The 230,686-nt window shown below is 64.3% G+C and carries 209 protein-coding genes, 1 tRNA gene and 2 riboswitches (1 of these 212 only partly in view); of the genes, 108 read left to right on the top strand and 102 right to left on the bottom strand.

Annotated elements, in window-relative coordinates:
• Both K1177_RS03725 and K1177_RS03720 read left to right on the top strand, forming a co-directional pair.
• Positions 1-21, top strand: partial view of a DUF4344 domain-containing metallopeptidase gene (locus K1177_RS03725; protein WP_224701978.1) — the 3' portion only. It extends 840 nt beyond the left edge of the window; only the last 21 of its 861 coding nucleotides appear in the window; the start codon falls outside the window, past its left edge; the stop codon is at positions 19-21.
• 41 nt (positions 22-62) lie between these two features.
• Positions 63-998 carry a DUF4344 domain-containing metallopeptidase gene (locus tag K1177_RS03720; RefSeq protein ID WP_224701977.1) on the top strand — a complete coding sequence of 312 codons (936 nt, stop codon included), beginning with the start codon at positions 63-65 and terminating at the stop codon, positions 996-998.
• Here K1177_RS03720 and K1177_RS03715 read toward each other — a convergent pair.
• From K1177_RS03715 to K1177_RS03705, 3 genes are read right to left on the bottom strand one after another with little or no spacing between them, the layout of a single operon-like run.
• On the bottom strand, positions 991-1,608 hold the full coding sequence (locus K1177_RS03715; protein WP_224701976.1) for a YitT family protein: 618 nt from the start codon (positions 1,606-1,608) through the stop codon (positions 991-993). The genes K1177_RS03720 and K1177_RS03715 overlap by 8 nt on opposite strands.
• Complete coding sequence (locus K1177_RS03710) at positions 1,605-2,051, bottom strand: DNA polymerase III subunit chi (RefSeq protein WP_224701975.1); 447 nt, start codon at positions 2,049-2,051, stop codon at positions 1,605-1,607. The genes K1177_RS03715 and K1177_RS03710 overlap by 4 nt, the downstream gene beginning before the upstream one ends.
• A gap of 9 nt (positions 2,052-2,060) precedes the next feature.
• Entirely contained in the window at positions 2,061-3,542 is a 1,482-nt protein-coding gene (locus K1177_RS03705; protein ID WP_224701974.1) for a leucyl aminopeptidase, read from the bottom strand.
• Positions 3,543-3,747: 205 nt separating this feature from the next.
• Between K1177_RS03705 and K1177_RS03700 the strand changes: the two genes are divergently transcribed.
• The 6 genes from K1177_RS03700 (at position 3,748) to rsmA (ending at position 11,115) form a co-directional block, all read left to right on the top strand.
• Positions 3,748-4,818 carry an LptF/LptG family permease gene (locus K1177_RS03700; RefSeq protein WP_224701973.1) on the top strand — a complete coding sequence of 357 codons (1,071 nt, stop codon included), beginning with the start codon at positions 3,748-3,750 and terminating at the stop codon, positions 4,816-4,818.
• The gene (locus K1177_RS03695) at positions 4,782-5,885 is read left to right on the top strand and encodes an LptF/LptG family permease (protein ID WP_224701972.1); all 1,104 of its coding nucleotides are present in this window, start codon (positions 4,782-4,784) and stop codon (positions 5,883-5,885) included. Before K1177_RS03700 ends, K1177_RS03695 begins: the two co-directional genes overlap by 37 nt.
• Positions 5,882-8,203 (top strand): LPS-assembly protein LptD, encoded by a 2,322-nt coding sequence (locus K1177_RS03690; RefSeq protein WP_224701971.1) that lies wholly within the window; start codon positions 5,882-5,884, stop codon positions 8,201-8,203. The genes K1177_RS03695 and K1177_RS03690 overlap by 4 nt, the downstream gene beginning before the upstream one ends.
• Before the next feature lie 168 nt (positions 8,204-8,371).
• A complete protein-coding gene (locus K1177_RS03685) occupies positions 8,372-9,199 on the top strand; it encodes a peptidylprolyl isomerase (protein WP_224701970.1) in 828 nt (275 codons plus the stop codon).
• Between the two features lie 54 nt (positions 9,200-9,253).
• Positions 9,254-10,252, top strand: a complete 999-nt coding sequence (gene pdxA, locus K1177_RS03680) for a 4-hydroxythreonine-4-phosphate dehydrogenase PdxA (protein WP_224701969.1) — start codon at positions 9,254-9,256, stop codon at positions 10,250-10,252.
• Positions 10,249-11,115 (top strand): 16S rRNA (adenine(1518)-N(6)/adenine(1519)-N(6))-dimethyltransferase RsmA, encoded by an 867-nt coding sequence (gene rsmA / locus K1177_RS03675; protein WP_224701968.1) that lies wholly within the window; start codon positions 10,249-10,251, stop codon positions 11,113-11,115. Before pdxA ends, rsmA begins: the two co-directional genes overlap by 4 nt.
• 4 nt (positions 11,116-11,119) lie before the next feature.
• Here the strand turns inward: rsmA and gmk are convergent, their stop codons facing one another.
• The 7 genes from gmk to fabD all read right to left on the bottom strand — a co-directional run bounded on the left by gmk (position 11,120) and on the right by fabD (position 17,408).
• Entirely contained in the window at positions 11,120-11,758 is a 639-nt protein-coding gene (gmk, locus tag K1177_RS03670) for a guanylate kinase (RefSeq protein WP_224701967.1), read from the bottom strand.
• 9 nt (positions 11,759-11,767) lie between these two features.
• On the bottom strand, positions 11,768-12,658 hold the full coding sequence (locus K1177_RS03665; protein WP_224701966.1) for a YicC/YloC family endoribonuclease: 891 nt from the start codon (positions 12,656-12,658) through the stop codon (positions 11,768-11,770).
• Positions 12,655-13,755: an endolytic transglycosylase MltG gene (mltG, locus tag K1177_RS03660; RefSeq protein ID WP_224701965.1), complete on the bottom strand. Its 1,101-nt coding sequence runs from the start codon at positions 13,753-13,755 to the stop codon at positions 12,655-12,657. Before mltG ends, K1177_RS03665 begins: the two co-directional genes overlap by 4 nt.
• A gap of 166 nt (positions 13,756-13,921) precedes the next feature.
• Positions 13,922-15,184, bottom strand: coding sequence for a beta-ketoacyl-ACP synthase II (gene fabF, locus K1177_RS03655; RefSeq protein ID WP_224703683.1), 1,263 nt, complete (start codon positions 15,182-15,184; stop codon positions 13,922-13,924).
• 28 nt (positions 15,185-15,212) lie between these two features.
• Positions 15,213-15,449 (bottom strand): acyl carrier protein, encoded by a 237-nt coding sequence (locus K1177_RS03650; protein WP_035100440.1) that lies wholly within the window; start codon positions 15,447-15,449, stop codon positions 15,213-15,215.
• A gap of 217 nt (positions 15,450-15,666) precedes the next feature.
• On the bottom strand, positions 15,667-16,404 hold the full coding sequence (gene fabG / locus K1177_RS03645; protein ID WP_137151534.1) for a 3-oxoacyl-[acyl-carrier-protein] reductase: 738 nt from the start codon (positions 16,402-16,404) through the stop codon (positions 15,667-15,669).
• A 56-nt stretch (positions 16,405-16,460) separates the two neighbouring features.
• Positions 16,461-17,408 carry an ACP S-malonyltransferase gene (gene fabD, locus K1177_RS03640; RefSeq protein WP_224703682.1) on the bottom strand — a complete coding sequence of 316 codons (948 nt, stop codon included), beginning with the start codon at positions 17,406-17,408 and terminating at the stop codon, positions 16,461-16,463.
• A gap of 366 nt (positions 17,409-17,774) precedes the next feature.
• Between fabD and rpsF the strand changes: the two genes are divergently transcribed.
• The 6 genes from rpsF to alr all read left to right on the top strand — a co-directional run bounded on the left by rpsF (position 17,775) and on the right by alr (position 22,747).
• Positions 17,775-18,182 (top strand): 30S ribosomal protein S6, encoded by a 408-nt coding sequence (gene rpsF, locus K1177_RS03635; protein WP_224701964.1) that lies wholly within the window; start codon positions 17,775-17,777, stop codon positions 18,180-18,182.
• Positions 18,183-18,200: 18 nt separating this feature from the next.
• On the top strand, positions 18,201-18,455 hold the full coding sequence (gene rpsR, locus K1177_RS03630) for a 30S ribosomal protein S18 (RefSeq protein ID WP_035100429.1): 255 nt from the start codon (positions 18,201-18,203) through the stop codon (positions 18,453-18,455).
• 164 nt (positions 18,456-18,619) lie between these two features.
• Positions 18,620-19,192, top strand: coding sequence for a 50S ribosomal protein L9 (gene rplI / locus K1177_RS03625; protein ID WP_224701963.1), 573 nt, complete (start codon positions 18,620-18,622; stop codon positions 19,190-19,192).
• A 127-nt stretch (positions 19,193-19,319) separates the two neighbouring features.
• Positions 19,320-19,931, top strand: coding sequence for a hypothetical protein (locus tag K1177_RS03620; protein ID WP_224701962.1), 612 nt, complete (start codon positions 19,320-19,322; stop codon positions 19,929-19,931).
• A 198-nt stretch (positions 19,932-20,129) separates the two neighbouring features.
• Positions 20,130-21,614: a replicative DNA helicase gene (locus K1177_RS03615; RefSeq protein ID WP_224701961.1), complete on the top strand. Its 1,485-nt coding sequence runs from the start codon at positions 20,130-20,132 to the stop codon at positions 21,612-21,614.
• Between the two features lie 2 nt (positions 21,615-21,616).
• Positions 21,617-22,747: an alanine racemase gene (gene alr, locus K1177_RS03610; protein WP_224701960.1), complete on the top strand. Its 1,131-nt coding sequence runs from the start codon at positions 21,617-21,619 to the stop codon at positions 22,745-22,747.
• Positions 22,748-22,968: 221 nt separating this feature from the next.
• On the opposite strand, the gene K1177_RS03605 is transcribed toward alr, so the two are convergent.
• Positions 22,969-23,793, bottom strand: coding sequence for a helix-turn-helix domain-containing protein (locus K1177_RS03605; protein ID WP_224701959.1), 825 nt, complete (start codon positions 23,791-23,793; stop codon positions 22,969-22,971).
• A gap of 105 nt (positions 23,794-23,898) precedes the next feature.
• Between K1177_RS03605 and K1177_RS03600 the strand changes: the two genes are divergently transcribed.
• Positions 23,899-24,468 carry a DUF5655 domain-containing protein gene (locus K1177_RS03600; RefSeq protein ID WP_224701958.1) on the top strand — a complete coding sequence of 190 codons (570 nt, stop codon included), beginning with the start codon at positions 23,899-23,901 and terminating at the stop codon, positions 24,466-24,468.
• Positions 24,468-24,794, top strand: coding sequence for a hypothetical protein (locus K1177_RS03595; protein ID WP_224701957.1), 327 nt, complete (start codon positions 24,468-24,470; stop codon positions 24,792-24,794). The genes K1177_RS03600 and K1177_RS03595 overlap by 1 nt, the downstream gene beginning before the upstream one ends.
• Before the next feature lie 622 nt (positions 24,795-25,416).
• On the opposite strand, the gene K1177_RS03590 is transcribed toward K1177_RS03595, so the two are convergent.
• The 3 genes from K1177_RS03590 to K1177_RS03580 form a co-directional block, all read right to left on the bottom strand.
• Positions 25,417-26,235, bottom strand: a complete 819-nt coding sequence (locus K1177_RS03590) for an ABC transporter permease (RefSeq protein WP_224701956.1) — start codon at positions 26,233-26,235, stop codon at positions 25,417-25,419.
• Entirely contained in the window at positions 26,232-26,987 is a 756-nt protein-coding gene (locus tag K1177_RS03585) for an ABC transporter ATP-binding protein (RefSeq protein ID WP_224703681.1), read from the bottom strand. The genes K1177_RS03590 and K1177_RS03585 overlap by 4 nt, the downstream gene beginning before the upstream one ends.
• A 91-nt stretch (positions 26,988-27,078) precedes the next feature.
• Positions 27,079-28,107 (bottom strand): ABC transporter substrate-binding protein, encoded by a 1,029-nt coding sequence (locus K1177_RS03580; protein WP_224701955.1) that lies wholly within the window; start codon positions 28,105-28,107, stop codon positions 27,079-27,081.
• A gap of 295 nt (positions 28,108-28,402) precedes the next feature.
• On the opposite strand from K1177_RS03580, the gene radA reads away from it, so the two are divergent.
• The 5 genes from radA (at position 28,403) to K1177_RS03555 (ending at position 33,618) form a co-directional block, all read left to right on the top strand.
• Complete coding sequence (gene radA, locus K1177_RS03575; RefSeq protein ID WP_224701954.1) at positions 28,403-29,803, top strand: DNA repair protein RadA; 1,401 nt, start codon at positions 28,403-28,405, stop codon at positions 29,801-29,803.
• 142 nt (positions 29,804-29,945) lie between these two features.
• Positions 29,946-30,602, top strand: a complete 657-nt coding sequence (locus tag K1177_RS03570) for a CvpA family protein (RefSeq protein WP_224701953.1) — start codon at positions 29,946-29,948, stop codon at positions 30,600-30,602.
• 170 nt (positions 30,603-30,772) lie between these two features.
• Positions 30,773-32,263: an amidophosphoribosyltransferase gene (purF, locus tag K1177_RS03565; RefSeq protein ID WP_224701952.1), complete on the top strand. Its 1,491-nt coding sequence runs from the start codon at positions 30,773-30,775 to the stop codon at positions 32,261-32,263.
• Positions 32,263-32,997 carry an SDR family NAD(P)-dependent oxidoreductase gene (locus K1177_RS03560; RefSeq protein ID WP_224701951.1) on the top strand — a complete coding sequence of 245 codons (735 nt, stop codon included), beginning with the start codon at positions 32,263-32,265 and terminating at the stop codon, positions 32,995-32,997. Before purF ends, K1177_RS03560 begins: the two co-directional genes overlap by 1 nt.
• Before the next feature lie 9 nt (positions 32,998-33,006).
• Complete coding sequence (locus K1177_RS03555) at positions 33,007-33,618, top strand: GNAT family N-acetyltransferase (protein ID WP_224701950.1); 612 nt, start codon at positions 33,007-33,009, stop codon at positions 33,616-33,618.
• A 67-nt stretch (positions 33,619-33,685) separates the two neighbouring features.
• On the opposite strand, the gene K1177_RS03550 is transcribed toward K1177_RS03555, so the two are convergent.
• From K1177_RS03550 to K1177_RS03540, 3 genes are all read right to left on the bottom strand, one after another.
• Positions 33,686-34,960, bottom strand: coding sequence for a hemolysin family protein (locus K1177_RS03550; protein ID WP_224703680.1), 1,275 nt, complete (start codon positions 34,958-34,960; stop codon positions 33,686-33,688).
• A 132-nt stretch (positions 34,961-35,092) separates the two neighbouring features.
• Positions 35,093-36,550 carry a ribosome biogenesis GTPase Der gene (der, locus tag K1177_RS03545; RefSeq protein ID WP_224701949.1) on the bottom strand — a complete coding sequence of 486 codons (1,458 nt, stop codon included), beginning with the start codon at positions 36,548-36,550 and terminating at the stop codon, positions 35,093-35,095.
• Between the two features lie 36 nt (positions 36,551-36,586).
• Positions 36,587-37,507 (bottom strand): tetratricopeptide repeat protein, encoded by a 921-nt coding sequence (locus K1177_RS03540; protein ID WP_224701948.1) that lies wholly within the window; start codon positions 37,505-37,507, stop codon positions 36,587-36,589.
• A gap of 203 nt (positions 37,508-37,710) precedes the next feature.
• On the opposite strand from K1177_RS03540, the gene K1177_RS03535 reads away from it, so the two are divergent.
• Positions 37,711-38,130, top strand: a complete 420-nt coding sequence (locus K1177_RS03535) for a L,D-transpeptidase (RefSeq protein WP_224701947.1) — start codon at positions 37,711-37,713, stop codon at positions 38,128-38,130.
• Between the two features lie 18 nt (positions 38,131-38,148).
• Here K1177_RS03535 and guaA read toward each other — a convergent pair whose 3' ends face one another.
• Positions 38,149-39,720, bottom strand: a complete 1,572-nt coding sequence (gene guaA, locus K1177_RS03530; RefSeq protein ID WP_224701946.1) for a glutamine-hydrolyzing GMP synthase — start codon at positions 39,718-39,720, stop codon at positions 38,149-38,151.
• A gap of 77 nt (positions 39,721-39,797) precedes the next feature.
• Here guaA and K1177_RS03525 point away from each other — a divergent pair, with 77 nt between their 5' ends.
• The gene (locus K1177_RS03525) at positions 39,798-41,024 is read left to right on the top strand and encodes an acyltransferase family protein (protein ID WP_224701945.1); all 1,227 of its coding nucleotides are present in this window, start codon (positions 39,798-39,800) and stop codon (positions 41,022-41,024) included.
• Here K1177_RS03525 and K1177_RS03520 read toward each other — a convergent pair.
• The 5 genes from K1177_RS03520 to guaB form a co-directional block, all read right to left on the bottom strand.
• Positions 41,017-41,502, bottom strand: a complete 486-nt coding sequence (locus tag K1177_RS03520) for a TspO/MBR family protein (RefSeq protein ID WP_224701944.1) — start codon at positions 41,500-41,502, stop codon at positions 41,017-41,019. The two genes, K1177_RS03525 and K1177_RS03520, sit on opposite strands and share 8 nt — an antisense overlap.
• A gap of 64 nt (positions 41,503-41,566) precedes the next feature.
• Positions 41,567-41,983 carry a hypothetical protein gene (locus tag K1177_RS03515; RefSeq protein WP_224701943.1) on the bottom strand — a complete coding sequence of 139 codons (417 nt, stop codon included), beginning with the start codon at positions 41,981-41,983 and terminating at the stop codon, positions 41,567-41,569.
• Positions 41,983-43,272 (bottom strand): RsmB/NOP family class I SAM-dependent RNA methyltransferase, encoded by a 1,290-nt coding sequence (locus K1177_RS03510; protein ID WP_224701942.1) that lies wholly within the window; start codon positions 43,270-43,272, stop codon positions 41,983-41,985. The genes K1177_RS03515 and K1177_RS03510 overlap by 1 nt, the downstream gene beginning before the upstream one ends.
• 9 nt (positions 43,273-43,281) lie before the next feature.
• Positions 43,282-43,707 (bottom strand): MAPEG family protein, encoded by a 426-nt coding sequence (locus K1177_RS03505; protein ID WP_224701941.1) that lies wholly within the window; start codon positions 43,705-43,707, stop codon positions 43,282-43,284.
• 190 nt (positions 43,708-43,897) lie between these two features.
• Positions 43,898-45,400: an IMP dehydrogenase gene (guaB, locus tag K1177_RS03500; RefSeq protein WP_224701940.1), complete on the bottom strand. Its 1,503-nt coding sequence runs from the start codon at positions 45,398-45,400 to the stop codon at positions 43,898-43,900.
• A 334-nt stretch (positions 45,401-45,734) separates the two neighbouring features.
• Here guaB and K1177_RS03495 point away from each other — a divergent pair, with 334 nt between their 5' ends.
• The 3 genes from K1177_RS03495 (at position 45,735) to K1177_RS03485 (ending at position 49,342) form a co-directional block, all read left to right on the top strand.
• Entirely contained in the window at positions 45,735-46,415 is a 681-nt protein-coding gene (locus K1177_RS03495; protein WP_224701939.1) for a hypothetical protein, read from the top strand.
• A 118-nt stretch (positions 46,416-46,533) separates the two neighbouring features.
• Positions 46,534-47,928 (top strand): MFS transporter, encoded by a 1,395-nt coding sequence (locus K1177_RS03490; protein WP_224701938.1) that lies wholly within the window; start codon positions 46,534-46,536, stop codon positions 47,926-47,928.
• Between the two features lie 4 nt (positions 47,929-47,932).
• Positions 47,933-49,342 carry an MFS transporter gene (locus K1177_RS03485; RefSeq protein ID WP_224701937.1) on the top strand — a complete coding sequence of 470 codons (1,410 nt, stop codon included), beginning with the start codon at positions 47,933-47,935 and terminating at the stop codon, positions 49,340-49,342.
• Between the two features lie 48 nt (positions 49,343-49,390).
• Here K1177_RS03485 and K1177_RS03480 read toward each other — a convergent pair whose 3' ends face one another.
• Together K1177_RS03480 and K1177_RS03475 are read right to left on the bottom strand one after the other, a co-directional pair.
• The gene (locus tag K1177_RS03480) at positions 49,391-50,131 is read right to left on the bottom strand and encodes an RlmE family RNA methyltransferase (RefSeq protein WP_224701936.1); all 741 of its coding nucleotides are present in this window, start codon (positions 50,129-50,131) and stop codon (positions 49,391-49,393) included.
• Positions 50,121-51,422, bottom strand: coding sequence for a Ppx/GppA phosphatase family protein (locus K1177_RS03475; RefSeq protein ID WP_318153268.1), 1,302 nt, complete (start codon positions 51,420-51,422; stop codon positions 50,121-50,123). The genes K1177_RS03480 and K1177_RS03475 overlap by 11 nt, the downstream gene beginning before the upstream one ends.
• 362 nt (positions 51,423-51,784) lie before the next feature.
• Here K1177_RS03475 and nirB point away from each other — a divergent pair, with 362 nt between their 5' ends.
• Both nirB and nirD read left to right on the top strand, forming a co-directional pair.
• Complete coding sequence (nirB, locus tag K1177_RS03470) at positions 51,785-54,229, top strand: nitrite reductase large subunit NirB (protein WP_224701934.1); 2,445 nt, start codon at positions 51,785-51,787, stop codon at positions 54,227-54,229.
• A gap of 11 nt (positions 54,230-54,240) precedes the next feature.
• Positions 54,241-54,576 (top strand): nitrite reductase small subunit NirD, encoded by a 336-nt coding sequence (gene nirD, locus K1177_RS03465; protein ID WP_224701933.1) that lies wholly within the window; start codon positions 54,241-54,243, stop codon positions 54,574-54,576.
• 9 nt (positions 54,577-54,585) lie between these two features.
• Here nirD and K1177_RS03460 read toward each other — a convergent pair whose 3' ends face one another.
• The 3 genes from K1177_RS03460 to K1177_RS03450 all read right to left on the bottom strand — a co-directional run bounded on the left by K1177_RS03460 (position 54,586) and on the right by K1177_RS03450 (position 57,224).
• On the bottom strand, positions 54,586-56,175 hold the full coding sequence (locus K1177_RS03460) for a copper resistance CopC/CopD family protein (protein ID WP_224701932.1): 1,590 nt from the start codon (positions 56,173-56,175) through the stop codon (positions 54,586-54,588).
• An 86-nt stretch (positions 56,176-56,261) separates the two neighbouring features.
• Positions 56,262-56,783: a YcnI family copper-binding membrane protein gene (locus K1177_RS03455; RefSeq protein ID WP_224701931.1), complete on the bottom strand. Its 522-nt coding sequence runs from the start codon at positions 56,781-56,783 to the stop codon at positions 56,262-56,264.
• Between the two features lie 54 nt (positions 56,784-56,837).
• Positions 56,838-57,224 carry a hypothetical protein gene (locus K1177_RS03450; protein WP_224701930.1) on the bottom strand — a complete coding sequence of 129 codons (387 nt, stop codon included), beginning with the start codon at positions 57,222-57,224 and terminating at the stop codon, positions 56,838-56,840.
• A gap of 374 nt (positions 57,225-57,598) precedes the next feature.
• Between K1177_RS03450 and K1177_RS03445 the strand changes: the two genes are divergently transcribed.
• Both K1177_RS03445 and cydB read left to right on the top strand, forming a co-directional pair.
• Positions 57,599-59,017 (top strand): cytochrome ubiquinol oxidase subunit I, encoded by a 1,419-nt coding sequence (locus tag K1177_RS03445; protein WP_224701929.1) that lies wholly within the window; start codon positions 57,599-57,601, stop codon positions 59,015-59,017.
• Complete coding sequence (gene cydB, locus K1177_RS03440; RefSeq protein ID WP_224701928.1) at positions 59,007-60,011, top strand: cytochrome d ubiquinol oxidase subunit II; 1,005 nt, start codon at positions 59,007-59,009, stop codon at positions 60,009-60,011. The genes K1177_RS03445 and cydB overlap by 11 nt, the downstream gene beginning before the upstream one ends.
• A gap of 346 nt (positions 60,012-60,357) precedes the next feature.
• Here the strand turns inward: cydB and K1177_RS03435 are convergent, their stop codons facing one another.
• Both K1177_RS03435 and K1177_RS03430 read right to left on the bottom strand, forming a co-directional pair.
• Positions 60,358-61,146, bottom strand: a complete 789-nt coding sequence (locus tag K1177_RS03435; RefSeq protein ID WP_224701927.1) for a creatininase family protein — start codon at positions 61,144-61,146, stop codon at positions 60,358-60,360.
• Between the two features lie 11 nt (positions 61,147-61,157).
• Complete coding sequence (locus K1177_RS03430; protein ID WP_224701926.1) at positions 61,158-61,547, bottom strand: RidA family protein; 390 nt, start codon at positions 61,545-61,547, stop codon at positions 61,158-61,160.
• Positions 61,548-61,760: 213 nt separating this feature from the next.
• Here K1177_RS03430 and K1177_RS03425 point away from each other — a divergent pair, with 213 nt between their 5' ends.
• The 8 genes from K1177_RS03425 (at position 61,761) to K1177_RS03390 (ending at position 70,167) form a co-directional block, all read left to right on the top strand.
• A complete protein-coding gene (locus tag K1177_RS03425) occupies positions 61,761-62,771 on the top strand; it encodes an ABC transporter substrate-binding protein (RefSeq protein WP_224701925.1) in 1,011 nt (336 codons plus the stop codon).
• Between the two features lie 131 nt (positions 62,772-62,902).
• Entirely contained in the window at positions 62,903-63,664 is a 762-nt protein-coding gene (locus tag K1177_RS03420; RefSeq protein WP_224703679.1) for an ABC transporter ATP-binding protein, read from the top strand.
• Complete coding sequence (locus K1177_RS03415; protein ID WP_224701924.1) at positions 63,664-64,524, top strand: ABC transporter permease; 861 nt, start codon at positions 63,664-63,666, stop codon at positions 64,522-64,524. The genes K1177_RS03420 and K1177_RS03415 overlap by 1 nt, the downstream gene beginning before the upstream one ends.
• 3 nt (positions 64,525-64,527) lie before the next feature.
• Positions 64,528-65,841 carry a cytosine deaminase gene (locus K1177_RS03410; protein ID WP_224701923.1) on the top strand — a complete coding sequence of 438 codons (1,314 nt, stop codon included), beginning with the start codon at positions 64,528-64,530 and terminating at the stop codon, positions 65,839-65,841.
• Positions 65,838-67,241 (top strand): FAD-binding oxidoreductase, encoded by a 1,404-nt coding sequence (locus K1177_RS03405; protein WP_396120131.1) that lies wholly within the window; start codon positions 65,838-65,840, stop codon positions 67,239-67,241. The genes K1177_RS03410 and K1177_RS03405 overlap by 4 nt, the downstream gene beginning before the upstream one ends.
• Complete coding sequence (locus K1177_RS03400; protein WP_224701921.1) at positions 67,241-67,831, top strand: NAD(P)H-dependent oxidoreductase; 591 nt, start codon at positions 67,241-67,243, stop codon at positions 67,829-67,831. The genes K1177_RS03405 and K1177_RS03400 overlap by 1 nt, the downstream gene beginning before the upstream one ends.
• A 363-nt stretch (positions 67,832-68,194) precedes the next feature.
• Positions 68,195-70,036 carry an adenine deaminase gene (locus K1177_RS03395; protein WP_224701920.1) on the top strand — a complete coding sequence of 614 codons (1,842 nt, stop codon included), beginning with the start codon at positions 68,195-68,197 and terminating at the stop codon, positions 70,034-70,036.
• Positions 70,030-70,167, top strand: coding sequence for a hypothetical protein (locus K1177_RS03390; RefSeq protein ID WP_224701919.1), 138 nt, complete (start codon positions 70,030-70,032; stop codon positions 70,165-70,167). Before K1177_RS03395 ends, K1177_RS03390 begins: the two co-directional genes overlap by 7 nt.
• On the opposite strand, the gene K1177_RS03385 is transcribed toward K1177_RS03390, so the two are convergent.
• From K1177_RS03385 to K1177_RS03375, 3 genes are all read right to left on the bottom strand, one after another.
• Complete coding sequence (locus K1177_RS03385; protein WP_224701918.1) at positions 70,164-72,323, bottom strand: vWA domain-containing protein; 2,160 nt, start codon at positions 72,321-72,323, stop codon at positions 70,164-70,166. The genes K1177_RS03390 and K1177_RS03385 overlap by 4 nt on opposite strands.
• The gene (locus K1177_RS03380) at positions 72,320-73,315 is read right to left on the bottom strand and encodes a hypothetical protein (RefSeq protein ID WP_224701917.1); all 996 of its coding nucleotides are present in this window, start codon (positions 73,313-73,315) and stop codon (positions 72,320-72,322) included. The genes K1177_RS03385 and K1177_RS03380 overlap by 4 nt, the downstream gene beginning before the upstream one ends.
• Positions 73,316-73,420: 105 nt before the next feature.
• Positions 73,421-74,389, bottom strand: coding sequence for a helix-turn-helix transcriptional regulator (locus K1177_RS03375; protein WP_224701916.1), 969 nt, complete (start codon positions 74,387-74,389; stop codon positions 73,421-73,423).
• Positions 74,390-74,573: 184 nt separating this feature from the next.
• Between K1177_RS03375 and K1177_RS03370 the strand changes: the two genes are divergently transcribed.
• On the top strand, positions 74,574-75,731 hold the full coding sequence (locus tag K1177_RS03370) for a mandelate racemase/muconate lactonizing enzyme family protein (RefSeq protein WP_224701915.1): 1,158 nt from the start codon (positions 74,574-74,576) through the stop codon (positions 75,729-75,731).
• Between the two features lie 9 nt (positions 75,732-75,740).
• Here K1177_RS03370 and K1177_RS03365 read toward each other — a convergent pair whose 3' ends face one another.
• Genes K1177_RS03365 through K1177_RS03355 form a run of 3 tightly spaced genes read right to left on the bottom strand, consistent with a single transcriptional unit; the run spans position 75,741 to position 78,777 of the window.
• Positions 75,741-76,568 carry an ABC transporter ATP-binding protein gene (locus tag K1177_RS03365; protein ID WP_224701914.1) on the bottom strand — a complete coding sequence of 276 codons (828 nt, stop codon included), beginning with the start codon at positions 76,566-76,568 and terminating at the stop codon, positions 75,741-75,743.
• Complete coding sequence (locus K1177_RS03360; protein WP_224701913.1) at positions 76,562-77,629, bottom strand: FecCD family ABC transporter permease; 1,068 nt, start codon at positions 77,627-77,629, stop codon at positions 76,562-76,564. Before K1177_RS03360 ends, K1177_RS03365 begins: the two co-directional genes overlap by 7 nt.
• Before the next feature lie 5 nt (positions 77,630-77,634).
• On the bottom strand, positions 77,635-78,777 hold the full coding sequence (locus K1177_RS03355; RefSeq protein ID WP_224701912.1) for an ABC transporter substrate-binding protein: 1,143 nt from the start codon (positions 78,775-78,777) through the stop codon (positions 77,635-77,637).
• Positions 78,778-78,888: 111 nt separating this feature from the next.
• Here K1177_RS03355 and K1177_RS03350 point away from each other — a divergent pair, with 111 nt between their 5' ends.
• Entirely contained in the window at positions 78,889-79,674 is a 786-nt protein-coding gene (locus K1177_RS03350) for a class I SAM-dependent methyltransferase (RefSeq protein WP_224701911.1), read from the top strand.
• A gap of 4 nt (positions 79,675-79,678) precedes the next feature.
• Here the strand turns inward: K1177_RS03350 and K1177_RS03345 are convergent, their stop codons facing one another.
• Entirely contained in the window at positions 79,679-80,683 is a 1,005-nt protein-coding gene (locus K1177_RS03345; protein WP_224701910.1) for a substrate-binding domain-containing protein, read from the bottom strand.
• Positions 80,684-81,039: 356 nt separating this feature from the next.
• On the opposite strand from K1177_RS03345, the gene K1177_RS03340 reads away from it, so the two are divergent.
• The 5 genes from K1177_RS03340 to K1177_RS03320 are packed head-to-tail and all read left to right on the top strand — an operon-like array spanning position 81,040 to position 85,881.
• Positions 81,040-81,984, top strand: coding sequence for a dihydrodipicolinate synthase family protein (locus K1177_RS03340; RefSeq protein ID WP_224701909.1), 945 nt, complete (start codon positions 81,040-81,042; stop codon positions 81,982-81,984).
• 58 nt (positions 81,985-82,042) lie between these two features.
• Entirely contained in the window at positions 82,043-82,996 is a 954-nt protein-coding gene (locus K1177_RS03335; RefSeq protein WP_224701908.1) for a phosphoglycerate dehydrogenase, read from the top strand.
• 17 nt (positions 82,997-83,013) lie between these two features.
• Positions 83,014-83,556 (top strand): TRAP transporter small permease, encoded by a 543-nt coding sequence (locus K1177_RS03330; RefSeq protein ID WP_224701907.1) that lies wholly within the window; start codon positions 83,014-83,016, stop codon positions 83,554-83,556.
• Positions 83,556-84,830, top strand: coding sequence for a TRAP transporter large permease (locus tag K1177_RS03325; protein ID WP_224701906.1), 1,275 nt, complete (start codon positions 83,556-83,558; stop codon positions 84,828-84,830). Before K1177_RS03330 ends, K1177_RS03325 begins: the two co-directional genes overlap by 1 nt.
• A 46-nt stretch (positions 84,831-84,876) precedes the next feature.
• The gene (locus K1177_RS03320; protein ID WP_224701905.1) at positions 84,877-85,881 is read left to right on the top strand and encodes a TRAP transporter substrate-binding protein; all 1,005 of its coding nucleotides are present in this window, start codon (positions 84,877-84,879) and stop codon (positions 85,879-85,881) included.
• Between the two features lie 83 nt (positions 85,882-85,964).
• Here the strand turns inward: K1177_RS03320 and K1177_RS03315 are convergent, their stop codons facing one another.
• The 5 genes from K1177_RS03315 to K1177_RS03295 all read right to left on the bottom strand — a co-directional run bounded on the left by K1177_RS03315 (position 85,965) and on the right by K1177_RS03295 (position 91,676).
• Complete coding sequence (locus K1177_RS03315) at positions 85,965-86,693, bottom strand: ABC transporter ATP-binding protein (RefSeq protein ID WP_224701904.1); 729 nt, start codon at positions 86,691-86,693, stop codon at positions 85,965-85,967.
• On the bottom strand, positions 86,672-87,355 hold the full coding sequence (locus tag K1177_RS03310) for an ABC transporter permease (protein ID WP_224701903.1): 684 nt from the start codon (positions 87,353-87,355) through the stop codon (positions 86,672-86,674). The genes K1177_RS03315 and K1177_RS03310 overlap by 22 nt, the downstream gene beginning before the upstream one ends.
• A 104-nt stretch (positions 87,356-87,459) precedes the next feature.
• Positions 87,460-88,434 carry an ABC transporter substrate-binding protein gene (locus tag K1177_RS03305; protein WP_224701902.1) on the bottom strand — a complete coding sequence of 325 codons (975 nt, stop codon included), beginning with the start codon at positions 88,432-88,434 and terminating at the stop codon, positions 87,460-87,462.
• A gap of 103 nt (positions 88,435-88,537) precedes the next feature.
• Positions 88,538-90,472, bottom strand: a complete 1,935-nt coding sequence (locus K1177_RS03300) for a MacB family efflux pump subunit (protein ID WP_224701901.1) — start codon at positions 90,470-90,472, stop codon at positions 88,538-88,540.
• A gap of 1 nt (position 90,473) precedes the next feature.
• Positions 90,474-91,676, bottom strand: coding sequence for an efflux RND transporter periplasmic adaptor subunit (locus tag K1177_RS03295; protein WP_224701900.1), 1,203 nt, complete (start codon positions 91,674-91,676; stop codon positions 90,474-90,476).
• 395 nt (positions 91,677-92,071) lie between these two features.
• On the opposite strand from K1177_RS03295, the gene K1177_RS03290 reads away from it, so the two are divergent.
• The 20 genes from K1177_RS03290 to K1177_RS03195 all read left to right on the top strand — a co-directional run bounded on the left by K1177_RS03290 (position 92,072) and on the right by K1177_RS03195 (position 112,442).
• Positions 92,072-93,103, top strand: a complete 1,032-nt coding sequence (locus K1177_RS03290) for a zinc-dependent alcohol dehydrogenase (protein WP_224701899.1) — start codon at positions 92,072-92,074, stop codon at positions 93,101-93,103.
• Positions 93,100-93,966 carry a sugar phosphate isomerase/epimerase family protein gene (locus K1177_RS03285; protein ID WP_224701898.1) on the top strand — a complete coding sequence of 289 codons (867 nt, stop codon included), beginning with the start codon at positions 93,100-93,102 and terminating at the stop codon, positions 93,964-93,966. The genes K1177_RS03290 and K1177_RS03285 overlap by 4 nt, the downstream gene beginning before the upstream one ends.
• A gap of 37 nt (positions 93,967-94,003) precedes the next feature.
• The gene (locus K1177_RS03280; RefSeq protein ID WP_224701897.1) at positions 94,004-94,990 is read left to right on the top strand and encodes an SDR family oxidoreductase; all 987 of its coding nucleotides are present in this window, start codon (positions 94,004-94,006) and stop codon (positions 94,988-94,990) included.
• 325 nt (positions 94,991-95,315) lie between these two features.
• Positions 95,316-96,071, top strand: a complete 756-nt coding sequence (phnF, locus tag K1177_RS03275) for a phosphonate metabolism transcriptional regulator PhnF (protein WP_224701896.1) — start codon at positions 95,316-95,318, stop codon at positions 96,069-96,071.
• Positions 96,064-96,519, top strand: a complete 456-nt coding sequence (locus tag K1177_RS03270) for a phosphonate C-P lyase system protein PhnG (protein ID WP_224701895.1) — start codon at positions 96,064-96,066, stop codon at positions 96,517-96,519. The genes phnF and K1177_RS03270 overlap by 8 nt, the downstream gene beginning before the upstream one ends.
• On the top strand, positions 96,519-97,049 hold the full coding sequence (gene phnH, locus K1177_RS03265) for a phosphonate C-P lyase system protein PhnH (RefSeq protein ID WP_224701894.1): 531 nt from the start codon (positions 96,519-96,521) through the stop codon (positions 97,047-97,049). The genes K1177_RS03270 and phnH overlap by 1 nt, the downstream gene beginning before the upstream one ends.
• Positions 97,049-98,125 (top strand): carbon-phosphorus lyase complex subunit PhnI, encoded by a 1,077-nt coding sequence (locus K1177_RS03260; RefSeq protein ID WP_224701893.1) that lies wholly within the window; start codon positions 97,049-97,051, stop codon positions 98,123-98,125. The genes phnH and K1177_RS03260 overlap by 1 nt, the downstream gene beginning before the upstream one ends.
• Complete coding sequence (locus tag K1177_RS03255) at positions 98,122-99,036, top strand: alpha-D-ribose 1-methylphosphonate 5-phosphate C-P-lyase PhnJ (RefSeq protein ID WP_224701892.1); 915 nt, start codon at positions 98,122-98,124, stop codon at positions 99,034-99,036. Before K1177_RS03260 ends, K1177_RS03255 begins: the two co-directional genes overlap by 4 nt.
• Positions 99,033-99,854, top strand: coding sequence for an ATP-binding cassette domain-containing protein (locus K1177_RS03250; RefSeq protein WP_224701891.1), 822 nt, complete (start codon positions 99,033-99,035; stop codon positions 99,852-99,854). Before K1177_RS03255 ends, K1177_RS03250 begins: the two co-directional genes overlap by 4 nt.
• 8 nt (positions 99,855-99,862) lie before the next feature.
• On the top strand, positions 99,863-100,597 hold the full coding sequence (locus K1177_RS03245) for a phosphonate C-P lyase system protein PhnL (protein ID WP_224701890.1): 735 nt from the start codon (positions 99,863-99,865) through the stop codon (positions 100,595-100,597).
• Positions 100,584-101,780, top strand: a complete 1,197-nt coding sequence (locus K1177_RS03240; protein WP_224701889.1) for an alpha-D-ribose 1-methylphosphonate 5-triphosphate diphosphatase — start codon at positions 100,584-100,586, stop codon at positions 101,778-101,780. The genes K1177_RS03245 and K1177_RS03240 overlap by 14 nt, the downstream gene beginning before the upstream one ends.
• 69 nt (positions 101,781-101,849) lie before the next feature.
• Positions 101,850-102,680 carry a phosphonate ABC transporter ATP-binding protein gene (gene phnC, locus K1177_RS03235; RefSeq protein ID WP_224701888.1) on the top strand — a complete coding sequence of 277 codons (831 nt, stop codon included), beginning with the start codon at positions 101,850-101,852 and terminating at the stop codon, positions 102,678-102,680.
• Positions 102,681-102,716: 36 nt separating this feature from the next.
• Positions 102,717-103,637: a phosphonate ABC transporter substrate-binding protein gene (phnD, locus tag K1177_RS03230; protein WP_224701887.1), complete on the top strand. Its 921-nt coding sequence runs from the start codon at positions 102,717-102,719 to the stop codon at positions 103,635-103,637.
• A gap of 71 nt (positions 103,638-103,708) precedes the next feature.
• Positions 103,709-104,617, top strand: coding sequence for a phosphonate ABC transporter, permease protein PhnE (gene phnE, locus K1177_RS03225; protein ID WP_224701886.1), 909 nt, complete (start codon positions 103,709-103,711; stop codon positions 104,615-104,617).
• Between the two features lies 1 nt (position 104,618).
• A complete protein-coding gene (phnE, locus tag K1177_RS03220; protein WP_224701885.1) occupies positions 104,619-105,470 on the top strand; it encodes a phosphonate ABC transporter, permease protein PhnE in 852 nt (283 codons plus the stop codon).
• Between the two features lie 296 nt (positions 105,471-105,766).
• Positions 105,767-105,872: riboswitch (guanidine-I (ykkC/yxkD leader) on the top strand.
• Positions 105,873-105,930: 58 nt separating this feature from the next.
• On the top strand, positions 105,931-107,706 hold the full coding sequence (locus K1177_RS03215; RefSeq protein WP_224701884.1) for an oligopeptide/dipeptide ABC transporter ATP-binding protein: 1,776 nt from the start codon (positions 105,931-105,933) through the stop codon (positions 107,704-107,706).
• A gap of 11 nt (positions 107,707-107,717) precedes the next feature.
• Complete coding sequence (locus K1177_RS03210) at positions 107,718-108,569, top strand: ABC transporter permease (RefSeq protein WP_224701883.1); 852 nt, start codon at positions 107,718-107,720, stop codon at positions 108,567-108,569.
• Position 108,570: 1 nt separating this feature from the next.
• Positions 108,571-109,563, top strand: coding sequence for an ABC transporter permease (locus tag K1177_RS03205; RefSeq protein ID WP_224701882.1), 993 nt, complete (start codon positions 108,571-108,573; stop codon positions 109,561-109,563).
• A 149-nt stretch (positions 109,564-109,712) separates the two neighbouring features.
• Positions 109,713-109,821: riboswitch (guanidine-I (ykkC/yxkD leader) on the top strand.
• Between the two features lie 72 nt (positions 109,822-109,893).
• Entirely contained in the window at positions 109,894-111,432 is a 1,539-nt protein-coding gene (locus tag K1177_RS03200; RefSeq protein ID WP_224701881.1) for an ABC transporter substrate-binding protein, read from the top strand.
• A 59-nt stretch (positions 111,433-111,491) separates the two neighbouring features.
• Positions 111,492-112,442 carry an MBL fold metallo-hydrolase gene (locus tag K1177_RS03195; RefSeq protein ID WP_224701880.1) on the top strand — a complete coding sequence of 317 codons (951 nt, stop codon included), beginning with the start codon at positions 111,492-111,494 and terminating at the stop codon, positions 112,440-112,442.
• A gap of 101 nt (positions 112,443-112,543) precedes the next feature.
• Here the strand turns inward: K1177_RS03195 and K1177_RS03190 are convergent, their stop codons facing one another.
• Positions 112,544-113,443 (bottom strand): AraC family transcriptional regulator, encoded by a 900-nt coding sequence (locus tag K1177_RS03190; RefSeq protein ID WP_224701879.1) that lies wholly within the window; start codon positions 113,441-113,443, stop codon positions 112,544-112,546.
• 190 nt (positions 113,444-113,633) lie between these two features.
• Between K1177_RS03190 and K1177_RS03185 the strand changes: the two genes are divergently transcribed.
• The 5 genes from K1177_RS03185 (at position 113,634) to K1177_RS18345 (ending at position 116,382) form a co-directional block, all read left to right on the top strand.
• On the top strand, positions 113,634-114,044 hold the full coding sequence (locus K1177_RS03185; RefSeq protein WP_224701878.1) for an ester cyclase: 411 nt from the start codon (positions 113,634-113,636) through the stop codon (positions 114,042-114,044).
• 66 nt (positions 114,045-114,110) lie between these two features.
• On the top strand, positions 114,111-114,419 hold the full coding sequence (locus tag K1177_RS03180; RefSeq protein WP_224701877.1) for a putative quinol monooxygenase: 309 nt from the start codon (positions 114,111-114,113) through the stop codon (positions 114,417-114,419).
• 83 nt (positions 114,420-114,502) lie between these two features.
• On the top strand, positions 114,503-115,453 hold the full coding sequence (locus tag K1177_RS03175) for an alpha/beta hydrolase (RefSeq protein ID WP_224701876.1): 951 nt from the start codon (positions 114,503-114,505) through the stop codon (positions 115,451-115,453).
• 51 nt (positions 115,454-115,504) lie between these two features.
• Positions 115,505-116,251, top strand: coding sequence for an SDR family oxidoreductase (locus K1177_RS03170; protein WP_224701875.1), 747 nt, complete (start codon positions 115,505-115,507; stop codon positions 116,249-116,251).
• On the top strand, positions 116,248-116,382 hold the full coding sequence (locus K1177_RS18345; RefSeq protein WP_263574766.1) for a hypothetical protein: 135 nt from the start codon (positions 116,248-116,250) through the stop codon (positions 116,380-116,382). The genes K1177_RS03170 and K1177_RS18345 overlap by 4 nt, the downstream gene beginning before the upstream one ends.
• Positions 116,383-116,497: 115 nt before the next feature.
• On the opposite strand, the gene K1177_RS03165 is transcribed toward K1177_RS18345, so the two are convergent.
• Positions 116,498-117,328 (bottom strand): alpha/beta fold hydrolase, encoded by an 831-nt coding sequence (locus tag K1177_RS03165; protein ID WP_224701874.1) that lies wholly within the window; start codon positions 117,326-117,328, stop codon positions 116,498-116,500.
• Positions 117,329-117,484: 156 nt separating this feature from the next.
• On the opposite strand from K1177_RS03165, the gene K1177_RS03160 reads away from it, so the two are divergent.
• Positions 117,485-118,426, top strand: a complete 942-nt coding sequence (locus tag K1177_RS03160) for a GlxA family transcriptional regulator (RefSeq protein WP_224701873.1) — start codon at positions 117,485-117,487, stop codon at positions 118,424-118,426.
• Positions 118,427-118,698: 272 nt separating this feature from the next.
• Here K1177_RS03160 and K1177_RS03155 read toward each other — a convergent pair whose 3' ends face one another.
• The 17 genes from K1177_RS03155 to K1177_RS03075 form a co-directional block, all read right to left on the bottom strand.
• Positions 118,699-119,682: a branched-chain amino acid ABC transporter permease gene (locus K1177_RS03155; protein ID WP_224701872.1), complete on the bottom strand. Its 984-nt coding sequence runs from the start codon at positions 119,680-119,682 to the stop codon at positions 118,699-118,701.
• Positions 119,682-120,569: a branched-chain amino acid ABC transporter permease gene (locus K1177_RS03150; protein ID WP_224701871.1), complete on the bottom strand. Its 888-nt coding sequence runs from the start codon at positions 120,567-120,569 to the stop codon at positions 119,682-119,684. The genes K1177_RS03155 and K1177_RS03150 overlap by 1 nt, the downstream gene beginning before the upstream one ends.
• 69 nt (positions 120,570-120,638) lie before the next feature.
• A complete protein-coding gene (locus K1177_RS03145; RefSeq protein WP_224701870.1) occupies positions 120,639-121,835 on the bottom strand; it encodes an ABC transporter substrate-binding protein in 1,197 nt (398 codons plus the stop codon).
• Between the two features lie 40 nt (positions 121,836-121,875).
• The gene (locus K1177_RS03140) at positions 121,876-122,607 is read right to left on the bottom strand and encodes an ABC transporter ATP-binding protein (RefSeq protein ID WP_224701869.1); all 732 of its coding nucleotides are present in this window, start codon (positions 122,605-122,607) and stop codon (positions 121,876-121,878) included.
• A complete protein-coding gene (locus K1177_RS03135; RefSeq protein ID WP_224701868.1) occupies positions 122,600-123,373 on the bottom strand; it encodes an ABC transporter ATP-binding protein in 774 nt (257 codons plus the stop codon). The genes K1177_RS03140 and K1177_RS03135 overlap by 8 nt, the downstream gene beginning before the upstream one ends.
• Entirely contained in the window at positions 123,370-124,149 is a 780-nt protein-coding gene (locus K1177_RS03130) for a 3-hydroxybutyrate dehydrogenase (RefSeq protein ID WP_224701867.1), read from the bottom strand. Before K1177_RS03130 ends, K1177_RS03135 begins: the two co-directional genes overlap by 4 nt.
• A gap of 157 nt (positions 124,150-124,306) precedes the next feature.
• On the bottom strand, positions 124,307-125,731 hold the full coding sequence (locus K1177_RS03125) for a sigma-54 interaction domain-containing protein (RefSeq protein ID WP_224701866.1): 1,425 nt from the start codon (positions 125,729-125,731) through the stop codon (positions 124,307-124,309).
• Positions 125,732-125,870: 139 nt separating this feature from the next.
• Entirely contained in the window at positions 125,871-126,941 is a 1,071-nt protein-coding gene (locus K1177_RS03120; RefSeq protein ID WP_224701865.1) for a saccharopine dehydrogenase family protein, read from the bottom strand.
• A gap of 12 nt (positions 126,942-126,953) precedes the next feature.
• Positions 126,954-127,721 (bottom strand): amino acid ABC transporter ATP-binding protein, encoded by a 768-nt coding sequence (locus K1177_RS03115; RefSeq protein WP_224701864.1) that lies wholly within the window; start codon positions 127,719-127,721, stop codon positions 126,954-126,956.
• Positions 127,722-127,753: 32 nt separating this feature from the next.
• A complete protein-coding gene (locus tag K1177_RS03110; RefSeq protein ID WP_224701863.1) occupies positions 127,754-128,419 on the bottom strand; it encodes an amino acid ABC transporter permease in 666 nt (221 codons plus the stop codon).
• A 54-nt stretch (positions 128,420-128,473) separates the two neighbouring features.
• A complete protein-coding gene (locus K1177_RS03105; RefSeq protein ID WP_224701862.1) occupies positions 128,474-129,304 on the bottom strand; it encodes a transporter substrate-binding domain-containing protein in 831 nt (276 codons plus the stop codon).
• 154 nt (positions 129,305-129,458) lie between these two features.
• Positions 129,459-130,352, bottom strand: a complete 894-nt coding sequence (gene dapA / locus K1177_RS03100; protein ID WP_224701861.1) for a 4-hydroxy-tetrahydrodipicolinate synthase — start codon at positions 130,350-130,352, stop codon at positions 129,459-129,461.
• 22 nt (positions 130,353-130,374) lie between these two features.
• Positions 130,375-131,109: a 4-hydroxy-tetrahydrodipicolinate reductase gene (locus K1177_RS03095; RefSeq protein ID WP_224701860.1), complete on the bottom strand. Its 735-nt coding sequence runs from the start codon at positions 131,107-131,109 to the stop codon at positions 130,375-130,377.
• Positions 131,110-131,122: 13 nt separating this feature from the next.
• Positions 131,123-132,520, bottom strand: a complete 1,398-nt coding sequence (locus tag K1177_RS03090) for an aldehyde dehydrogenase family protein (protein ID WP_224701859.1) — start codon at positions 132,518-132,520, stop codon at positions 131,123-131,125.
• Positions 132,521-132,525: 5 nt separating this feature from the next.
• Complete coding sequence (locus tag K1177_RS03085) at positions 132,526-133,845, bottom strand: FAD-dependent oxidoreductase (protein ID WP_224701858.1); 1,320 nt, start codon at positions 133,843-133,845, stop codon at positions 132,526-132,528.
• Complete coding sequence (locus K1177_RS03080) at positions 133,842-134,099, bottom strand: 2Fe-2S iron-sulfur cluster-binding protein (protein WP_224701857.1); 258 nt, start codon at positions 134,097-134,099, stop codon at positions 133,842-133,844. The genes K1177_RS03085 and K1177_RS03080 overlap by 4 nt, the downstream gene beginning before the upstream one ends.
• Entirely contained in the window at positions 134,096-135,286 is a 1,191-nt protein-coding gene (locus tag K1177_RS03075) for an NAD(P)/FAD-dependent oxidoreductase (protein WP_224701856.1), read from the bottom strand. The genes K1177_RS03080 and K1177_RS03075 overlap by 4 nt, the downstream gene beginning before the upstream one ends.
• Positions 135,287-135,454: 168 nt before the next feature.
• Between K1177_RS03075 and K1177_RS03070 the strand changes: the two genes are divergently transcribed.
• Together K1177_RS03070 and K1177_RS03065 are read left to right on the top strand one after the other, a co-directional pair.
• Positions 135,455-136,354 (top strand): LysR family transcriptional regulator, encoded by a 900-nt coding sequence (locus tag K1177_RS03070; RefSeq protein WP_224701855.1) that lies wholly within the window; start codon positions 135,455-135,457, stop codon positions 136,352-136,354.
• 334 nt (positions 136,355-136,688) lie between these two features.
• Positions 136,689-137,579, top strand: a complete 891-nt coding sequence (locus tag K1177_RS03065; RefSeq protein WP_224701854.1) for a LysR substrate-binding domain-containing protein — start codon at positions 136,689-136,691, stop codon at positions 137,577-137,579.
• A 3-nt stretch (positions 137,580-137,582) separates the two neighbouring features.
• On the opposite strand, the gene K1177_RS03060 is transcribed toward K1177_RS03065, so the two are convergent.
• Positions 137,583-137,900: a CBU_0592 family membrane protein gene (locus K1177_RS03060; protein WP_224701853.1), complete on the bottom strand. Its 318-nt coding sequence runs from the start codon at positions 137,898-137,900 to the stop codon at positions 137,583-137,585.
• 264 nt (positions 137,901-138,164) lie between these two features.
• Between K1177_RS03060 and K1177_RS03055 the strand changes: the two genes are divergently transcribed.
• The 5 genes from K1177_RS03055 to K1177_RS03035 are packed head-to-tail and all read left to right on the top strand — an operon-like array spanning position 138,165 to position 145,128.
• Positions 138,165-139,736 (top strand): ABC transporter substrate-binding protein, encoded by a 1,572-nt coding sequence (locus tag K1177_RS03055; RefSeq protein WP_224701852.1) that lies wholly within the window; start codon positions 138,165-138,167, stop codon positions 139,734-139,736.
• Positions 139,736-140,683: an ABC transporter permease gene (locus tag K1177_RS03050; protein WP_224701851.1), complete on the top strand. Its 948-nt coding sequence runs from the start codon at positions 139,736-139,738 to the stop codon at positions 140,681-140,683. Before K1177_RS03055 ends, K1177_RS03050 begins: the two co-directional genes overlap by 1 nt.
• Complete coding sequence (locus K1177_RS03045; RefSeq protein ID WP_224701850.1) at positions 140,680-141,507, top strand: ABC transporter permease; 828 nt, start codon at positions 140,680-140,682, stop codon at positions 141,505-141,507. Before K1177_RS03050 ends, K1177_RS03045 begins: the two co-directional genes overlap by 4 nt.
• Positions 141,504-143,120 carry an ABC transporter ATP-binding protein gene (locus tag K1177_RS03040; protein WP_224701848.1) on the top strand — a complete coding sequence of 539 codons (1,617 nt, stop codon included), beginning with the start codon at positions 141,504-141,506 and terminating at the stop codon, positions 143,118-143,120. Before K1177_RS03045 ends, K1177_RS03040 begins: the two co-directional genes overlap by 4 nt.
• A 13-nt stretch (positions 143,121-143,133) precedes the next feature.
• On the top strand, positions 143,134-145,128 hold the full coding sequence (locus tag K1177_RS03035; RefSeq protein ID WP_224701847.1) for a CocE/NonD family hydrolase: 1,995 nt from the start codon (positions 143,134-143,136) through the stop codon (positions 145,126-145,128).
• Positions 145,129-145,759: 631 nt separating this feature from the next.
• Here K1177_RS03035 and K1177_RS03030 read toward each other — a convergent pair.
• The 4 genes from K1177_RS03030 to K1177_RS03015 form a co-directional block, all read right to left on the bottom strand.
• Positions 145,760-146,692, bottom strand: a complete 933-nt coding sequence (locus K1177_RS03030; RefSeq protein ID WP_224701846.1) for a helix-turn-helix domain-containing protein — start codon at positions 146,690-146,692, stop codon at positions 145,760-145,762.
• Positions 146,693-146,929: 237 nt separating this feature from the next.
• Entirely contained in the window at positions 146,930-151,168 is a 4,239-nt protein-coding gene (locus tag K1177_RS03025; protein WP_224701845.1) for a fibronectin type III domain-containing protein, read from the bottom strand.
• Positions 151,169-151,740: 572 nt separating this feature from the next.
• Entirely contained in the window at positions 151,741-152,568 is an 828-nt protein-coding gene (locus K1177_RS03020; protein WP_224701844.1) for a DUF6544 family protein, read from the bottom strand.
• A 53-nt stretch (positions 152,569-152,621) separates the two neighbouring features.
• Positions 152,622-153,278 (bottom strand): DUF998 domain-containing protein, encoded by a 657-nt coding sequence (locus K1177_RS03015; RefSeq protein ID WP_224701843.1) that lies wholly within the window; start codon positions 153,276-153,278, stop codon positions 152,622-152,624.
• A 373-nt stretch (positions 153,279-153,651) separates the two neighbouring features.
• Between K1177_RS03015 and K1177_RS03010 the strand changes: the two genes are divergently transcribed.
• Entirely contained in the window at positions 153,652-153,873 is a 222-nt protein-coding gene (locus K1177_RS03010; protein ID WP_224701842.1) for a hypervirulence associated TUDOR domain-containing protein, read from the top strand.
• A 303-nt stretch (positions 153,874-154,176) separates the two neighbouring features.
• Here the strand turns inward: K1177_RS03010 and K1177_RS03005 are convergent.
• Positions 154,177-154,250: transfer RNA gene (locus K1177_RS03005), tRNA-Gln, on the bottom strand.
• 305 nt (positions 154,251-154,555) lie between these two features.
• On the opposite strand from K1177_RS03005, the gene K1177_RS03000 reads away from it, so the two are divergent.
• The 8 genes from K1177_RS03000 to K1177_RS02965 all read left to right on the top strand — a co-directional run bounded on the left by K1177_RS03000 (position 154,556) and on the right by K1177_RS02965 (position 164,479).
• On the top strand, positions 154,556-155,485 hold the full coding sequence (locus K1177_RS03000) for an ArsR/SmtB family transcription factor (RefSeq protein WP_224701841.1): 930 nt from the start codon (positions 154,556-154,558) through the stop codon (positions 155,483-155,485).
• A gap of 101 nt (positions 155,486-155,586) precedes the next feature.
• Positions 155,587-157,098: an arabinosylfuranosidase ArfA gene (gene arfA / locus K1177_RS02995; protein WP_224701840.1), complete on the top strand. Its 1,512-nt coding sequence runs from the start codon at positions 155,587-155,589 to the stop codon at positions 157,096-157,098.
• A gap of 347 nt (positions 157,099-157,445) precedes the next feature.
• Positions 157,446-159,368: an ABC transporter substrate-binding protein gene (locus K1177_RS02990; protein WP_224701839.1), complete on the top strand. Its 1,923-nt coding sequence runs from the start codon at positions 157,446-157,448 to the stop codon at positions 159,366-159,368.
• Between the two features lie 241 nt (positions 159,369-159,609).
• A complete protein-coding gene (locus tag K1177_RS02985) occupies positions 159,610-160,614 on the top strand; it encodes an ABC transporter permease (RefSeq protein ID WP_224701838.1) in 1,005 nt (334 codons plus the stop codon).
• A gap of 7 nt (positions 160,615-160,621) precedes the next feature.
• Complete coding sequence (locus K1177_RS02980) at positions 160,622-161,479, top strand: ABC transporter permease (RefSeq protein ID WP_224701837.1); 858 nt, start codon at positions 160,622-160,624, stop codon at positions 161,477-161,479.
• Between the two features lie 2 nt (positions 161,480-161,481).
• Entirely contained in the window at positions 161,482-162,522 is a 1,041-nt protein-coding gene (locus K1177_RS02975; protein ID WP_224701836.1) for an ABC transporter ATP-binding protein, read from the top strand.
• The gene (locus K1177_RS02970) at positions 162,519-163,439 is read left to right on the top strand and encodes an ABC transporter ATP-binding protein (protein ID WP_224701835.1); all 921 of its coding nucleotides are present in this window, start codon (positions 162,519-162,521) and stop codon (positions 163,437-163,439) included. Before K1177_RS02975 ends, K1177_RS02970 begins: the two co-directional genes overlap by 4 nt.
• An 89-nt stretch (positions 163,440-163,528) precedes the next feature.
• The gene (locus tag K1177_RS02965) at positions 163,529-164,479 is read left to right on the top strand and encodes a glycoside hydrolase family protein (protein WP_224701834.1); all 951 of its coding nucleotides are present in this window, start codon (positions 163,529-163,531) and stop codon (positions 164,477-164,479) included.
• Here the strand turns inward: K1177_RS02965 and K1177_RS02960 are convergent, their stop codons facing one another.
• The 4 genes from K1177_RS02960 to K1177_RS02945 all read right to left on the bottom strand — a co-directional run bounded on the left by K1177_RS02960 (position 164,480) and on the right by K1177_RS02945 (position 168,598).
• Entirely contained in the window at positions 164,480-165,022 is a 543-nt protein-coding gene (locus tag K1177_RS02960; RefSeq protein WP_224701833.1) for a GNAT family N-acetyltransferase, read from the bottom strand. It abuts the gene before it with no gap.
• Complete coding sequence (locus tag K1177_RS02955) at positions 165,022-166,122, bottom strand: M24 family metallopeptidase (RefSeq protein WP_224701832.1); 1,101 nt, start codon at positions 166,120-166,122, stop codon at positions 165,022-165,024. Before K1177_RS02955 ends, K1177_RS02960 begins: the two co-directional genes overlap by 1 nt.
• 212 nt (positions 166,123-166,334) lie before the next feature.
• A complete protein-coding gene (locus K1177_RS02950) occupies positions 166,335-167,921 on the bottom strand; it encodes an ABC transporter substrate-binding protein (protein WP_224701831.1) in 1,587 nt (528 codons plus the stop codon).
• Positions 167,921-168,598, bottom strand: a complete 678-nt coding sequence (locus tag K1177_RS02945; protein WP_224701830.1) for a helix-turn-helix domain-containing protein — start codon at positions 168,596-168,598, stop codon at positions 167,921-167,923. The genes K1177_RS02950 and K1177_RS02945 overlap by 1 nt, the downstream gene beginning before the upstream one ends.
• 129 nt (positions 168,599-168,727) lie before the next feature.
• Here K1177_RS02945 and K1177_RS02940 point away from each other — a divergent pair, with 129 nt between their 5' ends.
• From K1177_RS02940 to K1177_RS02920, 5 genes are all read left to right on the top strand, one after another.
• Positions 168,728-169,801 (top strand): ABC transporter permease, encoded by a 1,074-nt coding sequence (locus K1177_RS02940; protein ID WP_396119299.1) that lies wholly within the window; start codon positions 168,728-168,730, stop codon positions 169,799-169,801.
• Complete coding sequence (locus K1177_RS02935; RefSeq protein ID WP_224701829.1) at positions 169,801-170,700, top strand: ABC transporter permease; 900 nt, start codon at positions 169,801-169,803, stop codon at positions 170,698-170,700. The genes K1177_RS02940 and K1177_RS02935 overlap by 1 nt, the downstream gene beginning before the upstream one ends.
• Positions 170,700-171,533 (top strand): ABC transporter ATP-binding protein, encoded by an 834-nt coding sequence (locus tag K1177_RS02930; RefSeq protein ID WP_224701828.1) that lies wholly within the window; start codon positions 170,700-170,702, stop codon positions 171,531-171,533. The genes K1177_RS02935 and K1177_RS02930 overlap by 1 nt, the downstream gene beginning before the upstream one ends.
• On the top strand, positions 171,530-172,288 hold the full coding sequence (locus K1177_RS02925; RefSeq protein WP_224701827.1) for an ABC transporter ATP-binding protein: 759 nt from the start codon (positions 171,530-171,532) through the stop codon (positions 172,286-172,288). Before K1177_RS02930 ends, K1177_RS02925 begins: the two co-directional genes overlap by 4 nt.
• A gap of 129 nt (positions 172,289-172,417) precedes the next feature.
• Complete coding sequence (locus K1177_RS02920) at positions 172,418-172,909, top strand: GAF domain-containing protein (RefSeq protein WP_224701826.1); 492 nt, start codon at positions 172,418-172,420, stop codon at positions 172,907-172,909.
• A 61-nt stretch (positions 172,910-172,970) separates the two neighbouring features.
• On the opposite strand, the gene K1177_RS02915 is transcribed toward K1177_RS02920, so the two are convergent.
• The gene (locus K1177_RS02915) at positions 172,971-174,323 is read right to left on the bottom strand and encodes an RsmB/NOP family class I SAM-dependent RNA methyltransferase (RefSeq protein WP_224701825.1); all 1,353 of its coding nucleotides are present in this window, start codon (positions 174,321-174,323) and stop codon (positions 172,971-172,973) included.
• A 62-nt stretch (positions 174,324-174,385) separates the two neighbouring features.
• Entirely contained in the window at positions 174,386-174,982 is a 597-nt protein-coding gene (locus K1177_RS02910) for a TetR/AcrR family transcriptional regulator (RefSeq protein ID WP_224701824.1), read from the bottom strand.
• A 113-nt stretch (positions 174,983-175,095) separates the two neighbouring features.
• Here K1177_RS02910 and K1177_RS02905 point away from each other — a divergent pair, with 113 nt between their 5' ends.
• Positions 175,096-175,803 (top strand): hypothetical protein, encoded by a 708-nt coding sequence (locus K1177_RS02905; RefSeq protein ID WP_224701823.1) that lies wholly within the window; start codon positions 175,096-175,098, stop codon positions 175,801-175,803.
• Positions 175,804-175,826: 23 nt separating this feature from the next.
• Here the strand turns inward: K1177_RS02905 and putA are convergent, their stop codons facing one another.
• The gene (gene putA / locus K1177_RS02900; protein ID WP_224701822.1) at positions 175,827-179,240 is read right to left on the bottom strand and encodes a bifunctional proline dehydrogenase/L-glutamate gamma-semialdehyde dehydrogenase PutA; all 3,414 of its coding nucleotides are present in this window, start codon (positions 179,238-179,240) and stop codon (positions 175,827-175,829) included.
• 208 nt (positions 179,241-179,448) lie between these two features.
• Here putA and K1177_RS02895 point away from each other — a divergent pair, with 208 nt between their 5' ends.
• The gene (locus tag K1177_RS02895; protein WP_224701821.1) at positions 179,449-179,916 is read left to right on the top strand and encodes an Lrp/AsnC family transcriptional regulator; all 468 of its coding nucleotides are present in this window, start codon (positions 179,449-179,451) and stop codon (positions 179,914-179,916) included.
• Between the two features lie 171 nt (positions 179,917-180,087).
• Here the strand turns inward: K1177_RS02895 and K1177_RS02890 are convergent, their stop codons facing one another.
• From K1177_RS02890 to K1177_RS02835, 12 genes are all read right to left on the bottom strand, one after another.
• Positions 180,088-181,671, bottom strand: a complete 1,584-nt coding sequence (locus K1177_RS02890) for a peptide ABC transporter substrate-binding protein (protein ID WP_224701820.1) — start codon at positions 181,669-181,671, stop codon at positions 180,088-180,090.
• A 130-nt stretch (positions 181,672-181,801) separates the two neighbouring features.
• Positions 181,802-182,779, bottom strand: a complete 978-nt coding sequence (locus tag K1177_RS02885) for an ABC transporter ATP-binding protein (protein WP_224703677.1) — start codon at positions 182,777-182,779, stop codon at positions 181,802-181,804.
• Positions 182,780-182,951: 172 nt separating this feature from the next.
• Positions 182,952-183,971, bottom strand: coding sequence for an ABC transporter ATP-binding protein (locus K1177_RS02880; RefSeq protein ID WP_224701819.1), 1,020 nt, complete (start codon positions 183,969-183,971; stop codon positions 182,952-182,954).
• Positions 183,968-185,149: an ABC transporter permease gene (locus K1177_RS02875; protein ID WP_224701818.1), complete on the bottom strand. Its 1,182-nt coding sequence runs from the start codon at positions 185,147-185,149 to the stop codon at positions 183,968-183,970. Before K1177_RS02875 ends, K1177_RS02880 begins: the two co-directional genes overlap by 4 nt.
• Positions 185,146-186,075 (bottom strand): ABC transporter permease, encoded by a 930-nt coding sequence (locus K1177_RS18485; RefSeq protein WP_224701817.1) that lies wholly within the window; start codon positions 186,073-186,075, stop codon positions 185,146-185,148. Before K1177_RS18485 ends, K1177_RS02875 begins: the two co-directional genes overlap by 4 nt.
• 208 nt (positions 186,076-186,283) lie before the next feature.
• On the bottom strand, positions 186,284-186,790 hold the full coding sequence (locus tag K1177_RS02865) for a GAF domain-containing protein (RefSeq protein WP_224701816.1): 507 nt from the start codon (positions 186,788-186,790) through the stop codon (positions 186,284-186,286).
• Entirely contained in the window at positions 186,787-188,403 is a 1,617-nt protein-coding gene (locus K1177_RS18480) for a GGDEF domain-containing protein (protein WP_224701815.1), read from the bottom strand. The genes K1177_RS02865 and K1177_RS18480 overlap by 4 nt, the downstream gene beginning before the upstream one ends.
• A 99-nt stretch (positions 188,404-188,502) precedes the next feature.
• On the bottom strand, positions 188,503-189,537 hold the full coding sequence (locus K1177_RS02855) for a sulfate/molybdate ABC transporter ATP-binding protein (RefSeq protein WP_224701814.1): 1,035 nt from the start codon (positions 189,535-189,537) through the stop codon (positions 188,503-188,505).
• 35 nt (positions 189,538-189,572) lie between these two features.
• On the bottom strand, positions 189,573-190,442 hold the full coding sequence (gene cysW / locus K1177_RS02850; protein ID WP_396119289.1) for a sulfate ABC transporter permease subunit CysW: 870 nt from the start codon (positions 190,440-190,442) through the stop codon (positions 189,573-189,575).
• The gene (cysT, locus tag K1177_RS02845; protein ID WP_224701812.1) at positions 190,432-191,298 is read right to left on the bottom strand and encodes a sulfate ABC transporter permease subunit CysT; all 867 of its coding nucleotides are present in this window, start codon (positions 191,296-191,298) and stop codon (positions 190,432-190,434) included. The genes cysW and cysT overlap by 11 nt, the downstream gene beginning before the upstream one ends.
• Positions 191,299-191,452: 154 nt before the next feature.
• Positions 191,453-191,947 (bottom strand): group III truncated hemoglobin, encoded by a 495-nt coding sequence (locus K1177_RS02840; protein ID WP_224701811.1) that lies wholly within the window; start codon positions 191,945-191,947, stop codon positions 191,453-191,455.
• Positions 191,948-192,544, bottom strand: coding sequence for a helix-turn-helix transcriptional regulator (locus tag K1177_RS02835; RefSeq protein WP_224703676.1), 597 nt, complete (start codon positions 192,542-192,544; stop codon positions 191,948-191,950).
• A gap of 155 nt (positions 192,545-192,699) precedes the next feature.
• On the opposite strand from K1177_RS02835, the gene K1177_RS02830 reads away from it, so the two are divergent.
• The 4 genes from K1177_RS02830 to K1177_RS02815 all read left to right on the top strand — a co-directional run bounded on the left by K1177_RS02830 (position 192,700) and on the right by K1177_RS02815 (position 194,670).
• Positions 192,700-193,302, top strand: coding sequence for a superoxide dismutase (locus tag K1177_RS02830; RefSeq protein WP_224701810.1), 603 nt, complete (start codon positions 192,700-192,702; stop codon positions 193,300-193,302).
• A gap of 108 nt (positions 193,303-193,410) precedes the next feature.
• Positions 193,411-193,749 (top strand): ferredoxin FdxA, encoded by a 339-nt coding sequence (gene fdxA, locus K1177_RS02825; RefSeq protein ID WP_224701809.1) that lies wholly within the window; start codon positions 193,411-193,413, stop codon positions 193,747-193,749.
• 8 nt (positions 193,750-193,757) lie between these two features.
• The gene (locus K1177_RS02820; RefSeq protein WP_224701808.1) at positions 193,758-194,309 is read left to right on the top strand and encodes a flavin reductase family protein; all 552 of its coding nucleotides are present in this window, start codon (positions 193,758-193,760) and stop codon (positions 194,307-194,309) included.
• 73 nt (positions 194,310-194,382) lie between these two features.
• Positions 194,383-194,670 carry a DUF6894 family protein gene (locus tag K1177_RS02815; RefSeq protein ID WP_224701807.1) on the top strand — a complete coding sequence of 96 codons (288 nt, stop codon included), beginning with the start codon at positions 194,383-194,385 and terminating at the stop codon, positions 194,668-194,670.
• Positions 194,671-194,727: 57 nt separating this feature from the next.
• On the opposite strand, the gene K1177_RS02810 is transcribed toward K1177_RS02815, so the two are convergent.
• Complete coding sequence (locus K1177_RS02810) at positions 194,728-195,759, bottom strand: sulfate ABC transporter substrate-binding protein (protein ID WP_396119284.1); 1,032 nt, start codon at positions 195,757-195,759, stop codon at positions 194,728-194,730.
• Positions 195,760-196,066: 307 nt separating this feature from the next.
• On the opposite strand from K1177_RS02810, the gene K1177_RS02805 reads away from it, so the two are divergent.
• The 9 genes from K1177_RS02805 to K1177_RS02765 all read left to right on the top strand — a co-directional run bounded on the left by K1177_RS02805 (position 196,067) and on the right by K1177_RS02765 (position 212,461).
• Positions 196,067-200,746 (top strand): NAD-glutamate dehydrogenase, encoded by a 4,680-nt coding sequence (locus K1177_RS02805; RefSeq protein WP_224701806.1) that lies wholly within the window; start codon positions 196,067-196,069, stop codon positions 200,744-200,746.
• 91 nt (positions 200,747-200,837) lie between these two features.
• Positions 200,838-202,904, top strand: coding sequence for an ATP-dependent helicase (locus K1177_RS02800; protein WP_224701805.1), 2,067 nt, complete (start codon positions 200,838-200,840; stop codon positions 202,902-202,904).
• A gap of 99 nt (positions 202,905-203,003) precedes the next feature.
• Positions 203,004-203,951, top strand: a complete 948-nt coding sequence (locus K1177_RS02795) for a class 1 fructose-bisphosphatase (RefSeq protein WP_224701804.1) — start codon at positions 203,004-203,006, stop codon at positions 203,949-203,951.
• A gap of 126 nt (positions 203,952-204,077) precedes the next feature.
• Positions 204,078-205,349: an AGE family epimerase/isomerase gene (locus K1177_RS02790; RefSeq protein WP_224701803.1), complete on the top strand. Its 1,272-nt coding sequence runs from the start codon at positions 204,078-204,080 to the stop codon at positions 205,347-205,349.
• A gap of 68 nt (positions 205,350-205,417) precedes the next feature.
• Entirely contained in the window at positions 205,418-206,290 is an 873-nt protein-coding gene (nadC, locus tag K1177_RS02785; RefSeq protein WP_224701802.1) for a carboxylating nicotinate-nucleotide diphosphorylase, read from the top strand.
• A 1-nt stretch (position 206,291) separates the two neighbouring features.
• A complete protein-coding gene (gene cysQ, locus K1177_RS02780; protein ID WP_224701801.1) occupies positions 206,292-207,122 on the top strand; it encodes a 3'(2'),5'-bisphosphate nucleotidase CysQ in 831 nt (276 codons plus the stop codon).
• A 128-nt stretch (positions 207,123-207,250) separates the two neighbouring features.
• Positions 207,251-207,799: a PadR family transcriptional regulator gene (locus K1177_RS02775; RefSeq protein WP_224701800.1), complete on the top strand. Its 549-nt coding sequence runs from the start codon at positions 207,251-207,253 to the stop codon at positions 207,797-207,799.
• Positions 207,800-207,817: 18 nt separating this feature from the next.
• On the top strand, positions 207,818-209,089 hold the full coding sequence (locus tag K1177_RS02770; RefSeq protein WP_224701799.1) for an efflux RND transporter periplasmic adaptor subunit: 1,272 nt from the start codon (positions 207,818-207,820) through the stop codon (positions 209,087-209,089).
• A gap of 3 nt (positions 209,090-209,092) precedes the next feature.
• The gene (locus K1177_RS02765; RefSeq protein ID WP_224701798.1) at positions 209,093-212,461 is read left to right on the top strand and encodes an efflux RND transporter permease subunit; all 3,369 of its coding nucleotides are present in this window, start codon (positions 209,093-209,095) and stop codon (positions 212,459-212,461) included.
• A gap of 53 nt (positions 212,462-212,514) precedes the next feature.
• On the opposite strand, the gene K1177_RS02760 is transcribed toward K1177_RS02765, so the two are convergent.
• From K1177_RS02760 to K1177_RS02710, 11 genes are all read right to left on the bottom strand, one after another.
• Positions 212,515-212,988 carry a GNAT family N-acetyltransferase gene (locus K1177_RS02760; RefSeq protein ID WP_224701797.1) on the bottom strand — a complete coding sequence of 158 codons (474 nt, stop codon included), beginning with the start codon at positions 212,986-212,988 and terminating at the stop codon, positions 212,515-212,517.
• Between the two features lie 435 nt (positions 212,989-213,423).
• Complete coding sequence (locus K1177_RS02755; RefSeq protein ID WP_224701796.1) at positions 213,424-215,319, bottom strand: ABCB family ABC transporter ATP-binding protein/permease; 1,896 nt, start codon at positions 215,317-215,319, stop codon at positions 213,424-213,426.
• Positions 215,319-215,639, bottom strand: a complete 321-nt coding sequence (locus K1177_RS02750; RefSeq protein ID WP_224701795.1) for an ArsR/SmtB family transcription factor — start codon at positions 215,637-215,639, stop codon at positions 215,319-215,321. Before K1177_RS02750 ends, K1177_RS02755 begins: the two co-directional genes overlap by 1 nt.
• Positions 215,640-215,731: 92 nt before the next feature.
• Complete coding sequence (locus K1177_RS02745) at positions 215,732-217,471, bottom strand: LysM peptidoglycan-binding domain-containing protein (RefSeq protein ID WP_224701794.1); 1,740 nt, start codon at positions 217,469-217,471, stop codon at positions 215,732-215,734.
• A gap of 91 nt (positions 217,472-217,562) precedes the next feature.
• Entirely contained in the window at positions 217,563-219,155 is a 1,593-nt protein-coding gene (cimA, locus tag K1177_RS02740) for a citramalate synthase (protein WP_224701793.1), read from the bottom strand.
• Between the two features lie 3 nt (positions 219,156-219,158).
• A complete protein-coding gene (locus K1177_RS02735; RefSeq protein ID WP_224701792.1) occupies positions 219,159-219,653 on the bottom strand; it encodes a GFA family protein in 495 nt (164 codons plus the stop codon).
• The gene (locus tag K1177_RS02730; protein ID WP_224701791.1) at positions 219,650-220,141 is read right to left on the bottom strand and encodes a GFA family protein; all 492 of its coding nucleotides are present in this window, start codon (positions 220,139-220,141) and stop codon (positions 219,650-219,652) included. Before K1177_RS02730 ends, K1177_RS02735 begins: the two co-directional genes overlap by 4 nt.
• On the bottom strand, positions 220,134-220,631 hold the full coding sequence (locus K1177_RS02725) for a GFA family protein (RefSeq protein ID WP_224701790.1): 498 nt from the start codon (positions 220,629-220,631) through the stop codon (positions 220,134-220,136). The genes K1177_RS02730 and K1177_RS02725 overlap by 8 nt, the downstream gene beginning before the upstream one ends.
• Positions 220,613-222,028 carry a cysteine--tRNA ligase gene (gene cysS / locus K1177_RS02720; RefSeq protein WP_224701789.1) on the bottom strand — a complete coding sequence of 472 codons (1,416 nt, stop codon included), beginning with the start codon at positions 222,026-222,028 and terminating at the stop codon, positions 220,613-220,615. The genes K1177_RS02725 and cysS overlap by 19 nt, the downstream gene beginning before the upstream one ends.
• A 242-nt stretch (positions 222,029-222,270) precedes the next feature.
• Positions 222,271-222,678 (bottom strand): c-type cytochrome, encoded by a 408-nt coding sequence (locus K1177_RS02715; protein WP_224701788.1) that lies wholly within the window; start codon positions 222,676-222,678, stop codon positions 222,271-222,273.
• Between the two features lie 123 nt (positions 222,679-222,801).
• Positions 222,802-223,818 carry a fumarylacetoacetate hydrolase family protein gene (locus tag K1177_RS02710; RefSeq protein ID WP_224701787.1) on the bottom strand — a complete coding sequence of 339 codons (1,017 nt, stop codon included), beginning with the start codon at positions 223,816-223,818 and terminating at the stop codon, positions 222,802-222,804.
• Positions 223,819-223,949: 131 nt separating this feature from the next.
• On the opposite strand from K1177_RS02710, the gene K1177_RS02705 reads away from it, so the two are divergent.
• On the top strand, positions 223,950-225,107 hold the full coding sequence (locus K1177_RS02705; protein ID WP_224701786.1) for a DUF2865 domain-containing protein: 1,158 nt from the start codon (positions 223,950-223,952) through the stop codon (positions 225,105-225,107).
• Here the strand turns inward: K1177_RS02705 and gltX are convergent.
• The 4 genes from gltX to K1177_RS02685 form a co-directional block, all read right to left on the bottom strand.
• Entirely contained in the window at positions 225,052-226,377 is a 1,326-nt protein-coding gene (gltX, locus tag K1177_RS02700; protein WP_224701785.1) for a glutamate--tRNA ligase, read from the bottom strand. The two genes, K1177_RS02705 and gltX, sit on opposite strands and share 56 nt — an antisense overlap.
• Positions 226,374-228,041: an NAD+ synthase gene (locus K1177_RS02695; protein WP_224701784.1), complete on the bottom strand. Its 1,668-nt coding sequence runs from the start codon at positions 228,039-228,041 to the stop codon at positions 226,374-226,376. The genes gltX and K1177_RS02695 overlap by 4 nt, the downstream gene beginning before the upstream one ends.
• 130 nt (positions 228,042-228,171) lie before the next feature.
• Positions 228,172-229,137: a hypothetical protein gene (locus K1177_RS02690; protein WP_224701783.1), complete on the bottom strand. Its 966-nt coding sequence runs from the start codon at positions 229,135-229,137 to the stop codon at positions 228,172-228,174.
• Positions 229,138-229,287: 150 nt separating this feature from the next.
• Complete coding sequence (locus tag K1177_RS02685; RefSeq protein ID WP_224701782.1) at positions 229,288-230,664, bottom strand: class II 3-deoxy-7-phosphoheptulonate synthase; 1,377 nt, start codon at positions 230,662-230,664, stop codon at positions 229,288-229,290.
• Positions 230,665-230,686: the final 22 nt, after the last annotated feature.

Here is a 230,686-nt window from a genome sequence, read left to right as displayed (position 1 = left end):
CACAAGCCGCCCCGCAACTGAGGGCGTGGCCGCGTGGGGCGGCCGGGTGGAGAGACACAGAAATGAAACGACTGATCGTAGCGGCGACCCTGTTGGGGGCGGCGGCGCTGGGATGCGGGCAGGTCAATGCGCAGGAGTTGGCGCCCGAAGACGCGCAGGACGCGATGAACTTCGCGATGCATGATGCGGTGTTCACGACCTATCACGAAATCGGGCACCTGCTGGTGGGCGAGCTGGAATTGCCCGTGCTGGGCAAGGAAGAGGATGCCGCCGATGCGCTGGCGACGATCCTGCTGCTCAATGACGAGGCGGACGAGGACAGCTACAACGCCTTGGTGGACAGCGCGGATGGCTGGTACTTCAATGCCGTGAAGTCGACCGGCGCGGGCGTCGATGATTTCTCCTACTATGACGAGCATAGCCTGGACATCCAGCGCGCCTATGCCATGGTCTGCATGATGGTGGGCAAGGATCCGGAAGCCTTTGCCCAGACCGCCGAAGCCTATGATCTGGACCAGGACCGGCGCGATGGCTGCGTCTATACCTATGAGCAGGCCCTGACATCATGGGTCAAACTGCTCGAGCCGCACGCGGTGACCAAGGATCGCGGCGCGCCGATCACCGTGGTCTATGACGATGCCGGCGACTACGAGGTGTTCGCCCAGGAGCTCAAGGACCGCCAGATTCTCGAGCGCGCCGCCGAGATGATCGAGAGCAGCTATGTGCTGCCTCGCCCCATCACTTTCCGCGGGACGCTGTGTGGTGAGGCCAATGCCTACTACAGCCCCTCCAATGGCGAGGTGACCTACTGCTACGAACTCGCGGACGACATGTTCGGTCTTTATGTCAACGATATCATGGGCTTGGTTGCAGACAACGAAAGCGATGATTCAGGTGACACGGCCGAGATGCTCGATCCCAAGCAACGCCCGGTGACTGACAGTGCTGGCAAGATGGACCTGAGTGGCTCGCTCAGCGACGCCAAACCGGCTAACTGAAGCCGACGTAGCGGCCGGGCTTGTGGTTGGTGGCAATGATCATGTTGAGCACCAGCGCACCCAGCAGCGAATAGGCCACCCGGTCAAGTGGGAGCACGAAGAGTGCGGCGACCATGATGACGGCATCCACGCCGATCTGGAAATAGCCGGCGCGGATGCCAAAATTCTCCTGCAGGTAGAGCGCCAGGATATTGATGCCGCCCACGCTGGCCTTGTGGCGGAACAGCGAAAGAATGCCCAGCCCCATCAGCCCACCGCCAACGAGGGCTGCATAGAGCGGCGCGATGGTGGCAATGTCGAGCCAGTGCGGGATTTGCGCAGAAAACAGCGAGACCAGCGCCACGCAGACAATCGTCTTGAGCGCAAAGACCCACCCCATGCGCAATACGGCCAGCACATAGAACGGCAGGTTGATGGCAAAGAACAGCCAGCCGAACGGCAGACCGGTGGCATATTGCAGCAGCAGGGCCAGGCCGGCGCTGCTGCCGGTCGTCAGGGTGGCGTGGGCATAAAAGACAATCCCCAGCGAGACCAGCATGGTGCCGATGAGCATGGCGAAGATGTCTTCGTGCAGCTTATGGCGGCTGGGCGTGGAGAGGTCGGGCGTCATCCCTTCTTGACCCAGCGCCCTTCGGGTTCCTGCTGCCAATAGGTGAGCTGGCCGGCCCCGCGCAGCGCCTTCCAGGCGAGGCGCGCCTCAGCCACGGCATCCGGATCGTGGCCGGAGAACATATAGACAATGCGCTCGTAGCCCTCGCCCGATTGCGGCACGGCCCGGTCGACAAAGAAACGGCAGGCCGCGGCGTTGGCGTTGTCGGTACCGGTGGTGATCAGCACAGGCTGGTGGGCGTCACCCGGCCCGCCTTCCATCCCATGTGGCAGGAAGCTGTCGTCGCGATAGGTCCACAGGTGAGCATCCAGGGCCTGGGCGCGCTCGGTGGAGCCGACCTCGACCACGGCCCGCCAGCCGCGTTCGAGCGTTTTCTCGAGCAGTTGCGGCAGCACGGCCTCCAGCGGGCGCGGCTCCAGATGATAGAACAGGACATCGGTCATGGCGCGAGCTTAGCCCTGGTAGAAGTCCCTGACCAGCCGATCGAGCAGGGCAACGCCGAAGCCGGGCGCCCAGGAGGTGTTGACCTCGGTGTTGGCGGCGCCAAAGGCAGTGCCGGCGATATCGAGATGGGCCCAGGGCGTGTCGTTGACGAAGCGCTGCAGGAATTGCGCGGCGGTGATGGAGCCCGCCGGACGCCCGACCGAGTTGCGAATGTCGGCGAACTTGGACTCGATCAGCTTGTCGTAGGCCGGGGACAGCGGCATGCGCCAGAGCTTCTCATTGGCCGAGAGACCAGCGGCAAGAAGGCGCGTCGCCAGTTCGTCATTGTTGGAGAAGAGCCCGGCATGTTCATGGCCCAGCGCGACGACAATGGCGCCGGTGAGCGTGGCCAGGTTAATCATGAACTTCGGCTTGAAGCGGTCCTGCGTGTACCAGAGCGCATCGGCGAGGACGAGGCGGCCTTCGGCGTCGGTGTTGATGACTTCGATGGTGGTGCCGCTCATCGCCTTGACGATGTCGCCGGGACGCACCGCGCTGCCTGAAGGCATGTTTTCCACCAGGCCAATGACGCCAACCACATTGACCGGGGCCTTGCGGGTGGCCAGGGCCAGCATGAGGCCGGTGACAGCAGCGGCGCCGCCCATGTCGCCCTTCATGTCCTCCATGCTGCCGGCCGGCTTGATAGAAATACCGCCTGTGTCGAACACTACGCCCTTGCCGACGAAAGCCAGCGGAGCATCGTCGGGATTGCCGCCGCGCCACTGCATGACGACCAGGCGCGCCGGGCGATCCGAGCCCTGGGCAACGCAGAGCAGCGAGCCCATGCCGAGCTTTTCAAGCGCCTCGGGCTCGAGGATTTCGACGGACACGCCAAGATCGGCCAGCGACGCGGCGCGGGCGGCGAATTCGACAGGGCCCAGCACATTGGCCGGTTCGTTGACGAGGTCGCGGGCCAGCAGCGTGCCGTCGACCGTGGCACCACGATCAGCAATGGCGGCATTGGCGGCAGCGGGATCGGCCAGTTTGAGCGTGATGGTCAGGCTCGGCGGGCCATCCTCGGGCCGTGGCGACTTGTAGCGATCAAAGCGATAGTGGCGTAGACGCAGACCGGCAACGAGCTCACCGATCGCCTGGGGCGTGGCCTCGGCCTCATCAATCACCACCGAAACCAGGCTCGCCCGGGTCGCGGCAATGCGGGCAAGCAGCGAGCCGCCGCGGTCGGTCCAGGCATTGAGCGGGCCATCGGCGGCCGGCCGGCCACTGCCCAGAACAAGGACCCGCGCGCCGCCGCTGGCGATGATATCGAGCGATTGGCCCGGCCGACCACGGAAGGCGCCGGCGGCGGCAGAGGCCGCCCAATCGAGCCCAGTCGATGCCCAGACGGCAGCGGCGGCGCCGGTCGGGGCCTGATCCTCCCTGGCATAGATCACGGTCAGGGCGGCCGGCTCGCCGTTGAACGCGGCGGTGCGGATAGTCAGGGTCTGGGACATCAATAGGGCCTTGGTGGCAGGGAGAGCATGCGCTGGGTATTTTGCGCTTACATTGAGATGTTTGGCAGCCGCGTCAATCCCGCAACAGGCGGGGAAGAAATCCCGCAGCGGTGCGCTGCCGGGTTGCCTGTGGCGCCGAAGTGAACCAATGTCCCGCCGAGCCCAAGGCCATATTTGCGGCATCCGGAGACGTTAGTCAGGCAGAATGAAGCGTTTGACGTCCTATCTGGCCCGCATGTTCGTCGCCGATGCGATGATTCTGTTCGCAGTGGTGTGCTTCCTGCTCTGGCTGGTGAACTGCCTGCGCTCGTTCGATGTGATTTCGGTCAAGGGCCAGGGCCTGCTGACGCTGGCCTATCAAGGCGTGCTGACCTTGCCGCCGCTGGCGATCTCGTTCTTTTACGTGTGCATCGGCATCGGACTGTCGCGGGCGCTGCAGGCGCTGCAGACCAATCGCGAGCTGCACATCGTTCACATCAGCGGCGGGCTGCGCTCGCTGTGGAGCGCCACGGGCGTGGTGGCCGGGGCCGGCGTGATCGGCGTGCTGCTGCTCAGCAATTTCATCGAGCCGCTGGCCAATCGCCAGCTCAACCAGCTCAACGCAAGCATTGCCGCTGACCTGGTCAGCTCGACACTCAAGCCCAAGCGCTTCACCCAGGTGACGCCGGGCGTAGTGATGCTGATCGGAGGACGCGAGGGGGACGGCGAGATCACCGAGTTCTTCGCCGACGACCGGCGCGACCCCAAGACCCGGCGCACCTATATGGCCAAAACCGCACGGGTTTCGACGGACGGCGAGAACTATGTGCTCGAACTGCGTGACGGCACGCTGCAAAATGCCGACGCCAACGGGCGGTTCTCCGAGGTCACCTTCGCGCGCTATGACGTGGGCGTGGACCAGTTTTCGCAGACGATCGCGGAGTCGGACCCCATCTACAGCACGGATAGCGTGACGCTGGTGACCGAAGCGCTCGCGCGCGGCGAATGGGCGCCGCGCGTGCTGGAGACGCTGGGCAACCGGGGCGCAGAGGGCCTGCGGGTGGTCGGGATATGCCTTCTGGTGCTGGCAATGACAGGCTTTCCCAGCGGGCGACGCGCGCGTTTCAATATCCCCTTCGAGGCAGTGGTGCTGTTGCTGGCGTTCAGTGAGCGCGGCCTCAGCGCGTATAGCCCGCTTGGGCCGGCAACCGGCGCACTGGTGATGATCGTGGCGGGCGTTATGGCGCTGGCCATCAAGCTGTGGCCAAGGCCCGCACCGATGGTGGCAGCGACATGACCCGGATCGACTGGCTGGTACTCAACAGACTGGGGAGCCGGATCGGCGTCACGGTCTTTATCTTCTACGGCATCATCATGCTGGCGGAGTCGCTGGACACCTGGCGCTTCAATTTTGTCGCCGACAATTTCGGTGTGCCCATGGCAGCGCTGATGGTCGCCATGAGCGCCGTACGCTGGACCATCAAGACACTGCCAGTGACGGTGCTGATGGGTGCCATCCTGGGGTTCATCGACCTGAAATCGCGCCACGAGCTGACGGTGATCCAGTCGAGCGGCATTTCCATCTGGCGGGTGGTGCGCGCGCCGACCATCGCTCTGGCGTTGGTGAGCCTGGTGGTGGCGCTGGGCGGCGAAACGGCAAGCACATTGATCAATCGCGGGCTCTATCCGACGCCGCCGGGCCAGAGCACGATGCAGACACCCTCGGGCGAAATCTGGCTCGAGCAGCGCAGCGGCGAGGTGCACTATGTCATGCTGGCAACAGGCATGCAGCCGGGCGGCACCGTGCTGGGCAATGTGACTGTGTTTCGGATCGATGTCAGTGACGAGGACCGCATCGAGGCTACCGAAGCACAACTGCAGGACAATGAATGGGTGTTCCCCACCGCCACGGTACGGACTGCCGACTCCCCTGCCCGCACCATACTGAACTATCGCCTGCCCACGACGTCGAGCTCGGGTGAGATCAGCCTCAAAATGGCATCGACGGAGGACATGACCTTCTTCGAGTTGGCGTCGCTGTTGCGGCTGGGCGTGGCCGATCCCTCCATCCGCAGCGCGGCAACGATGCGCATGATCAAGCTGCTGGCGTTGCCGCTTGTGCTGACCGGCTCGCTGTTCATTGCCTTTGCATTTACTGCGGGTTATCGAAGGTCGTCTAATTATGGTCCGGCGGTCCTGTACGGGATCGTGCTGGGCTTTGTTGTGTTCGTGATTACCGAGATGGCCGACCGAGCCGGGTCGACTGGCGTTCTCGATCCCGCGTTTGCAGCAATTGGACCGGCATTGGTGGCCATCGTGATCGGCCTGACGGTGCTGCTACACAAGGAAGACGGGCGCGCGTGAGAATCAAGCTGTCCAGGGAGTGGATCGGGGTCGTGACCCGCCTGGCGGCAGCCAGCGCGGTGGCGCTGCTCATGGCCGGCGTAAGCCTGCCTGCCGCCCATGCCCAGGGCCTGATCCCCGCGGACTTCTTCAACGCCCCGATCGATCCGGCGTCGCCAGCCGAGATCGAGGCGGATACCCTCAGTTTTGACAATGCCACCAACACGATCACTGCATCAGGCGATGTGGTTCTCAGGCGCAGTGGCTATACGCTGACCGGGCAAAGCCTGGTGTATAACCGCACCACCAGCGACGCGCGTTTTGTCGGCTCGGTGACGATCAAGGATCCTTCGGGGAACCTGACCGAGACCAATGACCTGACGCTGACAGGCGGGATGAAAAAGGCTTTCCTGGATGCGATGACGATCACCACCTATGATGGTGCCCGCATCACGGCCGACAGCACGGACTATGATGCGGCGCTGCAGACGCTGCTGATCAATGCCACCTATGCGCCCTGCGGCGAGTGTATCGACGCCAAGGGACGCCGCATCGGCTGGTCGATGAAGGCAAAGCGGATTGTCTCCAACTCGGTCGACAATTCCCTGACCATGGAGCAGCCGACGCTCGAACTGCTGGGTATTCCTGTAGCCTGGTTGCCCTATCTGTGGCTGCCAGACACCAGCAACGAGACCCTGAACCGCATCCCCAAGCCAACCTATGCCTATACCGAGAAGACCGGGCACAGCCTGGCGTTTTCCTCGATGGTCTATTCGAGCCGCTGGACTGACATCATTCTCACGCCCACAGTGATGAGCCGGCAGGGCCTTCTGGTGGGCGCGGAATGGGTACAGCGCTTCGAAAAGGGCTCGTTCAGCATCAAGGCTTCGGGCCTTTATCAGCGCGACCAGAGCGCCTTCACCTTCACCGAGGCCCAGCGCGACTGGCGCGGCGCCATCCAGACCAGCGGCAGTTTCACGCCGATCGAGGACTGGACGGTCGGCTGGAGCTATACGACCTTCACCGACGCGGCCTATCTGCCGGACTACACCCGGACCGATGCCAAGTCCTCGACCAATCAGGTCTATGCGACCAATGTCACGGCCGACACCTACATTGATGCCCGCATTCAGCAGTTCAACCAGTTGGGCAATGTCACGGCGGCACAGCAGGGTGAACAGGGGCGTGCACTGCCCGCGCTGACCTTTGAGCGCATCAATGAGTTGGGCCCCGGCATGGGGCGCATCGAGATCAGCGGGCGCCTGCTAGGGGTACAGCGCGATGTGGATTCGGTCGGCCGCTCGCTGACCAATGCTACGGGCGGCAAGGTGCCCTATACCTTCGGCTATGCCGGCATGAAGCAGCATGCCACGTTCCAGCTCGGCTGGCAGAACCAGTATATCGGCGGCGGCGGCTTCGTTGCCACGCCCTATCTCGGCGGTCGCGCTGACGTTGCCTATTACGATGGCACCAGCCCCACCCTGCCGGGCGCGACGACACTGTGGAGCGCAACACCCATCGCGGCCATGGACGTGCGTTTCCCTATGGCCGCCAGCGACGGCAGCACCGTGCATCTGGTCGAGCCGATCGCACAGCTGGTTTATCGCGGCTCGAACACTTCCAAGGTTGGCATCACCAATGACAATGCGCAGAGCTTTGTCTTCGATGACACCAATCTGTTCAGCTACAACCGCTTCTCGGGCACGGACCGGCAAGAGACCGGCCTGCGTGCCAATATCGGCGGCCGCTATCAGGTGAGCTTTGCCGACGACAGCTATTTCGAGATTGTCGCAGGACAGTCGTTCCAGCTGGCGGGGGTAAATGCATTCTCGCTGACCGATCCGGTGCAGATGGGCGCAGGCTCAGGCCTGGACCGCGGCGCTTCCTATGCGGTGCTGGGCGCCTATGGCACGTTCAAGCCAGGGCTGACGGTGGGCGGCAAGCTACAGGTGGATACCGGCACCGGCCAGGTTATGCGTTCGGGCGCCGGGGCCAATTTTTCGCAGGACGGCTATTCGGCTGGCGTGAGCTACAACTTCATTGCTGCAAACCAGGCTGTCGGCGTTCTGACGGACCAGCATGAAATCTATGCAGAAGCCGCCGTACCAGTTGCCGAGTACTGGACGGTTTCGGCCTTCAGCTACTGGGACCTGCTCAACAACAGCTGGACCAAGGGCGGACTGGGGCTGAAGTATGACGACGGCTATCTGATGCTGGGCGCCAATGCCACCAAGTCCAATGCGGTCGTGGACGATACCACCATTACGGCGACCTTTGCCATCAAGGCGCCGGCAGGGCTCAACCTGGGCTATAGCCGCGCCTTCACGGCCGCGCAGTAGGCAGAACCGGATTTTGGCCGCATTGTGTGGGCAATTGACACAGTGCGATTACAGCCGCATGAGAGCGGTCAGCAGATTTCAAGGCGGAAAATGACAATGGCGAACGGTGTGTTTGGTCGTGCGGCTGGTGCCCTGATCGTTGGAATGCTGTTGAGCATGGCTGTGGCCATGCCAGCGTTCGCTCAGACAGTGCGTGTCACCGTCAATGGCACGCCGATCACCGACGTGCAGATTTCCCAGCGCGTGAAGCTGTTTGCCCTGGAAGGCAATCGCGGCGGCACTAAGGGCGCCACCGAGCAGTTGATCGACGAAGCCGTCCAGATGTCGGAAGCCAAGCGCCTGGGCATCACGGTGTCCAACGCGCAGGTGGACGACGCCTTCCTGCAGATTGCCCGCAATCTCAAGCTCAGCGAAGACAAGCTGCGCCAGATGCTGCAGCAGGGCGGCATCAACATGGACACGCTCAAGGACCGTCTGCGCGCCGCCATCGCCTGGAACGCAGTGACGGAAATGGCGATCATGCCGCAGGTGCAGATTTCCGATTTGGAGCTGGACCAGAAGGCCGCAGGCCAGCTCAAGGACTACCAGAGCTTTGACTATATCCTCAAGGAAGTGATCTTCGTGGGCCAGGGCGCCGCCAAGCGCACGGGCGATGCCAATCGCTACCGCTCGCGCTTTGCCGGTTGCGACAGCGCCGTGGATGTGTCGCTGAACTTCACCGACGCCGCCGTGCTGGACGTCGGTCGCCGCAACGCAACCCAGCTTCCGGAAGCCATTGCCAAGGAACTGGCCGGACTGAACGTGGGTGGCATTACCAAGCCGCGTGTCGTCGAGAATGGCGTATCGATGCTGGCGATCTGTGAAAAGACCCAGGCTGAAGACCTGACCTTCATCAAGAGCGACCTGCGCGCCGAGCAGGGCAACGAGGCCCTCACTGACCAGGTGGCCACCTATCTCGCCGACCTTCGCAAGTCCGCCAAGATCATCTACAACTAAGACAGACGGCCCGCCGCGCGCGGGCCGAACTTTTCTGCGACTGTGGAGCTCTGGATGGACAGGCCGCTTGCCATCAGCATGGGCGAACCGGCAGGCGTCGGCCCTGACATCGTCATGGCGCTCTACGCGCGGCGGGCCGAGTTCGCGCTGCCGCCCTTCTGTTTGTTTGGCCATATCGACTTCCTGCGCGCACGGGCACAACGGCTGGGGTTGGATATTGCGTTGGCTAACAGCGGCCCCGACGGCGCGGCCCACCAGTTCAAGACCGCCCTACCGGTGCTGCATGTCGATGGCAGCGTGCCTGACCATCCCGGCCATGCCTCTCCACTATCCGCCCATGCGGTGATTGATTCCATTTCGGCGGCCGTCCAGGCCACGCTGAGCGGCAGCTGTCGCGGGTTGGTGACCGGGCCGATTCACAAGGGCGCGCTCTACCATGCCGGGTTCAAGCATCCCGGCCACACCGAGTTTCTGGCCGAGCTCTGTGCTGCTGGCGGCACGCCGCCGCTGCCGGTGATGATGCTGGCCCATGGTGGGCTGCGCGCCGTGCCGGTGACCATCCATGTGCCCATCAAGGATGTGCCGGCGCTGCTGACACGCAAGCTGATCGTGGACACGGTCCGCGTGGTGGCCCATGACCTGCGCCAGCGCTTCGGCATTGCCAATCCGCAGATCGCCGTCGCGGGGCTCAATCCGCATGCCAGCGAGGGCGGCGCCATCGGGCGGGAAGACCTCGAGATCGTCGGCCCTGCCGTGGCGCAATTGCAGTTCGAGGGGCTGGGCGTGACCGGCCCCCTGCCCGCCGATACGCTGTTCTATCCCACCCATTGGGCCCAGTATGACGCCGTGGTGGCCATGTATCACGACCAGGCGCTGATCCCGATCAAGACCGTGGCCTTTGAGGATGCGGTCAATGTGACGCTGGGCCTGCCCATCGTGCGCACCTCGCCCGACCATGGCACGGCTTTCGACCTGGCCGGCACCGGCCGAGCCTCACCCAAGAGTTTCCTCGCGGCCATTCGCCTGGCCGACGCCATGACTGCGAATCCATGAGCCAAATCGACAATCTGCCGCCGCTGCGCGAAGTCATCGCCGAGCATGGCCTGCGGGCCAAGAAAGAGCTGGGTCAGAACTTCCTGCTCGACCTTAACCTGACAGCGCGGATCGCGCGCGTGGGCGGGTCGCTGGAGGGCGTTCGCGTGATCGAGGTGGGTCCGGGGCCCGGCGGGCTGACGCGGGCGCTGCTGGCCGAGGGCGCGCGCGAAGTGATTGCCATCGAGCGCGACGCACGGGCGCTGCCGGCGCTGGCGCAGATCGCCGAAGCCTATCCCGGGCGGTTGACCGTGATCAGTGGCGATGCCATGGAGATGAACTATGCGGCGCTGGCCGATGGCCCGACGCGGATCATCGCCAACCTGCCCTATAATATCGCTACGCCCCTGCTCACCGGCTGGTTGACCACCCATCCCTGGCCACCGTTCTTCCAGAGCCTGACGCTGATGTTCCAGCGCGAGGTGGCCGTGCGCATCTGCGCCCGTCCTGGTGAAGATCCCTATGGCCGACTGGGTGTGCTCGCGGGCTGGCGCACCGACCCGCGCATTGCCTTCAACGTCAGCCGCGAGGCCTTTGTGCCGGCGCCCAATGTCACCTCGTCGGTGGTGCATTTGGTGCCAAAGGCGGTCGACGAGTCAGTGGCGGTGCGTGACCTGGAAGGTATCACCAAAGCGGCCTTCGGACAGCGGCGCAAAATGGTGCGGCAGAGCCTGAAAGCCAGTGGTGTGGCCGTCGATGGCCTGCTGGCTGCCGCCGGGATCAAGGGCGACGAACGCGCTGAGGACCTGCCGATCTCGGTGTTCCTGGATATGGCGCGCGCGCTGCCCGGCCTGCGCAAGGCAGCCCAGGGCGGCGCCGCCTAGGCTCTCAAAGAGAGTCGATCTGGCTCTGCAAGTCCTTGACGAAGCTGCTCAAATTGAGCTGGCGCTCGCGCTCGAGGCGCGCTGAAACCAGAATCGAGCGCACCCGCGTGGTGGAGGCCTCAAGGTCTTCATTGACGATGACATAGTCATATTCGTTGAAGTGATCCATCTCGCGGCGGGCGTTCTGCAGGCGCTTCTCGATGGTGCCGACGCTATCCTGGGCGCGGCGTTCCAGGCGGGCACGCAGTTCCTTGATGGAGGGCGGCAGGATGAACACCGTCACCATGTCCTTGCGGCTATTCTTGTAGAGCTGCAGCGTGCCCTGGTAGTCGATGTCGAACAGGATGTCGTTGCCGGCAGCGAGCTGTTCTTCGACGCGGGCGCGGGGCGTGCCGTAGAAATTGCCGTGCACCTCGGCTGATTCGAGCAGTTCGCCATCCTGCTGCATGCGGCGGAAGGTCGGCACGTCGATGAAGTAGTAGTGCTTGCCGTCCACTTCATCGGTGCGGCGCGCGCGTGTGGTGACCGAGACGGACAGCTTGATGTTGGGATCGGCGCCAAACAGGGCACGCGAGATCGACGACTTGCCCGCGCCCGAGGGCGAGGCAATCACCAGCATGACGCCACGACGCTGAAATTCCATCAGCCGATCCTATTCGATGTTCTGAACCTGTTCGCGTAATTGATCGATCGCCGCCTTGAGGTCAAGGCCGATCGCGGTGAGGTCCACCGCATTGGACTTGCTGCACAGCGTGTTGGCCTCGCGGTTGAATTCCTGGGCCAGGAAGTCGAGCCGCCTTCCGACCGCGCCGCCGCTGGCAATGAGCTGGCGGGCGTTGGCGATATGGGCGGTGAGGCGATCAAGCTCTTCGCGGATATCGGCCTTGGTGGCCAGGATCAGGGCTTCCTGGGCCAGGCGCTCGGGCGCCATGGTGATGTCGTCGGCCAGTTCGGCGACCTGCTGGCGCAGCCGCGCCTGCACCGCCTCGCGGCTGCGGGACGGGTGAGCGGCAGCGCGGGCGACCAGCGCCTCGATTTCATCAATGATGCCCAGCAGCACGGCGGCCAGCTTGCCGCCCTCCTGCCTGCGGGCGAGGACGAGATCGACCATGGCTTGGGAGGCTCCGTCCATGATGGCGCTGGCCAGCGCCTGCTCACCTTGGGGCGTCATGGGGGCCTCGCGGCGGTCGAGCACGCCAGGGAGGGCCAGAATGCCCTCCAGCGTCGGCCGGGGCGCCTCAATGCGATTGGAGAGCTCGGCTATGGCCACCAGCACGGTGTCGAGGGCCTGCTGGTTGACCACGACATTGCCCCCGGCGCCGTCGCGTTCGACGGTGATGGTGCAGTTGATGGCGCCGCGCGAGACCATCTTGCCGATGAGTTGGCGGACTTCGCCCTCGATGGCGTCAAAGCCGGCAGTAAGCCGCGTGCGAATGTCGAGGCCCCGGCTATTGACCGACTTGATCTCGCAGACGAAACCTGCCCCTGAAACCGAACCGGCAATGCGCGCATAGCCGGTCATGCTGGCAAGGGAATGGCTCACTGCGCGGCCGGGGCGTCACCGGCCTGGGTGGCCTGTTCGTCCTCCAGGGCCTTGCGGGCCGCTTCGGCCTCGCTGGCGACCTTGCGATATTCGGCCACGTTCTTCTGATGCTCGGCGTAGGTCTCTGAGAAGACGTGACCTTCGCTCGGCAGCGCGCCCTTAGCGACGAAGTAGAGATAGTTGTGATCGTCGGGGTTGGCGACTGCCTTGAGGGCATCGATGCCCGGATTGGCGATGGGCGTCGGCGGCAGGCCGTCGATCTGGTAGGTGTTGTAGGCCGTCTTGCCCTCGATTTCGGAGCGCTTGAGACCTCGGCCGAGCGTGGTCTGGCCCTTGGTGATGCCGTAGATGATGGTCGGATCGGACTGCAGCCGCATGCCGGCGCGCAGGCGATTAACGAACACAGCCGCGACCTGCGGACGTTCGGTGGCTACGCCGGTTTCCTTTTCAACGACAGAAGCAAGTACCAGAAGCTCTTCGGGCGACTTGAGCGGCAGATCGGCCTGGCGGGTCTCCCAGACCTCGGCCAGTGCGTCAGCCATCGCCAGTTGCATCTTGTCGAGCACCGACTGGCGGGTGTCGCCGGGGGTAAAGTCATAGCTGCCGGGCAGAATCGAGCCTTCTGGCGGCAGCGCCGAAACCGGGCCGATCAGGTCGGGCGTGTCATCGAGGCGCTGAACCACCTCCCAGGAGGTCCAGCCCTCGGGAATGGTCACCGCATAGCGGATGGGATTGCCCTGGCTGAGCTCGGTGAGGATATCGGCCATGCTGGCGCCGGCGGGAATGCGGAAATCGCCCTGCTTGATGCCGGTGGCCTGCTCGAGCGCGCGGCCGCCAAACTGGAAGACAAAGCGGTTGCTGATGAGCCCCTGCTCTTCCAGCCGGGCCGAGACCGAGCTGATGCCGGCGCCTGATTCGACGCGGAACGTCGTGTCCTGCTGCAGCGGGCCGGGGCCGTAGAACTGGGATGCGCCATAGAAGAACAGACCGCCCGCCACCAGCAGGCCAAGCACCAAAAGGCCCAGCAGGCCATTGAGAATGTCAACAAAACCGTTGCGCGAACGGCGGCGTTGGCGCCGTGGCTTGCGATCGTTCATCGTGCTGTTCAACCTCGAGGTCCAGCTGCCTGACTAGCGCCGGATCGTGTCTGCAAATGGGCGCCTGTCATGGACAGATCGCCCGGCATTGTTGGCCTGGCCCTGCCCAAAGACAAGAGGCACAGTGCGCGCAGGCGCACTGTGCCTCGTCACAAGCGTGGATAAGTCAGTTGACCTTGCGCATGACCAGGGTCGCGTTGGTGCCGCCAAAGCCGAAGCTGTTGGAGAGCGCCACGTTGATCTCTTTCTTCAGCGCCGTCTTGGGCACCAGATTGATCACCGTCTCGACCGAGGGATTGTCCAGATTGAGCGTGGGCGGCGCGATATTGTCGCGCATCGCCAGCAGCGAGAAGATGGCTTCCACCGAACCGGCGGCGCCAAGCAGGTGGCCGACAGCGGACTTGGTGGAGCTCATGGCGACGCCCGAAGCGGCATCACCGAGCATGCGGGTAACCGCGCCGAGTTCGATCTCGTCGCCCAGCGGGGTCGAGGTGCCATGGGCGTTGATGTAGTCGATATCGGCGGGCGTAATCCCGGCGCGCTTGATGGCGGCCTGCATGCAGCGATAGCCGCCGTCACCATCCTCGGAGGGAGCGGTAATGTGATAGGCATCGCCCGACAGGCCATAGCCGATGATCTCGCCATAGATCTTGGCGCCGCGGGCCTTGGCCCGCTCATAGTCTTCGAGCACGACAATGCCGGCGCCCTCGCCCATGACGAAGCCGTCACGGTCGCGATCATAGGGCCGCGAGGCGGCTTCGGGATTGTCGTTGAAACCGGTCGAAAGCGCGCGGCAGGCGGCAAAGCCGGCCATGGCCAAGCGGTTGACGCAGCTTTCAGCGCCGCCGGCGACCATCACATCGGCATCGCCCAGGGCGATGAGTCGCGCTGCATCGCCAATGGCGTGAGCGCCCGTGGAGCAGGCCGTGACGACGGAATGATTGGGGCCCTTGAGGCCGAAACGAATGGAGACCTGGCCAGAGGCCAGATTGATCAGGCGGCCCGGGATGAAGAAGGGGCTGATACGGCGCGGCCCTTTTTCATGCAGGGTGATGGAGGCCTCATAGATGCCCCCGACCCCGCCAATGCCCGAACCGATCAGGACGCCAGTGCGTTCCTGTTCTTCCTGAGTCTTGGGCTCGACGCCCGCATCCTGGATAGCCTGGGTTGCCGCCGCCATCGCATAGACGATGAAGGGATCAACCTTGCGCTGTTCCTTGGTGTCCATCCACTCATCTGGATTGTACTTGCCGTCGGCATAGTCGCCGAGCGGCAAGCGATGAGCGATCTGGCAGGCGATATCGTCGACCTGGAAGTCATCGATGCGTTTTGCACCACTCTTGCCGGCCAAGATATTGGCCCAAGTGGCTTCAACCCCGCAACCGAGGGGCGTGACGAGGCCCATCCCGGTGACGACTACGCGACGCAATTCCATGGTCAACTATCTCAGCCGGCTTTTAGCCGACAGCCTTGGTGAGGAAGGAGACAGCGTCGCCGAAGGTCTGGATCGACTCAGCAGCGTCGTCGGGAATCTCGACAGAGAATTCTTCTTCAAAGGCCATCACCAGCTCGACCTGGTCGAGAGAGTCTGCGCCCAGATCGTCGATGAAGCTGGCCTTCTCAACAACCTTCTCGGCATCCACATTCAGGTGTTCCACAACGATCTTGCGGACCCGATCAGCGACATCGCTCATAGTTTGACTTCCCTTTTCGAAATCGAGGTTTCGTTTCGCTTCTTATTGGCGCGCTGCCAAATCTTCAAGCACCGTATTGGCCGGGTGATCGCCAATGTATGCGCGCTTTCGGGCGTCTGCAAGGCGATCCGCCATCGGTGCGAACGGCGCCGAGTAGCATACTTGGGACCGGGGCGCCATAAGCCAGTGCCCCGGTTTTCAACGGCTTTTGACGGATTTAGATCATTGCCATGCCGCCGTTGACGTTCAGCGTATGCCCGGTGACATAGGCTGCAGCGTCGCTAGCGAGGAAAACCACGCAGGCGGCAACTTCCTGGGCCGTACCGAGCCGTCCGGCCGGAATGGTGGACAGGATCGACTCGCGCTGCTTGTCGTTGAGTTCGTCGGTCATGGCCGAGGCAATAAAGCCGGGCGCAATGGAATTGACGGTGATGTTGCGGCTGGCCACTTCATGGGCCAGGGCCTTGTTCATGCCGATCAGGCCGGCCTTGGAGGCGGCGTAATTGCCCTGCCCCGGATTGCCCATCACGCCAACCACCGAGGAGATGCCGATGATGCGGCCGAAGCGCTGCTTCATCATGGAGCGCAGCACGGCGCGATTGAGGTGGAAAGCCGCGGTGAGGTTGACGGCGATGACGTCATCCCATTCCTCGTCCTTCATGCGCATGAACAGATTGTCGCGCGTCATGCCGGCATTGTTGACCAGGATGTCCAGCCCGCCCATGGCGCTTTCGGCGGCGGGGACGAGCTTGTCGACCTCATCGAGCTTGGAGAGGTTGCAGGGGAGAATCGGGCAGTCCTTGCCGATTTCCTTGGCGGTATCTTCCAGCGCACCCACGCGGGTGCCGCTGAGCGCGACGGTGGCGCCAGCGGCGGCCAGGGCCTTGGCGATCTCGCGGCCAATGCCACCGCTTGCGCCGGTGACCAGTGCGCGTTTGCCTGTCAGATCAAACATTTAGTCGTCTCCCATGGAGAAAGTGATTCAAGCTCTTGAGGGCTTGAATCAAGCGGTTAAGCCAGGACCTCAGCAACGAAGGCCTCGATGTCGGCCGGCGTGCCGATGGCCGAGGCGGTGGCGTCAGCATTGATGCGCTTGGCGAGGCCGGTGAGCACCTTGCCGGCGCCCAACTCGTGCAGATGGGTCACGCCGCCGGGGCCGGTGAGCCAAGCGACGCTCTCGGTCCAGCGGACGACGCCGGTGACCTGCTCGATCAGGCGCTGGCGGATTTCGGCGGGGTCGGAGATCGGGTTGGCGAGGACATTGGCGACCAGCGGCACTGCGGGCGCCTGCATGGTGACGTCAGCCAGCGCGGCGGCCATGGCCTCGGCGGCCGGCTGCATCAGCGAGCAATGGAAGGGGGCGCTGACTGGCAGCGGCAGTGCGCGCTTGGCGCCCTTGGCCTTGGCAATATCAAGCGCGCGCTCGACGGCAGCGGTAGCGCCGGAGATGACGACCTGGCCCGGGGCATTGTCGTTGGCGACCTCGCAGACCTCGCCCTCGGCGGCTTCGGCGGCGACGGCGCGGGCGGTATCGAGATCAAGGCCGAGCAGCGCCGCCATGGCGCCATGGCCGACGGGCACGGCCTTCTGCATGGCCTGGCCGCGCGTCTTGAGCAGGCGGGCCGCATCGGCGACCGAGAAGGTGCCGGCGGCGCAAAGGGCGGAATATTCGCCCAGCGAGTGCCCGGCGACAAAAGCAGCGTGCTCGGCGATACGGACGCCTCGGGCTTCGAGGACGCGGATGACCGCCAGGCTCACCGCCATCAGCGCGGGCTGGGCATTTTCGGTGAGGCGAAGGGTTTCGTCCGGCCCCTCGAACATGATGGTCGAGAGCTTCTGGTCGAGAGCCTCGTCAACTTCGGCGAAGACGGCGCGGGCTTCGGGGAAGGCCTCTGCGAGATCCTTGCCCATGCCGACGGCCTGGCTCCCCTGCCCGGGAAACGTGAATGCGCGTTTGATCATGATGGCCCTCCAGAGCGTCAGTTAGACAGGCCACACGCTGGCTGTCCAGTTGCGGGGCATTTGTCGAATGGGTGTGGCAGAGTCAAGGCGCGAGGCCGCAGCGGCGTCGCCAAACACCGCAAAGCCCGCGTTTGCGGCGCATTGGGCTTGCCTCAATGGCCGGTTTGGCCTATAGCGCCGCCAGCAATTCGTTTGGCCGGGGGCTGAACGGAGGGTTTGTCATTGGCAACTTTGACAAATAGGGCTCAGGCCCGGCCTCCCGTGTTCCCGCTCTTTGCAAGACTGCTTTGATGCCCTTTCCGGCTTCAAGGAGGCTCCGCGCCAGAAGATTGCAGTGTTTGAACCACGAAGGAAGGCGCATCAATGGCCCTTTACGAGCATATCTACCTGGCCCGCCAGGACGTTTCCCAGCAGCAGGTCGAAGAACTGACCGCTGCGCTGACCGAGATTCTGGCTGCCGGCGGCGGCAAGGTCACCAAGAATGAATACTGGGGCCTCAAGGGCCTTTCGTACCGCATTCGCAAGAACCGCAAGGCCCACTACACGCTGATGAACATCGACGCTTCCTCCGCGGCTGTCGCCGAGATGGAACGCCAGATGCGCATCAACGAAGACATCCTGCGCTTCATGACCGTCAGCGTTGACGAACATGAAGAAGGCCCCTCGGCCATGATGCAGAAGCGCGATCGTGACGATGCCCGTCCCGACCGTGGTGGCGATCGCGGTGATCGTGGTGGCTTCGGCGGCGAACGCCGTCCGCGCCGTTTCTAAGACAAGGACCGAAAAGCTATGGCAATCAAAGACCTCACCACCGCCCAGGCCCGCCGTCCGTTCCAGCGTCGCCGCAAGACCTGCCCGTTCTCGGGCGAAGGCGCGCCCAAGATCGACTACAAGGACGTGCGTCTGCTGTCGCGTTACGTTTCCGAGCGCGGCAAGATCGTTCCCAGCCGCATCACCGCCGTGTCGGCGCTGAAGCAGCGTGAACTGGCCCGCGCCATCAAGCGCGCCCGCTTCATCGGCATCATGCCCTACGCCGTCCAGTAAACTGGATGGTTCGCCGGGCGGCTCCTGTCTGCCCAGGCACCAAACGACAGGCCTGTTGTCCCTTGGGGCAGCGGGCCGCGCCCTAAGGGGCGCACCGCTGGGGTTCTGGATGGTCCGGAGCTCCTAACCGTCCAAGAGACGGGACAGCCAAAAGGAATTATCCCATGAAAGTCATTCTGCTTGAGCGTATCGGCCGCACCGGCTCGATCGGCGACGAAGTTTCGGTCAAGGACGGGTTCGCCCGTAACTTCCTGCTGCCGCAGGGCAAGGCGCTGCGCGCCACCGAAGCCAACCGCAAGAAGTTCGAAGCCGAACGCGCCCACATCGAAAAGCGCAATGAAGACCGCCGCAACGCCGCTGCCGGCATTGCCGAGGGTCTGAACGGCCGCGAAGTGGTGATCATCCGCCAGGCCGGCGAAACCGGTCAGCTCTACGGTTCGGTCGCTTCGCGCGACATCGTCGAGGCCCTGGCTTCGGACGGCTTCACCGTGCAGCGTTCGCAGGTGGACCTTGCCGACCCGATCAAGTCGGTTGGCGTGCACACCGTTGCGCTGCACCTGCATGCCGAAGTGGCCGTGTCGATCACCGTCAACGTCGCCCGCTCGGAAGACGAAGCCGTGCGCCAGAGCGCCGGTGAAGACGTCACCGTCACTGTCTATGACGAAGACGAAGAAGGCGATTTCGCTGCCGGCCAGAAGGACGCGCAGCAGGACGATCGCTTCGACGACGAAGTCTAAGCCTTCGCCTCAGGCGAATGCGAGAAAGCCGGGCCCTGCGCCCGGCTTTTTTTGTGCTATAGAACGTCTGTCCGATGTCCGGCCGCTGCGCATGTAACCAGAGTAGTCTGCCCTGGAGACCCTGTCGATGAAGCTGCTGCTGCTGCTGCCCCTGACCTGCCTTGTGCCCCTGCTGCTGGCGGCCCCGACGGCGGATGCGGCCAAAATCAAGGCGCCGACCGGGCGCACTATGGTGGAGCGGCTTGACTTGAGCAGCCCGCAGGCCACGGCACAGACCTTCCTCGATGCATATGCCAGTGCCGACTATTTCTCCGCCTACTACGCGCTGTCACTGGATGCCCGCCTGGGCTTCAGCAATGCCATCGGCAGCTTCAACCTCGGCACGCTCATCCCGGGTGCAACGGCCACCGACATGAAGGGCTCGCGCGTGTGGGACAAGGATCTGCAGCCCGACACGCTGTCGCAGGAGATCCTGATTGATCCTGCGCTGGGCTTTGACGATCTGATGCAGGCGGCAAAGGGCAATGGCATGCTGCCGTTCGTTATTGGCACGGCGGAGGTCGGCGCGCCCATCGCCCTGGCGGACGGCGCCCTCACGCTGGCCATCGACAACGCCGGCGGCCAGCCGGAAGCCCTGGTGTTCCACACCATGATCATGCCTGATGGCAGCTGGCGGATCGACCGCATCACCTGGGACGGCTCGGACGCCCAGGCCCGTCCCTGGGGCATCCTGCCCTAGGCCTGTCGCCTTCATTGCCAGCCCAGACTCATGCCATGATGCGGCCTCGCAGGCACGCAATGGCTTTGTGTCACATTCCCCGTTGTCCCCATTGTTCACAGCGGGCGATGAGGTCTCCTTAACCCTGTCGTTGGTAGGCCAAGACACACGCCTGAGTCGCGTGGTTAAGGAAGGTTAACGGATTTAACCGAGGTACCCATGGCAGAGATCGCACGGCTGCATCCGGCCGAAGACAAGTCGTTCCGCATGGCTCCGCACAATGTGGAGGCCGAACAGGCGCTGCTGGGCGCCATTCTGCTGAACAATGACGCCTTCTATCGCGTGGCGGATTTTCTCGAGCCGATCCATTTCTACGAGCCCATTCACCGCGACATCTATGAGCTGGCCGGCAAGATCATCCGGGCCGGCAAATCGGCCGATCCCACCACGATCAAGACCCATCTGCCCGACCAGCTGCTGCCCGATGTGACGATGGCGCAGTATCTGGCGCGGCTGGCGGCGGAAGCCACCACGGTGCTCAATGCGGCCGACTATGGCCAGGCCATCTATGACCTTGCCATCCGCCGCAACCTGATCCTGGTCGGCGAGGAGATGGTGCAGGTCGCCTATGACTCGGACGTCGAAATGACGCCGAACAAGCAGATCGAAAAGGTGGAAGGCGAGCTGTTCCAGCTGGCCGAGAAGGGCCGCTATGACGGCGGTTTCCTCAGCTTTTCCACAGCGCTGAGCGCCTCCATCCAGATGGCAGGCGAAGCCTATCAGCGCGATGGGGGCCTGTCGGGTGTGTCGACCGGGCTGGACGACATGGACCGCCAGATGGGCGGGTTGCAGCGCTCGGACTTGATCGTGCTGGCCGGTCGCCCGGCCATGGGCAAGACGTCGCTGGTGACCAACATCGCCTTCAATATCGCCAAGGCCTACCGCAGCGAAGTGCAGGCCGATGGCCACCTCAAGACGACCAATGGTGGCATCGTGGGCTTCTTCAGCCTGGAAATGAGCTCCGAACAGCTCGCCACGCGTATTCTGGCCGAGCAGGCCGAGATTTCATCGTCTGATATCCGCCGTGGACGAATCCACGACAGCCAGTTTTCCAAGCTGGTGGACGTCAGCAACATGATGAGCAAGCTGCCGCTCTATATCGACGATACCGGCGGCATCAGCGTGGCGCAGCTGGCGGCGCGCGCGCGCCGCCTCAAGCGACAGAAGGGGCTGGACTGCCTGATCGTGGACTATCTGCAACTGCTGAGCGGCTCGAGCAAGGCTTCGAGCCAGAACCGCGTGCAGGAGCTGACCGAAATCACTACCACGCTCAAGGCGCTGGCCAAGGAGCTCGAAGTGCCCATCATCGCGCTGTCACAGCTGTCGCGTCAGGTGGAAGCGCGCGACGACAAGCACCCGCAACTGGCGGATCTGCGCGAATCGGGTTCTATCGAGCAGGACGCCGACGTTGTGCTGTTCGTGTATCGTGAAGAATACTATCTTAAGAACAAAGAGCCAAAAGAAGGCACGCCGGAACACCTGACTTGGCAAGGCGAAATGGAAAAAGTGCACGGCAAGGCCGAAGTGATCATCGCCAAGCAGCGCCATGGCCCCACGGGCACTGTGCAGCTCAGCTTTGAGGCGCAATATACGCGCTTCGGCAATCTGGCACGCGCCGACTATCTCCCCGAACGTATGGAATAGGGATGGCCCTGACGTCTGGCCTTGGCGGGCAACTCAGCATTGATCTCGGGGCACTGGCCCGCAACTGGCGCGCACTGGACAAGGTGAGCGCCGGCGCCTTGACGGGCGCCGTGGTGAAGGCGGACGCCTATGGCACCGGCATCACCATGGCCAGCAAGGCGCTGCATGCGGCAGGCGCGCGCTTCTTCTTCGTGGCGACGCCCGATGAGGGCATGGCGGTGCGCGCCGCCCTGCCCGACGCGCATATCTTCGTGCTCAACGGGCTCTATCCCGGCGCGGCCAATCTTTACGTGCGGCAGAACCTGATGCCGGTGATCGCCTCGGTGGCGATGCTGGAGGAATGGCTGGCCAAGTGCCTGGAACGCAACGAGGCCTATCCCTCGGCCTTCCATTTCGACACCGGCATCAATCGCCTGGGCTTCCGCCTCAATGAGGCCGGCTATGTGCGCGAACGCATCCAGGCGCTGGGCTATGCGCCACAGATGCTGATGAGCCACCTGGCCTGTGCCGACCAGCCCAATCACGAGAAGAACCGCACGCAGCTGGCGCTGTTCGGCTCGGTGATGGCGCAGTTCCCCGGCATTCCCGCTTCGCTGGCCAATTCGGCCGGGCTTATGACGGGCCGCGACTATCACTTCCAGATGGTGCGCCCGGGCATTGCGCTGTACGGCGGTCGCGCCGTGACGGGGCGCAAGAACCCCATGGCCCCGGTGGTGACGCTGCATGTGCCGATCATCCAGGTCAAGGAAGCGCGCACCGGCGAGACCGTGGGCTACAACGCCAGCTATTCGCTGTCACGCGACAGTCGACTGGCCATCGTGGCGCATGGCTATGCCGACGGCTTTTTCCGCTCGCTCTCGGGCAGCAATGCCCGCCCCGGCGGCAAGGTGGCCATCCGCGGCAAGCTCTGCCCGGTGGTGGGCAAGGTGTCGATGGACCAGATCGTGGTCGATATCACCGAACTGGGCCCCAATATCCCCGAGCCCGGCGAAGGCGCCGAAGTGCTGGGCGCCCTGATCGGCGCCGACGACCAGGCCGACGCCGGCGGCACCATCGGCTACGAGGTACTGACCTCGCTCAAGGGGCGCTACAGCCGGAACTATGTCGGGGATGGAAACCTGCCGCAGGGGTGAGGCGGGAGCGGCTGAGTAGACCGGGCGATCAGTGTTGAAAAGAGACGGTCACCTTTTGCCAGTTCCCGACAACCAACGGCGAGCGGCGCCACGAACCTCACATCCGGCTTGTCGTAGACCGTCTGGCCGCACTTGTGCGGGAGGCAGGGCCATTGCGGCGCGAAGTCTACAAATGAACAGAGCTAGGCCTGCCGGAGGCCGATCAAGACGAAAATGGATGATCACGAACGGTAGAATATCCTACCAAACTCATTGTCTAGCTCGGCAAAGCGCCCCGGAGAATGTCCCGTGAATTGCTGAAATGATCGGATGAAATGCGCCTGGTCGAACCATAGGTCGAGCGCCTCGTCGCGCAGCAGTCGGGCATCCTTGTCCTTGGAGAACTTGCGATAGAGTTTTTCAAAAGCCAGGACTGACTGCAAACGTTTCGGCGTCAGTCCGATCTGCTGACGAAACACGTCCTGCAGATGGCGACGCGAGCAACCCAGGGCGCTGGCAAGGTTGTTGATTTCGACGCTGTAGCCGTGCTGTCCCATCGTTGCGATCGCCTCGTCCACTAGACTGCGACGGTATCGCCCCACGGCATGAAGGCGCTCAACCAGGAATTCCTGGATCATCTGCACCGCTTCATTGAGGGTATCGGCAGCGTTCACCCGCTTCATCATTCTTGATCCAGTCGCGCCAAGCACCTGATCCAGCGGAACGATACGCTGGAAAACGCCATCGAGGTCGGCCTCGAAGAACCGGCTAAGCCCATTGGGCCTGAACTCCACCCCGATGGTCACCGTGAAGCTATTGGGCGAGGAGATGATGGAGGGTTGGTCCCAGACGCCAATCAAAACCACCTCGCCTTCGTCACTGCGTTGTGTCGCGCCAGCGCCTCTGGCGATCAGAGCGTTCCGCCAAGGTACGACAAGCTTCGGCCTGCCATTTGGAACCACAATTCGCGCGTCGACTTCCGGCAGCCCTGCTCCGGTCTCAAAGACCCAAAAGTGATGAATCCACGGAGCGATTTCTGGTCGTGGCTGGATGGAAATCAGGCGCAAGGCTCAGCTCATGAGAATGTGCTGACGCAGTTTTGCAAGCTGTTCCCAAACTTACAATACATCAGGCCTTTCCAGCCCTAAGTGATGGCGCGAAAGGAGAACCAAATGGACTTTCGCGACAAAGGCGCACAGACGCAACTTGGCAACATCGAAGCCCAGACCGGGCGCAGCTTGGCGGCTCTGAAGGAGGAGGTTGCTGACTATGGGGCTCTCAAACACTCGGAGAAGCGCGCGCACCTGCAGGAGCGTCATGGCCTCAGCTTCGTGCACGCTGACACCTTGTTACTCTGGATCGAATCCAAGGAAAGTGGCGAGCAAGAGCAGGACATCCTTGACACCATCTACAGTGGTGCCAAGGCAGCGTTGCGCCCCATCCATGACGCCTTTATCGCCCAGCTTGCCGAATTTGGTCCGTATGAGATCGCTCCCAAAAAGGGCTATGTCAGCCTCAGGCTGGCCAAGCAGTTCTGCATGGTCGGCCCGACTACCAAGGACCGCGTTGACATTGGGATCAACGCCAGAGGCCTTGCGCCCCAGGGTCGGCTTCGCGCTCTGCCGGCCGGCAAGCTCTGCCCGCTGGAAGTGAGCTTGACTAGTCGGCAGGACGTCGATGACGAACTCATGGGCTGGATCCGGAGTGCGTGGGACCAAGCTCTGCACCCGAGGGCGAAGTGATGGAAATAGTTGTTCGTATTCTGTCCGGCCTGTTGCTGGTCGGGGCGCTCTTGCACGCGTGGGGTTGCCTGGTCGCCTTCAAGGCTCGAACACCTGAGCGCGCCTGGTCGCTGGGCTCGGCAGGTTTCGCCGCTATGTTGAGTGTCCTTGCCTGGCTCCTAGCCGGGCGCGACGACCCGGCGCTGGCGTGGGTGGTTGCCGGCGGTTGCGCCCTGTGGCTGTTGACAGTCAGCGCGTTTGGGCGGGCTATTGGAAACTTGGCAGACCCGAGGGTGCTCTATCATCTTGTGGTCACTGTTGCGCTGGGGGTGGCGGTGCTGAGCTGAATCGCAACGCCGTTGATAACTCCCTCTAAGTCAATGGCATTTGCCGGCTCCAACGTGAGCTATTGACGTCATCACGCCGGAAGCAGACGTTTTGCTTCCGGCCCCCTTCTTGCAATTGCGACGCTACGGCAGCATGCCTCAAATAGGCCAGAAAGAGGCAGTTTGCGGTTCTTTCGACCAAAGCCACCCAATCCGCCGGCTTTGCCCTGCACTCCCCCCTTTCACCTACCTGATCCCCGCCTGCAAAACCTGGCGTATCCTCAACCCATCTTCCCGCATCTACTGCGCGGTCGCGACGAACGGTCGGCGGGGGGATACGGGGGACGGGGTCGCCTGTCCGGAGTGCCGCCCGATCCAACGATGCCTGTGAGCTAGGATACGGCCTCAACCCGGATGCGATGGCGAGACCTGGGTTTCACCACACGCGGACTACCCGCAAAACGAGACCTCGGTCTCGCCATTGCCGCACGCCGCAAGGCCATGAGTGCCATGCTCGAATGACAAAGTACCCGCGGGTCTCCTGGCCGTGCAGTAGTTTGGCTTGTCCGCTGACTGGGCAGACCCCGACGGCAATCGCCGGAAACGTGTCACGCAGCAGGCTCCGGGTCTGGTGCCGCAAGACCTAGTTGCTCATTGTTGATCGATGCGCCCAGCCGGTCATGCGCTTTTCAAGCCAGGCCATCAGCGCATACATGGCGATGCCCTCGACGGCCAGCATCAGCAAGCCGGCAAAGACCAGCGGCACGTTGAAGTTGGATTGAGCCGAAGCCATCATATTGCCCAGGCCATTGTTGGAGGCCACGGTCTCGCTCACCACCGAACCAACAAAGGCCAGCGTGATGGCGACCTTCAGCGAGCCGAAGAAATAGGGCATCGAGCGCGGGATGCCGACCTTGAGCATGATGTCGAGCTTCTTGGCTCCCAGCGCGCGCAACACATCCTCAGTCTCGGGCTCGATGGTCGCCAGCCCAGTGGCCACATTGACGACGATAGGGAAGAACGAGATGAGGAATGCCGTCAGCACCGCCGGCACCGTGCCGATGCCGAACCAGATGACCAGGATGGGCACCAGGGCGACCTTGGGAATGGCATTGAAGCCGATCATGATTGGATAAAGGCCCGCATAGATGGTCTTGGACCAGCCGATGAACAGACCAATCCCCAACCCGGCGACAACGGCGATGATGAAGCCGAGCACGGTCGTATAGAGGGTCTGCAGCGAGTTCTTCCAGATCGGCGACCAGTATTGGACGATGGCCTCAAAAATGCGGCTGGGCGTCGGCAGGATGGTATGCGGCAGGCCCGAAATGCGGACGCCGATCTCCCAGATGACAAACAGCCCGATCGTGTAGAGCAGCGGTGCCAGCCGGATCCAGTTGATCCGGAATGGCTCGCGCTGGGGCAGAGCAACCTGTGGCGTGACGGTCTCGATATTGCTCATGCGGCCGCCCTCGCCGTTGCGATCTCGCCATGGAGGCGCTGCACCATGTCGTTGAACGCCGGCTCGTAGAGAATTTCCAGCTGCCGCGGCCGCTCGAAGGGCACCATGTGTTCGGAGATCACTCGCCCCGGCCGCGCACTCATTACCACCACCTTGTCGGCGAGGAAGACGCTTTCGCGCAGGTCATGGGTCACCAGCACGATGGTGACATCCTGGCTGGCATGGAGGTCGCGGATCACGCACCACAGCTCTTCCCTGGTGAAGGCGTCGAGCGCGCCGAAGGGCTCGTCGAGCATCAGCAGTTCCGGCTCGTGGATCAGGGCCCGGCACAGATTGGCGCGCTGCTGCATGCCGCCCGAGAGCTGCCAGGGAAACTTGTCGCCGAAGCCCTTGAGGCCCACCGTCTCCAGCAGCGCTTCGGCCTTGGCCACATATTCGGCCTTGTGGGCCCGCAGCCGGTGGCGGTGTCGCTCGACGATTTCGAGCGGCAGCAGGATGTTTTCCAGCGTGGTTCGCCACGGCAGCATGGTCGGATTTTGGAAGGCCATGCCGACAATCGACACCGGCTTGGTCACCTCCTGGTCGGCCACGATCACCGTGCCGGCCTGCGGAATATGCAGCCCCGTCGTCAGCTTCATCAGGGTGGATTTGCCGCAGCCCGAAGGACCGACCACGGCGACGAATTCGCCCCGCTCGATCCGCAGGTTCAGCCCGCTGACGGCCAGCGTGCCGGTCGGCCCGCCATAGCGCATGTCAACATTGTCGATGGTAACCAGTGCCATTGCCGCTCCGCTCAAAACAGTTCGGTCCGGGCGGGGCCGCCCGGACCGTTGTCACCGCGCCTTACGGCAGCATGCGCTCTTCGGCTGGCGGCAGATATTGTGCGTCGAAGACATCGGCTGCTGTCACCGCGCCTTTGAGCCCCATCGACAGCTTCAACGTTTCCAGCGACGCCGCCAGCCGCGCCTCGTCGACACCGCCAAAGCCGTTCTCCACCACATAGGGCGTCTTGATGTTCATCTCATTGGCCATGGTCAGGCGCGCCGTCTCGGTATCGATATTGAGCGTCTCGTTGCGCGCCAGCACGGCCGCCGCGCCGGCGGCGGGGTCAGCGACAGCATCGGCAAAGCCCTTGCTCAGTGCCCGCAGGAAGCCCTTCACAGCGTCCGGGTTTTCGTCAGCAAAGGCCTCGTTCACCAGGATCGCATTGCCGTAGAGATTGAGCCCGTGATCGGCGAACAGAATGGTGGAGATGTCGTCTTCCGGCACGCCATTGGCCATCAGGTTGAGGATCACCGAGAAGGCGAAGCCGAACACGCCATCGACGTCACCGGAGGCCAGCATCGGCTCGCGCACGGGGAAGCCGACGTTCTCGATGGTGATGCTCGATGCGTCGATGCCGGCGGCGGGAATGAACGCCTGCCATTGGGCGAAGGCACCGTCCGGCGGCGGCGCACCAAGTTTCTTGCCCTCGAGCGATTTCGGATCGTCGGTGATGCCGAGCGACTTACGGCCGATGATCGAGAACACCGGCTTGTCATAGACCATCATGATCGCCTTGACAGGCTGGGCCGGGTCTTCGTCGAGAAACTTGATCAGCGAGTTGATGTCGCCGAAGCCGAACTGATAGGCGCCCGTCGCCACACGCGGAATGGCTTCCACCGAGCCGTTTCCGGTGTCGATGGTCACGTCGAGCCCTTCTTCGGCAAAATAGCCCTTGTCCTGCGCCAGCAGGAAACCGGCAGCCGGGCCTTCAAAGCGCCAGTCCAGCGTCAGCTTGACGGCGGTTTGCGCAAAGGCCGAAACCGTGGTGAGCCCGACCAGCGCAAGCGCGGCGAGTGTTGATGCACAGAGCAGACTGCGATTGGGCATTATTGAGGCTCCAGGATTGTTGTTGCCCAAGACAAGCGCAACGTTTGATGTCGCGCAAGTGCAAAACGCACAAAACCGCGCCACACGCGAGATATGCCCACGGAATACTCAGAACTAGTCGCCGCGCGCCGGTCGGGCGCTTGATGCATGGCGGCAAGTCCTCCCTCGGATCAGCCCATCGGGGACATTCAACCCACCCGCACACACGCGAAAGCCTTATAGTTCCCTTTTTGTTCTTGATCCCCACCAATGGCTCCAGTACACAGGGCCTTGCCCCCAATTGCGAGTAACCGGCTTGGCCAAATCCCGTTCGTCCTTTGTCTGTCAGGCCTGTGGTGCCGTCACCAGCCGCTGGCAGGGGCGGTGCGATGCCTGTGGTGAATGGAACACCATCGTCGAGGAAATGACCGATTCCGGCGTGGGCGCCGGGCCGAAGTCGGCCAAGGCCAATGGGCGTCCCGCCAATCTGGTGCCGCTGTCGGGCGAAACCGAAAGCGCAGCCCGCGTGGTGACCGGAATTGCCGAGCTGGACCGCGTGACCGGCGGCGGCTTCGTCAAGGGTTCGGCGCTGCTGGTGGGCGGCGACCCGGGCATCGGCAAGTCGACGCTGTTGCTGCAATCGGCGGCGGCGCTGGCCAATCTGGGCAAGCGCGTCGTCTATGTTTCGGGCGAGGAGGCGGTGGCACAGGTGCGGCTGCGGGCGCAGCGGCTGGGCCTCGGCGAAGCCGCAGTGTTGCTGGCGGCTGAGACCAATGTCGAGATCATCCTGGCAACGCTGGAAAACGGCCCTGCCCCAGACCTGGTCATCATCGATTCCATCCAGACATTGTGGACCGACCGGGTGGACAGCGCACCGGGCACGGTGACCCAAGTGCGCACCTCGGCGCAGGCACTGACGCGCTTTGCCAAAAAGAGCGGCGCGGCGGTGGTGCTCGTCGGCCATGTGACCAAGGACGGGCAGATCGCCGGGCCGCGGGTGGTCGAGCACATGGTGGATGCCGTGCTCTATTTCGAGGGCGACACCAGCCACACCTTCCGCATCCTGCGTGGGGTGAAGAATCGCTATGGCGCCACCGACGAGATCGGCGTGTTTGCCATGACCGAGTTGGGCCTCGAACAGGTGGGCAATCCGTCGGCGCTGTTCCTCGACCAACGCGACGAGGGCGCGGCGGGCTCAGCTGTGTTTGCCGGCATCGAAGGGACGCGACCGATCCTGATCGAAATCCAGGCGCTGGTGTCCCCCTCCCCGCTGGGCACGCCACGCCGGGCTGTGGTGGGCTGGGATAGTTCGCGCCTCTCCATGGTGGTGGCGGTGCTGGAGACGCGTTGCGGCGTACGCATCGGCGCCAATGACATTTATCTCAACGTTGCCGGAGGCTTGAAGATCAATGAGCCGGCGGCGGACCTCGCCGTGGCGGCGGCGCTGATCTCCTCGCTCACCAACTCACCGCTGCCCTCGGATTCGGTCTATTTCGGGGAGATCTCGCTGGCCGGTGGCGTGCGCCCGGTCGTGCATGGCGCGCTACGGCTGCGCGAAGCCCAGAAGCTTGGCTTCAAATCCGTGTCGACAGGCCGGCTTGGGTCGGCGGACCGCAGCAGCGGGCTGGAGGTGTCGGAGTATTCGGCATTGTCGGAACTCGTGGCGCGGATTGCCTCGGCAGGAACGCCGCGTGAACCCGAGCGCGAGTCCTGGTAGCAGCACGCCGGCCATGTCTGGTTTGTGGGCACATCACGCCCGGGTGTCCCGGCAGGTCTTGGCAGCGGCGCGCAAAGCCGATAAACGAACCGCAACAGGCCTCAAGCGGCGCCTGTGCGGCTAATGGAGCTTGGCGAACAATATGCTGACAGCGTTTGACGTTGGTGTTGGTGTGCTGGTGCTGATTTCGGCAATCCTGGCAACGGCACGCGGACTGACCCGTGAAGTGCTGTCACTGGCGACCTGGGCCGGTTCTGCGGCCATCGCAATCTATATGTGGCAGTATCACCCCGAAATCGCGCGCGGCTACATTGCCGAGCAGCTGGTGGCGGATATTGCCACGGTGGTGGTGACCTTCATCGTCGCGCTGATCGTGCTGCATCTGTTGACGATGCGCATCGCCGATTTTGTCGTCGACAGCCGTGTCGGGCCAATCGATCGCACGCTGGGCTTTGTGTTCGGCGTGCTGCGCGGCATCCTGATCGCCATCGTCATCACGATTTTCGGCACCTGGCTGCTGCCGACCAATTTGCCCTCCTGGGCGGCGCAGTCGCAGACGCTGCCGCACCTGAAGGCCATGGGCAACACGCTGATCTCCATGCTCCCGCCTGAACTCGAGACCCAGGTCAACGAGATCCTCAAGGGCGGCAAGGACATCACCGACGATAATTCGGGCGGCCCGGCCGCAGCTGTGGAGGAAGGCACCGACTCCACCGAGGACGGCAGCGTTGATCCGGCCGCTGTAGCTCCCACAACCGTGACCACACCAGCCGCGGTTCCGGCCACGACGGCCAACTAGGCCGCGCACGACGAGCAAACGCGGCGTTCGCGACAACCCTGCCCTCCGGGACAGGCGGTGGTCGCGATACCGAAAATGGGGTAGATGCAGGGCCACCGGCCCTGTGTCGGACGTCCCGCCCGGCACGCCCCGCGCCGCCGCAGTGGACGAGCATTGGTATGGAGACCGTCTTGAACCATCCGAGCGACGACAGTTTTGATCTCGATAGCGACACACTGCACGAAGAGTGCGGTGTGTTTGGCATTCTGGGGCACAGTGATGCCGCCACGCTGACGGCCCTGGGGCTGCATGCGCTGCAGCACCGCGGGCAGGAAGCCGCCGGCATCGTCAGCTTCGACGGACGTCAGTTCCATACCGAAAAGCGCATGGGCCTGGTGGGCGATCACTATACGGACCCGGCCCTCTTGGCCAAGCTGCCCGGCTCGATCTCGATCGGCCACACCCGCTATTCGACCACAGGCGAAGTCGCGCTGCGCAATGTGCAGCCGCTGTTTGCCGAGCTGGAAGACGGCGGCATCGCCATCGCCCATAATGGCAATTTCACCAATGGGCTGACGCTGCGCCGCCAGATCATTGCCACCGGCGCCATCTGCCAGTCGACCTCGGACACCGAAGTTGTGCTGCACCTGGTGGCCCGCTCGCGGCACAGCTCGACCACCGACCGTTTCATCGACGCCATCCGCCAGATGGAAGGCGGCTACGCCATGCTGGCCATGACGCGCACCAAGCTGATTGCGGCACGCGACCCCATCGGCATCCGCCCGCTGGTGATGGGCGAACTGGATGGAAAGCCGATTTTCTGCTCGGAGACCTGTGCGCTCGACATCATCGGCGCCAAGTACATCCGCGACGTCGAGAACGGCGAAGTCATCATCTGCGAGATCCAGCCGGACGGCACGATCAGCATTGAGGCACGCAAGCCTGCCCGCAAGCAGCCCGAGCGCCCGTGCCTGTTTGAATATGTCTATTTCGCCCGGCCCGATTCGGTGGTTTCCGGCCGCAGTGTTTATGTAGCGCGCAAGCGCATGGGCATGAACCTGGCCAAGGAAGCACCGGTGGAGGCCGATGTCGTGGTGCCGGTGCCCGACGGAGGCACTCCAGCGGCTATCGGCTTTGCCCAGGCCAGCGGCATTCCGTTCGAGCTCGGCATTATCCGCAACCACTATGTCGGCCGCACCTTCATTGAGCCGACGCAGTCTATCCGCGCTTTCGGCGTCAAGCTCAAGCATTCCGCCAACCGGGCGGAGATCGCGGGCAAGCGTGTGGTGCTGATTGACGATTCCATCGTGCGCGGCACGACGTCGGTCAAGATCGTGCAGATGATGCGCGAGGCCGGTGCGACGGAAGTGCATATCCGCGTGGCCAGCCCGATGATCTATTTTTCGGACTATTATGGCATCGACACGCCCGATCCCGAGAAACTGCTGGCCAACCAGCATGCCGACCTGGAGTCGATGTGCAAATATATCGGCGCGGACTCGCTGGCTTTCCTGTCCATCGACGGGCTCTATGAAGCTGTCGGCGGCGAAAAGCGGAATGCGCAGGCGCCCCAGTTCACCGATCACTATTTCACCGGTGACTATCCAACGCAGCTGACGGACCTCAATGGCCGCAGCAAGAGCGAACACAAGCAAATGTCCATGCTGAAAGAGGCCGGTTAATGGCTCAGACTCAAGACCTTGCCGGCAAGGTCATCCTCGTTACAGGCGCTTCGCGCGGTATTGGTTATGCGAGCGCACGCGAGGCCGCGCGCCGTGGCGCCCATGTGGTGGCCGTGGCCCGGACTGTTGGTGGGCTGGAAGAGCTGGACGACGAAATCCAGGATCTGGGCTCGTCGGCCACGCTGGTGCCGCTGGACCTGCGCGATGGCGACGCCATTGATCGGCTGGGTGCGGCCATCTTCGAGCGCTGGGGTGCGCTGGACGGGCTGGTTGCCAATGCCGGCCAGCTGGGCGTGCTGAGCCCGATGGCGCATGTGAAGCCGGAAGATTTCGACAAGGTGATGGCGGTCAATGTGACTGCCAATTTCCGCCTGCTACGCTCGACCGACCTGCTGCTGCGCCAGGCGCAGGCGGGGCGCGCCGTGTTCGTGTCGTCGTCCTCGGCCCGCTCGGCCAGGCCCTTCTGGGGCCTTTATGCCGCCAGCAAGGCGGCGCTGGATGCCATGGTCAAATCCTATGCCGGCGAACTGGAGCAATCCAAGGTCAAGGCCAATGTGTTTTATCCCGGTGCCGTGCGCACCGCGATGCGCGCCAAGGCGATGCCCGGGGAAGACCCCGAGACGCTGCCGACGCCCGCTGATGTGGCGCCCAAGCTGGTGGACATGCTCAGCCCTTCGCTGAAGGAAAGCGGCAAGCTGTTTGATTTTGCCACTGGCACATTCGGCGAGATTTAGGCCAGAAACATGGTGATCTTGCGGGGATACCGTCCTGGCGACCTGGATGCGCTTTATGACATCTGCCTGACAACTGCCGACGCCGGCAAGGACGCCAGCGCCGACTATTCCGATCCGCAGATGGTGGGCCATATCTATTCCGCGCCCTATGGCGTGGTGGAGCCCGAGCGGGTGATCCTGGCCGAAGACGAGCAAGGCGTTGCCGGCTACATCGTGGGGACTTTCGACACGCCGGCGTTCGCTGCCAAGCTGGAACAGCAGTGGTGGCCGGCGTTGCGCGCGCGCTATGCGATCCCCTCCCCCGACTGGACGGCGGCCGATCGGCAACGCGTCGCCGCCATCAAGGCGCCCGAAGTGCATCCTGCCGAGCTGGTGGCCCGCTTTCCGGCCCATATCCACATGAACCTGCGCGCGCGCTTGCGCGGCCAGGGCGTGGGAACACAATTGCTGACGCGTTGGGTCGACGAGGCCCGCCAGGCCGGCGTCAAGGGCATCCATCTGGGTGCCAGCAGCGTCAATACCGGCGGCATTGCCTTCTGGACCCGCAGCGGCTTCGTACCGATGATCGAGGTCGGTCGCTCGGTGTGGATGGGCATGGCGGTGGACCCCGCCGCGCCCTGAGACGCGGGCTTCCATGACGCCCTGAAGGGCAAAGCGCCCTCTCCATTGCGGAGAGGGCGGCTCTGAATCAGACGGCGACTTCGTCCAGCCGGGTCATCATGATCTTGTCGATGCGGCGACCATCGAGATCGACCACTTCGAACTTCCAGCCATTGTGCTCAAATGTCTCACCCTCCGCCGGAAGGCGGTTGATGATGGACAGCACGTAGCCGGCAACCGTTTCGTATTTGGCATCGCGCGGAATGGCGACCTTGAGCTTGTCGCCAAACTCGTCGACCGGCATCCAGCCGGCGACCAGCCAGGAGCCATCCTCGCGGCGCACCAGGGCCGGATCGTCTCCGGTCTCTTCCTGAAACACGCCGGTGATGACCTCGAGAATGTCGGCCGAAGTGACGATGCCTTCGAAGTGGCCGTATTCGTCGACCACCAGGGCCATGTGGACGGTGGAATTGCGGATGGCACGCACCACGTCCAGGGCCTCGGCGTGATCCATGACCACGGGGACTGGCTGGACGAACTTGCGCAGTTCCAGCGGCAGGCCATTGGCGAAGACGCCGATGATGTCCTTGATGGCGACCACGCCGATGATGGAATCGGAATCACCGTCCTGCACCAGCAGGCGCGAGCGGCTGGTGCTCAGGATCGTGCGGCGAATCTCGTCGCTGTCGTCGGCCAGGTCGAGCACGTCGACGTCCAGTCGCGGGGTCATAAGGCCACGCGCGGACCGGTCGGCCAGGCGCATCACGCCGGAGATCATGGAATGCTCGTCCGATTCGATGACACCGGCAGAGGTCGCCTCGGCGATGATGGTCTTGACCTCTTCCTCGGTGACGGTTTCCTCGGACTGGCCAGCCTGGCCCAGCAGGGCGAGCACAGCCTTGCCCGACACATCGAGCACCCAGACGATGGGCGAGCCGATGATGGCCACCAGCTTCATGGCAGGCGCGACACGGGCAGCGACGCCTTCGGCATCGCGTAGGGCGATCTGCTTGGGCACCAGTTCGCCCAGGATCAGCGAGATATAGGTGATGCCCACCACGACGACGCCGACACCCAGCACATCGGCGATATTACTGGCGACACCGATCTCGCGCAGCCAGTCGGAGAGGCGCAGACCAAGGGTTGCGCCAGAGAAAGCGCCCGAGAGAATGCCGACCAGCGTGATGCCGATCTGCACGGAAGACAGGAACTTGCCGGGGTCCTCGGCCAGGGTGATGGCCGTGGCGGCGCCACGGTTGCCCTGATCGGCCATGGCCCGCAGGCGCGCCGGGCGGGCGGATACGACTGCCAGTTCCGACATTGCCAACAGACCGTTGACGATGGTCAGAACAACGACGATCAAAAGTTCAATAAACAAGGTGGTTTCAATACATGCGGCCCCGCACTCAGCATCGGGTCGCTTCAACAGGGGCAATATAGGGGTAAACCCATGGCGCGCGCCATGGGTTGAACAAATTAGTCGCAGCCTGGGCAATCAGCCCAGCTTGCGCTTGCCCGGATCGTCATAGGGATTGTTGCTGCCGCCGCGGACCCAGAGCCGGATTGGCGTCCCCTTGATATTGAACGCTTCGCGCAGGCCGTTGACCAGATAGCGCTGGTAGGACGTGGGCAACACATCGGGGCGGGAGGCAAACAGGATGAAGCTGGGCGGACGCGTCTTGGCCTGCGTCATGTAGCGCAGCTTGAGACGACGACCCGAGACGGCCGGTGGCGGATGCCCATCGACCATGCCGGAAAGCCAGCGATTGAGGCGGGCGGTGGAGACATGCGCGTTCCACGACCGCTCAATGGCAAAGATGGCGTCCATGAGCTTGTCGATATTCTTGCCGGTCAGGCCCGAGAGGGTAACCAGCGGCACGCCGCGCAACTGCGGCAGCAAGCGCTCGCAGGCCTCGCGCAGGTGCGCCAGGGCAGCATTCTTGTCTTCGATGAGGTCCCATTTGTTCACGGCGATCACCAGGGCCCTGCCCTCGCGCTCGACCAGATCGGCCAGGGCCAGATCCTGCTTTTCGAACGGGATGGTGGCGTCGAGCATCAGCACGACAACTTCGGCATACTGGATGGAGCGCAGGCTGTCGCCCACGGCCAGCTTCTCGAGTTTTTCGGTGACACGGGAGCGGCGGCGGATGCCGGCGGTATCCACCAGGTTGATGACGCGGCCTTCCCATTCCCAGGGGACCAAGATGGAATCGCGGGTGATGCCGGCTTCGGGGCCGACCAGCACGCGTTCCTCACCAACCATGCGGTTGATCAGCGTGGACTTGCCGGCATTGGGACGACCGACGATGGCGACGTTGAGGTAGCGACGGGGATTCCAGCGCAGCGTGGCCTCGTCGCCCTCGCCTTCAAGCATGTCGTCGGTGATGTCGACGTCCACCTCGGGCATCACGTCGATATCGGGCACGTCTTCCTCGGAAGCTTCCTTGAGGGCTGCGGCGCGGTCGATGGCGTCCGACACGATGGCATAGAGATCGGCCAGGCCCAGTCCGTGCTCGGCCGACAGGGCTATGGCCTCGCCAAAGCCGAGCTTGAAGGCTTCCACGAGACCGGCCTCGGCAGCGCCGCTTTCGGCTTTGTTGCCGACCAGATGCACAGTCTTGCCAGCCTTGCGCAGCACCTGGGCGAAGCGCTGGTCCAGCGGGGTGACGCCGGCGCGCGCATCGATCATGAACAGGATCACATCGGCTTCGCGGATGGCCAGTTCGGTCTGCTGGCGCATGCGGTCTTCAAGGCTGCCGTCCTTGACGTCCTCATAGCCGGCGGTGTCGAGCAGGCGGAACGTCAGGTCGGCAATGCGGCCCTCTGCCTCGCGGCGGTCGCGGGTAACACCGGGGGTGTCATCGACCAGGGCAATCTTGCGGCCAACCAGGCGGTTGAACAGCGTGGACTTGCCGACGTTGGGGCGACCGACAATGGCGACGGTGACGGTCATGCGTTTGTGTTCCGATCAGGCGAAAGGGAGCGGCCGCTACTGTGCGGCCGGCTCGGAAGACGGGGTTGCGGCAGGTGCCGTGGCTGGGGTGGTCTCGGCGGCTGGCGCCGCGGGTGCGGCATCTGCAGCCGGTGCAGCTTCAGCTGCGGGCGCGGTGTCAGTGGCCGGTGCGGGCGCGGCTTCGGTAGCGGGCTCGGAGGCGCCAGGGGCGGCCAGAACGGGACCGGTGTCGGCGGGTGCCGCATCCTGCACGATCTCGTCGATGGCGCTGGCAGCGGCATCAGCGTTCAGGTCCTGGGTGGTGGCGCCCTCGGAAAGCAGCTGGGCCAGGTAATAGCCCATGCGCGTACGGGTGCTGCTCTGGGTCATGGGATCGTCGATGACCGACTGGAAGCTGGCCTGGGCGGCGGGCAAATCGCCGGCCTTGTACTGCGCCAGCCCCAGGGTTTCCCGGGCCGCATTGCGCAGCGGGCTGCCCTCGGCGGCGACGCTGCCGACGCGGCTCTCCACATCGGCCAGCGAACCGGAATCGACCAACAGATTGCCGGCCAGCACCAGGGCCAGTTCGCGCAGATGGGCATTGGACTGGTCATTGGCCAGAGCATCATAGGCGGCAACTGCCTCGTCGACATTGCCTTCCTTGGCCAGCAGGCCCGCCTTGCGGAATTCTGCCAGTGTCGGGTAGTCGCCGGTGCCATCGGCAATCAGCTTGTCGAGTTGGGCCTGTGCAGCAGCCAGATCGCCTCCATCGGCGAGATCGAAGGCGGCATAGAGCTCGTCGGACGACTGGGCGGCATTGTTGGCATGGTACCAGGTCCAGCCTTCGTTCACGGCAACGATGGCCACGACGCCCACGGCAGCGCCGATGACATAGGGCGCGAAGCGACGCCACAAGTTGCGCATGCGGTCGCTGCGCAGCTCTTCATCAACTTCGCGGAAAATATTGTCCTGCGCCATAGCCTGCCTAAAGATCGCGTTCGAATTGGGCGCACGTTTAGCACGCTGCCGGGGGATTGCAAATTGATGTGCGCGGGTAGCGGGACCGCCTGAGACAGGGCTCGCCAGACGCGATATTAATGTAAACGGCAAATAGAAATTCCGCCAATCAACGCCTCATCATACCATTGACTGTGTCGAACACTGCACTTGGGGGCATTGACTTGGCCAGGATCGTCTTTTTTCTGTTGAGCCTTATGGTATTGGCGGCGCCTGCGAGCGCCGCGGATGTCAATATCGTTGTCGATCTGTCGCAACAGACCATGACCGTGACTGTCGATGGCGTTCGGGAATACCGATGGGATGTGTCCACCGGCAAGAAGGGGTATCGCACGCCGCAGGGCAGCTACCAACCGACGCGCATGCATCGCGAATACTACTCGCGGAAATATGACAACGCGCCCATGCCTTATTCGATCTTCTTCCGCGGCGGCTACGCCATCCACGGCACCAGCCACGTGTCCGCGCTCGGCTCGCCCGCCTCACACGGCTGCGTGCGGCTCAAGACCAGCAATGCCAAGACGCTCTACAACCTGGTTCGGGCCCACGGTGCCGACAACACCAGCATCCGCATCAAGGCCTGAAGGCGATAGCGAGTGGGATCACTCCCACTCGATGGTGCCGGGGGGCTTGCTCGTGACGTCATAGACCACGCGATTGATGCCGCGCACTTCGTTGATGATGCGCGTGGCCGTCTTGCCCAGGAAGTTCATGTCGAACTGGTAGAAATCGGCGGTCATGCCGTCTACCGAGGTCACGGCGCGTAGGGCGCAGACGAATTCATAGGTGCGGCCATCGCCCATGACACCCACGGTCTGCACCGGCAACAGCACGGCGAAGGCCTGCCAGATCTTGTCATACTGACCAGACTTGCGGATCTCATCGAGATAGATGGCATCGGCCTGGCGTAGGATGTCGAGCTTTTCGGGGGTGATGCCGCCCGGGCAGCGGATGGCCAGGCCCGGCCCCGGGAAGGGGTGGCGGCCAATAAAGCTCTCGGGTAGGCCCAGTTCGCGGCCCAGCACACGCACTTCGTCCTTGAACAGCTCGCGCAGCGGCTCGACCAGCGCCATGTTCATGCGCTCGGGCAGGCCACCGACATTGTGGTGGCTCTTGATGGTGACGGAGGGACCGCCGGTGAAGGACACCGATTCGATGACGTCGGGATACAGCGTGCCCTGGGCGAGGAAGCGGGCGCCGCCGATCTTCTTGGCTTCGGCCTCGAACGTTTCGATGAACAGGCGCCCGATGATCTTGCGCTTGGTTTCGGGGTCCGCCTGGCCATCCAGCTCGCGCAGGAACACCTCGGAGGCATCCACGTGCACCAGCGGGATATTGTACTGATCGCGGAACATAGTGACGACCTGTTCGCTCTCATTGAGGCGCATCAGGCCGTGGTCGACGTAAATGCAGGTAAGCTGATCGCCAATGGCCTCATGGATGAGCACCGCAGCCACCGAGGAATCGACGCCACCGGAAAGGCCGCAGATAACGCGTTCCTTGCCGACCTGGGCGCGGATCTTTTCGATCATCTTGCTGCGATAGGCGGCCATGTTCCAGTCGGACTTGAGACCGACGATCTTGTGCACGAAGTTGGCCAAGAGCTTCCCGCCATCGGGCGTGTGAACCACCTCGGGGTGGAACATGGTGGTGTAGCGCTTCTTGGTCTCATCGCCGGCAATGGCAAAGGGCGCATTGGGCGAGGTCGCCATGACCGAAAAGCCCTCGGGCAGTTCGGTGACGCGGTCGCCATGGCTCATCCAGACAGGATATTTGCCGCCAACATCCCAGATGCCCTCGTAGAGCGCGCTGGGCTGCAGCACTTCGACATCGGCGCGCCCAAATTCGCGGTGATGGCCACCCTCGACCTTGCCGCCCAGCTGCAGGCAGAACGTCTGCTGGCCATAGCAGATGGCCAGGATCGGCAGGCCGGAGTCGATGATCTCCTGCGGCGCGCGCGGGCTGCCGGGTTCGGTGACCGATGCAGGGCCACCCGAGAAGATCACGCCCTTGGGCCGCATGGTGGCAAAGGCCGCCGCGGCGCTCTGGAAGGGATGGATTTCACAATAGACGCCGGTCTCGCGAATTCGGCGCGCAATCAGCTGCGTGACTTGCGATCCGAAGTCGACGATGAGAATGGTGTCGGTGCGGGAAGTATTGTCTGGGTGCTGCATGGCGAGGCTTTAGCCAGAGTACGCGGATTCCGCAAGCGGGGCGTTGGAGGAACGCCCATGCAGAAATGGGAGGAATGATGCAGAACCCGCCGGGTCGCCTGCTGGGTGCGGACTTCGTGCGTGCCAGTGCCTGCTTTATCGTGCTGTTTCACCACCTGACGCAGAAGATCGACTTCCGCACGCCACTGGGGGAGCCCGACATTGCCCAGGCGCTGGCCAATGGCGGCACTTTTGGCGTGGGCATTTTCTTTGTGCTCAGCGGATTCCTGCTTGCACGGCCCTTCTGGCAGGCGCTCGACCGGGGCGACACCACGCCGTCCTTGCGCATCTATGCGCTGCGACGCGCGGCGCGCATCCTGCCCGGCTACTGGCTGGCGCTGACGGTGACCTTTGTCCTGTCGATCTTTGTCTGGCATGCCCAGGCTGACGGCTGGCTGTGGCTGCGCTACCTCTCGGGGCTTCTGCTGGTCAGCGACTGGCACTGGCTGACGCTGTTTCCGGTCGAGGTCAACGGGCCGCTGTGGTCGATCAGCTTTGAGGTGACCTCCTATGTGTTGCTGCCGATCGGCTTTGTGGCGCTGTTCGTCTTTGGCCGCCGCCTGCCCGCCTGGGCGAGCCGGTTGGCGTTCCTTGCTGTGATCGGTGTCGCGTTGCTCGGACACATGGCCTTCAGCAACTGGGTCGTGGTTGATCCCCATCGCAAGGGCTGGGAATATGGCATGCAGGGCGGTGCCAAGGTGTGGATGCCCTGGTTCAATCCCTTTGGCTTTTTCGCCATGTTCGCCGTCGGCGCGCTCGCGGGTGGCGTGCAGGTGATGCTGGCGCGGTTTCGGCACTGGCTGATGGATGTGATCTGCCTGGCGGCGCTGATCGTGGTGGGCCACTACATGTTTACGCAGGCCTATGCCGAGGCCGGAGAGCTCTATGGCTGGCTGCGCGTACCCTATCGCTTCCCCATGATGCACGCACTGATCGGCGTGGTGCTGGTGACAGGACCATCAACCGTTCTGCTCGGGCGATTGCTGGACAATGGCGTAGTGCGGTTCCTCGCGCAGATTTCGTTCGGCATCTACGTCTACCACACCATCGTCATCGAGCTGATCCAGGTCTATGCCGTGCCGGACCTGGTCTATGGCGGGATGAGCGACGCCGGGTTGTGGCTGACCTCGGTCGCGGCGACAGTGGTGATCACCATGGTGCTGGCGACCCTCTCCTATCGCTTCATGGAGGCGCCGGTGATGGCCTGGGCGCGAGGGCTGGAGGATCAGCCCCCTGCCCGCGCCGTGCCGCAGCCGGCTAGTTGAGGATGGCGATAGCCAGGTTGAGATAGCCGGCAAAGCTCACCCAGGCGAGATAGGGCACAAAGAGCCAGGGCGCGAGCGGATCGTGTTTGCGGCTGGTGACAATGAAGCCGACAATGGCCAGCCACATCAGGATGAGAATGGCAAAGGCGGCCCAGGGCATCTGTGCGAGGAACCAGACCGGCGACCAGGCCCAGTTGAGCAGCATCTGCAAGCCCCAGAGCTGCATCGCGCGGCTCGAGCGGTCCAGCATCCAGATGCGCCAGCCGGCGATGGCGATCAGCACATAGAGCGCGCTCCAGACCGGACCAAAGACCCAGTTAGGCGGATTGAGCGGCGGTTTGATGAGGCCTTCGTACCACGCACCCGGCACAGACTGGGTACCGATCAGCCCGCCGACCGCGATGACCAGGACGAGGAAGGCCGCGAGGGCCAGCCAGGTCCGGGGGGCGCGATAGTCGATGGCGGCAGAACTGGACATGATGGAAACCGGGTCTGGTGCAGGTCAAGATTATACGCCCGGCAACACCATGCGGTTCACCGTGCTATTGGGTGAGGATGCAATCGCCCAGGGCAACGGTCATCTGGCCGGGTGCGCCGTCCTTGGGCGTATAGGCAATGTCGACACTGGTCTCATCATCAGACCATGTGGCCGACACCTCATGGAAAAGCGGCACCGTTTCGGCGCGCTGCGGCGGGCAGCCGCTGCGGATGTGGCTGCCATCGGGCTGGGTGACATCCAGCACGGTGACGCGGTTGCAGCCCACAGGCGTGCAGAGCTCGGCCATATCGATCGATTTGGTCCCCGAAGGCGAGACCAGCAGATGGCGCGTATCCGGCCCGGGAATGGAGAACCAGACTGCCGCCATGGCGCCGCCGATCAGCAACACGGCTGCAACGATGAAGAAGCGGATGGTGACGACTGTGGACTGATTGTCCGGAGGCGGCGGGATGGGGCTCATCAGGCGCGGCGCAACACGTTGACGTAGAAGCCATCGGTGCCGGTCAGGCGCGGCGTGAGGCTGATGCCGCCACCGGTTGTGACGACGCCTTCGGGAACCGGCGTGCCGAAAGTGGCCTGCCAGAGCGCGGCGGCGTCCACGGGGGCAAAGTCGGGATGGGCGGCACGGAAGCCGGCGACCTGATCGTCATTCTCTTCGGGGAGGATGGAGCAGGTGATATAGACCAGCGTACCGCCTGGCTTGAGATAGCGCTGCCCCTCGGCGAGGATGGCGGCCTGCTCGGCCACGCGCTGGGCGATCAGTTCGGGCGTCAATTTCCACTTGGTGTCGGGCCGGCGGCGCCAGGTGCCGGTGCCGGTGCAGGGCGCATCGATGACCACCCGGTCCATCTTGCCGACCAAATCATCGAGGGCATCAGGCTGGGGTGCGCGGACCTGCACATTGCGGGCACCATTGCGCTTGAGGCGATCATAGATCGGTGCCAGCCGGCTGCGGTCACTGTCATAGGCAAAGATCTGCCCCTTGTTGTCCATGGCAGCAGCCAAGGCCAACGTCTTGCCGCCAGCACCGGCGCAGAGATCGAGCACCTGCTCGCCCGGTCGCGCGCCGGCCAGCGCCGCGACGATCTGGCTGCCCTGATCCTGCACCTCGAACCAGCCCTTGAGGTAACCCTCGTCGGTCGTGACATTGGGGGTACGGGAATCGCCGGACCCGGCCGGCATGGTCACGCCGAGCGGGGCGATGGCGGTGGGCTGGGGATCAAAGCGGGCCAGCGACTTGAGCACGCGGTCGCGCTGGGACTTGAGGCTATTGGTCCGCAGATCGAGTGACGGTCGACCGGACATCGCCTCACCCTCTGCGATCCAGCTGTCGCCAAAGGCGCGTTGCAGCGCGGGGGCGACAAAGGCCGGGACGTCGGCGCGGACGGCGCCGTCGATCTCGTCACCCAGCGTGCCACTCAAGCGGGCGATTTCCTCGGGTGTGGGCGGGGTCGGCGCATGGCTGTCGGCGGCAAAGCTGTCTGCCAGGGCCTGGGGATCATTGCCCCAGTCGCGCACGGCGACGGCCAGGATCAGGGCGCGCGGGCTGTCCTCGCCCATGATGGCGGCATGGGAGGCGCGGCGGCGCAGCGCGTCATAGACCAGATTGCCGATGGCGGCGCGATCCCCTGCCCCGGCAAAGCGATTGTTGAGCCCCCATGCCTTGAGCGCCTCGCTGACCGGGCGCTTGCGGGTTTCGACATCGGTGAGGACATCGATGGCGGCAGACAGTCGGCCGGGAAGGCGCATGGGGCAAGCTCAGCTGAGGAGGAGGCGAAGAAGGACCAATAGCCAGAGGATGGCGAGCACCGCAAGGCCGGCGGTGTAAACCGCGAAGCGGCGGTGCACCTTGTTGACCACCACATGGACATAGGCGTGGACATAGCGCAGGACGACAAAGGCCAGCGCCAACGCGGCCTCAATCAATGTCGCGCCCCCCGACCACAGGGCCAGCAGACACACCACAAAGAACAGCACCGGCAGCTGGAACTGGTTGTTGAAGTTGTTGGACAGCAATTGTGCCCGCTCGGGATATTGCGCCCGGCCAGCGGCGGCATCGGCCGGGGATATCGCGCCCGAGAGCACCAGCGGCACACGGATGCGGCCCATCAGCACCACAATCAGCATGGCGAGAATGGCCTGACCGGCCATGGCCAGGATGAGAAGTTTTTCGACCGGGGTCATGGGGCGCGCTCCATTGGCGGTTTTCAGGCTCTGGTTGAGAGTCTGCTACGCGCCACAAGACACTGTGGATGAATCACTTTTTGGTGGCGCGTGCGGGGGCCGGAGCGCTGTGGCACCCACTGCCGGCCTCTCTCATCGAGGATGAGGTGCCGTGCAGCAGGTGCGGCAGGATGGTGCCTGAAACGCCGAACTATCGCCCGCTGCGATAGTTCGGGGCTTCGCGGGTGATGGTCACGTCGTGGACGTGGCTTTCGCTCAGCGCCGCGCCGGAGATCTTCACAAAGACCGAATTGTCGCGGAATTCCTTGAGGGTGTGCGCGCCAGTGTAGCCCATGGAAGCGCGCAGGCCGCCGGCAAGCTGGTGCAGCACGGCGCCGGCAGCCCCCTTATAGGGCACCTGACCCTCGATGCCCTCGGGCACCAGTTTCATCTGGTCGCGCACGTCCTGCTGGAAATAACGGTCGGCAGAGCCCGAGCCCATGGCGCCCACCGAGCCCATGCCGCGGTAGGATTTGTAGGAGCGGCCCTGGTAGAGATAGACCTCGCCGGGGCTCTCGTCGGTACCGGCCAGGAGCGAGCCGACCATGACGCACGAGGCGCCGCCGGCAAGGGCCTTGGCCATGTCGCCGGAGAATTTGATGCCGCCATCGGCGATCACCGGAATGCCCTGACGGGCGCCCTCTTCGGCGCAGGCCATGACAGCAGCCAGCTGCGGCACACCAACACCGGCAACTATGCGGGTGGTGCAGATTGAGCCGGGGCCAATGCCCACCTTGATGGAATCAGCGCCCGCATCGATGAGCGCCTTGGTGGCTTCGGCAGTTGCCACATTGCCAGCGACGATGCGCACGCCATTGCTCTCGCGCTTGACGCGCTCGACGGCCTCGGCAACGCGGACCGAATGGCCATGGGCGGTGTCGATGACCAGCAGGTCAACACCGGCATCAATGAGCTGCAGCGAGCGTTCAAAGCCCTGATCACCGACGGTGGACGCCGCGGCGACGCGGAGACGCCCCTGGTCGTCCTTGACGGCATTGGGGTTGAGCTGGGCCTTTTCGATATCCTTGACGGTGATCAGGCCGGTGCAGCGGTAGTCGGCATCGACCACCAGCAGCTTTTCGATGCGGTGCTTGTGCAGCAGCACCTTGGCTTCATCCTTGGACACGCCGTCGCGCACCGTGACTAGGCGCTCAGCCGTCATCAACTCGCGGATCGGCTGGGCCGGATGAGAGGCAAAGCGCACGTCGCGGTTGGTGAGAATACCCACCAGCTTGCCGACGGCACGGCCGCCCTTGCCACCATTCTCGACAACCGGAATGCCCGAAATGCGGTTGGCCTGCATCAGCGCCAGGGCATCGGCGAGCGTCGCATCGGGGCCGATGGTGATGGGGTTGATGACCATGCCGCTTTCGAACGACTTGACCATGCGCACCTGCTCGGCCTGCTGCTCGGCGGTGAGGTTCTTGTGAATGACGCCCATGCCGCCGGCCTGCGCCATGGCGATGGCCATGGCACTCTCGGTGACGGTATCCATGGCGGAAGACAGGATGGGAAGATTAAGCGCTATGTCCTTGGTGACATAGGTGGAAATGTCGGTCTCGGTGGGCAGGACATCCGAGCGCGCGGGCTGCAGCAGCACATCATCAAAGGTGAGGGCCGCATCGCCGGTGATAGTGGTAATAATCTTCGCCAAGGCCAGACCCTTCCGGACTTCTGAATGAGATCAGAGATGATGGATAAAGAACCCGGCACGGAGGATGGTGCGGGTTCAGGTTGGCATGGGTCATTAGCACCCGGACCCGTGCTTGCATAGAGGGCCAACGCAGGTTGGCCATGCAAACCCAAGCGAGCCAAATAGTGCCAGGTTCCGCAGGGAACAGCGCAGTCGCGGCCAAGGCGGCATGGTCGTTTCACCAACAGCGCCAAGCGCCAAACCGTGAAAGGCCAAAGCCATGCTCTCCCCGTTCGCAAGCTTCATCCGCAGCCGCAAACTCCTGCCCCGCCTGGTCCTGGGTACCATTGGCGCCGTGGCGGCACTCGCCGTCTTGAAGGCTGTCGAGGCCCGCGCCGAGGAAATGCCATCGGAAAATGTTGCGGCTGTCATACAGAGCCTGTCGCCGGAGCTGGCCGACGTTCTTTCGCAGGGCTTTCCTACCGAATACGCCGCGTTCAAAAGCGCAGTGGCGATGGAGATTGCCGTCGGCGGCGACGTCGAGGCCACCACGATGCGTGTGCTGCTGGACCTGAAAGCGCAGAATGCGCCCTATATTGCCAAGGCCGGGGACACCGCCTTGGCGGCACTCGCGACCAGCATGAGCGATCTCTATCGAAGCGTAACTGATGCGGATGGGCCGCAGGTTTGCGCCGAATATGCCATCCACGGGGCGGGCGCCATGGCAGGCACCGATTTCGCCGCCCGTCACACCCGCGCTGCGCTGAGCAATCTGGCCACCATGCTGCAGGCGGCGCGCGAAGGTCGCGACCACCCCGTCGAACGCAGGGCAGCCACCGACGCCGAATGGGAGGCCGTGGCGAAGCTGAGCCTGAAACGGGGGGCAACCTCCGAGGGGTTCTCGGCCCTGGCGCAGGGAGTCGCCGATCCCGACCTGTGCCCCAGCGTCGTCGCCTTCCTTGAGGCGGCACAGGGCGATGTTGGCGCCGAGCTTGTTCGCGCCGAGGTATTGACCCTGTTCGCAACGGGAGAGTGAGCGGAGCCACAAATCGGCTTGAGACAACAGGAATTGTCTTTTCACTGTCCGACGCGACCCCCATAGTATTGGTGGTCGCGTTCGCGGCCTGACGATTCCTCCCCCCGGTCTTGCTATTGTGATCCGCGTCACCCCCCTTATCCTGGCGGTTGCCCTGTTCATGGAGCAGATGGATTCGACCGTGATCGCCACGTCGCTGCCGGCGATTGCCGCCGACATCGGGGCCGAGCCGATCGCGCTCAAGCTGGCGCTGACCGCCTATTTCGTGGCGCTGGCGATCTTCATTCCCGTCAGTGGCTGGATGGCGGATCGGTTTGGCGCCAAGACGGTGTTCCGCGTCGCCATCGGCGTGTTCATGCTCGGCTCGCTGGCCTGCTCGTTCTCGTTTTCACTCGAGACCTTCGTGCTGTCGCGATTCCTGCAGGGCATCGGCTCCTCGATGATGACGCCGGTTGGCCGGCTGCTGCTGGTGCGCTCCACGCCACGCAATGAACTGGTTTCGGCCATGGCCTGGTTGACGGTGCCGGCGCTGCTGGGGCCACTGACCGGACCGCTGATCGGCGGGTTCCTGACCACCTATCTCAGCTGGCACTGGATTTTCTGGATCAATATCCCCATCGGGATTGCCGGCATCATTCTGGTCGGCATCTTCCTCAAAGTCCCCGATATGGAGCTCAATCGGCGGATCGATGTGCGTGGGTTCCTGATTGCGGCCGTCGCGTTTTCGGGCACAGTCTTTGGGCTGTCAGTGGTGAGCCTGCCGGCGCTGCCGATACAATATGGCTATGCCACGCTGACGGTCGGCGTACTGGCCGGCGTGCTGTACTTCTGGCATGCGCGGCGGACCGAGCACCCCTTGCTCGACCCCCAACTGCTGCGGCACCGGCTCTTCCGCTCCACCATTATCGGTGGCTCATTCTTCCGCATCGGCGTGGGCGCAGTGCCGTTCCTGCTGCCGCTGATGCTGCAGCTCGGCTTCGGGATGACACCGTTCCAGTCGGGCGCCATCACCTTTGTGTCGGCCATTGGCGCCATCGCCAGCAAGTTCCTGGCCGAATTCATCTATGCACGCTTCGGCTTTCCACGATCACTGGGCTTCTCGGCCTTTTTCGGCGGGGCGCTGATTGCCGCGCAGGGTCTGTTCGATGCCCAGACCCCTGCCCCGGTCATCATGGCGGTGCTGCTGGTTGGCGGCGTGCTGCGCTCGGTATTCTTCACCGGCAGCAACGCGCTGGGCTACGCCGATGTCAGCGATGAAGAGGCCAGCCAGGCCACGGCGATCGTCGCGGTTGGACAGCAGCTCAGTGTTGCATTTGGCGTGGCGGTGGCAGGGGCGATCCTGGAAGTAAGCACGCAGATGCGCGGCTCGCCGTTGTCGCTGATCGATTTCCAGATCGCGTTCTTCGTCGTGGGTGGTCTCAGCGCTCTGGCAGCGCTGGTCTATGTCCGGCTTCCAGCGGATGCCGGCAGCGATGTGTCCGGGCACCGGACGGTGGCTGAGGCCAAGGAGTGAGCCGATGCACGACCGTTCAATAGGCAGTTCGCGCATTACGCCGCTGATTCTGGCGACAGCGCTGTTCATGGAGAACATGGACTCCACCGTCATCGCCACGTCGCTGGCCGCGATTGCCCATGACATCGGCACCGATCCCATTTCGCTGAAGCTGGCCCTGACCGCCTATCTGGTGGCGCTGGCCATTTTCATCCCGATATCGAGCTGGATGGCCGACCGCTTCGGCGCCCGCAATGTGTTCCGCGTCGCCATGGCCGTCTTCGTGCTGGGGTCGATTGCCTGCGCCTTTTCCAATTCGCTGCTGGCTTTCGTTGCTGCGCGCTTCCTGCAGGGCATGGGTGGGGCACTGATGACGCCGGTGGCCCGCCTCGTCTTGGTGCGCTCGACGCCGCGTCACGACCTGGTCAATGCCATGGCGTGGCTGACCATTCCGGGTCTGGTGGGGCCTATTGTTGGCCCGCCCTTCGGCGGTTTCCTGACCACCTATTTTTCCTGGCACTGGATCTTCCTGATCAATGTGCCGATTGGTGTCCTGGGCATTGCGCTGGTGAGCCGTTTCCTGCCCGAGACCGTGCGGCACCCCACTGGCACAATGGACTTCAAGGGCTTTGCCCTGGCCGGTCCGGCCTTTGCGCTGTTTGCCTTTGGCACGGCGGTGATCAGCCTTCCGGCCCTGCCACCCATGGTGGGCATCGTCGCGACGATCCTGGGCGTGGCTCTGGCCTTCGCCTATGCGCGACACGCCCTGTCCATCGAAAATCCGCTGTTTGACCTACGTTTGCTGCGCTTCCCCTTCTTCCGCAGTGCGGTCGTGGCGGGGACTTTCTTCCGGCTCGGCCAGGGTGCGACGCCGTTCCTGTTTCCGCTGATGCTGCAGCTGAGCTTTGGCTATACGCCGTTTGAATCGGGCATGATCACCTTTGCCGGGGCCGTGGGCGCGATCATCGCCAAATTCGTGGCCAATATGCTGTTTCTGCGCATGGGCTTCCGCACGGCGCTGACGCTGTCGACGGCGATCTCGGCCTGTGGCCTGTTGGCCATGGGGCTCTATACGCCGGACACGGCGGTGGCGCTGATCATCGCTATCCTGGTGTTCGTGGGCTTCTGGCAGTCGATCTTCTGGACGGGAAGCAATGCCTTTGTGTTCGCCGATATCGAGGACAAGGACGCCGGCCAGGCCAATGTGATTGCCCAGGTATCAACGCAGCTGTCGATTGCCCTGGGCGTGGCGCTAGGCGGTGGCATGCTGGAAGCCAGCCAGGCCCTGCGCGGGGGCGAACTGGTGCTGAGCGATTTCCACTTCGCCTTCTTCGTGCTGGCGGCCGTGTGCCTGATCTCGACGGTGATGTTCTATCGCCTGCCAAGGAATGCCGGGCACCAGCTGACACATGCTCAAGGGGGCGACGGGCACTGAGCGGCGCACCGGCGCTCGCCCAGCACAAACGTCAACAGCAAGCAGCGCCTAGCGGTCGTATTCGCCCTCGCCCGGGACGGTATCGTTGCTGCCCTTGAAGCCCTTGGCGATGAGATAGGCTTCGGCCGAATCTGCGCGGCTGGAGGGCGGCTTGGCGTGGAAGGTGCTCTTGAAGTGGCGCTTGAGCATGTGCAGCAGTTCATGCTCGGTGCCCCCCTGGAACACCTTGGCGACGAAGGTGCCGCCGGGCGAAAGCACATCGAGCGCAAAGGCCGCTGCGACCTCGATGAGCTGAACGATACGCAGGTGGTCGGTGGGGCGATGGCCGGTGGTGGGCCAGGCCATGTCGCTCATCACCAGATCGGCCTTCTTGCCGCCCATGGCTTCGATCAGCATGCCGGGGGCGTCGTCCTCGGTGAAGTCCTTGCGCAGCAGGATGACGCCGGGAATGGGGTCCATCTCGAGATAGTCGATGCCCACGATCAGCGGATTGGCTTCGGTCGAACCGGTGGCCTTGGCCGCAACCTGCGACCAGCCGCCGGGCGCCGCGCCCAGATCGACAATGCGCATGCCCTTGCGGAACAGATGGTGCTTTTCGTCCATCTCCTTGATCTTGAAGGCCGCGCGAGACCGATAGCCTTCCGAGCGGGCCCGGGCGACATAGGGATCATTGAGCTGGCGCTCGAGCCACTTGGTCGAGCTGACCTTGCGGCCCTTGGCGGATTTGACGCGGATCTTGAGATCCTTGTCGGACTTGCGTCCGCCCGTGCCGAGAGCTTTATCCACCATTGGCGTTTCTCCGAGGATAGCGCGAGGCGCGTGACCGGGTACGGTCCGCATCCATCAGCGAAATGAGTATGCCCTCACGCAGGCCGCGGTCAGCCACCCGCACCCGTTCCGTCGGCCATTCGCGGCGAATGGCCTCGAAAATGGCGCAGCCGGGCAGCACGAGATCTGCCCGGTCGCGGCCGATGCAGGCATGGGCGACGCGGCGGTCATAGGGCATGCCGAGCAGGATTTTCATGGTGGCGTCGACTTCGGCGCGCTTCATCCAGAGGCCATCGACCTTCTGCCGCTCATAGCGCTCCAGGCCCAGATGCAAGCCGGCCAGGGTCGTCACCGTGCCGGACGTGCCGATGAGGTGCACCGCGTGGTTGGCGATCATCTGGCGCAGCTTCTCGCGGCCGCGGAACTGGCGCAGATGCTCGCTGACATAGGCCACCATGGCCTCAAAGACCTCAGGGGTGACATCGACGCCACCGAATTTTTCGGCAATGGACACCACGCCCACCGGCAGCGACTGCCAGGAGCGGATCGAGGCTGGCATGCGCCCTTGCGACTTGGGTCGGCCGCCGCGGAAATCGAGCCAGGCCAGTTCCGATGAACCGCCACCAATGTCGAACATCAAGGCGCCGGCCGCGTCGGAGTCAATCAGGTCGGCGCAGCCGGTAACCGCCAGCTCAGCCTCGGTCCGACGATCGACGATCTCGAGATCGAGCCCGATCTCTTCCTTGATGCGTTCGAGGAAGGCGGGGCCGTTCTCTGCGACCCGGCAGGCCTCGGTGGCAATCAGGCGCATGCGGGCGGGCTGGTGTTCGCGCAACTTGTTGCGGCACTGGCGCAGCGCCTCGAAGGTCCGCTCCATGGCTGCGTCGCCCAACCGTCCGGTCACAGACACGCCTTCTCCCAGCCGGACGATGCGGGTGAAGCCATCAAGGACGCGGAAGCCGTGGTCATGCGGCCGTGCGATGAGCAGGCGGCAATTGTTTGTGCCCAGATCGAGCGCGGCATAGAGCGGCCCCCGATGACGGCGAGTCGGATTTGGGGCGGCAGATGTCCGCTTTTCCGCAGCGGGCACGGCCCCCCGGGGCCCTGCCCTCCCGGCCTGGCCTGGGCCAGAACGGGAGCGAATTGCCGAGTCGTCGCCTGGCGACAAATCGGCGGCGGACCGATCGGAATCGGTCACTTTAGTCTCCTGTGTGCGCGGTCGCTGTACCCGGACATGGCCGGTAGCGCCCTTCGCACCTATTTGCGTGTCGGGTCTGAAGGTAGTGCATGGGGAGGACGAGCGCAATGACATGCTTGGCAGGCCGCACATGCAACCGCGTCGCGACTGCGCAGAGATGCAGCAGCCCCAATCAGGCGCCGCGCAAATAGGCAGATCGCTGCATCAATGTGCGGCAGGCCCGCCGCGACGGGAGTGCCGCAGTGCCCAGGCGACGCGCAATGTGCTGATGCGTCTCGATTTTGTCCGAGCCCGCCATATGGCACGGTTCCTGCATTGTCAGTGCCATCGGGATCCCTTGGGTCCCAAACAGATTGGCGTCCAGCGTTGGGCGCTCACTACGGCAAAGCTGCCAACTGACCGCTCTTCGGTGTGAACCACCGGTGCGCTCCAGTTGGCAGCTTTTTTGTTTTGCGCCGCCCAAAAGGAGAAGGCACATGAGCGAAAAACTTGTCATCGTCGGCAACGGCATGGCACCGGGGCGGATGCTGGAGCATCTGTTTGAGGCCGCACCAGGGCGGTTCGAGGTGACCATCTTCAATGCCGAGCCGCGGGTGAACTACAATCGGCTAATGCTATCGCCGGTGCTCTCGGGCGAGAAGACCTACGAGGAAATCATCACCCATGATGACGCATGGTACGCCGACAATGGTGTGACGCTGCACAAGGCCTCGCCGGTAACGCTGATCGACCGGGCCGCCAAGCGCGTGGTGTCGAGCAATGGCATCGTGGCCGACTACGACCGGCTGGTCATCGCCACAGGGTCGAGCCCCTTCATCCCGCCGGTGCCGGGGCATCAGTTGGATGGCGTTATCACCTATCGCGACCTCGATGACGTCGACAAGATGCTGGCGGCGGGTTCCGGCTGCAAGGTTGTGGTTATCGGCGGCGGTCTGCTGGGGCTGGAAGCGGCAGCGGGCCTCAAGATGCGCGGGATGGACGTGACGGTGCTGCATCTGGGACCAACACTGATGGAACGTCAGCTCGACCCGGCAGCGGGCTATTTGCTGGAGCGGGCCTTCGCTGATCGCGGGGTGACGGTGATCACCCGCGCCAATACACAGCGCGTGCTGGGCGAGGAACGCGTAACCGGCGTGGAACTGAGCGACGGCACGGTGATCGACTGCTCGATGGTGGTGATGGCCGTGGGCATCCGCCCCTCGACCGGCCTTGCCAAGGCGGCGGGGCTGGCGGTCAACCGCGGCATTGTGGTGGACGACCAGATGCGAACCGACGATCCCAGTGTGTTTGCGCTGGGCGAATGCGCGGAACACAGAGGCGTTTGCTACGGGCTGGTGGCGCCGCTTTACGAGATGGCGCAGGTGCTGGCGCAGACGCTGGTGGCGGCACCAGCAGCCTATGCCGGCTCGGTCACCTCGACCAAGCTCAAGGTGACGGGCATCGACCTGTTCTCGGCCGGCGACTTTGGCGAGGCCGAAGACCGCGAGGAGATCGTGCTGCGCGACGCCAGCGCCGGCATCTACAAGCGCTTGGTGCTCAAGGATGATCGCATCATCGGTGCCGTGCTCTATGGCGAGACCAGCGATGGGCCCTGGTATTTTGACTTGTTGCGGCGCGGCGTCGACACGCGCGAGATGCGCGACACGCTGATCTTTGGCCAGGCCTATCAGGGGGGCACCCCACTGGACCCTATGGCGGCCGTTGCAGCCTTGCCGGATGAGGCAGAGATCTGTGGCTGCAACGGCGTATGCAAGGGCAAGATCACCGACGCAATCACCGGCAAGGGCCTGACCGGGCTCGATGGTGTGCGCGCCCACACCAAGGCCTCGGCTTCATGCGGATCGTGCACCCACCTTGTGGAGCAACTGCTGCATCTGACGCTGGGCGACAGCTACAATCCGGCAGCAGTGCAGCCAATGTGCGCCTGCACTGACTATGGCCACGACGACGTGCGCCGGCTGATCATCGCCAAGGGGCTCAAGTCCATTCCGGCGGTGATGCAGGAGCTGGAGTGGAAGACCAGTTGCGGCTGCGCCAAGTGCCGACCGGCGCTAAACTATTATCTCGTCGCCGACTGGCCGGGTGAATATGAGGATGATGGCCAGAGTCGCTTCATCAACGAGCGGGTGCACGCCAATATCCAGAAGGACGGGACCTATTCGGTGGTGCCGCGCATGTGGGGCGGCATGACCAGCCCCAAGGAACTGCGCGCCATTGCCGATGTGGCCGACAAGTTCGCCATTCCGGCGGTGAAGGTCACCGGCGGACAGCGCATCGACCTGCTGGGCGTGCGCAAGGAGGACCTGCCGGGCGTCTGGGCTGATCTCAACGCCGCCGGCATGGTGTCTGGTGCCGCTTATGCCAAGGGGCTGCGCACAGTCAAAACCTGCGTCGGGTCGGACTGGTGCCGTTTCGGCACGCAGGATTCCACAGGGCTGGGCATTCGGCTGGAAAAGTTCATGTGGGGCGCCTGGACACCGGCCAAGGTCAAACTGGCGGTATCAGGCTGCCCGCGCAATTGCGCTGAGGCGACCTGCAAGGACATTGGCGTGATCTGCGTGGACAGCGGCTATGACATCCACTTTGCCGGCGCTGCAGGGCTGGACATCAAGGGCACCGAGCTGTTGTGCCATGCCGACAGCGAGGATGAGGCGCTGGAGATCATCGTGGCGCTGACCCAGCTCTATCGCGAACAGGGTCGCTATCTCGAGCGCATCTACAAATGGGCCAAGCGCGTGGGCACGCCGTCGATCCTGGCCAATGTGGTGACCGACCACGCCAAGCGTCGGCACTATTTCGACCGGTTTGTGTTCTCGCAGCGCTTTGCCCAGGTCGACCCCTGGGAAGAGCGCGTGAACGGCAAGGACGCGCATGAATTCGCGGCCATGGCCGAACTGGCCGTGCCGATGGCGGCAGAGTGATGGAGCAGGTTATGACGGATGACTGGATCGATATCGGCAGCCTGGATGCCATTCCCCGCCGCGGCGCGCGCTGCGTCAGCACGCCGGAGGGCAAGATCGCCGTGTTCCGCACGCATCAGGATCAGGTGTTTGCGCTGGAAAACCGATGCCCGCACAAGCAGGGGCCGTTGAGCGAAGGCATTGTGCATGGGGCATCGGTCACCTGCCCGCTGCACAACTGGGTGTTTGACCTCGCCACCGGCGAGGCCATGGGCGCCGATGAGGGCCGGGTGCGCACTTATGGTGTGCGGGTGCAGGACGGGCGCATCCTGATGGCGCTGCAGCAGGCCATGGTGGCGGCGCAATAACGCGCGCCATCAGGGCAGATCGAGCGAACCGGTGATTGTCCGCTGCTCGAAGGCGCCGAGGCGGATGGTGACGGCGACGGTCCAACTGCCGCCGAAAGGCAGGGTCAAGTCATTGACCTGCCAAGTGCTTTCGGCGCCGGTTGCTGTCTGCACGATGGGCTGGATACCACGGGCCGGCTGAGACAAGGCGAGGTGAACGCCCTGGACCGAGCGCGGCGCCATGTCGGCATCCATGACGTCGATGGCGATGCTGACCGGGCCGGGCTGGCCAGGGGTGACTGTGAGCATGGCCATCACCTTTTCGTCCATCACATGGGCAAAGATGGGGTCTGCGACCACCGCGGCTTCTGCCAGGGCACGCGGCGGTGGGGTGAAACGCCAACCGGCAACTAGACCAAGCACGAGGGACACCAGCACGACCTCGGCCAGAATGCTTGCCCGCAGGCGGCGCCGGGCATTGGCGTCTCCGGCCAAAGCCGGGCGGGTTAGGCTGCGACGATTGTACAGCGCCAAGGCAAAAACCAGCAGCAACAGCAATAGCTTGACAGCCAGGATGGCGCCATAGGGCGAGAGCCAGGTGGGCCCTGGCACGCCGAGCTGTATGGCTGCCAGGGTGATCCCCGAGAGGAGAATAGCGCCAACAGCGAAGGGGATTATGCGGGAGAAACGGCGCAGCGCGCCGTCGGCTTCCTCGCCCGCCGTTGCCAGGAGTTCGGCGAGTGGAATGAGTGCGCCGAGCCAGAAGAGGATGCCGGCGACATGCAGAAAAACTGCTGGCCGCGTAAGCACTTGCGGCGCGGCAGTGCTGGCGTGACCGCTGAGCGCCAGGGCGAGCGGGGCCAGGATGGCTGAGAGGACAATGAGCGCGGCCCCTGCCCGACCGCCGCGCCTAAGTCCAAGAAAAGACAGGAGAAAAGCCAGGCCCAGGACACAGGCGGTGATGCCGTAGCTGGTGCCCATTGAAGTGGTCCAGACCGGTGGTGACAGGGCGGCGGTGAGGGGCCGACCGAGGGCATCCAGACCCTGCAGGCAGAGGGTGAACAGCGAAGCGCTAAGACCAATGATAACAAAGGCTTGCGCGATCGATTGGCTGCGTTTTGGCAGGGGTGCGACGCGGCTGAAGGCGGCGGTGCCGATGCCGAAGGCCAGGGCGAGGAAGAGCGCGGCCTTTCCTGCCCAGAGCAGCGGGGCAACCAAGGGATCGCCGCCGGGTGCGGCCTGGGTCTGGGTGACGCTTCCGATGGAGAAAACCACGGATGCGCCAATGGGATGGCCATCGATCGAGGCGACGCGCCAGCTGAGAAGATGGGTCCCCTGGGTCAGGTCTCGTGGTAGGGTAACGTTGAGATTTTGGCCGCCGCTGGTGGCAGACAGCAGGTCGGTCGCGGTGCCGTCTGGCGCGATTAGCGACACCGCAAGGGGTGTCACAGGTTCATTGAATGAGAGCGACACTTCGCCCGGATTGGTTCGCAAGATGCTACCCGAAACAGGCGCACTTTCGAGCAGCTGTGCATGCGCCCATGCCGAAGCACAGAACGCGAGCAGAAAAAGCCAGGCGAGACCGACAGCAACCCGGCCACGACGCGAGAAAGACACCATCACCCTACCCCTAAACCGCTACGAGAAAGCGGGCGCAGCCGTAGCTGCACCCCGAAGGTTGCAACTGGAGCCGCGCCCCACAGGTTCTAGTGGTGGGCGTCGCCTTCGACCAGCGTCAGGCTCGGCGCCGGCATGTCAGCGGCTTCCGCACCGGTGACGTCGATCCAGGCCTCCTCGCCACTGGCGCAGGTCTGGATAGTGGGGAAGTAGAATTTGCCGGGTTCCAAGGTGCCGGCAAAGGTGCCGCGGAAAACGAACTCGTCATAGAATTCGTTGGGCAGATTGCCGTCGGACCAGACGATCTCCTTGACGCCTTCGGTCATGGTGGTGCCGTGGTTGTCGTAGCTGCCGGCGTAGGGGCCGGTGACGGTCTCCAGTGTCCAGCCGGCCTTGGGCATCGGCTTGACGTTGAAGAAGCCCTCGGGGATCTGGACGCGGACGGCATTGGTGGCCTCGGTGCCGCAGCCATGAGGGATGCGGAGCACGGCCTTGTAGGTTGAGCCCAGCTTGGCCTCCTGCACCTCAAGGGTGACATGGGCAAAGGCGGGCAGCGACAGGGCAGCAAGAGTGGCAACGGCGACGGCCGCGCGTGCAAAAGAGCGGATCATGATGATCTCCAGTGATGAAATGGGTCTGAATGGGCATACGAGTGCCCGGAGAAATCAGACCGCTACTGGAGGGGCGCGGGGCTGGGCCGAGTGTTGCGCGATCGGACCGGGGTGCGGCGCGAAGAGGCTGGCATAGGTGACCGGATCGCTGGCGCGGACGATGGCGACGGGGGTAACAACGGCCAGAACCGGAATGACCTGGTTATTGGCGAGACCGGCGACAGCGCATTGCACAGTTCCCGGCAGGCGGTTGCCGGATTCGTCGGTTGCCAGCGCCTGGCAGACCGGCCAGGTCGCCTGGGACTGGAAGCCCAGCTGGGCGAGATCGCGCTGGAGCCCCGCGGCCTGGTGCAGCGGGGCCAGCAGCGTCAGGACATAGATGGCAAGCACCGCGATTGCGGCGCCGAACTCCCTGGCGATGCCCCGTGACCGAAACGGCATGAAATCTCTCCGGCCGGCGAGTTAGCGCGCCATGCGATGCGGCTCAAGCGCCAAATGCGCCGTGTCCGGGTTGAGCAGCAAAATGTTGCGGGAAAACGAATCTTGAGCGCTCCAGCCCGTCCGCAGCCTGGCAGCAGGCGGATGCGCAAAGATTCGGCGCGGACGCATGGCGGACCGGACAAGCACGACCGCCTGGATCAAGCGGCTATGTGCCGCAGCTTGGGCGCCCTCCCCTGAATGCCGATGCAAATCAATGCCTTACGCCGAAACCTGGACGCAGGTGCGTCACCGTGCGTTCTGGCCTTTCCTGTCGGGCAAAACCATGTTGCACTCAATCAAGCCGGCCTGTGCCGGAACAGCAGATAGGATCAGCCATGACATTTGGCCTGACGGCAGAAATTCTGGCGCGCATTCAGTTCGCGTTTACGGTGTCGTTCCACTTCATCTTTCCGGCCTTTTCAATTGGCACTGCGAGTTTTCTGGCGGTGCTCAATGCGCTCTGGCTCTGGAAACGCGATCCGGCCTATCTGAAACTGTTTGAATACTGGAAGACCATCTTTGCGGTGACGTTCGGCATGGGCGTCGTGTCGGGCATTGTCATGAGCTACCAGTTCGGCACCAACTGGTCGGTGTTTTCCGACAAGGCCGGTGCGGTGATCGGACCGCTGATGGGCTATGAGGTGCTGACGGCGTTCTTCCTTGAAGCCGGGTTCCTCGGCATTGCGTTGTTCGGTCGCAAGCGCGTCGGCGACGGGCTGCACATGTTCGCCGTTGCCATGGTGGCGATCGGCACGATCATTTCGGCGACGTGGATCACCTCGGCCAATAGCTGGATGCAGACCCCGGCGGGCTATGGCATCGACGCCAATGGCATTTTCTACCCCGAGGACTGGTGGGCGATTGTCTTCAACCCCTCGTTCCCCTACCGGCTGACGCACACCGTGCTGGCGGCATTCCTGACGACAGCCTTTGCCGTGGGCGCCGTGGGCGCGTGGCACCTGCTTCGGGATTCCAGCAACCGCCAGGCGCGCATCATGTTCTCGATGGCCATGTGGATGGCCGCGATCGTGACGCCGATCCAGATCTTTGCCGGCGACGCACATGGCCTCAATACCCTGGAGTACCAGCCGGCCAAGGTGGCGGCCATGGAGGGGCACTATGAGTCCCATCCGGACGGGGCGCCGCTGATCCTGTTCGGCATTCCGGACGACAAGAACCAGACCATGCATTACTCGGTCGAGATCCCCAAGCTCAGCTCGCTGATCCTCAAGCACGACCTCAATGCGCCGCTGCAGGGGCTCGACGCGTTCCCGCCGGAAGACCGGCCGCCGGCGATGATCCCCTTCTTCACCTTCCGCATCATGGTGGGCATTGGCTTTGCCATGCTGGGCATGGGGCTGTGGTCGCTGTGGGCCCGCTATCGCAAGACGCTCTACACCAACAAATGGCTGCTGCGTGCAGCGCTGCCGATGGGTGGCTCGGGCTTCGTGGCCGTGCTGGCCGGCTGGTACACCACCGAAGTGGGGCGGCAGCCGTTCACTGTCTATGGCGTGCTGCGCACGGCGGACAGCCTGTCGCCGGTGGATGCGCCAGCCGTGGGGGCGTCGCTGCTGGCCTTCATCATCGTCTATTTCGTCGTGTTCGGAGCGGGCGTGTTCTACCTGTTCCGGCTGTTCCGGCGGCCGCCGCTGGAAATCGAGGATCATGAGCTGGACAAGGGGCCGACCCGTGCTGCGGGCGTGGTGCCCGGCCTGGCCCAGGAAGAAACGCTGGGAGGCCCGAATGCCCATTGACCTGCCAACCATCTGGGCCGGGATCATCGCCTTTGCGGTGCTCGCCTATGTCATTCTCGACGGCTTCGACCTGGGCGTGGGCATCCTGTTCCCGTTCTTTCCGGACAAGCACGACCGCAATGTGATGACCAATTCCATCGCCCCGGTGTGGGACGGCAACGAGACCTGGCTGGTGCTCGGTGGCGGCGGACTGATGGCGGTGTTCCCGGTGGTCTATGCCACGGTGCTGCCGGCGCTCTATATGCCGATCATCCTGATGCTGCTGGGGCTGATCTTCCGCGGCGTGGCCTTTGAATTCCGCCATCGCACCACGCGCGGTTCGAGCTGGTGGGATGGCGGCTTCTGGCTCGGCTCGACCATTGCCGCCTTCACCCAGGGCATTGCCGTGGGCGCGCTGGTGCAGGGCATCAATATCGCCAACCGCAGCTATGCCGGCGCATGGTGGGACTGGCTGACGCCCTTCACCGTGCTGACCGGAGCTGCCGTGGTGGTGGGCTACGCCCTGCTGGGCGCGACCTGGCTGAACCTGAAGACCTCGGGCGCGCTCCAGGCGAAGTCGCGACGCCTGGCCATGTTTGCCGGCTTCGGCACGCTGGCGCTGATCGGCGTGGTTAGCCTGTGGAGCCCGTTCATCCGGGAGATCTATTTCGAGCGCTGGTTTGGCTGGCCGACGGCCTTCTTCTCGTCTTTCGTGCCGGTGATGCTGGCCGGCTGCGCGGTGCTGTTGTGGCATGGGCTGACGACCGACAAGCATCTGCAGCCGTTCCTGGCAGCGCTCGGCCTGTTCGTGCTGTGCTTCATCGGCCTGGGGATCAGCTTTTATCCCTATATCGTGCCGGGCGCGCTGACGATCGCCGAGGCTGCTGCGCCGGAAAGCTCACTGAGCTTCCTGCTGGTGGGGGCAGCCGTTCTGGTGCCGGTGATCCTGGCGTACACCGGCTATGCCTATTGGGTGTTCCGCGGCAAGATCGACCCCGAGGAGGGTTATCACTGATGCCGCAGCAAGGGCGGATGACACGCTTTGGCTGGTTCATCGGCCTTTGGCTGGCCGGCGTGCTGGCCGTGGGCCTGGTCGGGCTGGTGATCAAGATGATGCTGGCGAACTAGGTCGCGTCGGGTTGTTGCCCGATGCTCCGGGACCGTTGCTGCGTTCGCCTGAAGGGGAGCCTTTCATGGACAGCACGACGACCCCCTCCCTCGGTGCAGCCATTCGACCTTAGGTCTCATGGCCTTCTCGGCTCAAATCGCGCCGCTGGCGCGATTTGCCCTGCGGTCGCCTCGAAGCCCCATCAAGGGGAGGGAAGGATGACTGATGGTGTGAAGGTGGGGATGCCGACGGTCTAGCGCGTGCCGGGGAGCGGCATGGCGACGACTTCGGCCAGCATCTCGAGCATGCCTTTGACATTGGCCTCGACGATCAGGCGGCCCTTTTCGGCGGTGGCGATGGCCGCATTGCCGACGGCGCCGGAGGGATTGATGTCGCTGGCGATCCAGGAATAGACGTGGCCGAAGGCGCCGGTGGGCCGCAGATAGCGGAACTGCTGTTCGTCGCGGGCGGCGATGGAGACAAAATCCTCGGCGCGGGTCATGTCGACCAGATCGGGCCGGAAATGCAGGACGAGCGAGGTCTCGGCGTCGCCGCCGTGAATGCCGTGGCGGCGCTCGAGATCGGTGAGCACGCCCTCGGGGGTGAAGCGCCAGCCGCTCTTGACCGCCAGCATGCCGGCGCGGACGCGCAGCTCGCGGGCGACAATACCCATGATTTCCTCATTGCCGCCGTGTGAGTTGACGAACACGATCTTGCGGATGCCGGCGCGAGCCACTTCGAGCCCGATCTGGGTCCAGGCGTCGATGAGATTGGTGGCGGTGTGGGTCAGTGTGCCCTTGGCCCAGATATGCTCATTGGACTTGCCAATGGCCTGCACCGGCAGGATGCGGATATCGAGATCGGCCGGGGCACTGGCGACCAGCGCTTCCATCATGGACGTGTTGATGATGGTATCGGTGCCCACCGGCAAATGCGGCCCATGCTGCTCGACGGCGGCGATGGGCAGGATGGCGATGGTCCTGCTGGGGTCGAGGTCCTCGAATTCGCGGGCGGCGAAATCGGTCCACCAAATCTTGCGCATGCTCAGTTTCCTCAGGCGGGACCGGCCGCAACGGCCTCGATCTCAACAACAAATTCAGGCCGGGCGAAGCCGGAGACGATCATCAGCGTGGAGGCCGGAAAGGGCGCCGCGAAGAGCCCATTGCGCACGCCCATATAGGCGGCGAGATGTTCGCGGCCACTGACATAGGCATTGATGCGCACGATGTGCTCGAGCCCCAGGCCGGCTTCGCGCAGGATGGCGGCGATATTGTCAAAGCACAGCCTTGCCTGGCTGGCGCAATCTGTAGGCACGCTGGCGTCGGCGGCTATGCCGAGCTGGCCGGAACAGAAGATCAGCTTCTGGCCTGCGGGCACGACCACCCCGTGGCTATAGGGCGCAAAAGGCGGATGGATGTCGGCGGGCTCAAGCGTGGTAATCATGGGCGTCCCGGGTCTTGCGAGCGAATGCTAGCGGCAGGTAAAGCGCTTGACCAGCGCCAAACGCCATAATCTGCACGCATAGCAGGCATTCACACCGACTGCCTATTTTTTGGCTTCCATCGCTGCGCCGAACGCGGAACTGTTCACCCCTGGCGACACAGGTCGCAGCAGACAGGGCGGCGGCGCCACGACCGCTGCCGAGGGAGCGCAGACATGACCGTTTCTATTCGCACTATCATCCTGGCCGGGCTTGCCCTGGCCGTGCCCGGCGTATCGGCCCAGGAGCTGGACAAGGTGACCTTTGGCACCAACTGGCTCGCCCAGGCCGAGCATGGCGGCTATTACCAGGCCGTGGCCGACGGCACCTATGCCAAATACGGGCTGGATGTGAGCATCCGCCAGGGCGGCCCGCAGGCGCCCAATGGCCAGTTGCTGATCGCCGGCCAGCTCGATTTCTACATGGGCGGCATGTCCACCATCGACTCGGTGAAGGAAGGCATTCCGGTGCTGGCGGTGGCCTCGATCTTCCAGAAGGATCCGCAGGTGCTGCTGGCCCATCCCGATGCCGGCTTCACGGACCTGGCGAGCCTGAGCGGCGCCAGCAAGCTGATCATGGGCAAGGACAGCTTCTTTGCCGGCTACTGGCCGTGGATGAAGTCGGCCTTCACCGGCTTCACCGATGAAATGTATGAGCCCTATACCTTCAATCCGGCGCCGTTCATTGCCGACGAAAAGTCGGTGCAGCAGGGCTATCTGACGTCCGAGCCCTATGAGATCGAAAAGCAGACCGGCTGGGCGCCGCAGGTGTTCCTGCTGGCCGACTTTGGCTATGCGCCCTACTCCACCACCATCGAGACCCGCCAGGAGATCGTCGATAGCAATCCGGACATGGTGCAGCGCTTCGTCGATGCCACCGCGATCGGCTGGTACAATTATCTCTATGGCGAAAATGCCGCGGCCAACGAGCTGATCAAGAAGGACAATCCGGAAATGACGGATGGCCAGATCGCCTATTCCATCGAGAAGATGAAGGAATATGGCATCGTGATCTCGGGTGAGGCGGAGTCCGAAGGGATCGGCTGCATGACCGACGCGCGCTGGAAGGACTTCTACGACGAGATGGTCAAGGTCGGCGTCTATGAGGCGGGCATCGACATCTCCAAGGCCTATACCACCCAGTTCACCTGCAAGGGCGTGGGCATGGAACTGGCCAAGGCCGAATAGGACAGGCGCTCGGCGCGGGCGATCCTGCCCGCGCCGTTTTGACCCTAAACCGGGTTGGTACCGTGACCGATATTGCCGTTTCGACGACCAGAGGCGTCGCCAGCGACGCCGCGCGCCGCTCCGTGGTGAGCATGCGCGATGTCTCCAAGGTGTTTTCCAATGGCACGCTGGCGCTCAAGGGGATGAGCCTGGATGTGCAGGCGGGCGAGTTCATCTCGCTGCTGGGGCCATCGGGCTGTGGCAAGTCCACGGCGCTGCGCATCATTGCGGGGCTGGGCGCCCCGTCCTCGGGCAGCATCGACTGGCCCAGTTCCAAGATCAACGCCAAGGGCCTGCCGGACGGCGACGTCGGCTTTGTGTTCCAGGACCCCACGCTCATGCCCTGGGCCACGGTGTATGACAATGTGTACCTGCCGCTCAAGCTGCGCGGCATTTCCAAGGCGGCGGCGCGCGAGGCCATCATGGACAATCTGGCCGCCGTGGGGCTGGCCGATTTCACGGCATCGTATCCGCGCGAGCTGTCGGGCGGCATGCGCATGCGCGTCTCCATCGCCCGGGCCATGGTGACGCGGCCCAAGCTGCTGCTGATGGACGAACCCTTTGCGGCGCTGGATGAAATCACGCGCCAGAAGCTCAATGACGACGTGTTGCGCCTCTGGCAGCAGCATGGCGTGACGGTGATCTTTGTGACCCATTCGGTTTATGAATCGGCCTATCTCTCAAGCCGGATCGTGGTGATGCGGGCGCGGCCGGGCCAGGTGTTTGCCGACATGGAGATCGCCCAGCCGGCCGAGCGCGACCAGGCCTATCGCGTGTCGGAAGGCTATCGGCAGACCTGCCAGGACGTGTCGGATGCCCTGCAGCGGGCCATTGGCGCAGCGGAGACACACTGATGAGCCAGACCATGACGAACCCCAGCGAAGCGGGCACCGACAGCGCAGCGGGCGTATTGCTGCCGCGCACGCCGAACCGCGAGAAGCTGATGCAGGTGCTGATCCCGATCGCCGCGCTGCTGCTGGCCGTATTGGGCTGGCACCTCCTGGTCACCATCAACAATATCCCGCGCTATATCCTGCCCGGGCCGGTGGATGTGGCGATTGCGCTCTTCACCGATTCCGCCTCGCTGTGGCCGGCCCTGCTGGTGACGGTGCGGATCACCTTCATGGCGCTGGCCATTGCGCTGATCGGTGGCGTGGGCCTGGCGATCCTCCTCGTGCAGTCGCGCATTCTCGAACTGGCGCTGTTTCCCTTTGCGGTGGTGCTGCAGGTGACGCCGATGATCGCTATCGCGCCGCTGCTGCTGATCTATGCGCCGGACACGCAGACGGCCCTGCTGATCTGCGCCTTCATCGTGGCGTTCTTCCCGATCCTCTCCAACATGGCGCAGGGGCTCAAGAGCGTAGACCACAATCTGCTGAACCTGTTCGAGCTCTATGGGGCCTCGGGCTGGCAGACGCTGATCTATCTCAAGATCCCGGCCTCCATGCCCTATTTCATGGCCGGGCTGCGCATCGGCGGCGGGCTGTCGCTGATTGCGGCGGTGGTGGCCGAATTTGCTGCCGGCTCGGCTGGTCAGGGTTCGGGGCTGGCGTTCCGCCTGCTCGAAAGCCAGTATCGCATGAACCTGCCGCGGCTGTTTGTCTGCCTGATCATGCTGTGTGGCACGGGTATCGCCATTTTCGGGCTGACGTCGCTGATCTCCTGGCTGACGCTGCACCGCTGGCACGAAAGCGCCATCCGGCGGGAGAACTAGAGGATGCCCATCACCATTCCCGCAGACCGGCACTATGTGCTCACCAATGCCCATGTGCCCGCCTCCGTGCTGGGCCAGGCGCAGTCGGGGGCGCTGGAGCGGGTGGATATTACTGTCGCCGACGGCGTGGTGACGACCATCGCGCCGGCGGGACAAGCGCAGGGTGCGCATGTGATCGACCTCGATGGCGGCATTGTGCTGCCGGCGTTTGTTGACCTGCATACCCATCTCGACAAGGGCCATATCTGGCCGCGCCGGCAGAACCCGGATGGGACCTGGATCGGCGCGCTCAAAGCCGTGCTGGAGGACCGCACGGCCAATTGGGCGGCGCAGGACGTCGAGCGGCGCATGGATTTTGCACTGCGCTGCGCCTATGCGCATGGGACGGCGGCCATCCGCACCCATCTCGACATGGCGCCGCCGCAGCACGCCATCAGCTGGGACGTATTCGAGGCCATGCGGGCACGCTGGGCCGGACGCATCGAACTGCAAGGCGCGGGCCTGATGGGCCCCGACACCATTCTCGACCCCAAAGCGCTGGCGGCGGTGGCCGAGCGCACCAAGGCAGCCGGTGGCATTCTGGGCGGCTCAACCGCTGTGCATCCGGGGAACGCCACTATCATGCGGCGGCTGGTGGAGACGGCAGGCCGGCTGGGCCTCGACATTGACCTGCACACCGACGAATCCCCCGATCCCGCCGCCAATGCGCTGGAGAGCCTCGCCGATGCGGTGATCGAAAGCGGTTTCACCGGCTCGGTGACGGCAGGACATTGCTGCTCGCTGGCGGTGCAGGACCGGGACGTCGCGCAGCGGGTGATCGACAAGGTGGCGCGGGCCGGCATCGCCGTAGTGTCGCTGCCAATGTGCAATATGTATCTGCAGGACCGCAGTAATGCGGACGGGGTGCGCACGCCGCGCTGGCGCGGGGTGACGCTGCTCAATGAGCTCAAGGCGGCGGGTGTTTCCGTGGCCATTGCCTCGGACAATACGCGCGACCCCTTCTATGCCTATGGCGATCTCGATGGCTTCGAGGTGCTGCGCGAAGGCGCGCGGATCCTCCATTTCGATCATCCGCAGGACAAGGCCTTTACCTGGGCACGGTCGGTGAGCGGCGACCCGGCGGCTATCGCCGGCTTTGGCTATAGCGGGGACATAAGCACCGGCCAGGCCGCCGACCTGGTGGTGTTCCGCGCCCGCAGCTGGACCGAATTAATGGCAAGGCCACAGGCCGACCGGCTGGTGCTGCGCAATGGCGGCGCCATCGACACCACCCTGCCCGACTATCGCGAACTTGACGACCTGATGGGACCAAACTGATGAGCATTGCAGCCTTCCGCGCCGATCTGGGCGACATTCCGGTGGAAGACCATCCTCGCATCGTGCAGCAGCGCAGCCGCGACCATTACTGGTACTCGCCGGTGCTCAAGGAAAAGCTTGACCACGTGACGGCCGAGATCGTGGTGTCGCCGCGCAGCAATGACGAGGTCAAGACCGTGCTGGCCGCCGCATTCCGTCATGGCGTGGCGATCACGCCGCGCGGGGCCGGCACGGGCAATTATGGCCAGGCCATGCCGCTGGCCGGTGGCGCCATGCTCAACCTGATGCAGATGGACAAGGTGCTCGAGATCAAGCCGGACCGGGTGCGGGCCCAGGCCGGGGCGATCCTGGAACAGATGGACCACCAGACGCGGGCGGCCGTCGGCGGCGAGCTGCGCTTTCACCCCTCGACCTATCGCATGGCCTCGATCGGCGGCTTCATTGCCGGCGGCTCGGGCGGCGTCGGGTCGGTGCGCTGGGGCGGGCTGCGCAATCTGGGCAGCATATTGGGCCTCAAGGTCATCACCTGCGAGGCCGAGCCGCGCGAGCTGGACCTCGAGGGCGAGGACATTCTCAAGGTCGCCCATGCCTATGGCACCAATGGCATTATCGTCGAAGCCGAAATGCCGCTGACGCAGGCACATGACTGGGTCGACATGATCGTGGGCTTTGACGACTACATCGCGGCCACCCGCTTCGGGCAGGCGGTGGCGCTGCAGGACGGGCTGTTGGTCAAGGAAGTCTCGAGCTATGCCGCGCCGATCCCCGAGGCCTATTTCAACCGGCACAAGCCGTATCTGAAGGATGGGCAGGCCGTGGTGCTGCTGATGGTGGCGCCGGTGGCCGTGCCGGCCATGACGCTGTTCATCAACCACCACAAGGGCGATCTGCGCTATCGCTCCGACACGGCCAGCGCCGAGGAGCTCAAGCGCCTGCCGCCGGTCTATGAGCTGGCGTGGAACCACACCACGCTGCGCGCGCTCAAGGTCGATCCAAGTGTGACGTATCTGCAGACGCGCTACCCCAGCATAGCGCATCTGGAAAAGATCATCGGCATTCTGGGCGACGAGCTGCCGATGCATCTCGAAATCACCCGCCAGGACGGCATCGTCACGCTCTCGGGCCTGCCGCTGGTGCGCTACACCAATGAGGCGCGGCTGGACGAAATCGTGCGCATCCATGAGGACAATGGCTGCGACGTGTTCAACCCGCACCGCTATACGCTGGAAGAAGGCGGCATGAAGCGCACCGACCAGAAGCAGCTGGCGTTCAAGCGCGAGGCCGACCCCAAGGGCATGCTCAACCCCGGCAAGATGGTGGCCTGGGAGAACCCGGACTTCGACTTCACCGCCGGCAAGGCCTGGCTGTTCGACGGTCTCAATCCGGTGCATGCGGCCTGATGCGTGTCCATGTGATCCATGCCCATCCGGTGGAAACCAGTTTCAACCGGGCGCTGTTTGACGCGGTGGTGGCGAGCCTCACGGCAGCCGGGCACAGCGTGGATGCGCTGAACCTGTATGACGAGCAGTTTCCCGCGGTGATGACGCGGGAGGAGCGGCTCAACTATCACGATGTGCCGGGGAACCTGACGCCCGCCATCAAGCCCTATGTCGAGCGGCTGCAGGCGGCCGAGGCGATGGTGGTGGTGCACCCGGTGTGGAACTATGGCTATCCGGCCATTCTCAAGGGCTATTTCGACCGCATCTTCGTGCCCGGCGTGTCCTTCCGCATGGAAGGCGGCAATGACCGGGGGCGGCTGGTGCCGTGCCTGACCAACATCAAGAAGGTGGCGTTCGTGACCACCTATGGCGGCAGCCATCTGCGCACCTGGGTGATGGGCGACCCGCCGCGCCGTATTGCCCGGCGCTGGGGCTGGGCGACGTTCAGCACGCGCCCAAAATATCTGGCGCTCTATGACATGAACAATTGCACGCCCAGCCAGCTCAGCGGGTTCATCGACAAGGTGCGCGGGGAGATGGGGCGCTTCTAGATCATTTCACATTCAGATTGACGCGGTTCTATCCCCTCCCACCCGGGTCGCGCCTCGGCACGCCCGAGGGCAAGCTCTTAAGGGGAAAGTCGGCGTGGGCGGGGTTCTGAGGTTCACTGACAGCCCCCCTCCCTCGGTCCGTCCCCTCAAGGGGGAGGGAGGCAAAGGCGCCGCAAATCCAATTGAGGGTGAAAAGATCTAGCACCCGTCTCCCCCTGCGGGCCGGTGTAGCCGCCGGCCTTGGACTCGGTCTATTTCGTTTGTGCCATGCTGCATGGCTGTGCCGGTGCGGTCCCTTCGCGCCGGATTTGCTTTTCCTGTTTGTATGCCGGCGCCTGCGCCGCGTTTTTCCCCGAGTCCACCATGATCGACGCCAAATCCGAAGTTGCCATCCGCAAGAGCCTGACACTGGTGGCCATGGGCAAGGCGCCGGCTGACACTTGCCTGCGGGTGGGCAGGCTGCTCGACGTATCGACGCGCACCTGGCTCGATGACCAGGAGATCATCATCAAGGGCGACCGCATCGCCTATGTCGGGCCGGCGGGCAGCTATCCGGGCACCTATGGCCGGCATGAGCACCGGCCCGAGCTGATGGCCGTTCCGGGCCTGGGGGAAGTGCACAAGCACATCGAAAGCTCGCATCTGACGCCGGAATGGGAAGCTGCGCTGGTGCTGCCGCGCGGCAATACCTGGACCTGCGAGGCCAGTCACGAATTCTCCAATGTGCGCGGCTCGCGCACGCTCGAATTCTGGATGACGGCGCGCCAGCATGGCTCGCCGCTCAAGATCTTCCCCCTGCCCGGCTCGGCCGTGCCGCCCACGGCCTATGAGCATGGTGGTGGCTGGCTTGGCTATGACGAACAGGCCGGGTTCCTCAAGGGCAGCCTGATGGTGGCCGGGCTCGACGAGGTGATGGACTGGCCGGCGGTGTGGGACGCCAGCAATGGCTCGCATGACCGCCTCTGGGGCATGATCGAAGCCACCATGGACCAGCGCGGCGTGATCGAGGGACATGCTGCGGGCATCAAGGACCTGCCCACGATCAACGCCTTTGCTGCGGCGGGTCTCGCCTCCGACCATGAGGCGTGGACCGCCGAGGAGTTCTGGGACAAGCTGCGCCATGGGCTCTTCATGGAGCTGCGCGTCCATTCCATGCCCGATGTGATCAAGGGCCTGCTCGAACGCGGACTGCAGGACTGGTCGCAGATCGCCTTTGCCACCGACGACCGCAGCGCCAGCGAGACGCTGCAGAAGGGCGCCACGGACCACAATGTGCGCACGGCCATTGCCGCCGGGCTGGCGCCCGAAATTGCCATCCAATGCGTGACGATCAACCCGGCGCGCCATATGCGGTTGACGCCCTGGGTGGGCTCGATCGCGGCGGGGCGCTTTGCCGATGTGGTGCTGCTGTCGGACCTTGAGAACTTCAGCATTGCCGAAGTGTGGGCGGATGGGCGCCAGGTGTCGCGCGGCACGGACTATATCGAGCCGGTGCCCGAGATTGCCTGGCCGGATTGGGCCACCGACACAGTGCAGGTCGGCGGGGCGCTGACGGCGGCTGACTTTGCCATTGCGGCCGAGCCGGGGCGCGAGACCATGCAGGCTGCCGTGCTGCGGCCGTTCCATTGGGCCGATGACTTCCTGACCTATGAGCTGCCAGTGCGCGACGGCGCGGTGCAGCGCGACGAAAGCCGCAACATCACCAAATTCGCCATTGTCGACCGCTTCTCCAATGCGCGCTCGGTGTCGAAAATGTTCTGGCTGGGCACGGGGCCGCGCACGCCCGACACGGCGGTGGCGAGTTCGCTGGGTCATGACAAGCACAATATCTGGTGCGCCGGCTCGTCCGACGAAGCCATGGCGCTAGCCGTCAATGCGCTCTCCGACATCAAAGGCGGCTGGGCACTGGTGACCGGTAACAAACTTGTTGCCACCGTGAGCTACGAGGTGGCGGGGTTGATGTCGTGCCGCTCGGCACAAGACCTCGATGCCGACATGCAGGCGCTTTATGCGGAAGCGGCCAAGATCGACTGGATGTATGAGCCGACATTCAGCCCGCGCTGGTCGCCGGGGTTCCCCGAGCGCCTGTCGTTTGCCACGCTGACCTGTTCGCCCTGGCGCTGGGTGCTGGTGGCGCCCAGCCCGCTGGCGCCGCTGGGGCTGGTGAATGTGCAGACTGGCCAGATCCACAAGACAGTGTGGTAGCGGCGGCAATCAACAGCGCAGCGCAGGGGAGCAAGCTGGTGCTGCTCAAGCATGACTGTCCGGCAGTGAACCTGGCCAGCCATTTGCGCGACGTCGGGGCGCAGCGGAGCATCGAGACCGTCGACGCCTAGGATGCCCCGAGGCGCAACGAGGCCTTGATGATCTCAAAGGCGGTCAGGGCATCGGTATCGTCGGTATCGAAGCGACAAAGCTGACCGGCGCTGCTGTCGGCGCAGGGCCCGTTGTCGGCCAGCCACTGCCGCGGATTGAGCACGATGACGGCGCTGCCACCGCCGTCTGCGGGTGGACCATAGAAGGTCATGCTGGGCTGGCTGGCGGTGGCGCCGCCCGCCGTCTCATAGAGATAGGGAAAATCGGTGTGCCAGCCGCCGGGCAGCAGGAACGCCAGACCGGTGCCGGCATCCTCATGCGCGCAGGGGACGGTTTGCTCGCAGAAATAGCCGGTGTCCTCGCCCATGCCTTCGCTTTCATAGGTCTCGGGCAGGTCCGTGCCCGTGGCGCCTGTCGTCTCAGGGGCCTGCTGGGTCGGACCGATGACAAAGCGATTGTCACCGGCCGGCCGGATGGTGACCGTGCCCGCGAAGGCCATGCCGTCGGCCGAGCCGGTGACGTCATAGGTCCCCGGCTCGAAACTGACGCTGACGGGGCCGACGACGGCATCGTTGAGCGCCCAGGCTTCGGGCGCGATGGGCTGGCCCGGCCTTGGCACGGCGGACCAGACCACGGCCAGGTCGGCGTGTTCCGGCGGCACCTCGAAGGAGACGTCAACCAGGCCAGCGGGCACTGCAGGACTATCCGCGCTGAGGCTGGTCACGATGGTGATCGGCCGGCTGGCCAGTTCGCGGCCATCGGCGAAGCGGTAGACCAGCTCGAAATCGCCGGTTTCGCCCGGTGTGGCCAGCGTCACCGGGTTTTCGCCGGCAACATAGGCGTAGCTGACATAGTCCTCACCCTGGCTGCCCACGGAGCGGAGCAGGATATAGTCACCGGCAGCGCCCGGACCGGACCAGCCGACCTGCACGTCGCTACTGGCCTCGGTCTGGTCGGGCGCCGAGAGACTGGCCGGGAGCGGCGCTATGCTGGAGCCCGCGGGGAGCACCGCGATGGGCCGTGTGACCATGGTCTGGGTGTCGTTGAGCACGTAGGTGAGCTCATAGTCCCCCGGCGCGTCGGGCATGGTCAGCAGTACCGGATTGCTGCCGGCGACATAGGAATAGCTGATGTAGCTGTCGTCGCCCGGCAGGCGCAGACGGACATTGTCATAGGCGGCATCGGGACCCGTCCAATGGATGGGCACCAGCTGGCCGACAAGGGCCTGGTCCGGCGCGTCCAGCGCGACGGGGGCATCGATCACGGTGATCGGGCGGCGGGCGACGACATGCTCGTCGGCGCTCACATAGCGCAGTTCATAGGGGCCGGGCGTGCCGGGCATCTGGATCACGGCGGGATTGCCGACGTCGGCATAGACATAGTCGAAGGCCTCGTCGCTGCCGACCGCGCCGATGACAATGGTGTCGAGGGGCCGGGGTTCGGTGACGGACCAGGTCACGTCGACCCGGGCGCCGATCGGGGCCTGGTCGGGCGCGGTCAGGCCGGCCCCGGGCAGGGCTTTGGCCGGCGTCTTTGGCTCGTCGGGCATGGTGTCGTTGACGGTCGCGTCGAGGGCGTCGGTGAGTCCCTTGGCGTCGGCGGCGCGGATGAACTGGCCACCGGTGTTCTCGGCCAGACAGGCCACGGCAGCGCCCTCCTCCCGCGTCAGGCCAAAGCCGATGACATGGGCGGTGAACTTGAGGCCCAGTTGCTCGAGTTCAGCGCCCAGCGCGCAGGGATCGGCCTCGCAGGTTTCCAGCCCGTCGGTCACCAGCACGACGGTTGCTTCTTCCTCGGTGTAGCGCAGCGCTTCGGCGGCCAGGCGCACGGCCCTGGTCAGCGGGGTCTTGCCGAGAAAGCGCATGGCCTGCACCGCTGACAGAATGGCAGGACCGCTGCCTTGGGCGGGCGGGACGACCAGTTCGATGTCATCGCAGTCGCCCTTGCGGCGATGGCCATAGGCATAAAGACCCAGGTCGCGTTCGGCGGGGACGTTGGCGAGCACATCGCGCACGGCGTCGCGGGCGATCTCGAGTTTGGCGCGGCCATCGATCTGGCCCCACATCGAGCCCGAACCGTCCATGACAATGATCATGCGGCCCTCGGCGAGGCTGGCGCCGGCCAGGGTGAGAACGGCCAGAAGGGCCAAGGCGAGCGGCTGGAACAAGCGGATCATGCCTGGGCTCCGGATTGATCGAAGGGGGATTTGGTCGGCGGGCGCATGCCCACCCAGCTGGCGGCGCGGCGGCCCAGTTCACCGAACTTGCGGGAGGCGCCATCGATGCGCTCCTCCCACACGGGGCTGGGCACCTGTCCATCGGTGACCTTGAAGAAGGCCTGCAGCAGGCAGGCAATGGCGAAGGGCTCGAACACGGCCGCCTTGATGGCCCAGGCGAACAGCAGGGCAAAGACCACCCCGCCAGCCGACCAGGCGCCGGGGATGAGATAGACCAGCGCAGCCGCCGGCGCGAGCATCAGCAGGAAGACCAGCAGCGACAGGCCATAGACGATCAGCGTCAGCCAGGCGGAGTTGACCAGCATGGGCCTGGCATTCTGCCCATAGAGCACCAGGGCTTCGCGCGCGCTGGCGAAGGGATTGTCGGCGCGGGTGCGGATGGCGTGAGCCAGGATGACCTCGTCGATCAGGCCCACTGCCAGCTTGAGGTAGGCGCGGAGCACGGCCATCAGCCGATCGAGCCCGGGAATGGGCAGCAGGGTGAAGAGCCCCTCCAAAAGGCCCGTCACCGCATTGATGACGCCCTTGACCAGCTGATCGATGCCGAACAGCACCGAGGCCTGGCCGAAGCGCTCCGTCACCACGCTGCGGGCATAGGCCAGCTGGCCCATGCCATCGGGCAAGGGGCGGCCGTCGATCAGCTCGACCATCACCGCGATATGGCCGGCCTTCACCGTGTAGAGCACATATTCGCGCAGCAGGTAGAGAATGCCGGCGACCAGGGCGAGGCCAATGCCGCCACCCCACAGGGTAGCGCTGGCCTGGAAGTCGGCATCACCGAAATTGCCCACGCCATAGCCGATGCCGGCACCCAGCCCGGTGGCCAGCACATAGGCGACGGCGATGGTGAAATAGACCACGGCGCGAAACAGCAGGAAGGGCGCTGTCCTGACCATCAGGCCGATACCGCGCCTGACGCTGAAGTCCCACATAGCCAAACCCTCCCCGAAGCACACCATTGCCGCGACACCGCATCGCTGCAGGCGTGCAAACTAGGGATGTTCGCGGCACAGTTCTTGGGCTGGACGGAACAGTGTTCAGGGCTGGACGGCACTGCCGGACGCCAGCGCCATGGCGCGGGAGGCCGATGGCGTGGTGCCGTATTGCTGTCGGTAGCAGGCGTTGAACCAGGAGAGATCGCCAAAGCCGGCGGCCATGGCGATGTCGCTGACCGAGCGATGGACCTGGCGGGGATCGCAGAGCAGGCGATGCGCCAGCGCCAGGCGGCGCTCGCGCACATAGTCGCGGAAGGTGGTGTGCTCGCCGGCGAACAGCGCGCGGGCATAGCGGCCACTGATGCCGTGGCGCGCGGCAATGCGGTCGAGCGAGAGATCGGGCGCCGTCAAATGGACCTCGATGTCGCTCTTGAGCCGGTGCAGCCAGGCGGCGCGCACGCCTGCGCCTGGCTGGTCCGCGACCTGACCATCGGCAAGCGCCATGCGGGCCAGGTCATGCAGGTGTTCGGCGCAGCTGCGGGCGGCCTCGGGGCTGAGATCGGCCTGAACCTGATGCAGCGAGCGGGCATAGCCGACAAACAATTGCCAATAAGGCGACATGACCTGGCTGGTGCGCAGAGCGCGGTTGAGCCCTGCCCCGGCGCCCAGCACCGCCCGCGGCACCGACACATAAAGAACATGCGTCATGGGATCGGTGAAATGGGCAATGCCGGGAACTTCGTTGGGGTCGACATAGACCTTGCCGACATCGCATTCGGCGTCATCGCCGCCGCGCTGGCGGATGCGGAAGCCGGCGGACAGCGGCACGTGGATGAGAACATTGTCGGTATCCTCGGCTGCCAGCGCCAGCGTGCGCACAGTGGTGCACGGGGCATGCATGGTCGAGGCGATGATGGCGCCCGGCAACAGCGCTATGGCGGTGGTGGAGGCAAAGCTGTGTGGATCCTCGGGCTCGATCTGCAGGCGGCAGATTGCGGCGGCGGCATCCTGGAAGGCCGGAACGCGATGCTGCGGTTCGAAATCCCTGGCCGACAAGGTGACAAGCGGCAAAACAACCCCCCGATAGTCTTGCCAGTATCGTGACTGACCGCAGCAATGTCGCCCGAGATGGCGCCCCTGACAAGCACCGCAAGACTTTGGCCAACAACGTCTGTTCGGCTCGACGGCCCGGGTCGGCTGCTCTAGACTTCGCCTATGCGACGGGAGATCGCATGGTTTCGGGGGGAAATAGGACGTGAAGATCACATCGATCAAGACGGCGGCGACGACTGGCCATTGCATGCATCTTTGGGTGCGCATCGAGACCGACGCCGGCGTCACCGGGCTGGGCGAATGCGTGCATGGCGGCCACCAGGCCATTGCCATCATCGAGCAGGAACTGGGACCCAAGCTCGTCGGCCGCGATCCCTTTGCCATCGACGCGCTGTTTGAGGAAATGCGGCGGAGCCTGGTGTTCGAGGGTGGCTTTGCCGGGGCGCTGATCACGGCGCTGACCGGCATCGAAATCGCACTGTGGGACCTTAAGGGCAAGGCGCTTGAGGTGCCGATCTATGAGCTGATGGGCGGCAAGTTCCGCGACGACATCCGCGTCTATTGCGACTGCGAAGTCTCGCCGGGCATGAACATGGATGAGGTGCAGGCCGAGGTGGACCAGGTGCTGGCGGCCGGGTTCACCGCGCTCAAGGTCGATCTCGACATCCGCGCCTATGGCCACACCGGCAGCGAAACCGGCTGGTACGAAAAGGACAGGTTCAACATGACTCCCAACAAATGGGAGCATGACCGCATGGTGCAGCTGGCCGAAATGGTGGTGAAGGCTGCCGGCAAGGGTGTCGAGGTGGCGTGCGACCTGCACACGCGGCTGGACAAGCACAGCGCGATCCGGCTGGCGCGGGATCTCGAGCATCTGCAGCTGATGTGGCTGGAAGAGCCGGTGCCGCCGGAAAATATCGACGTGATGGCCGAGATCACCCGCAGCACGTCAACGCCGATCTGCGCCGGCGAGAACCTCTATCTGCGGCATGGGTTCCGAAAGCTGCTCGAGCAGCAGGCCGTCGACATCATCATGCCCGACATTCCCAAGTGCGGCGGCCTCAGCGAATGCCGCAAGATCGCGGAGATGGCGGATCTCTATTCCATCCCCTTTGCGCCGCACAATGTGTCCTCGCCTATCGGCACCATGGCCTCGGCACATGTCTGCGCCACGATCCCGAACTTCCTGGTGCTGGAGTTCCACTGGTTCCACCGCGACTACTGGTCGACGATCACCGACGGTGGCGACATCATCAAGAATGGTCGCATCGCCCTGAGTGACCGGCCCGGCATCGGGCTCGAGCTCAATGAAGAGGTGGCCCGGGCACACCAGTACCCGGGTACGACCTGGTTCGCCTGAGCGCCCGGCCTATTGCGCCGCCAGGGCCGGGGTCAGCTCGGCCTCGGCCAGGGCAGGTGCAACGCGCCCTGCCCCGGCCAGCTTGGGGCTGACGCCATCGACGATGACCTGAGCAAGGCCGCGTGAGCAGGTCTCGATGCGGGCCTCGATGCGATAGACGTCGCGCAAGAGCGCGGTGGTGATGACATCGGCCGTGCGGCCCACGCCGCGCAGGCGACCGTCCTCGATGACCATGGCATGGTCGGCAAAGCGCATGGCCTGATTGAGGTCATGGATGGCGATGAAGACGATCATGCCGCGTTCGCGCGCCACGCCGCGCATGAAGGACAGCACTTCCATCTGCCGGTGCAGGTCGAGCGCGCTGGTCGGCTCGTCCATCAGCAGGATGTCGGGCTCGCGCACGAGGGCCTGGGCGATGCTGACCAGCTGGCGTTGGCCGCCGCTGAGTTCGCCCAGGTTGCGGAAGGCGATGGGATTGATGTCGATGGCGGACATGACGCCATCGATCAGCGCCAGATCGTCATCGCCCACCGCCCAGCCGCCGCCCTGCTTGCGCGCCAGCAGGATGGATTCATAGACCGTCAGAACCGCATTGGCCGAAGTGTCCTGCGGCATGTAGCTGATGGCGCGCTTGCCCTTGTCGGTGCCGGTGACGGCGACGCGGCCGGGGCCGCGCAGCAGGCCGGCGATGCGCTTGAACAGGGTGGATTTGCCAGCCGCATTGGGGCCGATGACTGCCACCACGTCGCCGCCACTGAACACGGGCGTCGAGATTGCCGAAACGGTCAGCCGCCGGCCGTAGTAGGCGCCAAGGTTGTCCAGAGCGATGCTTACCATGACCGCCTCACATTGGAGATGATGAGAGAAAAGAAGAACGGCACGCCCACCAGCGCGGTGATGATGCCGATGGGAAAGACCACGCCGGGCAAGATGGATTTGGACACCACCGAGGTGACCGAGAGGATCAGTGCGCCACACAGGATCGCCGTGGGCAGGAAGAAGCGCTGATCCTCGCCCACCACCATGCGGGCAATGTGAGGCCCGACCAGGCCGACAAAGCCGATGGTGCCGACAAAGCTCACCGGCACGGCGGCCAGAAGGGCGACGATCAGCATGGTCTCAAGCCGGATGCGGCGGACATTGACGCCGAAGCTGGCGGCCTTGTCCTCGCCCAGGCGGATGGCCGTGAGCGCCCAGGCGTGGCGGGCAAACAGCGGAATGGCGAAGACCAGGACGGCCAGGGTGATCCAGATCTTTTCCCAGGTGGCCTTGGTGAGGCTGCCCATGGTCCAGAACACCACGCTCTGCAGCGCCTGCTCGGTGGCCAGATATTGCAGGAACGCCAGCATCGCATTGAAGGTGAAAACCAGGGCAATGCCGAGCAGCACCACGGTCTGCACCGTGACGCCGCGCGCCTGGGAGATGAAGTGGATGATCAGCGTCGCCACCAGCGCCATGGCAAAGGCGTTCAAGGGCACCATGAAGATGCCGGCGAAGGGCACGAGCGACACGCCCAGCACCAGGGCCAGCGCAGCGCCGAAACTGGCCGCGGCGGATATGCCCAGGGTGAAGGGGCTGGCCAAAGGATTGGCGAGGATGGTCTGCATCTGGGCGCCGGCCAGCGACAAAGCAGCGCCGGTGATGACAGCCATCAGCGCCATGGGCATGCGAATATCCCACACGACGACGCGGATCTTGTCGGTGACGGAGCCAGGCGAAACGATGGCAGCCACGACATCGCCCAGGGCGTAGCGGGCCGGGCCCCAGGCGATATCGACGGTGAAGGACACCAGGAGGGCCAGTGTGAGCCCGGTGATGATGAGAAGGCGACGCCAGGCCAGGGCGCGGTAAACACCGCGCCCCTCTGCGGCACCTTCGGCGATGGATGCCGTGGCCATGGGTGTTACTCGGCGTTCAGGGCCAGCCAATAGCCGGGCTGGTAGGGAACGGGCAGGAACTTGTCGTGGAATTCCTTGAAAGTGGCTTCCGGATCGAGATCGGCGAACAGGTCGGGATGGAACCACTTGGCCATCACCTGGATCGGCACGAACTGGTACGGGCTGGCATAGAACTGGTGCCAGATGGCATAGACCTGATTGTCCTTGACCGCCTTGGCGTCAGTAAAGGCGGGCTGTTCCATCAGCTTGGCGAGGGCCGCGCGGCTGCCTTCGGCGGATTGGGCCGCACCGGGGCCAACATTGACGAAGGACGGGTTGGGGCCGGCGCTTTCGAGCTTGGACCAGTCCGAACCGGTGACCACGATCACGTCAGGATTGGAGGCAATGACCTGCTCGGGGTTGATGGTGCCGGTGTAGCCCGGCAGAAATTCCGACCCCAGATTGGTGCCTCCGGCGAGTTCGACCATCTTGCCGTAATTGTCATTGCCGAAGGTGCCGCAGCAATCCCCGAGACCGGCGGCGCGATACATGAAGACCAGCGGCTTTTCCGGCTTTTCGCGATCGAGAACGTCGGTGACGCGAGCGGTCTGGGCGTCCCAGAAATCGATGATCTCCTGGGCGCGATCGGACTTGTCGAAGAGCTGGCCGAGGAGCTTCAGGCTCGGCTCGGTGTTCTCGATGATGTGCTCGCGGAAGTCGACATAGACCAGCTTGACGCCAACCTGCTCCAGCATCTGCTCGAGCTTGACCTCTTCGGCTGCCTTCTGCGAGCCGATGGTGAGGATCAGCACGTCGGGGTTCAGGTCGACGACGGTCTCGGTCTGCAGCGTGCCATCGGTGAGATTGCCCAGGAACGGGATGTCGGCCGCTTCGGGGAAGGCTGCCACATAGGTGGAATAGCCGGTGAAATCGGTGGTCATCAGGTCGTTGCGCCAGCCCACAACATGAGCAAACGGGTTCTCCGTCTCGAGCGCCGCCAGCGTATAGAGCAGGCGCCCCTCGCCCAGGATGACGCGGTCCACCGGACCATCGAAGCTGACCTGGCGGCCGGCGACATCAGTGACGGTGAAGGGGTCGGCCCAGCTGACGCCAGGCATGAGGATAACGGTCCCGGCCAAGGCGGCCAGGGCGAGCTTGCGAATGGACATTGCCATGCACTCCGGGATTGAAAGACACCTCGACCTATGAAATATGACAATCGGAATCAAGAATTATCTTTTAGAGCAATTCCAAACAATTAGGCGTCACCAGGTCAGGCAATGAGCGAGCTGAGCAACTATTCCATCCGCGACGAAATCCGCGAGTTCTGGTCCGAACGGGCCGCCACATTCGATCAGAGCGTGGGCCATGAGGTGTTCAGCGAAAGCGAGCGCCGCGGCTGGCACCGGCTGATCCGCAAACACCTGGGCGATGGCCATGGACGGCCCCTGCTCGACCTGGCCTGCGGCACGGCGGTGATCTCGCACCTGATGCACGACATGGGCTTTGCCGTGACGGGGCTCGACTGGTCAGAGGCCATGCTGGAGCAGGCGCGCGCCAAGGCGCGCAAACGCGGCACGGACATCCGCTTCATCATGCGCGACGCCGAGCGCACGGGCGAGCCGGATGGCAGCTATTACGCCATCACCAATCGCCACCTGGTGTGGACGCTGGTGGATGTGCCCGCCGCCTTTGCCGAATGGCACCGGCTGCTGCAGCCTGGCGGGCGCCTGCTGATCGTGGATGGCAATATGGGCCAGCGCAACTGGGTGGCGCAGCTGCACAAGCAGGTCGACCGCCTGCTGGGGCGGGCGCCGGCGAAGGGCCATATGTCGCCCGAGATGATGGAGCGCAACCGGCGCATCCGCCAGCAGGTCTATTTCCGCGACGGCATGCCGGCCGAGGCGGTGGTGGCGCTGCTGGAGGCGGCCGGCTTTGTCGAGATCGAGGTCGACCGCCGCATGTGGGACATCCACTGGGCGCAAGCGCGCAAGAGCAGCTTCTGGCGCGGCGCGGAGCGCCTGGCGTCAGAGCGGTTCGCCATCTGCGCGCGCAAGCCGGGCTGACGGTTCACGCGCGGTAGGCGACCAGATCCGTGTCGACATAGGTCAGCACGTCAGCCGGGGTTTCCTTGCGGATCAATTGCGCGAGCGTGGCAAAGGCATGATCGGCCAGGCCGCGCTCGTCCTGGCGTATGACAAAGACCGGGTTTGGCAAGTATTCAATGATGGCAGAATAGGCGAAGGTCCCCGCGAGCAGGCCGGGCGGAATGGCGCCCAGCCGCGTGCGGATGGCCCGCATGGCGCCATGAAAGATCAGCAAAGAGCCAAAGATCAACCCGTCGGGCAAGGTGCCGCGGCTATCGAGCAAGGCTTCCACGAGGGCATAGCCCCCCTCTTCGGTATCCTGGTCGGACGAGCGCACCGAAAAGCGCGTAGCGGCGTCAGGTAGCTGTGCGGTTGCGCTTTCAAAGCCACGGATACGCTGCAGTGTTGTCGGGTTTGCCGGACTGCCGGTGAGGAAGGTGATCTCTCGGGCGCCCGCAGCAATGAGCCGTCCGGTGACGGTCTCTGCGCTGACAAAGTGATTGCTGGTGACGACAAAGCCGTCATCGCCCTCAAAGCGCCGGTCAATCTGGACGATCGGCATTTCCGCCTTGCGGCCGCCTGCGGGCAGGCTGCGGCGCGGTTCGCAGGGGGTGAGAATCACGCCATCAACTCCGCGGGCGGCAAAATTCTCGAGCGCCAGGCGTTCCACTTCCGGGCTTTCCGCGGTTGAGGTGGTGACCAGGATAAAGCCCTGTCGACGGCAGAGCTGCTCGAGCGCAGCGGCCAGACGCGCGAAGAAGGCATTGGCGATGTCGGGAACGATAAGGCCCACAGTATGGCTGCGCGCCAGCTTCAGGCTGCGCGCCGCCTGATTGTAGCGATAGCCATGCTCGGCGACATAGGCCTCGATGATCGCGCGCGCCTTGGGGCTGATGCGGTAGTCATCGGACTTGCCGTTGATCACCAGCGTGACCGTGGTGCGCGAATAGCCCGTGTCGCGCGCAATTTCCTTGATCGTCTTTGCCATGAAGCGGCGGTCTTCCCCATTGGTGGCTGCCAGTATGGCCGACCTTGCGCCGAGCGCGCCCGAGCAAATTTGTATTGGCCCGACAAGTCCTTGGCAACAGACGCCGACTGCCAGGCCCGGCAGATATCCACCGGGTGGAGCATGCGCGTCCACCCCCTTGTCCTGACGCGCCAATTTCGCTAAATGTCCTTTGCTAACTTGTGTGAGCAAGCTTTAGCGGGTGAGGAGAAATCTCGACATCAGGGCTCATTTCCGGGCGCGATTGCGCACGTCCGTGACCCTGCAGCAACCACTCTCTTGCGAGAGCGGTCGTGATGGTCTCCGCGCCAGTTTTGACGCAAAGAAGGTATGACCTGGTGACCGCTACTGCTGCTGAACTTGACCGCCACTCCGGCATCTGGCCGGTGATGCTCACTCCGTTCCGGGAGAACCTCGAAATCGACTGGCGGTCGCTGGAGCGACTGATCGACTGGTATGTCGCCAATGGCGTGCACGGGTTGTTCGCAAACTGCCAATCGAGCGAGATGTTCTTCCTGTCCGACGCCGAGTCGGTGCAACTGACCCGCTTCATCGTCGAGTATGCCGATGGGCGCGTGCCCGTGGTGGCGTCGGGCCATACGGCCGACACCTTTGCCCATCAGGTCGAACAGATCTCAGCCATTGCCGACACTGGCGTGGACAGCGTGATCCTGATTTCGAACCGCCTCGCCACGGCGGACCAGTCCGACGCCATGGCGCTGGATTGGCTGCAGCGCCTGACCGACGCCGTGCCGGCGCCGATCACGATGGGCGTCTATGAATGCCCCTACCCCTATAAGCGCCTGCTGTCTGACGCGGCGGTGGAGTGGTGTGCCAAGTCGGACCGCTTCACCTTCGTCAAGGACACGTGCTGCAATATCGAGACCATCCGGCGCCGCATCAAGCTGATCGAAGGCAGCCGACTGCACCTGCTCAATGCCAACGCGCAGACCCTGCTCGATACGCTCAAGGCCGGCGGACACGGCTATTCGGGCGTGATGGCCAATTTCCATCCCGCGCTCTACGTCTGGCTGGTCGAGAATTGGAGCAAGGCTCCGGACAAGGCCGCCGTGCTGTCGGAAATCCTGACGCTGGGCGCGCTGTCGGAATATCTCGACTATCCGGTGAACGCCAAGGATTACCACATGCAGATCGGCACCTTCGAGAGCCGCATCTGCCGCAGCCGCCCCATCGGCAGCTACGACGCCCTGCATTTCCCCACCACGGTGGCGCAGATGCAGAGCCTGGCCGCGCGCTGCAAGCAACTGATCGGCCTGGAATAGGCCCGGGCGGGCCGGATACGCATCCGGCCCGCCCCCAGAATCGTCTGAGGAAATGATTTTGACCCGTACCGTATTGGTAACCGCCACGAACTACTCGCGCCTGTGCAGCCAGGGCAAAGCCCTGCTGGAGGCGCATGACTGTCGCGTGATCGAAAACGACTTCGGCCGACCAATGACCTTTGATGAGCTGTCTGAGCGCATCGGCACGGTGGACGCTGTCGTGGCCGGGGTCGACACCTGGAACGAGGCCGTGTTCGCCATAGCGCCGCAGCTCAAGGTGATTTCGCGCTTCGGCGTGGGTGTCGACAATATCGACATCGAAGCGGCCCGGGCCCGCGGTATCAAGGTGACCAATGCAGCCGGCGGCAATGCCAATGCCGTGGCGGAACTGACCATCGGGCTGATCATTGCCGCCATGCGCGGCATTGCCGACCTGCATGCGTCGACCCGCAAGGGCGGCTGGGACCGCTTTGTCGGCGAGGAACTGGTCGGGCGCACGGTAGGCATCCTGGGCTTTGGCAATATCGCCCAGAAGATCGCGAAAAAGCTCAGCGGCTTTGACGTGACCGTCATCGCCTATGACAAGTTTCCCAATGCCGACGCGGCAGCCGCGTTGAACGTGACACTGGTGGATGCCGAGGTCGTGCTCACCCAGTCCGACATCGTCTGCACGATGCTGCCCAGCCTGCCCGAGACGCGCCACTACATGAACGCAGCCAGCTTCAGCCGCATGAAGGACGGGGCCTATTTCATCAATACGGCCCGCGGGGCGCTGGTGGATGAAAGCGCACTCAAGGTGGCGCTCGACAGTGGCAAGCTGCGTGGCGCGGCCATTGACGTCTACGAACGTGAACCGAGCGATCCGGCCAATCCGCTGTTCCACACCCCGGGCATAGTGACCACGCCCCATACGGCGGCCGAAACCTATGAGACCTACAGCAGCATCGGCGTCCTGACCGCCCAGGCCGTGATCGACGCGCTCGATGGGCGCACGCCACGCAACCTCCTCTGAGCGATAGGTACACAACCATGCCGGTTCTGAGATTCATCGACCAGAAGAGCGAGAAATACCTGCTCACAGCCATACTGATCACGATCTCCGTGGTGCTGGTGGTGCAGGTCTTCATGCGCTACGTGCTGAACAGTCCGCTCGTCTGGGCCGAGGAACTGGCCCGCTACCTGCTGGTGTGGTGCACGATGATCGGCACCAGCCTGGCGGTTCGGGAATCGCGCCACATCATCGTGGACTTCGCGCCAGTGCTCTTCGGGCCACGCTCGATCGGCCTGTTCCGCATAATCTCGATGGCCGGCATTATCGGGTTCGGCATCGTCATCATCGTCTACTCGGTCCCCTTTGTGCTGCGCGTGCAGCAGATGAACCAACTGTCACCGTCTCTCGAGATACCGATCTGGTGGGTCTATCTGGCACTGCCGGTCGGCGCCGCGGCGTCGATCCTGCGCGCCATCCAGCAGCTCTACCTGCAGTTTCGCTACGGCCTTGCCGCGCCAGAGCCCGAGACTGTGGAAACCACCGCGATCGCGTCTGAACTGCAAGAAAAGGCTGGCCGCTGATGTATCCCGCACTTGCCCTGGGCTCATTCATTGTCCTGCTGTTCCTGACGGTTCCGATTGCCATTGCCATTGGCCTGGCATCGTTCGTCCCCGGCTGGCTGGGCGCACCTGTCAATCCCAGCCAGGTGATCCGCACGATCGTCACGGCGCTGGATTCCTTTCCGCTTCTGGCTGTGCCCCTGTTCATGGTGGCCGGTGACATCATGACCGCCGGCGGACTGGCCCGACGGCTGTTCAACTTTGCCGATGCCCTTCTGGGCCGCCTCAACGGTGGCCTCGCCATCTCGACGGTTGCCGCCTGCATGCTGTTCGGCGCGATCTCGGGCTCATCGCCCGCCACGGTGGCGGCCATCGGCGCCATGGCCATCCCACTGCTGACGGCCAATGGCTACGGCAAGCGCTTCTCGACTGTGCTCGTGGTCACCTCGGGCACGCTCGGCGTGATCGTGCCGCCATCGATCCCGATGATCATCTACGGCATGGCGGCCAATGTGTCGGTGAGCGAGCTCTTCCTGGCCGGTATCGGCCCTGCCATGGTCATTGGTGGCCTGCTGATGGCCTATGCCTTCTGGTACGGGACGCGCCACAAGGCCAATATCCGCACCACGGCCGGTGACATCCCGTTCCTGCAGGCCATCCGTAACAGCTTCTGGGCCCTGCTGGCGCCCGTGGTCGTGCTGGGCGGCATCTACAGCGGCGTGTTCACGCCCACCGAGGCAGCAGCAATCGCAGTCGCCTACAGCGCATTTGTCTCGCTGTTTGTTTTCCGCGAGTTGACGTTTCCGGACCTGGTACGCGTTGTGGGCCGCACGGCCCTGACCATTGCACCGATCCTGATCATTACCGGCACCGGCGCCGCCCTGGGGCGCGTGCTGAACCTGCTGGGCGTGCCGGCCATGCTGGGCGATTTCGTTACCACCATCGTTCACGAACCGCTGTTGCTGCTGCTGTTGGTCAACGCCATCCTGTTGCTCGTGGGCATGGTGATGGAGACCCTGGCGGCCATCATCGTGCTGACGCCAATCCTGCTGCCGGTGATGCTGATCTATGGCGTGGATCCAGTCCACTTCGGCATCATCATGACCGTGAACCTGGCCATTGGCTTCGTCACGCCGCCGGTGGGTGCAAACATCTTCATCGCCACCCAGCTGACCAAGCTGGGCCTGGTGGAAATCTGCAAGGGGCTGCCCATCCCGTTGACCTTGCTGATCGTGGGCCTTGCCATCGTCACCTATATCCCGGCCGTCGCGCTGTGGTTGCCATCGATGTTCTAGGCCATCCAATCCAACTCAAGAGCAAACCAAAAAGGGGAGAGAGACCTTGCGTATTTCCACACTGATGACCGGCTGCACCCTGCTGTCGACACTGGCCTTGGCCATGCCTGCCACGGCGCAGGAGCACACCATGATCATGGCGCACACCCTGTCGGACACGAAGCACCCGATCTACCAGGCGTTCCAGCGCCTCGAGACCGAGATCGAGCAGCGCAGCGATGGTCGCATCGATGTGGTGGACCAGGGCGGCGGCGCGCTCGGCGGCGACCGCGAGACCATGGAAAGCGCCATCTTCGGCGACATCCAGTTTGCCCCGATGTCAAGTTCGGCTGCCGTACAGTTCGTGCCCGAACTGGCGGTGTTCGACATTCCCTATGTCATGCCGGCAGACAAGGACGCACGCTATGCGCTGCTCAATGAAGGCCCGCTGGCCGAGGCGATCAGCGCTGCCATGGAGGCAAAAGGCCTCAAGTTCATGGGCATCATGGATGGCGGCTTCCGCAATCTGACCACCAAGGACACAGAGGTGCACAGCCCCGCTGACATCGCCGCCGCAGGGCTGCGCGTTCGCGTGCAGGAGAACCCCATCCATATCGCGATCTGGCGTGACCTGGGCGCATCGCCCACGCCAATCGCCTTCACCGAGCTTTATGGCGCGCTGCAGCAGGGCGTCGTGGATGCGCAGGAAAACCCCTATGGCCACATCCTCAGCCAGCGCTTCTACGAGGTTCAGAAATATCTGATCAACACCAACCACATCCTGCTGGCCAATGTGAATGCGGTGAGCCTGGAATGGTACAACAGCCTGCCCGAGGACCTGCAGCTTGCGGTGGACGAAAGCTTTGACGTTGCCACCAAGTTCGAATGGGATGTGCAGGCCGAACTGCAGGACAGCCAGCGTGCCGAGCTGGAAACCCACATGACCATCATCGACCTGTCGCCCGAGGAACTGGCACAGTTTCAGGACAAGACCACCGGCGTCGTCGACATGGTTCGCGAGCGTGCCGGCAATGAGATTGTCGACACCCTGCTGACTGCCCTCGGCAAGTAATCCAAATCCTCCCGGATTTGACGCAGACCGGCGCGGGTGACATCACCTGCGCCGGTTTTGCTTTCCGACGCCCTGCCCCGCGATCAACCGACAGTCTCGAAAGCCGCGTCGATCTGCTGGCGATAATTGGCCACGGTCGCGGCGTCCCGATCGGCACGCGGCACCGGCAGAGTGAGATCGGCCAGGATGCGGGCGGGGCGCCCGTCGAGCAGCACGGCGCGGTCGGCGAGGCGCGCCGCGTCCTCGGCCAGGTGCGACACGAAGATCACCGTCGGCCGTGCCGCCGCGATCAATTGCGCAAAGACCTGCTGCATCTCGCTGACCAGCGCGCGGTCGAGCGAGACAAAGGGTTCGTCCAGCAGCAGGAGCCGCGCATTGACCGCCAGCGCCCGGGCCAGCGCCACGCGGCGCTGCATGCCGCCTGACAGCTGGTGCGGATAGAGGTCGCCGACATCGGCCAGGCCCACAAGCGCCAGCGCGTTCAACGCCGCTTCGCGGCTGGTGGCGGGGTTGACGGCGCAGATATTGTCGATGGCGCTGAGCCAGGGCAGCAGGCGGGGATCCTGGAACACAAAGCCGGGCGGTGGTGCGGCAGCGGCAGGCATGCCATCGATGGTGATGGTGCCGGAATATTGGGTGTCGATCCCGGCCAGCAGGCGCAGCAGTGTCGATTTGCCAACGCCGGACGGGCCGACCAGCGCTACTGTGCTGCCCGGCGCAATGGTCAGGTGCAGTTGTGCCAGCACGGCTGGTCCCTGCGCGGCAAAGCGCTTGTCGGCAATCGCGATGTTCAGGGCCGGACCGGTCGCCATCGCCCCACCCGCCGCTCGAGCGGCCGCAAGATGCCATATTCGAAGGCCAGCACGACGAGGATGAAGCTCGCCGTGTAGGCCAGGATGCCGGCAATGTTGAAGAACTGGAACATGATGGCAATGCGATAGCCGATGCCGCCATCGCTGCCGAGCACCTCAAAGACCAGAACGATCTTCCAGATCAGCGACAGGCCGGTGCGTGCCGCCGCCAGCACAAAGGGCATGAGCTGGGGCACGAAGATGAGCCTGAGCCGCCGCAGGCGCGACAGGCGGAACACGGCGCCCAGCTCGTCGAACTCGGCAGCAAAGCTGCGTACGCCCTCGCGAATGGTAGTCGCCACCAGGGGGATCTTGTTCAGCGTCACCGCCAGGATCAGCGCCAGGTCGGTGAGCCCGAGCCAGATATAGAGCACTATGGCCACCACGATGGCCGGCAGGTTGAGCCCCACCACCAGCCAGCCCGACAACAGGCTATCGAGCCAGCGCAGGCGGCCCATGGCGATGCCGATGGCTGTGCCGATCGCCATGGCCAGCACGAAGGCGACGCCGGCGCGGAACAGGGTCTTGCCCAGATCGGGCAGCAGGCGGCCGCCGGTCGCCAGCGTCCACATCTGCCCGGCCACATCCATCGGGCTGGGCAGCAGGCGATGGGCCAGAGCCATGGCGAGGGCCTGCCACACCAGCAACAGCAGGGGAATGGACAGCCAGTCCAGAAGCCGCGACGGCTGCCGCGTGCCGGTCGTGCCCGTGGCTGTGTGCGAACCGCCTATTTGCTGAAACCCTTCCAGAAGGTGCCGGGATCAAGCGCCTCGCTGTCGCCCACCAGATCGGACCCGCCGAACCTGGCCATCAGGGCGAAGGCCTGCTTGGCCGGTTCGGTGTGGGCGGGATCATAGTGGGCCACGATGCCGGCGCGATAGTCGTCACGCAGCCGCAGAAACAGCGCCTCATCGGCTTCCGCGCCCATCAGCGCGCGCAGCGGTTCCCACACCGCATCGTCATGCAGCAGGCGATCCTTGGCCTCGAAGGAGGCATTGAGGAAACCGACAAGGTCATCATGCCTGGTGTCGGCCGTCTCTTCGGTGAAGGTCCAGCCGAGAAGCGGCGGCTGCTCGGAGACGCCGAGATCGGCCAGCATGCGCGCGACCGGGATCAGCTCGCTGGCCCCGGCGGCCTTGGCGCGGGCATTCCACTGCCAGAAATTGAGCGCGGCGTCGGCGCCGCCATTGCCCAGCAGCTCGTTGACCAGCGGCGGCGCGCCATAGTTGGCGGTGACATCATCGACCAGCCGTGCGCCGGTGACGCTGTTGTAGTACGCTTGCAGCGTCACCCAGCTCTTGTCCACCGGCCCGCCGGCCACGGCGATGGTCTTGCCCTTGAGGTCGGCCACAGTGGTGATGGCGCTGCCCGCCGGCAGCATCAGCCCGCCCACCGCCAGCGAATGGGGCACCATGGTCACGGTGCCGCCCTGATGGCGCTGCAGCGATACCCAGACGAAGTCCGACAGGATCACATCGACGGCCCCGGCCTGCAGCGCAATCTGCCCGGCGCGGCTATCGGCAAGCGGCCGAATCTCCAGCTCGACGCCATGCTTCTTGTCGAGGCCCAGGGCAGAGATCGTCGCCAGCTCCCACTGCACGGTTCCGCTCTCTTGCGCTCCCAGCACCAGCGGCGCGGCCAGAGCCGGTCCGGCCCAGGACAGCGCCAGCGCAGCAACAGCGACATGAACAAGACAACGCATCGAAAACAGCCCCCGTGATGAGCCGCTATCGCTATCATCCCGAAGCGGCCGGGAACATAGGCGAGTGGTGGCTGACAACGGCTTGGCGTTTGCAGGGACCGGGTCAATCCCGCGAAAGAGCGTCCACCGGATCGAGAAGCGCTGCGTTTCGCGCCGGGAAGAAGCCAAAAACCAGGCCAACCACAGTCGCTGCAGCACAGGCCATGGCGATGGACTGGACCGAAAAGATCATGGGAAAATCGCCATCTGCCCCGCCAATGGTCGCCCCGGCGACGAGGGCGAGGCCGACCCCGAACACCGCGCCTGCGCTGCAGATCACAGTCGCCTCGACGAGGAACTGGAGCATGATGTCGGAGGTCCTGGCGCCGACCGCCATGCGCAGGCCGATCTCCTTGGTTCGCTCCGTCACCGACACCAGCATGATGTTCATCACCCCGATGCCGCCGACCGTCAGGGCAATGATGGCGACAGCGGTGATCAGCTGCGAGACAGTCTGCGAGGTGCGTTCCATGGTCTTGCGAATCTGGTCGCTGTTGAAGACGAAAAAGTCCCTGGTGCCGTGGCGATAGCTCAACAGCTTGGTCAGGCCAGCCTCGGCCGCAGCGGAATTGGCGCGGTCCTGCAGGCGCACGGTAATCCCGTCGAGACGCTGCGATCCGGACATGCGTGCGGCGACGCTGGTGTAGGGCATATAGACCACGATCTCGCTGCCACCGCCGGACGGCGGATTGGCCGCCACGCCGACGACGACAACCGGGACACGGCCGACCATGACGATCTTGCCCAGGGCGTCACCGCCGCCGAACAGACGCCTGGCCATGTTCAGATCGATGACCGCTTCGGTGCCGGCCCGATCGACCTGGTCGGTCCCGAACATCCGGCCCGCCACAAGCTTGCGGCCATAGACCTCGAAGTAATCCGTCCCGACCCCGCGTATCGACACGTTCACGCTCTTGGCGGCGTAGCGCGCCTTGGCGCTTGTCATCACATTTGGCGTGACGGCGCGCACATAGCTCATGGTGGCAATCGCCGCGCTGTCGGACGCCACCAGTGTCCGGATGGTGCCGGCCCTTTCGTCTCCCCAGCCGGTGCCTGGATAGATCTCGAGGGTACTGGCGCCCAGGTCGGCGAGCTGGGTGGCAACGCGTTCCTTGGAGCCCTGCCCCACCGCGACCACCGCTGCCACGGCGGCGACGCCGATGATGATGCCCAGCATGGTGAGGAAGGTTCGAAGCGGTTGAGCAATCATCGAGGTGACCGCCATTCGCGCTGCGTTTCCAACGCCTTGCGCAAAACCGGTAATCCAGGAGGGACGCTTCCGTGCGCCAGTTTCTAGAAGGGGAACCGCAGGCTTCTCGCGCAGGCGACGATCGGCGATGATCCGGCCTGCACGAATTTCGACCACCCGGTCAGCCTGTTCGGCGACAGCCATGTCATGGGTGACAATGATGATGGTGTGCCCAAGAGCGTTGAGCTCCTTGAGAATCTCCATCACAGCCTCGCCGCTGCGCGTATCGAGCGCACCGGTGGGTTCGTCCGCGAGTATGACCTCGCCACCGTTCATCAGGGCGCGCGCAATCGAGACGCGCTGCTGCTGACCGCCGGAGAGCTTGTTTGGCCGATACCCGATGCGCTCTGCCAGCCCGAGCCGGGTGAGCAACTCGTGCGAGCGCCGGGCGCGATCGGCCGAACCGACGCCTTCATAGACCGCGGGGACTTCGACATTGGCTGCCGCCGTCAGATTGGACATCAAGTGATAGCGCTGGAAGATGAAGCCGAAGCGCTCGCGCCGGAGCCTTGCGAGATCGTCGCGCCCGAGCCGAGAGACCTCCTCACCGGCAAAGACATAGCTGCCGCCGGTGGGACGATCGAGAAGGCCGAGAATGTTCATCAGCGTGGATTTGCCCGATCCGCTGGCGCCCACGATGGCCAGCATTTCGCCGGCCTCGATGGAGAGGGTCACCCGGTCGAGAGCCTTGACGGTCTCGCCCCCCATTTCAAATTGCCGCTGCAGATCCGTGATTTCGATCAGCGCCATGTCAGAACATCTCGCCCGCAGATGCGGTGTCCACCGGCGCCTCGGCGGCGGTCGCCAGGACGATCTTTTCCCCCGGCTGCAGTCCCTCGATCACTTCGGCGTTGACCTTGTCGTCCACTCCGATGCGAACGCGCCTGGCGACAGTGGTGCCATCAGCATTCAAGACGGTGACGGTGCGCATGCCGTCCTCGTCGTCGACCGACAGGGCCCCGCTTGGCACCGTGATGACGTCCTTCGCCCGTGCCACCACGATATGGACCTGTGCCGTCATCAGCGGACGCAAGCGGCCATCGGGATTGTCGACCTTGAACAGTCCATTGAAGTAGATCGCGGTGGGGTTGGCAGCCTGGGTGCCGTCCACCGTCTGGGTCGTCAGCGAGATCGGCGCCGGCTCGACCGCATCCAGCTTGCCGTCGAAACGACGCCGGCTATCGCCGAGCAGGGTGAACCAGAGCTCCTGCCCCGCCTTGACCTTGTCGACATCGGCCTCCGAAATCTGGACCTTGACCGACATGGTATCCATCTGCGCGACAACGACGACCGTCGGAACGGTCTGCGCCGCATTGAGGGTCTGCCCCTCCTTGGTCACGACGGAAATGACGACGCCGTCGATGGGCGTCACGATGCGCGTATAGCCCAGGTTTAACTTGGCGATATCGACCTCGAGCATGGCGCGTTCGACCTGGGCATCGAGCGAGGCGATCTCTGCCTTGACCACATCGCGCGCGCTTTTTGCGGCTTCATAGTCGGTCCTGGACGTCGCATTGCTTTCCAGAAGCCCCTTTTGCCGCTCGAATGTTGCCTCGGCCTGGCCAAGGCTGGCGATCCGCGCATCGCGCTGTGCCCGCACGCTTGCCAGCGATGTTTCAGCGATCTTGAGGGCATTTTGTTGCGGCAAGGAGTCGATTTCGGCGACCAGCGTTCCCGCAGCAATTCTCTGGCCCAGGGCAACGTGGAGCTTTTTGACCTGACCGGAGACCTGCGCGCCGACGTTGACCATTTTGGAGGGTTCGAGCGTCCCGCTTGCCAGAATCGCCTGCTCGATATCGCCCCTGGTCACCTCGGCAGTTTCCATTTCGGCCGAACTGTCCGTTGGGCGCAGCACATAAAACCAGGCCCCGAGGCCCACGGCTGCAATGGCGGCAACGGCAAACAAGACGGACCTGACGTTGCGGCGTCGTCCGCCGGGGAGAATGTTGGACAAGCGGAAGCTCCTTCGCCAATCAGGCTAAGCAGGCAATGACCACGTCGCGTGGTGATTTGGTGCAGAACGGGTGCAGGGACGGTGCATGACCGCATGCCGGACACCACGCTTGGCCGGGGTTTGCTGCGCCATCCCCGCCCGGCGAGGACGCAAGCCCGCGGGGGCTGGCTGACGGCGACCGGTCTCTAGGCTCGGGTGTTGTGGGCACCGTTGGTGCCACGCCCCGCATTGGCAACTCAAACCCATCAGGACCTTTCAGCACTGATCGGAAGCCTGCCCGGATGTTCTCGACTGGAAGACAAGGCCACGCCAAAGAGCAGTGCTGGACGCGCCAATGCGCGCGTGCTGAACTGTGGCATCGCAGGTCAACGGCGCAAGACCGCCCTGCGATCGTTGTGGAGGCGAAAATTCTGACAGTTGAGATCACCGGCCCGCGTGCGGCGCTGGTCGCCGAACGGCCTGAGCCAAGCGCGGCGGGCGACGTCGTCAAGGTGCAAATCCTGGTGGCGCCGATGTGCACCGAATGGCAATCCTGGCGGGCCGGCAAGCCGGGCGGCGAGCTGGGACACGAGGCTGTCGGCGTCGTCGTGGATGCCGCGCAGTCGACGCGTCTCAAGCGCGGCGATCGCGTGATCGCCATGCCGCATTGGGGATGCGGTCAGTGCCCGGCCTGTCGCGCTGGCGAGCATATCCATTGCACCGAGCAGCGCGACCTGCTGGCCGAGACGGGTTCGCGCTGCGGCCTGGGCGGCTATGCGCAATTCCTGCTCAAGCCCGATTACCTGCTGTTCCCGGTGCCGGACGATATCAGCACCGACCATGCGGCAATGGCCCTGTGCGCCCTGGGTCCGAGCTTTACCGCCATGCAACGCATGCAGCTTTCCGAACGTGACACCGTGCTGGTGTCGGGTTGCGGGGCGGTTGGCCTGGGCGCCATCGTCAATGCCCGCACCATCGGCGCCCGCGTGATCGCGCTGGAGCTCAACCCCTATCGCATCGCGCTGGCGCGCGCGCTTGGCGCTGAACACGTGCTTGATCCGCGGGCGCCTGACCTGATCGAGCAGATCCGCGACCTGACCGGCGGCTATGGCGTCGATGCCGCGATCGAGACCAGCAACAATGAAGCCGCGCCTCCTGTGGTGCTTGAGCTGCTGCGACCGCGTGGTCGCCTGTCTTTTGTCACCTGGAGCGGTGCGCTGCCGGTCAACCGCATCACCGGCAAGGGCATAGACATCTTCGGGTGCTGGCACTGGAACCATGATCGCCATGGCGACCAGATGATGCAGCGTGTGCGGGACGCGCGGCCGCTGCTGGACCTGCTGACCACACATCGATTTGCCATGGACGCGGTAAGCGAAGCCTTTACGCTGCAGGAGACCGGACACTGCGGCAAGGTGCTGCTCTATCCAAACGGGGTGGCATCATGACCCTTCGTCTTGGCGGATATGGCATCGACTATGACGGCGACCCGGAGGCCTATGCCCGGGCCCATGTCGCCTTTGGCTACAATGCCGCCTATATGCCCAATATCAGCATCAACAATCGCGACGAGATTGCCGCCATCATCAAGGCCATGGCGGATGCCGACGTCATCATCGCCGAGGGTGGCGCCTGGAAAAACCTGATTGCCCATGACGATGCGCAACGGCAGGCCAATCTCGACTATGCCGTGCATCAGCTGGCACTCGCGGACGAACTGGGCGCACGCGCCTGCGTCGCCTTTCACGGCACAGTCGGCCACGCCGGCGACCCGTGGCGGCTGAGCGACAACTACGACTATGGCCCGCATCCCGACAACCAGAGCGAGGCCGGGTTCCAGCGGGCGGTGGAGACGGCGCGCTACGTCATCGATGCGGTCAAACCCAAGCGCGCCAAGTTCTCGCTGGAAATGGTGCCCTGGCTGGTCACGGATACAGCCGAAAACTACCTCAAGCTGCTCAAGGCGATCGACCGGCCGCAGTTCGGCGCCCATATCGATGCGGTGAACATGGTGATCACCCCACGGCTCTATTTCAACACCGGGCGGATGATCCGCGACGCATTCGCGCTGCTCGGCCCCTGGATCGTCTCCTGCCACGCCAAGGATATCGTGATGCAGGGCGGGCCGGGAACGATCTCGTTCCATTTCGATGAAGTGCCGCCCGGCGAGGGCAATCTCGACTATGCTGCCTATCTTGCCGAGATCGCGAAACTGGGACGGGAGGTGCCCTTGATGCTCGAGCATTTTGGCGTGCCGGAATACCGACGCGGCCTCGCCCATATCAAGTCGATTGCCGGCGCGGCAGGCTAGCGCCGCCCAACCCCTTTTGTAAGTTGAGGATTATCCAATGGCTATGACTGTACTTTTCATCGGCGGCACCGGGCAGATTTCCTATCCCTGCGTCGCCGATGCCGTCGCCCAGGGGCACAAGGTGAGCGTCTACAACCGCGGCAAGCGGCCGGACGCCTTGCCGGCCGGGGTCACCTCGATCGTGGGCGAACTGGCCGGACCGGAATATGCCGAGCTCGCCAAAGCCAAATATGACGTCGTCTGCCAGTTCATCGCCTTCACGCCCGACCAGGTGGAGCGGGACATCGAGATTTTTTCCGGCCATTGCGGGCAGTACATCTTCATCTCTTCGGCCTCGGTCTACCAGAAGCCGGCGCGGCACTATGTGATCACCGAAGCAACGCCGGCGATCAATCCATACTGGCCCTATAGCCAGGCCAAGATCGCTTGCGAAGACCGGCTTACCGCCACCCAAGGGCTGGCCTGGACAATCGTCCGCCCCAGCCACACGGTGCGCACCGGCCTGCCCATCATGATGGGCGACAGCGACATCATGGCCCGCCGCATGCTCGACGGCGAAGCCACCATCGTTGCCGGCGACGGCAATACGCCCTGGACCCTGACGCGGTCGGTGGATTTCGCCGTGCCCTTCGTGCGGCTCTTTGGCAAAGCGGCCGCGCTCAACGAGACCTTCCACATCACCAATGATCGCGCCCACATCTGGGACGATATCCAGAAGGCCATCGCCCGCCTGCTCGGCGTCGAAGCCAAGATCGTGCATGTGCCAACCGATACGCTGATCCGGTACAATCCGGACTGGGTCGGGCCGCTGGTGGGCGACAAGGCCTGGACGGCGATCTTTGACAATTCCAAGGTGAAGGGCGTCGTCGGCGACTTCAGCTGCGCCGAGAGCCTGGACGAGATCCTGGCCGAACCGATTGCCCATCTCAAGCAGCGCCTCGCCAGCAACCGCCCGCCCAAGGGCGATTTCGACGCGCTGGTCGATCGCATCTGCGCAGAGCAGTCGGCCCTGGGCATGCGGTAAAGCCGGGCCCCTCCCCGGGCCTCGCGGCGTAATATGGCAGCCAAAGCCGGCGCGCGATCCCTATCGCCTGCCTCAACCGTTGGGGGCGCTTGTCAATGTTTGGACAAGCGCTGCCCGGCCGGAAGGGTGACGGCGACAATCGGCGAAAACCGGCCCTTGTCATGCCATCGCGCTTTTAGCCGGCTAGGCTCGGGCCGCCTGGGGCCAAGAAGCCCGGCCCACAGTGGTTCGAGGCTTGCTGGAATGGCAGCGGCCCGGTTCGTCACCAGCATGTCACCTGCACGCGCTACACCCCAACTCATCCGAATGAGTTGGCGAAGACTTTATGCGCAGTCGTGGACAATCGTGGGAAGCTACCCGGGACAGAATTAGCGCGGAGATCGCGGCAGGCCATCTGGCGCCTGAATCCCGCCTGCCGGCGGAGCCCGACCTCTGCCTGCTCTACAACACGCGCCGCCATTCGCTGCGCCGCGCGCTGGCGGCCCTGGTCGCCGAAGGCAAGCTGCGGGTCGAGCATGGGCGCGGCACCTTTGTCGAGCGCGCGCCGCTGATCAACTATGTCGTGGGTCCGCGCACCCGCTTCCGCGAGAACCTGATGGCCCAGGGCCTGACCGGCTCGGGCCAGGCGCTTTCCGAGGCGCAGGTGCCGGCCAGCGCGCGCGTCGCCGCCGCGCTGGGCATCGCGCCGGGCGCCTTGGTCACGGCGCGCTCCTGGCGCGGCTTTGCCAATGATCTGCCGATCAGCCTGGGCTGGTCCTATCACGATGTGGCGCGCTTCCCCGATATCGCCGAGCGCCGCAAGACCAACCCATCGATCACCCAGATCTACAAGACCTATGGCATCGCCGACTATCGCCGGCACAGCACGACGGTGTTCACCCGCCTCGCCAATGAGCACGAGACAAGCCTGTTGATGATGCGGCCGGGCCAATCGGTGCTGATCGTGCAGAAGATCGATGTGGACCTGGACGGCCGGCCGATCGGTTTCTCCGAGGCGGCCTGGGCCGGTGATCGCGTGCAGTTCACCTTTGAGAATGCCGATGTCCGCGGGACGCCCAGCGAAAGGATCGACGATGTTTAATGAAGCCAATGGCGGCAATGGGCAGGATCGGCCTGGCCATGCCGAGGCGCTGAACCTGCTGGCCCGGGCGCGCCCGGAGGGTCTGAAGGCCCTGGCCGAACAGCTGCTGGAGAATTTGGGCGATATCAGCGTGATCGAAAACCGCACGGGCCTGGTCATGGTGCCCATGCGCGACACGGTCGAGAATGTCGACTTCCACCTGGGCGAAGTGCTGGTCAGCCAGGCCCATATCATGGACCCGTCCGGACACGTCGGCTACGGCATGGTCACCGGGCGCGATCTCGAACGCGCCATGGCCATGGCGGTGGTTGACCTGGCGATGGCTATCGACCCAGCGGCTGCTCCCATTTCCGAGTTCTTGGCCAGCGAGCGTGATCATCTTGCCCGGCTGGACGATGCCCGCATGCGCCGGGTCGAGGCCACTCGTGTTGAAATGGAAACGTTCTGATGCTGACCGTATCCCTGCCCGATGCTGCCGAGGCCCGTTGCAACAAAACGTTCGAGGCGCTGATGTGGGCCATGGCGCGGCCTGGCCAGGTGCGTGACATGGGAGAGCCGGGCCTAGCTCCCGTCGTTGAAGCGCTGATCGACCGCGAATGCGTCGTCCACAGCGACAGCGCCACGCTCGCCCCGTTCATTGCCAATACCGGCGCAACGCCCGGCACCATCGAGATGGCCGATCACCTGTTCCATGAGACCCTCGACATCGAGGCGCTGGTGTCCGTTCGCTGTGGCACTGCGCTCTATCCCGACGATGGTGCGACGGTGGTGCTGCAGGCGGCCCATGGCAGCGGCACACGCCTGCGGCTCAGTGGCCCCGGCGTGGATGGAGTCTGCGACATCACGTTGGCCATTCCGCCAGCCTTCTGGTCGCTGCGCGCTGCGCTCTGCGCCTATCCCGAGGGCTTTGATCTGTTGCTGGTCGACGCGCGCGCGGTGATCGGCATTCCCCGCTCCACTCACGTCGAGGTGCTTTGATGGCCTATGTTGCGACACGTGGTGGCGAGAAGGCCATCGAACAGGCCGAGCGGCTGTTCCGGGAGGAGTTGGGCACCATCGACATGGCGCGCGTCGCCGCGATCCGCCAGTCCATGCCCTATCTGATCGATCGGGTGATGGGCGAGGCGTCGCTCTATGACGAGGACATGGCGGCCCTGGCGCTGGCCCAGACCGGGGGCGAGCTCTCCGAGGCGGTGCTTGTGCTGCGCGCCTGGCGCACCACCCAGCCGCGCCTCGCCGTCGCCGCGCCATTGCTGCAGGAGGACCTGCTGACCCAGCGGCGCATCTCGGCGGCGTTCAAGGACATTCCCGGCGGCCAGATCCTGGGGCCGACGCTGGACTATTCCCACCGCGTGCTGGCCACCGATGTGCTGGAGGGCAAGCCCTTTGCGCCACCCGCCGTCGAGCCTGCCGCCCAACCTGCGCCTGCCCATCAGCCCTCACTGGCCGATTGGCAACGTCAGCAGGGGCTGGTGGCGCCGGCCAAGCAGAGCCATGTCGCGCCCGATGACATCCCCGACCTGACCCGCGAGCCATTGCTGTTCCCGGCGTCGCGGGCCCACCGGCTGCAGAGCCTCGCCCGCGCCGAAACCGGTGGCGTGCTGGCGCTGGGCTACGCCGCCATGCGCGGCTATGGCAATGCCCATCCCACCGTCAACGAACTGCGCCTCGCCGAAGCCGAAGTGGTTGTCCGCCACCCCAGCGGCACGCCGTTCTCTGCCGGGCGGGTGCGCGTTTGCCAGGCCGAGGTGACATCGAAGGAAAAGGGCGGCTATCTCGAACTGGGCTTTGCCGCCAGCTTTGGCTGGAACGAGGTCAAGGTCATCGCCGCCGCCACGCTCGACCTCAACTCTGCCGAGGCGCCGGTGGGCTCACCGGTGCATGAGGAATTCTACCTCTACCACACCGAAAGTGTCGAAGCCTCGGGCTTCTGCATCCATTTCAAGCTGCCGCACTACGTCACCTTCCAATCCGTGCTCGACGCCATGCGCGACGCCAAGGCCAAGGCCGCCGCGACGCCCGTCGAAGCCGAGCAGATGGAGCCCGCAGAATGAGCCTTTCTTCCCTGACCAAACCCTGGGCGGCCACCAGCTATGGCTTTCTCGACGCCTCGGCCAAGCGCGAACTGCGCCGCAAGATGCTCAAGGCCATCGCCGTGCCGGGCTGTCAGATGCCCTATGCCAGCCGCGAAGTGCCGATGGCGCGCGGCTGGGGCACCGGCGGATTGCAGGTCACGCTGACCCTGGTCAATCCGGCCTCGACCGTCAAGGTCATCGACCAGGGCGCCGATGACGGCGTCAATGCCGCCTCGATCCGCCGCTTCATCAGCCGGGTCTCGGGCGCCAGCGAGACCTGGGACACGCTTGGGGCCTCGATCATCCAGTCGCGCCACCGTGTCCCCGAAGAGACCCTGCGCGAGGATCAGATCCTGGTGCTGCAGGTGCCCAATCCCGAGCCGCTGCGTGGCGTCGAACCCAATATGTCCATCGCCCGGCAGATGCATGCCGATGCCGATTATGGCCGTCTGTGGCTCACCCTTTATGAGCAGCTCGTGCGCAAGGGTCGCATCATGCAGGGCGCGGCCTATCCCAGCCTGGTCAATGGCCGCCATGTGATGACGCCATCGCCGATCCCGCGCTGGGATGTGCCCAAGCTCAACATGGCCAAACACCTGACCTTCCTGTCCGCCGGGCGCGAAAAGCGCCTTCATGCCGTGCCGCCCTACACAAAGGTGGAGCCGCTGGTCTTCTCCGACCGGCCCTATCGCGTCGAGGATCACCAGCAGTTGGTGTGCCGGCGCTCGGGCATTGCCGGCTATTTCATGAATGAAATTCCCCAGGACGATGGCAGCTCGAGCTTTGAAGTCTCCGACAGCAATCTGGGTATCAAGGCGATCCGCCGTGCCGAGGGCGAGACCGTCGACATCGGCCAGACCTGGTATCGCGGCGGGGAGTTCTCGGCATGAGCATTGACATGAGCGTGTCACCGGCGCCGCTACTGCCGCCGCAGCTGATGCAGACCGAGGCCCTGTTGACCATGCGCGGCCTCAGCCGCAGCTATGGCGCGGTGCGCGCCCTGCGCAATGTCGACGTCACCGTCTATCCCGGCGAGGTCATGGGCGTGGTCGGCGAGAGCGGCTCGGGCAAGTCGACACTGCTGCGGATGATGAACCTGGAGGATACCCCCGATCGCGGCGACTATCGCCTGCGCCTGCCGGATCGCGATGATTGCAATCTGTTTGACCTCGGCCGCTACCAGCGCCGCATGCTGTGCGCGCACCATATCGGCATCGTCTACCAGAACCCCCATCTCGGCCTGCTCATGCGCCACAGCTCCAGCGGCAATGTCGCCGAACGGCTGCTGATCGCGGGCGAGCGCAGCTTCGACGTGCTGCGCAGCAAGGCGCGCGACGCGCTCGACGCTTCCGAGTTTCCGCTGGCCCGCATGGATGCACGGCCCGCCGAGCTCTCGGGCGGCATGCAGCAGCGCGTGCAACTGGCCAAGGCCATTGCCCTCGAACCGGCGCTGCTGCTGCTCGATGAGCCGACCACCGGCCTCGATGTCAGCGTGCAGGCCCTGGTGCTCGATACGCTCAAGCGCCTGCAGCGCGACCGGCACATCACCATGGTGCTGGTCAGCCACGACCTGGGCGTCATCCGCACCATGGCCGACCGCGTGCTGGTGATGCGCCATGGCGAGGTGGTGGAACAGGGGCTGGCCGACCAGGTGTTCCAGGATCCCCAGCACCCCTATACCCAGCAACTCGTGCACGCCAAACTCTAGGGATGATGATGCAAACCACCGAACCGCTGCTGCGTGTCCAGGGTCTGGCAAAGACCTTCCGCATGTATCATCTCGATAGCATGCTGCATGCCTTCGAGGGCATCAGCTTTGATCTTCATGCCGGGGAATTCCTGCTGCTCAAGGGCCGCAACGGCGCCGGCAAATCCACGCTGCTGCGCACGCTGTGGCGCAGTTACCTGCCTGTCGACGGCCATATCTGGTATCGGTCGCAACTCGGCATGATCGATCTCGCCCGCGCCGCCGATGTCGATATCGCGCTGCTGCGCCGGCAGGAGATTGGCTTTGTCACCCAGTTCCTCAATGCCCGCCCGCGTGTTGCCGCGCAGGACATTGTTGCCGAGCCGCTGCGTCTGGCCGGCCATGCCCCGGACGCGGCGCTCGAGCAGGCCCGTCACTGGCTCGGCGAATTCGGCGTGCGCCCTGAACTCTGGCGCGCCTACCCCAGCACGTTTTCGGGCGGCGAGCAGCAGAAGGTCAACCTGGCCCGCGCCCTCATCCTGCCACAGCGCCTGCTGTTGCTGGACGAACCCACGGCTTCGCTGGATGCCGGCGCCCGCGCGGCCCTGGTGCGCCGCCTCGCCGACCTCAAGTCATCCGGCGTCGCCATCATCGGCGTGTTCCATCATCCGGGCGATGTCGCCCAGCTCATCGATCGCGAGATCGACCTTGCAACCCGCGTCATCGCCGACGACAGCGAGAGGATCGACCATGTGGCTCTCTGATTTCCGCATTGTACTCAATGACGCCATCATCGAGCATGGCGCCCTGCGCATCGAAGACGGCGTGATCGCCGAGATCCGCCAGAACCCGGTGGACGGGGCCGATATCATCGGCGCGGGGCTGCTGCTGATGCCGGGCATGATCGACATGCATGGCGACATGATCGAGCGCGAGATTGAGCCGCGCCCCGGCGTGCGCATGCCTATGGAGCTGGGCCTGCGCGACCTTGATCGCAAGCTGGCCAATTCGGGCATCACCACCGCTTATGCCGCCGTCTCGTTCAGCCCCGGCTCGACCTATGGCCACATGCGCAGCTACGAGTTCACCAGCGAAATGATCCGCGCCGTGCGCGCCCATGCACCGAGCCTTTTGATCGACCATCGCGTGCATGCCCGCTTCGAAGTGACCTTTCCCGCCGCCCTGTCGGTGGTCAAGGAACTGATCGCGGAAGGCTCGGTTGACCTGATTTCCCTCTGCGACCACACCCCCGGCCAGGGCCAGTATCGTGACCTGACGTTGCAGGCCGCCAATATGGCCAAGTCCAAGGGCATCTCGGTTGAGCAGGCCATGGCCAATCTCAACCAGCGCATTGCCGACCGCCGCGAAACGGCCGGCGACCTCACCGCCACGCTGCGCGCCATCACCCAATACTGCGCCCTGCATGGCGTGCCGGTCGCCAGCCATGACGACGACACGGTCGAAAAGGTTGAGCAGATGCAGGCGCTCGGCGCCAATATCAGCGAATTCCCGGTAACGCTGGAGGCCGCCCGCGCCGCACAGGCCCGTGGGATGCTCAATGCCATGGGCGCCCCCAATGCGCTGCGCGGCAGCTCCTATTCCGGCAATCTTTCGGCGCGCGAGGCGCATGCCCATGGCGTGCTCGACCTGCTCGCGGCCGATTACCATCCCTCGGCCATGCTGCCGGCAGTGCTGGTGCTGGGCAAGACCGACCCCGATGGCCTGCCCGGCGCCACGCGCCTGACCACCAGCAATCCCGCGCGGGCCCTGGGCCTTGAGGATCGCGGCAGCATTGCCGAAGGCCTGCGCGCCGACCTCATCATCGCCGATGACTCTGGTGTCGGTCACGTTCGCGCCACCCTGTCCAAGGGTGCCATCGTCTATTCCGACGGCAGTCTCGGCGCCGGTCACCGCATTCGTCACGGTGATGTCATTCGAATGAGTTAACGCTGTCACTGACGCCAGCTAGTCTCGATCCAGGCCCAACGACCAGATGTCCTCTTTCAAGGGTGCGACATGCTCGAACTGCGTAAGATCACCAAGACCTTCGGCCAGACCATAGCGGTCAACGACGTTTCTCTCCGTTTTCCGCCCGGGCAGATGGTGGGCATCATCGGTCGCTCGGGCGCCGGCAAGTCGACCTTGCTGCGCCTGATCAACCGGCTGGCCACCAGCGAGCGCGGGGAGATCGTGTTCGACAACACCAATATCGTCACCCTGGCCGGGCGCGAGCTGCGCCAGTGGCGCGCGCGTTGCGCCATGATCTTCCAGCAGTTCAACCTGGTGAACAGGCTGGACGTACTCACCAATGTGCTGATCGGCCGGATCGGCACCTCCGGCACGCTGCCGGTGATGTTCAAACACTTCTCAGCGCAGGATCGCGCCGCCGCTGCCCTGGCGCTGGATCGGCTAGACCTGCTGCCCCAGGCGCTGCAGCGCGCCGATACGCTGTCGGGTGGACAACAGCAGCGCGTCGCGATCGCCCGGGCGCTGATCCAGAATCCCAGCCTGATCCTGGCCGATGAGCCCATCGCCTCGCTCGATCCGCGCAATGCGCGCTTCGTCATGGAGGCGCTGCGCAAGATCAACCGCGAGGACAAGATCACCGTCATCTGCAACCTGCATACGCTGGACGCCGCGCGCGCCTATTGCGATCGCATCGTCGGCATGGCGCAGGGCAAGGTGGTGTTCGACGGGCCTCCTGCCCAACTCACGTCCCGCGTTATCCAGGAGATCTACGGCGGGGATGCTGAAAGCGCCGTGGACGAGAGCCTGACCTCGACCATGGGCGCCATCTACGCGCCGGCAAAGCCCGTCGTATCGCCAGAACTGGCCGACGCCCTCTAGCGCCGTCCGCACACACCCAACTTCGGAGCCATCGCTATGTTTACCTTCGTGCGCCGCAGCCTTGCGGCCGTACTGATCTCGGCCGCCCTTGTGTCCGTCGCTGTCGCCCAGGATTGGCGCGAACAATATCCCGAGCTCACCATCGGAATTTCCTCGGGCGAGAACGAAACCGACGCCATCGCCCGCACCCAGCCCTATGCCGATTACCTGAGCGCCGAGCTCGGCGTGCCGGTCAAGATCGTGCGCGGCACGGACTACGCTGCCGTGATCGAAGCCATGCGCTCGGGCCATGTGCAGTTTGCCTCAGTCGGCCCAGCGGCCTATGCCCTGGCCCGCAAGGTGATGGGCGAAGATATCGCGCCTGTTGCCGTGACGCTCGATAAGGAAGGCAATCTGGGCTATTATTCGGTGATCGCGGTCCGCGCCGACAGCCCCTACCAGACCCTGGCCGATATCAAGGGCAAGTCCTTCGCCTTCGCCGATCCCAATTCGACCTCGGGCTATGCCGTTCCGTCCTACTATCTCGCGACCGAACTCAAGACCAGCGCTGACGATTACTTCAGCGAGGTTGCCTTTTCGGGCGGCCACGAGCAGAGCGTGATGGCCCTGGTCAATGGCACGTTCGAGGCCGTGGCCACCCATTGGCGCAACGAGACGGCCGGCAATATCCAGAACATGGAAAAGAAGGGCCTGATCCCGGTCGGCTCGACCCGGATCATCTGGAAGTCGCCCGTGATCCCCAACACCCCTGTCATGATGCTGACCACCCTGCCGCAGGAGCTGCAGGATGCCTTCAAGACGGCCCTGATGGCCTTCCCGGAAAAAGACCCTGAAGGCTTTGCCACCTACAGCAACGGCACCTCGAGCGGCTATGTCGAAGCCAAGCACGAGGACTATCTCGACGTTATCGCCATCACCGAGTTCAACGCCGAAGAGCGTCGGCGCCAGGGCAACTGATCTGGTCAATCTGTCGGCGCGCGGCTCAAGCCGCGTGCCGATCCGCGCTACGGCAACAAGGAGTGGCCAACATGAGCAGTCCGGGACTGATAGCCGGCGGGTTGGACACCGGTCGAGCCGAAAGGCTGGTCGCGTTTGAACATCGCTTTGCCGGTGCGCGTCGCACCAGGCGGCTGTGGACGCTGCTTCAGGTCGCTGTATTCGCGCTGGCGCTGGCCGGCTCGATCATGGTGAGCAACTTCAACCTGGCCGGTCTCTTGAACGGCCTGCCCAAGGCCTGGACCTATATTGCCGGGACACTGCCCGAGCTGAGGTGGCAGACTTTGGGGGCTGACCTGGCCGACTGGTACTGGGGCCTGCGCTTCTGGCTCCGCCTGCTGGTCGAAACAATCCTGATGGGCTTTGTGGGCACGGTTCTGGGCGGCGTCGTCGCGCTGATCCTGTGCTTTCCCGCCTCGCGCAATCTGGTGCAGCACACGGCCATCTATTTTGCCGCGCGCCGCACGCTCGAATTCCTGCGCACCGTGCCCGAACTGGTCTTCGCGCTGATCTTTGTCTTTGCTTTCGGCCTGGGACCATTTGCCGGCGTGCTGGCGATTGCCGTGCACACCGCCGGGTCGCTGGGCAAGCTGTTTGCCGAAGTGAACGAAAATGTCGACCCGCGGCCGCTCGACGGCATTCGCGCGGCCGGAGGCAACTGGCTCATGCTGATCCGGCTGGGCGTGGCGCCGCAGGCGCTGCCCAATTATGCCAGCTATCTGCTCCTGCGCTTCGAGATCAATGTGCGCGGCGCGTCAGCGCTCGGCATCGTGGGCGCCGGCGGCATCGGGCAAGAGCTCTACGTCGCGATCCGCCAGTTCGAATACACCGATATCTCTGCAATCATGCTGCTGCTGATCGCCACCACTTCCATCATCGACATCACCTGCGAAACCATCCGCCACCGGCTGATCGGGCAGGACCTGCATGCGGGACACTGACATGAACACGATCACCCATGGCGAACTGGCACGACTGCGCAAGGCCCATCCCGGTGTCTTTGCCCGACCGCTTCTGGAACGGCTCAAGACCGGCGCGCTCTGGATTGGCTTTGCCGCTGCAATGGCCTTCGGGCTTTGGTGGATCGACGCCAATCCGATGCGGATCGTCAATGGTCTGAACAAGCTCGGCCTGTTGGTCCGGCTGATGCTCCCACCCCACCCTGGCGACGGCCTGTGGGACTTTGTCCGCGCCATGGCGGAGACCCTTGGCATGGCGTTCCTGGGCACGGTCGTCGCCGCTGTGCTGGCGGTGCCGCTGGGATTTCTTGGTGCCAAGAACGTCATGCCGAACTGGCTGTTTCACTTCGGGCTCAGGCGCTTCTATGACGGTTTCCGCGGCATTGACGGGCTGGTCTGGGCGCTGATCTTTGTTTCAGCCGTGGGGTTGGGACCCTTTGCCGGCGTGCTGGCCATTGCGGTCGGCGATCTGATGGTCTTTGCCAAACTCTTTGCCGAGGCGATCGAGAATGTCGAGAACAGGCAGGTGGACGGCGTTCGCGCCGCTGGCGGCAGCAGAACCCAGATCATGCGGCTGGGCGTGTTTCCGCAGGTGTTTCCGGTGATGATGAGCCACGTGCTCTATTTCTTTGAGTCCAACGTCCGTTCCGCAACGATCCTTGGCATCGTCGGCGCGGGCGGCATCGGGCTGCAACTGTCCGATCGCATGCGCATCAACAATTGGCAGGAGGCCGCCTTCATCATCCTGATGATCCTGGTGACGGTCGCCGTGATCGACAATCTCTCGCGCCGCATCCGGCTCAAGCTGATCGGCACAACATCGGACGCGCGATAGCGGCATTGGGCAGTCGCAGGGCTGTCGTTCGACTCATAGCTGACCGGCACCCAATCCTGCCAGCGTCCGATGGAGCGTGAAGGTCCGAGGCTGTTCGTGGAGTCTCGGCAAGGATCGGTGATCACAGGATGAGCGTGACGGTGGCGCGCTCCAAGGCCAGCCTGCGGTGGTCGCCCATTTCTTGGGCGCAGGACTCGAACATTGATCAATTCGTCTGCAGTAATGGCCAACCGATGCGCGATCGTGGCCTAATTTCCGTGCGTTGCTCACTGGCACGCCACTTGCATTGTGATCAGTGAGTTGGCGGCTAGGGTTCCGGCGGAAACGCGTCTGGTCCGAGAGCTACCGCTGGTCGGGGGAGACATCCCACCAGGTGCACGGCGGGACAAAAGCCCGGGAGACCTCGTAAGCCAGGGATTGGCGAGCGCAGTGTTTCGTCATCCCTCAACTTGAGGGACACATGAATCCTCCTGAGACCCTGAATCAAATCGATGCCCCCATCCTCTCCATCCGCGGCCTGCATGTTCGGCTGAGCCGCGACGGCCGCCCCAACACCGTGCTCGACGGTATCGACTTCGACCTCGATGCAGGCGAAGTGGTCGCGCTGGTGGGCGAAAGCGGCTCCGGCAAGTCCACCATCGGCCTGACCTTGCAGGGCCTTTTGCCAGCCGAGGCGCAGCCCGAGGTGTCCGGCAGCGTCCACCTCGCCGGTCACGAGATTGTCGGCGCCAAGCCACATGACCTGCGCACGATCCGGCGCGGCCTCGTGCGCGCGGTGCCGCAGGATCCGATGGGGGCGCTCAACCCGACCATGAGCATCGGCAAGCAGTTGCGCGAGGGCGGGCTCAGTGCCGACGAGGTGGTCGACTGGCTTGCCCGCACCGGCCTGCCCGATCCCGCACGGATCGCGGCAGAGATGCCGCACCGGCTGTCCGGCGGGCAACGCCAGCGCGTGCTGATCGCCATGAGCATGGCGGCCAGGCCCCGCTTGCTGATTGCCGATGAGCCGACAACGGCGCTCGACGTGACCGTGCAGGCCCAGATTCTGACCCTGCTCAAAAACCTTGCCCGCGAACACAACACGGCAATCCTTTTCATCACCCATGACCTGGCGGTCGCTGCAGAGCTCGCCGACCGGGTGATGGTGCTCTATGGCGGCCGCGTCGCCGAGGTTGGCAATACAAGGACACTCATTGGCGCGCCGCTCCACCCCTATTCAGCCGGCCTGCTCTCTGCCCGCTTTAACCTCGATTCCGACCGGGGCCGGCAGTTGGGGACGCTGTCGACCGAGCCGCGCCGGCCGCGTCCGGACGGGGCCCATTGCAACTACGTCACGCGCTGCCCCCTGGCGGAAGCCGACTGTGCGGAGCGCCGGCCCGATCTCGTCCGGCAGCAGGATGGCCGACAGGTCGCGTGCTTCCACGCCGACCACGTGCCGGACCTGATGGCCCGGTCGCGGGAGGCGCCGCCCTGGCCGGAGGCATTGGCCGGCGACGCCAATGCGCTTGAGCTCTATCGCATCACCAAGAGCTTTGGTTCGGGTGGCGGGCTGTTCCAGCGGCCGCGGCAGACGCAGGTGCTGGCCGGCATCGACCTGCGCATCCAGCAGGGCGAATGCGTCGCGCTCGTCGGAGAAAGCGGTTCGGGCAAATCGACCCTCCTACGCATTGCCGCAGGCCTGTTGGCGCCCGACGAAGGCGACGTGTCCTGGTTTGGCGGCGTCCAGCCCCAGGTGGTGTTTCAGGATGCGGTGGCCGCGCTCACGCCCTGGCTGACGGTGGACGAGCAAATCCGCGACCGCCTGCGACCGCTCGGCCTCAGCCGTGCCGAACAGACCAGCCGTATTGCAGCCGCACTGGAGCTGGTCGGCGTCGATCCGGCTTTGAGAAAGGCCCTGCCGAGCGAACTCTCGGGCGGCCAATGCCAGCGCATTACCGTGGCACGGGCCGTCATCGTTCCACCCCGACTGCTGCTGTGTGACGAACCGATCAGCGCCATGGATGTGTCGCTGGCCGCGCAGACCCTCAACCTGCTGGGCAGCCTGCGCCGGCGCCTCGGCATGGCCATGCTGTTCGTCACCCACGACCTCGCGGCCGCCCGGCTGATCGCCGACCGCATTGCCGTGCTGGAGAAGGGCCATCTCGTCGAGATCGGCGAACCCGACCAGATCATATCCGCCCCCCAGGCTCCCTACACAAAAATGCTGGTCGGCGCTGTGCCGCGCCTGGCCAGCTGACGAGACCGCCCATGGCCAACGCAACCGAACTCGCCCCATCCACAAGCTCAAGCTTCGACTGGCTTCGCCGCGTCGGCTGGCTGGAACGCATCGGCCTTGCCGGCGTGCTGGCCATCACGCTGATCGCGCTGATCGGCCCGCTGCTGCTGCCCTATGATCCGATGCTGCGTGTCGGCGCGGCCTATCTGCCCCCCAGCGGCACCTTCTGGTTCGGCACCGACGAGATCGGACGCGACCTGTTCTCGCGCGTCCTGCTCGGTGTTCGCTACACCTGGCTGCCGGGCTTGGCCGTGATCGGCGTCTCCCTGCTCATCGGCACGTCCGTGGGGGTTTTCGCCGGCATGGTGGGCGGCTGGGTGGATATGCTGCTGCAACGCGTGGTCGAGCTGTTCCTTGTCCTGCCCTCCACCCTCATCGCCCTTGCGGTGGTGGCGGCGCTGGGACCGGGCCTCCTCAACACCATGATCGCCATCACCATCTTCTGGTGGCCCTGGTATGCCCGGATGTCGCGTGACGAGGTCCGCCGTATCCGCGCCCGTCCCCATGTCGAGGCGGCCCGCATCGCCGGGGTAAAGGGGCCGCGGCTGATGCTCCGCTATCTGCTCCCCGGTGCGGCTCCGGCGCTGGCCGTGGCGGCCACGCTCGATGTCGCCAACATCATCCTGACGCTGTCGGTGATCTCCTTCCTGGGCCTGGGTCTGCCGGCCCCGGCGCCCGAACTGGGCGCCATGACGTCGCGGTCTGTCGACAGCCTCACGACCTATTGGTGGCTGCCGATCATTCCGGCGCTGGTGATCTTCCTGATGTCCATGCTCGCCAATCTTGCGGGCGATGGCATCCGCTCAGCCCTGCGAGGTGCATGACATGGCGACCTATCTTTCCAAGCGCCTTGGCGGACTGGTCCTGGTGCTGGTGGTGATGAGTTTTATCGTCTTCTGCCTGCAGGCGATCATCCCCGCCGACCCGGCAAGGGCCCTCGCGGGACCCTCTGCGCCCCCAGAGACCATCGCGCAGATCCGCACCGAGCTCGGGCTCGATCAACCGCTGCTGGTGCAATATGGCACATTCGTGCGCCATCTTGCCGAGGGCAATCTGGGCACCTCGATCCGTACGCGGCAGCCCGTCGCCGCCGATGTGCTGAAATATGGTCCGGCCTCGCTTGAGCTGATCATCGCCGCCATGCTGCTGGGGACCAGCCTGGCCTTTATCCTGGCCTTCGCCCAGACCACGATGCGGCGGTCTGGCGCGGTGCGGCTGGGCATGCTGGCCGCGGGGTCGTTTCCGATATTCCTCACCGCACTGCTGCTGGCCTATTTCCTCTGGTTCAAGCTCGGCTGGTTTCCCGGCAGCGGCAGGCTGGATATTCGCCGGTTCACCGGGCCCACAGGCTTTTTCGTCCTGGACGGACTGTTGCTGGGTCGCCCCGACATCGCCCTCAATGCGCTGTGGCATCTGGCCCTGCCGGCGCTGACCCTGTCGGTACCGATTGCCATTTCCGTCGGACGTTCGCTGAACTCGGCGCTGGTGGACGTTCTGCGGCAGCCCTACATCCGAACGGCCCATGGCAAGGGCCTCAGCGGCGGCAGGATCTTCCTCCGCCATGGCCTGCGCAATGCGGCGTCGGCGCCGCTTGCCATGCTGGGCCTGCAGGTCGGTCTGCTCTATGGCAACCTTCTGATCGTGGAGCGCATCTTCTCCTGGCCTGGGCTGGGGCTCTACACCGTGCAGTCCTTTGCCAGCTCCGACCTGCCCGCCATTCTCGGCGTCGCCATGGTGTTCGGCGCGTTCTACATCCTTGTGACCATGCTGGTGGAAATCCTGCAATCGATAGCGGATCCGCGGATCGCGCTGCAGTGAGATTGCCGACTTTGCATGCAGCGGACGATCGCTGCCCATTGATTGAGCAGGACAAGCGGAACTCCATCCGGACGGAACAAACAAAGCGAAATCATTTCAATGCCTTAGAGATTTCGAGGCCTTGGCACAGACCTTGCATTGTTATGATCGAGACTGGTGGCTAGGGTTCCGGCGCTGTTCAGCGTGTCTGGTCCGAGAGCTGCCACCGGCGGACAATTCAGTTCGCTGGACGCACGGCGGGACAAAAGCCCGGGAGACCTCGTAAGCCAAGGGATTGGCGACGATGGTCCGTCAATCCCTATTGAAGGGAGCGACGCCATGTCGTCACATATGAAACCAATCACTTCCATTCCCCGCAGGCTGCTGATCGGCGCCGCATTGCTCACGTTGGCCGTGTCGGCCAGCGCGGTTCAGGCACAGGAGACGCTGCGCCTGCCCATCGCCACGGACTTCGACTCCTTTGACCCTGACAATGCCTTTGAAATGGACGGCCTGTCCGCCATCAACAATGTCTATGAGGGCCTTGTCGAATACGTGCCGGGCAGTTCCGAGATACGCGGCCTTTTGGCCAAGGACTGGACCGTTTCGGACGACGGCCTGACCTACACTTTCAATCTGGTGGAGGGCGCCACATTCCACGACGGCACGCCGTTCAACGCCGCCGCGGTGAAGACGTCCTTCGAGCGCCGCCGCGACAGCGAGCTGATCCTGAGCTACTTCCTGTGGAACGTCACCGATATTGCGGCCCCCGATGACAAGACGGTGGTCATCACCCTGGGCATGCCGCAACCCTCCCTGCTCGACAGTCTGGCCAGCCCCTGGGGCCCCAAGGTCATCAGTCCCAAGGCATTGGCCGACAATGGCGGCGGCAAGGCCGCAAGCGCGTGGCTCGACACAAATGCCGCAGGCACCGGGCCGTTCAAGCTTGCGAGCTTCGAGCGGGGCCAGGGATACAGCTTCGAGCGTTTCGACGACTACTATGGCAAGGCCCCCTATTTCTCGACCATCGAACTGCCGCTCGTACCCGACATTGGCCAGCAGGTGCTGCAGCTGCAGTCGCAGGAGACCGATGCCGTGCCGTCCAACTATCCCTGGGCTCAGCTGGCCGCCCTTCCGGGGGACCTCGTGGCCACGGCTGCGCCCAGCACATCGGAGATCATCGGCTTCGTGAAGCCGACCGGCCCGCTGGTCGATGACGACATCCGCACCGCCTTCCTGACCGCCATCGCGCCAGCCACATGGGTGAGCGATGCTTTCGGCGCCTATGGCCACCCCGCCAAGTCGGTCTATCCCGAAGCGATGCTGGACCCGGTGACGCCCGTGGCGTTCCCGACCGATCTGGACGCGGCCAAGGCCACAGTGGCAGCGAAGGGCCCGATCTCGCTTACGATCGGCATCAGCACCGAGGAGTCCAATGCGCTCGGTCGCGTCGGCGACCTGCTCGTCGCCCAGCTGGCCAGTATCGGCATCACTGCAACCGTCACCATCCTGCCGCAGGGCGCCGCGTTCGGGCTCAAGGACAACCCGGACGGCCCCGATTTCTACATCGGCAAGCTGACGCCGGATGCGCTCCACCCCGAAAACCAGTCCGGCATCTTCTTTGCCTCGGGTGCGCCGATCAATTTCTACGGTCGCGGCCTGCCCGAAGCCGATGCCCTGCTGCAGGAGGCCGGCACGCTGACCGATGTGGCTGCGCGCAACGCCCTCTACGAGAAGGCGGGCCACCTCTATTTCGACGCGGGCCTGTTTATTCCATTGGTCGGCGTTGACGACGTTGTCGTCAGCCCCAAGGGCCTCGTCGATCTCGACCTGCGCGCCGCCTATGCGCCGGGCAATATCGACTATGGCTCGGTCCGCTGGGCCGAATGATCATTCGGGGCGGCCCACCGGCCGCCCTTCATCTCCCGCCCGACGGAGCCATCATTTCAATGAATAGTTTTCCCGCTCGCGCGCCCTTCGTCCCGAAGCTGCGCGTCTCCCATCTCAATGACTACCTGATCTGCTTCTACGATGGCCGCGATATCGCCGACTATCCGGCCTGGATTCAGGGCAATATCGATATGAAGCTGGGTGTCTGCAACTACGTGCTGCATCGCGGCGACCAGGCGATCATCTTCGACACCATGCTCTACAAGGAGCATATTCTCTACATCGACCGCTATATCCGCGACATGGGCATCAAGCATGTCTCAGTGATCAACTCGCATTGGGATTGCGACCACATAGCCGGCAATTTCCTCTACAAGAACAGCGATATCATCTCGACCAATAAGACGCGCTGGAAGCTGCAGTCGCATGCCCAGGAGATCATCACCGGCGCGATCTGGGGCGCGGGCGATCCGGAATATCCGGGCGTGGACGAGTTGGTGCTGCCCAACCGGACGTTCGATGGTCGCATGACCGTGTGGCTGGGCGACCTGCAGATCGAACTGATCGAGACCTTTGTGCACCAATTGGGGCACTTGGTGGCCTATTTGCCCAAGGACAAGATCCTGCTCGCCGCTGATGCGGTGGAAGACACCGTGCCGTTCAACACGCCGGCCATGACCGCCGAAATGCCCATCCAGTTGATGACCTACAAGTCACTGCTGGCCATGGATGTCAGCAAGATCTACCCGTGCCACGGGCGACCGGAGGTGATCGAGGGCGGCGGCTATACCCAGGACTTCACCGCCGCCATGCTCGACTACAATGTGCAACTGCTGTTGCGAAAGGACGAGGCCGACTACCTGACGGCGCCGCTTGAGAGCTTCATCCAGCCCTGGCTCGATCGCGGCGTCCTGGGTATGCATGAGCCCTATCGACGGCTGCATGCCAACAACGTCACCCTCATCGACCGCGCCTATGGCGGCAAGCCCATCCCAGAAGTCCCGATGTAGGCGAGGCACCGCGGCGCAATCCGGGGCGAAAGCCAGCCGGCACCAAGGCCAGCAGGTCGGGACGACCCGTCGGCAGTTGGACGCCCTGCCCCGACCGGTCGCTAGAACACGGCCGCCGCCATCGCTGGCGTGCCGCGCAGTCTGATCGCATCCTTGCTGGGCGGCGCGCCGAACTGCCGGCGATATTCGCGGCTGAACTGGGACGGGCTGTCATAGCCGACCTGATAGCCAATCTCGGCGACATCGCCGTGCTGGGCGGCCAGCATCAGCCGGGCCTCCTGCAGCCGAATCTGTTTTTGAAACTGGATCGGGCTCATCGCGGTTGCGGCCTGGAAGTTGCGATAGAACGCCGAGACGCTCATGCCGCAGATCGCCGCCACGTCTTCGACGCGGAAGGCGCGGGCGTAGTGGTCGCGAATCCAGCGCACGGCCCGGGCAATATGGCTGAGGTTGCTGTCGGCGAGGCCAAGCTGGCGTACAGCGGCCCCCTGCTCCCCCACGATCAATAGCCAGAGGATTTCCCGCCTTATCAGCGGCGCAAGCACGGGAATGTCACGTGGAGAATCAAGCAAGCGAAGCAGACGTGTCACAGCGTCCAGCAGTGCTGCGGGCGCGGTGCTCACTGTCATGCCACTGGGTGGGCTTCCCCGGCCATCGCGCAGGTCTGACGCGCCGGCCTGCAGCAGAAGTTCGGCAATGCTGGCGGGGTGCAGCACCATGCCGAACCCCAGGGCCGGACAGTCTGGACTGGCATCGATGAACTGGCCGGTCACTGGCAGGTCCAGCGAAGAAACCAGATATTCTCCAGGGCCATATTCATAGACGCTATCCCCGAGGGCGAGACGCTTCATGCCCTGGGCGATCAGCGCCATGACCGAGCTGGTCATCGAGGATTCAAGCTCCGAGACATCGTGCCGCGCGATGAGCACCCCTTCGATCGGGGTGGTCATGTCTGCCCGCGCATGGCAGTCGATCAGGCTGCGCAGTTCGTCCAGCGGCATGGCGCATTCTCCATAGTGGCAGGTTCATCGCTAGCACAGGGCGATGACGACGTCGTGCATAATTCTACGCAATGAGAGAATTGTGCAAGAAGCTGAGAGGATGCTCCTAACGCCGGAGCATCCACCGGTGGTTCAGTGCAGTCATCGGCGGACGACAGGGCCCGCCGGATCTGAACCACCGGAGACCATCATGTCTGAACAGAACAAGCAGATCGCCCGCCACTACTTCGAAGGCCTTGATGCTCAGAAGTCCCCGCCCGCCGAATGGGTGACGCCGGACTTCGTGCTGCATATTGCCGGCTCGCCGGACATGGACATCAACGCTGCGCGCGAATTCTCGGTCGGGCTTGTCACCGCTGTGCCGAACCTCACCCACCCGATCGTCGAGCTGATCGCTGAAGGGGACAAGGTCTCCTATCGGGGCCGCTATGAGGGAACGCAGTCGGCACCCTATCTCGGGGCCATGGGGCCCAGCGGCGTGCTGTCCGCAACGGGTGCCGGGGTCTTCCGCATTGCCGATGGCAAGGTCGCAGAGCTCTGGATCTGGCCGGACACGATGACGGTCCTGCAGCAGTTGGGCGTCCTGCCACAGCAGGGCTGACCACACGCCCCAGCAGCATGGGACCCCGTGCTGCGCAATTTACCCACTCTATCAAGGAAAAACCCCATGACGATCCAACACGGCTTTCACGCCGCCATTCCCGCTCACCCTGGCCAGGGCGACGCCCTTGTCGCGCTTCTTCTGGCCGCCCCGTCGCTGGGCAATGATGACTGCCTGGTGTTCCTGGTCAGCCGCTCGGCCAGCAATCCCGATCTGGTCAGCGTTGCAGAAGGCTGGAGCAGCCAGGACGCACACGCAAAATTCTTCGCCAGCCCGGAGGCGCAGACCTTCGTTGCCCAGCTGGCCCCGTTGATTGCCGGGGAGTCCATCTACTCCGACGCCATCCCCGTGGGTGGCAAAGCCATCCTCGCCTAGCTGCCGACCTCCCCTTGCCCACTCAACTCACGCCCGGTCGATGTCCGGGCGCGCATACCCACACCCTCAAAACGGAGCCTTCCATGTCCATTCCCCGTCCCGCCCTCGACCCTGAACTGAGCACCAAGCTCGCCGACTTCCCGCTCGGCGTTGATCTCAATCCCGAACTTTTGGTGCAGATGCGCCAGTATGCGGTGCCCGCCGACACCTATCTCAATGGCCGGGCGCTCGAGCGCCGCGAGATCGCGGTGACTGCCGCCGATGGCGCCAGCCTGCCCGTCACCGTGCTCCGGCCCTCGGCGCAAGTGCAGAATGCCCCCTGCATCTACTGGCTGCACGGTGGCGGCATGGTGATGGGCGATCGCTTCGCCAATCTCGATATCCCGCTCGACTGGCTCGACCAGCATGGCGCGGTGGTGGTGACCATCGACTATCGGCTGGCCCCCGAAGTGTCGGGCACCACGCTGGTGGAGGACTGCTACCAGGGGCTGCTGTGGCTCGCCATGCATGCCGGGGAGCTCGGCATTGATCCCAATCGGATCGTGGTGGCCGGCGCCAGCGCCGGTGGAGGCCTCGTGGCGGGCACGGTGCTGATGGCGCGCGACCGCAATGGCCCCTCCATTGCTGCGCAGATCCTGATCTGCCCGATGCTGGACCATCGCAATGCGACACCGTCCAGCCAGCAATATGCCGGCGAGCCCGGCGTCTGGACGCGCGAGAAGAACCTGTTTGCCTGGCAGGCGGTGCTTGCCGGTGAGACGGGCGAGATCTCCAGCTACATCTCGCCGGCGCTCGAAACCAATCTGGCAGGCCTCCCGACCACCTATATCGACGCCGGCACGGCCGAAGTCTTCCGCGATGAGGATGTCGCCTATGCCAGCAAGATCTGGGCGGCGGGCGGACAGGCCGAGCTGCACATCTGGGCCGGTGGCTTCCACGGCTTCGACGCCATGTTCCCCGATGCCGGCGTCTCCACGGCTGCCCGCGCTGCCCGCAGCGCCTGGCTCGACCGCGTCCTCAAGACCATCGCCTGAATCCCCGAACGAACCCTGACCCAAACTCATCCCAACCAAAGGAAATTTCCCATGAAAACCGTTCTGATCACTGGCACCTCGTCCGGCTATGGCCTGGAAACGGCCCGCTACTTCCACGAGCAGGGCTGGAAGGTCATCGCCACCATGCGCCGGCCGCAGCCAAACCTGTTGCCGCAGTCCGACCGCGTAAGCGTGCTGCCGCTCGATGTCACCAATGCCGACAGTATCGCTGCCTGCCTGGCGGCTGCCGGCCCCATCGATGTGCTGGTCAACAATGCCGGCATTGGCATGGTGGGCGCCTTTGAGGCCTCCCCCATGGCGCAGGTGCGCCGCCTGTTCGACACCAATACATTCGGGGTCATGGCCATGATCCAGGCCATTTTGCCCATGATGCGGCAGCAGGGCGGCGGCGTCATCGTCAACGTCACGTCGAGCGTGGTGCTGTCACCATCCCCGTTTGCCGCGGCCTATACCGCGACCAAGACCGCCATCGAGGGCTTTTCCCGGTCGCTGGCCAAGGAGCTCGTCGCCTTCGACATCGGCGTCAAGCTGGTCGAGCCCGGCTATGCGCCCACCACGCAGTTCGGCGCCAATGTCGAACTGCCGATCGCCGACCTGATCCCGCCAGCCTATGCCGATTTCGCGCGGCCTATCTTCGAGGCCTTCGCCGTTCCCAGTGTCACGACGCGGGAAATCGATGTGGCCGAGGCCGTGTGGCGGGCCGCCAATGACACGACGGGCCAGCAGCGCTTTCCCGCTGGTCCCGACGCAGTAGCGCAGTGGGAGGCCTCGCGATGAGCACGCGCGCAATCCTCGCAACAACCCTGCGCTGGCACATGCGCAAGGCGCGGCGGAGCTTTCAACTGCTCGGTCGCTGGCTGACCCAGCCAGCACCCTCACCGACCCGCACCGGCGTGCGCTGGGGATAGGAACGGGCGATTGCTGGCCTCTCGCCAGAAGTGAAAGCCAAAGAGAATGTCCGCGCGCGCGGCGGTTCCCAGGTCGGACCATGGGTCTGACCTGGGACGATGCGGAGGCGGCCTGTCAGGCCACGATGAAGTCCAGCAGATCTGCGTTGATCAGGTCCGGATGGGTGGCAAACAGGCCATGCGAAAGGCCTTCATAGGTCTTGAGCGTGCCGTTGCGCAGCAGCTTGATGGCCTTGTGCGCGGAGTTGGCAATCGGGACAACCTGGTCGTCCTCGCCGTGCATCAGCAGCACCGGGATATCGAGAGCCTTGAGGTCTTCGGTGAAATCGGTCTCCGAGAAGGCGGTGATGCAGTCATAGTGGGCCTTTGCGCCGCCCATCATGCCCTGGCGCCACCAGTTGTCGATCAGCCCCTGGCTGACAGCGGCGCCTTCCCGGTTGAACCCGTAGAAGGGGCCGGCGGGAACATCGCGGAAGAACTGCGCCCGGTTGGCCAGCAAGGCCGTACGGAAGCCATCGAACACGGCCTTGGGCAGACCATCGGGATTGGCCTCGGTCTGCAGCATGATGGGCGGCACGGCGCCGATCAGCACCGCCTTGGCCACACGCCCAGGCTCGGCCCGCGCCGCATAGCGGGCCACTTCGCCACCGCCCGTCGAGTGACCGATATGGATGGCATTGCGCAGGTCGAGCGCACGGGCCAGTTCGACCACGTCGGCGGCATAGGTGTCCATCTCATTGCCGGTATCGGTCTGGTCCGAGCGGCCATGGCCGCGGCGATCATGGGCAATGACCCGATAGCCCTTGAGGCGGAAAAACAGCATCTGGTTGTCCCAGTCGTCTGAACTGAGAGGCCAGCCATGGTGGAACACGATGGGCTGTGCGTCCTTGGGGCCGAGGTCCTTGTAGTAGATCGAGGTGCCGTCGCTGGTGGTGATCGTGCTCATGTCTTTTGTCCCTTCACTGGTGGGGTAGCCCGTCGCCGCCCCTTTGATGTGGACAGAATGGCAGCGAACACGGCACCATACGCTTGGCGGAAACGACATTGATCGAGGCAAAACGGACAAATGAGCGGGAACACCAGAATTGTCGCGGAGATCGGCTTGCTGATCTATCCCGGTGCGCAACTGGCGGCAGTCTATGGCCTGACGGACCTGTTCCGCATCGCGGGCGACTGGGCGGCGCCGCTCGATGGCGGGCTGAAGCCGGCCATCCGGGTGACCCATTGGAGCGGCGAGGCGAGCGAGGCCGTCGACTGCGTCTGGGATAGCCATCCCGGAACGCCCCGCCAGCTATCGCATATCATCGCGCCGCCCAGCATCATCATGCCCGACAAGATGGCCTCGATGCAGCGCCCATCGACATGGCTGCTGGACCAGCATCGCGCCGGCGCAACGATCTGCTCGATCTGTGCCGGCGCCTTCGTGGTGGCCGAGACCGGCCTGATGAATGGGCGGCGCGCCACCACCCACTGGGCCTTTGCCAATGCCCTGGCCGATCGGTTTCCCGAAGTGGAGGTGGCCGTCGAACGCATGGTGATCGACGATGGGGATCTGATGACGGCCGGCGGCATTCTCGCCTGGGCCGATCTGGGCCTGACGTTGGTCGGCAAGCTAATGGGGCCCGCCACCATGCTGGCGACCGCCCGGTTTCTGCTGATCGACCCACCCGGGCGGGTGCAAAGCGCCTTCGCGCAATTCAACCCGCGCTTCGATCACGGAGATGACGCCGTGCTGCGGGCACAGCATCATCTGCACGCCACCGGGGCACAGGCCCATGATCTGGCAGAGCTGCTGGCTGTCAGTGGCCTTGAACAAAGGACATTCCTGCGCCGGTTCAAGAAGGCCACCACCCTGCGGCCAACCGAATATGCCCAGCAGGTCCGGATTGCCCTGGCCCGCCAGCAGCTGGAGGCCACCCGGCAGTCGGTCGAGCAGATTGCCTGGCAGGTGGGCTATTCCGACCCGGCTGCATTCCGCAAAGTGTTCCAGCGTATCACCGGCATTGGGCCCAACGCCTACAGAGACCGGTTTGGCATCGCCTGAGGGCGCGGCCACCGTGATCCAGGCGGAGTGGCGGAACGCTCATCGACCGGCTTGGATGTTCGGTCGTCCGGTGCAGTTGGTAATGCTGGCGCTTCGGCGGCCGCGAGCGGGCTGACCGCCTTTCGCCGAGGCTCGACAGGCCGCATTGCAGAGGCTGGCCAGGAAGCAATCTCATTGAGATGGAGGGCCGCAGTGCTGACACACCTCGGCTCACCATGGAGCGGGGTGCGATGGCGCCCCTTCCCTGGTGCCTGATTGAAAGTGGCGCCTTGCTAGAGCGGCTTTTTCAGCCATTTGGCGAGGACGCCGACTATGCCTTCGCGGAACAGCATGACGCTGGCTACAAAGATCACACCCTGGATCACCGTCACCCAGGCGCCGAAGCCGGCCAGGTAGTTTTCCATGGTGACGATGGCGGCGGCGCCGACGAGCGGACCAAAGACCGTCCCCATGCCGCCCAGCAGTGTCATCAGCACGACTTCACCCGACATGGACCAATAGACATCGGTCAACGAGGACAGCTGAAAGACAATGGCCTTGGTGGCGCCGGCCAGGCCCGCCAGCGTGGCGGACATCACGAAGACGGCGAGCTTGTAGCGATCGACCTTGTAGCCCAGCGAGATCGAACGGGGCTCGTTGTCGCGGATCGCCTTGAGCACCTGCCCGAAGGGCGAGTGAATGATGCGATAGATCCCCAGCAGCGCCGCGACCACGATGGCCAGCACGACGAAATAGAGCGTCAGGTCCGAAGTCAGATCAATCAGGCCGAACAGCCTGCCGCGCGGCACCGCCTGAATGCCGTCCTCGCCCCCGGTGAAGGGCGCCTGGACGGCAATGAAATAGACCATCTGCGCAAAGGCCAGGGTGACCATGGCGAAATAGATGCCCTGGCGACGGATGGCCAGCGCGCCGATGCCGAGCCCCAACAGCGCCGCCGCCCCGACCCCCAGGAGAATGGCAATCTCGGGATTGAGCCCCCAGACCTTGGCGGCATGCGCTGCCACATAGCTGGCCGAGCCGAAAAAGGCCGCGTGGCCGAAAGAGAGCAGGCCGCCAAAGCCCAGCAGCAGGTTGAGTGCGCTGGCAAACAGGGCAAAGCACAGCACCTTCATGACAAAGACCGGGTAGAGCACGAAGGGCGCAAGCAACAGCAGCACCAGCAGGGTGAAGAAGATGATGATGTGGTGGCGGGGCGTGCCGACGGTTGGGGCGACAGCGGCGGACTCGACCAAGCCGGTTTCCGATTGAGTGGTCATCACGCAGTCCTTCCGAACAGACCCGCCGGCTTGACCAGCAGTACAAGGGCCATGATGACAAAGATCACCACTGACGAGGCTTCAGGATAAAAGACGCGGGTCAGGCCTTCGACGATGCCCAGGCCAAAGCCGGTCAGAATGGCGCCCAGGATCGAGCCCATGCCACCGATGACCACCACGGCAAACACCACGATGATCAGGTCGGCGCCCATGTTGGGATTGACCGAATAGATCGGCGCGGCGAGGACGCCGGCCAGTGCCGCCAGCGCGACGCCGAAGCCATAGGTCAGGGTGATCATGCGGGGCACATTGATCCCGAAGGCGCCCACGAGCGTGGGATTTTCGGTGGCGGCCCGCAGATAGGCGCCCAGCTTGGTCTTCTCGATGGCAAACCAGGTGCCGAAACAGACGACGGCCGACGCCACCACGACCCACGCGCGGTAATTGGGCAGGAACATGAAGCCCAGGTTGGTGCCGCCCGAAAGTTCTGTCGGGATGGAATAGGGCAGCCCGGAGACGCCATATTGATTGCGGAACAGGCCCTGGATGATCAGCGCCAGGCCAAAGGTCAGCAGCAGGCCATAGAGGTGATCGAGGTGGTAAAGCCGCGCGATCATCACCCGCTCGATGACCACCCCGGTGGCGCCAACGACGATGGGCACGATCAGCAGGGCCCACCAGTAGTTGATGCCGGCATAGGTCATCAGCATCCAGGCCACGAAGGCCCCCATCATATACTGAGCGCCATGGCTGAAATTGATGATGTTGAGGAGCCCGAAGATGACGGCGAGCCCCAGGCTCAGCAGCGCATAGAACGACCCGTTGATCAGCCCCAGCAGCAGCTGGCCGAACAGGGCCTGTGGCGGTATCCCCAAAAGCTCAAACATTGAAAAACCCGGTCTCTCTCTCGGCCTGGATAGTTGGGCGCCCCGGCAGGACCGGAACGCCCGATGGCATTACTTGACCAGATCGCAACCGCCCTCGGCCAGCGGACGGAAGGCGTCCTCGGCGGGAATGGTTGCCATCAGGTTGTAATAGTCCCAGGGGCCCTTGGATTCAGCGGGCGACTTGACCTTGAACAGGTACATGTCGTGGACATGCCGGCCATCGGCGCGGATGGTACCTTCGCCAAACAGCGGGTCCTGGCTCGGGTTGGCCTTCATCCAGTCCATCAGGGCTGCGGTTTCCTTGCCGCCGGTCGCCTCGACGGCCTTGAGATAGTGCATCACGCTGGCATAGACGCCGGCATGCACCATGGTGGGCATGTTGCCGCCATTCTGCTCGGCGAAGCGCTTGGACCAGGCGCGGGTGTCATCGTTGAGGTCCCAATAGAAGGCCTCGGTCAGCACCAGCCCCTGGGCCGTCTCAAGCCCCAGCGCATGAACGTCGGTGATGAAGATCAGCAGCCCGGCCAGTGACTGACCAGCTTGGGTAATGCCGAACTCGGCGGCCTGCTTGATGGTGTTGACGGTGTCGCCACCGGCATTGGCCAGACCGATCACCTGGGCGCCGGAGGCCTGGGCCTGCAGCAGATAGGAGGAGAAATCGGTGCCGGGGAACGGATGGCGCACTGCGCCGACCACTTCACCGCCTGCGGCAGTGACCACGGCCGAGGTGTCTTTCTCCAGCGCCTGCCCGAAGGCGTAGTCAGCGGTAATGAAGAACCATTTCTTGAAGCCCTCCTGCACCATGGCGCTGCCCGTGCCATGAGCCAGGGCCCAGGTGTCGTAGGTCCAGTGCACGGTATTGGGCGAGCATTTGGACCCGGTCAGATCGGCCGAGCCGGCGCCCGAATCCATGAAGATCTTGTTCTTGTCGCGGGTGACGTCATTGACAGCGAAGGCCGCCGAAGAGGTCGGCACGTCGGCGATCATGTCGACGCCGTCCTGATCATACCATTCGCGGGCAATGGTGGAGGCAATGTCGGGCTTGTTCTGGTGATCGGCCGAGACGATCTCGACTTTGATGCCTTTGGTGGCCGCGTCGAAATCCTCGACGGCCATGCGCGCAGCAATCACCGAACCTTCGCCCGACAGATCGGCATAGACGCCGGAACGATCATTGAGGACACCGATCTTGATATCGGTTGCCATGGCGGTGCCTGCCATCAGCAGACTGGCGGCTGTCGCCAGGATCAGACTTGGTAGTTTCATGGTTCGGTTCTCCTCCCGAGGTGTGCCTTGCGGCTTGGTGCTAGACGCCCAGATAGGCGTGCAGCTTGTCGATGTTTGCATCGAGGTCGGCGTTGGGGATGGTGTCGATCACCCGTCCCTGCTCGACCACGTAGTGCCGATCCGCAACCGAGGCCGCGAAGCGGAAATTCTGTTCCACCAGAACGATGGTGAATCCCTGATTTTTCAGTTGGATCAACGTGCGGCCGATCTGCTGGACAATGACCGGGGCGAGGCCCTCGGTGGGTTCGTCAAGCAGCAGGAATTTGGCGCCGGTGCGCAGGATGCGACCAATGGCGAGCATCTGCTGTTCGCCACCGGAGAGCTTGGTGCCCTGGCTGGTCAGCCGCTCGCGCAGATTGGGGAACATCTCGAGCACCGTCTCGCGAGTGAGCCCGCCCGGCTTGACCTCGGGTGGCAGCATCAGGTTTTCATCCACCGAGAGGCTGGAGAAGATGCCGCGCTCCTCGGGGCAGAAGGCGATGCCCTGCCTGGCAATGGTGCGCGGTTGCTGGCCGATCAGTTCGTTGCCTTCAAACTGCACCGAGCCGCTGCGCTTGCCGACAATGCCCATAATGGCGCGCAGCGTCGTGGTCTTGCCCGCGCCATTGCGACCGAGCAAGGTCACCACCTCGCCGGGGCGCACATCGAAGTTGATGCCATGCAGCACATGGCTCTCATCGTACCAGGCCTGGAGATCACGCACGGCGAGCAGTGGGGTGGCGCCGTTGGCAGGGGAAATCGCCTCACGCATGGCCGGCTCCGATATAGGCTTCAACCACGCGCTCGTCGCTGGACACCTGGTCATAGGTGCCCTGGGCCAGCACCTGCCCGCGCGCCAGAACGGTGATGTGGTCTGAAAGGTCCGCCACCACCGACAGATTATGCTCGACCATCAGGATGGTGCGATTGGCGGAAATCTTGCGGATCAGCGCCGAGATCAGCGCCACATCGGCTTGCGCCATGCCGGCCATGGGTTCGTCCAGCAGCAGCATTTCGGGCTCCAGCGCCAATGTGGTGGCGATCTCGAGCGCCCGCTTGCGCCCATAGCTCAGTTCGCCAGCCGGCTCATGCAGGTGCGGCGACAGACCGACCTCGTTGACCCGCGCCGCGGCCTCGTCATCAAAGGCGGAGAGCACTTTTTGCGAGCGCCAGAAATCGAAGCTGTCGCCGCGGCGGCGCTGCAGCGCGATACGCACGTTCTCGAGCACCGTCAGTTGCGGAAACACGGCCGAGATCTGGAATGATCGCACCAGCCCGCGGCGCGCGATATCGGCGGCTGACTGGCGGGTGATGTCGTGTCCGTTCAGGGTGATGGTGCCTGCGCTGGGCTGCAGGAATTTGGTCAGGAGATTGAAGCACGTCGTCTTGCCCGCGCCATTGGGCCCGATCAACGCGTGAATGCTGCCGCGCCGGATATCGAGGTCGACGCCGTTGACGGCCACAAAGCCGGCAAAACGCTTGGTGAGGCCGCGTGCCGACAGGATGACGTCGCTCTGGTTTGCGCCGGTGTCAGTCATTTGGCTGTCCATCCCCCATCGATCGAGATCGCACTCCCGGTAATGGAGCGGGCTAGGTCACCACACAGATAGGCGGCCATTTCGGCAATCTCCTCCGGCTGCACGAACTGGCGGGTCGGCTGGGGTGCGAGCAGGACGTCGCGCATCACCTGTTCCTCGCTCATGCCATGGACCCTGGCCTGATCGGCGACCTGGGCTGCGACCAATGGCGTCCAGACATAGCCTGGGCAGATAGCGTTTACAGTGACGCCCTTTTCGGCCGTTTCCAGCGCCACGGTTTTGGTCAGGCCCACCACGGCATGCTTTGTGGCCACATAGGCCGATTTGAACGGCGAGGCGCGCAGCCCGTGGGCGGAAGCAATATTGATGATGCGGCCCCAGCCGCGGGTGGTCATGCCCGGCAGGGCGGCGCGGATGGTATGAAACGCTGAATCCAGGCTGATCGCGACGATGCGGTGCCAGTCCTGCGGCGGAAACTCCTCGATCGGCGCCACCTTCTGGATGCCGGCATTGTTGACCAGAATATCGAGCTGACCAAAGGCGGCAATCACATCGCCCACCAGCTCGAAACCGCCGCCGCTTTCGGCCAGGTCAGACTGAAAATACCGCACTGTCGCACCGCTGGCGGCAACCGCGTGCAGTGCCGCGCTGACGGTCTGCTCCGGCTCAAAGCTGTTGATGGCCACATCATAGCCCATCGCCGCAAATCTGCTGGCGATCGACAGGCCGATGCCGGTCGTCGAGCCTGTGACCAATGCCACGCGCTTTTTATTCATACCCCACCCTGGTCCGGACCTTTTTGATCCGCTTGATTTTGCCCTTTCCCTTTCAACTTCCGTGCCAAGTGCAAAAACGCTGGTTTGGCGGGGTTTTTCGACAGCGTGTCCGGCTCCTGTGTCCGGATATCCGAACACTATCCGGACGCCCGGACAGTCACTGCTCGATATTGTAGCGCTTGAGTTTCTCGTAGAACTGGCTGCGCGACACCCCCAGGCGCAGGGCCGCCGCCGATTTCTGCCCGCCGGTTGCGGCCAGCGCATCGATGATGGCCTGTCGCTCTGTGTCGGCAACGGTGTGGGCCAGCGCCTGAGTGCGGCTGGGCGCTCCACCGTGGCGAACCGAACCGGGCGGCATGGCGCGATTGATGACATCGGCGTCGAGCACCTCGCTGGGCGCCAGCGCGGCCGCGCGCTCGAGCACATTGCGCAGTTCGCGCACATTGCCCGGCCATGCGTGCGCCTGCAGCAGGCGAATTGCCTCGGGGGTGATAACCCAGCCACGCTCATCGGCGGCGCGCATGGTCTGCTCCAGCAACACCTCGCAGAGCATCGCCATATCCTCGCGGCGGTCCCGCAAGGGTGGCACATGTACGGTCAGCACGGCGATGCGATAATAGAGATCGGCGCGAAAGCTCTTGTCGGCGATCTTGGCTTCAAGGTCCTGCGACGTCGCCGCGATGATGCGGACATCCACCTTCTTGACCGTATTGGACCCCAGTGCCTCGATCTCGCCTTCCTGCAGCACGCGCAGGAACTTGGCCTGGATGCCGGCCGGCATATCGCCGATTTCATCGAGAAAGAGCGTGCCGCCATGGGCCAGCTCGAACTTGCCCTTGCGCGGCTTGCGATCAGCCCCGGTGAAGGCGCCGGGCGCCACACCGAAGAACTCGGCCTCGAGGAGCGCTTCTGGCACCGCAGCGATATTGACCGCCACGAAGGGGCCGTCAGCGCGGTCCGATTGCTGATGGATGGCGTGGGCCAGCAGTTCCTTGCCCGTGCCGGTCTCCCCCAGGATCAACGCGGCGCCATCGCGCAGCGCGAAGCGGCGGACCATGGCCTTGAGTTCCCTGACCGGCTCGCTTTGGCCGACAAAGCTCGACAGGGAATATTTCGTCTGCCGCTCCCGCGTCAGCGCCGCCTGAGCACGGGTCAACTGGCGATGGAGGGATTCGAACTTGTCGAGGATCGGCGCGAGATAGTCGACATTGTCGTAGAACACAAAGCCAATGGCACCATCGACTGCGCCCTGGGCGTCCTTGAGCGGAATCCGGCAGACCACGAACTGGCGGTCATCAAAGTTCATAATGTCGAGCAGGATGGGGCGCCCCGACTCCACCACGCGCCGCAGCAGGGAATGCGGGATCACGTCTTCGACGGGCAGGCCGATCGGGTCGAAGCTGGGGCTGAGCTTGAGCAGTTCACGATAGCGCCCATCCATCCAGGTGATGCGCGTCTGCGCATCAACGACGATGGCACCCTCGAAATACTCGCGCAGCAGGCTGAAGGCCCCCACGGCCTCTTCAATGCTGGCCAGGCCATTGGCGGCCGGCCAGCGCTCGTCGGTCGGTGGGCGGGGCATGGTTGCGCTCTCAATTGCTCGATCCGATGCGCCAGAGCCTATGCCGTGCCGGGCAGCGCCGCAACGCGGTCCAACCCGCTCGACGCGAAACACCAGCAAGGCGCGCGGCTGCCAACCCTTGGCAGGCGGCAAGCCAAGGCTAGTTCAGGAGCGGTGTCATGAACCGGTTCTGGCGAATGAGCGCCAGGCTGACCGCTTCGTGGCGCGCGACGCCGCCCGCCTCAATCTTGCCCGCCTGGATCAGGTCGATCATGGTGCACAGATGCGCGGCCGAGGTGTGGCTGAGTGCAGACACCGGGAACGGGCTGCGCATCGGCTCGTGGTAGATCTTGCGGACGAAGGAGCGTTCCGCCGGCACACCCTGGTGAAAGCCGCGGACGCTGATGAAGATGACCACGACATCCTGAATCACGTCGGGCAGGCCAAAGCGGAGGACGGTGCGCAGCATGTCGCGTCGCCGCTTGAGTCCGAGATCCTCGAACAGGAAGCGTGCCAGCGTCAGGTGCCCGGGGTAGCGGATGGTGCGGAAACTAAGATTGCGGACCTTGTGCTGCAGCGCCGCGCAGAGACTGCCCATGCCACCAGACGTGCTGAAGGCCTCATAGGGACGACCATTGAGCACAAAGCTCTCATAGTCCTGCAGGGGCGCTGTGCTGACGCGCTTGCCTTCGACGATGCCTTCGCAAGGATCGGTGTACTCGGCGATGAGGCCGTCAACATCCCAGGAAAGACCATAGCCGAAGGCGTTGGACGGATGCACCGGCAGGCCGCCGACGCGCACCACCATGTCGATGGGTCCCTCGAGCGCGTCGACCAGCTCGACTGCCAGATTGGCAACGAGCCCCGGGGACAATCCGCAACCCGGCAGAATGACCTTGCCGTGGCCTGCTGTCGCCGCAACCTCGCTGACCGCAGCCGTGTCCTCGGCGCTATCCACATAGTGGACGCCAGCCTCTATGGCTGCCGCGACAATGCCGGCGGCGAGGCGGGTGGGCGCGGCATTGACCACAATGTCAAAGCCAGCCAGCGCCTCGACGCAATCCTTGCGACGCGATGCGTCCAGGTGACGAGTCTTGAACCCCCGCCGGGCGGCCTGGTCCAACGCCTCCTGCGTCACATCGGCGACCTCAGAGTCATGGCCCTCGGCTCCCGCCAACAGCGCTGCAACTGCCAGGCCGATGCGGCCCCCGCCAATGATGAGGACCTTCATGTCCCGCTCCGATCACGCATTGAAGCGACTGAGAAAGGCCCGCAACCGGTCGCTGGATGGATTGCGGATGACGTTTTCGGCCGTTCCAACCTCGGCGATGACGCCCCCGTCTATGAAAGCGACGCGATCGGCGACGTCGGCAGCAAAGGCCATTTCATGGGTGACGATCGCCATGGTCATGCCGTCATGCGCCAGAAGGCGGATAACCTGCAGCACCTCGCCCACCAGTTCCGGATCAAGGGCGCTGGTGACCTCATCGAGCAAGAGTACGTCAGGCCGCATGGCCAGGGCACGGGCAATCGCAACGCGTTGCTTCTGGCCACCGGACAGGTGGTTGGGATAGGCATCGCGCTTGTCCAGGAGGCCGACCTTGCCAAGCAGTTCCATGGCGCGCGCTTCGACTTCGGCGCGCGGTTCCTTGAGCACGGCGATCGGTCCCTCACAGATATTCTGCATCACCGTCTTGTGGGGGAACAGGTTGAAGTGCTGGAACACCATGCCGACATGCCGGCGCAGTTCGCCACAGCCGATATTGCCGCCGCGCGACTGGAAGCGGTTTTCCACGCTGCGTCCGTTGTAGACGATCTCACCGGCACTCGGGATCTCGAGCAGGTTGAGGCAGCGGATAAGCGTGGACTTGCCCGAGCCTGATGGGCCGATGATGGCCAATACCTCGCCGCGATGCAGGTCGAGATCGACGCCCTTGATGACGTGGAGCTTGTTGTAGCTTTTCGTGAGGCCCCGGACTGTCAGGATGGGCTGGTCATCGGTTGAGTGCATGGTCGCTTCCCCTGAAATTGTTTGCGCGTCCATCAGTCACTCACCCGCATGCGATGTTCGACATAGTCGGCGGCCTGGGTCATCGGGAACAGCACGATGAAGTACAGCAGGGCCACGATGGTGAAGGCTTCCAGTGGTCGGTAGGTCTGCCCGTTGACGACCGCCGCCATATAGGCCAGCTCGCCCACGGAGATCACCGAGATCAGCGAGGTGTTCTTGAACTGGATGACCGACTGGTTGATGAAGGACGGCAGCACGCGCTTGAACGCCTGCGGGATGATGATGCGCCACATCACCTGCCTGTCGGACATGGCAATGGCCTTGGCGGCCTCGGTCTGGCCCTTGTCGATCGAGAGGATGCCGCCGCGGAAGATCTCGGAATAGAACGAGCCCGCATAGAGCGACAGGGTCAGCATGGCCGCCACATAGTTCTCGATGGTGACACCGATCAACAGCGGCAACGCGTAGTAGAACCACATCAACTGCACCAGCAGCGGCGTGCAGCGGAACACTTCCTGGTAGGCGCGCGACAGCCCGCTGATGAGCCGGAACCGCGACAGGCGGCCGAAGCAGATGACCATGCCGATAACCACGCCGACCACGATCGAGCCGAGCGTATAGGCAAAAGTCAGCCACAGCCCCCATGCGAAGAGGTCCCAGTACTGCAGGACGGTGTTGAAGTCCCATTTATAAGGCATGGCGCATCCCCTGAAGAAGTCGGCCGGGGCGGCTGCCGCCCCGGCATGGACGGACTAGCCGCCGAGGTCGAAGTTCTCGGGCAGGTCGTCGAGCCCGATTTCGAACGGCGCGAGGCCATTGATGATCCAGGTCTGGTTGTTGCCAACCCGGCGATTGTAGTCGGCCCAGGCCGAAATGAACGATTTGAACTGCTCGTCGGAAGCGTAGTTGATGCCGATCACCGAAGGCGAGGACAATACCGGCTCGGGGACATAGACCTGGCCCAGGGCGGCGTTGCGCTTGATCATCACGAGCGAATTCAGGACCGTGTTGACGATGGCATCGGCCTTGCCGCTGGCCACGGCCAGGATGGCCTCGTCACGGGTCTTGAAGCGCAGCACATTGGCCTTGGGCAGGTATTGCTGGGTGATCAGGTCCTGTGCCGAACCGAGGTCTACCGCCACGGTTATGGAAGGATCGTTCAGCGACGCCCAGGTGGCTGCGGCAAGCTCGGGGTTGGGCGAGACAATGACGAAGCTGTTGTAGTAGGTGGGCGACGAGAAGGAGATCGACAGCGCACGCGTCGGCAGAGCCGTCAGCGCCAGCGCGATATCAGCCTTGCCCGATTGCACATCAAGGATGGAGTTGGCCCAGGTGCTCTCCACCACTTCGAGTTCCACGCCCAGAGTCGCGGCTATATCGCTGGCCATGTCGATCACGAAGCCGCGCCATTCGCCGGTGCGCGGGTCCTTGTTGAAATAGGGGTCCTCATTGAGGATGGCAGGAACGCGGAGCACGCCTCGTTCCTTGATCTGGTCGATGGTGCTCTGCTGAGCGACGGCCGGCGCGGCCGCGAACCCGATCGCCACGCAGGCTGCGGCGAGTAGCGTAGTCAGTAGTCTCATCATAGTCTCCCTCTGAAAAACTGAACGACGTTGTCTGGGAACGGTCGAAGCTGACCAACCTTCCGATATTCAGAGTGCAGGCGCGCCTGAGCGGCATCAATGCAAACGGACGGCCCGCACTTGTGGCATTTCTTGGAAGAGTCGGCGGTCATTTCTATCTCCCGGCAAACCGGTCCAGCGCTGCCACCAGAGTGGCGCGGTTGGCGATGGCGAGCGGGGCAAGCGGTGAGCGCACGCTGCCGGACATCTGCCCACGGAGTGCCAGTGCTTCCTTGACGGGCACCGGGTTGCCCTCGATGAACAGTGCCTTGGCGAGTGCGAATATCTGGTCATGCAGCGCCAGGGACGTCGCATGGTCGCCGCGATGCCAGGCATCCACCAGCGCCACCATTTCCTTTGGTGCATAATTGGAGACCACGCTGGTCACGCCGAGAGCGCCAACCGACATGAAGGGCAAGGCCAGCGCGTCATCGCCGGAGTGAAGGATGAAGTCGGGCCCGCAGGCAGCTCGCAGTTCGCTGATGCGCTCGGCGCGCCCGCCGGCCTCTTTGATGCCGAAGATATTGCTGTGGCGTTGGGCCAGGCTTGCCGCCGTTTCCGGCGCGATCTCGACACCGCAGCGTCCCGGCACGCTGTAGAGCATGATGGGTAGGTGTGTTGCCTCGGCTATGGCGTCATAGTGGCGCTCGAGGCCAGCCTGGCTGGGACGATTGTAGTATGGCGTGACGACGAGGCAGCCATCGGCTCCGGCCGCCTCGCAGGCGCGGGCCGCCGCAATAGCGTGTGATGTGTCGTTTGAGCCCGCCCCGGCGAGCACGAAGGCCCTGCCCCGCGCCAGTTTGACGGTCCGCGCTACAAGTGCTGCAGCCTCATCGGGCGACAGTGTGGCAGCTTCCCCGGTGGTCCCCACCGGCACCAGCCCCTTGATGCCGGCTGCGATCTGCGACTCGACCAGCCGATCAAAGGCGGCGTAGTCGACGCCGTTCTCGTTGAAGGGGGTCACCAAGGCGGTAAAGACGCCGCTGAATGCCGTGCTCAATGTGCTCATGTCTTGGCCTTTGTCGTAGAAATCAGATGTCGAGGGCGTCATAGCGACCGGGCCCGGGGCCCGACTGGACCAGTCGGACAGCGGCCGCCAGGGCGCCGCGGGCATAGGCGGCAATGGTCTGTACCGAGAAGGTGAAACGGACCTCGGAATCGCCCAGGTCGAAGCGCACCTCGTTTATGCCAACCGTATCGCCCGATCGGTGGACGTGAATCTCCGGCTGCGGCACACTGCCCCCCGCCGCAGCGGCCTGCGCTTCGCTCAAGGTGCGGGCCAGCAGCAGAGAAGTGCCCGAGGGCGCGCGCTTCTTGCGACGATGATAGGTCTCCCTGATGGCGATCAGGGCGCCGGGATGCGCACTGGCAAACTGCCTGGCCTCACGGGCAAGTGCGTTGAAGCCCAACGCGAAATTGACGCCCATCAGGATAGGACGGTAGCGCGAGGCGGCATCGATATGCGCAAGCTGGTCGCCCGAAAAGCCGGTCGTCCCGATAACGATTGGCACCGGGCGCTGCCCCGCCATGCGCTGCAGATAGAGACTCCCCGCGGGCGACGAGAAATCGATGATGGCGTCGCAATGCGCATTGATGGCCGCTTCCGCGGGCCGGTATTCCACGACGGTGCTGCCGACCTGACGGCCGATCCAGGGCGATCCGGGCGAAACGTGAGCTGCCGCGAGCTCCAGACCGGGATCGCTGAGGATGGCCTCGACAAGGCTGGTGCCCACTCGGCCGGACGCTCCAAATACCGCAATGCGCATGGCACGCCCTCCCCTAGTCAATGACAACCTTGGTTTCGCTCATTTCCCGCAGGGCGATGCGAACCCCTTCTCGGCCCAGGCCGCTCCCCTTGATGCCGCCGAAGGGGACATGCTCGGCGCGGAAATCGGGCCCCTCATTGATCATCACACCCCCCACACGCAGATCGCGGGAAAACTGCTTGATGACAGCATGGTCATTGCTGAAGACGCCGGCTTGCAGACCATAGGCGCCGGCGTTGACTTCGGCGATTGCCGACCCGGCGTCATCGAACCGCCGGACCGAAATGACCGGGCCGAAGGTTTCCTGCGCAAAGAGATCGCAGTCCGGCGGCACGTCGGCCACCACGGTTGGCGCGAGCAGGGATCCCGTGCCTGTACCGCCCGTCAGCAGGCGTGCACCCTGCTCCACCGCCGAGCGGACGCGAGCCTGGACCTGTGTCGCCGATTGCGCATCGATGACTGGACCCATCTGGATACCGGGATCGAGAGGATCGCCGTGGCGCACGCCGCGGACAACCTCGAGCAATTGGTCCAGTACCGCATCATGGATGTCGGCATGCAGATAGAACTTCTTGACGGCGGCACAGCTCTGGCCAGCGATTTCGTAGCGCTGTGAAACGGCCGTCTGCACGGCGGCCTGCAAGTCCCCGTCCGGCATGACGAAAAGCGGGTCGTTGCCACCGAGCTCCATGAGGCAGCGGACAAGGCCCGCGGCATTCTTGAGGGCGAGCCCCGCGGCCGTGCCGCCTGTAAAACTCAACAGGTCTATCGGTGCGCGCGCCAGCGCCAGCGCCTGGTTGGCACCGCCATGCACGATATGGAACAGTCCGGCAGGAAATCCCGCCTCATCAGCCAGTTCGGAGAGGCGCTGCGCGGCCAGTGGCGCCTTTGGCGACGGCTTGGCCACCACCGCATTGCCGGCGGCAATGGCCGGGCCAAGTTTGTGGCACAGCAGATTGAGCGGATAGTTGAAGGGCGTTATCGCGCCAACAACCCCGGCGGGCTCATAGGTAATCACAGCCTGGCGATTGGCGCCGCCAGCGACGATGCCGCAGTGCAGCACCTCCCCATCCAGGAACGTGGCTGCGTCCCCCGACAAGCGCAATGTGTTCTGCGCGCGGCGAACCTCATTGCGCGCCTCGGCAATGGTCTTGCCGACTTCGGCACAAATGAGCTGGGCCAGAGGTTCGGCCTCGCGGGCAATGGCAGAAGCGAGCGCGTTGAGCAGGTCGCGGCGTTCGGACGGCGTCGAGAAAGCGAATTCGGCCTGGGCGGCACGGGCCCGCAAGACGGCATCGACAATATCGGCAGGCGTGGCGACCGAAACCAGCCCCACCACACCACCGTGATATGGCGAGGTGACTTCGATGTGTTCGGAGCCGGATTGGACGAGCTGGGACAATGGGGACACGGCGCTCACTCTGACGGATGTGAAGGGGGAAGCGTGACGAAGGCGGAAATGGGAACCGGCTTGACCGGCCAGCGGCTGCCGACGATCTCGGAGGATTGAGGGGGGCTGCCATCGGCATGCTGACTGGCTACGAACGCAGCCACCCACTCTGCGCAGAAGCGGCCCTGGCAGGCGCCCATGCCGAAGCGGCCATTGAGCTTTATCTCGCGCGCCGAGACCGGGTCGCGCGAGTCGAGCATGGCCCGAAGCTGACCCAGGGTGCGGCCCTCGCAGCGGCAGATGATGGTGTCATCGGGCAACTCAGTGGGATCACGCCCGGAATAGTCGAACAGGGTATTGAGGGCGGCCTGGGCCTGGCGCTCCCGCGCCATGGCCAATTCTGCCCCCGTGCTGTCGGAACCGCGCTTGCCCAAATGGGCGAGGACAGCCTGTGCGGCGAGGCGGCCATCGGCAAGGGCAGCGGCGCCGCCCAGCACCTCCCGGCAATCGCCGGCACGCACAAGGAACGGTCCATTGGGATGCGCCGCCGTTCCGTTGCTGTTGGGCAGCAGACCATCATGCAAGGCCACGCGGTCGACGAGCAGCTGGCGTTCCCGGCCACCCCGATCCCGCACCGAAACCGAGAGGCGCCCGTCTTTGGGCACGATGGCGGTGACAAAGGCGCCGCGCTGGGGAAGACAACCCGCACGCACCAGAGTTCCCACATAGCCAGCGGCCTCCCGAAGATAGGCAGGCGTTCGCAGCAGGCTAGCGATGACGCGGAGCGACATAAGCCTGGGACTGCGCTCGAGCACTGCAACCGGCGCATTGCCCAGCGAGGCCATCTGTGCGGCAAGTGCCACCAGCAACGGGCCGGACCCGGCAATCAGCACCGCGCCACTGGGTGCCCTGCCGGTCGACTTCATCATCACCTGCAGACCGCCGGCGCTGACGACGCCGGGCAGATGCCAGCCCGGCACGGGCGCCACGCGCTCGATGGCCCCCATGGCCAGGACCAGCGCGGCGGGGCGTCGGGTAACCAGGCGGCCGGTGTTGCGATCTTCGAGCAGCACGGCACCGGTCGCCTCGATGCCGGCAAACATGTGTCGGCACAGCACCTTTACCGTGCTTGCGGCCAGTTCATCGGACAGGGCCTGCCAGCGCTGCTTGTGCGCGCGTGGGACGCGAACGGATTGCGTTTGATCGTCTGGTTGCCGATGGATGGCGCCGCCGAGGCGCGGACCTTGCTCGCAGAGCGTCACATCAATGCCGGCCCGGGCCAGCGCCACCGCGGCCGAAACTCCAGCTGGGCCTCCACCAATAACGAGGGCTTGGGGACCGCTCATGACGACACCGGCACAAAACGTTTGACGGTCAGCCCGCTGCGCGCGGGCGTCAGGCAGGCTTCCATGCGCGTCCCATCGACGATGACAAGACAGGCCTGGCAGGCGCCAATGCCGCAGAAGTAGCGGCCGGCGCAACCGGCCTGACCCGTGCCGAGCGTGTGGATGCCGGCGCGATCAAGCGCCGCCGCAATGGTTTCGTTGCCGGTATGAGGGATGGCCTTACCGTCGAAGAGAAAGCTGGGGACCTCGCTCATGCAGCGGCCGCCAGGGTTAGCCTGAACCGGGTGGCGTCCAGGGCGGAAATATCCTGATCCGGCGGCTCGCCGCAGATCATCTGCTGGCATAGACGCCCCATCAGCGGGCCGAGGCAGATGCCATCGCCTTCAAAGCCCGTCGCGATCCATAGATTATCAGCGCCACCGACACGACCCACGATGGGCATGCCGTCGCGGGTTGCCGCGCGCAGACCAGAGAAGACGCGGATGACGCGCAATCGGGCCAATGACGGCGATAGCGCCACGGCGTCGCGCAACAGCGCAGCGACAATATCGCCATCGGCCGTCTCCCTGTCGTCGCGGTCCTCGCGGGACCCGCCGATGAGAAATTGGCCGGTGCGGAGCGGGTCGATGACAAGGCCCAGGGAGCGGGATGCCGCGGCGCTATTGGCCGGCTGGCTGCCTTTGCTGACAAGGTATCGGCAGGACATCAGCGGGCCGGGAAAATGAGGGCTATCCGCACCGGCGCGATCGGTGACGATCAGCTGCCCCTTGCGCGGACGGATCAGGTCGGATTCGGCGAGGAAGTGCATCGAACCGATGCCCGTGGCCAACAGGACGGCATCGGCCTGTTCGGTGCCGCATTCGGTGATCACGCCGGTGATGTGGCCGTTGCTGGATGTGAACCCGGAGACGCGGCAGTTGCGCCGGATGGCAAAGCCCCCGAGCCGGCGGAGCCGTTCAACCACGCGGTAGCCAACCGCATGGCCCTCACGCTGCACTTCCGCCGCAGCAATGGCTGTCGGCGCGGCGGCGCCAATGACCTCGGTGAGTGCCGTACCCCTGAGCATACGGATCGGCACGCTGGCCGCTTCCAGCTCCCCCGCATGTCGTTCGAGCACGCTCAGTTCTTCATCATCGGACGCGACCACGAAGGTCGAGCGCGGCAGATATTCATCCACCAGTACGCCTTCAGCGATGAGCTGCTCGTAGAATTTCACGGCCGCGACAGCCAGGGTCATCAGCGGACCAGGCTTCTTGCTGGCCACCGAGACAGCACCATCTGCCGAACCGGTGGCGCCCGAGGCGACGACACCGGCATCATAGACCGTCACCTGCCAGCCAGCGCGCGACAGGAAATGGGCCGCCGACATGCCGACGATGCCAGCGCCGACAATGGCGACGGACCGCGACGATCTGGGAGAATTGCCTTGTGGATGGAGCATGTCGCCAACACGGAATGAACTGGTCCGGTCAGAATGGAGCACCCCTGCCGAAAGCGTCGATACAAATGAAACGGGGGTGAAGCGCAGCATATTTGTAGACCTTTCGGTCCGCCGTCGCTTGCTCGCCGGCGCGCGCTCTCTATGATCAGCCGCAGGAGCGCCGAGCCCATGGCAGAAATCAATCTCACGCTGATCCAGACCTTTTACCTGGTGGCCAGGCATGGATCCTATTCAGCGGCGTCGCGTGAACTGAACCTGAGCTACCAGTCTGCCGCCAACCATGTGCGTCGGCTCGAACAGGTCATGAATGAGCGGCTCGTGGAGTCCGACCAGGGGGCCAAGAAGATCCGCCTGACGCCGCGCGGCGTCGCGCTCTACAACCTGTTGCATCCTGAGCTGGAAATCATGCTGGAGCGACTGGCGCTGGTGGTGACCAGCCAGCGCCCGGTGCTGCGGATCGGCCTGCCGCAGGCCATCTTCTACTACCTCATGCCTGCGGTGCTGGCCGCCTTCCATGCCCGGTTTCCCAGCGTCGAGCTGATCGCCTATGAGCGCGACACGTCACTGGCCGAACTGGTCAAGAACGGCAGCCTGGACGTCTGCATTAATGAACGCTTCTTCGGTGACCCTGTCGTGCCACAGAGCCTGCTCGGCACCTATCACCTGAACCTGGTCTATCCGCGAAGCTGGGGACCGGCGCCGCGGCCGGCAGACATTCCGGAGTGGTCGCGCGGCAAGCCCCTGGTGACCTACGAGCCGGGGCAGACGCTGCGCAACATGGCGATGGATTTTCTGGCAAAGGGCGGAGGCCAGACCGAGGCGTCGACGTCGGCATCGGGCAGTTCGAGCGTCAAGCGGTGCGTGGAGAGCGGCCTTGGGTTTGCCATCATCCCCGCCTGGTGCGTGGGGCCAGAAGACGTCGGCCTGACGCAGGTCAAGATCGACGTCTTGCCGCCGGTCAAAGTCTATTTTGGACAGGCCTTGTTCATGGCCAAGAATGTCTATGTTCAAGCACTGCATGAACAGTGTCGGCTCAGCCTGGTCGGTTCAGCGCTCGAAGCGTCCTAGGCGGCAAACACTTGCCAGATGGACCGCGATTGATAGCGGCAATGGACTGGGCGCCGATCAGGATCGTCGGGTGGGACCGTGCGGCCGGTCGCCAAGAATATGCATGATCCATGGGTCTTTTGCTTGAACATGGCAAAGGCCATGGTTCATTCGTCGAGCCGGACCGGCGGACGACGTGAACGCAAGACCTCTGTCAGCAGCGTGTAGCGAATTGACTGGTGGAGCACGACGCAGGATGGAGCGTGACGCCTAGACACCACGATGGACACTGGCTCTTCTTCGCCAACTTGCTGCGTGGTAGTCCCGCGCCAAGCTTCTGTTTAGAAGGGTGCCTATGGCCAAACTCGGAAAATTGCCTCCGCTGAATGCTCTTGTCGTGTTCGAAGCCGCATCGCGGCTTGGCAGCTTCTCGCGCGCCGGCGTCGAGCTGGGGCTGACACAGAGCGCAGTCAGCCGGCAGATCGGCAAGCTGGAGTCCTTCATCGGCTCCAAGCTGTTTGCTCGCGCCGTGCACGGCGTGCATCTGACGCCGGTTGGCGAGGCCTATGCCGTCGACATCTCACGCGCGCTTGGCGATGTTGCCGCCGTCACCGAGGGCATCCGCAGCTGGGCCGGCCCGCGCCAGATCACCATCGCCTGCTCGCGCGGCATTGCCGATCAATGGTTCATGCCGCGACTGACGCGCATGCAGCGCGAGATCGCCGGGCTCGAACTGCGCCTCAAGGTGACCGACGACATCGTGCACCTGCGGCTGGATGAATTCGACCTGGCAGTGTTCTATCGCAGCGAACGGCCCGTGGGCGTCAATATAACGGTGCTGGGGCGCGAGGAAATCGTGCCGGTTTCAGCGCCTGGCCTACCGCCGCTGCTCGAAGTCGCCAATCCGGTCGCCATCGGCATCGAGGATGTGATGCGCGAATGGCAGGACTGGCCGCAATGGTGGCAAAGCGCCGGTATTGCGCCGCCTCCCCCCATGCGCCGCTGGTTGCTGGGCGATTATGGTCTGTGCGTGGCAGCGGCCATGCAGGGTGGCGGATATGTGTTGGGCTGGACCTGGCTGATCCGCGAGCAGCTTGAGGCCGGCACGCTCGTGCCAGCACATGAGCATATGATGCAGTCTGGTGGGCGCTTTTACCTGATGCGCCCGGCCGACCGGCACCAGCGTCGTATCGTGCGCGAGGTGTCGGACTGGCTGATCGCCCATAATGTGGGCGATGTTGGATGACACTCAGGCCGCCGGCGCCTGTGACACGCTCTCGGTGTCGTTCGCGGCTTCGGTCAGCACCACAGAGGCTGCGGCCGCCTTGCGCTGATGATGGCGGCTATGGAAATAGCCCACGATGGTGAAGATCAGCCAGGCAACCTGAGTCAAGAACGAGCCGAGGTTGAAGCTCCACAGCAGAGAGTATATCAGCGCCACGCCGCCTAGCACATTGAGCGCGGCATAGCGCCCGTCATCGATGGATAGAATGCGCATCTGGATGAGAGCATAACCCGCCAGATAGGCCACAGCGCCAATGAGCCCAACGACCGTCGCAAGCTCCATGTCATCTCCTCCAAGGCGCACCGGATCTGGCGCGCCAGCATGCCCGGCGCAGGGGAAAAAGGCACGTCCACGATGGCGTGTCCTCGGCCGGAGCAAGGCGCCATCTAGCGGGGATATCAGGCGTTCGCCACACGCTGGTTTCCGATGGGGGTATGACTTTATGTCATGCCGGGCGCGGCTATTTCCCCACTAGTATTCCGCCTCAGGGGACCGCCTCCGCCGCCCTGGTGGAGCGTGGACAGTCAAAGACTACAAGGTAGGAAAATGTCGCAGAACACGTCGTCATTCGACCTGAGCCGCCGCCAGTTCATGGCCGGCACCGCAGGCCTGGCACTCACCACATTGGCCAGCGGGCTCATCGTTCCCGCAGCCTTCGCGCAGGAGGCAACGCCCAAGCGCGGCGGCGTGCTCAAGCTGGGCATCGGCGGCGGTTCGACAACCGACACCTTCGACATTCGCGTGCTCAATGACTGGGTGCCTGTGAATCAGGCCTATATGGTGTTCAACGGCCTGGTCGAGATCGACAAGGACAACCAGGTCCAGCCCGAGCTGTTTGAGAGCTGGGAACCTTCGGCCGACGCCAAGGAATGGACCTTCAACATTCGCCAGGGCGTCACCTTCCACAATGGCAAGACGCTGACCGCCGAAGACATCCTCTATTCGCTGAACCTGCATCGCGGCGAGGCCTCGACTTCTGCCGCGCGCTCCACCGCCGGCCAGTTCACCGATGTGGTCAAGGTCTCCGACAGCCAGATCAAGATCGTCCTGGACAGCGGCAATGCCGACCTGCCCTATATCCTGTCGGACTATCACTTCCTGATCGTGCCGGAAGGCTTTGAAGACTGGACCAAGCCCGTCGGCACTGGCCCCTTCGTGCTCGAAAGCTATGAACCCGGCGTGCGCGCCCGCTTCACCCGCAATGAAAGCTACTGGAAGCCCGATACCGCCTGGGTCGATGCCGTCGAAGTCATCGTCATCAACGATATCGCCGCCCGCACCAATGCGATGATGAGCGGCCAGGTGCATGCCATCAACCAGCTCGACTTCAAGACCGTCGATCTGCTCAAGCGCAATCCGAACCTGACGGTGATCCAGTCGGCCGGTGGTCAGCACTTCACCTTCCTGATGGACTGCACCCTGGGCGTCTACACCGACAACAATGTCCGCATGGCCATCAAATATGCCATCGACCGCGAGCAGCTGTTGACCACTGCCCTGCGCGGCTATGGCCAGCTCGGCAATGACCACCCCATTCCCAAGACCGACCCCTTCTATGCCGCCGATCTGCCCCAGCGCGCCTATGATCCGGAAAAGTCCAAGTTCTACCTCAAGGAAGCCGGACTCGACAGCCTGAGCATCGAGCTCTCGGCCTCTGACGCAGCCTTCTCGGGCGCCGTCGACGCGGCCGCCATCTTCCAGTCCTCGGCTTCTGCCTCGGGCATATCCCTCTCGATCAAGCGCGAACCCTCGGACGGCTACTGGTCCAATGTGTGGATGAAGGCGCCGTTCTCGATGGGCTATTGGGGCGGCCGCCCCACGGCTGACCAGATGCTGACCATTGCCTATTCCTCCACCTCGGCGCAGAACGACACGCATTGGAAGAACGAGACGTTCGACGCCAAGCTGGTCGAGGCCCGCGCGCTGCTCGACAATGCCAAGCGCAAGGAAATCTATGCTGAGCTGCAGCAGCTGATTTCCGATGATGGTGGTGCGATGATCCCGATGTTTGGCGATTATCTGGACGCCGTTTCGACCAAGCTGGGCGGCGTGACCACCCATCCGATGTTCAACTTCATGGGTGCGCGCCTGGCCGAAAAGGTCTGGCTCGAAGCATAATGATCCAACTCATCCTTAAGCGTGTTGCGCTGGGGATCCTGACGCTCCTGCTGGTGTCCGCGTTGATTTTCGCGGGCACCCAGCTCCTGCCTGGCGACGTCGCCTCGGCAATTCTCGGACAGAATGCAACGCCGGAATCGCTGGCTGCTCTCCGACAGGATCTCGGCCTCGATCTTCCCGCCTGGCAGCGCTATCTGAGCTGGCTACATGGCTTCGTCACCGGTGATCTCGGCATGTCGCTGGCCAATCGCCAGCCTGTGGCCGATCTGCTCTGGCCGCGCTTCGGCAATACCATGGCGCTAGCCGCCTATGCCGCCGTCGTCTCGGTGCCGATTGCCGTGCTGCTGGGCCTGGCGGCCGCCGTGCGCCGCGGCAGCCTGTTCGACCGCACGATCAACATCGTGGCACTCGCCTTCGTGTCGCTGCCCGAATATTTCCTGGGCCTGCTGCTGATCTTGTTCCTCTCGGTGCAGTTCAACCTGTTGCCGAGCCTCGCTGACACCTATGCCGGCATGAGCTTCCCCGATTGGCTGCGCGCCACCACCCTGCCGGCCCTGACGCTGGTGCTGGTCACTGTGGCACAGATGATGCGCATGACGCGCACCGCCGTGCTCTCGGTGATGGACCAGGCCTATGTCGAAACGGCCTTTCTCAAGGGCCTGCGCACCCGCCGCGTCGTGCTGCGCCATGCGCTGCCCAATGCTGCCGCGCCCATCGTCAATGTGGTGGCCTTCAACGTCGCCTATCTCATCACCGGCGTGGTGCTGGTCGAAGCCATCTTCAACTACAACGGGCTGGGGCGCTTCATGGTCGACGCCGTCGCCAAGCGCGACCTGCCATTGGTGCAGGCGGCGGCCATGGTGTTCGGGGCGGCCTATGTCATCCTCAATTCCATCGCCGACATTGTCGCCATTGCCCTCAATCCGCGCCTGAGGCACCCAAGATGACCAGCAAGCTCAAGGCCATTCCCTTTTCCGCCTGGCTGGGCCTCGTTATCGTGACGCTCAACCTCCTCGTCTTTGTCTTCGGGCCCATGCTGGCCCCCTATGGCCAGAACGAGATCGTGGGCGCGCCCTTTGATCCGCCCTCGGCCCAGTTCTGGTTCGGGCTCGACCAGAATGGCCGCGACATGGCTTCGCGCCTGTTGGCCGGCGCGCAGATGTCAATCGGCGTCTCGCTGGCCGCCTCGCTGATCTCGTTCTGCATCGGCATTCCGATGGGCTTTATTGCGGCCCTGTTCGGCGGCTGGGTCGACACGGTGCTGTCGCGCATCGTTGACACCGTGATGTGCATTCCGGTGCTGATCTCGGCGCTGGTGGTGCTGCAGGCGCTGGGCTCCTCGGTGCCGGTGCTGATCTTCACCATTGCCCTGCTCGACAGCACCCGTGTGTTCCGCCTGGCCCGCGTCGTGGCCCAGGGCATCAGCGTGCTCGAATATGCCGAGACGGCTCGTCTGCGCGGTGAAAGCCTGGGCTGGCTGATCACAAGGGAAATCCTGCCCAATGCCCTGCCGCCGCTGATTGCCGAATTCGGCATGCGCTTCTGCTTCACCTTCCTGTTCGTCGCGGGCCTGTCCTTCCTGGGCCTCGGCATCCAGCCGCCGTTCGCGGACTGGGGCGGCATGGTCAAGGACAACCAGCAGGCCATTCTCTATGGCCTTTACGCGCCGCTGTTCCCGGCGGCCGCCATTGCGCTCCTCACCATTGGGGTCAATCTGGTGGTCGACTGGCTGCTCAGCTCCGGCGGCACTACTCAGGGAGCCGACCGATGAGCCAGTCACCAAACAACGTGCTGACGGTCCGCGGCCTGCGCGTCGCGGCCCCCAATGGCGCCATCCTGGTCGACGGCATTGATGTCGATCTGGCGCCCGGCGAAGTGCTGGGACTGATCGGGGAATCGGGCGCCGGCAAATCAACCATTGGCCTGGCTGCCATGGGCTATGGCCGCGGCGGCTGCCGCATCATCGGTGGCAGTATCGAAATCGGCGGCACCTCCCTGATGGACGGCAGCCGCGCCAGCCGCGAGGCGATGCGCGGCGCGCGCATTGCCTATGTCGCCCAATCGGCGGCCGCCGCCTTCAACCCGGCCATCCGCATCGGCGAGCAGATCATCGAAGGCGCGCTCTACCACGGCAAGATGAGCCGGCCCGAGGCCGAAGCCTGGAAGCTCGAACTGCTCAAGACCCTGCAATTGCCCAACCCGGAGACATTTGGGGAGCGTTATCCGCACCAGGTGTCCGGCGGCCAGTTGCAGCGCGCCATGGTCGCCATGGCCATGTCCTGCCGGCCCGATATCATCGTGCTCGACGAGCCCACCACGGCGCTCGACGTGACCACGCAGATCGAGGTGCTGGCCCTGCTGCGCAGCCTCATCCAGCGCTACAACACTTCGGCGCTCTACATCACCCATGACCTGGCCGTGGTCGCCCAGATCGCCAATCGCATCATGGTGCTGCGCCACGGCAAGCTGGTGGAAGAGGGCACGGCCGAGCAGGTGCTCGAGGCCCCGCGCGATGACTATACGCGCATGCTCGTTGCCGAGCGGCGCGGCAATCTGGTGGGCGAAGCCAGCGACCGCCAGATCGGCGATGTGCTGCTCGATGTCAGCGGCGTGCACGCCTACTACGGCAAGACCGCTGTGCTCGACGATATATCCTGCACCCTGCGCCGTGGAGAGACGCTAGCCGTGGTCGGCGAATCCGGCTCCGGCAAATCGACGCTGGCGCGAGCCATTGCCGGGCTGATGCCGACCTCGGCCGGCATGATCAGCTTTGACGGGCGCCGGCTGGATCGCTCCTACAAGCAGCGCACGCGCGAGGAGCTGCGGCGCATCCAGCTGGTCTATCAACTGCCCGATGTTGCGCTCAATCCGCGCCAGACCGTGGGAGAGATCATCGGGCGACCGATGAAATTCTACTTCGGCATGTATGACGTGCCCAAGGAGAAGGCGGTTGCGCGCTTGCTCGATCTGATCGGCCTGCCGCAGGACTTTGCCGGCCGCCTGCCCGGCGCCCTGTCGGGTGGCCAGAAGCAGCGCGTCTGCATTGCGCGGGCGCTGGCGGCCAAGCCAGACCTCATCATCTGCGACGAGGTCACCTCCGCCCTCGACCCGCTGGTGGCCGAGGACATCCTGCGCCTGCTCAAGAGCCTGCAGCGGGAATTGGGTCTATCCTATCTGTTCATCACCCATGACCTGGGCGTCGTCCGCCGCTTGGCCGACCGCACGGTCGTGATGCAGCGCGGCCGGATCGTCGAACAGGGACCTACGGCCGAGATCTTCCAGCCGCCATTCCACCCCTATACCGAAGAGCTGGTGACCTCCGTGCCCGAGCTGCGCCGCGACTGGCTCGACGACGTGCTGGCCAAGCGCCAGATCACTGCCTGAACCTGGAATTCCCATGACCATCCGCATCACCGAACATCTCTGGATTCCCATGGCCGACGGCACCCGCCTCGGCGCCCGGTTGTGGTTGCCCGAGGACGATGCCAAAGTGCCCGCCGTGCTGGAATATATCCCCTATCGCAAGCGCGACGGGACCCGCGGCCGCGATGAACCCATGCACGGCTATTTCGCCCAGAATGGCTATGCCGCCATTCGCGTTGACATGCGCGGCACCGGGGAAAGCGATGGCCACATGGCCGATGAATATCTCCGCCAGGAGCAGGACGATGCTCTTGAGGTTATCGCCTGGATTGCGGCGCAGCCTTGGTGCGATGGCAATGTCGGCATGATGGGCAAGAGCTGGGGCGGCTTCAATGGCCTCCAGGTGGCGGCCCGCCGCCCGCCGGCGCTCAAGGCTGTGATCACCGCCTATTCCACCGACAATCGCTATACCGACGACATCCACTACATGGGCGGCTTGCTGCTCAACGACAATCTGTGGTGGGGCACGATCATGCTGGCCTATCAAGCCCGCCCGCTCGACCCGGAGATCGTCGGCGACGCCTGGCGCGACGCCTGGCTCAAGCGTGTCGCAGAGCTGCCGTTCTTTCCCGCGCTGTGGACCGAACACCAACGCTATGACGCCTATTGGAAGCACGGCTCGGTCTGCGAGAATTTCGCCGATATCACCGTGCCGGTGCTGGCCATCGGCGGCTGGGCAGACAGCTATACCAATGCCGTGCCGCGCTTGCTTGAAGGCCTCAAGACGCCGCGCAAGGCCATCATCGGCCCCTGGGGCCATATCTATCCGCATGACGGCGTGCCCGGCCCGGCCATCGGCTTCCTGCAGGAGGCCGTGCGCTGGTGGGACCATTGGCTCAAGGGCCGGGACACCGGCGTGATGGCCGAGCCCGATCTGCGCGCCTATGTCAACGACAGCGTCGCCCCGACCGGCACGCGCACCGATGCGCCCGGCCGCTGGGTCGGCGAGGCGCAATGGCCCTCCCCGACCATTCTGCCCCGCACCTTCAGTCTCGGTGCTGATCATGGTCTCCATATCGGCACCGCGCCGGAAGGCATGCTCTCAATCTGCTCGCCGCTTAGCCATGGCAAGGCAGGCGGGGAATGGATGGGCACCGGATGCGTGGGCGAACATCCCACCGATCAGCGCCTAGACGATGGCGGCGCCCTGGTGTTCGATACGCCCGTGCTGGCAGAAGGCTTTGACGTGCTTGGTGCGCCCCTGCTGACGCTGCGGCTGGCGTCGGACAAGCCGGTAGCCCAAGTTTCGGTGCGTCTCTCCGATGTTCGCCCCGATGGCTCGGTCACCCGCGTCAGCTATCAGGTGCTCAACCTCACTCATCGCGACAGCCACGAGCAGCCTGAGCCGCTGGTGCCCGGCCAATTCTATGACGTTGTGGTCAAGCTCAACGATTGCGGGCATCGCTTTGCCGCCGGCCACGCCATCCGCGTCGCCATTGGCACGTCCTATTGGCCCATGGTCTGGCCGTCGCCGGAACTGGCGACGCTGACCATCGACACCACCGGCTGTACCCTCTCCCTGCCGGTGCGCCCGGCCGACAGCGCCGAAGTGTCGCTGCCGTCCCCGGCGCATGGGCCGGCGACCCCGGTCACCCAGCTCGATCCCGGCACGGTGCGCCGCTGGTCCAGCCAGGACCATGTCGCCGGCACCACCACCTATGTCACCGAAGGCATTGGCGGGTTGTTCGGCGAGGGCATTCTGCGCTTTGACGATATTGGCACCGAACTCAGCCACAGTCTCAAGCGCGAGCTGACCATTGCCGACAGTGATCCAAGCTCAGCCCGATATGTGCTCACCCAGAGCTACGAAATGGGCCGCGATGGCTGGCGCATCCGCATAGACAGCGTCACGGAGATGAATTCCGACAAGGATCAGTTTCATCTCTCCGGCAAAATGTTGGTCACTGAAAACGGGGAACGGGTAGCCGACCGCAACTGGAAAAAGTCGCTTGCCCGCGATCTGATGTAGCGCGATCTTGTCCAGTCATAAGCTCATCGCCGCTGCTGCTCATTGGCTCAAGCGCCGAACCCCATCGGCCAAAACAAACCTCCCTGCGCCAGCGATTGGCCCGAAACCCGAATTCGACCTATTGGATTGAGGGATCGGGGTGGCGCAGACAATCAAGGGCCAGCTACGAAGCGTCACGGATGAGGCGTTTGATCACGGCGTCCAGATCAGCCGTGCGCACTTGGACGCGGCTGCGCCTGCCCTGACACATGTGGCGAAACGGCAGAGGCGGGTCGTACCCCGTTTAGATGGCCCCGAAGGCGAAGACCCGGAGCAGGTGACGGCTCTCAGGGAATGTGCAAGGCAACCCGGACGCCCGAAAGAACGCCCAGAGCCGACCACTTTCTCGCAGCCTTCTCTGACTATCGGCAGACGGGGGCCGACAGTAGCCTGTCCGGTTTTGGTCGTCGCGTGTCAGAAAGCAGCGATTGCGTGCGCGGTTTTGGCTGCGGCTCAATGGTGGCGATTGAGAACTGGCCGTTTCTTGCCGGCAATCGAACAGCGTCACGGCTGCGTGACAAGTCGTCCTCGCGCCGACCATTCAGGGGACGCCTCGCTTCGCAAGGATCCGCGCAGGCCTTGGCTCGGCGCGTTAGCGCATGTGGTGGATCCAGGTCCACCATTGGTCGCTGTTCTTGCGCCCAGGCGGCAGGGTGTCTCGCTGGCCTGCGGCGGCGCGGACTTCGCGGGCCGTCATCCCTATCTTGCGGCTGAAAGCCCGGCTGAAGCTTTTGGGATGCAGGAAACCCATGGATTCCGCGATCTCGGCAATGCTCAGCCGATGCAGATCCGGATCGATCAGCGCGTCGTAGCAGCGTTTCAGCCGCCGGTCCTGAACATAGGTGGCAAAGCCCCCAAGGGGCTCGAAGAGATAGTAGAGCTTGCGCTCGGACATGCCGAACTGCTGGGCCACGGCGCTGGCCGATAGCGCGGGATTGGCCAGGTGGCGTTCGATATGGCGACGGATGCTGCCGATGATTGCCGATGCCACCGGTGCGGCCGCGGCTTCGTCAACGGCGCCGTTGAGTGCAGCGGCCGCCAGGGCAATGGTGGGGCTCAGGACCGACACCGCATCGTCTTCTCCCATCTCTGGCGCGGTGGTGATCAAGGCCTGCATATGGCTGCGCAACAGCTTGACCAGCGGGTCCTGCCCGGGGAGCACGCGCATGTGGTGCGACTGCGGCTGGCTCAGAAGCGGCGCAATGATCCTGCGGGGGAGGATGATGTTGAGGTTGGAGAACGCCGTTGTGCCCGATGCCAGCAGCTGAGTAAGGTCTGTGACCCACAGATCACCCGGGCGGGTCAGCTCGTCCGAACTGCCATCGCGCTGGCCACAGCTGCCTTCAACGTAGAACTGCAGCATGATGTGGTCGAGATTGTCTCGCTCGATCCTGCGGCGCGAGCGGTCGAACCATTGCGCAGGTGCACTGCACTGCCCAAGCGCCACGTCGCCGAGCAGGAATCCGTCGACCTGCGCCCGAAATGACGGGTCGACGCCAGAATTGAGCCGCGTGTCGAAAAGCACGCCGATGCTCTCCTGCCAAGCAGACAGAGCCGCGGCGTCCGACAATCCCCGAGTATCCAGCGTCGAATGCGGCAAGCCCACGATCAAACGCGCTCCTGACGCTGGGGTGGCTAAATTCATGCCCGGCCTTGATAATGCCAAGGCCCGATGCTTGGCAATCCGGGCCTAGAAGCCCAGGCCCAGGCGCATCTGCGCAGAGACCGACATCATGCCGTTGTTGGCGGTGTAGAGCTTGCTCTAAAGGCCGATTGTCCAGTTGCCGCTGCCCGACAGATCCACCCCGCCCGACAGCGCGGCGGACTGGGTGAACTTGCCGGCCGACAGCGTGGTGCCCAGGTCAATCTCGACAAAGGGTTGGATGGTCAGGCCTGTGTCGGTGAGCAGCCGATAGCGCAAAGTCGCCCCTGCATTGGCGCGCAATTGCTCGATCAGCATGGGCTGGATAGTGACCTGGGTGCCGCCAGCATTGGTCGCCACATAGCCCTGGGCATCCTCGCGCAGGTAGAAGAGCGCAACCTTGGGCAGCAGGGTCAGATCATCCGTGAGCGCAACGCTGCCGCTGAGCCCGGCCCGGGCCAGCCATCGCGTCGTGCCGAAGGTGCCAGAAAAGAAGCCGTCAGTCAGCGTGTTCCAGCTTTGCCCATAGATCAGGCCGGCGTCGAGATAGAGGTTTTCCGACAGTCCGGCGGAGAAATACGGTCCGACCGCCAGGCCGTTGCCCTTGCTGCGTTCGCGCCCCCCCTGCTCGTCCATCCAGTCGGCGTGGACGGAGACGCCCAGCAACAGGTTCTTGGCGGCAAGCATGTCGGCGCCCAGCGACAGCGCGGCGGCACTGCCCCAACGCTCGCCGGCATTGCCGGTCCGCACATGGATGGTGTTGCTGCCATCAATCCAGAACCGCAGGCCGCCATCATCCACCGGTGTCTTGGCGAGGCTCTCGGCGGCCCCCACTGCCGCGTTCTGCGTGCTGGCAGCATAGGCCATGGTGAGCGAATTGCCCGACCTGGGCGACAGCGACACTGTGCCCGGCTGGTTCGCCGTCACCGCGCTCGTGCGGTCCTGCAAGTTTGGGACGGAAATGCCCGACACCCAGAGATTGGACCGCGTGGTGACGAACTGGTCCCGCATCTGAGTAAGCTCCGCGGTGACCTTGGCCACGTCGGCGGACAGCGAATATCGGACGGTGAACAGCGTCGATGTGCCGATGGCGCTGGTCAACGTGTAGCGGACGATGGCCTCGCCGGTGAATTTCGGATTGGGCGTGAACTGCAGCACCGCAGGCGCGGCAATGATCGCGGCCGTGCCGGAGAAATCTGGGTCGACAGAGACGATCTGGGCGCTGGAGAAGGGACCGCCCGTCGCCCCGGCTGTCAGGTCAAGACGCGGCGGGGTACTTCCGCCCGGCACGACGATGCTACGCGCCGGCGCTGCGATCTCGCGCGGTGTCACGAGAATGGACAAGCTGGCGCTGGCCACCCCGCCACCGGTTTGGTCGGTGACGGCGATCTCGAAGCTCTGCGTTCCGAGCGCCGAGGCGAGCGGCGTGCCGCAGATCAGGCCCGTGCTGGAGTCGAGTGCCAGCCCATCCGGCAAGCGCCCGGTCCGCAGGGACCAGACGAGCGTCCCCGACTGGCCGCTCGCGGTCAGTTGCACGCTATAGGCATTGCCGATCGTCGCCGACGCCAAGGCTCCGCCCGCCGGCCCCAGCGTGAGTTGCGTCGCGGAAACCTGGAACGTCTGAGTGACCGTGACTGCCGGCAGGTTGGCGCCATCGCCGGGCTGCGCGGCGTCGATCACGCAGGAGCCGGCGGCCAGCAGCGAGACGGCCCCGCCCGCGGTGGTGGTGCGTACGGCCAGCGAGCGGGATGTGAAGCTGATGGGAAGGCCGGAATTGCTATTGGCCGTCAGCGACAGCGTCGCGCCAATGATCCGCGGACCAGGATTGGTGAAGCTGATCACCTGGCTGGCCTGCGGGGTGACTGCGGCGCTGGCCAACGAGGCCCGCCCGGTGCCCACTCCATTGATGGCGGTGACGGTGACGCTATAGGCGACGCCATTGCTGAGGCCCGCCAGGACAATGGGACTTGCCGTGTCGGATGCCGTGGCGCCGCCAGGCTGGGCTGTCACCGTATAGCGCGAGACGGGGCTGCCGCCCGTGAAGGCGGGTGCGACAAAGCTCACTGCCACCTGGCGATCACCGGCCTGAACGCTCACCTGGGTCGGGGCGTCCGGCACGACGGCCTGCACCGGAAAGCTGACCGAGGCCTGCGGCGCGGGCAGGAACGCCCTGTCGCCAGGCTGGTCCGCCGTGATGGTACAGAGACCAGGGCTCACCAGACTGACCACGCCCGATGCATTGACCGTGCAGATCGCCGGGGTGGTGGTGGCGAATGTCAGGGCCAAGCGGGAGCTGGCGCTGGCGACCAGCGTGATGGCGGGGCCGAAGGGCACCCCGCCCGGATCGCCCAGGGTTATGGTCTGAGGGCTCTTGGGCGTGGTGGTGCCGCTGGGATCGGATGCGGTGCCGGTGCCAATGCGGTTGGTGGCGCTGACCACAAAGCTGTAGTCGGTGCCATCGGTCAGGCCCATCACGGTAATGGGGCTGGCAGCGCCAGTTGCGCTTGCGCCACCGGGACTGGCCGTGACGGTATAGCTATCGATATCGACGCCGCCGGTGAATGCGGGCGCGCTGAAGCTGACTGTTGCCTGGCCCTGTACGGCAACCGCGGATACCTGGGTTGGTGCCCCCGGCAGCGTGGCGAGCACGGCGAAGTCGCGATTGACCTGCGGGGCGGGCTCAACGCTTTGGTTACCCGCCTGTTGGCCGACAATGCTGCAGGTTCCGGCCCACAAGAGGGTGACGACGCCGCTCGGCGCTATCGTACAGATGGCCGGGCTGAGGGTGCTGAGCGCCACGGTCAAGCCCGAACTGGCGGTGGCGGTGATGGTGATATTATCGGAGACACGTACTGTACCCGGGTCAGACAGGGTGATGGTTTGCGTGGCCCTGGGCGTCACGTCACCGCTTTGGTTTGACGAGACACTGGCCCCGGCGGAATTGGAGGCCGTCACGCTGAATCGATAGGTAACGCCATTGGTCAGGCCAGGCACGGTGATCGGGCTCGATGCACCATCCACCGCCGCACCGCCTGGCGTGGCCGTGACGCGATAGGCGCCAAGCGCGGCGCCGCCGGTGAAGCTGGGCGCTGTGAAGGCCACGGTGGCAGAGCCATTGCCGGGCGTGACGCCGGTCAGCACCGGCGCCTGCGGCACGACCGCCGTTATCACAAGCGTCTGTGTCACACGCGGTGCGGGCGCGACCGTGTTGTCGCCGGCCTGGTCTGCGTGGATGACACAGTCGCCGGCCAGAACCGGGGTCACCGCTCCGCGCGTGTCGACCTGGCAGATCGCGGGCGTTGTGGTCGAGAAACTGACATCGAGGCCCGAACTAGCATTGGCCGTCACAGTGGTGGTCGCGCCAAAGGCGATGGCGGGCGGCGGCGCAAAGGTGATCGACTGCGGTGTCTTGATCAGCAGGGAATCGCTTGCGACGGAAGGCGCACTGCTGCCGATGACGTTCCGCGCTGTCACCGCAAACGTGTAGCTCGTGCCGGTGTCCAGCCCCGCGATGCTCAGCGGGCTCGCGGCTCCGGTCACGGAACGGTTTCCGGGCGTGGCGACCACTGTATAGTCAAGGATCGCTGCGCCATTGCTGGGCGGGGTGCTGAAGGCGACCTCGGCTGTGGTGCCTGTCGCAATGGCACTGCTGATGGTCGGCGCGCCGGGCGCCAGGGCGAAGGTCACCTTGGTTGCAGCTGACGAAGCACTGTAGCCCTGCGATGATTGCGCGACCACATTGACCGTGCCAACGGCCTGGGCCGGCAGTTGAACCTCGAGCTGCTCGGGGCTCCACAAGCGGACATAGGGAAAGGCATCGAAGGTGCCAAACTTCAGGCCGCTCGTATCGGACAGGTTCTTGCCGCGGATGACCAGCATTTCGGGGGCGGCAGCATTGGTCGTCGATGGGGTAATGGACGTGATCTTGGGCTCTGACCCTTCACAAGTCACCATGGCGTAAATTCTGGTGTCAGGGTTGGAGAACATGTCGATCTGCACTTCAGCGCCATTGAATGGCGCCTGGCGCACGCCACTGATCTCCTGGACCTGGCTCATGCTGCCGTCGAGCAAGACTAGCTCGCCCCAGGAGGGCTGGAGTTGGAACGTATTGCCGCCAGCCACGGGTGACACCTGCGAGCGGACGAAATAGGTTACCGTCTCGCCTTGGGTGAGCTGGTATTGATAGGTCATGTAGTCGCTGAACGCATTCGGCAGCGTGACGCCGGCGCCCCAAGTCTGATTGATCGCAGCGCAGCCATTCGACATCGCCCACGCGACGGGCATGCTCACCACCATGGCAGCGAGCACGAGCAGCGTGGCCGTCAGAACCCGACTGAAAGCGCAATAGAACGACGACACCCTGGCTCCCCATATGGGCAGGCGTGCTCAGGCGCCAGCGCATCGGGCAGAGGAGTTGTCACCGACAGATGCAGCCGGGACACAAGCCGCAAGCCTCACGGGATCAGCCGATAGCAGCGGCATCAGGCGAAATCATCTTCCGCGCCAGTTGTTTGCGAAAAAGTAGCCGCAGCTGCACACGAGGTAACAATTCCTGCAAACCTGCGGCGCTGGTCCGGCCAGCCGCCGGGCGCCACCCATATCGCGACCGGGTCAATCCGCTCGACGAGAGTGGTGTGCGGCAGCAAGGACAGGATCGAACAGAGACAGGTCAAGACATCCTGAGACTGGAGGATGGCGGCTCTCTGGCCCCGCCGACCCAGCCATCGCGCTGTTGCCCCCCGAAAACCCTCCACGCCCCCAATTGGATGCGAGCGGGACGACCGGGCCGACCTGGCGTGTGTGGGTCACTGTGAGGGGCTCGAGTGCCGATGCGGGCAGCACCAACCGACCCACACAGTTCGATCGAAGAATCGGGGTCTGCACGCTTATATCTCTCGACGCATGCGGTCACGATGAAGGCCCCTGCCCCATTACCGCGCCTTGAAGTGCGTGAGACGCATCCTGCCATAGGTGAACGGTCCTTCAGGCAGATGCCAGATGGCTTCGCCCTCGCTGGCGAGGCGCCATCCACCAAAATTGCGGTAGGTCGAGAATGGTGTCGTCCAGCGCAACACGCGCAGGGAGCCGTCCTTTTCCAGCCTGCCCCGGTCTTGGGAAACGAAATCCACCAACTCCCCCTCATCATTGAAGACCAGTTCCGCCGAGACGGTACTGGGACCCAGCGTAAAGGCCACCTTGGCCCGGGTGTCATCGACCAGGGTCCATGTCAGGCGCGGGTCGACCAGGCGCGAGGGCGCAAGGAAGCAGAGGTCGTTCAGGATCGTGACCGTTTCGGTTCGGGTGAGGTCCGGCCCGGCGACATCGACGACGTTGACCAGTCCCGCCAAGCGTACTCGCATTGTCGCCTGGTCAGTGTCGAAGTCATGCAAAACCGCGACCGGCAAGCCGCTCATCCGCGTCGTCATCAGGAACAGCCGCCGGGGCAGATCGAAGCGTCCATACTGCGCCACCGGCCCGGACATGCCGGCCGCACCCGGGGCGTCATACATCGTGGCCTCGAATTTGAGCGTGATCTCGGTGACCACCGGTCGCCCGATCGAGCCGGTCAGCGCGATGTAGCGACGGACTGGTGGGGGCAGATGGGCGATGTCGGCCTCGGCTAGGCTCCTCGTTTCGTGACGGGGAATGGCAGTTGCCTTGGCCCTGCGTTTCTCGAAGACACGGACCAGGCTGGTCGTCCACGCGGTTAGGCAGAGACCCAGGCCCACAAGGGCGACACCTGCCAATAACCAGAACATGCTCAACCTCCCTGACGGGTGCACCCAAGTCGTTCGGGGTGTACGGCCACGCGCTATCCCCGCATGGCCCCGGGCTTGGCGATCCGGGCTGTCGCGTTCCCGCGCAACAGCATCACTGCCAGCACCGTCATCCAGAGCGAGGGGGCATAGACGCTGACGCGTTCGACAAGACCCATCCAGGGTGTTGGCAGGCCTTGCGCAATGGCGGAGATCTGCGTGCCAACCACGCCGCCAGCGACCACCATCGCCAGCATTGTCAGTATCGAGAACAGGCGAAAGCCGCGGCCAAACGCGCTGGCCCCAGTCGTCATGAACGTGACCATAAGCACCACGGCCACGATGGTCAGGACAATGTGCATCGTGTCGGTCGTAGAGACGACCGTTCCACGCATGTGCATGGGTGCAACCCAGCCCCAGACAAATGAGTTCAGGGCAAAGAGCCCTATCAGCACTGCGGTCGTCCTGAGGCTCACCCGTCCCGCGCTGGCACGCCAGACGCCAAGGGCGAAGGCGAATGATAGCCCGGCGTAGGGAAAGCCCATTGCCATCCAGAAGTTGCGTGACGGCGCACCAATGGCGGACAGCTCACTCACCTGCTGCGCCGTATAGTCGTATCCGGGATAGAGCCAGAACGAGGATACAAAATCCATTGCGATGAAGAACGCGGCGCCGACGATGCCGCATGCCAGCAAAAGGCGTGTCAGGGACATGGCCAACTCCCACGGACGGTTGCCGCGATGCTACTCAGCCAAGACGTCGAGATTGTTGATCTGCATCAATCCGATAGCTCGTTCAGCCCTCTACCCGACGGCATGGTCAATCCTGCCGATCGTCCAGCTTCTGCCAGGTCACCAATATTCCCCTCCCCGGAAGACCGCCTCGAAGCCGCAAATGAGAAATACCCACTGAGCCGCTCTCTGAACCGCATACCGATATCCGCTTTCGGGGACTCCCGAAGGCGCGTCCACCGACCGAAATCGGTCGTGGACCGGGGAATCCAGCCCATCTTGCCGGGCGGCAACGCCAGAACCGTTGCCGATTGCAACCAATGGTTTTCCTGGCGTATTCCTCAAGAGTGAGGACATGAACATGGCGCATCTGCAGATCGGGACGAATGTCAAATGGCGCTGGGGAGCGCATTGGGCCCATGGTCGTATCGAGCAGGTGTTTACGGAAAAGACCACGCGCACCATTCGTGGCACTCAGGTTACCCGAAATGCGAGCCCGGAAGAGCCTGCCTATCTGATCACACAGCCTCGGGGTGGCGTGGTTCTCAAGAACGGCAATGAAATTACCCAGGAGTAGGAAGCGCTGGTCTGTTCGGCAGCCTGCGTAACGCTTCCATTTGCCCAAAGGCGGACCCCAATATCCGCACCTTTGAGTGCACTGCCTCATCGATCCCAATGCTGAATTCATGTCACACGGACTCGCTGAGGGTGTCCAGAAACACCCAAGCGCCGTGTGCGATTGTCGATCCGGTCCGCGCTGGTGCGTCGATGTACCTTGCTGATCCTGCAATGACTCAGCGATGCGCCACACGATGGCACATAGCCAAACTGGTAGGGGCGCCCCACCAGTTTAAGTCTGTGATCTTGCTCATGGAAGATTTGGCTGGGGAACCTGGATTCGAACCAAGATTGACGGAGTCAGAGTCCGCTGTTCTACCGTTGAACTATTCCCCAGCAGGGGCGAGGCCCGCTGGCGTCGGCGGCGTTTGCCGTGGCGCGGGGTCTGCATAGACAATGCGCAAACAGATTGCAAGCGTGCGTAAGCGGGTTTTGCACGCTGGGGAAAAATCTCTTTGGCGGACAGGGATGTGGCGGTGCCGGCTGGCGTGCGTTGCCGGTGACAGGCGCCGTGCCGGCGCGTGCGCGGCTCAGCGTGCCGGTTGGGCGGGGTTGTGATGCGGCGGGCGGCGGAGTATCGATTGCATCAGAAAGCCTGATAGATAAGATTGTCACACTGCAGCGGACCGGAAAGAGCCGAAATGAGCCGAAATTTTCTGGTCGTAGACCCCGAAGAGGACATGGAGGTGCTCAAGGGTCTGGCCTCGCCGATCCGGGTGAAGATTCTCAAGCTGCTGCACGTCGAAGGCGCGATGAATGGCAATGACATTGCCGACAAGCTGGGCCTGCCCCAATCGACCGTCTCCACCAATATCCAGATTCTGGAGAGCGCCGGGCTGATCCGCACCGAGACGCAGAAGGCGCGCAAGGGCAATCAGAAGATCTGCCACTCGATGTTCGACGAGGTCATGGTGATGTTCAAGGAGGACATCAAGCCGCTGGCCAGCAACACCATCGAGGTGGCCATGCCGCTGGGCCTTTATACCAGCTGCGAAGTGTCGGCGCCCTGCGGGCTGTGCTCCACCGAAGGCATTATCGGCCTGCTCGATGTGCCCGATACCTTCCTTGACCCCGACCGCATGAAGGCCGGGCTGATCTGGTTCACCCGCGGCTATCTCGAATACCAGTTTCCCAACAATGCCAAGCTGAGCCAGACGGTGATCGAGGCCATGGAATTTTCCATGGAGCTCAGCTCGGAAGTGCCGGGGACCTCGGCCGACTGGCCCAGCGATATTACGCTGTCGGTCAATGGCACCGAGATCGGCACCTGGATGAGCCCGGGTGACTTCGGCGACAAGCGCGGCGTCTATACGCCGGACTGGTGGAAGCTCAAGGGCAGCCAATATGGCAAGCTCAAGAGCTGGCGCGTCACCACCGACGGCACCTATGTCGACGGCGTCAAGATCTCGCCGGTGTCGCTGGTGGATCTGGACCTCTCGACCCACCATTCGATCCGGCTGCGCATCGCCGTCAAGGCCAATGCCAAACATCCCGGCGGCATCAATATTTTCGGGCGTGGTTTCGGCAATTACGACCAGGAAATCATCATGCGGCTGCAGACCGAGCGCTAGCCGCAAAAAAGCACCCTGCCCCACTTGCGCGACATTCCCGGCCTCGTCTACAACGGGGCACGTGATACAAATCATAAAAACGGGATCAGTGGGAGGCAGCCGTGAAGGCAAGCGTTATCGCGCACAAGGATTTTACGATCAGCAAGATCGATGATCGTGTCTATGGGGCGTTCCTCGAGCATTTGGGCCGGGCGGTCTATGAGGGCATCTACGAGCCCGACCATCCGACGGCCGACGCCAATGGCATGCGCGGCGACGTGGCCAAGCTGGTCAAGGACCTCAATGTACCCGTGGTGCGCTACCCCGGGGGTAACTTTGTGTCGGCCTATAACTGGGAAGACGGCATCGGCCCGCGCGAGCAGCGCCCGACCCGGCTGGACCTGGCCTGGCACACCTCGGAAAGCAATGCCGTAGGCGTGCATGAGTTCGCCGACTGGTGCGCCACCGTGGGCACCGAGATGATGCTGGCCGTCAACCTGGGCAGCCGCGGCGTCGACGAGGCGCGCAATTTCCTGGAATATGTGAACCACCCCGGCGGCACCTATTGGAGCGACCTGCGCATCAAGAACGGTCGCAAGGAGCCCTGGAACGTCAAGATGTGGTGCCTGGGCAACGAGATGGACGGCCCCTGGCAGGTCGGCCACAAGGATGCCGACGAATATGGCAAGCTGGCCGCCAACACCGCCCGCGCCATGCGCATGTTCGACAATTCTCTCGAGCTGATCGTGTGCGGCTCCTCGCACATGGACATGCCCAGCTTCCCTGACTGGGAACGCATTGTGCTCGAGCACACCTACAACCACGTGGACTTCATCAGTCTGCACATGTATTTCGCCAATCGCGACGACAATACACCGAACTATCTCGGCCTCAGCGAGAAGCTGGACCGCTATATCGAGACCGTCGCGTCGACCATCAAGCAGGTCAAGGCCAAGAAGAAGAGCAAGAAGGACATCTATATCTCCTTCGACGAGTGGAATGTCTGGTACCATTCCAACAAGAAGGATCGCGAGATCCTGGACGGCAACAGCGGCTGGCCGCATGCGCCGGGCCTATTGGAAGACATCTACAATTTCGAAGATGTGCTGATGGTCGGCCTGATCCTGAACACCTTCATTCGCCGCTCCGACGTGGTCAAGATCGCCTGTATCGCCCAGCTGGTGAACGTGATCGCCCCGATCATGACGGAAAAAGGCGGCCCGGCCTGGGCACAGACCATCTACTACCCGTATTACTTCGCTTCGGTGTTCGGCCGCGGCACGGCGCTGGACCTGGTCGTCAACTCGCCCGGCTACAGCACCACCCATGCCGACGAGACGCCCTTTGTGGATATCTCGGGCGTGCACAATGAAGACGAGGGCACGCTGACCTTCTTCCTGGTCAACCGCCACACCACCGATTCCATCGATGCCGAAGTGAGCCTGCAGGGCTTTGCCACCGGCTCGGTGGTGGATCACCAAGTGATGACCCATCCGGACCTCAAGGCCGTCAACACGGCCGGCAAGCAGGATGAAGTCAAGCCACGCAAGGGTGACGGCGCCAGCATTGCCAATGGCACGCTGACCGTCTCGCTGCCGCCCTATTCCTACCAGATGGTGCGCGTGAAGGTCTGATCGGGTTCGGCTCGCACGGGCACTGAATGTGCTCCCTGCCGGTGGCGTTGGGGTTAACATCATGTTGACCGCAGCTGCAGCGTAACCGTGCTAGGGTGCGAAAATCCGGTGGGATTACTGGTCGGCGCGCCTGCGTCCGGCAGCGTCTTTGACGACGCACAGACACGCATCGAAAAAGGGGATCATCCGCAAGGATGGTCCCCTTTGTGCTCTGTATCATGATTTTGGATTTATATCAGCACACCCGTTGACAACCCTCCGGCCTAAGTTAAGTATGACAAATGTTGGCGGGTTCACCGCCGCGGCGCGACGTGTGGGAGACATGTCGCAAAGGGAGGAAAACACAGATGGATAGACGCAGTTTCCTTATTGGAACGACGGCTGTCGGCGCGCTCATGGCCGCTGGCAAGGGCCTGGCCTATGCCCAGGAAAGCAGCGCGCCCGACCTGGCGCAGTTTCCGCGCAACGAAACGGTGATCGTGCACAACCCGGAAGGCACCATCCGCAATCCCGGTTGGTTCAACCTGTGGGCCAATGGCGGCGGCGGCCTGAGCACCGGCCTGCAGCAGCTGACGGCAGACACGTTCTGGTACATCGACCCCGATGCCGGCGTGCAGGGCAAGAGCGAAAACGCCATCTATTATTCGCTGGCCGAAGGCCCGTGGGAATATAACGACGACTTCTCCGAAATGACGGTGAAGCTGCGCAAGGGCATCATGTGGAGCGACGGCGTGGAGTTCACCGCCGACGACGTGGTGTTCACGGTCGAAAAGCAGGCAGCAACGCCCGGCACCGGCTGGTACGGCGCCTTCTCGACGCAGATCGAAACCGTCACCGCCGAGGACCCCTATACGGTTCACTTCAAGCTCAAGGCGCCCAATTCGCGCTTCCACACCACCTTCTCGGTGCGCTGGAATGCCGCCTGGATCATGCCCAAGCATGTGTTCGAGGGCGTCGAGGACATCGTCGCGTTCGAGAACAATCCGCCGGTCAGCCTTGGCCCCTACACGCTGCATTCGTTCGATCCGAACGGCACCTGGTATATCTGGGAAAAGCGCGCGGACTGGGACAAGACCACCATCGCCCTGGTTGGCGAGCCCAAGCCCAAGTACATCATCTACCGGAACAATATTTCCACCGACAACCGGCTCATCGAGATGCGCAATGGCAATCTCGACATGATCCACGACCTGTCGCCGGAAGGCACGTTCTCGATTGTGCAGCAGGATCCGAACGTCCAGGGCTGGTTCCCGGGCTTCCCCTATGCGCATCCCGATCCGACGCTGCCGATGGCCGTGTTCAACCTGCAGAACCCCAAGTTCCAGGACAAGCGGGTCCGCTGGGCCCTCACGCTCATGCTCGACGCACGCGCCATGTCCATGGCGTCCTATCGTGGCGCGGCGACCCTGTCGGCCATCTCCATCCCGCCCACCGGCACCCATCCGCGCGACTATCATGCGCCGCTGCAGGACTACCTCATCAACTTCGAGGTCGACACCGGCACCCGCAAGATCAAGCCGTATGACCCCGATGTCGGCCTGCAGATCGCCGAAATGGTGCGTCCGCAGTTCGGCGATTCCGTGCCGACCGACCCCGATGCCATCCGCAATTCCTTCGGCTACGGCTGGTGGAAGACCGATGTGCAGGCGGCTGAGGAACTGCTCACCGCAGCTGGCTTCAGCAAGAGCGGCAACCAGTGGATGATGCCCGATGGCTCGCCCTTCACCATCAGCGTGCTGGTACCGCAGGAAGGCGTGATCAACCGCCTTGGCGTGATGATTGCCCAGAGCTGGGCCCAGAACGGCGTCCAGGCCACGGCCGAAGTCGCCACCGACATCTGGGATCGTACCGGTGCGGGCGATTTCGAAGTGGAAATCGGCTGGGCCGTGGAGACCTATGGTGGTCACCCCGATCTCGCGTTCTTCCTGGACAGCTACCACTCGTCCTTCGTGGCCGAGCCGGGCGCGACCCAGCCGGGCCGCAACTGGATGCGCTGGAAAGATCCGCGTCTGGACGAGATCATCAACAAGGTCCGCGCGATCGACTTCAACGATCCCAAGGCGATCGAGTACGGCCACGACTTCGTCAAGCTGCACCTCGAAGAAATGCCGAACATCCCGATCATGTCGTACAACGTGTTCTCCATCCAGTCGAACCGCTACTGGACCGGCTGGCCGAACGCGGACAACAACTACGCCAACCCAGTCACCAACTGGTCGAACGGGAAGTATATCTTCACGCAGATCACCCCCGTCGAAGGGGCGGTCTAGGGTCCTCCCGGGTCGCATGGCTTCGGCCATGCGGCCTCAGGGGAGCGCGGGAGACCGCGCTCCCCGCCCATGCCCAATGGCGTGGTGGCACCACGCCCAATTCGATCTCCGGCGCGTCGCGGACTGAGGATGCGTCCAGCGCCCGAGCAACACGCACCCTCCATGCGATGACGCGTCCCCTGCCCCAATGGGCGGCACGGCGCGGACGAGGGCTGCAGGCCAGGACGGTTGAGGAGTCCGAATGCAAGGTTATCTGGTTTTTGTCGGCAAGCGCCTGCTGCAATTGCTGGCGGTCATTTTCTTCGGGGTGTCGGCGACATTCCTGGTGACCCATCTGTCCCCCATCAGCCCCGTGGAAGCCGCGCTCGGTCGCATGACCGCGCGCTCGGTCTCCAATCCCGAGGCCATCGTGGCGATGCGCGCGGCGCTCACCGAGCTCTATGGCGTGGAAGAGCCCATCATCACCCAATACATCAATTTCTGGGCCCGCCTGGTGCGGGGCGATTTCGGCCCCTCGCTGCTGGCCTTCCCCACCCCGGCAATGACGCTGGTGATGCGCGCCCTGCCCTGGACCGTCACCCTGCTCACCCTGGCGACGCTGATCACCTTCGTGATCGGCAATGTGATGGGTGGCCTGGCCGGCTACAGCCAGAACAACCGCTTCCTCAAGGCTTTCGGGCTCGTGGCCATCGGCATCCAGCCGATCCCCTATTATGTCGTCGCCTTCATCATGCTGATCGTGTTCGGCTTCCTCTGGCCGGTGCTGCCGATCTCGGGCGGCTTTGCCATGGATGTCTCGCCCGGGTTCAACTGGCCCTATATCTCGTCGGTGATCCAGCACGCGACCCTGCCGGCCCTGTCGCTGGTGCTGGTCGGCTTCGGCGGCTGGTTCCTGGGCATGCGCGCCCTGGTCTCCAATATCGTCACCGAAGACTATGTGACCTATGCCGAACTGGCCGGCGTCAAGCGATCCACCATCGTGACCGGCTATGTGATGCGCAATGCCCTGGTGCCGCAGCTGACGGCGCTGGCCATGGCGCTGGGCGGCGTGTTTTCCGGCACGGTGATCACCGAGCAGGTGTTCAACTATCCGGGACTGGGTTCGCTGCTGATCGATGCGGTCAATGCCGGCGACTATTCGCTGGTGCTGGCGGTGTCGAGCGTGTCCGTGACGGCGGTGGCCATCGCCATCTTCATCGTGGACCTGCTCTATCCCATCCTCGATCCACGCGTGCGGGCGGAGTAGTAAGACCATGTTTGCCGTATTCCGCGACCTTATCCGCTACAATATCGAGTTTGCCATCGGGCTGATCCTGGTGGGCGCCGTGGTCATCTTCGCCTGCCTGAGCTTCTTCTCGCCGGTGGACCCCAGCCTGATCTACATGACCATTCCGGACCAGCCGCCATCGGCGCAGTACTGGTTCGGCACCAATTCGCGCGGCCAGGACATGTTCTGGCAGCTCTCGGCCGCCATGCGGAACAGCCTGACCTTCGGCCTGACGGTGGCGGTGCTCTCGCGCATCATCTCCATCGCCGTGGGCCTGACTGCCGGCTATGTAGGGGGCTGGGTCGACCGGGTGCTCATGTTCATCAACGACATCTTCGTGGCCATCCCCATCTTCCCGGTGCTGGTGCTGTTCTATTTCGTGCTGCGCAACAACATGGACAGCCTGACGCTGGCCCTGATCATGGCCTGCTTCGGCTGGCCGTTCGATGCCCGCCTCATCCGCTCGGTGGCGCTGGGCCTCAAGCATCGCGAGTTCACGCGGCATGCGGTGTTTGCCGGCATGTCGACGCGCAAGGTGCTGCTGGAAGAGCACCTGCCCTATGTGATGCCGATCGTCTTTGCCACCTTCATGAACAACATGCTGTGGTCGATCGGCCTGGAGGTGACGCTGGCCGTGCTGGGTTTCACCAATATCAACAACCCCACCATCGGCACCTCGCTCTACTGGGCCAACAGCCACTCGGCCATGGTGGTGGGCGTCTGGTGGTGGATCGCCATCCCGGTGGCGATGATCGTGATCACCTTCATCGGCCTGTTCCTGCTGGCCATGAGCATGAACGAATATATCGACCCGCGCAGCCGCCTGCGCCGCATGGGAGCCTGAGCATGAGCCAGACCACCAAACAGGACATCCTCAGGGTCAATGACCTCAAGGCCTATTACCAGATGAACTATTTCGGCGTGAACCGCGAGGTCCGGGCCGTGGATGGCATCACCATGACGGTGCGCAAGGGCGAGGTCTATGGCATCGCCGGCGAAAGCTCGTCGGGCAAGACCAGCTTCATCAAGGTGCTGGCCGCCGCCATCCGGCCGCCGCTGCGCGTCGTCTCGGGCACGGTCGAGTTCGACTTCAAGAGCGGCAAGATCGACGTTGCCCATGCCTCGCCCAGCGAGGTCGAGCGCGTGCGCTGGCGTGACCTGAGCTACATCATGCAGGGCTCGATGAGCGTGCTCAACCCGGTGCGCAAGATCGGCAAGACCTTCCGCGACTTCGCCTTCCGTCCGCTTGGGCTTTCCAACGAGGCCTTCGAGGCGCGGGTGATCGAACACCTGCGCCGCCTCAAGCTGCCGCCGGAGGTGCTCAACGCCTTTCCGCACGAGCTCAGCGGCGGCATGCGGCAGCGCGTCACCATCGGGCTGGCCACGGTCTGCCATCCCGAGTTCGTCATTGCCGACGAGCCGACCACCGCGCTCGACGTGGTGGTGCAAAAGGAAGTGCTGGGGCTGATCCGCGAGATCCAGCAGGACATGAACAGCTCGGTGGTGTTTGTGACCCATGACATGAGCGTGCATGCCAACATGGCCGACCGCGTGGGCATCATCTATGCCGGTCGCCTGGTGGAGGAAGGGCCGACGCGCGAGATGTTCTTTGCGCCCAAGCACCCCTATACCGCCCATCTAGTGGCCAGCCTGCCGCGCATTGGTGACACCACGCAGCGCCCGGCGCTGGAGGGTCGCCCGCCCAATTTGGCCGATCCGCCGCAGGGCTGCCGCTTCCATCCGCGCTGCCCGCTGGCCGTCGACAAGTGCCGCAAGGACGTGCCGCCGCTCGAACAGGTCGGACCGGACCACCGCACTGCCTGCTGGCGCTGGCAGGACGTCAAGCCGCTGGTCAGCCCGCATGTGGCCCATGGAGTGATGGCATGACAACGCTGCTGGAAGTTCGCAACGTCAACAAGCGCTTCACCATGGGCGGGCTGCTCGGTCGGCGCGTGATCAATGCGGTGCAGGACGCCAATCTGACGCTGTCTTCGGACAAGCCGGAGATCTTCACCATCATCGGGGAATCGGGCTCGGGCAAGACCACGCTGGCCCGCATGATCCTGGGGCTGGAACTGCCCACCTCGGGCGAGATCAGCTTTGCCGGCAAGACGGTGAGCCATCGGGTGGGGCGGCAGGAACGCCTCGACTTCATGGCCAAGGTGCAGCCGGTGTTCCAGAACCCCTTTGAGGCGTTCAATCCGCTCAAACGGGTGGATCGCTATCTGGAATCCACGGCCAGGCGCTTCCTGAGGCTCAAGAGCCGCGACGATCTCGACGGCGCCATGGATGGCGCCTTGCAGAAGGTGGGCCTGAGCCTGGCCGAAGTGCGCGGCCGCTATCCGCACGAAATGAGCGGCGGGCAATTGCAGCGCGCCGCCATCGCGCGGGCGCTGATCCCCAATCCGCCGCTGCTGGTGGCCGATGAGCCGGTCAGCATGGTGGACGCGAGCCTGCGCATGAGCATCGTCAACCTGCTCAAGAGCCTGCGCGATGATCTGGGCGTGTCGGTGATCTACATCACCCACGATCTGGCGACGGCCTATTACATCTCCAACCGGCTGATCATCATGCAGCGCGGGCGGATCGTGGAAATGGGCGACGCGCGGACCGTGCTGGACAATCCCGAGCACCCGTATTCGCGCCTGCTCAAGGCCAGCGTGCTCTCGACCGAGGACGCCGGCGCGGGCAAGCTGGCGACTGACCCCGAGATGGTCGAGCTGGCCAATGAACTGGTCAAGCGCCCGGGCCGGCTGGTCGACCGGCCGGATGGCCGCATGGTCATGAGCTACGACCGCGCCTAGCCAGGCGCCTGTTTCGGCAGGCCGCGGCGGCCCCTACGCGGGGCGTTGCGGCCTGATCCCATGTCATTGCCAGAGCACGAGCGGACAGCATGAGTACGGCGATCTTTCGCGACCCGATCGAAGACGGGGCGGCGGACCCCACGGTGATCCGCCGCGCGGGCAGCAATGAATGGTGGATGTTCTACACCAATCGCCGGCCAGAGGCCGTGGGGCCAAAGTTCACCTGGATCCATGGCTGTGCCATCGGCATTGCGGTCTCGACTGACGATGGCGCGAGCTGGACCTATCGCGGCACCGTCAAGGGCCTGGATGCCCCCGGCGACGTGCCTGGCAGCAATACCCATTGGGCGCCCGAGGTGATCCATGCCCTGGGGCAATATCACATGTTCCTCAGCTATATCTCGGGGATACCGGATGACTGGCCGGGCGTGCCGCGCACCATTGTGCATTACACCAGCCCGGATCTGGAAAACTGGACGCGGGTCGGCCCGGTGGCACTCAGCAGCCCGCGGGTGATCGATGCCGCCGTGGCGCTGTGCCCCGATGGGCTCTGGCGTCTGTGGTACAAGGACGAGAACAACCATTCTGCCACCTGGGCGGCGACGAGCCCGAACCTCAAAGACTGGACCGTCGAGGGCGAGGTGATCCCCGGCGACAAGGGCGGGCGCGGCCATGAGGGCCCCAATGTCTTCGTGCTGGGCGGCTGGCACTGGATGATCGTGGACGAGTGGCGCGGCCAGGGCGTCTATCGCTCGACGGACGCGCGGAATTGGCAGTGGCAGGGGCTGATCGGCGATGTGCCGGGTCTGGCCGAGGATGACCGGCGGCTGGCGCGCCACGCCGATGTGGTGGTCATGGGCGAGCATGCCGTGCTCTATTATTTCACCCATCCCGAATGGAATGAGCACAGCCAGGCCGAGGGCCCGCCCGATGTGGCGGCGCGGCGCACCGCCATCCACCATGGCCGGCTGCGCGTGGTCGATGGAGTGCTGGTGCTGGAGCGCGATGTGCCGGGCGATGTGCCCCTGCTGCGGACCTGATCAGCCTCTCGCCAGCGCCTTGCGCTCGAACAGGATCGTGGGGTGGTCCTTGTAGGTTGCCCTTGCATATTCGGCGTAGCCGAGCCGTCCGGCCAGAGCCAGCGACGGCATGTTGGCCGGGTCGATCATGCAGACCGTGCGCGGATGGTTCAGGTCGGCCCAATCCAGCAGCGCCTGCAGGGCTTCGCGGGCGAGGCCCTTGCCATGGTATTGCGGCAGCAGCACCCAGCCGGCCTCAGGCGTATCGCCAAAAGCGGCGGTGATGTCGCGCTGGAAATCGGCGAGGCCCACCTCGCCCACCAGTGCCCCTGTGGTGCGGTCGGTGACCAGCAGATAGCCATAGCCGCGCAGCGACCAGAGCCCGGCATAGCGCAGCAGCCGCGCCCATACCTCTTCCGGCGTGCTGGGTCGCCCGCCGATGAAGCGGATGACGCCCGGTTCGGCCCAGAGTGCGCAGCAGGGCGCAAAATCCTCAACCGTATGCGGCCGCAGGATCAGGCGCGCCGTGGTGAGCACGGGCGCCGGCCCCATGGTTGCGCCCATCACCCCACCGCCACGGCGGTGCGAGGCATGTCGGAGAGGATTTCGGCGACGCCATTGCGGATGATGACGATCTCTTCCAGCCGCAGGCCGAAGCGGCCCTGCAGGTAGATGCCCGGCTCGATGGAGAACACCATGCCCTCTTCGAGCACCGTGTCCGAGGTGGCGGTGATATAGGGCGTCTCGTGGATGTCGATGCCCAGGCCATGGCCGGTGCGGTGGAGGAAATTGGGGCCATAGCCGGCGGCGGTGATGACGTCGCGGGCGGCCTTGTCGACCTCGCTGGCGCGCGTGCCGGGCTTGGCGGCGGCGATGGCGGCCTCGACGGCCCGATCAAGGATCGAGTGGATCTGGCCAAAGCCCTCGGGCGCCGTGCCATAAAAGCCCACGCGGGTCATGTCGCTGGGATAGCCATGGATGCGCGCGCCGGTGTCGATCAGCACGGCATCGCCCTCGGCGAGCCTGGTTTCGCCGGTATGGTGGTGCGGGAAAGCGCCATTGGGACCAAAGCAGACCGAGCAGAATTCGGTGGTGGCGCCATTGGCCTTATAGAAATCGCGGATGGCAGTGGCCACTTCGCGCTCGGTGATGCCCGGGCGCAGCGCGGCAAAGCCGGCGGCCATGGCGGCATCGTTGAGCACGGCGCTCTTCTTGAGCGCGTCATACTCGGCATTGTCCTTGCGCGAGCGCAGATAGCCCACCGTGTCATTGGTGAAGCGGCGGCTGGCGCCGGGCAGCGTATCGAGCACCAGCAGCGTGAAATCGGCGCGCATGGTCTCGTCCAGAACGATTGAGGGCGCCGTGCGGTCAATGCCGGTGGCGGCAATCAACTGCTCCAGCGCATCGGCGGGGCCATCGGCATCGGCCCAGGGGAAGAACGGCAGGTCGGTGTGCTGGCGGGCGCTGTCGACATTGAGCGCAGGCATCAGGAAGCCGGCAAAGCTTTGGCTGATCATGAGCAGAACCGGGCGCTCGTCGCCATGCGGGGACAGATCGGCCAGATAGAGCATGTGGCTCGAGGGCCCGATGACCACCAGATCGGTCGCAGTGGCCGCCATGCGGGCACGCAGATTGGCGAGGCGGGTTTGCAGAGTGGCGTTCATGGGCGGGCTCGATGCTGACTGAATTAGGGGTGGCAGTGGGCGTGCGCGGCCGGCGCAGCGGGCGCCACTGACAGAGAGGACCGCCTGGTGGGCGGCCCTGAACGGAGACGGGTAACTGGGGCCGGGCCACGAAGAGGGAGGTGGTCCGGCCCCGCTGCGACAGCGGCTTGGGGACGCTGTCGTCTGGTGGGCGAAGCGCGCGGGGCGCCAGCCTAGTTCTTGGTCACGAGGCGATAGTAGACAAAGTCCGAGGTCGCGCCGTTGACATAGCCTTCGACATTGTTGGCCATGGCGATGGTCAGCGCGGCCTGGAACATGATGACGATGGGCGAGGACGCCTGCACCTGCTTCTGCAGGTCGACATAGAGCTCATCACGCTTGGCCTGGTCGGATTCGGCCAGGGCAGCGGTGACTTCCTTGTTCAGCGCGTCCGGAACAGCCCAGGCGTTCCGCCAGGTGGTGGTGGCGGTGTAGTTGTCGTCCGAGTTGTCCGAGTTGTAGGCGAAGGCCTTGGCGTTGGAGTGCGGGTCCATGAAGTCGGGGCCCCAGTACAGCAGCATGGCCTGGTGGGTGCGCTCGCGGTACTTGGTGATCACCTGGGCGCCAGTGCCCGGGAGAATCTCGAAGTTGATGCCCGCTTCGGCGAAGGTCGCCTGCAGCGACTGCGCCATGTCGGTGAAGGGCGCGGCATTGATCACGTCGAGGGTGACGTTGATCGGCGTCGCGACACCGGCGTCAGCCAGAATCTGCTTGGCCTTTTCCACGTCCAGGCTGAACGGGGTCTCGTCATAGGAGCCGGGGAAGCCCTTGGGCCAGAAGGCCTGGTGCTTTTCCATCTGGCCCTTGAGGAAGGACTGGGTCATGCCATCGTAGTCGACCAGGTAGCGCGCGGCTTCCCAGACGGCGGGCGGGGTCAGGGCTTCGTCCTTCTGGTTGAAGGAGAGGAAGTGCACGGCCGCCTGCGGATAGGTTTCCACCTTGATGGTGTCGGTGGACAGGCCCGAGATCTGGTCCGGGGTCAGGTTCTTGGCGATGTCGACGTCGCCCGAGCTCAGCAGCAGCTGCTGGGTGGCGGCTTCGGCAACGTGGCGGATCAGGATCTGCTTCATGGCGGGGGCGCCACGGAAGTAATTCTCATTGGCGGTAAGGCGGACGATTTCAGCGGGGCGGAAATCGGTCATCACGAAGGGGCCCGAGCCAGCCGAATGGGTGTTCAGCCAGGCATTGCCCATGTCGCCGGCGGTCTCGTTGGCCATGACCAGCACTTCATCGACGATGGAGGCCGGGCGCGAGGCCAGCACGTTGAGCACGAAGGCGGAGGAGAAATCGCCCTCATACTTCACGATGACCTTGTTGCCATCGATGGTGACCATGTCGGCGATGTTCTCGGGGGTCCAGCCGAGCTGGGTGAGAATGAAGGCCGGGGTCAGGTTGAGCTTGACCACGCGGGTGAAGGAGAACACCACGTCTTCGGGACGCACGGGGTTGCCGGAGGCAAACTTGGCGTCGCGCAGGGTGAAGGTGATGGTCTTGGCGGCATCATCGGCCACCCATTCAGTGGCGAGGCCAGGTGCCAGCACCGTGGTGTCCTCGGCTTCATAGCCCACCAGGCGATCATACACATTGGTGTTGATCTCGCCGGAGGTGAACTCATAGGCCTGGGCCGGATCGAGGGCGACGATGTCGTCGATGTTCTGGGCGACGACGAGAGCGTCGGCAGGCGTGGCGGCGATAGCGGCGACACTGCCCAAAGGCAGAGCCAGCGCCGTCGCCAGCAAGGCTGCGCGGAAGAGTTTCATCAGCGTTTCTCCTGGGGTTTGACGATTTTCTTGTTTTTCACCGGCCGAAGGCCAGGTCTGGTAACCGCATCAGGCTGGCGCGAGGGCTTGGCCGATGAGCGGAAGAGCGCGAGCGTGCCGGTCCAGAGGAGGCGCGCAGGTTTGTCGGTGTGGTTGGACCACGAATGGGGGCGATTGCCGCGGAAATGCAGGCTGTCGCCGGCGCTCATGATCATCTCGTCGCCATCCAGGCGCTGGGTGATGGCGCCTTCGAGCACATAGAGGATTTCCTCGCCCTCATGCGCCACGGTCTCGGAGCGATAGCCGGGCGGCACTTCCATGACGAAGCTGGAGAGCATGTTGCCGGGAAAATCGGTGCCCAGGCGCTCGTAGACGATGGAGGAGCCATCAAGGGAAAAGCGGTTGCGCTCCCCTGCCCGCGTCAGCGCGGTCTTGGCGGTGGGGGCGGAGACGAAATAGTCGATGCCCACGCCCAAGGCTGCGGCAATCTGGGCCAGCGTGCCCAGCGAGGGGGTGGCATGGTCGCGCTCGACCTGGCTGAGATAACCCACCGAAACCGCGGCCGCCTTGCCAAGCGCTTCCAGCGTCATATGCTGCTGGCGACGGCGGGCGCGAATAAGAGCCCCCACCCTGGGGTGCCCGTTCGGATCAATCCTGGTCAGCGCTGCACTTGTCATCAAACCACCAAAATTTTTTTGATATAAGCAAAGTTTTCTGTATGGTGGAAGCGAAATGTGAGGGGCTTCACAATCTGCAGAAGAGTCAATCTGCGGGTGTAGAGCCTTGTTTCTCAACAGGAAACACGCTTGAGCCAGAACCCGACGACTGCCGCCACCGTTGAGGTCGCCGGCGCTGCCAGCCGCAGAACCAGACGCCGCCTTCTGGCCATACTGGGTTTTGTCGCCACGGTGCTGCTGACATTCCTGGGCCTGTTGGCCATCACCTTCTTCATCGGCCGCGTGATCCCGATCGATCCCGTCCTGGCCGTGGTGGGCGACCGCGCCAGCAGCGAAGTCTATGAGGCGGCGCGCGTCGCCATGGGGCTCGACCAGCCGCTGCCGATCCAGTTCGTGCACTATGTGCTCAACGTGTTTTCCGGCGATCTCGGGCAGTCGGTCAGCACCGGGCGCAGCGTGGTCGAGGATCTCAGCCGCTTCTTCCCCGCGACGCTCGAGATGGCCACTATCGGCATCATCATCGGCGTGGTGCTCGGCGTGCCACTGGGCGTGATCGCGGCCAGCCGCCAGGGCTCGATCATCGACCAGATCATCCGCGTGGTGGGCCTGCTCGGCTATTCCATGCCGGCCTTCTGGCTGGGCCTGGTCGGGCTGGCCGTGTTCTATGCCCGGCTGCGCTGGGTCGGCGGCCCCGGTCGGCTCGACATTTTCTATGACGGGCTGGTGCAGCCGGTGACCGGCCTGCTGCTGGTCGATAGCCTTCTTGCCGGGGAGATCGACATCTTCTGGAATGCCATCACCCACCTCATCCTGCCGGCCTCGGTGCTGGGCTTTTTCAGCCTGGCCTATATCGCTCGCATGACGCGCAGCTTCATGCTGGATCAGCTCAGCCAGGAATTCGTCACGACCGCCCGGGTCAAGGGTGTGCCGGAGCGGCTGGTGATCTGGCGCCATGCCTTCAACCCGATCCGCGTGCCGCTGATTACGGTCATCGGCCTCAGCTATGCCGGGCTGCTCGAAGGCTCGGTGATGATCGAAACCGTGTTCTCCTGGCCCGGCATCGGCAACTATCTGACCACGGCGCTGCTCAATGCAGACATGAATGCCGTGCTCGGCTCGACGCTGGTGATCGGCGCCGTGTTCATCTTCATCAACAAGATTTCGGACGTGCTCTACCGCGTCCTCGACCCGAGGGCCCGCTGATGAGCACACGCGACTGGTTGCTGGAAGACTCGCCCCATTCCCGCCTGCAGGCCAATGCGGGCCGGGCCTATCGGGTGTTCACCGCGCTGCTGCGCAACCCCCTGTCTGTGCTGGGCGGGGTGATCATCCTCATTCTCGTGCTCACAGCCCTTTTGGCGCCGTGGCTGGCGCCCTATTCGGCCACCGGGCAGGATCTGGCCAATCGCCTGGCGCCGCCCTCGGGCGCCCATTGGATGGGCACCGATGAGCTGGGCCGCGACATCTTCTCGCGCGTCATCTGGGGCAGCCAGATCACCCTGACTATCGTGGGCCTGGTGGCGCTGATCTCGGCGCCGCTGGGCCTGTTGCTGGGCGCAGTGGCCGGTTATTTCGGCGGCTGGACCGACCGCGTGCTAATGGGCATCACCGACATTTTCCTGTCCATGCCCAAGCTGATCCTGGCGCTGGCTTTCGTCGCGGCCCTGGGGCCGGGCATCAACAATGCCATCATCGCCATCGCCATCACCTCCTGGCCGGCCTATGCCCGCATCGCCCGCGCCGAGACGCTGACCATCCGCAGCTCGGAGTTCATCGCCGCGGTGCAGATGCAGGGCGCGTCCCCGTTCCGCGTCATCGTCGGACATGTGCTGCCGCTCTGCACCTCTTCGATGATCATCCGCGTGACGCTCGACATGGCCGGGGTGATCCTGACGGCCGCGGGCCTGGGCTTCATCGGCCTGGGTGCGCAGCCGCCGCTGCCGGAATGGGGCGCCATGATCAGCCGAGGCCGCACCTTTATCCTTGACCAATGGTGGGTGGCGACCATGCCGGGCTTTGCCATCATCATCGTCAGCCTAGGCTTCTGCTTCCTCGGCGACGGGCTGCGCGACGTGCTCGACCCCAAGAGCGAGGGCAAGTGATGGCACCGATGCTTTCCGTCAAGAACCTGCGCGTCAGCTTTCCGACCCATCGCGGGCGGGTCGAGGTGGTCAAGGGCATATCCTTCGATCTCGGCCGCGAGCGGCTGGGCATCGTGGGCGAAAGCGGCTCGGGCAAGTCGATGACCGGCCGCGCCATTCTCAAGCTGATCCGCAAGCCGGGCCTGGTTACGGCCGACCGGCTGGAGTTCGATGGCATCGACCTGCGCAGCCAGAGCGACCGGCAGATGCGCGCCATTCGCGGCGCCCGCATCTCGATGGTGATGCAGGACCCAAAATTCTCGCTCAACCCGGTGATGACCATTGGCGAGCAGATCGCCGAAGCCGTGGTGACACATGAAAAGCTCGGGCGCAGCGCGGTGCAGGAGCGCATGCTGTCCATGCTGGAGGCGGTGCGCATCAACGACCCCAAGCGGGTCGCCGGGCTTTATCCGCACGAGGTCTCGGGCGGCATGGGCCAGCGCATCATGATCGCCATGATGCTGATCCCCGGCCCCGAACTGCTGATCGCCGACGAGCCGACCTCGGCGCTCGACGTGAGCGTGCAGGCGCAGGTGCTCGACATCATCGACAATCTGGTGATGGCCAAGGGCATGGGGCTGATCCTGATCAGCCATGACCTGAACCTGGTCAGCCGCTATTGCGACCGCATCCTGGTGATGAATGCCGGCACGGTGGTGGAAGAATGCGCCGCCGGCCAGCTCGAGCAGGCGCAGCACCCCTATACGCGGGGGCTGTTGGCGGCGATGCCGGTGATCAATGAAACCCGCGACGAGCTGCCCGTGCTCGACCGCAGCCAATGGGCAGGCACATGAGCGCGATCCGGCTGGACAATCTCAGCATTTCCTACGGCGACACCACCGTGGTGCATGGCGTCACCCTCGACATCGCCGAGGGCGAGAGCTTTGCGCTGGTGGGCGAAAGCGGCTCGGGCAAATCGACCATTCTGCGCGCCATTGCCGGGCTGGCGCCCGAGTGGACCGGCACGATTGAGCTGCTCGGCCGTGCCCGCAGCCATGGCGTCGAGCGCGCCGTCGCCGCGCAGTGCCAAATGGTGTTCCAGGACCCCTATGGCTCGCTGCATCCGCGCAAGACTATCGACGCCACCCTCAGCGAACCGCTGGCCATTCACGGCATCGGCAATCGCGACAAGCGGGTTGAAGAGGTGCTCACGGCCGTCGGGCTCGACCGGCGCTTCCGCTTCCGCTTTCCGCACCAGCTCTCGGGTGGCCAGCGCCAGCGCGTCGCCATTGCAAGGGCGCTGATGCTTGAACCCAAGGTGCTGCTGCTCGACGAACCGACCTCGGCGCTGGACGTCAGCGTGCAAGCGGAAATCCTCAACCTGCTCAAGCGGCTGCGGCGCGAACAGGGCCTTACCTATCTGGTGGTGACGCACAATCTGCCGGTGGTGAGCTTCCTCTGCGACCGGCTGGCCGTGATGCGGCATGGGCGCATTGTCGAGGTCGCCGATGTCGGCCTGCTCAAGCGCGAGGCGCTGGTCGAGCCCTATTCCCGCGAACTGCTGGCGGCCACCGAAGGCCGAGGCGGCGTGCTGGACGGCGCGGCCTAGACGCCCCCGAGACGAGGGCGACCGGTCCGAGACGGGCCGAACGGACCGGCTTGCGCAGGACAATTCCTCCCCCCTCCCGGGGAGGTCAGGTGGGGAAACCCACAGACGGACGAGACCAAGGACCAAACTATGACTGACTATTCCCAGGCCATCGCGGCGTTTGACGCGGCTATCGCCAAGGCCAAGGGCGCTGACGAAGCCTTCGCGGCGCTGCAGGCGCTGACCGAGGCCACCGTGGGCACAAAGCTCTTCACCTATATGACGGTGGACATGCAGGCCGAAGTGGCGCGCCGGGCCTATACCAGCGACCCCAAGAACTACCCGACCTCGGGCACCAAGCCGATCCGCTACGACAGCTGGTTCGACATCGTGCACAAGGAGCGCCGCTACTTCGTCGCCAACACGATTGCCGATATCGCCAAGGTGTTCCCCGACTACGAGCTGATCGACTCCCTGGGCTGCCAGAGCGTGGTCAACATGCCGGTGGTGCTCGGCGGCGAGCTGGTCGGCACGGTGAACATGCTGGATGTGGACGGCTATTACACGCCCGAACGCGTCCAGATCATCCGCGACGTGCTCGCCATTCCGGCCAAGCTGGCGGCCCTGGTGGCGGCAAAGTAAGCAGCATTACGGCACTGGAAGACCAAGAGCCCGCGGCCCCTGCTGCGGGCTTTTTGCTGGGCTAGGCGGAGGTCGTCTCAACCGCCCTGCGCTGCATCACCGCGGCAAAGAAGCCGTCGGTGTCGTGCTGGCCTGGCGTCAGCGACAGGAAGTCGGGGTGGGCCGAGCCGGTGAGCTCGGGCGCGGCCTGGGGGAGTGGGACGATCTCGAAATCGGGGTGGGCGGCGAGGAAGGCGGCGACCTGGTCTTCGTTTTCCTCGATCAGCAGCGAGCAGGTGGCATAGACGAGGCGCCCACCGGGGCGGACGAGCCGGGCGGCGCTGGTCAGGATCTTGGCCTGCAAGGGCAGCAGGTTGTCGAGACGCGAACCGGCCATGGCGCGCCATCGGGCATCGGGGTTGCGCCGCCAGGTGCCGGTGCCGCTGCAGGGAGCGTCGACCAGCACGCGATCAAAGCCGGCCTTGTGGCGCTTGACCCATTTGTCGGTTTCGCTGGAGAGCAGCCGGGTCTGCACATTGTGGACACCGGCGTGGCGGAAGCGCTCGGCGGCGCGCTTGAGCCGGCCCTCCATGACGTCACAGGCAACGACATGACCTTTGTTGGCCATCTGTGCCGCCATGGCGAGGGTCTTGCCGCCGGCGCCGGCGCAGAAATCGACCACGCGATCGCCTGGATGGGCATCGACCAAGAGCGCCACCAGTTGCGAGCCTTCGTCCTGGATCTCGACCTCACCGGACTTGAGCATGGGCAGGCGCGCGAGCGACAGGCTCTCGTCGATGCGAATGCCCAGCGGCGCCAGGGGCGTCGGCTCGGCGCGCAGGCCCAGTGCGCGCAATGCCGATAGCGTGGCCGGCCGGTTGGCCTTGATGGTGTTGACGCGCAGATCGCGCGGCGCGGGGCTCAGGGTGGCCGCCATCTCGCGCGCGAAGTCGACGCCAAAGCGGCGCTGCAGCGGCGCCAACGCCCAATCGGGGCTTTCCACGCGCACCGGCTCAGGCATGGCCGGATGATCGATGGATTTGCCCTGCAGCTTGCCCAGCAGATTGCGCTCCCATTCGGTGAGCGCAGCGGGATCGGCATTTCGGCCCGTAAAGAGCGCGGCCACCTGGGCGGCCGTGCGCCCCTCACCCAGCATCAGCCAGGCTAGCAGCCGGCCGCGTGGATGGTCTTCAGCCCCCTGCCCCTCCAGCCACCAGCCCAGCCGCGCATGATGGCGCAGCAAGGCATAGAACAGCGCGATGATCTCGCCGCGATCATCCTCGCCGATATGCCGGCGGGCGCGGAAAAAGGCCGACACCAATGCGTCGGCGGGGCCGGCAATGGCGTCAACTTCATGCAGCAGATCAAGGGTGGTTTGCAGACGGGCAGCGGGCGACACGGGAGAGAGCAGCAACGGGACAACGGGCGGCACCATAGGGGAATGTGCTGCGGCTGACCATCTGCAACACCAGATTATGCAGGGATGGTGCGGTGTCCCTAGCGAAATGCCTGCGTCAGGGAGCGGACGAGTTCGATTTCGAAATCGGGGTCATCCAGCAAATGCGGCTTGGCCAGCGCGGCCGAGCGGGTCGCGGCGATGACGCCACGCAAGATGACGTGGCGGCCGGCTTCGGGCGGGACGCGAACACAGTCGGCAGCGCGGTTGCGCACGGCCTCAACGAACAGCTCGGTCAGGCGATCCAGCGTGTCATCCAGAAGAAGTGCCAGATCGCGCCGGTTGGCAGCGGCCAGCATCAGCGCGCGCCGCACCTTGACCCGGCCCTTGAGCGGCTTGAGCGCCGCGGTCACCAGAACGCGGGCAAAGCCTTCGACGGTGGTGATGTCCGGATCGGCGAGCCGGGCGGCGACCTGCGCTTCCTGGCGCGCCAGTTCGGACCGGATCATGGCCTCGAAGATCGCATTCTTGTCGGCAAAATAGCGATAGATCGTGCCGACCGAATAGCCGGCCCGGGCCGCAACGTGATTGGTAGTAACATGCCCGTCAAGGGATTGCTCCAGAAGCTGAGCAGTGGCCTCCAGGGTGATGTCCACCGCCGAGATTGCCCGTTGCTGGCGGGGTATTTTTCTTTTCATTTCAATACCCTATGCAAAACTCTTGCGCAGCGGCGGCTGCCTGAAACCCGAGTAGCCTAGCCCCCGGCCGCCCCCTAGAGTCAAGGGTGACGACCACAGCCCACGAGGACACAATGCCGCCCCTGAACCCGATCCTTGCCACTGTCGCGCTTCTGGCGGGGCTGGTTTTTGCCCCAGCCGCAGCCAATGCCAATGACGCCTCGACAGGCGGCGCGAGGGGGATCTTTGATGATCGCTATTGCGAGATCCTGACTGTGGAGCGGCAGATGCTGGCGCTCAAGGTGACCGTCTACAACACTATCGGGCTCAATGACTGCCCGGCGCAGGCGTGGAATGCGCTCGATGCCGACGCCCTCAAGGGCGCGCTGGGGGTCACGGCGGTGATCAAGAACGGCCCCCGGCACTGGACGATCGACGGCATCGAGGGGCGCGGCGCATCCATCGCCAGCGCGCCGACGATGTTCGGCACCATCGCAATGACGCAGCGCGCCACTTTGGAGCGCAAGCTGTTTGGCGGCATGACCGAGGAGAGCTATGCCCCGCAGGAGGTCGACCGCGACACGGTGTTTGTCTTTGCCGCCGGCAAGCCGGTGTTCGAGCTCACAGACACGCAGGGCCATGTCTATATGATGCAGTCGTATGCCCAGATGGTCGACCCCAAGCTCAGCCTGGCGGACCTGACCGATCTGGGCAGCCGCCTGACCCTGCCCGAGGGCTGGCGCTACTCGACCCGAATTCTCGATGCCGACTATCGGCTCGAAGCCAAGGGCGTTGCTGTCGTGGTGCGGGACGAGTTGCAGAACACCTACCAGCGGCGCTAGCGCCCGTGGTCGCCAGGCCGGGTTTACCCGGCCTGGGCCATCAGGCTGGCGTTGCCGCCGGCGGCTGTGGTGTCGATGCAGACGTGGCGCTCGAGCAGCAGGCGATGGGCATCGTCGGGGCTGGTCAACAGGGGGATCAGCGCGCCGCTGCGTGCGCTGAGGGCAATGCGGATGGTGCGCAGCGTGGCCGCGTCGCCAAACCAGGCCACCGCATCGAAGGTCTTGGCATGGCTGAGGGCGTCGAGGTCCAGCTCGGCGACGAGGGCGGTATTGCCCAGCGTGGCGCACATCACCGATTGCGCCTCGATATCGGCCGGCGTCGGGCCCAGGCAGAGCACGGCGCCACGGGGGGCGGTGTGTAGCACATTGCTCTCCCCGGTCGGTCCGGGCAGCTTCAGCGAAGCCGTGTTGACCGGTGCATGGCCCAGGGTGAAGCGCGGCAGATAGGCCGGGCCGCCGGCCTTGGGGCCGGTGCCCGACAGGCCCTCGCCGCCGAAGGGCTGCGAGCCGACCACCGCGCCGATCTGGTTGCGGTTGATATAGATATTGCCGGCATGGACGGCCTGGGACACCTGGCGCACGCGTGAGGAAATGCGGGTGTGCATGGCAAAGGTCAGGCCGAAGCCGGTGGCATTGATCGCAGCGATGACGGCGTCGAGCTCATCGGCCTTGAAGGTGGCGACATGCAACACCGGCCCGAAAATCTCTTCATCGAGATCGGCAATGGTCTTCACCCGCAGCAAGGTGGGGGCCACGAAGGTGCCTTCATCAGGCGCCTTCAAGCGATGAATCAGATTCCCCTTCCGCTCGTAAGCCTCGATATGCGCAAGGATTTTTGATCGCGCGGCGGTGTCGATGACGGGCCCGATATCTGTCGCCAGCTGCCAGGGATTGCCCAGGGTCAGCTCGTTCATGGCACCGATGAGCATGTCGAGCGTGCGCTCGGCAGCGTCTTCCTGCACATAGAGAACGCGCAGGGCCGAGCAGCGCTGGCCCGCCGACTGGAAGGCGGAGGCCAGGATGTCGCGCACCGCCTGCTCGGGCAGCGCGGTGGAATCCACGATCATGGCGTTGAGGCCGCCGGTCTCGGCGATGAGCGGCGCGGTGGCCGCCAGATTGCCCGCCATGGCCTGATCGATGCGACGCGCCGTGGGCAGCGAACCGGTGAAGGCGACGCCAGCGATGGCGGGATTGCTGGTGAGCAGCGTGCCCACCTCGCCCGCGCCCGGCAAGAGCTGGATGGCGTCCGCAGGGATGCCGGCGGCGTACATGAGCTGGACGGCGCGGAAGGCGATCAGCGGGGTCTGCGGTGCCGGCTTGGCCAGCACGGGATTGCCCGCCACCAGCGCCGCGGCGATCTGGCCTGTGAAGATGGCCAGCGGGAAGTTCCAAGGCGAAATGGCCGCGAAGGGCCCGCGCGGTGCCGCCAGGGGCTGCCGCTCGGCTTCATCGGCGTAGTAGCGCAGGAAATCGACGGCCTCTCGGACTTCGGCAACGGCATCGGCCCAGGACTTGCCGGCCTCGCGGGCCAGCAGCGCGAAGAACTCGGCCGCGTTCGCCTCATAGAGATCAGCAGTCTTGCGCAGCAGCGCGGCGCGCGCCGTGACCGGAACCTGCGGCCAGGACGCGGCGCTGGCGGCTGCGATGGCGCCCGCCACTTCGGCCGGCGTCGCATCGCGCACGGTTCCGAGGCTGTCAGCGGGATCGGCGGGGTTGGTTACGGCCACCGAGGGCCCCCTCACCCCACCCTGCGGGTCGACCTCTGCCCCCAGGGGAAAGGTGAGCGGGGTTGCGTGCCACTGGGACTTGGCGAAGGCGGCCCGGGCCGCCTCGGTTGCGCCAAAGGCTACGGGATCGGTGAGGTCGAGCCCGGCGGAATTGACGCGCGGCGCAAAGATGGCCGATGGCGCCGGGATGGCGGGATTGGGCAAGCCCTGGCCGGATGTCTCCAGCGCCAGCAGCTTGCCGATGGGGTCTTCGGCGACGGTGGCCGCCGGAATATCGGCATCGGCGATCTGATAGACGAACGAACCATTGGCGCCATTTTCGAGCAGGCGCCGCACCAGATAGGCGAGCAGATCCTTATGGGCACCCACCGGCGCATAGATGCGGGTGCGGGCCGCGTGGTTGGTGCGCAGCACTTCATGCAGGCGCTCGCCCATGCCATGCAGGCGCTGGAACTCGAAACTGTCGTTGTAGCGCCCGGCCTCGGCCGCCAGATGCAGCACTGCGGCAGCGGTATGGGCATTGTGTGTGGCGAACTGGGGATAGATGTTGCTGGCGGCAAACAGGCGCCGCGCCGCCGCGATATAGCTGACGTCGGTCGAGGCCTTGCGGGTATAGACCGGATAGTCCGGCAGGCCGAGCACCTGGGCGCGCTTGATCTCGGCGTCCCAATAGGCCCCCTTGACCAGGCGCACCATGATGCGGCGATCCAGCGCCTTGGCCGTGGCGTCGAGCCAGTCGATCAACGGCAGCACGCGCTTGCCATAAGCCTGCACCACGATGCCAAAACCGTCCCAGCCGGCCAGTTCGGGCGTGGCCAGCACCTCGGCAATGATGTCGAGCGAGAGATCGAGCCGGTCGGCCTCTTCGGCGTCGATGTTGAAACCCATGTTGGCGGCGCGGGCGGCCAGCGCCAGCTTGCGGGTGGCGGCGACCAGTTCGGTCATCACGCGATGACGCTGGGCCTCCTCATAGCGCGGATGGAGCGCCGAGAGCTTGACCGAAATGCCCGGATTGTCGCGCACCGAGGGGGCAGTGCAATGCGGCGCGAGGCTCGCGATTGCAGCGGCATAGGCGTCGAAATAGCGGGCGGCATCTTCGCTGGTGCGGGCGGCCTCGCCCAGCATGTCATAGGAATAGCGATAGCCCAGCGCTTCGGGCTTGCGGGCATTGCTGATGGCTTCGTCGATCGTGCGGCCAAAGACGAACTGGCTGCCAAGCAGGCGCATGGCCTGGCCGACGGCGGTGCGGATGACGGGTTCGCCCAGGCGGGCAATGGCGCGATGGAGCGCATTGCGCGGGCCCACCTCGGGATCGCCGAGCACGTCGGCGGTGAGGCTCAGGGCCCAGGAGGAGAAGTTGACCAGGCGATTGTCCGAGCCACCGAAATGGCCGGTCCAGTCGGCGCCGCCCACCTTGTCGTGGATGAGCGCATCGACGGTCTCGGCATCGGGCACGCGCAGCAGCGCCTCGGCCAGCGACATCAGCGCCACGCCTTCATCGGTGTCCAGCCCATATTCGGCGAGGAAGGATTCCATCAGGCCGAGGCGATTGCCCTTGCGCACGGCGGTGACCAGCGCTTCGGCATGGGCGGAAATGGCCTGACGGGCGGCGGCATCAAGGCCTGTCGCCGTGATGAGATCACGCACCAGCGGAGCCTCGGGGGCGATGTTGCGGGCACGCAGGGCCTGACGAATGGCGACAGTGGACATAGAAACCTCAAGCAAGCGCTGACCAAGACCCACATTGGAGGCATCAGGCGGCAGGGTGATGGCCGGAGATCGGCGCGCTCACCTGGCGTGACTGGCTCTTCATGAGGTCACACCAGAATATCGCTCTTGCTCTAGGCGTTTCGCCTGATCATGTAGCGATCTACGTGACCCTGCGTTATGATGAGGCCATTGCGCAGGATAAATCGCCATGAAAACTCTCACCTACGAGACTTTGGACCAGATCGATCGGAAAATCCTGGCCGAGCTGGCACAGGACGGGCGGATCAGCGTGGCGGAGCTGAGCCGGCGCGTGAACCTCTCCAAGACGCCATGCCAGGCGCGGATCACAAGGCTGGAGCAGGCCGGCTATATCCTGGGCTATCGCGCAGTGATCGATCCCAAGCGGCTGGGCCTGCCGCATGTGGCCTTTGTCGAGGTCAAGCTCAGCGATACGCGCAAGGCGGCGCTGGCGGCGTTCAACAAGGCGGTGCGGGCCATTCCGGAGGTGGAACAGGCCCATATGATCGCCTCGAGCTTTGATTATCTGCTGAAAGTGCGGACCAAGGACATTGCCGACTACCGGGAAGTGCTGGGCGAACGCATCAGCGCCCTGCCCCATGTGGCGCATACCAGCACGCATGTGTCGATGGAGGCGGTTAAGGGGGACGAGGAGTGAGTGAGCGGGCGCGGTATGCCTCCACAGGCGCCGTCATCACCCGGCCTGTCCGGGTGATTCATCGGCCAGCCTCCGATGCTGGATTGCCCGGACGAGCCGGGCAATGACGGAGCGACAGAGAAGTTGGCCAGCCCCCGCGCCTTGGTGGGCGGGAGCTGGGTGTGCGGTGGCTTATTCAGCGATCTTGGCGTCGCGGAAGTAGGGCACGTTCAGGGTCGAGCGCCAGAAGCCGGTCACCTTGGGGCTCATCATCATGTAGTTGTTGCGATGATACTGCGGCAGGATGACGTGGTCATTCATCAGGATGGCCTCGGCCTTGCGCATTTCGGCCAGCGATTCAGCCTCGTCGCCGGTAGCCTTGGCGGCCGCGATGGCGGCGTCATAGTCGGCGTTGGACCAGTTGGCGAGGTTGTTGGGGCTGCCGGTGACGAAGTTGTCGAGGAAGGTCATGGGGTGCGGATAGTCGGCGCCCCAGCCCATCTGGGCGATCTGGTATTCGACCTTTTGGACTTCCGGATAATAGACCTGCCATTCGCTGGCCTGGATCTTCACGTCGATGTTGAGGTTCTGCTTCCACATCTGCTGGATGGCTTCGAGCAGCTTCTCGATCGGCGGGGACGAATAGGTCATGAAGACGGTTTCGGGGAAGCCTTCGCCATCGGGATAGCCAGCTGCGGCCAGGGCCGCCTTGGCGCCGTCGACATCAGCGGTTTCCGACAGGCCGAAGGTGTCGCGGCCGTCCGTGAATTCCTCGCCATTGATGGTCATGCCGGGAGGCACGAGACCCAGCGCCGGAATGTCAGCGGACTGCAGCACGAATTCGACGATCTCTTCGCGGTCGATGGCCATCGAGAGGGCCTTGCGGACGTCGAGATTGTCGAGCGGCGCCTGGTTGGGATTGAAGAAGGCATAGGTGGTACCCAGGGCCGGCACGACCATGAAGGCATCCGATTCCACCGAGAGACGCGGAATTTCCGGCGCCGGGACCGATTCAATGCCGTCGACATCGCCGGCTTCCATGGCGGCCAGGGCCGTTGCCGGATCGGGGATCAGGCGGAAGGTCAGCTTGTCGAGCGAGACGGCGTCGGCGTCGTAATATTCGGGGTTCTTCTCGAACACCACCGATTCACCTGCGTTGAACTCGGTGACGCGGAACGGGCCGGTGCCGATGAAGGTGGCGGGGTTGCGCGTCCAGCCTTCGGGATCGGCCTCGACCACATCCTTCCGCACGGGGAAGAAGGTGGTGTAGGTCAGAAGCTGCATCATGTAGGGGACGCGAGACTTGAGCGTGAAGGTCAGCGTCTTGTCGTCCGGGGCGGAGATGGCAATGCCGGCCACGTCGGCAGTGGCATTGAAGGCCTCCTCGGCGCCGACGATGGAGAACAGCATCGCCGAGTTCATCGCGCCAGTCTTTGGATCGAGCACGCGCTTCCAGGCATATTCGAAATCGCCAGCCACGACGGGCTTGCCGTCGCTCCACTTGGCGTCGCGCAGGTGGAAGGTATAGGTCAGGCCGTCTTCGGAGACGTCCCAGCTCTCGGCCAGCGCCGGCACGATATTGCTGTCGGCATCGAAGCGCACCAGGCCTTCGAAAGTGTTGCCGATGATCGGGGCAGCAAAGGTCTCGGCAGTGGTGCCGGGGTCATACTTGGCGCTTTCGTTGTTGACCACATAGGTCAACTCGCCAGCGGCAAATGCCCCCATCGTGGACGCAAGAAACGCCGCAGTCAGAAGCGGCAGAAAATGCTTGGTCATGCTCTCTCTCCAAAAATGGGGTCTTGGGACCCCGCTCGCGCAAGCGGAGCGGCAATGCTTGCCCCGCCTTCGATATCGATGTGCTGCGCCGGATGCCGGCCTTCGGCAGCCGAATGGGTAAGGCCCGAGCTCACGGTGCGGCCTCGCCGGCATAATGGCAAGCGGCCAGATGTCCGCCGCCGATGTCGCGCAGGGCCGGCTCGCTGCTCGCACAGAGTTCAGTGGCCATGGGGCAGCGCGTGCGGAAGCGGCAGCCGCTGGGCACGGCCATGGCACTGGGGATCTCGCCGCGCACCGGATCGGCAGGGCGGGTCGCGGTCGGGTCGGGTACGGGAATGGAGGCCAGCAGCGCCTGGGTATAGGGGTGGCTCGGCCGGGCATAGAGATCGGTGTTGCTGGCCAGCTCGACGATCTTGCCCAGATACATCACCCCGATGCGATCGGAGATATGGCGGACCATGCTGAGATCATGGGTGATGAACAGATAGGTCAGCCCGAGCTGGTCCTGCAGATCCTCGAGCATGTTGACGACCTGCGCCTGGACCGAGACGTCCAGCGCCGAAATGGGTTCGTCGCAGATCACCAGATCGGGCTCGAGCGCGATGGCGCGGGCAATGCCGATGCGCTGGCGCTGGCCGCCGGAGAACTCATGGGCGAAACGATTGGCGTGGTCGGCATGGAGGCCGACGCGCGCCAGCAATTCATGCACCTTGGCAGTGCGGCTTTCCGGCGTGCCGATGCGGGCGATCTCGAGCGGCTCGGCGATGAGATCGCGCACCGTCATGCGGCCATTGAGCGACGCATAAGGGTCCTGAAAGATCATCTGCACGCGGCGGCGGAACGGCACGAGGTCGCGCTCGGAGAGATGGGCGACGTCCTGTCCGTCAAAGACCATGGAGCCCGTGGTGGGCTCATAGAGCCGGATCAGCGTGCGGGCCAGCGTGGACTTGCCACAGCCGGATTCCCCGACAAGACCGAGCGTTTCGCCGCGCCGGATGTCGAGATCGACGCCATCGACGGCGCGCAGCACCGGCTTGGGTGCAAACAGCGGCCCACCCATGGTGAAGTGCTTCTTGAGGTCGCGGACGGAAACGAGGGGCTGGGTCATCATGGCGTGGCGGCCTCCACCTCTCCCCTGAGGGGAGAGGTCGGCGCAGAGCGCCGGGTGAGGGGTTCAGAGGTCGTGACCAGCGTGAGCGTGCGACCGACGCTGAACCCCTCACCCTGACCCTCTCCCGTCAGGGGAGAGGGGACAAAACCTCTGGTGGTTGCACAAAGAGTCATGCTGCCACCTCGTTGATGCCGGCGATGCGCGGCGCCTCGGCATGGTGGAGCCAGCAGCGGGCGGCGTGGCTGTCGCCGAACAGGGGCGGCAGTGCGGCTGCGCATTGGCGCATGGCATGGGGGCAGCGGGCGGTGAAGGGGCAGCCGGCGGGCGGATGGGCCATGTCGGGGGGCGAACCCGGAATGGGTGTCAGCCGCTTGTGGCTATCGTCCCTCAGATCGGGCACCGAGGCCAGGAGGCCGCGGGTATAAGGGTGCATGGGGCGGGCGAAGAGGTCGCGCACCGGGCCGGTTTCCATGACGAGCCCACCATACATGACCACGATGCGGTCGGTGACTTCGGCGATGACGCCGAGGTCATGGGTGATCAGGATCACCGCCATGCCGAGGCGCGCCTGGAGATCGCGCAGCAGGCCCAGGATCTGGCGCTGGATGGTGACGTCGAGCGCCGTGGTGGGCTCATCGGCAATCAGCAGCTTGGGATCGCAGGCCAAAGCAATGGCGATCATGACGCGCTGGCGCATGCCGCCGGAAAATTCATGCGGATAGGATTTGAGCCGGGCGGCGGCCGAAGGGATGCGCACCAGTTCGAACAGTTCGATGGCGCGGGCGCGGGCTTCGGAGCGTGTGGCCTGGCGATGGCGCAGGATGGTCTCGATAACCTGTTCGCCCACGGTCAAAGTGGGGTTGAGGCTGGTCATGGGGTCCTGAAAGATCATGCCGATCTTGTTGCCGCGGATGTCCCTGAGGTCGGCCTCGTCGAGTGCCAGCAGGTCCTGGCCATCAAACAGGGCCGAACCGGATTTGATGCGGCCCGTGGCCTTGAGCAGGCGCAGCACCGACATGCAGGTGATGGACTTGCCCGAGCCGGACTCCCCGACAATGCCGAGGATTTCACCGGGGTGAACGTCAAAGCTGACGCCGCGCACGGCCTGCACTTCGCCGCGCTGGGAAAAGAAGCTGGTGGCGAGGTCGCGCACGGAAAGGATGGGCGTGCCCATGGTTGCGGCGGTCATTTGCGGAACCTCGGGTCAAGCGCATCGCGCAGGCCATCGCCCAGGAAGTTGAAGGCGAACATGGTCAGCGAAATGGCAGCCGCGGGGAAGAACAGCTGGTGCGGATAGGCGCGCATGGTTTCGACGGCTTCCGAGGTCAGCGTGCCCCAGGAGGCCAGCGGCGGCGTGACGCCCAGGCCAATAAAGCTCATGAAGCTCTCGATGAAGATGGCCGAGGGGATGAGCATGGTCAGGGTGACGATGATCGGGCCGATGGAGTTGGGCAGCAGGTGGCGGGTGAGAATGCGACGCGTGCCGGCACCCATGGTGCGCGCGGCGGCGACATAGTCCTGGCTCTTCAGGCTCAATATCTGGCCGCGCACGATGCGGGCCATATCGACCCAGAACACCGAGCCGATGGCGATGATGATCGAATAGAGCCCGCTGTCGAACACCACCATCAACAGCACCACGTAGAGGGTGAGCGGGATGGTGGAGATGATCTCGACGATGCGCATCATGATGGCATCGGTGCGGCCGCCGATGTAGCCGGCCAGGCCGCCATAGAAGATGCCGATGAAGAAGTTCACCAAGGTCGCGACGAAGGCGACGGTGAGCGAGATGCGGGCGCCAAACAGCTGGCGCACCAGCACGTCGCGGCCGAGCTGGTCGGTGCCGAACAGATAGGTGCGGTTCCAGGACCAGCCGGAGGGCGAAATGGTGCTGCCGTCCGCCGCGACGAGCCGGGCCGGCAAAGCCGAATAGTCCAGCGCGACCGTGGTATCGCCGAAGGTATAGGGCTGGATCTTCTTGATCATGTCCTTGCGGCCGCCACGCAGCAGGCCGAGCACATGCCCTTGGGCATCAACCTCATAGAGGTTGAAGTTGGAGGCATTGAGGAAGAAGCGGGTGGTGCCCCCCTGCCCGTCGTCGACGGCATAGGTCTCGAACGCCGGCGGGATATTGGCCAGCTTCAAATTCTGGTCGGCATAGCTATAGGGGCTGAACCAGGGGCCGAAGATGGCGCCCAGGATCAGCAGGATAATGAACACCAGCGCCACGACGGCGGGCTTGTTGGCCCAGAGGCGCCGGCGGGCATCCTGCCAATAGGTCAGGCTCGGGCGACCGACGGCAGCAGCGCCATCCTCGGGCGCCAGCGGCGCCCACATTTCGGGTGCAATGATGCGGGTGTCGGTCATGCCCTGGCTCCGCTCAGCTTGATGCGCGGATCGAGCACGGCATAGAGCAGGTCAACGATCAGGATCATCACCATCAGGGCGGCGGCGTAGAAGATGGTGATGCCCATGATGGCGGTATAGTCCCGGTTGGTGATGGAGAGCACGAACTGGCGGCCGATGCCGGGTAGCGCAAAGATCTGCTCGATGACGAAGCTGCCGGTGATGAGATTGGCGACCACCGGGCCGAGAACCGTCACAACCGGCACCAGCGAATTGCGCAGGCCGTGCTTGAACAGGATCTGGCCCGGACGCAGGCCCTTGGCGCGGGCCGTGGTCATGTAGTCCTGCTCGAAGGTTTCCAGCAGCGACGAGCGCGTCAGGCGGGCGACGAAGGACACCCAGAAGCCCGAGAGCGCAAAGACCGGCAGGACATAGCCGCGCCAGTCATCGAGCCCGAAGGTGGGAACCCAGCCCAGGCGCAGGGCGAAGACATAGAGCAGCACGGTGGCGATGACATAGCTGGGAATGGCGACGCCGATGGTGGCGATCATCATCACGGCGGTATCGGGCCAGCGGTTGCGGTTGAGCGCGGCGACGATGCCCATGGGAATGCCCAGCGCAACCACGCAGATCACGGCCAGAAGGCCCGTCTGCAGCGTCACCGGCAGGCCGGTGGCGATCATGGTGTTGATCGAAACACCCGGGTATTTGAACGAGGGGCCGAGGTCCAGGGTCAGCACGCCCTTGAGGTAGCTCAGATATTGCACCCAGATCGGCTGATCGAGGCCGTATTTGGCGTTGAGCGCAGCGGCGATTTCGGGCGCCAGCATGCGCTCGGACACGAAGGGGCCGCCGGGCACGGCATGCATGAGGAAAAAGGTGAGCGTCACGATGGCCCACAGGGTCAGCAGCATCATGCCCAGGCGCTGGAGGATATAGGTGGGCACCTCAGCGCCTCACACGGGCGTGGACGATCGGGCAGATGGGCGGCGGACACAGTGCTGACATAATTTATAAGACAGCACTAAAAAAATTTTACTGCAAGAGGCGGCGACGGATTTGCCTGTTGAGACTTTCGGCGTGTGCGGGCGCCGGACGGACATCACCCCATCCGGCGCCGCCGGTTTGACCGGTGCGGCGCGGCAAACCAGATGGTTAGAGAGTGAAGTGATTGCGCAGGATCAGGAAAACAGCCGTCGCCGGAATGATGAGATCGGCGGCGCGGGCCACCACTTCGCCGGGATAGGCGCCTTCGGCGTCGAGCGCATTGATGGTGCCCAGCAGGTCGTTGCCAGCCATGACCGGCACGCTGATCGAGGCATTGCAGCCCAGTTCGCGGATGAGCGCCAAGTCCGGGAAATTGCCTTCCATGCCCTGGGCCGTATTGATGGAGGTGATGCGCCGCTCGGTGCGCATGGCCTCGAACCACTCGTCGCGCACGATAGGCTTGGTGCCCAGCAGCGGATAGACCTCGGGGTGGCTGGTGTAGACGCGGCGCACATGGCCGGCATCCATGTTGATCGCCGTCAGCGTGAACAGGCGCACGCCGATAACGGCCTCGGCCAGGGCATGGAGGGCCGCGCCCGTCTGGGCGGGATCGGTATAACGTGCCAGGGCTTCCTCAAAGGCGCGGAAGGCCTCGGCGTTGGGGGTCGTCGTCATGCGATGGATTGCTTTCGCGGTTCTGCGTTGTCGTGAACCAGGATGGGCGTATCGCGCGAGATGATGCGGTCACGGCCAGTGGTCTTGGCCATGTAGAGGCGCCTGTCGGCCATTTGCAACAGCAGACCGGACGGGACGTCGCCCCTGCCCGTGGCGAGCCCGACGCTGACGGTCACCGCCAGCCCTTCAGCAATATGGGACCAGTCGGCATTGGCCACCGCCACGCGGACGCCTTCGCAAAGCGCCGCGGCCGTGGCCTCAGCGATGTCGGGGAAGATGAGCGCGAATTCCTCGCCACCCAGCCGTGCCGCATGGCCATGCGGGCCGATCTGGTCGACCATGATCCGGGCAATGCGCTGCAGCACGGCATCGCCGACAATGTGCGAGAAGCGGTCGTTGACCGATTTGAAGAGGTCGATATCCAGCATGCCGATGGCAATGGGCGAACCCGCCAGGCGATTGAGGATCTGATCGAAGCTGCGGCGATTGGCGATGCCCGTCAGCGGATCGCACATCACCTGCTCGGCCAGCATGGAGGCCTCGTCGCGCAGCCGGTCTGTCTCGGAGCGGATTTCCTCGACGCGCGCCCGGCGGCGCGCCGTCTCGCCGGCCTGTCGCACATAGAGGCCGTGGAAGCGCTTGTGCATGGCGAAGGCGGCGCGGGTGTCGCCCTGGGCCTCAAGGATCTCCACCAGCTTGGCGGCGGCGCTGGTCTGGTGTTCGACGATGCCGGAACCTTCCGCCAGGGCCAGCGACTCTGCCGCGGCGACGCGCGCATCATCGCAGCGACCCGACCGGAGCAGCACATCGCTCAGTGTATAGAGATAGTGGATGCGCAAGCCGATGCCGGGCAGTTCGGGCAATTCGGCCAGCCGGTCCATCAGCTCGATGGCAAGGTCATGCCGGCCCTGCTTGGACAGCAGTTCGGCGCTGTTGCTCAGGGCCGTGCGCAGCGTCCAGTCGTCACCCACGCTTTCGGCCAGATCGACCGCCAGGGCACTCAATTCTGTGGCGATACGGTTCTCGGCGTCGGCGCGCTCGGGCTCAAGCAGCGACAGGGCTTCCTCGGCCAGCTTGCCGTGGCAGAAGCCGATATTGAGCAGGTAATAGGCCTGGGCGGCATGGTTTTGCTGGCGGGCCGCGATCCCCAGCGCGCGCTCCAGCAACTGGAGCCCCAGTTGCGCCTCGTGGCAGACGGCCAGCACGATGCCCTTGGCATTGAGGGTGAAGGCGTGAACGGATTCAAACTCGGTGGTCAGCGCCAGCTTCACCGCCTGGTCGGCAGCGCTATAGGCTTCGTCGCTGAAGCCGATATCGAGGAAGAGAATGGCTTCGATGGCCAGGGCGCGAGACTTTTCGGCCGTATTGCCGGCCCTGCCCCAATGCCACTTGGCACCCATGGCATATTCGAGGCCCTGCTCCACCTCACCCAGACGATAGCAGCACCAGGCCATTTCGTTGAGGCAGGCTGCCATCAGCCCGATTTCATTGTCTGCCAGGGCGCGGCTATAGACCGTGCGAAAGGCTTCGATGGCTTCGATACACCGGCCCGACCGCAGCAATCGCGCGCCGAGCATGAAGGTGTCATCGAAAGCGATGCCGGAAACGGACACGGTGCACTCTTGGGTTCGTCGGCCCAAGACTACGGCGCAGCGGTAGCTAAACTCCTAAGCCGTCGTGCAATTTTATGACAAATTGAAACATTTCGACGATCAGCCCGCCGAAAACAGCTGCCAGCGACGCGGCCGGAAGCTGATCGCCGCGCTCTGGCTGAACGCCTGGTCGAACGGCAGATCGATCTCAGCCAGCTGCCCCGCACCCAGGTCAAGCTCCACCCGGCGGGTGCCGCCCACGCGGCGGCTGGAGTGCACGGTGCCGGTCAATCCGGCGCCGGGCTCAACGATATCAACATCGTGCGGGCGGAAGAACAGCCGCGCCGGACCGGCCGTGAGCGGGCCGCTGGACTGGCCAATGGCGGTGTTGCCGTGGCGGATTTCGCCATCGACCAGGGTCACGGGCAATTGGCTGGATTCGCCAATGAAGCCAAAGACAAAGGGCGAGCTGGGCTGGTCGTAGATGGTGTCGGGCGTGCCAACCTGTTCGACATGGCCCTGGCTCATCACGCAGAGCCGATCGGACAGCTCCAGCGCCTCCTCCTGGTCGTGCGTGACGAAGACCGTGGTGTGGCCGGTGCGGTCATGGATTTCGCGCAGCCATTTGCGCAGCTCGCGGCGGACCTGGGCGTCCAGCGCGCCAAAGGGTTCGTCCAGCAGCAGCACAGCCGGCTCAATCGCCAGGGCGCGGGCCAGGGCCACGCGCTGGCGCTGGCCGCCCGAAAGCTGATTGGGATAGCGTTTCTCGAGGCCCGACAGTTGCACCAGATCGAGCAGTTCGAGCGCGCGGCGGCGGATTTCGCCAGCGGGCGGACGGGTCGAGCGCGGCCGCACCTTGAGGCCGAAGGAGACGTTCTCCAGGATCGTCATATGGCGGAACAGGGCATAGTGCTGAAACACAAAGCCGATGTTGCGCTGCTGCACCGTCCATTCGGACGCGTCGGTATCGCCAAAGAAGATGCGGCCTGTGGTGGGCATTTCCAGCCCGGCGATCAGGCGCAGCAGCGTGGTCTTGCCCGAGCCGGACGGGCCCAGCAGGGCGATCAGCTCGCCCGAATGGATGTCGAGCGAGACATCATGCAGCGCCGGGAAGCGGTCGAATTCCTTGCGCACATTGGTGACACGAACGTCCATTCACTCAATCCTGTCAGTTGTCGCCAAAGGGCGCATCAATGGTTGCCGGCGGCGATTTCGGCACTGAAGCGCCATTCGAGAGCGCTCTTGAGCACCAGTGTCACCAGCGCCAGCAGGGCCAGCAGCGACGCCAGTGCGAAGGCGGCCGTCGCGTTGTATTCATTGTAGAGCATTTCCACCTGCAGCGGGATCGTGGTGGTCTGGCCGCGAATCTTGCCCGAGACCACCGCGACGGCACCGAACTCGCCCATGGCGCGCGCATTGCAGAGCAGCACGCCGTACAGCAGGCCCCATTTGATATTGGGCAGGGTAACGCGGAAGAAGGTCTGCCAGCCATTGGCGCCCAGCGACAGCGCCGCTTCCTCGTCGCCCGAACCCTGATCCTGCATCAGGGGGATGAGCTCGCGGGCAACGAATGGAAAGGTGACGAAAATGGTCGCCAGGACAATGCCGGGCAGCGCAAACAACACTTCGATGCCGTAGCTCTTGAGAAACGGTCCCAGCACGCTGCCGGCGCCGAAGAGCAGCACATAGACCAGGCCCGAGATCACCGGCGAAACCGAAAACGGCAAGTCGATCAAGGTGATAAGGAAAGCCTTTCCCTTGAATTCGAACTTGGCGATAGCCCAGGACGCGGCCAGGCCGAAGATCAGGTTGAGAGGCACGGCGATAGCCGCGACCAGCAGCGTCAGGCGGATGGCCGATTGCGCATCGGGCTCCAGCAACGCTGCGAAATAGCTGCCGATGCCCTTGCTCAGGGCCTCGTGGAACACCGCATAGAGCGGCAGCAGCAGAATGACGCCCATGAACAGCAGCGAGAGCGCGATGAGCAGGCCCTGCACCAGGGGGGATTCGCTGGTGGGCGAGGCCTTGCGGCGGCGACGTGCGGTGAGCTTAGTGGCCATAGCCATATCTCCGTCGGCTCCAGGCCTGGATGAGGTTGATGGCAAACAGCAGCGCAAACGAGATCAGCAGCATCACCGTGGCAATGACGGTGGCGCCGACATAATTGAACTCCTGCAGGCGGATATAGATCAGCAGCGGCGCAATCTCGGACACAAAGGGGATATTGCCGGCGATGAAGATGATCGAGCCGTACTCGCCCACGCCGCGCGCAAAGGCCAGGGCGAAGCCGGTCAGGATGGCCGGGGTGAGGCTGGGCAAGAGCACCCGCGTGATGGTCTGAAAACGGGAAGCACCCAGGGTGGCGCTAGCCTCTTCCACTTCATGGCTGACCTCTTCGAGGATCGGCTGAATGGTGCGCACCACGAAGGGCAGACCGATAAAGACCATGGCGATGACGATCCCCGCCGGCGTATAGGCAATGCGCCAGCCCAGCGGCGCAAACAGGCTCCCCACCACGCCATTTGGCGCATAGATGGCGGTGAGCGCGATGCCGGCGACGGCCGTGGGCAGGGCAAAGGGCAGATCGATGATGGCGTCGAAAATACGCCGGCCGGGGAAGCGATAGCGCACCAGCACCCAGGCGATGAGCGTGCCGAATACGACGTTGATGGCCGCCGCGATCAGGGCCGTGACAAAGCTGACCCGCAGGGCCCCCAATACGCGCGGATCGGTCGCGGCGGCCCAGAAGCCCATGGGGCCAAGGCCCGCCGAGCGGATGGCCAGCGCCAGCAGTGGCAGCATGATGATCAGCGAGAAATAGGCCAGCGTGAAGCCCATGGTCAGCCCGAACCCGGGGATGACACTGGGGCGACTCCAGCGCCAGGCGGGGCGCCTTGCAGCTGCGGCGGTGCTCAAGCGATCGCCCAGGAATGGCGTGACATTTCGACCTCTCAACCGGTTCGGCGAGGGTTACCCTAGTGGATCAGTCAGGTTTCCTAAAGGCGACGCTTGGCGTTTCAAAAGCGGCGGAGAGAAAACTATTCTGCGCCGTCCGCGCCTGGGAGATTGCTCAGCCGGGCGGGGTCCAGATGGGGTCTTCGCGTTCCAGCGGCGCCATGGATTTGATGTCAGCGCCGCGCCGCATGGCAATGTTCATGCGGAAGCTGTTGCCGATGCGTTCGGAGCGCTCGATGAAGAGCGCAGCGATGTCAGGCGGGCAGAGCTGGGTGACCGTGCGACGGAACAGCGCCAGCCAGCGCATGAAGTGGGCGTCGGACAGTTCGGGAATGGCCATGTGCTTGGGCATGGGCCGGCCACCATAGCGTCCGGAGCCGAGCAGCATGGAGCTCCAGAAATCGGCAATCAGACTGAGATGGTTTGGCCAGGCCTTGGGCGGAATGCGGCTGTTGAACACCGGGCCGATGACAGGGTCGCGCCGCGCCTCCGCGTAAAAGGCGTCGACAACGGCGCGGATCATGACCTCGTCGAGCCCATCGGGCGTGTCCCAACCCTGGCGCTGATGTTGCGTGCCCAGGGGCGGACGGGGATTGTCAGCGTCGCTCATTCAGGCCTCGCGAATTGCATAGCTGCAGCGGCGACCGCCCGAGACGATGTGCTCGGCGCGGGTGACACTGACATCGGGACCGAGCACGGCGCGGAACACGTCCAGTTCGGAGCGGCAGAAGCCCTGGCAGGCTGTTGCGGCAGCGCAGATGGGGCAGTGGTTTTCGAGCAGCAGCAGTGAGCCGTCCGGCTCCTCCTGCCACTGGGCCATATAGCCTTCCTGCGAGCGCAGTCCGGCCAGGGCCGCGACCTTGTCGCGCAGCGCCGGGCGACCCACCATGGCAGCGGCATAGGCGGCACTGGTGTCTGCCTCGCGGGTGGCGATGATGCTGTTGAGCGCCTCATCCCCCAGCGTGTTGCGCACGATGTCGAGCAATTGCACGGTGAGCGCAGCATGGGTGTCGGGAAAGCGCGCCTGGGCAGCGGCGGTCAGCGCCCAGTTCTGCGTCGGCCGCCCGACGCCGCTGGCCTGGCTGGTGGCCACCACGAGCCCCTCTTCGGCGAGCCGGGCCAGTTGCTGGCGCGCCGCTTCGCCAGTGGTGCCCAGATGTTGGCCCACCGAGGCCGCCGATTGCGGCCCGTGCATCTTGAGTACCATCAGCACGCGCTCCGCCGGGCTGCGGGGCGTCCAACTCACATTTTCCAAGCCATCACTTGACATATCTGTCGGGAAGGTTTTCAAAGTCATGACTTGGAAATTAGCCGCCACAGCTGCAAAACGCAAGTGCGGCGCAACAGCACAAGGAGTTGCCCATGGCTTTCGAACTGCCAAACCTGCCCTATGCCCATTCCGCCCTTGCCGACCGCGGCATGAGCCAGGAAACGCTTGAGCTGCACCATGACAAGCATCACCAGGCCTATGTGACCGCGCTCAACGGCTTCGTCGAAAAGAACAGCGATCTGGCCGGCAAATCGCTCGAAGAGATTATCGCCTTCGCCAAGGACAAGGCGGACCTGGCGCCGGTGTTCAACAACGCCGGGCAGCACTGGAACCACATCCATTTCTGGAATGCCCTGTCGCCCAAGGGCGGCGCTCTCGGTGGCAGGCTGGAAGCCAAGATCGTGAGCGATTTCGGCTCGGTCGATGCCTTCAAGGAGGCCTTCAAGACGGCCGCCACCACGCAGTTCGGTTCGGGCTGGGCCTGGCTGGTGCTGGGCAATGACGGCAAGCTCAAGACCACCAAGACTGCCAATGGCAGCAATCCGCTGGCGACCGGCGAAGGCAAGCCGCTGCTGGGCCTGGATGTGTGGGAGCACAGCTACTACGTCGACTTCCGCAATCGCCGTCCGGACTATGTGACCAACTTCCTCGACAAGCTGGCCAATTACGAGTTCGCCGAAGCCAATCTGGGCTGATCCCGCCCCTTCCCCACCCGCATCGGCGTCCGCGCGGCAGGCCCGCAGGGTGCCGATGCAAGCTATTTTGCCGGAGGTGATCGCCCCTGGCGTCCAGCGGACACTGCCATGACTTACGTCGTCACCGAGGACTGTATTGCCTGCAAACACATGGACTGCGTCGAGGTCTGCCCTGTGGACTGCTTTTACGAAGGCGAAAACATGCTGGTGATCCATCCGGACGAATGCATAGATTGCGGTGTATGCGAGCCGGAGTGTCCGATCGATGCGATCCAGTCCGACTCTGCGCCGGGCATGGCGCCCTGGATCGAGCTCAACCGCAAATTTGCCCGGCTGTGGCCCAACATTAGCGAAAAGGGCCAGCCACCGGGCAATGCCAAGGCCATGGAGGGCCGACCGGACAAGCTGAGAGATCTGTTCTCGGAATTGCCGGGAGAAGGAACATGATAGAGGCCATGGCTGATTTCGAACTGCCCGAGACAATGTCGATGCGCCCCACCCGCCAGCCGGTGGTGGGCAGCGCCGAGTTCCGGGCGGCGATGGCCGGCGTCGCATCAAGCGTCAGCGTGGTCACGGCCCGCCGTGGCGACGAGCGCATCGGGCGCACCGTCACCTCCATGCTGTCGTTGTCGATGAGCCCACCAACGCTTCTGGTCTCCATCGACATCACCAGCCGGCTGGCCGATTTCATCGCCAAGACCCGCGGTTTCTCCTTGGCGATCCTGGCCGATGACCAGAACGGCGTGGCCGATGCCTTTGCCGGACGGCTGGACCCCAAGGATCGCTTTCTGGCCGGGGACTGGACGCATTGGCCTTCGGGCCACCCGATGCTGCTGGGGGCCGTCACGGCGCTGGATTGTGAAGTGATCGGATCGATTGCCACCGAGACCCATGTGCTGTTCGCGGGCGCCATCATCGAGGCCGAAACCAACACCGGGCGCAGCCCGCTGGTCTGGCAGCGCCATGGCTATCATGGCCTGACCGGACTCGACGGCAGCGCCCGCTAGTGCCAATCTGGGGGTCACACCGGCGTTGGGCTTCTCCCTGCGCCTGCTGAACGCCCTTCTGAGCGAGCCTGCCGTGCCCCGCTACTATTTTCACTACCGCACTGATGACGAGCTGATCCGGGACACCGATGGCAGCGAGTTGCCAGACCTGGATGCCGCCGAACACAACGCGGCCGCGCTGGCCAAGGCAATTGTAGAACACGCCAAGAGCAAGGGCGAGGACCCCACCCTGCCCCGCTCGATCGAGATCACCGATTCAGATGGCGAGGAACTGCTCTATCTGGTGTTCTGGGCCGGCCCCAAGGTGGGTGGCGGCATTGACGATGACGAGCCACCGCTCGAGCCGCAGACCGTGCACTGACAGCCCAGACAAAAACGCCGGCCAAAAGGCCGGCGCCAACGTCTGGGGAGGACGAGGTTATTGCGGGGGTGCCCCGGAGTAGATCTGGTCGAAGATGCCGCCGTCGCCGAAGAATTTGGGCTGAGCCTCGCGCCAACCGCCGAAGTCATCGATGGTGACCAGGTTGAGCGCGCCGAAGCGGGCGATATCCTCGGGGGCCGCAGCGTCCGGCTTGAACGGGCGATAGTAATTGGCCGCCGCAATGGCCTGGCCCTCGTCGGAATAGAGATAGTCGAGATAGGCCTTGGCGAGATCGGCATTGCCCTTCTTGTCGGCATTGCCAACGACCAGGGCGACCGGGGGTTCGGCCAGTATCGAGACCGAGGGCGTCACGATGTCAAAGGCATCGGGACCCAGTTCTTCGAGCGCCAGATAGGCTTCGTTTTCCCAGGCCAGCAGCACATCGCCAATGCCGCGCTGCACAAAGGTGGTGGTGGAGCCGCGGGCGCCGGTGTCGAGCACGGGGACGTGCTTATAGAGATCGGTGACGAAGGCCTGTGCGGTTTGATCGGAGCCACCAGGCTGCGACTTGGCCCAGGCCCAGGCGGCCAGGAGGTTCCAGCGGGCGCCGCCAGAGGTCTTGGGATTGGGCGTGATCACCTCGACGCCATCCTTGACCAGGTCGCCCCAGTCATTGAGGCCCTTGGGATTGCCCTTGCGGACCAGGAAAACGATGGTGGAGGTATAGGGCGCGCTGTTGTTGGGAAAGCTGGCGCGCCAGTCGGCGGGGATCAGGGCAGGATCGGCGTCGGATATGGCGTTGATGTCGCTCTCGAGCGCCAGGGTCACCACATCGGCCTCGAGCCCGTCGATCACGGTGCGGGCCTGGGCGCCCGAGCCACCATGGGTGACCTGCACGGCGACAGTCTCGCCGGTGGTCTGCTGCCAATGGGCGATGAAAGCCTCATTAAATTGCTGGTAGAGCTCGCGCGTGGGGTCATAGCTCACATTGACCAGCGTCCGCTCCTGCCCATGTGCAGTCACGATAAATCCGAAAAGCAGCGATGCGGCGAGTGCGGCGTAGGCGATCAGTTTGGGGGCGTGTTTCACAATCGGTCTCCCAGTGAGATCTATGCCTAAAACACTACCACATTAGTGGGGTATTACAAGCATTGCGGCACACGCCGATCCCTGGCGATTGGAAACGATTTGCTCGAAACCCCGCATCGACGGGAAAAAGCCGGCCAACGAGAGCGACGCGGCAGCGAGCGCGCAATCTCATTCCAGGGTCTTAACAGCGCGATAACGCCGCGGGCCTGTCATGCCGGGCGCAAGCTGACCTGATATTGACCAAAGGGATGGCAGACATTGGCTCTGCCTGTCCCTAGAGTGCCGCTGCGAGCTGAGGAGTCGTTGCATGAAGCTGAATCACGCCAACCGACAGATCCTGCTGGACCGCGCGGCGGCCCTGGCGGAGACGGATGCCGGTTTTGCCCAGTTCCTGCGGGCCGCCGTGCTGGCGACCGATCCGGAGGATCTGGCGCGGCAGGATGCGGCGGCCTTCGAGGCGGTTCTGCACCAATCCTACGGCCACCTGCAGGGCTATCGCGGCAAGGGCAGCGAGCTCAAGGTGACCCAGCCGGCCGTGACCGGGGCGCCGATGGTGATCGATATCGTCTCGCCCGACATGCCCTTTATCGTCGACAGTGCGCTGGCAGCGCTGCGGGCGGCTGGCGGCGTGGTGCGCCTGTTTTCCCATCCCGTAGTGCGCCAGAGCGATGGTCGCGCCCTGAGCGTACTGCATATCCACAGCGATCCGGTGTCGGACGCGAGCATGGTGGTGCACGAGATCGAAGGCACCATGGCTGACGTCGGCCAGGCGGTGCGCGACTGGCAGCCCATGCTGGAGCGTCTGCGCAAGGCGATTGCCGAACTCTCCCAGATCCGCTCCAGTCAGGCCGACGAGCCGCTGCGCTTCCTCGACTGGCTGATCGAGCACAATTTCACCTTCCTGGGCATGCGCGACTATTCCATCGCCGGCGATGGCCTGGCACCAGTCGCCGGCAGCGGGCTGGGCATCCTCACCGACCCAGAGGTCAGAGTACTGCGCAGCGGGCCGACCTTTGTGGAATCCACGCCCCAGCATGCGGCGTTCCTCGCGTCGAGCGAGCCCCTGCTGGTGACCAAGGCCAATGCGCGCTCGCGCGTGCACCGGCGCGCCCATATGGACTATGTCGGCATCAAGCTCTTTGACGCCACCGGCAAGGCCAGTGGCGAATTGCGCATCGTGGGCCTGTTCACCTCGCAGGCGCTGGCCACGCCGCATACCGAAGTGCCCATCATTCGCCGCAAGATCGCCGATGTGATGCGCAAGTCGGGCGTCGACCCGATCGGCCATGACGGACGGGCGCTGCTGAGCGCGCTCGACAGCTATCCCCGCGACGAGCTGTTCCAGATCGGCGTTGACCAGCTCTTCGAGTTCGCCACTGCCATCGCCGGGCTCTACGACCGGCCGCGGGTGCGCGTGCTGCCCCGTATCGACCGCTTCGACAATTTCGTCTCGGTGCTCGTCTATGTGCCGCGCGACCGCTATGACGGCGCTGCACGAGCGCGGATCACCGATTATTTGGCGCAGGTCTACGACGGCCGCGTCTCGGCCTTTTATCCGCACTTCCCGGAAGGGGAGCTGGTGCGGGTGCATGTGATCATCGGGCGCGTCGCCGGACCAACGCCCAAGCCGTCGCGCAGCGAGCTGGAGGCGCGGGTGGATGCGCTGACCAGCAATTTCGGTGACCTGCTGGTGGCGACCGCCGACGACCCGGCATCGGTCAGCGACTACCGCACGGCCTTTTCGGCGGCCTATCAGTCGCGCAATTCGGCGCAGGACGGCTTGTTCGACATCGGCGTGCTGCGCGGGCTGGGCGAGAGCGAACAGGTGGCCATAAGGCTGCGCAGCCGCGTCGGGGCAGATGGAGCGCTGGGCCTGAAATATTACCATCGCGGTAGCGCCATTCCGCTGAGCGACCGTGTGCCGATGATCGAGGCCTTCGGCTTCCGCGTGGTGGACGAGCGCACCTATACCATCACCCCGCGCGATGGCGTGGACCGCTATGTGCACGACATGGTGCTGGCCACCGCCGACGGCAGCTGGTTCGAGGTCGACAGTCGCGGACCAGCCGTCGAAGAGGGCCTGCTCGCGGTGTGGAACGGGCTGGGCGAGAGTGACCAACTCAATACGCTTGTCGCCCGCACCAGCCTCGGCTGGACCGATGCAGCCTTGCTGCGGGCGCTGTCGCGCTATCTGCGGCAGATCGGCATTTCCTATTCGCAGCGCTATATCGCCCAGGTTCTGGTGACGCAGAAAGATGCGGCCGAGGCGCTGGTGGCCCTGTTTGACGCGCTGCACAATCCGACCATGGTGGACGCCACTGTCGCCGCCGATGCCGCGCGGGCACGGGTGATGACGGCGCTTGATGCCATGGCCTCGCTGGACGAGGACACCATCATCCGGCGTTTCCTCAACCTGGTGGACGCCAGCGTGCGCACCAATGCCTATCAGCGCGACGCCGAGGGGCAGCGCCTGCCGGCACTGGCGATTAAGTTCGACAGCGCCAAGGTGGACGGCATGGTGGCGCCGCGGCCCTTCCGCGAAATCTCGGTCTATTCGCCGCGCGTCGAGGGCATCCACATGCGCTTTGGCGCCATTGCGCGTGGCGGGCTGCGCTGGTCCGACCGGCCGGAGGATTTCCGCACCGAAGTGCTGGGCCTGGTCAAGGCGCAGCAGGTCAAGAACGCCGTGATCGTGCCGGTGGGGGCCAAGGGCGGCTTCGTGCCCAAGCGACTGACCGCAGGCATGCCGCGCGACGCCTTCCAGGCCGAAGGTGTGGCGAGCTACAAGATCTTTGTCGGCGCGCTGCTCGATGTCACTGACAATCTGGTGGATGGCGCCGTGGTGCCACCACGCGACCTGGTGCGGCGCGATGGCGACGATCCCTATCTGGTGGTCGCCGCCGACAAGGGCACGGCCAGCTTTTCCGACACGGCCAATGCCATTGCCACCAGTCGTGGCTATTGGCTGGGCGATGCTTTCGCCTCGGGCGGCTCTGCGGGGTATGACCACAAGAAGATGGGCATCACCGCACGCGGCGGCTGGGAGGCGGTCAAGCGGCATTTCCGCGAGATGGACCGCGATATCCAGGCCCAACCCTTCACCGTGGTGGGCGTCGGCGACATGAGCGGTGACGTGTTCGGCAATGGCATGCTGCTGAGCCCGCAAACGCGGCTGGTGGCGGCCTTTGACCATCGCGACATCTTCATCGATCCCCAGCCCGACCCGGCAGCCAGCCTGGCGGAACGCCAGCGGCTCTTCGCCCTGCCCCGCTCAAGCTGGCAGGATTATGACACAAGCCTGATCTCGCAGGGGGGCGGCGTGTTTTCGCGCAGTCTGAAATCCATCCCGCTGACGCCTGAGATGCAGTCGGCGCTGGGCCTGAGCGCTCAACACGCGACGCCGGGGGAGGTGATGTCGGCCATTCTCAAGGCGCCGGTGGATTTGCTGTGGTTCGGCGGCATCGGCACCTATGTCCGGTCGAGCCTGGAAACCAATGCCGAAGTGGGAGACCGCGCCAATGACGGTATCCGCATCACCGGCAGCGAAGTCCGCGCCAAGGTGGTGGGCGAAGGGGCCAACCTGGGCGTCACCCAGCGCGGGCGCATCGAATATGCGCTCAAGGGTGGCCGCATCAACACCGACGCCATCGACAATTCGGCCGGGGTGAATTCGAGCGACCTCGAGGTCAATATCAAGATCGCCGTGGCCCCGCTGCTGGCCAATGGCACGCTGGGCCTTGAGGCGCGCAACGCGTTCCTTGTCACCATGACCGACGAGGTCGCGGCGCTGTGCCTGCGTAACAACTATCTGCAGGGCCTGGCGATTTCCCTGGCCGAGCGGGCCGGCCTGGCCGATCTGCCGGCCCATCGCGAGCTGATCGAACAGCTGGTCGATCGGGGCCTGCTGGATCGGGCGGTGGAGTTCCTGCCCACCGATGCGGTGCTCGACACGCGGCTGGCCTCGGGCAAGGGGCTGGTGCGCCCCGAGCTGGCGGTGATCCTGGCCTATGCCAAGCTGACGCTTTATGCGGACCTGCTGACCGGCCACGCCATCGATGACGACTATTTGGCGGGCGAACTCTATCGCTATTTCCCCGAGACCCTGCACAGCAGCTATCCCGATGCCGTCGCGCAACACCGGCTCAAGCGCGAGGTGATAGCCACGGTGCTGGCCAATGCGATGATCAATCGCGGTGGACCGGCTTTCGTCACCCAGATGACCGCGGCCACCAGCGCCAGTCCGGGCGAGGTGGCGCTCGCCTATGCCGCCACGCGCGATGTCTATGGGCTGACCGAGATCAACGCGGCCATCGATGCGCTGGATGGCCAGGTGCCTGGCGCGGTGCAGCTGGAACTCTATGCCGAGGGCATGGCGCTGCTCCGCCAGGAATGCCTGTGGTTCCTGCGCAATGCCGACGTTACCGAGGGTCTATCGGGCCTGGTCGAGCGTCATCGCGCCGGCGTCGCCACCCTGCGCAGCCTGATTGCGACGACGCTGCCGCCATCATTGGCAGAGAAGGTTGCCGACCGCACTGGGCGGCTGATCGTCAAGGGCGTGCCAGACGCCACTGCCCGTCGCATCGCCGAGATGGACGTGCTCAGCTATGCCAGCGACATCGTGATGGTCAGCGAACGGGCCGGCGTGTCGCTGGCCGATGGCGCAGCAGCCTTCTTTGGCGTCTTCAGCACGTTCCGGCTGTGGCCGGTGATCGCCCAGGCGCGGGACCTGCTGCTCAGCGACCGCTTCGATCGCATGGCCCTCGACCGGGCTTTGGCCAATCTGATGCGTGCCCAGCGCGACCTCACCGGGGACGTGCTGCGCGCCAATGGCTTGAGCGTAGCCGAGCGCCTGGCCGACTGGCAGGGGAAACGCCAGGCGGTCATTGCCCGCACGGCTGCTGCGGTGGCCGAGCTGACCCAGGGCACGCTCACCGTCTCGCGCCTCAGCGTGGCGGCCGGTCTGCTGGCGGATCTGGCGCAGGGGTAGGACTACCCCTGCCGCCGGCGCGACGCGTGAGGCGTTGCGAACAAAACAGGAAACGTGCTCCCTTGGACACCTGTCCGGGAGACCCTGATTCGTGCTTGCCAGTTCCAGCTATCTTGATGCGCTCAACCCCGCCCAGCGGGCAGCGGTGGAACATGGCGTGGGCGCGCAGGCGCCCGGCCCCCTGCTGGTGATCGCCGGGGCCGGCTCAGGCAAGACCAATACGCTGGCCCATCGCGTCGCCCATCTCATCGTCAATGGCGCCGACCCCCGGCGCATCCTGCTGATGACCTTCTCGCGCCGGGCGGCCAGCGAGATGGGCCGCCGGGTCGAGCGCATCGTCGCACAGGTGCTGGGCACCAGTGCGGGCGCAGTGACCGATGCGCTGGCCTGGGCCGGAACCTTCCACGGCATCGGCGCAAGGCTGCTGCGCGAGCACGCGCCGCAGATCGGGCTGGACCCCAGCTTCACCATCCATGACCGCGAAGACTCCGCCGATCTGATGAATCTGGTGCGGCACGAACTGGGTTTCTCGGAAGCCAAGAGCCGCTTTCCGACCAAGGGCACGTGCCTGGCCATCTATTCGCGCGTGGTCAATGCGCAGGATGAGCTGAGCGATGTGCTCAAGAGCCATTTCCCCTGGTGCGCCATGTGGGACAAGGAGCTGCGGACGCTCTTTGGGGCCTATGTCGGCGCCAAGCAGGCGCAGAACGTGCTCGATTACGATGACCTCTTAGCCTATTGGGCCGGCATGATGGCCGAACCGGCCATCGCGGCAGCCGTGTCGGCGCGCTTTGACCATGTGCTGGTGGATGAATATCAGGACACCAACCGGCTGCAGTCCTCGGTGCTGCTGGCGCTCAAACCCGAGGGCCATGGGCTGACCGTGGTGGGCGACGATGCGCAGTCGATCTACTCCTTCCGTGCCGCTACCGTGCGCAACATCCTCGACTTTCCCGCCGCGTTCACGCCGCCGGCCGCGATCGTGACGCTGGACCGCAATTATCGCTCCACCCAACCCATTCTTGCCGCCGCCAATGGCGTGATCGAGCTGGCCAGCGAGCGCTTCACCAAGAACCTGTGGACCGAGCGGCAATCGGACGCCAAGCCGCTGCTGGTGACGGTGCGCGACGAGGCCGACCAGGCGCGCTATGTCGTTGAAAAGGTACTCGAGGCCCGCGAGGGCGGCATGACGCTCAAGAACCAGGCGGTGCTGTTCCGGACGTCGAGCCATTCGGGCCCGCTCGAAATCGAGCTGACGCGGCGCAACATTCCCTTCGTCAAGTTTGGCGGCCTCAAGTTCCTCGATGCCGCCCATATCAAGGACCTGTTGGCCATTCTGCGCTGGGCCGAGAACCCGCGCGACCGCGTGGCCGGCTTTCGCGTGTTGCAACTGCTCCCCGGCGTCGGGCCCGGCACGGCCGGCAAGGTGCTGGACGCCATGGCGACGGGGCCTGATCCGATCTGGGCGCTGGGCGAAATCCCCGTGCCGCCCCGTGCGGGCGAGGGCTGGAGCGGGCTGGTGGACCTGATGGCGCGGCTGGCGCGGCGCGACGCCGGCTGGCCGGTGGAGCTGGGCTATGCGCGGCTCTGGTATGAGCCGCTGATGGAACAGGCCTATGACGACGCCATGGTGCGGGTGCAGGACATTGTCCAGCTCGAGCAAATCGCCGGCGGCTATGCCAGCCGCGAGCGCTTCCTGACAGAGCTGACGCTCGATCCGCCCGATGCCACCAGCGACCAGTCCGGCGTGCCCATGCTGGACGAGGACTATCTGATCCTCTCCACCATCCATTCGGCCAAGGGGCAGGAGTGGAAGGCCGTTCACGTGCTCAATGTGGTGGATGGTTGCATGCCGTCGGACCTGGGCACGGGCAGCACGGCCGAGCTGGAGGAAGAGCGGCGGCTGCTCTATGTGGCCATGACCCGGGCGCGCGACGAATTGCACCTGATCGTGCCGCAGCGCTTCTTCGTGACGCAGCAGGCCAAGCATGGCGACCGGCATCTCTACGCCCAGCGCAGCCGCTTCATTCCCCGCGCCATGGTGGGCCTGTTCGAGGACGTGCTGTGGCCCCCCGTGACGCCGGCTCATATCGAGGGGCTCTCGCCGGCCCCGGTGCGCATGGATATCGGCGCCGCCATGCGCGGCATGTGGAAATAGATCGGGCAGACACGCCCTGCCCCATGCCAAAGTCTGATTGTGCGCAGGCTCAGTATGGAGAGAGTGGACCCGTCCCATACCTTTATCCCAGAGCCGCCGATGACCACGCTTTCCGACTGGCTTGCTGCCCAGACTGTCGATGCCGAACTGGCTTCGGTGATGACAACCATGGCCGCGGCCTGCGCCGAAATCGCCGGCGTGCTGCGCCATGCCGCCATCACCGGCGAGACGGGTCTGGCCGGGCACACCAATGTGCAGGGCGAGGCGCAGAAGGCGCTCGACGTGATCTCAAACGATATTGTTTTGAATCACATAGGCCAGAATCCCGAGATATCGATTCTGATTTCGGAAGAGCTGGATGAAGCGGTTCAGATGCAGAATCAGGGTCGCTATCTGGTGGCCACTGACCCTCTGGACGGGTCCTCAAACCTGGACGTAAACGTCACCGTCGGCACGATTTTCTCCATTCTGGACGCGGAAAAGGGCCCGTTGCAGCCCGGCCGTGCGCAGCTGGGCGCAGGCTATGCCGCCTATGGCCCGGCCACGAGCCTGGTGCTGACCTTCGGGCAGAGCGCCGCGGCATTCACGCTCGATGACAGCGGCGTGTTCGTTCTGACAACCGAGCGTCTGAGCGTGCCCAAGGCCTCGGCCGAATATGCCATCAACACAGCGCGCGAGCGGCTGTGGGACGCGGCAACGCGGGGCTATGTCGCCGAGAATGTCGCCGGGGAAACCGGGCCGGCCGGCAAGCGCTACAATATGCGCTGGATCGGCTCGATGGTGGCCGATGTGCACCGCATCCTGATGCGGGGCGGCATCTTCATGTATCCGCTCGACAGCGAGACAGCGGCCAAGGGCGGACGGCTGCGGCTGCTCTACGAGGGCAATCCCATGGCGCTGCTGGTCCAGGCTGCCGGCGGCAGCTCGACCACCGGCCAGCAGAGCGTGCTGGATGTGATGCCAAGCGACATTCACCAGCGCGTGCCGGTGATCCTGGGGTCCGCTGACGAGGTCGGTCGCGTCGAGTCCTGGTACGCGCGCAGCTGACGCGGCACCGCCGGGCCAGAAAACCCGTCAAATGCGGCAATGGGGCGAATTGCAACGTTCTTATTGTCTCGCTATAGCTCATGGCATGTGTTGCCGACGCCCTGAGATCGTCGGCCAGGAGCCACCATGACTGACGCCCCCGCCACCCTGCCCAAGACCAACTCCAGCCCATGGTCAAACCGGCCGTTCCACCGGCAGTATCTGATGGCGCAGGCCAACAGGCTTTACGACTTCTTCGAGGGCCCATCGCTCAACCCCAAGGGGGGCTTTTTCGAGCTCGATGACGACGGCAAGCCCCTGGGCGGCGCCGATCCGATGCGGCAGATCCACGTCACCACCCGCATGGTGCATTGTGCGGCCATCGGCAGCCTGATCGGCCGCCCGGGTTCGGGCGAACTGCTCGACCATGGCATGCGCTATATCTGGGAGCGTCACCGCGACGCAGTGAACGGCGGCTATGCCTGGGGCGCCAATGACACCGGCATCGTCGATGGGTCCAAGCAGGCCTATGGCCATGCCTTCGTCCTTCTGGCCGCCTCGAGCGCCAAGCTGGTGGGCCATCCGCTGGCCGACCAGATGATCGCCGACGTCACCGCCGTGATCAACGCGCGCTTCTGGGACGAAGACGACGGCGCCATGCGCGACGAATACAACCAGGACTGGTCGGTGCTGCTGCCCTATCGCGGGCAGAACGCCAATATGCATATGACCGAAGCGCTGATGGCCGCCTATGAGGCCACCGGCAACAAGGACTATCTCAGCAAGGCCGAGCGCATTGCCGACCGCATCATCGCCCGCAATGCCGTGCCGCTGGGGCACCGCGTCGCCGAGCATTTCGACTCCAAATGGTCGGTCGACAAGCACTATGTCGGCAATGAGATGTTCCGCCCCTCCGGCACCACGCCCGGCCACTGGCTGGAGTGGTCGCGCCTGCTAATGCAGCTGTGGATCCTGGGCGACAAGCGCCTGAGCTGGATGACCGATGCGGCGCGCAATCTGTTCCGCCAGTCGATCGAGCTGGGCTGGGATCATGTGCATGGCGGGTTCTTCTACACGCTGGACTGGAACAACAAGCCCATGATGCGCGAGAAGCTGTGGTGGCCGGTCAGCGAGGCCATCGGCGCGGCGGCGTTCCTGTCGGCCTATGATCGGGACGACTATTTCCAGAGCTGGTACCGCACGCTGTGGGATTTTGCCGAGAACCACGTCATCGACCATGCGCGCGGCGGCTGGCTGAGCGAGCTCAAGGAAGATCTGACCCCCACGTCGCGCCTGTTCGTGGGCAAGCCCGACATCTACCATGCGCTGCAGGCCTGCCTGATCCCGCTCTACCCCGCGACCGGGAGCCTGACGGCGGCGATCATCGAGGCCGACCACACGGTCAAGCAGCACCACTGAGCCGCCGAGCCGGTTGCATCGAGCGGTGGTGACGCGTACATCACCGCTCGAAGTGAGAGAGCCGAGCCATGCCGCCAGTTGATCGCCTGCCTGCCCAATTGCCGCGCCTGCTGGTCGACCGCGCTGTCGCGGCGGCATTGGAGGAAGATCTGGGCCTGGCCGGCGACCTGACCAGCCAGGCGACACTGAGCCCCACGGCAATTGCCAGGGCCAATCTTTCGGCGCGTGAGCCGGGCGTCATTGCCGGGCTCCACCTGGCTGCCGCCGCCTTTCGCCTGGTCGGCGACGGCGTCGTCTTCACGCCACTGGTGGCCGATGGCGAGCGTGTCGCTGCCGGTGCTGTGGTGGCGACCGTGCGCGGCCCGGCGCGGCTGGTGATGTCGGCAGAGCGCGTGGCGCTCAATTTCCTCAACCACATGAGCGGCATTGCCACGCTGACGCGGACCTATGCCGATGCCGTGGCCGGGACATCCGCGCAGATCTGCGACACGCGCAAGACCACGCCGGGCCTTCGCGCCTTCCAGAAATATGCCGTGCGCTGCGGTGGCGGCGCCAACCATCGCTATGCTCTCGATGATGCCATCCTGATCAAGGACAACCATATCGCCGTGGCCGGCAGCGTCACCGCCGCTTACAAGGCCGCCGCGGCCTATGCCGGTCATCTGGTGGCCATCGAGATCGAAGTGACCACGCTGGCGGAGCTGGAAGAAGCCCTGGCCGCCGGGGCGCGGGTGATCATGCTCGACAACATGGACAATGACATGCTGCGCCAGGCCGTGGCGATCAATGCCGGGCGCGCGCGGCTCGAGGCATCGGGCGGGGTCAAGCTCGACCGTGTCCGTTCCATTGCCGAGACGGGCGTGGACTACATTTCCACCAGCCAGATCACCATGGCCGCCCAGCCGCTGGACCTTGGTCTGGATGTCGAGATCGGGGCCTGAGATGAACATGGCCCTGCAGGCGCCGACCGATACCGCACTGACCGACCTGGCCGTAAAGGCCGCGATCGCGGCGGCGCAGGTGATCCTCGACGTCTATTCGCGGCCGATCTCGGCCGTGTCGAAGTCTGATGGCTCGCCGGTGACCGACGCCGACGCAGCTGCCGAAGCGGTGATCCTCGAACATCTGCGCCCCACCGGCATTCCCGTGCTCGGCGAGGAAAGCGTTGCCGCCGGCATCGTGCCCAATCTGGGGCGCCGCTATTTCGTCGTCGATCCGCTCGATGGCACCAAGGAATTCATCAAGCGCAACGGCGAGTTCACCGTCAATATCGCCCTGGTCGAAGATGGCGTTCCGGTGATGGGCGTCGTGCTGGCGCCGGTGACAGGCGAGACTTTTGTCGGCGACGCGTCCGGCGCCTACAGCGGCAACAGCCTGTCCGGGCAGCTGGTCGGACATCACCCCATCTCGGTGGCCAGCACGCTACCGCTGCGCATTGTCGCCAGCCGCTCGCATGGCCATGCCGCGCTGGCCAGGCTGTGCGAGACGCTTGAGGTGGATTCCGACGTCTCGGTTGGCTCGTCGCTCAAATTCTGCCTGCTGGCGCGCGGCGATGCCCAGCTTTACCCGCGCTTCACCCCAACCTGCGAATGGGACACGGCGGCCGGACAGGCCGTGCTAGAAGCCGCCGGTGGGGCCGTGGTGACGCTGGATGGCCTGTCCATGCGCTATGGCAAGGGGGACCTGGCGTTCCTCAACCCCTATTTCGTGGCCGCCAGCAATCTTGCGCTGGCCCAGCGGGCTGCTGCCGAAATGGCCGAACTGCTCGGCTAAACACCGGCCATGCAACACGCTCTTAACTGATCTGCGCGATCAGCGGCCGGGTAGAACTTGCACGATTCAGGGACAGCATATAGAGAACCGACATATATCGGTCCGACATAGCCTGCCCGGGAGCGTCCATGAACGTCAGAACCTTGTGCCTTTCAATTCTCCATGACGGTGATGCGACGGGTTATGAGATCCGACGGCTGTCCGTGGAAGGGGAGTGTTCCTACTTCGTGGAAGCCAGCTTCGGCTCCATCTATCCGGCTCTGGCGCGTCTGGAGAGCGAAGGCCTGGTGTCCAGCCGGCTGGAGCAACAGGACGGCAAGCCGACCAAGAAGGTCTATTCGATCACCGCAGCGGGCCGCGACGCCTTTGTGCAGGAGCTTTCGGCGCCTCTGGGCGAGGAAATGTTCCGCAGCCCGTTCCTGCTGTTTGCGCGCTTCGCGCACCTCCTGCCGCAGGAACTGGTGGCAGCACGGGCAGACGAATTTCTCAAAGCCCGCCAGGAGCGAAAGCGCATCCTCGAGGATGCGCAGAAAACGACTGGCATGAATGCGTCCGACGCATGGGTGTTAAATTACGGGCGTGCCATCATGGACGTTGCAGAAGAGTATTTCCGCACCCATATGGACGATTTGATCAAGTTGGGGCGTGCCGAGCCAAAGAAAGACGCGGCCGAGTAATCTAAGGGACGATATTTTATGCGTGCACTCTATTCCTACGGTGTAGCCTTTTTGATCCTGATTTTGGCAGGAGCATGGCTGAGCACCGGGACCCTGGTGATGGGCGGCAACGGCCCGGGCAAGGGTGAACGCCCGATCATTTCGGTGATCGAGGGTGAGGAACATGGCCCGATTGCCACGCAACTGGCTGATGCCGGCGTCCTGGCCTCGCACGACACCGAGGAAGCGATCGATCCGCACCTGACCATTGCGCAGCGCAACGAGCAGACGAGCGGCGCCAATACCGCCCTGCAGTCGGTGCGCACCTCCACCTATTCGGCCCAGCCGATGACCATCGAAGTGTCGCTGCGCGGCCGCACCAAGGCGAAGGCCTCGGTTGGCGCGGTCGCAGAAACAGCCGGCATCGTGGACGTTGTGCACGTGACCAAGGGGCAGAAGGTTGCGATTGGCGACCTGCTGTGCACGCTGGACCAGGGCACTCGCGCGGCCGCCGTGGCGCAGGCCAATGCCGGCCTTGCCCAGGCCAATGCCGGTCTGGTGAAGGCCCAGTCCGACTACGACACCAACGCCGAACTTCGCGCCAAGGGGCTCGCCGCCCCCAACACCGAGCAGCAGTTTGATGTGGCGCTCAGCTCGGCCAAGGCCAATGTGACCTCGGCCCAGGCCGCGCTCGACAATGCCCAGGCAGAACTTGACCGCACCGAAATCAAAGCAAAGGTCGCCGGCGTCGTGCAGGATCCGCTTGTGACGGCCGGCGCCATGCTCGCACAGGGCCAGCCTTGCGCAACCATCGTCCAGCTGGACCCGATCCTGTTCGTCGGCCAGGTGCCGGAGGCCCGTATCGGCCTGGCCCGCCTTGGCCTTGAAGCCACCATCGACACCATCACCGGCCAGTCTGTTCCGGGCAAGGTGACCTATATTTCCTCGACTGCCGACTCCGCCACCCGCTCGTTCCCGGTGGAAATCGAAGTCGCAAACGCCAATGGCGCCATTCGTGACGGCATCTCCGCCACGGCCAAGGTGGTCATGGGCAATGCCCAGGCGCACCTGCTGCCCCAGTCGGTGCTGACACTGAACGATGATGGCGTGCTGGGTGTGAAGACTGTGGTGGATGGCACCGTCAAGTTCGTGCCCGTGACCATTGCCAGCGACACGCGCGAAGGCGTGTGGGTGCTGGGTCTGCAGCCGACGGCAGACGTCATCACCATCGGCCAGGAATATGTTGTCGACGGCCAGTCCGTCGACGCCACCAATGTAGCTGCTCAGACCTCCAACACAACCGCGAGCTGATCCATGCTGGACTTTATCGAACGCATCCTTCGGATGCCGCGTGTCGTTCTCACCGTCATGGTGTTGCTGTTGGTGGCCGGCTACTCGGCCTATTCCACGCTCCCCAAAGAGAGCTTCCCGGCGATCGACATCCCGTATTTCTACATTTCGGTCAGCCAGACCGGCGTGTCGCCACGCGATGCCGAGCAATTGCTGGCCAAGCCGATCGAAGACCGCATCAAGGAAATCGACGGGCTGGAGAACTACTCCTCCACCGCGACGACGGGCCATGCCTCGGTCTTCCTCGAGTTCAACGTGAATGCCGACAAGGACAAGGCACTCTCGGACATCCGCGCCAAGATGGACGGTGTCGCCTCGGCCCTGCCCGACGACGCCAACGAGCCGACCGTCACGGAAATCTCGTTCTCGGACATGCCGACCATCTCGGTGGCTGTCTATGGCACCGTGCCCGAGCAGGAACTGGTGCGCCGCGCCAAGGACCTCAGGGAAGAGCTCGAGGGCATGGGCAATGTGCAGAGCGTGACCCTGTCGGGCTCGCGAGACGAAGTGCTCGAGGTCACCATCGACCTCAACCGCCTCGAAGCCTATGACCTGACGGCAGCCCAGCTGCTCGATGCGCTCTCCAAGAACAACATGGTGGTGCCCGGCGGTACGCTGGACAGCGGCCAGGGTTCGTTCAACGTCGAAGTCCCCGGCCTGATCAAGAACGCGCAGGATGTCTACACGCTGCCGCTCAAGACCTCGGGCGACACCGTCGTCACCTTTGGAGACGTGGCGACGATCACCCGGACGTTCAAGGATGCGACCCAGTATGCGCATGTGAATGGCCAGCCCGCGATCACGCTGGGCGTGGTCAAGAAGCTGGGCAGCAATGTCATCACCATTTCCGATGATGTGCGCCGCGTCACCGAGGAATTCACCGCCGATTGGCCCAAGGGCATCGAAACCAGCTTCCTGATCGACCAGGCGGATTCGACCAAGGGCCTTTTCCGCTCGCTCGAAGCTGCCGTGCTGACCGCCGTGGCCCTCGTGCTGATCACCTGCGTGGCCACGCTCGGCGTGCGCCCCGCGATCATGATCGGCATGTCGATCCCGATCTCGTTCATGATCGCGTTCCTCGTCGTGCAGATGATGGGCATGACCATCAATATGATGATCATGTTTGGCCTGGTGCTGGCCGTGGGTGTGCTGGTGGACGACCCCATCGTGGTGGTCGAGTATGCCGAGCGCAAACTGATGGAAGGTGTCTCCAAGAAGGAGGCCTTCATCATGGCTGCGCGCAAGATGTTCGTGCCTGTGGTGTCGGCGACCTTCACCACGCTGGGTGCCTTCGTGCCCCTGCTGTTCTGGCCGGGCATCATCGGCAAGTTCATGAGCTATCTGCCGATCATCGTGATCGTGGTGATGTGTGCCTCGCTGGTGTCGGCGCTGATCTTCATGCCCATCATCGGCGCCTTGATCGCGTCCACGCATGTGGATCCGGTGGCCAAGGAAAAGGCCGACATGGTGATGTATGCTGACAAGTTCGACCCCAAGAAGGTGGGCGGGCTGACGGGCGTTTATGTGCGGACCATGCAGCACCTGCTGCACCAGCCCTTGCCGACACTGGCCGTGGGGTTTGCGCTCATCATCTCGATGTTCGTGCTCTACGCCAACAGCAACCCGACCTCGGAAGCCTTCCCGGCGTCCGAGCCCGAGTTCGGCACCGTCAACGTGATCACGCGCGGCAATTACTCGCCGATCGAGATCCGCGACATGCTGGTCGAGGTCGAGAACGAGATCCTGCAGGTGCAGGGCATCCAGGATGTCATCATGAGCTTTGGCGGCGGCAACGGCGGCGGCCTGGGCTCGGGCAGCCCGCCCGACACCATCGGTTCGTTCAACCTGCAGCTGCTGCCCTATAACGAGCGCGACAAGGCTGCCGTGATCTTCCAGAACATCCGTGACCGGGTGGCCGATATCTCGGGTCTTGAAGTTCAGATCGCCGCCCAGGAAAACGGTCCGCCGGCAGGCAAGGCCATCAATTTGCGCGTCGAGGGCACGGTCTATGACGACATCGCGCCATCGGTTGCCAAGCTGCGCGACTACATCGAGAACGAGCTGGGTGACACCATCGATATCGAAGATGGTCGTCCGGCTCCGGGTATCGACTGGCAGGTGACCATCGACCGCGAAGCGGCCGCCAAATATGGCATCGGCGTGCGCGAGCTCAGCCCCTATGTCCAGCTGGTAACCTCGGGCGTCAAGCTGGGCAGCTATCGCCCCGATGACGGCGGCGATGAACTCGACATCCGCGTTCGTCTGCCAGAGGAAGAGCGTACCTTTGACGCGCTTGACTCGCTGCGCATCGTGACAGCGCAGGGCCTGGTGCCGGTGAGCAATTTCATCGAACGCACGGCTGTGCCCAAGGTGGCCAATATCTCGCGTCGCAATGGCGTCTACGCCATGGGCGTGGCTGCCAATCTCAACCCGACCAATGCGGCGGGCGAGCCGGTGACCTCCGATGCCAAGATCGAACAGATCAAGGAATGGCAGGCCACGCAGGACTGGCCGTCGTCGGTCAAGATCGTCTATGGCGGCGCGGCCGAGCAGGTGGACGACACCAATGCCTTCATCGTGTCGGCATTCGGCGCGGCGATGTTCCTGATCTTCCTGATCCTGCTGCTGGAGTACAACAGCTTCTGGCAGGTGGTGGTGACGCTTTCGACGGTGATCATGTCACTGGGCGGCGTGTTGCTGGGCATGGTGGTCACGGGCATGAGCTTCTCGGCCATCATGACGGGCCTGGGCATCGTGGCCCTGGCCGGCATCGTGGTGAAGAACGGCATCGTGCTGATCGACACCTACAACCACTACCAGCGCGACGAGCATGTCGAGCCCATCAAGGCCATGCTGCTGACCATCAGCCAGCGTGTGCGTCCAGTGCTCCTGACCGCCACCGTGACGGCGCTGGGCGTCATCCCGATGGCGCTCAATGTGGAGTTCGACTTTATCCGCCGCGAAATCGTGGTGGGCGGCATTGCCGGCTCGTGGTTCATCCACCTCTCGGCGGCTCTGGTGTCCGGCCTGTTCGTCTCGACCGCCCTGACGCTGGTGATGGTGCCGGTGATGGTGGTTGCGCCCAATGTGCTGTGGAAGCAGATCCGCTGGATCGGCCACCAGTTCGCCCGCCTGGGCCGCTTCGTCACCGGTCGTGGTGGCCAGCCTGCCATGGCGGTGCCAGCCGGGTTCGACGGCATGGCGGTGGAAATCCCGGCCGATGCCGACGGCGCCAAGCGCTACATCGTCAGCCAGGATGCAGGGCTGGTGCAGAAGGAACAGAACGGCGTGACCGTGGTCAGCCGTCCGGATCGCCCCGAAGCCGCCGAATAGGTACGGCGCAGACACTCAAGCAAAAGGCCCGCAGCAATGCGGGCCTTTTTGTTTCAAGCAACCACGCTGTAGAGCCGCCAGTCATCGCCCTCGAAGCTGATGTCGCGCGCGGGGGCTCCGCGGTCTGCGCCTGCCTTCTGCCAGAAGCTCGCGGCTGCCCGGTTGGCGTGGGGCACGGCGATGTGCCAGTCGCCCTGATGACGGGCCAGCGCTGCGGCCAATGCCGCCTGCCCTGCCCCGCGGCGCCGATAGGCCTTGAGCACGAAAAACTCGGCCATGAACCAGCAGGGCGTGCGGCCCGTCAGCGGGCAGGTGTCGACCACCAGCGCAAAGCCGGCGATCTCGTCTCCCGCCATGATGAGATAGGGATGCTGCCAGAACCGGTCGAGGAAGTCGTACTCGAAGCGCCCGTCTGCGCTGACTGGAAACGGCATGAACTCGGTCATGTCGTAGAGATAGAGCTGGATCAGATTGGCCACGACAGGCTTCTGATCCGGGCGGGCAGCGATGAGGGATATGGCGGACATGCCGTCATCGTGCCCCAGACCCTGCGGTTGGACAAGCGCGCTACGAGGTGTGAGGTGATCGCGCGGTGATCGGCGCCGCCGCCGGCAGGTCTTGGCCGTGAACGGGGGCCCTGCCCGCTTATCCCTGCAGCCAAAAGCTGGCGTGTCCTCACGCCTTCCCCTCGCATCTACTGCGCGGTCGCGACGAACGGTTGGCGGGGGGATACGGGGGACGGGGTCGCCTGTCCGGAGTGCCGCCCGATCCAACGGTGCCTGTGAGCCAGAATATGGCCTCACCCCGGAAGCGATGGCGAGACCTGGGTTTCACCACACGCGGACTACCCGCATAACAAGACCTCGGTCTCGCCATTGCCGCACGGTGCAATACCATGAGTGCCATGCGCGACTGACAGAGCACCCGCAGCTCCGTGGACCGCGCGGCGCTTTGGGTTGCCCCTATTCCGCAGCCGGGGTGCCGCGCTTGACGAAGCCGTCGGGGTCGTTGGCAGTCTGCAACAGCTTTTCCTCGGCCTCGGTGGCCTCGCGCTGGCGATTCCACATCTGGGCGTAGAGACCATCCTGGGCCAGCAATTGCTGGTGGTTGCCGCGCTCGGCCACCACACCCTCGCGCAGCACCAGGATTTCGTCGGCATTGACGACCGTCGAGAGCCGGTGGGCGATGACCACAGTCGTGCGGTTCTGCGACACCACATCCAAAGCCGACTGGATGTCCCGCTCGGTCTTGGTATCGAGCGCCGACGTCGCCTCGTCGAGGATCAGGATCGACGGGGCCTTGAGGATGGTGCGGGCAATGGCCACGCGCTGCTTCTCGCCACCGGACAGCTTGAGGCCACGTTCGCCGACCGGCGTATCGTAGCCCTTGGGCAGGGTCTCGATGAAGGGACCAACCTGGGCCATGGCAGCGGCCGCACGCACGTCTTCTGCCGACGCGCCGGGGCGACCGTATTCGATGTTGTAGCCGATGGTGTCGTTGAACAGCACGGTATCCTGCGGCACCATGCCGATGGCCCGGCGCAGGCTCTCCTGCGTCACGTCGCGCAGGTCCTGACCATCAATCGTGATGGCGCCACCGGTGACATCGTAGAAGCGGTAGAGCAGCCGCGAGATGGTGGATTTGCCGGCGCCTGTGGGGCCCACGATGGCGACCGTCTTGCCTGCCGGCACCTCGAAGCTCACGCCCTTGAGAATGGGGCGATCGGTATCATAGTGGAACGTCACATTGTCGAAGCGGATCACCGGCCCGGTGATGGTCAGCGGCTTGGCGTCGGCCTTGTCCTCGATCTCGGGATCCTGGTCGAGCAGCTTGAACATCTCTTCGATGTCGGTCAGCCCCTGGCGCAGTTCGCGATAGACGAAACCGATGAAGTTGAGCGGACGATAGACCTGCATCAGGAAGGTGTTGAGCAGCACGAAATCGCCCAAGGTCAGCGTCTTGTTCATCACGCCGATCACCGACATGATCGCGATGACCAGGAAGCCGCCGTAGAAGATCACCGCCTGGCCGAAGTTGAGGAAGCCCAGCGAGGTCCAGATGCGGATGGCCGAGCGCTCATAGCCGGCCATGGAGACGTCGTAGCGGTCCGCCTCCATCTTCTCATTGGCGAAGTATTTGACCGTCTCGAAATTGAGCAGGCTGTCGATCGCCTTGCCATTGGCGTCGGTGTCGGAATTGTTCATGTCCCGACGGATGGAGATGCGCCAGTTGGAGGCCTTGATGGTGAAATAGAGGTAGCCCCAGATCATCACCACCAGCACGCCCAGATAGCTGACGCCGAACATCCACACGAAGATGACGGCGGTGATGATGAATTCGACCAGGGTGGGCGCGATATTGAGCATCGTGAAGCGTACGATGGTCTCAATGCCCTTGGTGCCACGCTCGATGACGCGGCTCAATCCGCCGGTGCGGCGCGCCAGATGGAAGCGCAGGGACAGCCGATGCAGGTGGTGGAATGTCCGCAGGGCCAGCTTGCGCACGGCGTTCTGGCCGACGCTGGCAAACAGCACGTCGCGCAGCTGCTGGAAGCCGGCGTCAGCGATATTGCCGACCACATAGGCGATCACCAGCACGATGGGCACGGCAAGGCCGAAGATCAGGTTGCTGTCCGGCGCGGCGCCGTCGAGGCTGTCGATGATGCCCTTATAGGCAAAGGGGACGAGCGTGGTGGCGACCTTGCTCAGCAGCAGGGCGCCGATGGCCAGCACAACCCGCAGCCGCAGGTCGGCGCGGTCGGCGGGCCACATATAGGTCCACAGGTTCTTGATCGTGGCAAAAACGGAGCCTTCGTCCGCGTTAACGGACGGCTTCTTGGCAGCACTGTCAGGCGGCATCAGGCGGGTTCCGCTTCCATTTTGGGTGTGGCCGGACCAAGCGCGGCAACCATGCCCGAATAGGCAGAGCCCAGGGCAGCGAGGCGTTCATGCTGAACGATGTAGCAGTTGCGCGTGCCGCGAGGCTTGCGCTCGATCAGGCCGGCATCGAGCAGAACCTTGATGTGCTGGCTGACGGTGGACTGCGCCAGGGTGAGGGATTCGGTCACATCGGCGCAGCAGCATTCTGGCCGCTGCTGGTTGGACAGAATGCGCAGAATATTGAGGCGCACGGGGTGGCCGAGCGCGCGCATGATGGTCGCAATATCGTCGTCTTGCATGGGCTGGACTGATTTTATCGTCATCTTGCGATATACATGGGACCAATGGCCCAAATAATCAATGGCCCGCCGTGCGGCGGGCCATTTTGTCTTCAGTTCAGTGCGCCCTGGGGCAACTCGAACACCTGGCCGGGGTAGATGCGATCCGGATCGCGGATCTGGCCCGTGTTGGCCTCGTAGATCGTGGTGTACTTGATGCCTTCGCCATAAACGCGGCGGGCAATGGTCCAGAGATTGTCGCCGCGGCGAATGATGGCCTTGCCCGCCGAGAAGCGCTGATCGTCCAGGCTGCCAACCGAAACGGCCACCAGCGTGGGCACGTCGGCGGCGGGGGCCGGTTCGGCAGCAGGCGCTGCGGCCGCTCCATCAGCCGCCTCAGGCTGGGCCTCGGCCGTCGCCGGAGCCGGCGCTGCTGCGGGCGCATCCGTTGCCGGGGCAGCCGGCTCTGCGGCTGGAGCCGTGGCTGCATCCGGTGCAACCGGTGCGGCGGTCTCGGCAGTAGCGACAGCCTGTTCCGCCGGCGCCGCCGGCAGATCAATGCGGAAGTCCACTTCGGCGCGGGAGGCCACGTTGGCGCTGCCCGGCTCGAGCACATCCACACGCACGCGCTGGCTTGGCTTGGTCAAAACCTTACCCGCCTCCACCAGCCAGCGCCCGTCCGTGACCGTGGCATCGGCGATAAAGACGTCATCGACATAGAGGCGAACCGTCGCGCCCTCGGGGCCGGCACCGGCAAAGAAGGACCGCTCCCCTTCCACTTCCACCGCATCGATTGTCGGCGGGGCCATTGCCACCGCTGGCGCGGCAGGAACAGTCACCTCGGCTGCGGGGGCAGAAGCAGAAGCTGCTTCAACCGGAGCCTCGGGCGCCACGGCGGGCGGCGTGGCCTCAGCCTGAAGCGGCGCAGGCGCAGGGTCTGCCGGAGCGGGCGCCGGCTGTTCACCGGATGCTGCTGCGGGTGCCGCTGGGGCGGGTGCCGGTGCTGCAGCGACCGGCTCAGGCTGTGGCGCTGCAGGTGCCGCCGACGGCACCGCGGCGGCGGGCTCGGTTGCGGGCGCCGTGGCTGGTGCGCTGGCTGGGGCCGCAGAGGCATCCACGGCCGTCTGCGCAGGCGCTGCGGGGGTCGGCGTCGCCGGTGTCGACGGCTGCATGGGCGCAGTGGCGACCGGGTCGGCTGCGGCCAGCTTGGTGTCACCAGCCGGCTTGAGGCCCTGCAGCACTTCGCTGATGGCGCCCGGCGTGCTGGCGACCACCAGCGGCTCACTGGTCTTGTCTTCATTGATAGCGACGACAAAGGACTGCTCGGCCAAGCCGGGCTTGCCGGCCTCGCCCAAAGTGATCTCGGTGCCACCGGGCGGAATGGGCGCATCGGGGACAATGACCCAATCGCCGCTGGGGCCGACCTTGGTCTTGCCCAAGGGCGCGCCATTGGCGAAAACCTCGATCTCGCTGCCCGGGGCGCCGCTGCCGGCAATCACCACCGAGCCGTCGGGCTCGGCCCGAAGCAGGCCGAAGGTGGCGGCAATCAGGCCCTCTGGGGCCTTGGCGTCGGTGGCCGGGGCTTCAGCAGCCGGCTCGGGCGCAGGCTCTGGCGTGACGGCCGGTTCGGCAGGCGTGGCCGCGTCTGCCGCCGGGGTCTCTGCGGGTGCAGCCGTCGTGGCGGTTTCGACGGCGGCGGGCTGGACGCCGGGCAGGAGCCCGGCCTCGGTCATCTTGCCACGCAGGCAGACACCCATGCCCTCATCGGAATTGAAGCAGCTGACGACATTGGGACCGGCCAGGACGCCCAGAACGATGGCGAGCGTGACAGCAGCAGCGCCAAGGGTGAGCATCAGAGGTTGTTTTGAAGCGGTATCGGCCAGTTTGTCCTCCCGGACCGTTATGACGGCAAGCCGTCCGGTTCAACCAAGTGCGCGAAGAGGCCTAGGCCGTCTCAGTTTTCAGCAACTTATAGGTGATTGATTCATACAGAGCTTCAAAGGACGCATCAATGATGTTGGGGGAGACGCCGATGGTGTACCAGCGCTCGCCTGTGCCATCCCGGCTCTCGACCAGTACACGGGTGACCGCGCCCGTGCCGCCGTCCAGGATACGCACCTTGAAGTCGACCAGCTCAAGGTCCTCGATGCGCGACGAATACTTGCCCAGGTCCTTGCGCAGCGCCAAATCCAGCGCGTTGACCGGGCCATTGCCCTCGGCGACTGACATCAGCAGTTCGCCCTCGACGCGGATCTTGACCACGGCTTCGGTGACAGTGACCTCGTCGCCCTGGGCGTTGTGGCGCCGCTCGACGCTGGCGCGATAGTTCTCGACCGTGAAGTAACTGGGCAGGACGCCCAACACATCGCGGGCCAGAACGGCAAAGGATGCGTCCGCACCGTCGTAGGAATAGCCGCGCGATTCGCGTTCCTTGACGGTGGCCAGCAGGCGCTCGAGGCGCGGGTCGTCCTTGGCCAGCGCAATGCCATGGCGGGCAAGTGCTGTCAGCAGGTTGGACTTGCCAGCCTGCTGGCTGACCATGATGGAGCGCTCGTTGCCGATGCTCTCGGGCTGAACGTGCTCATAACTCGAAAAGTCCTTGAGCAGGGCCGACGCGTGAATGCCCGCCTTGGTGGCGAAGGCCGAGGCGCCCACATAGGGCGCCTGCCGCGCCGGGGCGCGATTGAGCCGATCATCAAAGGCGCGGGAGAGCTGCGTCAGGCGCTTGAGGCGACTGGCGGCGATGCCGGTCTCGAAACGATCCGCAAAATAGGGCTTGAGCGCCAGCGTGGGGATGATGGTGACCAAGTTTGCATTGCCGCACCGCTCGCCGATGCCGTTGAGCGTGCCCTGGATCTGGCAGACCCCGGCCTCGACGGCCGCCAGCGTGTTGGCGACGGCCTGACCGGTGTCGTCATGGGCGTGGATGCCGAGGCGATCGCCGGGGGCCACGGCCTGCACGTCCTTGACGATGGCGGACACTTCCGCCGGCATGGTGCCGCCATTGGTGTCGCAGAGCACGACCCAGCGGGCGCCGGCCTCAAGCGCGGTGCGCACGCAGGACAGCGCATAGTCCGGATTGGCCTTGTAGCCGTCAAAGAAGTGCTCGCAGTCGATCAGCGCTTCCTTGCCCGCGGCAACGGCCGCCAGGACGGTCTCGCGCAGATTGTCGAGATTATCCTCAAGGGAGATTTCCAGCGCCGTCTCCACCTGGTGATCCCAGGCCTTGGCCACGAAGCAGACAGCGTCGGCACGCGAATTGACCAGAGCCTGCACGCCGGGGTCGTTGGCGGCAGAGCGCCCTGCCCGCTTGGTCATGCCAAAGGCGGTAAACGTAGCCGACCGCGTGCGCTTGGCCTCAAAGAAGGCCGTATCGACCGGGTTTGCGCCGGGATAGCCGCCCTCAATATAGTCGACACCCAGCTCTTCGAGCAGACCAACAATGGAAATCTTGTCCTCGAGCGAGAACTCGATGCCAGCGGTCTGCGCGCCATCGCGCAGGGTAGTGTCGAAGATATAGAGGCGGGTCTTGGTCATGACTTACTCGGGCCAGCGCTGGGTGTCGCGGTCGGGATGCTGGTGGTTGGACTTGAAGATGGCGGCCACTTCGTCGGGCATGGCCTGCTCGGTGGTGCCGACCTGCTCGATCTCGGGCAGATGATCGAGCGAGGGGTGCTTGCCCTCCATGCCGAGCTGGAACTGCAACGGAATGGAGGCCGGATCGTCAAAGGCGCCAATGGAGATCGAGACATGCTCGCCCCCCACGGAGCGATAGTAGAGTGGGGTGCCACAATCGCGGCAATAGCCGCGGGCGGCGAGGTCGGAACTCATGAATTCGGCGGGCGTGCCGCGCGTCCAGGTCAGATGCTCGTGGCGCACGCCGACGAGCGCGGCAAAAAGATTGCCGGCGGCCTTCTGGCACATGCGGCAGTGGCAGACATGGGCATTGTCGCGCAGCTGTTTGGAGTGGAAGCGGATGGCGCCGCATTGGCAGCCACCGCTGCGTTCGTGAAACCGATAGGCGTCGCCGGTCATGGCTTGGACTCCTGCGGTGGCCAGACAAGCGTATCGTGATCGGGATGCTGATGGTTGGTGGACCTGATAAAGGCCGCCGTTTCGGGATGCCGGTCCTCGGTAGGGGCGACATCGGGAAGCGCGCCAACGCCATTGGCCCAGCTCAGACGGCTTTCGGTGCCATGCTGGTCCTTGGGCGGAAAAGCATCTGGGTTGTCCAATGAGCCGATTGAAACGCTCATCCAGTCGCCATCGATATAGGCAAAGCTGAGGGGCGTGCCGCAGTCGCGACAGAAGCCGCGTTCCACCTGATCGGAGGAGCGGAACAGTGTGATTTCGCCGCGCGTGACGGTAAAGCTGCCCACAGGTCCGCCAACCAGTGGGGCATAAAAACCGCCGAAGGCCTTCTGGCACATGCGACAATGGCAGATATGCGCGCCGCGGGGCTTTTCGGTAAAGCGATAGCGCACCGCTCCGCACTGGCAGCCGCCGGACCAGCTCTCAACCATTGCTGCCTCCACGCGGCGGCCAATCATCGGTGTCATGGTCCGGATGCTGATTGGAATGGATGCCGGCGAGGAAGTCGCGCCATTCATCAGGCGCGTCCGTGCGTTCCGGCAGCGCCGTCAGATCGTGAAAGAACGGCAGGCGATCGGTGAGATTGACCTGGATGACGGGGGCGGCGACCGTGGGGTCATCAAACGCGCCGATGGCCAGTTCGAGCCCGAAGCGGGTCTCATAGGCCAGGGGCGTGCCGCAGTCGCCGCAGAATGCGCGGCGAGCAGCATTGGAGGACTGGAACCACTTGGGTTCCCCCCGTGTCCAGCGTGCATTGTGCGCCGTCACCAGCGGCCCGAAGAAGCCGCCAAAGGCCTTCTGGCACATGCGGCAATGGCAGATCGAGGGGCGCCCCAGCCGGGTGACGCTGAACCGCACGGCGCCGCATTGGCAGCCGCCCGTATAGGCATGCACAGGTGTCGTCACCGCTTGGCCTCCCATCTGGTTTGCCGGTTGCCGGCCTCGTCCTTGTAGTCCATCAACGCGATGCCCTGCTCGGCCAGTTCATTGCGGATGCGGTCGGCCTCGGCGAACTGCTTTGCATTGAGGGCCGCCAGACGGTCGGCGATGGCGGCGGCAAGATGCGGCGGTTCGGCGCTGTCGGACTCTGTGGCCAGGAGCGTATCGAGCCCGAAGCCGAGGAAGCGCAGCGAGGCTGCCAGGCAACGCTTGGCCGCCTGGCCATCGTCGCGGTTGGCCTTCTTGGCGATGACGTCGAGCGCCACGCTGGCGCGATGGAAGCTCAGATCGTCGGCCAGTTCGCGCACGACCGAGTCATCGGGCGCGTCGGTCTCAGCGATGTCGACACCCTGGGCCGCACGCTGCCAATCGCGCAGCCGCGTCTCGGCTTCTTCCAGCCGCTTGACGGTGAAATCAATGGGCTCGCGATAATGGGTCATCAGCATGCCAAGGCGCAGCACGTCGCCCGGCCATTTGCGGCCGCCGAAGTCGCCGGTCTCGAGCAATTGGGCGATGGTGTAGAAATTGCCCAGCGACTTGCTCATCTTCTGGCCTTCGACCTGAAGGAAGCCGTTGTGCATCCACACATTGGCCATGGCATGGGTGCCATGGGCGCAGCGGGACTGGGCGATTTCATTCTCATGGTGCGGGAAGATCAGGTCGAGCCCGCCACCGTGGATATCGAACAGCTGGCCAAGATAGCGTTCGCTCATGGCCGAGCATTCGATATGCCAGCCGGGGCGACCACGCCCCCAGGGGCTGTCCCAGCCGGGTTCATTGTCGGCCGACTGCTTCCACAACACAAAGTCGGCCGGGTTCTGCTTGTGGGCATCCACCGCAATACGCGCGCCCGCCAGATTGTCTTCCAGATTGCGGCCAGAGAGCTTGCCGTAGTCGGGCATGGAGCCCACCGAGAACAGCACCTCGCCGGCGGCGGCATAGGCATGGCCACGCTGCACCAGCGCACCGATCAGCGCCTGCATCTCGGCGATGTTGTCGGTGGCCCGGGGCTGCACGGTGGGTTCTAGGCAGCCCAGCGCCTTGACGTCCTTCTGATACTGGGCTGCGGTGCCCTCGGTGACCTTGCGGATGGCCTCGTTGAGCGGCAGGTCCGGATGGTCGCGCAGAGCCCGCGCGTTGATCTTGTCGTCCACGTCCGTGATGTTGCGCACATAGGTGACGTGGTCGGTGCCATAGACCTGGCGCAGCAGGCGGAACAGCAGGTCAAACACAATGGCCATGCGGCCGTTGCCGATGTGAGCAAAGTCATAGACCGTGGGGCCGCAGGCATACATGCGCACATTGGCCGCATCGATGGGAACGAAGCGTTCCTTGGTGCGTGTCAGCGTGTTGTAGAGCGAAATCTGCGGCGTGGTCATGCGGTCCGTCCCTGGGCCCGAGCGAAAGTGCGCTGGCAGGCGGCTCTTCTGGTATCAGAGTTCAGGGATGAAGAAGACCGCGCCGCCAACGAGTGGTTAGCAGGTAATAATGCAGCGGTTAATCAGAATGATCTGCGACTTCATGCAGCGATGATTGGCTGCCGCCGCGCGGAAAATCAAGCAGAAAGAAAAAAGGCGGCCCTTGCGGGCCGCCCAATCGCTTTGGAGGCGAAAGAAATCGATCAGCTGCGGAACTGCTGGTGGCACTGGCCGCAGGTGGCGCCGATGGCCTTGATGGCATCGTTGTAGGCAGCCGCATCGCCAGCTTCAGCAGCAGCGACGCCGGCCTGAGCAGCGGTCTTGCCGGTCTCGACGATGGCGACAAAAGCGTCCCAGTTTTCCCAGATGGCGGGGAGCGCTTCGCTGTCGCCGACCACAGAGCCTTCGGGGAAGAGTGCGGGGATATGCGAATAATTGGTGAGCAGGGTCTGCATGGCCGTCACAGCCTCAGCGCCGGTCAGACCGCCTGCGCTCTTGAGCAGGGCACCGTCTTCCTTCATCAGCGCCTGGCGCGCAGCAACCAGCTCCGCCGGATCGGTCGGCGCCACAAAGGCGTCTTCAGCAAAGCTGCCAGCCACACCCAGTGCCATCAGACCCGCCAAAGCGAATGCAGAGATCTTCCCAAACGACATTGTCACCCTCAACGTGAACTCTATTGCCTGCGAGCAAGAGTTGCATGGGTGCGTGACAGTCCCAAGGCGCACACGCGAATGTTATCGCGCCAAAGGCGGAACGGTGAGCGCAACCTTTTGAACTATATCGCCAAAAACTGAGACGCCACCGGACATTGCGCCGATCCGCACGGTGTCACCCGGCTGCAGGAACGGCGTGCGGGCGCGACCATATTTGAGTTTTTCGACCGTCCGCGCCTCAGCGATACAGGCGAAACCGATTCCATCGCGCTTGATGGGCAGGCTTTCTTCGTGCTGGTTGGACACGGTGCCACCGCCGATGATGCTGCCGGCGGCGAGGTTGCGGGTGCGGGCCGCCTCGACGATGAGGTCGGCGAAGCTGAAATGCATGTCAGTGCCGGCGTTGGGCTGGCCGATCAGAGCGCCATTGACCTCAACCTTGACCGGCAGATGCAGGCGATTGTCGCGCCAGGCCGCGCCAAGCGACTGTGGCGTGGCGACCAGGGGTGCAAAGGCCGTGGACGGCTTGGAATGAAAAAAACCGAAGCCATTCTGCAGGTCATCGGCAACGAGGCGCCGCAGGGACACGTCGTTGCAGACCGTCACCAAGCGGATGGCGGCAGCAGCGGTCGCCTGATCGGCGCCCATGGGAACAAAGGAGACCACAACGGCCACCTCGGCCTCCAGATCGATCGCCAGATCGGCGTCCGTGGCGAGAATGGGGGCGGTGGGCGCCGAGAGGGAATCAGAGGCGCCCTGGTAGAGCAGCGGCCGGGCCGACTGCAGTTCGGCATCCTTGCTGCCCTTGAGGCCGCGCACCCGTTCGAGATGATTGAGATAGCCCGAGCCATCAATCCACTGGTAGGCGCGCGGCAGCGGCGCCAGCGCCAGGGCGGCATCAAAGGGCTGGCCAGCGATGGCGCCAGCTTCCAGTTGGGTCGCAAGATCCTCAAGCGCCGGGGCCATCTTGTCCCAATCGTCGAGCGCCGCCTGCAGCGTCGGGGCGATGCGACCCGCCGACACGCAGCGACTCATGTCTGCCGAGACGATGACCAATTGCCCATCCGGGCGACCGTTTTTCAGCGTTGCAAGCTTCATGGCGACGCATTCCCTGCCTGGTGTGTCCGTGCAGCGCTATCACGGTGGCGGCGCTGTCACTATAGTGTTGCCATGGGTCCTAGCGTTGTCTTAAGGCCCGGTTGCGGCGCGACGGGCGCCTATGGGATTCGATGGCGATTTTAAGCAGACGCGGCGCGCGGGCGCTGGTGATTTTGACCCTGGCAAGCCTGGGCTTTGCCGTAGAGGCACAGACAGCCTATGCGCAGTCCGCACAATGCGAGCGGCTGACCAGTATACTGCGGCAGATCGACAGCAATGGCGATTATCGCCAGCTCGGCGGCAATTCGCAGGCGGCCCGCGAGGCACGCCGTGACGTGCAGAACATGGAGAGCCGCTATATCCGCGACGGATGCAATGACGACGCCAAGGCCGGCCGGACGCTGACCCCGCAATGCCGGCAGATCGGGCGCGAAGTGCTGCGCCTGCGCGAAGTGGCAGCCGATGTCGAGCAGCAGGTGGAATCGGCCAATGCCGTGGCCGGCCAGCGCGAAGCCGTGCTGCAGGAGCTGGCCCGCTTCGGCTGTGGCGCTCGTGGCTCGAGCGCGACCGTCACCAATGACCGACAGGGCCTGTTCGAACGCATTTTCGGCACCCCGGCCAGCAGCGATTTCGGTGACGGCCAGCTGGTCGATGGCGGCGACCCCTGGGGTTCGTTTGGCTACCAGACGGTGCGCACGGTCTGCGTCCGCCTCAGCGACGGCTATTTCTGGCCGATCAGCTATTCAACGCTGCCCGACTTTGTGAGCAATGACGCGGCAACCTGCCAGGCGAGCTGCCCGACGACGCCCGTCGAGCTCTATTTCTACGACAATCCGGGCCAGGAGCCCGAGCAGATGCGCAACCAGGCGGGGACGCCCTACACCGCCCTGCCCTCGGCCTTTGCCTATCGCACGACGCTGGACACCAGCCCCGGCGCCAGCTGCAAATTGCCGCCGCAGTCGGATGGCTCGATCACCGTGGCGACGCGGAGCGACGGCAGCACGCGCAGCATGATTTCGGTTGGCGAGGAGCAATTCCCGCTGCCGTTGCGCGATCCGCGCGGGGTGGCCCCCGTCATGGCAACGGCAGAGCCGGCCCAGGTGGCGGCCCTGGTTGATGTGCCGCTGCCGCGCCCGCGCCCGGCTGGCCCAGGCGAGACCCCGATTTCGCGCCCGGCGAGTACCGCCGCCGCCGATGCCGAGATGCGCCTGGTTCAGTTCGGCGACAAGGTGGTCAGGGTAGTCGGTCCAGACACGCCATACGCCCAGCCAACGGGAGCAGGGACTTAAGCTCGGGACCGTCGTGGCGGCCGGTGAGGGCCAGGCGGAGCGGCAGGAACAGCGCCTTGCCCTTGCGGCCGGTGGCCGCCTTGAGCGCTTCGGTCCACTGACCCCAGGTGGTTTCGTCCCAAGGCTCGGGCGGCAGCAGGGCCTTGGCCAGGGCGAGGAAATCCCGATCCTCTTCGGCGACCACCGGTTCGACCGGCCCGGTCACCAGCTTGGCCCAATCAGCGATGTCGTTGAATTTCCGCAGGTTATCGCGGAGGAGCAGCCACATGGCCTCGCCTTCGAGCCCCAGGGCGGACAGACGAGCGGCAGCGCCAGCATAGGGTAGTGCGTGCAGCAGGCGCGCATTGAGATTGTCCAGCTCCACCGGATCGAAACGCGCAGAGCCGTGCGAGATCATCGAGAAATCGAGCCGATTGGCGATCTCGTCGAGCGTCTCATAGGTCTCGATGGGCAGGCTGGTGCCGGTGATGCTGGCCATGATGGCGATGGCCATGGGTTCATAGCCTTCGTCACGGAAATCGGCGATGGACTGGCTGCCCAGGCGCTTGGAAAAGCCCTGTCCGGAGGCATCCGTGAGCAGGTTGTGGTGCGCAAAGATCGGGATGGCGCCACCAAGTGCCTCGAAGATCTCGATCTGCGTGCCAGTGTTCGACACATGGTCCTCGCCACGGATGACATGGGTGACGCCCAGGTCGATGTCATCGACGACCGATGGCAGGGTGTAGAGATAGCTGCCGTCCGCGCGGATAAGCACCGGGTCGGACATGGAGGCGGTGTTGACCGTCTGCGGGCCCTTGATGAGATCCTCGAACTGCACGGGGCGACCGTCGAGGCGGAAGCGCCAATGCGGCTTGCGCCCTTCGGCCTCGAGCCGGGCACGGTCAGCATCGGTCAGCGCCAGCGCAGCGCGATCATAGATCGGCGGCTTGCCGAGCAGGCGGGCCCGGGAGCGCTTGCGATCCAGCTCTTCCTCGGTCTCGTAGCAGGGGTAGAGGCGCCCAGCCGCGATCAGGCGATCGCGGGCAGCGTCATAGAGCGCGGTGCGCTCGGACTGGCGGACCAGAAGGTCGGGCGTGATCCCCAGCCAGGCCAGATCCACCTCGATGCCATCGGCAAATTCGCGGGTCGAGCGGGCCAGATCGGTGTCATCCATGCGCAGCACATAGCGACCACCATGACGGCGGGCGTAGAACCAGTTGAGCAGGGCCGGACGCGCATTGCCAAGGTGGATGCGGCCAGTGGGGGACGGCGCCCAGCGAACAATGGTCATCCGATGCTGTGGTCCTTGAAACCGTTGGTGATGGGGTATTTGCGGCCCAGGCCGAAGGCCTTGGGCGTCAGCTTGGGCCCGGGCGCAGATTGGCGCCGCTTGTATTCGGCGATGTTGAGCAGGCGCTCAATGCGGCGCACCAGCGCTTCATCGTGTCCACGCGCGACGATCTGGGCCAACGACATTTCCTCCTCCACCATGGCGGTGAGGATGTCATCGAGCACCGGATAGGGCGGCAGGCTGTCCTGATCGGTCTGGTTGGGGCGCAACTCCGCACTGGGAGCCTTGTCGATAATGGCCTGGGGGATGACGTCGCGCTCTGGCCCCAGGCAATCGCCGGGCAGATGGTGGTTGCGCCAGTCGGCCAGCCGATAGACCTCCATCTTGAACATGTCCTTGAGCGGATTGTAGCCGCCGTTCATGTCGCCATAGATGGTGGCGTAGCCGACGCCCATTTCGGACTTGTTGCCGGTGGTGAGCAGCATCGAGCCCAGCTTGTTGGACACGGCCATCAACACGACGCCGCGCATGCGGGACTGGATATTCTCTTCGGCCAGATCGGCCGGTCGATCACCAAAGATCGGCACCAGTTCGGCCAGCGCATCGTCTACCGGGTTGCCAATGGCGACCACGTCGTAGCGGACGCCCAGGCGCTGGGCGCAATCCTTGGCGTCCTTGAGGCTTGCTTCGGACGTGTAGCGATAGGGCAGCATGATGCAGTGGACGTTCTCGGCACCCAGAGCATCGACGGCCAGCGCCGCGACCACGGCACTGTCAATGCCACCCGACAGGCCAAGCACCACCTGCTTGAAACCATTCTTGCCGACATAGTCGCGCAGGCCAAGCACACAGGCCCGCCAGGGCGCCTCGTCGGTGCTGGTGAGCGGCGTGACGACGCCGTCGGTGCAGGTCCAGCCGGTGTCTCGCCGCTCCCAGGTGGAGACGATGAAGTCGGTGGCAAAGGACTTGCCCTGCAGCACCAGCCCCCTGCCCGGCTCGATGGCGAAGGAGGCGCCATCGAAGACGATCTCGTCCTGGCCGCCGACCTGGTTGAGATAGAGCATGGGCACATTGTCTTCGGCGACGCGGGCACGCACCAGTTCCATGCGGATATGCTGCTTGTCGGTCCAATAGGGTGAGCCATTGGGGCAGAGCATGATCTCGGCCCCGCGCATGGCCAGATGCTCGCAGACCGAGGTGTGCCAGACATCCTCGCAGATAGGGATGCCCACAGGCACACCCTTGATCACCACCGGATCGGGCAGCGGGCCGGCGGTGAAATAGCGCTTCTCGTAAAAGATATCGGAATTGGGCAGTTCGCGCTTGAAGCGCGTGGCGATGATCTCGCCATCCTCGGCGACGATGACAGCATTACGCAGGCCAGAGCGGTCTGCCCAGAGCGTGGGCAACACCACGACCACGTCGGAACCGGCAGTGTCGGCGGCCAAGTCGCGCGCAGCCTGCATGGCTTCGCTGACAAATTGCGGTTTGAACATCAGGTCATCGGGAAAATAGCCGGTGAGGAAGAGTTCGGAGAACATCAGGATATCGGCGCCGGCGGCCCGCGCATCCGCCAGAGCCTTGCGGGCAAGCGCCAGATTGCCCGGCAGGTCGCCAACCTTGGGATTGAGCTGGGCGAGCGCAATGGTGAGGCGGTCTGTCACGGTAATCCTGCCCGTTTGCTTGAGAAGTCGCAGGCGCTGCGGCACCCGCCGGAACGCGGGCAAGACTTATCCGCTCGCCCCCAACAGGGCAAGCGGACAACGGGCCTTGCTGGTCTGCACGATGGGATGGCTAGAAAGTGCCGGCGACCTCGAACAGCGCGCCGTAGCGGAAGATGCGGGCGAAGTTGCTGGGCAGGTTGAGGTCGGAGTTGCCCAGTGCGGAGGTGGAGTGGAACTGAGTCTCGAGCTGGCCTTCGAGATACCAGGCGCGCCCGCCGACGCGCAGCACCAGGTTTTCCGTCGGATGAAAGCCGACCATGCCCTCGGCCATCACGCCATAGCCGCGGCCGGTCAGCGTGGTGGGCGCGCGCTCGTAGAAGGTCACCGGGATGCCAGGGAAGTTGAAGCCGCCCGGGGCAGAGCCACCAACGGTGCCCGAAACATGGGCATAGGGCACCGCAGCCACTTCACCCTGAATGTCGAACTGCTCCACGCGGGCCTGGCCCTTCACGCCCAGGCGCAGGGCGTGGATATCGAAATTGTCCTTGGCCGGTCCATAGGTTGCCGGCACCCCGCCGGCAAAGCTGGCCGCATACTGGCCGGTGCCGATGTCGGGCGCGTCCTTCCAATATTGATAGCCGACCAGACCACCGATGGCGGCGCCATCGGTCATGTTGCCAAACGGCAGCCAGCCAAAGTCGGCACCAGCGTAGCCAATGGAAGAGTTGCGGCCGATCGAGCCGCTGGCGGCCGGTGAGATATTGTAGGTGCCCGTGGTGTAGAGCCCCAGACCTGCCCGCATATCGACATAGGTCTGGGTGGAAAGATCCTCGATCTTGCCGTGCAATTCGCCGATCTGGGTCTGATCGCGGGTTGAGATGCCGACATTGCCCAGGGTGACGCCCTGATCAACGGCAGTAAAGCCGGCGTCCTGTTCGCCCCAGGACATCCAGTAACGGGTGCCGAACTCAAAGCGCAGTGCGCTGTCGGGGTTCTGCCAGGTTTCCGGATAGGCCGGACGCAGCAGCTCCGGATAGTCGGCAGCCATTGCTGGCGTGGCGAGAGCAAGGCTCAACACTGCAATGGTGCGTCTCATTCAACCCTCCGGATCGACCCATCTCGGGCGCTGTCCTTCTTTATGGGCTGTTAAGGTTAAAGTTGCGCTAAGGGCGAAGGTGTTCGTCCAGACAGACAAAAGCCCGCACGCAGTAGCGTACGGGCCCCAGTCAGCGCCAAGGACGACAGCCTACTCGCCGGCGATGCGAACCGGGCGCGGGGTCTTCTGGGCATGGACTTCCTCGGCCACAAGGAAGGCCAGCTCAAGGGCCTGGCTGGCATTGAGGCGCGGGTCGCAATAGGTGTTGTAGCGGTCCGCCAGGGTCGCCTCGGTCACGGCCGACACGCCGCCGACACATTCGGTGACGTCGTCGCCGGTCATCTCGATATGGACGCCGCCGGCATAGGTGCCCATTTCGCGGTGGATTTCGAAGAAGGACTTCACCTCGGACAGGACGCGGTCAAAGGGGCGGGTCTTGAAGCCGGTGGAGGCCTTGATGGTGTTGCCATGCATGGGATCGGAGCACCAGACCACGGTGCGGCCGGCCTTCTGCACGGTTTCGATCAGGCGCGGCAGGTGATCGCGGATCTTGTCCGAGCCGAAGCGGGCAATCAGGGTCATGCGGCCGGCTTCATCGGTGGGGTTGAGCCGATCGAGCAGACGCAGCAGGTCATCGCTCGACAGCGAGGGGCCGCATTTGACGCCGATGGGGTTCTTGATGCCGGCGAAATATTCGACATGGGCCGCGTCGGGCTGGCGGGTGCGGTCACCGATCCACAGCATGTGGCCGGAGGTGGCATACCAGTCATTGGTGATGGAGTCGCGACGGGTCAGTGCTTCTTCGTAGCCGAGCAGCAGCGCTTCGTGGCTGGTGTAGAAGCTGGTCTGGCGCAGGGCCGGCGTATTATCAGGGTTCAGGCCCAGCGCACCCATGAAGGTGATGGCGTCGTCGATCTTGCGCGCGACTTCCTCAAAGCGGGTGCTCCAGTTGGAGCCCTTCATGAAGCCCATGGTCCAATCGTGGATGCGGGTCAGCTCGGCATAGCCGCCGGTGGAGAAGGCGCGCAGCAGGTTCAGTGTCGCGGCCGACTGGCGATAGGCCTGCAGCATGCGATCGGGATCGGGCACACGGGCCTTTTCGGTGAAGCCAATGTCGTTGATGATGTCGCCACGATAGCTGGGCAGCTCGACACCATCGATGGTCTCGGTGTCGGCCGAGCGCGGCTTGGCGAACTGGCCGGCGACGCGACCGACCTTGACCACGGGCTTGGATGCGCCATGGGTGAGCACGACGGCCATCTGCAGGAACACGCGGAAGAAGTCGCGGATATGGTCGGCGCCATGCTCGGCAAAGCTCTCGGCGCAGTCGCCGCCCTGCAGCAGGAAGGCCTCGCCACGGGCCACGGCCGCCAGGCGGGACTTGAGCTCACGCGCCTCGCCGGCAAACACCAGCGGCGGGAAACTCGCCAACTGGCGTTCGGCTTCGGCGAGAGCGGCCGGATCCGGATAGGCCGGCACCTGGGAGATCGGCTTGTCGCGCCAGCTATGGGGGGTCCAGGTGGTCATATCAGGTCTCGCTCACGCGCGG

The organism is Devosia aquimaris (assembly GCF_020169335.1).
GTDB lineage: Bacteria > Pseudomonadota > Alphaproteobacteria > Rhizobiales > Devosiaceae > Devosia > Devosia aquimaris.
The sequence above is the reverse complement of the archived record's forward strand: the minus strand, read 5'-3'. Positions and strand labels throughout refer to the sequence as shown.

Coding starts and splice junctions, on each gene's coding strand:
- K1177_RS03720 (WP_224701977.1), top strand. CDS start 63: ATGAAACGACTGATCGTAGCGGCGACCCTGTTGGGGGCGGCGGCGCTG.
- K1177_RS03715 (WP_224701976.1), bottom strand. CDS start 1,608: ATGACGCCCGACCTCTCCACGCCCAGCCGCCATAAGCTGCACGAAGAC.
- K1177_RS03710 (WP_224701975.1), bottom strand. CDS start 2,051: ATGACCGATGTCCTGTTCTATCATCTGGAGCCGCGCCCGCTGGAGGCC.
- K1177_RS03705 (WP_224701974.1), bottom strand. CDS start 3,542: ATGTCCCAGACCCTGACTATCCGCACCGCCGCGTTCAACGGCGAGCCG.
- K1177_RS03700 (WP_224701973.1), top strand. CDS start 3,748: ATGAAGCGTTTGACGTCCTATCTGGCCCGCATGTTCGTCGCCGATGCG.
- K1177_RS03685 (WP_224701970.1), top strand. CDS start 8,372: ATGCCAGCGTTCGCTCAGACAGTGCGTGTCACCGTCAATGGCACGCCG.
- pdxA (WP_224701969.1), top strand. CDS start 9,254: ATGGACAGGCCGCTTGCCATCAGCATGGGCGAACCGGCAGGCGTCGGC.
- rsmA (WP_224701968.1), top strand. CDS start 10,249: ATGAGCCAAATCGACAATCTGCCGCCGCTGCGCGAAGTCATCGCCGAG.
- gmk (WP_224701967.1), bottom strand. CDS start 11,758: ATGGAATTTCAGCGTCGTGGCGTCATGCTGGTGATTGCCTCGCCCTCG.
- mltG (WP_224701965.1), bottom strand. CDS start 13,755: ATGAACGATCGCAAGCCACGGCGCCAACGCCGCCGTTCGCGCAACGGT.
- K1177_RS03650 (WP_035100440.1), bottom strand. CDS start 15,449: ATGAGCGATGTCGCTGATCGGGTCCGCAAGATCGTTGTGGAACACCTG.
- fabG (WP_137151534.1), bottom strand. CDS start 16,404: ATGTTTGATCTGACAGGCAAACGCGCACTGGTCACCGGCGCAAGCGGT.
- rpsF (WP_224701964.1), top strand. CDS start 17,775: ATGGCCCTTTACGAGCATATCTACCTGGCCCGCCAGGACGTTTCCCAG.
- rpsR (WP_035100429.1), top strand. CDS start 18,201: ATGGCAATCAAAGACCTCACCACCGCCCAGGCCCGCCGTCCGTTCCAG.
- rplI (WP_224701963.1), top strand. CDS start 18,620: ATGAAAGTCATTCTGCTTGAGCGTATCGGCCGCACCGGCTCGATCGGC.
- K1177_RS03620 (WP_224701962.1), top strand. CDS start 19,320: ATGAAGCTGCTGCTGCTGCTGCCCCTGACCTGCCTTGTGCCCCTGCTG.
- K1177_RS03615 (WP_224701961.1), top strand. CDS start 20,130: ATGGCAGAGATCGCACGGCTGCATCCGGCCGAAGACAAGTCGTTCCGC.
- alr (WP_224701960.1), top strand. CDS start 21,617: ATGGCCCTGACGTCTGGCCTTGGCGGGCAACTCAGCATTGATCTCGGG.
- K1177_RS03600 (WP_224701958.1), top strand. CDS start 23,899: ATGGACTTTCGCGACAAAGGCGCACAGACGCAACTTGGCAACATCGAA.
- K1177_RS03595 (WP_224701957.1), top strand. CDS start 24,468: ATGGAAATAGTTGTTCGTATTCTGTCCGGCCTGTTGCTGGTCGGGGCG.
- K1177_RS03590 (WP_224701956.1), bottom strand. CDS start 26,235: ATGAGCAATATCGAGACCGTCACGCCACAGGTTGCTCTGCCCCAGCGC.
- K1177_RS03585 (WP_224703681.1), bottom strand. CDS start 26,987: ATGCGCTATGGCGGGCCGACCGGCACGCTGGCCGTCAGCGGGCTGAAC.
- K1177_RS03580 (WP_224701955.1), bottom strand. CDS start 28,107: ATGCCCAATCGCAGTCTGCTCTGTGCATCAACACTCGCCGCGCTTGCG.
- K1177_RS03570 (WP_224701953.1), top strand. CDS start 29,946: ATGCTGACAGCGTTTGACGTTGGTGTTGGTGTGCTGGTGCTGATTTCG.
- K1177_RS03560 (WP_224701951.1), top strand. CDS start 32,263: ATGGCTCAGACTCAAGACCTTGCCGGCAAGGTCATCCTCGTTACAGGC.
- K1177_RS03555 (WP_224701950.1), top strand. CDS start 33,007: ATGGTGATCTTGCGGGGATACCGTCCTGGCGACCTGGATGCGCTTTAT.
- der (WP_224701949.1), bottom strand. CDS start 36,550: ATGACCGTCACCGTCGCCATTGTCGGTCGCCCCAACGTCGGCAAGTCC.
- K1177_RS03540 (WP_224701948.1), bottom strand. CDS start 37,507: ATGGCGCAGGACAATATTTTCCGCGAAGTTGATGAAGAGCTGCGCAGC.
- guaA (WP_224701946.1), bottom strand. CDS start 39,720: ATGCAGCACCCAGACAATACTTCCCGCACCGACACCATTCTCATCGTC.
- K1177_RS03525 (WP_224701945.1), top strand. CDS start 39,798: ATGCAGAACCCGCCGGGTCGCCTGCTGGGTGCGGACTTCGTGCGTGCC.
- K1177_RS03520 (WP_224701944.1), bottom strand. CDS start 41,502: ATGTCCAGTTCTGCCGCCATCGACTATCGCGCCCCCCGGACCTGGCTG.
- K1177_RS03515 (WP_224701943.1), bottom strand. CDS start 41,983: ATGAGCCCCATCCCGCCGCCTCCGGACAATCAGTCCACAGTCGTCACC.
- K1177_RS03510 (WP_224701942.1), bottom strand. CDS start 43,272: ATGCGCCTTCCCGGCCGACTGTCTGCCGCCATCGATGTCCTCACCGAT.
- K1177_RS03505 (WP_224701941.1), bottom strand. CDS start 43,707: ATGACCCCGGTCGAAAAACTTCTCATCCTGGCCATGGCCGGTCAGGCC.
- K1177_RS03485 (WP_224701937.1), top strand. CDS start 47,933: ATGCACGACCGTTCAATAGGCAGTTCGCGCATTACGCCGCTGATTCTG.
- K1177_RS03480 (WP_224701936.1), bottom strand. CDS start 50,131: ATGGTGGATAAAGCTCTCGGCACGGGCGGACGCAAGTCCGACAAGGAT.
- K1177_RS03475 (WP_318153268.1), bottom strand. CDS start 51,422: ATGTCATTGCGCTCGTCCTCCCCATGCACTACCTTCAGACCCGACACG.
- nirB (WP_224701934.1), top strand. CDS start 51,785: ATGAGCGAAAAACTTGTCATCGTCGGCAACGGCATGGCACCGGGGCGG.
- nirD (WP_224701933.1), top strand. CDS start 54,241: ATGACGGATGACTGGATCGATATCGGCAGCCTGGATGCCATTCCCCGC.
- K1177_RS03460 (WP_224701932.1), bottom strand. CDS start 56,175: ATGGTGTCTTTCTCGCGTCGTGGCCGGGTTGCTGTCGGTCTCGCCTGG.
- K1177_RS03455 (WP_224701931.1), bottom strand. CDS start 56,783: ATGATCCGCTCTTTTGCACGCGCGGCCGTCGCCGTTGCCACTCTTGCT.
- K1177_RS03450 (WP_224701930.1), bottom strand. CDS start 57,224: ATGCCGTTTCGGTCACGGGGCATCGCCAGGGAGTTCGGCGCCGCAATC.
- K1177_RS03445 (WP_224701929.1), top strand. CDS start 57,599: ATGACATTTGGCCTGACGGCAGAAATTCTGGCGCGCATTCAGTTCGCG.
- cydB (WP_224701928.1), top strand. CDS start 59,007: ATGCCCATTGACCTGCCAACCATCTGGGCCGGGATCATCGCCTTTGCG.
- K1177_RS03435 (WP_224701927.1), bottom strand. CDS start 61,146: ATGCGCAAGATTTGGTGGACCGATTTCGCCGCCCGCGAATTCGAGGAC.
- K1177_RS03430 (WP_224701926.1), bottom strand. CDS start 61,547: ATGATTACCACGCTTGAGCCCGCCGACATCCATCCGCCTTTTGCGCCC.
- K1177_RS03425 (WP_224701925.1), top strand. CDS start 61,761: ATGACCGTTTCTATTCGCACTATCATCCTGGCCGGGCTTGCCCTGGCC.
- K1177_RS03420 (WP_224703679.1), top strand. CDS start 62,903: ATGCGCGATGTCTCCAAGGTGTTTTCCAATGGCACGCTGGCGCTCAAG.
- K1177_RS03415 (WP_224701924.1), top strand. CDS start 63,664: ATGAGCCAGACCATGACGAACCCCAGCGAAGCGGGCACCGACAGCGCA.
- K1177_RS03410 (WP_224701923.1), top strand. CDS start 64,528: ATGCCCATCACCATTCCCGCAGACCGGCACTATGTGCTCACCAATGCC.
- K1177_RS03400 (WP_224701921.1), top strand. CDS start 67,241: ATGCGTGTCCATGTGATCCATGCCCATCCGGTGGAAACCAGTTTCAAC.
- K1177_RS03395 (WP_224701920.1), top strand. CDS start 68,195: ATGATCGACGCCAAATCCGAAGTTGCCATCCGCAAGAGCCTGACACTG.
- K1177_RS03385 (WP_224701918.1), bottom strand. CDS start 72,323: ATGATCCGCTTGTTCCAGCCGCTCGCCTTGGCCCTTCTGGCCGTTCTC.
- K1177_RS03380 (WP_224701917.1), bottom strand. CDS start 73,315: ATGTGGGACTTCAGCGTCAGGCGCGGTATCGGCCTGATGGTCAGGACA.
- K1177_RS03365 (WP_224701914.1), bottom strand. CDS start 76,568: ATGGTAAGCATCGCTCTGGACAACCTTGGCGCCTACTACGGCCGGCGG.
- K1177_RS03360 (WP_224701913.1), bottom strand. CDS start 77,629: ATGGCCACGGCATCCATCGCCGAAGGTGCCGCAGAGGGGCGCGGTGTT.
- K1177_RS03355 (WP_224701912.1), bottom strand. CDS start 78,777: ATGTCCATTCGCAAGCTCGCCCTGGCCGCCTTGGCCGGGACCGTTATC.
- K1177_RS03350 (WP_224701911.1), top strand. CDS start 78,889: ATGAGCGAGCTGAGCAACTATTCCATCCGCGACGAAATCCGCGAGTTC.
- K1177_RS03345 (WP_224701910.1), bottom strand. CDS start 80,683: ATGGCAAAGACGATCAAGGAAATTGCGCGCGACACGGGCTATTCGCGC.
- K1177_RS03330 (WP_224701907.1), top strand. CDS start 83,014: ATGCCGGTTCTGAGATTCATCGACCAGAAGAGCGAGAAATACCTGCTC.
- K1177_RS03325 (WP_224701906.1), top strand. CDS start 83,556: ATGTATCCCGCACTTGCCCTGGGCTCATTCATTGTCCTGCTGTTCCTG.
- K1177_RS03315 (WP_224701904.1), bottom strand. CDS start 86,693: ATGGCGACCGGTCCGGCCCTGAACATCGCGATTGCCGACAAGCGCTTT.
- K1177_RS03310 (WP_224701903.1), bottom strand. CDS start 87,355: ATGGCTCTGGCCCATCGCCTGCTGCCCAGCCCGATGGATGTGGCCGGG.
- K1177_RS03305 (WP_224701902.1), bottom strand. CDS start 88,434: ATGCGTTGTCTTGTTCATGTCGCTGTTGCTGCGCTGGCGCTGTCCTGG.
- K1177_RS03300 (WP_224701901.1), bottom strand. CDS start 90,472: ATGGCGCTGATCGAAATCACGGATCTGCAGCGGCAATTTGAAATGGGG.
- K1177_RS03285 (WP_224701898.1), top strand. CDS start 93,100: ATGACCCTTCGTCTTGGCGGATATGGCATCGACTATGACGGCGACCCG.
- K1177_RS03280 (WP_224701897.1), top strand. CDS start 94,004: ATGGCTATGACTGTACTTTTCATCGGCGGCACCGGGCAGATTTCCTAT.
- phnF (WP_224701896.1), top strand. CDS start 95,316: ATGCGCAGTCGTGGACAATCGTGGGAAGCTACCCGGGACAGAATTAGC.
- K1177_RS03270 (WP_224701895.1), top strand. CDS start 96,064: ATGTTTAATGAAGCCAATGGCGGCAATGGGCAGGATCGGCCTGGCCAT.
- phnH (WP_224701894.1), top strand. CDS start 96,519: ATGCTGACCGTATCCCTGCCCGATGCTGCCGAGGCCCGTTGCAACAAA.
- K1177_RS03260 (WP_224701893.1), top strand. CDS start 97,049: ATGGCCTATGTTGCGACACGTGGTGGCGAGAAGGCCATCGAACAGGCC.
- K1177_RS03255 (WP_224701892.1), top strand. CDS start 98,122: ATGAGCCTTTCTTCCCTGACCAAACCCTGGGCGGCCACCAGCTATGGC.
- K1177_RS03250 (WP_224701891.1), top strand. CDS start 99,033: ATGAGCATTGACATGAGCGTGTCACCGGCGCCGCTACTGCCGCCGCAG.
- K1177_RS03245 (WP_224701890.1), top strand. CDS start 99,863: ATGCAAACCACCGAACCGCTGCTGCGTGTCCAGGGTCTGGCAAAGACC.
- K1177_RS03240 (WP_224701889.1), top strand. CDS start 100,584: ATGTGGCTCTCTGATTTCCGCATTGTACTCAATGACGCCATCATCGAG.
- phnC (WP_224701888.1), top strand. CDS start 101,850: ATGCTCGAACTGCGTAAGATCACCAAGACCTTCGGCCAGACCATAGCG.
- phnD (WP_224701887.1), top strand. CDS start 102,717: ATGTTTACCTTCGTGCGCCGCAGCCTTGCGGCCGTACTGATCTCGGCC.
- phnE (WP_224701886.1), top strand. CDS start 103,709: ATGAGCAGTCCGGGACTGATAGCCGGCGGGTTGGACACCGGTCGAGCC.
- phnE (WP_224701885.1), top strand. CDS start 104,619: ATGAACACGATCACCCATGGCGAACTGGCACGACTGCGCAAGGCCCAT.
- K1177_RS03215 (WP_224701884.1), top strand. CDS start 105,931: ATGAATCCTCCTGAGACCCTGAATCAAATCGATGCCCCCATCCTCTCC.
- K1177_RS03210 (WP_224701883.1), top strand. CDS start 107,718: ATGGCCAACGCAACCGAACTCGCCCCATCCACAAGCTCAAGCTTCGAC.
- K1177_RS03205 (WP_224701882.1), top strand. CDS start 108,571: ATGGCGACCTATCTTTCCAAGCGCCTTGGCGGACTGGTCCTGGTGCTG.
- K1177_RS03200 (WP_224701881.1), top strand. CDS start 109,894: ATGAAACCAATCACTTCCATTCCCCGCAGGCTGCTGATCGGCGCCGCA.
- K1177_RS03195 (WP_224701880.1), top strand. CDS start 111,492: ATGAATAGTTTTCCCGCTCGCGCGCCCTTCGTCCCGAAGCTGCGCGTC.
- K1177_RS03190 (WP_224701879.1), bottom strand. CDS start 113,443: ATGCCGCTGGACGAACTGCGCAGCCTGATCGACTGCCATGCGCGGGCA.
- K1177_RS03185 (WP_224701878.1), top strand. CDS start 113,634: ATGTCTGAACAGAACAAGCAGATCGCCCGCCACTACTTCGAAGGCCTT.
- K1177_RS03180 (WP_224701877.1), top strand. CDS start 114,111: ATGACGATCCAACACGGCTTTCACGCCGCCATTCCCGCTCACCCTGGC.
- K1177_RS03175 (WP_224701876.1), top strand. CDS start 114,503: ATGTCCATTCCCCGTCCCGCCCTCGACCCTGAACTGAGCACCAAGCTC.
- K1177_RS03170 (WP_224701875.1), top strand. CDS start 115,505: ATGAAAACCGTTCTGATCACTGGCACCTCGTCCGGCTATGGCCTGGAA.
- K1177_RS18345 (WP_263574766.1), top strand. CDS start 116,248: ATGAGCACGCGCGCAATCCTCGCAACAACCCTGCGCTGGCACATGCGC.
- K1177_RS03165 (WP_224701874.1), bottom strand. CDS start 117,328: ATGAGCACGATCACCACCAGCGACGGCACCTCGATCTACTACAAGGAC.
- K1177_RS03155 (WP_224701872.1), bottom strand. CDS start 119,682: ATGACCACTCAATCGGAAACCGGCTTGGTCGAGTCCGCCGCTGTCGCC.
- K1177_RS03150 (WP_224701871.1), bottom strand. CDS start 120,569: ATGTTTGAGCTTTTGGGGATACCGCCACAGGCCCTGTTCGGCCAGCTG.
- K1177_RS03145 (WP_224701870.1), bottom strand. CDS start 121,835: ATGAAACTACCAAGTCTGATCCTGGCGACAGCCGCCAGTCTGCTGATG.
- K1177_RS03140 (WP_224701869.1), bottom strand. CDS start 122,607: ATGCGTGAGGCGATTTCCCCTGCCAACGGCGCCACCCCACTGCTCGCC.
- K1177_RS03135 (WP_224701868.1), bottom strand. CDS start 123,373: ATGACTGACACCGGCGCAAACCAGAGCGACGTCATCCTGTCGGCACGC.
- K1177_RS03130 (WP_224701867.1), bottom strand. CDS start 124,149: ATGAATAAAAAGCGCGTGGCATTGGTCACAGGCTCGACGACCGGCATC.
- K1177_RS03125 (WP_224701866.1), bottom strand. CDS start 125,731: ATGCCCCGCCCACCGACCGACGAGCGCTGGCCGGCCGCCAATGGCCTG.
- K1177_RS03120 (WP_224701865.1), bottom strand. CDS start 126,941: ATGAAGGTCCTCATCATTGGCGGGGGCCGCATCGGCCTGGCAGTTGCA.
- K1177_RS03115 (WP_224701864.1), bottom strand. CDS start 127,721: ATGCACTCAACCGATGACCAGCCCATCCTGACAGTCCGGGGCCTCACG.
- K1177_RS03110 (WP_224701863.1), bottom strand. CDS start 128,419: ATGCCTTATAAATGGGACTTCAACACCGTCCTGCAGTACTGGGACCTC.
- K1177_RS03105 (WP_224701862.1), bottom strand. CDS start 129,304: ATGAGACTACTGACTACGCTACTCGCCGCAGCCTGCGTGGCGATCGGG.
- dapA (WP_224701861.1), bottom strand. CDS start 130,352: ATGAGCACATTGAGCACGGCATTCAGCGGCGTCTTTACCGCCTTGGTG.
- K1177_RS03095 (WP_224701860.1), bottom strand. CDS start 131,109: ATGCGCATTGCGGTATTTGGAGCGTCCGGCCGAGTGGGCACCAGCCTT.
- K1177_RS03085 (WP_224701858.1), bottom strand. CDS start 133,845: ATGAGCGGTCCCCAAGCCCTCGTTATTGGTGGAGGCCCAGCTGGAGTT.
- K1177_RS03080 (WP_224701857.1), bottom strand. CDS start 134,099: ATGAGCGAGGTCCCCAGCTTTCTCTTCGACGGTAAGGCCATCCCTCAT.
- K1177_RS03075 (WP_224701856.1), bottom strand. CDS start 135,286: ATGCTCCATCCACAAGGCAATTCTCCCAGATCGTCGCGGTCCGTCGCC.
- K1177_RS03070 (WP_224701855.1), top strand. CDS start 135,455: ATGGCAGAAATCAATCTCACGCTGATCCAGACCTTTTACCTGGTGGCC.
- K1177_RS03065 (WP_224701854.1), top strand. CDS start 136,689: ATGGCCAAACTCGGAAAATTGCCTCCGCTGAATGCTCTTGTCGTGTTC.
- K1177_RS03060 (WP_224701853.1), bottom strand. CDS start 137,900: ATGGAGCTTGCGACGGTCGTTGGGCTCATTGGCGCTGTGGCCTATCTG.
- K1177_RS03055 (WP_224701852.1), top strand. CDS start 138,165: ATGTCGCAGAACACGTCGTCATTCGACCTGAGCCGCCGCCAGTTCATG.
- K1177_RS03050 (WP_224701851.1), top strand. CDS start 139,736: ATGATCCAACTCATCCTTAAGCGTGTTGCGCTGGGGATCCTGACGCTC.
- K1177_RS03045 (WP_224701850.1), top strand. CDS start 140,680: ATGACCAGCAAGCTCAAGGCCATTCCCTTTTCCGCCTGGCTGGGCCTC.
- K1177_RS03040 (WP_224701848.1), top strand. CDS start 141,504: ATGAGCCAGTCACCAAACAACGTGCTGACGGTCCGCGGCCTGCGCGTC.
- K1177_RS03035 (WP_224701847.1), top strand. CDS start 143,134: ATGACCATCCGCATCACCGAACATCTCTGGATTCCCATGGCCGACGGC.
- K1177_RS03020 (WP_224701844.1), bottom strand. CDS start 152,568: ATGTTCTGGTTATTGGCAGGTGTCGCCCTTGTGGGCCTGGGTCTCTGC.
- K1177_RS03015 (WP_224701843.1), bottom strand. CDS start 153,278: ATGTCCCTGACACGCCTTTTGCTGGCATGCGGCATCGTCGGCGCCGCG.
- K1177_RS03010 (WP_224701842.1), top strand. CDS start 153,652: ATGAACATGGCGCATCTGCAGATCGGGACGAATGTCAAATGGCGCTGG.
- K1177_RS03000 (WP_224701841.1), top strand. CDS start 154,556: ATGAGCCGAAATTTTCTGGTCGTAGACCCCGAAGAGGACATGGAGGTG.
- K1177_RS02990 (WP_224701839.1), top strand. CDS start 157,446: ATGGATAGACGCAGTTTCCTTATTGGAACGACGGCTGTCGGCGCGCTC.
- K1177_RS02985 (WP_224701838.1), top strand. CDS start 159,610: ATGCAAGGTTATCTGGTTTTTGTCGGCAAGCGCCTGCTGCAATTGCTG.
- K1177_RS02980 (WP_224701837.1), top strand. CDS start 160,622: ATGTTTGCCGTATTCCGCGACCTTATCCGCTACAATATCGAGTTTGCC.
- K1177_RS02975 (WP_224701836.1), top strand. CDS start 161,482: ATGAGCCAGACCACCAAACAGGACATCCTCAGGGTCAATGACCTCAAG.
- K1177_RS02970 (WP_224701835.1), top strand. CDS start 162,519: ATGACAACGCTGCTGGAAGTTCGCAACGTCAACAAGCGCTTCACCATG.
- K1177_RS02965 (WP_224701834.1), top strand. CDS start 163,529: ATGAGTACGGCGATCTTTCGCGACCCGATCGAAGACGGGGCGGCGGAC.
- K1177_RS02960 (WP_224701833.1), bottom strand. CDS start 165,022: ATGGGCGCAACCATGGGGCCGGCGCCCGTGCTCACCACGGCGCGCCTG.
- K1177_RS02955 (WP_224701832.1), bottom strand. CDS start 166,122: ATGAACGCCACTCTGCAAACCCGCCTCGCCAATCTGCGTGCCCGCATG.
- K1177_RS02950 (WP_224701831.1), bottom strand. CDS start 167,921: ATGAAACTCTTCCGCGCAGCCTTGCTGGCGACGGCGCTGGCTCTGCCT.
- K1177_RS02945 (WP_224701830.1), bottom strand. CDS start 168,598: ATGACAAGTGCAGCGCTGACCAGGATTGATCCGAACGGGCACCCCAGG.
- K1177_RS02935 (WP_224701829.1), top strand. CDS start 169,801: ATGAGCACACGCGACTGGTTGCTGGAAGACTCGCCCCATTCCCGCCTG.
- K1177_RS02930 (WP_224701828.1), top strand. CDS start 170,700: ATGGCACCGATGCTTTCCGTCAAGAACCTGCGCGTCAGCTTTCCGACC.
- K1177_RS02925 (WP_224701827.1), top strand. CDS start 171,530: ATGAGCGCGATCCGGCTGGACAATCTCAGCATTTCCTACGGCGACACC.
- K1177_RS02920 (WP_224701826.1), top strand. CDS start 172,418: ATGACTGACTATTCCCAGGCCATCGCGGCGTTTGACGCGGCTATCGCC.
- K1177_RS02915 (WP_224701825.1), bottom strand. CDS start 174,323: ATGGTGCCGCCCGTTGTCCCGTTGCTGCTCTCTCCCGTGTCGCCCGCT.
- K1177_RS02910 (WP_224701824.1), bottom strand. CDS start 174,982: ATGAAAAGAAAAATACCCCGCCAGCAACGGGCAATCTCGGCGGTGGAC.
- K1177_RS02905 (WP_224701823.1), top strand. CDS start 175,096: ATGCCGCCCCTGAACCCGATCCTTGCCACTGTCGCGCTTCTGGCGGGG.
- putA (WP_224701822.1), bottom strand. CDS start 179,240: ATGTCCACTGTCGCCATTCGTCAGGCCCTGCGTGCCCGCAACATCGCC.
- K1177_RS02895 (WP_224701821.1), top strand. CDS start 179,449: ATGAAAACTCTCACCTACGAGACTTTGGACCAGATCGATCGGAAAATC.
- K1177_RS02890 (WP_224701820.1), bottom strand. CDS start 181,671: ATGACCAAGCATTTTCTGCCGCTTCTGACTGCGGCGTTTCTTGCGTCC.
- K1177_RS02885 (WP_224703677.1), bottom strand. CDS start 182,779: ATGACCCAGCCCCTCGTTTCCGTCCGCGACCTCAAGAAGCACTTCACC.
- K1177_RS02880 (WP_224701819.1), bottom strand. CDS start 183,971: ATGACCGCCGCAACCATGGGCACGCCCATCCTTTCCGTGCGCGACCTC.
- K1177_RS02875 (WP_224701818.1), bottom strand. CDS start 185,149: ATGACCGACACCCGCATCATTGCACCCGAAATGTGGGCGCCGCTGGCG.
- K1177_RS02865 (WP_224701816.1), bottom strand. CDS start 186,790: ATGACGACGACCCCCAACGCCGAGGCCTTCCGCGCCTTTGAGGAAGCC.
- K1177_RS02855 (WP_224701814.1), bottom strand. CDS start 189,537: ATGGACGTTCGTGTCACCAATGTGCGCAAGGAATTCGACCGCTTCCCG.
- cysW (WP_396119289.1), bottom strand. CDS start 190,442: ATGGCCACTAAGCTCACCGCACGTCGCCGCCGCAAGGCCTCGCCCACC.
- K1177_RS02840 (WP_224701811.1), bottom strand. CDS start 191,947: ATGAGCGACGCTGACAATCCCCGTCCGCCCCTGGGCACGCAACATCAG.
- K1177_RS02835 (WP_224703676.1), bottom strand. CDS start 192,544: ATGGTACTCAAGATGCACGGGCCGCAATCGGCGGCCTCGGTGGGCCAA.
- K1177_RS02830 (WP_224701810.1), top strand. CDS start 192,700: ATGGCTTTCGAACTGCCAAACCTGCCCTATGCCCATTCCGCCCTTGCC.
- fdxA (WP_224701809.1), top strand. CDS start 193,411: ATGACTTACGTCGTCACCGAGGACTGTATTGCCTGCAAACACATGGAC.
- K1177_RS02820 (WP_224701808.1), top strand. CDS start 193,758: ATGGCTGATTTCGAACTGCCCGAGACAATGTCGATGCGCCCCACCCGC.
- K1177_RS02805 (WP_224701806.1), top strand. CDS start 196,067: ATGAAGCTGAATCACGCCAACCGACAGATCCTGCTGGACCGCGCGGCG.
- K1177_RS02795 (WP_224701804.1), top strand. CDS start 203,004: ATGACCACGCTTTCCGACTGGCTTGCTGCCCAGACTGTCGATGCCGAA.
- K1177_RS02790 (WP_224701803.1), top strand. CDS start 204,078: ATGACTGACGCCCCCGCCACCCTGCCCAAGACCAACTCCAGCCCATGG.
- nadC (WP_224701802.1), top strand. CDS start 205,418: ATGCCGCCAGTTGATCGCCTGCCTGCCCAATTGCCGCGCCTGCTGGTC.
- cysQ (WP_224701801.1), top strand. CDS start 206,292: ATGAACATGGCCCTGCAGGCGCCGACCGATACCGCACTGACCGACCTG.
- K1177_RS02775 (WP_224701800.1), top strand. CDS start 207,251: ATGAACGTCAGAACCTTGTGCCTTTCAATTCTCCATGACGGTGATGCG.
- K1177_RS02770 (WP_224701799.1), top strand. CDS start 207,818: ATGCGTGCACTCTATTCCTACGGTGTAGCCTTTTTGATCCTGATTTTG.
- K1177_RS02765 (WP_224701798.1), top strand. CDS start 209,093: ATGCTGGACTTTATCGAACGCATCCTTCGGATGCCGCGTGTCGTTCTC.
- K1177_RS02760 (WP_224701797.1), bottom strand. CDS start 212,988: ATGTCCGCCATATCCCTCATCGCTGCCCGCCCGGATCAGAAGCCTGTC.
- K1177_RS02755 (WP_224701796.1), bottom strand. CDS start 215,319: ATGCCGCCTGACAGTGCTGCCAAGAAGCCGTCCGTTAACGCGGACGAA.
- K1177_RS02750 (WP_224701795.1), bottom strand. CDS start 215,639: ATGCAAGACGACGATATTGCGACCATCATGCGCGCGCTCGGCCACCCC.
- K1177_RS02745 (WP_224701794.1), bottom strand. CDS start 217,471: ATGCTCACCCTTGGCGCTGCTGCTGTCACGCTCGCCATCGTTCTGGGC.
- cimA (WP_224701793.1), bottom strand. CDS start 219,155: ATGACCAAGACCCGCCTCTATATCTTCGACACTACCCTGCGCGATGGC.
- K1177_RS02735 (WP_224701792.1), bottom strand. CDS start 219,653: ATGACCGGCGACGCCTATCGGTTTCACGAACGCAGCGGTGGCTGCCAA.
- K1177_RS02730 (WP_224701791.1), bottom strand. CDS start 220,141: ATGGTTGAGAGCTGGTCCGGCGGCTGCCAGTGCGGAGCGGTGCGCTAT.
- K1177_RS02725 (WP_224701790.1), bottom strand. CDS start 220,631: ATGGGAGGCCAAGCGGTGACGACACCTGTGCATGCCTATACGGGCGGC.
- cysS (WP_224701789.1), bottom strand. CDS start 222,028: ATGACCACGCCGCAGATTTCGCTCTACAACACGCTGACACGCACCAAG.
- K1177_RS02715 (WP_224701788.1), bottom strand. CDS start 222,678: ATGGCACTGGGTGTGGCTGGCAGCTTTGCTGAAGACGCCTTTGTGGCG.
- K1177_RS02710 (WP_224701787.1), bottom strand. CDS start 223,818: ATGAAGCTTGCAACGCTGAAAAACGGTCGCCCGGATGGGCAATTGGTC.
- K1177_RS02705 (WP_224701786.1), top strand. CDS start 223,950: ATGGCGATTTTAAGCAGACGCGGCGCGCGGGCGCTGGTGATTTTGACC.
- gltX (WP_224701785.1), bottom strand. CDS start 226,377: ATGACCATTGTTCGCTGGGCGCCGTCCCCCACTGGCCGCATCCACCTT.
- K1177_RS02690 (WP_224701783.1), bottom strand. CDS start 229,137: ATGAGACGCACCATTGCAGTGTTGAGCCTTGCTCTCGCCACGCCAGCA.
- K1177_RS02685 (WP_224701782.1), bottom strand. CDS start 230,664: ATGACCACCTGGACCCCCCATAGCTGGCGCGACAAGCCGATCTCCCAG.